This window comes from Leifsonia sp. 10N434 (assembly GCF_056394405.1).
The window spans coordinates 227231-454928 of sequence record NZ_JBFTHV010000001.1 but is presented as its reverse complement, the minus strand read 5'-3'; the positions used below and the strand labels follow the sequence as shown (position 1 = coordinate 454928).

Sequence of the window (227698 nt, the reverse complement as noted above, 5' to 3'; positions counted from 1 at the left end):
CAACGGCTGGTGGAAGGCAGTGTGGATCCTGTTCCTGATCTTCGTGCCCTTCCTCACGGCGCTGGTCTACCTGATCGCGCGCGGACCGGGGATGGCCGAGCGCAGCCAGAAAGAGGCCAAGCAGGTTCAGCAGGCCACCGACAGCTACATCCGCACGGTCGCCGCGGCCAGCCCGGCCGACGAGATCGCCAAGGCGAAGGCTCTTCTCGACGCCGGCACGATCACGCAGGAGGAGTTCGAGCACCTCAAGGCCCACGCGCTGGCTCACAACCCGTCCGCCTGACCGCACGTCGGTTCACCTGACCTGACGTGACCACCAACTCCGGTTCTCCGGCGCCGCGCGACACCGCGGCGCCGGAGAGTCGAGTCCGGATCCGCCCGCTGGCGGGTCTCACCGCCAAGAACGCCGTGCGCGAGATCCTCGCCGGCGTCACCCTCCTCGCGATCGCGGTGCCGCTCAACATCGGCTACGCCCAGATCGCCGGGCTCCCGCCGACGGCCGGCCTCTACGCCCTGGTCGTCCCGGCGATCCTCTACGCGCTGACCGTGTCGTCCCGGCAGCTCGTCGCATCGCCGGATGCCGCAGCCGCCGCGCTCGTCGCCTCCTCGCTCGGCGGGCTCGCCGTCGCAGGCGGCAAGGACTACATCACGCTCGCGCTCGCGCAGGCGCTCATCGGCGGCGTGCTGTTCCTGCTCTGCTCCGTCTTCAAGCTGGGCTTCCTCGCCAATTTCCTCTCCAAGCCGATCCTGATCGGATTCGTCGGGGGCCTCGCACTCGACATCCTGGTGAGCCAGGTGGCCAAGATGCTCGGGGTCAAGATCGACAGCGGCGGAGAGTTCGTCGACAAGCTCGGCGGTCTGTTCGGCGGCCTGGTGACGCTGAACGGCTGGTCGCTCCTCATCTCGATCGGCGCGCTCATCGTGCTGCTCGGCGGTCGCCGGATCGCGCGGGCGGTTCCGTGGGCGCTCGTGGTTCTCATCGTCGGCACGATCGTCGTCGTCCTCACCCACGCGCAGAAGGCGGGCGTCTCTGTGCTGGGAAAGGTGGAGGCCGGTCCTCCCACGTTCACCTGGCCGGTGATCGCGTGGACGGAGTGGCTCACGCTCATCCCCTCGGCCATCGCCCTGACGCTCGTCACCATGGGGGAGGGGCTGCTGGTCTCCCGCTCGTACGGCGAGAAGCGCGGCTATCCCACCCGTCCGAACCGCGAGCTCTTCGCGTTCGGCGTCGCCAACCTCGGCGCCGGCGTCACCGGCGGCTTCACGGTCGGCTCGTCCACGTCGCGTACGGCCGCGATGGACCAGGCCGGCTCCCGCACGCAGCTGCCGACGCTGATCACCGCGGTCGGCACTCTCGCGCTCCTCATCTTCGGCACCGCGCTGCTCGAGGACATCCCGTCGCCCGCCATCGGCGCGATCGTCGCCGTCGCCGTGGTGCCGCTGCTGGGCATCCCGGACCTGATCTCGTTGTGGAAGCAGGACCGTTTCGAGTTCGTCATCGCGGCCGCCTGCTTCCTCGGGTCGCTGCTGCTCGGGCCGATCGCGGGCATCGTGATCGCCTTCGTGCTCGCCGTGATCAACGTCACCCGCCGCGCCGCGAACCCCGCCATCGACACGCTCGCGGCCGACGGAGACCCCGGCAGCTCGCTGCTCGACGAGGCGCCGCCCGGCGAACCGACGGCGCCGGGCGTCGTGGTCATCCGCCTCGCGGCGCCGTTGTTCTTCGCGAACAGCTCGCCCTTCGAGCAGGCGGTCAAGCGTGCGGTGCGCGCGGCCGACGCGAAGCATCTGGTGCTCGACATGGAGGCGGTGACCGACGTCGATGTGACGGGGGCGGACGCCTGGCGCGCGCTGCGGGAGTGGCTCGAGAGCCGCAACACCGACCTCGGGCTCACGCGGCTGCGGCCGGGGCTGCGCGAGCGGCTGCAGCACCTGGAACTCATCGACGGAGTGACGATCTACGACACCAACCGCAGTGCGCTCCAGGCGCTCGCGCCGTCGGCGACCTGACGCGACCTCCAGGAAGCCGGACGCGCCTACCGGAGTTGACTGTCCGGTCGACGTCGATGTTTACTCAAGTTGTCACCGGCGTGTCGCTGCACGGAGTTAGGGGCCGTTTCGGCGGCGCCGGCGTCTTACCCGATGCCGTGTGGGAATGGCCATCCGCCATTCCCACACGACCTGGGCCGCAGGTCGCTATCCGGGCGGCATCTCCAGCACCACTTTGCGCCGCGGGACAGGATGCTCGGCCCGCTCGTCGGCGGCGCGCACCTCGTCGAACGGGAACAGCTCGACCTCCGGAGGGGTGAGCGCGCCCGAGGCGAGGTCGGCGAGACCGGCATCGAGCATCCGGCGATACGCGGCGCGACGGGTGGCGATGAAGAGCGGCACCGAGCACACGCGCTCCCGCGGATGCCCCCAGCGCCGGATGCTCGACCGGAACCCGCCCACCGCCGTATCTGCGCGTTCGTGACCCGCGCGTCCGGTGAAGGCTGTTCGTACGACGATTCCCCGCGGATCGACGGCATCGCGCACCGCGGACGCCCCGGTGTGGTCGATCGCCGCGCTGACCCGGCCGCCGACGGCATCCCGGAGAACGCGGGGCCAGTCGGGGTCGGTGTAGTCGACGACGACGGAGGCGGACGCGCGGGCGGACTCCGCTGATCGCGCCGATGCGGTGCCGGCGATCCGGAGGCCGGCGCGCGTCGCCTGTTGCGCGGCGAACGATCCGACAGCGCCGGTGACGCCCTGGATGAGGAGCCAGTCCCCGCTCTGCGCACCGGTGAGATGCAGTGCCAGGCCCGCCGTGAGCAGATCGAGGGGAGCGGTCGCCGCGATCGGGGAGGTCAGCTCATCGGGCACGCGCACCAGGAGGGACGGGGCGACGACGAGTCGCGTGCTGTGGGTGCGCATCCGGGGCAGGCAGAATGCGACGCGCATCCCGGGCCGCAGACCGAGACGCTCGGCGTCTTCGCTGCCCGTCTCGAGAACACCGACCCCGTCGTAGCCGGGGGTGAAGCCGGCACGCGGCTGCAGCAGGTAGCCGCCGCGACGAGCCAGCACGTCGGTCGCGCCGACGGACGCGTGTGTGACGCGCACCACCACGGCTCCGTGACGCGGCGCCGGGAGGCCCGCGGACTCGATCACGAGAACGTCGGCCGCGCCGAAGGCCGTGACCCGCACCCGTCGCGTCGTCGTCATCTCGCGCCACATCCGGTGAGGGGTCGCCCGGGATCGCTCATTCAGCCGGCGCGGCGCTCGAGCAGTCCCGAGCGTTCGGGGTGCGCCTCGAACCAGTCGGCCACATACCAGCACATCGGCACGATGCGGAGGTCGGTGCTGGCCTCGATGTCGTTCACCGCGAACTCGACGAGCTGCGCGGCGAGTCCCTGCCCGCGTCGGGCGGGAACCGTGAAAGCCCTGGTCAGCGAGATCGCCGAGCCCAGGATGCTGTAGTCGAGCACCCCCGCCAGCTCGCCGTCGATGTGCATCGCGTAGCGGCTCGCATCGGTCTCGTTGCTGAACTCCGTGCTCATGCGCCAATGGTACGTCCGTCGCGTCGTGAGGCAACCCGATGTATGGTGAAACTCGTGGGATCCCGACCCGCACCCTGGGGATTCCGCGTGTTGCATACCGCGTACCCGAGCCACAGCAGGCCAGGCCGCGCCCGTCGACCGACGGAGCGCGAACCGAAGTTCCTGGAGCCGTTGTGACCATCGCATCCCCGATGCCCTCCCTCTCGCCTGCCCACGAGGCCCTGCTCGCGCAGGTCCCCATCCGTCCCCACTCCGTGATCGACGCCGAAGTCATCGCGTACGAGCACGAGGGGCTCGCCCTGGAGGGCTACCTCGCCCGCGACGTGCAGGCCGACGAGCGCAAGCCGGCCGTGCTGATCCTGCACGACTGGCACGGCGTCGGCGACAACGTGCGGATGCGCGCGCAGATGCTCGCACGGCTCGGCTACGTCGCCTTCGCGGCGGACCTCTACGGCGCCGGTGTGCGCCCGACGGGCGACGACGCATCGGCCGAAGCGACGAAGTACTATCGCGATCTCCCCCTGCTGCGTTCGCGGGTGTCGGCCGGGTTCACGACGCTGCTGCAGCATCCGGCTGTCGACCCGGCGCGTCTCGCCGTGATCGGCTACTGCTTCGGCGGGACGGCCGCGCTCGAGTTCGCGCGCACGGGTGCGCCCGCCCGAGGCGTCGTGTCGTTCCACGGAGGTCTGGTGACGCACGATCCGAGCGATGCGGGTGCGATCGCCGCGTCGCTGCTGGTGCTCACGGGCGCATCCGACCCCGTGGTGCCGGATGACGCGGTGGTGGCCTTCGAGAACGAGTTGCGGGCGGCCCCGCACGTGGACTGGCAGGTGACGAGCTACTCGGGCGCGCCGCACGCGTTCACGATCCCGGGAACCGACCGCTACCGGCCGGTGGCGGATGCCCGCAGCTGGCGGGCGATGGTGTGCTTCCTCGACGAGGTGTTCGCGTAGCCGCTGCCCGCAGGGAGCGGCGAGGCTCGTTGCCGCCGTGGCTTTCGGCTCAGCGCAGAACGGCGTAGCGCTGGTGCGTGGCGGCCGCGGTCTGGGCGGTGGCCAGCGGCATCAGCTCGACGCGGTGCAGCGGGCCATCCTCGAAGAGACGGGTGCCTTCGCCGAACAGCACGGGCACGACGTGCAGTACGAGCTCGTCGACCAGCCCCGCGCGCAGGGCTGCGTCGGCCAGGGTGGGACCGCCGGCGATGCACACGTCGCGGCCCTGCGCCGCATCCCGCGCCCAGTGCACGGCCGTCTCGAGCCCTTCGGTCACGAACGTGAAGGTGGTCGCGCCGCGCACCAGCACCGGTTCCGCCCGGTGGGTCACCACGAAGGCCGGAACGCCGAACGCGCCGTCTGGCCCCCACAGGTCGATGCCGACATCGAACATGGTGCGCCCCATGACGAACGCACCGGTGCCCTCGAACATCGCGGCGGCCGCGGCCGCATCGATCCCGTCGGGCTCCCCTGCGCGCGCGGGCGGATCGTCGATGTCCTGATCGCCGCCCATCCCGATCCAGCGGTGCAGCCGGCCGCCACCGATGCCGAGCGGGTGCGACAGGCCGACCTCCGGACCGGCGGCGACGCCGTCGAGCGACACCGTCATATCGATGAAAACAGTCATCATCGACCTCCCCGCCCCAGTCTGGCGCGGGTCGCACGTCGGCGGTACCCTCCTGCCATGGAACATCCGCAGCTCTTCGACGCGGGCGACCGGCTGGTCGCGCGGGTGAGGGGGCTGTGCCTGCGGCTGCCGGAGTCGGTGGAGGTCGAAGCCTGGGGCCGCCCGACGTTCCGCGCGGGCAAGAAGATCTTCGCAATCGTCGGCAGCAGCATGGACCGCCCGAACACGGTCGTGTTCAAGCCGGACCCGGAGGAGGCGCGGGCGCTGCGCGAGGACGAACGCTTCTTCTCGCCTCCGTACTGGGGACCATCCGGTTGGCTGGCGGTCGACCTCGATACCTCGGACGCCGACTGGACCGAACTCGCCGAATTGATCGAGACGTCGTACCGCCAGGTCGCGCTGAAGCGCCAATTGGCGGTACTCGACGGCGTCATGTAAGCTCTAATCCGGCCCGCGAGCGTATCGCAACAGGCCATTGCGCCCGTAGCTCAACGGATAGAGCATCTGACTACGGATCAGAAGGTTGGGGGTTCGAATCCCTCCGGGCGCACACTGGTTGAGACAGTAGAGAACGGCTCGCGAAAGCGGGCCGTTTTCGTTTGGTGCCGTCTCCCGCATGATTGTCCCCTCGCCGCATGGTTGTCCACAGGCGATCGTCGTGGCCGGCGCCGAGTGGTCACCAATTGTCGCCGCACGGGTCGAAATCGTGCTCCGCGCGACAATTCGCGACCACTCAGCGCGGTGCGAGTGGAGGAGCGGGCTCGGGCACCGGCGGCCGGTCCGGGTGACAGGCGCGTAGACCAGGGACCTCGGCTGCGCATCCCGGCCGCGGACCTCGTGCACGGCGCCGGATCCGAGCCGATGGCTGCCCTCAGACCGAATATGTTGTTGCCGCTGCGCGAGACGGAACCACATCTTGTGGTCGACCCGATCGCGGCGGAGGGAGCGGATCGTGAGCCCGATCGACCAGGAGAAGCAGACTCGCGTCGGCGCGGACGTGAGCGCGGGGGACGTGGAGCGGCCGCCGCTCTCGGTGCTCAAGCGCGATGGGAGACGATTGCCGTTCGACGACGCGCGCATCCGGTCGGCGCTCCGCCGGGCGTTCGGCGCCGTCTACGGTCCGCCGCTTGCGCTCCACGAGCTCGTGCTCGACGAACTGGTCGAGAGCATCGAGGCCGAGATCGCGGATCGCTTCGGGGGCAGTGACGGAGCCGGAGGCACCGGAGCCGGACGCACTGGCGCCGCCATCAAGATCTACGAGATCCAGAACGTCGTCGAGCACGCGTTGCTGGAGTCGGGTGAGTACGCCGTCGCTCAGGCGTACATCGACTACCGCGTGCAACGCGACCTCGCGCGCAGCAGGGCGACCGACGTCAACCAGTCGATCGGCCGGCTGCTGGAGAAGGAGCAGGCGGTCGTCAACGAGAACGCCAACAAAGACAGCGACGTCTTCAACACGCAGCGCGACCTCACGGCCGGCGCCGTCGGCAAGGCGATCGGGCTGAGGATGCTGCCGCCGCACGTCGCGAACGCCCACACCAAGGGCGATCTCCACTACCACGACCTCGATTACCACCCCTACGCGCCGATGACGAACTGCTGTCTCATCGACTTCGACACGATGCTCGCGCAGGGCTTCCGCATCGGCAATGCCCAGGTGGACCCTCCGCGCTCGATCCAGACGGCGACGGCGCAGATCTCCCAGATCATCGCGAACGTCTCCTCGAGCCAGTACGGCGGCTGCTCCGTGAACCGCATCGACGAGCTGCTCGCGCCGTACGCGGCCATCAACCGCGCAAAGCACCAGGCCGACGCCGAACGATGGAACGTCGATGAGGAGCAGCGGAACGCGTACGTCGAGGAGAAGACGCGCAAAGACATCTACGATGCGATGCAGAGCCTCGAATACGAGATCAACACGCTGTTCACGTCCAACGGGCAGACACCGTTCACGTCGGTCGGCTTCGGGCTCGGCACCGGCTGGCTGGAGCGCGAGATCCAACGCGCGATCCTGCAGATCCGCATCCTGGGGCTCGGCGGTGAGCGCCGCACTGCGATCTTCCCCAAGCTGATCTTCACGCTGAAGCGCGGCCTGAACCTCGAGCCGTCCGATCCGAACTACGACATCAAGCTGCTCGCCGTCGAGTGCGCGACCGAGCGCATGTACCCGGATGTCCTCAGCTACGACACGATCGTGAAACTGACCGGCGGCTTCACGATGCCCATGGGGTGCCGCTCCTTCCTGCCGGCCTGGGTGGACGACGAGGGCAGGAACGTGGTCGAGGGCCGGATGAATCTGGGCGTCGTCACGCTCAACCTGCCGCGCATCGCCCTCGAGGCGAACGGTGACCAGAACGTGTTCTGGAGCCTGCTCGCCGAGCGGTTGCAGACTGTGCGCGACGCCCTCGTCTACCGGGTGCAGCGGTGCGCCGAGGCCGTCCCGGCGAACGCCCCGATCCTCTACGTCCACGGCGCCTTCGGGCGACGGCTGGCGCCCACCGACGAGGTCGATGAGTTGTTCCGCGACGGCCGCGCGACGGTGTCGCTCGGCTACATCGGCCTCTACGAGACCGCGACCGCGTTCTACGGCGGCCGGTGGGAGAACGACCCCGAGGCCAAGGAGTTCACGCTCCGCGTCGTCCGCCGGCTGGCCGACAGTGCCGCGAAGTGGACAGATCGCTACGGCTACCGGTTCTCGGTCTACTCCACGCCCAGTGAGAGCCTGACCGACCGGTTCTGCCGCCTCGACGCGGCCCGGTTCGGCTCCGTTCCCGACATCACCGACAAGGAGTACTACACGAACAGCTTCCACTACGACGTGCGCAAGAACCCCACGCCGTTCGAGAAGCTGGACTTCGAGAAGGACTACCCGCCGTATGCGTCGGGAGGGTTCATCCACTACTGCGAGTACCCGGTGCTCCGCACCAATCCGAAGGCGCTGGAGGCGGTGTGGGACTATGCCTACGACCGGATCGGCTACCTTGGCACGAACACCCCGATCGACCGCTGCCACCTCTGCGGCTTCGTCGGCGACTTCTCGCCGACAGCGCGCGGCTTCGCGTGTCCCGGATGCGGCAACACCGACCCCCGCAGCTGCGACGTGGTGAAGCGCACCTGCGGCTACCTCGGCAATCCGCAGCAGCGACCGATGGTGCACGGGCGCCACGTCGAGATCTCCTCGCGTGTCAAGCACCTGACCGTCGACTGACCGCCCGTGGTGCGCGTGCCCGAACCGGGCCGATGGAGATCCGAGAAGGTCAGCCACGGCTACGTGGCCGACTACAAGCCGTTCGTCATGGTCGACGGCCAGGGTGTGCGCTGCAGCCTGTACGTGAGCGGCTGCCTCTTCGGATGCGAGGGCTGCTACAACGAGGCCGCTTGGAGTTTCCGCTACGGCCGGCCGTACGACGACGAGCTGGAAGAGCGCATCCTCGTCGATCTCGCCCACGAGGCCGTGCAGGGGCTCACTCTGATGGGCGGCGAGCCGTTCCTCAACACGAGGGTGTGCCTGCGCCTGCTGCATCGGGTGCGCGAGCGGTTCGGCCGGAGCAGAGACGTGTGGTGCTGGAGCGGCTACACGTTCGAGCAGCTCCTGGCCGAGGGTGCCGCCGGGCGCGCCGACACACTCGCACTGCTCGACGGCCTCGACGTGCTGGTCGATGGTCCCTTCCTGATCGAGCGGCGCGACCTGAGCCTGGCGTTCCGCGGAAGCACCAACCAGCGTGTGCTCGACGTGCCCGCGTCTCTGGCGGCGAGGCGGCCGATCGTCTGGGCGGGCGCCTCAGACGCACGTCGCAGCGACGCGGATGCCGGCTCCTCGCCTAGCGACCTCGCACCCACGGTCTCCCACGCCGATCGCGTGGCCCGACGGGCGCTGCTGTGAGCCGGAAGTCCGCATGACCGGCGAGCGGGGCCCGCAAGGTCGGCGGCCCCTGCGAGACTTCTCGTCGTGCCAGAATCCAGACGTGCCGTGCCCTCACGACGCCGTTCATCGAAGGCGCGGGCCCTCGCCGGCTGGCTGAGCTTCGCGGTTCTCGCCGCGGTGGTCGTCGGCGCCGCGAGCAGCGGACTCGTCGGCGCCCCGACGGCCGCTCCTGCGACATCCGCTCCCGTGACGTCCGCTCCCGCGACGTCCGCTCCCGCGTCGACCGACTCCGCGACGTCCGTGCCGACCCCGACCCCGACAAGCCCGGATGCCCCGGCGGCGGGTGGGACAGCCCTCGCGCTTCTGCAGACCCTGCCGGTCAAGGGGCGAGCGCCCAAGACCGGCTACGACCGCGTGGGCCGCTTCGGAACGGCCTGGACGGACGTCGACCGCAATGGCTGCGACACCCGCAACGACATCCTCGACCGCGACCTGCGTCCGGCCGTGAGATCGGGGTTGTGCCGGGTGACCGCCGGAACCCTCCACGACCCGTACACGGGAAGGACGATCGCCTTCGTGCGCGGCAGCACCACGTCCGTCGCCGTGCAGATCGACCATGTCGTCGCGCTGATGGACGCGTGGCAGACGGGTGCGCAGCAGTTGACGCAGAGCAGGCGGATCGCGCTGGCGAACGATCCGCTGAACCTGCTCGCGGTCGACGGGCCGACGAACGAGCAGAAGAGCGACGGCGATGCGGCGACCTGGCTCCCGCCCAGCACAGGCTATCGGTGCGCCTATGTCGCGCGGCAGGTGTCGGTGAAGGCGGCATACGGCCTCTGGGTCACGCAGGCCGAGCGCGACGCGATCGCGCGGGTCCTCGCTCGCTGTCCGTCCCAGCCGGCGCTCGGGCGCTGACACCCGCCGTCTTGCGCGCTGCGGATCAGGCGCGGCGCACGACCGCCGGGGCGTGCACGATCTGCAGGAGGGCGGCGCGCAGGGCATCCGGATCGTCGACCTCAGGGAAGACCGTCTTCTCGAGGCCGAGGGATCGCTGCCAGATCGCGGCGCCGCTGTGCGTCATCCGGATGATGTGGCGGCGACGGTCGGCGGCATCCGGAACGCGCTCCACCAGGCCCTCGCGCTCAAGCCGGTCGACGGTGCGCGACATGGTCTGCGCTTCGACGCGTGCGTGCCGGGCGAGCTCCGCCTGCGTGGTCAAGCCGGACTCGAGCAGTTGCAGCACGATCAGGCCGGCGTGCGTCAGTCCGAGCTGTTCGAGGGCATCCGCCCACGCCCGCTCGACCAGCCGGGCGGCCGTCGACAGCAACCGGCCGGACGACCAGTTCTCGGGGACGTGCACGCTCTCGACCGTCGGGGGGACGGCCTCGGCAGATGTCATGCGCTCATCGTAGACGCGCTCACCGAGCGCCGGCGCCCCCACCCCTCAGACCGGAACGGACTCCTCGGCCAGGAACGGCTCGTGCCGGTATCCGGTCTCGTCGAGCACCACGACCGTCGACTCCGGCACCTCGCGGAACGCGCCGGGCAGATCGTTCAGCGGTTCGGAGACCACGACCTGCGCGCGGCTGCCGAAGATGTTGAGCCGGTCGATGTCGGGGTACATCTCGCGCAGTGTCGGGATGTCGACGGAGTGGAAGAGCGAGCGGGTGCGGCCCTGCGACGAGTACCGGAACGCCCAGATGGTCGTCCCGTCCGCCACTGCGACCGTTCCCTGCATCGGGAAGGCGATGCCGTTGTCGTGCCCGACCTTCTCGACCAGCCGGATGGCGGCGGTCATCGCTGCGATCGGGTCCTCCATCAGGCCGAAGGTGAGGGCCAGGTGGAACAGCACCTCCGAGTCGGTCGTGCCCATGATGTGCGGGTAGAGCGAGGGGTCGACCGCGAAGGTCAGTTCTCGCTTGGACTTGTGGAAGTCCGCCAGCGCCCCGTTGTGCATGAACAGCCAGTTCTCGTACCGGAACGGGTGGCAGTTCGTCTGCTGGATCGGCGGCCCGGCCGCTGCTCGCACGTGGCTGAAGAAGAGCGGACTCTCGATCGCCTCCGTCAGCTCACGCAGGTTCGTGTCGTTCCAGGCCGGCTCCGTGCTGTGGAAGATCGCCGGCTGCGTGCCGGCGTCCGGCCCGCTCGGATACCACCCGAACCCGAATCCGTCTCCATTCACGGTCTCGGCGCCGAGCGGTGAGTTCAGCGACTGCTTGACGAGGGAATGCTGGGCATCCAGCACCACCGTCGACGGCTTGAGCGGTTCCCCCGAATACGCCAACCAACGGCACATATGGACCATCTCCTCGGGAGCGACCTCGACGCCTGCTCCCTTACGCGACCGACCCTAGTACCGGGCTCAGCGCACGTCCATCACCCGCGACGGGTGAGATGCGCCCCGGCGGCATCCCAGTAGTTGGGATGTAATATCCAGAAGATGCCCGTACCTGTGATCGACACGATCAGTCCGCGCCGGCTGATCCGCGACGAAGTCTTCGAGCGTCTGCTCGATGCGATCGTCGGCGGAGACCTCCTGCCGGGCGAGCAGCTGGTCGATAGCGAGATCGAGCAGTGGATCGGCGTCTCCCGCACCCCGGTGCGCGAGGCTCTGAATCAGCTCGCCGCGATGGGACTCGTGGAGATCCTGCCCCAGAAGCAGACGAGGGTCACGCCCGTGGATCCCGCGCGGATCAGCGCGCTCGCCGACATGCTCGCGACTCTGGCCGGCGCCGCCGTACAGGATGCGACTCCGCTCCTCACCGACGCCGACCGGAAGGCGCTCCGCTCCACGGCGAAGAGCCTGGCGGCTGTGGCGGATGCCGCGGCTCTCCTGCGCGGCCAGCTCGCCGACGACTCCACGCTCGCCCTCTTCCTCCGACGCCTGGACAATCGTGCGATCGCCCGGATGGTGGCCCGTCACACCCCCGAAGTGCTGCGTGCGATCAACGTCGGTCATGCACCGGATGCCCCCGCACGAGCGCTTCCCCAGCTGACCGCGATGATCAGCGCAGCCCTGGACGGCGACGCCGTCGCGGCCGCCCGGAGCGCCTCCGCGTTCTGGTCAGACGGGATCGGGGGCCCCGCCGTGGACGTGCAGGCACCGGCGGGAGGAGAGCACTGATGCCGCTTCCCACGCGCAATTCCGCGCCCCTCGAACGCCGGCTTCTCCGCGACATCGTCTACGAGCGCATCTACGCCGGGATCATCGATGGAACCCTCGAGCCGGGGGAGACCCTTCTCGACGAGACCCTCACGACGTGGCTCGGCGTCTCCCGTACCCCGGTGCGCGAAGCACTGATGCGGCTCGCCGACATCGGGCTGGTCGAGATGGCGCCCAACCGGTACACGCGCGTCGCCCCGCTCGACCTGCGGGCGATCGACGAAGGCGTCGCGGCCGCGGGCATCCTGTTGGAGCAGGCCGTGCGGCGGGCGGTGCCGCACCTCGGGTCGCCCGAGATCGCGGAGCTGGCACGCCAGGCGTCTGAGGTGAAGACGAACGCGAAGGCGGGAGACGGGGCGGCGCTCGCCCGCGCCGTCGACGGCTTCTTCTTCGAGTTCGAGCGCGCCTCCGGCGACGCCGTGCTGCTCGCCGCCGCCGAGGGTCTGCGCCCGCAGGTGCTCCGCTACGTCACGGTGTGGACGCGCCCGTTCGACGTCGACAGTCTTCCCGCGGAGCTCGATCGGATCGTCGCCGCCGCGAAGGAGGGCGACGCAGAGGCTGCCGCCCGGCTGGTGGGCGAACTGTTCGGGGCGAGCCGTCGCCAGTTCCTCGACGAATACCGCCGCACCGACGTGGACATCGACGCGAACCCGCTCAATTGATGCTCCCGACCCCTTCGTGGGAGCGACGGAGCGCCGCGACGTACGCCGCGATGGTCGAGCGGACACACGGTGCGTCACCGGCGTCGATCGCCTGTCGCAGGTCGGCCACGAGCGTGCGGCGTTCGTCGGCGGCGACGTCGAGTCGCACGCCGAACCGCCCGGCGATCGCCGGAACGTAGAAGTCCCCGACCAGCGGGGCGAGATGAACGCTCACGGTCGAGAGGGCGACCCGGTTGCCCGACCGGCCGAGCATCGCACAGCACAGGGTGACGAACGCGCGCACATCCGATGCTGTCGCCCGCGCGGTGAGCAGATCGGCCTCGGCGTCGTCGAATTCGCCTGACCCGTCATGCGCGGACGGAACCATGGCCATCGCGCGCTCGCCGGCCGCCTCCGCAAGGGTGCCGATCATCTCGGCGCGCTCGAGCATGTCGCCGGGTGTCCAGTGCGCGACCGCCGTGCGGCTGTTGCGCGCGACCGTGACGAGGTCGACGAGCACCAGCCGGGAGACGGCCTCCCGCACGGGCGTGCGCGACACGTGCCAGCGCGACGCCAGGTCGTCCACCCGGATGCGCGTGCCGGGTGCCAGTTGGCCGGTGATGATCATCCGGCGGAGCGCCTCGTAGGCCGACTGGGCGAGCAGCCGGGTCGAGAGCTGTTCGAGCGGAGCGTTCGTCATCGGACCGGCCGGCCGGGAGGGAGGCGCCGGTCGTCGGCGACGAAGCGATGGCTCTGGTTGTAGAGCGCTTCGCGCCGCCCGACTTCGGCGGTGAGGGCTTTGCCGATCATGTGCGACCACGAGTCGTCGGTCTCGACGACGCGCGTGTGCTCGTACGCCGCGCGGGCTCTGGCGCGCAACTCCAGGTCGAGATAGAACGTGACGGTGGTCCGGTCGTCCGGGACGCTGTGCCCGGGGTGATTCTGCTGATGCATGACGGGTCCTCGAGGTCGGCGGTCCAGCGACGAACGTATCCGCCGCGCGGCGCTCGTGCGCGTCGACGGCGGGTGGGCTCCGGGGTGATCCGCCCCAGTGTCCGTGTCCGCTCGTGCGGTGCGTGTCACCCGTAAGGGAAGTCGCCGAAGCGGCCCCGCAACCCCTAAGCTCTCGATGTTTCTGTTGCTTACAAAGGGGGATGCATGAAGGTCTCGAAAACCGGTGCGGGAATCGTCTTCGCGACGATCATCGCCGGACTGCTGGGGGTGACTCCGGCGATCGCATCGGAGGAGCCGACGCCGCACTCGACGTCGACTCCGTCGGGACCATCTGCTCCGGATGCCCACATGGGCGACTATTCCGCCTCCCGGTTCGTCGATCAGGCGGCTCAACTCCCCGATGACCTGGTCTCCGCCGTGCAGCGCGACCTCGGGGTCACGCCGGAGCAGTATCTGGCCACCGCCGCCGCGACGGTCGACGCGGGACAGGTGATCTCCGACCTCACGGGCGACGGCGTCCACGTTTCCGATGCCAGGCTCGACGGCACGCAGCTCGTCGTCGACGTCGCCACGAAGCAGGACGTCGCCTCCGTGACGTCGCGCGGGGCGGACGCCGTCGTCGGCAGCGGCGCCGGTCGTGAGGTCTTCAGCGGCAAGAAGTTCACCGCGCTCGCCGACCTCGTCAACGGCACCGGATGGGCGTTCGTCGACGGTCCGTACTGGGACCTCTGCTCGATCGGCTTCAACGGCTTCTCGGTCTCCACGGGAGCCTCGCAGTTCGCCACCGCCGGCCATTGCCTGCGCACGGCGAGCAATCAGTCCTCCCCGCTCCCGACTCCGTTCATGCTCACCCAGCCGACCGCGGGATCGACCTCTCTGCGGGCAGGTTCTCCGATCGGCTCGATGATCGACGCCAGCTTCGAATTCGGGGGCGGCTACGACTCCGGACTCGTGGCCGTCACGAACAAGGCGCTCACCCCGAAGCCGCGCGTCGCCACGTGGGGCGGCGGCAAGGGCGCTCAGACCGCAGGCTCGCCCGTGGCCGTCTACGGGCAGACCTCTGCCGTCGCCGGCACGCTGTTCTGCAAGTCGGGACGTACGACAGGGTGGACGTGCGGCAAGGTGACCGACGTCGATCAGTACGTCGACGTCTACGACGACAACGACGTCGCGCACACGGTGAACGCGTACATCACCACCGCCTGCGCTCTGCCCGGCGACAGTGGCGGATCGGCGATGGCCGGCAACTACGCGATCGGTGTGCTGTCGGCGAGCGATGCACCGAATGGCACGAAGTCCTGCAGCTCGGCGATCCACTCCGCATTCTTCCCGATCATCGGGCAGTACGAGAGCATCGCCGATCAGCAGCCCGACTGGGAGCTCGCGGTCTCTTTGAGCACCCCGACGGTCTTCGACCCGTCCGGCGTCGTGTTCACCGGACACGGCCTGCAGGGAACTTTGCCGAACGGCATCCCCGGAGACACCGTCTACCTGTACCTCGACGGCGCGTCCTCTCCGACATCGCAGGTGGCCATCGCAAAGGGCAGCACGGCGTTCAGCCTGCCCCTGACGGGCGCCGCGCGCGGCAAGCACACGTATCGCGTCGTCGCCGGCTGGGGCGTGCGCAGCCGTTCCACGGCCGTCACCGGCACCGTCACCATCGCCGCGACGCCGGCGGTGGACCGGATCGCCGCCGCCGACAGGTACAGCGAAGCGGTCGCGATCGCGAACGCCGGCTACCCGACGACGGCTGACGTGGTCTACGTCGCGAGCGGCGAGACGTTCCCGGATGCTCTGAGTGCCGCCCCTGCAGCGGCAGCGGGCAAGGGACCGCTCCTCCTGACGGCCAAGAGCACCCTGCCGGCGAGCGTCAAGGCGAAGATCGCCACCCTCTCACCGGCGAAGATCGTGATCGTCGGCGGCACCGGTTCGGTCTCCGCCGCGGTCGAGAAGACGCTCAGCGCGATCGCTCCCGTCAAGCGGTACGCCGGTGCCGACCGCTACGCCGCCTCCCGCGGCCTGGTCGACGGGGTCTTCGGCAAGACGGGGGTTCCGACCCTGTACCTCGCCACCGGCTCCAACTTCCCGGATGCGCTGTCCGCCGGCGCCGCAGCGGGTTCGACGGGCTCCGCCGTCCTTCTCGTCAATGGCGCCAAGCCGACGCTCGACGCCGCCACGCTGGCGCTCATCACGAAACTGCACCCGGCCGCCATCCGGATCGCCGGAGGCGCCGGATCGGTGTCGGCGGGCATCGAGAAATCGCTCGCGGGCAAAGCGGCTTCGGTGAAACGGCTCGGAGGCGCAGACCGCTATGCGGCATCGCAGACGATCAACACCGATGCGTTCCCGGCAGCGTCGAAGGTCTACGTCGCCAGCGGTGTCGTGTTCCCGGACGCCCTCGCCGGTGCAGTGCTCGCGGCCAAGGGCGCGGCGCCGCTGTACGTCAGCCAGACGAACTGCCTGTCCGCCGGGATCATCGCGGGAATCGCCCGCCTCGGTGTCGGTTCCGTGACCCTGCTGGGCGGGACCGGTTCGCTGACGGCCCGGGTGCAGTCGCTGACCTCCTGCACCTCGTAGCCCAGGACTGACCGCATCGGCGGCCCGGGATCGCACTCGCGCGGTCCCGGGCCGCCGCGGTTAGGCTGTCGAGCACCGGTACACCCGCTGCCGCACCTGGGGGTCACGAGATGACGCCGTCGACACCGCTCTGGGCGCCGTACTACGCCGCGCCGCTCATCCAGAGCGTCCGCCGTTTCTGGAGGAAGTACGCCCGCTTCGACGGGCGCGCGAGCCGGAGCGAGTACTGGTGGTGGGCGCTCGCGAACGCGGTCGTCGTCGGGGCCATCTATCTGGTGATGCTGCTCGGCGGCCTGGCCGGCTCCACGACGGATGCAGAGGGCCGCTACCGGGCGGGCCCCGGCCTGGCGGTGGGCGTCGTGCTGCTCGTGCTGTGGGGGCTTGCGACGCTGGTGCCGAGCATCGCGTTGCACGCACGGCGGCTGCACGATGTCGACCTCAGCGCCTGGCTGCTGCTGCTCGTGCTCGTGCCCAGCCTCGGCGCCCTGGCCATCTTCGTGATGACACTGCTCCCGCCGAACCCCAGAGGTGCGCGATTCGACCGGCCCGACGACGAGGTCCCCGGCTATGCAGCGGATACGACGGGAGCGCAGCCGACGCCTCGTGAGTACGGCTGGCCCGAGTATCCGCTGCCGTACGCGAGCCCGGCCGGCGGTCAGCCCCTCTATGCCGAGCCGCGCACTCGGCCGGCGCCGCCGGCCGACCCTGATCCCGACGCCGACGCACCCTGACCCCGAACGCAGAGAACGGCCCCCGCTGCGCATCGCGGCGGGGGCCGTTCTCTGTACGGGTCGTGCCTCAGGCGACGGCGCCGATGGCGAAGCTCACGGCTCCGTCGGCGTCCACCTGAGCATCGAGCACCTTGTCGTCCAGTGCGACGGCTGCGCTCGGCTCGAGGAACAGCCGGGCTCCCGACACCTCCACGACCTGGTCGGCCGGCTCGGGGATCGGCGCCACGGCGGCGGCGAAGGCGGTGCTCTGCGGGTTGCTGCTCGCGATGCGCAGACCGGCGTCCTCCGTCTCGGTGTTCTGACCGGTGAGGGTCTTGACGATCGTGCTGGCGTTTTCAGTCAGGGTGAGCATGTGCTCTCCTTCCAGTTGCGGTCCAGAACGCCCTACGTTCCCGCGACCGGCGGAATGCATCAAGTGCTTCGCGGCGATTGCCAGGAACCACTCAAGAACCTCGGGATGCGCCGTGCCGGCGCTGTTCGACGACCTCCCCGGGCGCTGTGAATACATAGACACTGCGACCCAGCGCCCGCAGAATGGGGACGTGTCCACCACCGACCCCGCAGCCGCTGCGCACGCCGCCGACCACGATCACACGGGCGGTTCGCACGATGCCGGCCACGACTGCTGCGCGCCGTCCCGCCAGGGGCTGACGCTCGGCGCACGCCCCATCTCCGGGACCCTGACGGTCAGTGCGACCGCCGTGGCCGGCCACGACATCCCGCAGGCGCGCATCCCGGCGCAGACCTTCGCGATGGGCGACCGGCACGGTGACGACCGGTGGGGCGACGGCGAGACGCCCGTGCATCCGGTGACGCTGGCGGCGTTCTCGATCGACACCACCAGCGTCACGAACGCGGCGTTCGCGCGCTTCGTCGACGCCACCGGGTATCGCACGGAGGCCGAGACGTTCGGATACTCGGCCGTGTTCCACCTCGCGCTCGCCGCCGACGACGAGGACATCCTCGGCCAGCCGCCTCAGACGCCGTGGTGGCTCGGGGTCGCCGGATCGGACTGGCGGCATCCGGGCGGGCGTCACTCGTCGATCGACGGCCTGGACGAGCATCCGGCGGTGCACCTCAGCTGGAACGACGCGCAGGCGTACTGCGCGTGGGCCGGCCGGCGGCTGCCGACGGAGGCGGAGTGGGAGTGCGCGTCGCGGGGTGGGCTCGACGGCGCCCGCTACCCGTGGGGCGATGAGCGCGGCGGGCTCGAGACGGCGTCCGCTACGGCTGCGGCAGACCCGTGGCGCACGAACATCTGGCAGGGCGACTTCCCCGGGGTCAACACGACGGCCGACGGATTCTTGACCACCGCGCCCGTGCACACCTTCGAGCCGAACGCGTACGGACTGTGGCAGACCGTGGGCAACGTCTGGGAGTGGTGCGCGGACTGGTACGACGCGGGCTACTACGCGGTGTCCAGCCCGGCGGATCCGACGGGCCCGGCCGAGGGCACCCAGCGCGTGATGCGCGGCGGCTCGTTCCTCTGCCACGACTCGTACTGCAACCGCTACCGCAACGCCGCGCGCTCGTCGAACACGCCCGACTCCTCGATGGCGAACACCGGCTTCCGCACGGTCGCCCTCTGAGCCTGGCCCGGCGCGCCGGGTTGTCGCGCCTGGCGCCGGGGGCGCTAGCCGCCGACGGCGGCGAGGAACTCCCGGTTGAACGCGGGCAGGTCGTCCGGCTTGCGCGAGGAGACGAGGGGGAACGCGCCGTCGTCGACCACGACCTCCTGGTCGACCCACTCGGCGCCCGCGTTGCGGTAGTCGGTCTGCAGGCTGGGCCAGCTGGTGAGCGTGCGGCCGTCGACGATGCCTGCCTCGATCAGCACCCATCCGCCGTGGCAGATCACCCCGATCGGCTTGCCCGCACCGGCGAAGGCCTTGAGCAGGGCCACCGCCTCAGGCTGGGTGCGCACCTCGTCGCCGTTCGCGACACCTCCGGGAAGCATGACCGCGTCGTAGTCGTCGGCGGATGCCTCGGCGAGCGTCACATTCACCGGGAACGTGTCCGCCTTGTCCAGGTGGTTGAACGCCTGCACGATGCCCGCCTCCGCCGAGATCAGCTTCGGCGTGCCGCCGGCATCGGTGACCGCCTTCCACGGCTCCACCAGCTCGGCCTGCTCGATTCCCTCTGCAGCCACCACGAATGCGATCGTCTTTCCTTCGAGAGTCATCCGACTCCTCCTTCTGCTCGTCTGGGACGTCATCCGGGACGTCATCCGGGACGTCGTCCTGGGTCGTCACACCATCCGTACGCCTTCAGCGCGCGAGAATGAACCCATGGCGCTCATTCCCGAGATCCCCCTGATCCCCCTGAACGACGGCAACCGCATCCCGCAGCTCGGCTACGGCGTGTACAAGATCCCCGAATCCGAGACGCCGGATGCCGTGCTCACCGCCCTCGACGCCGGATTCCGCCACATCGACACGGCCGCCTTCTACGACAATGAGCGCGGGGTCGGCGAGGGCATCCGGCGCAGCGGGATCGACCGCGACGAGATCTTCGTCACGACCAAGGTCTGGTGGGACCGGAACGGCTACGACAGCACGCTCCGCTCGTTCGACGAAAGTCTGGAGCGGCTCGGTTTCGAGACGGTCGACCTGTTCCTGATCCACTGGCCGGCGCCGAAGCACGACAAGTACGTGGACACCTGGAGGGCGCTCGAGCGCATCCGGGCGGAAGGGCGGGCGCGGTCGATCGGCGTCGCGAACTTCCACATCCACCACCTCGAGCGTCTGGCCAGGGAGACGGAGACCGTTCCCGCGGTGAACCAGGTGGAGCTGCACCCGTGGCTGCCGCAGAGCGACGTGCGCGCCTACGACGCGTCGCACGGGATCGTGACCGAGGCGTGGTCGCCGCTCGCGCGCGGACGCATCCTCGGCAATGAGCCGCTCGAGGCGCTGGCGCGCAAGCATGGCGTGACGCCGGCGCAGATCGTGATCCGCTGGCAGCTCCAGCTCGGCAACGTGGTCATCCCGAAGTCGGTCACTCCGGAGCGCATCCGCCAGAACCTCGACGTCTTCGGGTTCGAGCTCGACGCCGACGACCTCGCCGTGATCGCCGCGCTCGAGACGGGCGAGCGCACCGGCAAAGACCCCGACGACCTCGGCTGAGCGCCCCGCCGCTCCCGCCCCGCTGGGCCAGCCCATTCACTCGAGTCGGGGATTAATCACGCTCAGACGTCCCTGAGCGTGATCAATCCCCGAGTCGATCCTGGGCGGTAGGCAGTGCAGCCGCTCGGCGGCGTGAGCGCGAGCCGAGCTCGGCCGACACATCCACGATCGCCAACACGACCACGGCCGCCGCCACGCTTGCGACGGCCGGCAGCGTGAGCGCCGCGAACCCCAGCGCGACCGGCAACGCGATCGCCACCACGGCCCAGCGCAGCACCACTGGCCAGGGGTCGCCGAAGCGCCGGGAGATCACCGCGTTGGCGATGAAGAACAGTGCGATGCCGCCGCCCAGTGACGCCGCGGAAACCGGCGGCAGCGGCGCATCCGGATGCGCGATCGCGATGGACAGCGCCCCGGCGATCACCGTGACCCCCGACACCAGCAAGAACGGGAGGAAGGCAACCGTGTCCCGGATCGCGCGGAAGTCTCCGGCCGCCCGCAACCGCGTGAGGCCGGCGACCATCGCGTCCGCCCCGTAGAGGAAGAACGACCAGGCCAGCAACGACGCGATCAGCAGCGAGAGGAACGCCGTGATCCCCGACGCGACCGTCCACGCGAGGTCGAGGGCAGTGACGACCGACAGCACCGATTCGCCGAGCACGATGATCACCAGCAGGCCGAACCGCTCGGAGAGATGCTCCACGTTGAGGCGCTCGAGGGCGCCGCCCGACCACGACGACATGCTGCCGACGAGAAGGCCGACCTCGAGCACGATCGCGACGCCCCAGAGCACGAACGACGCGGGCGCAGGCAGCCAGACCGACACGAGCCAGAGCAGAGCGGTCACGCCGTTGTACACGAACACGCGCACACGGGATGCCGTGCCGGACCACCAGGACCGGCGGACCCAGAGCGCCAGCAGCACGAGCCGCAGCACGGCGTTCCCCGCCGCGAACAGCCACGCACGGTCGCCTGTCGCCTCCGGCGCCGCCACGGCGATCGCTCCCACCGCGAACATCGAGATGAGCATCACGATCGCGAGTGTGCGCCGGGTCAGCTCCGGCATCACATTGACGGCGAACGTCAGGTTCACCCACGACCACCACACGGACGCGAACAGGGCGAAGAACAGTGCGAGCGCACCCCAGGTCGGCTCGTGGCTGAGCTGATGAGCGAGCTGTCCGACGAGCGCGACGAAGATCAGGTCGAAGAACAGCTCCATCCAGTGCACCCGCGACGGGTCCCGGTCGGTCACTGCACCTCCGTTCGTCACGTCAGCACGCGCATCCGACGCGGCGGCTACTCGCCGGTCGGGTGCGCTCCCACCGCATCCACCAGCCACGCGTACGAGAACGCGCGCTCGCGCCACGCGGAGTAGCGACCGGAGACGCCGCCGTGCCCGGCCGCCATCTCGATCTTCAGCAGCGCATCCGCCCCGACCTCGCGCAGCCGCGCCACCCACTTCGCCGGCTCGACGTAGAGAACGCGGGTGTCGTTGAGGCTGGTGACCGCCAGGATGCGCGGGTAGTGCGTCTGGTGCACGTTCTCGAGCGGCGAGTACGACTTCATGTACGCGTAGACCTCGGCGTCGTGCAGCGGGTCGCCCCACTCGTCCCACTCGGTCACCGTCAGCGGCAGCGACGGGTCCAGGATGCTCGTCAGAGGGTCGACGAACGGAACCTCGGCCAGGATTCCCGAGAAGTAGCGCGGCGCGAGGTTCGCGACGGCGCCCATCAGGAGGCCGCCGGCGCTCCCGCCCTGGGCGGCGAGGCGGTCTGGGGCCGTCCATCCGGTGTCGATCAGATGGCGGGCGCTCTCGACGAAGTCGGTGAACGTGTTCTTCTTGTGCAGCTTCTTGCCGTTCTCGTACCAGAGCCGGCCGAGCTCGCCGCCGCCGCGCACGTGGGCGATGGCGAAGACGATGCCGCGGTCGAGCAGGCTGAGGCGCGGGATGCCGAACGACGGGTCCATGCTCGCCTCGTACGAGCCGTACCCGTAGAGCACGAGCGGCGCCGGCTCGCCGGGGGTCACGAGGTCGCGGCGGTAGACGAGCGAGATCGGGATGCGCGTCCCGTCCTTGGCCGTCGCCCATTCGCGCTTCTGCTCGAACAGGCTGGGATCGAAGTCGCCCAGCACGGCCTGCTGCTTCCGCTTGCGGAGCTCGCGGGTGCGCACGTCGTAGTCGTAGACGGTCGAAGGGGTCACGAAGCTGCCGTAGCCGAGCCGCAGCGTCGGCTGCGTCCACTCCGGGTTGCCGCCGGCGCCGACGGTGAAGACCTCCTCGTCGAAGTGCAGCTCGTGCAGGGTGTCGTCGTCCGAACCGTTCTCGGGGAGGCAGGCGACGGCGATGCGGGTGAGGCCCTCGCGGCGGTACTCGACGGCGACGAAGTCGCGGAACGCGTCGACGCTCTCGAGCCGCACGGCCGGGTTGTGAGGGAGCAGGACGCGCCGATGGCCCTGCGGGTCTTCGGCGGCGACGCTGATGAGCTCGAAGTTGATCGCGTCGGCGTTGTGCACGATGAGCAGACGGTCGCGGCCGTCGACGACGGCGTGCTCGACCTCGTACTCGACGCCGTCCACCCGCGGCCAGACGACGGTGAAGTCGCCGGTCGGGTCGTCCGACGAGAGCAGCCAGGTCTCGCTCGTGATGTTGGAGCCCGCCTCGATCATCAGGAACCGGCGGCTGCGGGTGAGGCCGACGCCGACGAAGTACCGCTCATCGGGTTCGTGGAAGACGAGCGTGTCCGTGGAGGCGTCGTCGCCGTTCGCCGGGCCGACGCCCACCGGATGCCGCCACACGGTGTCCGGGCGCCACGCGTCGTCCACCGTCGTGTAGAACACGAAAGCTCCGGTCTGGTCGAAGAGGGCACCGGCGCTCGTGCCCGTGATCTCGTCGGGGAACTCCGCGCCGTCGTCGACGAGGGAGCGGATGCGGATCGTGTAGCGCTCGTCGCCCTCGGTGTCGACCGCCCAGAGCAGGCGGGTGCCGTCCGCGCTCACGTCGAAACTGCCGAGCGAGTAGAAGTCGTGGCCCTTCGCCTCGACGTTGTCGTCGAGCAGGATCTGCTCGCCGGGAAGCCCGTTGCGCTGCGCGTCCTCGTCGAGCGCCGGCGGCTCCCAGTCGTCGGGGTCGGCGATCGGGGCGCGGCAATGCACGCCGTACTGCTTCCCCTCGACCGTGCGGGTGTAATACCACCACTCGCCCTCGCGGGTGGGCACGCTCAGGTCGGTCTCCCGGGTGCGGTCCTTGATCTCTTCGAAGATCTGCTCCCGCAGCAGAGACAGGTGATCGGTGCGCGCGTTGGTGTACGCGTTCTCCTCGTGCAGGTGGGCGGTGACCGTCGGATCGTCCTTCTCGCGCAGCCACTCGTAGTCGTCGATGTACACGTCGCCGTGGTGGAGGCGTTCGGTCGGTCGCTTGGGTGTCGTGGGCGGCGTGAGCATGCTCACAGGCTACCGGCCCCATTCCCGCCCGGCAGTGGCGAGGGCGGATCGAGTTGCGCGCGGAGGGCGACGAGAGCCGTGTGGATGCGGTCGAAGTCGGCGGGTGCGGCGAGAGAGCGGCGTGCGTCGCGCAGGGCGGCGCCGACACCCGCGCGCGAGCGCGGGGCGGGGGAGTCCAGGGCCGCGGGCAGCGAGGCGGCGACCCGGATGCAGTCGATCGGATGTGCAGGCCGGGACGGGTGAGCGGTCGCGCGCCCGAGGCCCCTCCGGAGCATCCGGTGCGCGCTCTGCGTCGGCGCCAGCTGCTCGAGCCGGTCGATCGCGGCGCGGAAGGCGGCGATCCGTTCGGCGCGGCTGGGGGCATCCGGATCGTCGGAGGACGGGGCGAGCACCCCCGTGAGGGCGAGCAGCGCGTCGGCGAGACGGCGGCGCACGACGTCGGAGCTCCGCACGGGCAGGATGAACCAGCTCGCTGCGATGCCGATCAGTGCGCCGACCACGATCGCGAGCATCCGTTCGGCGAGCATCCAGCCGAGCGACGCCGGGGCCGCCGGGGTGGTGCCGAGGACTCCCTGCAGCAGGGTGAGCACCAGTGTGATCGTCAGCGCCCAGAAGGCGTAGCTGACGTCGCGCAGCCACGATCCGACGAACAGGGCGGCGAAGATCACGACGACCGCACCGAAGCCCGTCGGCTCGACCACGAACGAGAGGGCCACCGCGACGACGGTCCCAGCGAGCGCGCCCGCGACCCTCTGTCCGCTCTTGTAGACGACGTCGCCGCGCCCGCGGTTGCCGGAGCACACGATGAACGCGGTCAGCACGGTCCACATCGCGTGCTCGGGGAAGGCGAGCCATCCGACGACGAAGGCCGCCGACAGGGCCGCCGCCATCTGCAGGGCCATCCGGGTGCTGGCGGGAAGCGGGGTGCGCACGGACCCGTCGGCCGGCCGGGCTCGCTCAGCCTTCTGCAGTCCCTCGGCCCGCGCGGGTGGCGCCGGCGGGGATGCGGCACTCACGACACCGAGCAGCATCCCGAGTTCGCGGGAGAGCGCCACCCACGCGATCGCGACGACCGACGCCGCGACCAGCAGCGCCAGATCGAGCCACGGGTCCCCTGTCTTCGGCGCCGCTCCCGGCGCCACCAGCATGGCGACGAAGGGGAGCGTGATCAGCGTCCCGAGGCGCGATGCGCGCTCGCCGAAGCGCCGCATCCAGATCGGGATGGACATCCCGAGCACGAAGGCGACCGCACCCGCGACGGGAACGGCGACCAGCAGCCAGCCGACGCCCGCGGCGACCAGCCCGACAGCGGGAAGCGCGGCCGACGACCTGGCGAACTCGCCGCGGGAGCCGAAGGTGCGCCGCGACAGGGTCAACGCGATCACGGTTGCGAGCACCGCCGTCGACGAACCGGCGCCGACCCAGACGGCGATCCACCACATGGTGGCGCAGGCGGCCGCGGCGGCACCCACGCTGAGGGCGGCGCGCAGAGCAGCCGGAGCGAGCGCGGAGACCATACGCATGTGATGACCGTTTCGACGCGAACGAGTGGGAGACATTAAGCATTCTCGGGCATCTTCCGTATGGTGAGTGGATGACCGACAAGTGGTGGCAGTCAGCCGTCGTCTATCAGATCTATCCGCGCAGCTTCGCCGACTCGAACGGCGACGGGATCGGCGACCTCCGCGGAGTCATCGACCACCTCGACCACCTCGTCGCTCTCGGCGTCGACGTGCTCTGGCTCTCGCCGATCTACGCGAGCCCGCACGACGACAACGGCTACGACATCAGCGATTACCAGGCGATCGACCCGCTGTTCGGCACGTTCGAGGACTTCGACGAGCTGCTCGCGGGACTGCACGAGCGCGGCATCAAGCTCGTGATGGATCTCGTCGTGAACCACACCTCCGACGAGCATCCGTGGTTCGTGGAGTCGGCCTCGTCTCCCGACAGCCCCAAGCGCGACTGGTACTGGTGGCGCCCGCCGCGCGACGGCAAGACGCCGGGGGAGCACAGCGCCGAGCCGAACAACTGGGCGTCGTTCTTCTCCGGCTCGGCCTGGCAGCTCGACCCGGCCAGCGGCGAGTACTACCTGCATCTCTTCTCGCGCAAGCAGCCCGACCTCAACTGGGAGAACCCGGAGGTGCGCGACGCCGTCTACGCGATGATGAACTGGTGGCTGGACCGTGGGGTCGACGGGTTCCGGATGGATGTCATCAACCTCATCTCCAAGGTCACCAGCCTGCCCGACGGTGTCGTGGCTCCGGGGGCCCTGTACGGCGACGGTTACCCGTACTACGGGCAGGGTCCGCGCATCCACGAGTTCCTGCACGAGATGCACGAGCGCGTGTTCGCCGGGCGCGAGGACCGCTTCCTCACCGTCGGCGAGATGCCCGGAGTCACGATCGACGAGGCGCAGCTGTTCACCGATCCGGCTCGGGACGAGCTCGACATGGTGTTCCAGTTCGAGCACGTCGACCTTGACCACGGCCCCGGCGGCAAGTGGGACCACCGCGACGCCACGGTGCTCGACCTCAAGGAGTCCTTCGGCAAGTGGCAGCGCGGCCTCGCCGACGCCGGCTGGAACAGCCTCTACTGGAACAACCACGACCAGCCCCGGGTGGTCAGCCGGTTCGGCGACGACACGGTCTACTGGCGCGAGTCGGCCACGGCGCTCGCGACGGTGCTGCACCTGCAGCGGGGGACGCCGTACGTGTACCAGGGCGAGGAACTCGGGATGACCAACGTGCCGTTCCAGGGCATCGAGGACTTCCGCGACATCGAGTCGCTGAACTACTACGCCGAGGCCGTCGACGTTCTCGGGGCGTCGCCCGCCGATGTTCTGGCGGCGCTCCGCCGCACCAGCCGCGACAACGCCCGCACGCCGGTGCAGTGGTCGTCGGCCCCGAACGCCGGCTTCAGCGCCGCGACCCCGTGGATCGAAGCCAACCCGAACTACACGCGCATCAACGCTGCAGCCGAGCGCGACGATCCGAACTCCGTGTTCGCGTACTACCGGCAGCTCATCGACCTGCGGCACCGCGAGAACGTGGTCGCGCGCGGATCGTTCGAGCTGGTGCTGGCCGAGCACCCGCAGATCTTCGCGTACACGCGCACGCTCGAAGGCCGCCGGATGCTCGTGCTCGTGAATCTCACGGGCGAAGTCGCTGAGTACGAGCCGGATGCGCTGGCGGGCGCCTCTGCGCCGGCGGTTGACGTGCGGCCGGATCCCGGGAGCTGGAGCGAGGCCGAGTTCGTGCTCGGGAATCTGCCGGACGGCTCCCGCGCGGCCGACGGGCGGCTTGCCCCGTGGCAGGCGCTCGTGCTCGTGCGCACCGACTGACGAGGCCGCCCGGCGCGCGCGGCGCTCCACCTGCCCCTTGCCGAACGTCGCGCGCGGTGGTCTCATTGTGCGCACGGCGATGGTCGGTGCCGGGGCGGTGAGGAGATCGCACGATGAGCAGCTATGTTGCGCGGGCCGAGACGGATGTGCTGGCGCCCCGCGCGAAGGTGTGGCGGGTGCTGACCAGCAATGGCTCGCATCCGGAGATCATGTTCGGCGCCGAGATCGTCTCCGACTGGCGTATCGGAAGCCGCATCGTGTGGCGCGGGGAGTGGCAGGGCACGGCGTTCGAGGATCACGGGGTGGTCATCGAACTGCAGGAGCCCTCGCGGATCGTGCTCACGCACTTCAGCCCGATGAGCGGCGAGCCGGATGTGCCCGAGAACTATCACACGCTCCGATTCGAGCTCGATGAGACGTCGAAGGGTACGCACATCACGTTGGACCAGGACAACAATCCGACGCTGGAGGCGGCGAAGCACTCGCGCGCGAACTGGGCGCAGATGCTCGAGGGCGTGAAGGCGGTGTGCGAACGCCGCTGACGGCGCGGCGTGCAGCCGCACGCGGCCGCTGACTCAGTCGGCGAAGGCCTCGCGCACGAAGGCGTCGATGAACACGTCGAAGGCGGCGACGGTGCGCGCGTGATCGCCGGTGATCAGGTACCCGAAGTGCAGCCCGGAGACGGTGTCGGTGAGCCAGGTCGCCAGCACGCGAGACCGCGCCGGGTCGACGCCGTGCCGCTGCAACCAGCGGTCGACGGTGTCGAGCCACTCCGCGAACGAGGTGGTGATGCGCTTGCCGATGTCGGGGTCGATCGGTTCCAGCGCGCCGGCCTCGAACTGCAGGCGCAGCCCGGTGCGATTGGCGTCGCGCAGGGAATGCCGGAAGGCCTCGGCGTACCAGGCGGCGAACTGCTCCTGGTCGAATTCGGCGACGTCGACGCCCGTGATCGTCTCACCGTGCTGTCGCACGCCCTCTTCGAGGATGGCGTCGATCATCTCCTGGCGGGAGCCGAAGTGGTACACGAACGAGTAGGTGCTGACGCCGAGCGCACTCGCCAGACTGCGGAAGGTCATCCGTGACAGGGGCTCCGTCGCGACATGTTCCATGATGCGGCCGAGCAACTCGGGTTTGCGGTTCGGATCAGGTATGCGTCCCACCTCACCACAATAGGCGAGAGACCTTCCGCGATGAAGGTGCCGTGCAGCTCTCGTGCCCGCAGCGACTACGGCTTCTTGCCAGGAGGGTTGCCCTGGTTGCCGCCACCGTTGCCACCGTTGCCGGCGCCCGGTTTCGGTGCGGTCGGCGCCGTCGGATTCGTCGGCTTCGTGACCTTGGGCGGTGCCGGGCGGTACAGGTACTTGCTGTCGACGGCCGGGAACGAGCCGCCACCGTAGACCGCGTTGAGCGCGGTCGCGATGGGCTTCACGATCGAGAACTTGACGTTGCCGCCTCCGATGCCCTGGAACGTCTGGCTGCGCAGCGGTACGGCGCCGGAGACGTTGCCGACCCAGGTCGCCTGCGCCACCTTCGTCGTCGAGGTCACCAGCCAGTTCTCGAGCGAGTCGTCGGTGGTGCCGGTCTTGCCGAAGATCGGGACGCCGTCGTCCGGCTTGGCCGAGGTGGCCGTTCCGTTCGTGAGCACTCCCTGGAGGGCGAAGATCGCGGCGGCCGCGACCTTGGGATCGATCGGCGTCTTGGAGCATCCGGTCTTGGGGACGGCGTGGGGAGTGCCGTCGGCGTTCACAACGCGGTCGATCGCGACCGGCGAGCAGGCGACGCCCTTGTTCGCGATGCCCGCGTACGCGGTGGCCATGGTGATCGGGGCGATGTAGTTCGTGCCCAGCACCGACGAGGGGTTGGCCATGTAGCGGTTGGCCTGCTCATCGGCTCCGTGGACGAGCAGATCCTGCGCACGCTCCTTGATGCCGCACAGGTCGAGCTTGGTGGCCATCATGGCGAAGATCGAGTTGATCGAGGCGGCCGTCGCATTCATGACGGTCGTACTCGATACGGACTCGCCCTCGTCGTTGGCGACCGGCCAGGGCGCGCCGCCGATATCGGCACAGGGCGCGCTGGAGTGGAACTGCGACTGCGGGAAGAGGTGCTTGGAGCCGTCGACGCTCTCGTAGAGCGAGTGGCCCTCCTGCAGCCATTCGAGCAGGTCGAACGCCTTATACGACGAACCCGTCTGGAAGCCCTGCGATCCGCCGTAGTTGTAGTCGGTGTTGTAGTTGACCGCGGTGGTTCCCGGCGCCGGTGCAGCCGTGTTGTCGTACGGACGGTTCTGCACCATGGTGACGATGCGCCCCGTGCCGACCTCGACCGACACGTTGGACGCGCCCAGGTTGAGGTTGGGGTCTTGTGCGGGGATGTAGGCGCTCAGTGCGGACTGCGCGGTGCCCTGCAGGTTGAGGTTCAGCGTGGTGTAGATCTTCAGGCCGCCCCGGTTGAGGAAGCTGGTGCGGGCATCCTCGTTCGCGCCGAAGATCGAGCTCTGCTCGATGGTGCGTTCGACGTAGTCGCAGAAGAAGGCGGCGTGGTACTTCTGGGCCGTCATGCAGCCGTTCTGCACAGGCGTGATTTTGGGGACGATCTTGGTGGCCCTCGCGGCGTCGCGTTCCTCTGTGGTGATCTTGCCGTTGGCCGCCATGCGGTCGATCACGTAGTTGCGTCGATCGAGGGTGGCCTTGTATCCATTGGCCTGGCCGTTCGCCTTGTCGGCGGGGCGGTCGATGCGCAGGTTGTCGGGGTTGTTCAGGATCGCGACGAGCGTCGCAGCCTGCGGGATGCTGAGAGCTTTCGCAGAAACGCCGAAGTAGTACTCGGCCGCCGACTGCACCCCGTAGACGCGTCCGCCGAACAACGCGATGTTCAGATAGCTCTGCAGGATCTGGTTCTTGGTGTAGCTCTTCTCGAGCCCGATCGCGTAACGCATCTCCTTGAGCTTGCGCACGGGGTCGACCTCGGTGGCGTCGTTGTAGCAGGCCTCGTACACGGCGAGCTGCTTCTTCTGCACAGCGGCCGTGGCGGTGACGTCGGGCTGCTTGTTCTCGCAGCGCTGCACCAGGATGTTCTTGACGTACTGCTGGGTGATCGACGATCCGCCCTGCACGTCTTTGTGAAGGGCCGTCAGTACGGCTCCGCGCAGAGTTCCCGTGACGTCGACGCCACCGTGCTCGTAGAACCGCGGGTCCTCCGTGGCGACGGCCGCGTCTTTGAGGTTCTGGGAGATGTCGTCCCAGCCGACCTCGATGCGGTTCTGCGAGTAGAACGACGCGATCGCGACCGGCTTGCCGTTCAGGTTGGCGTACATCGTGGAGGCCTGGGCCAGCGGCTCGACCTTGATGTACTCGGGCAACCCGTCGAAGACACCGATCGTGGAGTCGGCTGCCGATCCCGTCAGGGCGACCGCAGGGGTGACCGCTGCCGCTGCCAGCACTCCCGCCACGGTACTCAGAGCAACAAATCCGATGAGCGCAGGCGCCCACGCCCAGCCTCTGCGTCCCGAAGATTTCATGGCGTCATGATACGCGGCGAACGTAGCAGGACGCCCGGGCTTCGATCAGCTTGTGGATGATCGGACGACGATCGACGCTGTGCAGAAGCCGATCTCACGCGCCGGCGCGGAGCTTGTTGCACAGGCGTGCCAGCTGCTCGAGTTCGTCCGGGTCGAGCTTGCCGCCGACGCGTTCGGTGATGGTCTTCATGTGCTCGACGGCGACCCTGCGGAACATGTCGAACCCGTCGTCCGTCAACCGGATGACCGTGCCGCGCGCATCCGAGGGCTCAGGGCATTTGGCGAGCAGGCCGCGGGCGGTGAGCCGGTCGACGAGCCTGCTGACGCTGGGCTGCGTGAGCAGAACGTGCTTGTTGAGATCACGAAGACGGAGCTCGCGGTTGGGCTGACGCGACAGGTTGAAGAGCACGTCGTACTCGTTGAACGAGATGTCTTTGGTGGGGAATTCGGCGGCGAGCGTGCGCATCACCGCGACCTGAGCCCGGAAGAGCGCTTCCCATGCGGTCACGGCGTTCGGCCGTGCTCTCACGCGTTCCTCTGTGCGCATCCGTGCCTCCTCGGTGCCTGATCCGTCTCTCGATGCATTCGCATCATCCCACTACCCGGTGACACCGGCATCGGTGCTGCCACGGATCGCCGGGCATCGGATGCCGGATCTGCGTGCGTGCGGAGGTCTCTGTTCCGCCCGGACCTCCCCGGCGAGTGACGCGAACGGGTGCCGCTTAACAGATTGAGGGCCGGCCGCAGAGGCTAGCGGCCGGCCCTCTCCCTTGCACCAAGAGTGTCCTGCAATCACATTCCGCGTTGGCTGCCACAGCAAACAACTAACGCTCTTGAACTATATAACGAAGAGGTAACGGCCGCTAGTTACCTGTTCGTTATTTTTGCTGCGAGTTTTCTATGCGCGGCTTCGGGTTCTCGATGGGCCCCGTCCGGGAGGTGCCGATCGCCGCCTGCTCCGCGAGGAACTCCGCCCATCCCCGCTCGCCCCGGATCGCGGATACGCCCGCAAGGTTGTCGCCGGCGCGGTACGCACGCCCGACGGCTCCCGGCAGCCGCACAGGAAGATGCGGGTGTCGCGCTCGTCTCGTGCCCAGCAATTCCGTATACGCCGCCACGAGTTCGGCCACGCCGAGCACCTCAGGGCCCGCAATGTCCGGCGCCCGGCCTGCAGGTGTCCCGAGCGCGACCGCCGCCAGGCGGGCCGCGACCTCGTCCACGTGAACGGGCTCGAACCGCAGGCCCGTCGGCACGGGCGTTATCGGCAGTCGCGCGAGACCGCGGACGATCGGCAGCACGAACTCGTGCAGCTGAGCCGCACGCAGCACGGTCCAGGGAACGCCCGACTCGACGATGGTCCGCTCGGCCTCCGCCTTCGCGCGGAAGTAGCCGATCGGCATCCGGTCGGCACCGACCACCGAGATCAGGATGAGGTGCTCGACGCCCGCAGACAGCGCTGCGGCCGCGAGGTTCCGTGCCGCGACGTCGTCCCCCTTGGCGCCGCCCGCGAGGTGCAGCACCGTGCGCACGCCGCTGAGGGCATCCGCGAGCCCGGTGCCCGCCACCGTGTCGCCGCCGACGTGCCGGATGCCGGGCGCATCCTGCTCGGGGTGACGACTCAGGATGCGCACCTCCCGTCCGACGGCGGTCAGCAGGGGGACGACGCGGCGCCCGATGGTTCCGGTGCCGCCCGTCACGAGGATCGGTGCGTTCATGATTCGACTCCTGTCGGTCCGTGTCACGTCGGGGCGTGCTGCCCCGTCGATAGAGTGACGAACGGACTCCGGAGGATGTGACTGGTGGATCAGAAGATTCTCGCGAAACGATTCGAGACGGCGAGGCCGCGGTTGCTCGGCATCTCCACGCGGCTGCTCTCATCGCGCGCCGACGCGGAGGATGCGGTGCAGGAGAGCTGGCTCCGGCTGAGCCACTCCGACGTCTCGCAGATCGAGAACCTCGACGCGTGGCTGACCACCGTGGTCTCGCGCGTGAGTCTCGACATCCTGCGCGCTCCACGCCGCACCCGCGAGCGGTCGTGGGAGGTGGAGCAGTGGCCCGACGACCCGTCCTCGCCGATCGGGGACCCGGCCGCCGAGGCGGAACGCGGCGATCAGGTCACGGCCGCGCTCCTGGTGGTGCTCGAGACCTTGAGCCCGGCGGAGCGCGTCGCCTTCGTGCTGCACGACGTCTTCGGGCGCCCGTTCGACGAGGTGGCGGATGCCCTCGACCGCTCCCCGGAGGCCGTGCGGCAGCTCGCATCCCGTGCCCGTCGCCGGGTTCGCGACGCGAGCGACCCCGCCCGCCCGGATCCGCGGCGCGCCAGGACCCTGATCGATGCGTGGCTGCAGGCGGCCCAACGGGGCGACGTGACCGCGTTGCTCTCGTTGCTCGACGACGGCGCGGTGCTGCGCGCCGACTACGGAACGAGCACACAGCTGGTCTCCGGCGCCGCGGCGATCGCAGGTCAGGCCGTGCTCTCCGGACGACTCGCGGCGCACTCCGTCCCCGTGCTGATCGGGGGACTCCCGGGAGTCGCCGCGGTGCTGGGGGACCGCGTCGTGTCGATCATGGCGTTCGACCTCGCCGACGGCCGCATCGTGGGGCTCGAGGTGCTGGCCGATCCCTCGCGGCTCGCCGAGCTCGGCGTCGCCGCGGTGCTGGGACTGGAGTAGCGGCTGCGTCCGGGCGGCAGCTGACCAGCCGACCGGCATGCACGCACCGCTTGACGCGATCACTCTGAATCGAATACTCTGACTAAAGTATTCGGAGGTGAGTGATCGTGGTGCTGCGTGATGCGAGCAAGCGGCCGGTGGGCAACCCACTGGCACTGGCCGTGCTGTCGTGCCTGTGGGAGCGACCGATGTACCCGTACGAGATGACGACCTCGATGCGCGAACGCGGAAAAGAAGACAGCATCCGCCTGAACTTCGGCTCGCTGTACGCCGTGATCAAGTCGCTCGAGAAGCACGGTCTCATCGCCGTCGCCCAGACCGAGCGCGAGGGCAACCGCCCGGAGCGCATCGTGTACGAAATCACGGACGCCGGCCGGCGCGAGGCCGACGACTGGCTGCGCGAGCTCATCGACACCCCGGTCAAGGAGTACCCGGCGATCGAGACGGGCCTCTCCCTGCTGCCGATGCTGGCCCCGGAGGTCGTCGTCGACCTCCTGAGGAGCCGGCTCGAGCGCCTCGACGCCGAGATCGCGGAGCGCGAGAAGGAAGCGGCCGAACTGGTCGGCCGGCTGCCCGAGCTCTTCATGATCGAGTTCCACTACAAGCAGGCGATGCTCGTCGCAGAGCGCGCGTTCCTCGCCGGGCTGGCAGAGCGCATCGCTGCCCGCGACATCGGCGGGATCGAGATGTGGGAGGGGCTGCACGCCCTTCTCGCCCAAGGACTCAGCATGGCCGAGATCCAGCAGAGGATCTCGGCAGGCGACTTCGGTCAGGAGGTGGCCGACCTGCTGGGCTGAAACGCACCGCACCGAAAAAGGTGATGGCCGGAGAGCGGCAACTCTCCGGCCATCCAAACCCCAGTCGTTCCGTGAGGAACCTGCGTCAACAGTCACCGAGGGTCCGTTCACATCGTACTGCGCAGGCTCGCACGGACGGCTCTCCAATGGAAAGGAAGCCACCGTGGCTACTGCATTACCGTCGGCGCTGATCGCCGACGACCTCGTCAAGACCTACCGGGCGGGCCGGGGCAAGACCCCCGTGCGCGCCCTCGACGGCCTCAGCTTCGACGCCGAGGCCGGGACGGTCTTCGGACTGCTCGGCCCCAACGGCGCGGGCAAGTCGACCACCATCAAGATCCTCTCGTCCCTCGCCCGCGCCGACTCCGGGCGAGCGTTCGTCGCTGGGATCGATGTGGGAAAGCATCCGGCCCGCGTGCGGCGCGCGATCGGATTCGTCGCCCAGAAGTCCGTGGCGGATCCGATGGACACCGGCGTCGAGAACCTGGTGCTCGCCGGACGCCTGCAAGGCCTCAGCGCACGGGGTGCGCACGCACGGGCATCCGAGTTGCTCGACCGCTTCGGGCTCACCGAGCACGCGAAGCGCCAGGTGAAGGGCTACTCCGGCGGCATGGCGCGCAAGCTCGACGTGGCGATCGGCCTGATGCACCACCCCGAGGTGCTGTTCCTCGACGAGCCGACGACCGGCCTCGACCCGGAGGCCCGCGCAGAGCTGTGGGCCGAGATCGAGCGGATGACGAAGCACGAGAACATGACCGTTCTGCTTACGACGCACTACCTGGAGGAGGCGGACCGGCTGGCATCGCGCCTCGCGATCGTCGACCACGGAACGGTCGTGGCGGGCGGAACGCCGGAGGAGCTGAAGAACGATCTGCGCGGTGACGCGGTGATCGTCGAACTGACCGCCGACGGCGACCCGTTCGCCGCGCTCGCCGCGCTGCAGCGTGTCGACCAGCTCCGCGAGGTCGGCGGGGACGGCCGCACACTGCGGGCCCGCTCCGACAACGGGGCGGCGACGCTTCCGCTCGCGCTCGCCGCGCTCGAGGCCGCGTCGGTCACGGTGGCATCGGCCACCGTCGCGCGTCCGAGCCTCGACGACGTCTACCTGCGGCACACCGGCCGCACCCTCACCAAAGCACAAGAGAACTTCGCCGTGGAGAACGCATCATGACAACCATCGCCGCCGGCCGACCCGGCCGCACCACCGCATCACCGACCTTCTTCACCCACACGGCCATCCTGACCGGGCGTCAGTTGCGCGCCGCATGGCGCATGCCGGCGTTCCTGGTGATGAACCTCATCCAACCGATCATCTGGCTGCTGCTGTTCGGGCAGCTCTTCAAGTCGGTCGTCGAGATCCCCGGCTTCGGCAACGGCCAGAGCTACCTCGAGTTCCTCACGCCCGGCATCGTGATGATGATGGCGCTGTTCGGCAGCGCCTGGTCGGGCACGGTGTACATCCAGGACATGCAGCGCGGGGTGATGGACCGCTTCCTCACGTCGCCGACCAACCGGGGCGCGTTGATCGTGTCGACGCTCGTGTACCAGTCGCTCCTGGCGATCGTGCAGTCGCTCGTGGTCGTCGGAATCGCCTTCTGGGCGGGCGCCCGCTTCGAGGGCGGCTTCACGGGCATCCTGTTGCTGCTGCTCGGCGTGGTGCTGCTCACCGCGGTGTTCTGCTCGCTGTCGAACGCGGTGGCGCTGCTCGCCCGCGACCAGACGGCGCTGATCGGCATCTCGCAGATCATCACGCTGCCGCTGATGTTCCTGAGCTCGGCGATCATGAACACGAAGCTCTCGCCGGAGTGGGTGCAGAACGTCGCCGCGTACAACCCGTTCGAGTGGGCGGTGATCGTCGGCCGTCAGGCGCTGAGCGCGAACCCGGACTGGGGTTCGCTGTGGGGGCACGTCGCACTCCTGGCGGCGCTGACCGTGGTCATGGCCGCCTGGGCGACCTCCGCGTTCCGGTCGTACCAGCGCTCGGCCTGACCGCGCGGGTTCCGTCGAGGGGATTTCGTTGAGGGGCGGCGAACGCATCCAACACGGCGGTCTTGGATGCGTTTGCCGCCCCTCAACGGATGTGGCCGGATGCGGGCCGCGTGGGGGTGGCGCGCGGCGGGGCCCTGCGGCTTAGAACAGGTCGGGCGAGGGGGCGCTGGCGTGGCGGATCGACACGTCGGCGTGACGGTCGAAGCGGTAGCCGACGCCGCGCACGGTGCGCACGATGTCTTCGTACCGGCCGAGCTTGGCGCGCAGGCGGCGCACGTGCACGTCGATCGTGCGCTCGTTCGGCGCCTCGTCGTCGGCCGCGCCCCACAGCGACGAGATGAGCTCGGCGCGCTCGATGGTGCGTCCCTCGCGCAGGACGAGGTACTGCAGCAGCTCGAACTCCTTGTAGGTGAGCGCGGCGGTCTGGTTGTCGAGGATCAGGCGCTTGCGGGAGATGTCCACGACGACGCCACCGGATGCGCGGTCCTCGTCCTCGTCGACCGTGCCGGCGTGGCGGTGCTTCGCGATCGCGGCCGGATCCTGCAGGGCGAGGCGCACGACGTCGACGTCGCGTCCGCCGGCTCCCTCCGGAGCCAGGGCGACGGCGGCGTAGGTCTCCGCCGACGGGGCGATCTCGGCGGTGAGGCGCTTGAGCGCCTCGACGATGCGGCCGAGGTCGGTGCCGGACGCGGCGGCCTTGGCCTCGTCGATTCCGACGTAGAGCACGAAGCCGCGGGCCTCGGTGCCGTTCGGTACCGCGCGGATCTGGACGGCGGGAGCGGCCGGGGCCGGCGCTGCGGCGGGAACGGCAGGGGCGGCAGCGAGGCGGCGGGCGGGAGCGGGGGCGAAAGTGGTGTCGATGGTTGCCAGAGACATGGGATGGAGTCCTTTGTGATGATGCGTGGAATCCGCTGCCGCCGTTTCGGCGTTCCCGTGAGGACCGGTACATCCGGTTCAAGAGGTGACGGGGTTGCGAGGATTCGCGTGTTCTGTGTTGGGCCTCAGATCGGCCGATGATCGGATGCGTGAGTGTGGCGCATCCGGGGAGCCAGTGGCCTCGCCCGACTCAGTGGGTCGGGGGCCTGGTGACTCGGCGAAGGGTCGTCAGATTAGCGACACATTCGGCAACACATGACCGAGTCGCGGCCGGGCATCATCATGCCGGCATCCCCAGGGGCCTCGAAGGAGGTCAGGGTACGCGAGTTGTCAGTCATGTTGGCAAGTAAAGCGAACGGTGACGTGCGGTGTCAAATCATTACGTAATGTTTCAGGCGCGCTCCCAGATGCGGGATGCCCGGGGAATGCGGTGCCCGGCAGCGTCAGACCGTGCCGTAGAGGCGGTCGCCCGCGTCGCCGAGGCCCGGCACGATGTACCCGTTCTCGTTGAGGCGCTCGTCGAGGGCGCCGAGCACGATCGTGACGTCGCGACCCTCGGTGGCCTTCTCGAGGGCGGCGATGCCCTCGGGAGCCGCGAGGATGCAGATCGCGGTGACGTCGACGGCGCCGCGCTTGAAGAGGAAGTCGATCGCGGCACCGAGAGAGCCGCCGGTGGCGAGCATCGGGTCGAGCACGAAGCACTGACGGTGCGAGAGGTCGTCGGGGAGGCGTTCGGCGTAGGTGGTCGGCTCGAGGGTCTCCTCGTTGCGGACCATGCCCAGGAAGCCGACCTCGGCGGTGGGCATGAGCTTGACCATGCCCTCGAGCATCCCGAGCCCGGCGCGCAGGATGGGGACCACCAGTGGCCGCGGTTCGCTCAGTCGCACGCCGACCGTCGTCGTGACGGGCGTCTCGATCTCCTGCGGTTCGACCCGCACCGCGCGGGTCGCCTCGTAGGCGAGGAGGGTGACCAGCTCCTCCGTGAGGGCGCGGAACGTGGGAGACGAGGTCTCCTTGTTGCGCAGCACCGTCAGCTTGTGGGTGATGAGGGGATGGTCGGCAACGTGAACGCGCATAGGCTCAAGGGTATCCAACATCTCCCCGGGAGCCCGACGTGAGTTTGCCCGTACCCGCTGCGTACGACGAGTGGATGCTGCGCGCCATCGCCGACGCACGTCTCGCGTTCGGGACCGGCGACGTGCCGGTGGCCGCACTCGTGCTCGACGAAAACGGCGCCGTCATCGGAACGGGGCGCAACGAGCGCGAACTGCGGCACGATCCGACCGCGCATGCGGAGGTGCTGGCGCTGCGCGAGGCGGCGGCGGCCCGCGACGACTGGCACCTCGAGGGATGCACGCTCGTCGTCACGCTCGAGCCGTGCGTGATGTGCGCGGGCGCGATCCTGGCGGCGCGGGTGCCGCGGGTGGTGTTCGGGGCGTGGGACGAGAAGGCCGGAGCGGCCGGATCCGTCTACGACGTTCTGCGCGACCAGCGGCTCAACCACCGGGTCGAGGTGTTCGCCGGCGTGCGCGCCGAGGACTGCGCCGAGCTGCTGCTCGACTTCTTCCGCGCCAAGCGCTGAGCGGCGCCGCGCCCGCGTCCCGTCCGCGTCCCGTCCTCGCGTCGCACGAAATCGAGTCCGAACTTGTTGCAGCGACACGCCGCGATTGGGCGCAAGAAGTTCGGACTCGATTGCGTGCAGGCTCGACGGTGTGGGGGCTCGACGGGACGTGCGCTCAGGCCGGCAGCTGCGCGAGCCACTCCGAGAACGCGCGACGGGAGGCCTCCTGCATGCCGCTCGAATACGCCGCGCGATCCTCTCGCAGGGCATCCGGATCGAGGGCGTGCTCGTCGAGCTCGTTGTAGCCGTCGCTGACCCAGCGCTCGTGCATCTCGTCGGTCACCTCCGGATGGAACTGCACCGCCAGCGCGAAGTCCCCGATCGCGAACGCCTCGTTCGAGTAATCGCTCGACGACGCGAGCAGGGTCGCGCGCTCGGGCAGCTCGAACGTGTCGCCGTGCCACTCGACCACGGGCACCTCGCCGAAATGCCGGATGGGCGACGCTGCGCCGGCCTCCGTCGGTTCGACCCGCCGGAAACCGATCTGCATCGAGTCGCCCTTGTACACGCGCTCGCCGAGGGCGCCCGCCATGAGCTGCGCGCCGAGGCAGACCCCGAGGGTCGGCCGCTCCGCGTCGAGCCGCGCGCGCAGCAGCGACTGCTCGGCCGCGAGGAACGGGTACTCCTCGGTCTGGTACGCACCCATCTCGCCGCCGAGCACGACCACGAGATCGGCCTCGTTCGGGTCGATGGCGGAGACGTCCTCCGTCGTGACGTCGACGATGCGCAGGTCGTAGCCGGCGTCGCGCAGGACAGGTCCGATGTTGCCGAGGTGGATCGTGGGGTCGTGCTGCAGGACGACCGCCGTCCGCGTCACTCCAGACCCTTGATGACGATGGCGTCGGTGGCCGGGTGCTTCTCGTTCGGGTCGATCCAGACATCCGGCTCGATGTAGATCACGCGGGCGGCCGGGACGGCGTCGCGGATGCGGCGCTCGACGACGTCGATCGACGCGGCGACCTCCGCCAGCCGGAACTCGCCCGACACGGCCAGCTTGGCTCCGACGAGCAGCTCGTCCGGGCCGAGGTAGAGGGTCTTCATGTGGATGATGCGCTCGACCTCGTTGCCGGCCAGGATCGCCTGCTCGATGGCGGCGACATCCGCATCGCTCGCGCCCTCGCCGACCAGCAGGCTCTTGGTCTCGATGCCGAGCACGACAGCGACGGCGATGAGCAGAGCACCGATGAGCAGGGTCCCGATCGCGTCGAAGACGCCATTGTGGGTGAGGGCCGTCAGGCCGACGCCGAAGAACGCGAACACCAGCCCGGTGAGGGCGGCGACGTCCTCGAGCAGGACCACGGGGAGCTCGGGAGCTTTGGCGCGGCGGATGAACTGCGGCCACGACATCCCGTGCTTGTGCGGGCGCGACTCGCGCACCGCGGTGCGCAGCGAGAACGACTCGAGGCCGATCGCGATGAGCAGCACGAGAATCGGGATCCACCAGTTCTCGAGCGGATGCGGGTGCGTGAGCTTCTCGATGCCCTCGTAGACCGAGAACACGCCACCGACCGAGAACAGGATGATCGACACGACGAACGCGTAGACGTAGCGCTCGCGCCCGTAGCCGAACGGATGCTCGCTGTCGGCCTTCTTCTTGGCCCGGCGTCCGCCGAGCAGGAGCAGGAGCTGGTTGCCGGAGTCGGCGAGCGAGTGCACGCCTTCTGCGAGCATCGACGACGAGCCCGAGAAGGCCCACGCGATGAACTTCGTGACCGCGATCCCGAGGTTGGCAGCGAAGGCCGCGACGATCGCCTTTGTTCCACCCGATGCGCTCATGCTCTCATCCTAGGATGGCCGCATGAGCGACACGAAGAACGTCACGCTTCCGACGATCGCGCTTCTGGGCGCCGGGTCGATGGGCAGGGCCATCCTGAGCGGCCTGGTCGCTCCCGGAGTGACGGTGGAGGGCGGCATCCGGGTGACCAACCGGTCGAAGCACCGCGCCGAAGAGCTCGCGTCGACGCGCGGTGTGACGGCGTACGCGACCGAGGAGAAGCCGGATGTGAACCGCGTCGCTGTCGAGGGCGCCCGGATCGTCCTGGTCGCCGTGAAGCCCGCGATGGTCCCCGACCTGCTGCGCGAGATCGCGGACTCGCTCGAGCCGGGCACCGTGATCGTGAGCGTGGCGGCGGGTGTCACGATCGCGACCTTCGAGTCCCTGCTGCCCGACACGGTCTCGGTAGTGCGTTCGATGCCGAACACCCCCGCCATCGTCGGCAAGGCGGTCACCGGGATCAGCCCGGGCACCCGCACCGACCCGGATGACCTGGCGCTCGTGCGCGCGCTCTTCGAGACGGTCGGCGAGGTCGTCGAGGTTCCCGAATCGCAGCTGGATGCGCTGAGCACGATCTCCGGGTCCGGCCCGGCCTACGTCTTCTACCTGATCGACGCGCTCACCGAGGCCGCTGTCGGCAAGGGCTTCACGCCGGAACAGGCGAGACAGCTCGTCAACGGGACCTTCCTGGGCGCATCCGAACTGCTGGTGTCGTCGGGGGAGGAGCCGGCCGAACTGCGCCGCCGCGTGACGAGCCCCGGCGGGACCACCGAGCGCGCGATCAGCGTGCTCGAGCAGGCCGACCTCGGCGCGCTCTTCGCCCGCGCGACCGACGCCGCCCTCGCCCGCGCGCGCGAGCTCGCCCAGTCCTAGCCGCCCCGCAATCGAGTCCGGGAGAAATCAGGACTCAAACTGGATTCGGAGCGATTTCTCCCGGACTCGATCTGAGGAGGGCGCGACGAACTCGATGGGCGGCAGTCGTTAGGTGGTCGCCACCTGTTACGAAGATGACCGACCAGCCCAGATCCGACAGCATCTCGCGCCGGGCGATGTCGTTCCGATAGGTCGACTTTTCCCGTCGGTGATGATCGCCCAAGTATTCGATGGCGACACGGTGTTCGGGGTATGCAAGGTCGATGAGCGCAAGAAGTCGTCCTTCGGGATCGACGACTCGCACGTTCAGCTCCGGCTCGGGAAGCCCCGCGTCGATGAGTGCGAGCCGGAGGCGGGTCTCCTGGGGCGACATCGATCCGTATCGAATCCTCTCAAGAGCGCACCGCAGATCACGCACGCCTCTGCGTCGGCCATGTCTGCGCACAGCCGCGGCCATCCGATCGATCGTGGACGATGGCGGAATTCCCGAATACGGCTGGTCTCCGGTCACGAGGAAGTCGCCGACCACCACGAGGTCGTCGATCGAGAGCCGGTGGCTCAACTGCGCCCACACGTCTTCCGCGCCGATCACTCTCAGCCCCTTGATCAGGACCCAGCGCTGGCCGGTCGACGTCAGTTGGTGGGCGGCGATTCCAGCGATCTCCGGAGGTCGGGCGGGTTCGAATACGCTCACTTCGACATCAGATGGCTCGGCATGACGCGGGAGCGGGAAGGCGTGCAGTACCGCGGCTGAAGCGTGGCTGAAGTAGGTGGTCGTCGGCAGGACGGCGGCCGCTGCTCGACAGAGTGCTACATGGTCGGCGAGGTTGACGCCAGCCGTTCTCGCACCGTGAAACGGCCGCTGGACTGCCTTGCTATAGAGATGTGACCGATCGACTCCTGCAGCGCGCGCCTCAGCGTAGGTGAAGCCGCAGCCGTCGAGACTCGGAGGGAGTGCAGGACTTTTTCGCATGCAACATGATTGCGAACTCCGAACGACCCTCGTAAAAGTTATCCACAGGCCGGATCGAGTCCGGGCGAAATCGCTCTAGTGATGTCCGGGGACTGATTTCTCCCGGACTCGATTGCGGGGGAGCGGAGCGAGGCGGGGCTACTCGAGGGCGGCGAAACGCTCGATGTCGCCGGAGGTGCCCGAGACGATGATGAGGTCGTGGTTCGAGACGACGGTGTCGGCCGTCGCGTAGGTGAAGGGCTTGCCGGGGCTCTTCACACCGACGACGGTGACGTGGTACTTCGAGCGCACTCCCGAGTCGGCCAGCCGGATGCCCCGGATCGGCTTCGGCGGGTACATCTTGACGAGCGCGAAGTCGTCGTCGAACTCGATGAAGTCGAGCATCCGGCCCGAGACGAGGTGCGCGACGCGCTCGCCCGCCTCCGCCTCCGGATAGATCACGTGGTTGGCGCCGATCCGCTCCAGGATCTTGCCGTGCGACTGCGAGATCGCCTTCGCCCAGATCTGCGGCACCTTCAGGTCGACCAGGTTCGCCGTGATCAGCACGCTCGCCTCGATCGACGACCCGACGGCCACGACGACGACCGAGAAGTCCTCCGCGCCGAGCTGGCGCAGGGTCTCGATCGAGCGCGCGTCCGCCTGCACCGTGTGCGTCACACGGTCCGCCCACTTCTGCACGAGCGCCCCATCGGTGTCGATCGCGAGCACCTCGCGGTCGAGCCGGTCGAGCTCGCCGGCGGTCGCGGCGCCGAAACGGCCGAGGCCGATCACCAGCACGGGTGCGTTGTGCTTGATGCGGTCAACCAACGAGCGGCCTCTCTTCAGGATTGTGGAACAGCTGCTTGCGCTGGGACTGGGCCAGCGCCGCGGCGAGTGTCACTGTACCAACGCGCCCGCAGAACATCGTGGCCGCCATCACGTAGACGCCAGCGTCGGGGAGCTTCTCGGTGAGGCCGGTCGAGAGACCGCAGGTCGCGAACGCGGAGATCACGTCGAACAGCACGTGTTCCAGCGGCGCCTTCGTAATCTGCAGCAGCACGATCGTCGAGACCGCGACGATCGTCGCACCCCAGAGCGCCACCGCCACCGACAGCCGCAGCACGTCGATCGGGATGCGGCGGCGGAACGCGTCCATCGACTCGACGCCGCGCGCCTCGGCGAACGCCGCGAGGAACAGCACGGCCAGCGTCGTGACCTTGATACCGCCGGCGGTCGAGGCGGAGCCGCCGCCGATGAACATGAGCATGTCGCTGACGAGCAGGCTCGATCCGTGCAGGTCGTCGATCTGGATGGTCGAGAAGCCGCCCGAGCGCGTCATCGTCGACAGGAACAGCGCCTGGAAGACGGTGTGGCCGGCATCCAGGTGGCCGAACGTCTTGGGATTGTCGTATTCGAGCACGATGTAGAGCACGGTGCCCGCGACGAGCAGGATGACGGAGGTGAGCAGCGTCAGCTTGACGTGGATCGACCAGCGACGGCGCCGGCCGGGCGTCCGCCGCAGGTTGGTCGCGATCGCCAGGATGACCGGGAATCCGATCGCGCCGAGGAAGACGCCGATCATCAGTGCGCTGAGGAACCAGTAGTCCGTCGCGAACGCCGTGAGTCCCTCGACGTTGGGCGCGAATCCGGTGTTCGTGAACGCCATCGCCGAGTAGTAGACGCTCTCCCAGAGGGCCGTACCGAGCGGGATGCCCGCGATGAGCATCCGGGGGAAGAGGAGCAGCGCGATCACACCCTCGATCACGACCATGCTGAGCGCGACCGTGATCAGGAGCTTGCCGACGTCGCCGAGCCGCACCGCCTGGCCCTCGGCGACCGGGCCCGCGTGGATGCGCAACGGGTTGCTGTCGCTCGCCGCCATCAGCTTGGCGCGCAGCCCGAGCCGGCGCGAGATGACCAGACCGAGGATGCTCGCCATCGTGAGCACACCGACGGCGCCGATCTGCACGCCGACGTAGACGAGCGTGTGGCCGAACACCGACCAGTGGGTCGCCATGTCGACCGTGGCCAGCCCGGTGACGCAGATGACAGAGACGGCCGTGAACAGCGCATCGGCGAGCGGAGTGGTCGTCCCCGTCGTGGTCGCGATGGGAAGGGAGAACAGCAGCGTGAACACGAGGATGAGCAGCGCGAACACCAGGATGGCGAACCGCGACGGACTGCGGCTCGCGAAGCCGTTCACCGCTTCGCGAACACGGCTGCCGACCGTCGTGCTGCTCGGACGGCCGGGTGCCAGGGTGGCTCGCATGCCTAGATCCTCCCACTGACCGGTTCGACCGACAGTTCCGACATGGTACTCCGCAGGGTGAGTGACTAGCCTGGGGGGATGGCCGACATCTTTGACGTGATTGCCGACGCGACCAGGCGCGACATCCTGGGGGTGCTGCTCGATCGTCATGCCGGAGATGCTCATTCCGCAGGCGAGATCAGTGTCTCCGAGATCGTGGCCACCCTCGAGTTGAGCCAGCCCACCGTCTCCAAGCACCTGAAGGTGCTGCGGGATGCGGGACTCGTCGCCGTGCGCGAGGAGGGCCAGCACCGCTACTACCGTCTCGATGCCGAGCCGCTCGAGGCCGTCGAGGACTGGATCATTCCGTTCGTGGCATCTGCCGCCGATGTCGAGGCGCTCAACGCCGAGCTCGCCGACGAGACCCGCGAATTCGCGAGCACGGTCGGCAAGGTGTTCGCCGACACGAGCCACCGGGTCACCACGGCCGTGGAGCGCGTCACGCCCCGCAAGTGGCGTCGCGACTGAGCGGTCGCCGACCCCCCTTCGCGCACTTTACGCGCGGGACATTCTGGCCCTAGAGTTTCCATTCACAACTCGTGTCACACGAGTACCATGACAGTGGACAGAAGGAAACACAGCAGATGGCACGCGATCTCTCGGATGTGCGCTTCCTGACGGTCGCCGAGGTGGCCGACATGATGCGTGTCTCCCGCATGACCGTGTACCGCCTGGTGCATTCCGGAGAACTCCCCGCCATCCGGTTCGGCCGCTCGTTTCGCGTGCCGGAGTCGGCGGTAACACAGGCTCTCGACAATCACGTCGCCGACACTGCGTGACGTCCGGTAGACTTGTGCTTTGTGTCGCCGCGCATTCCGCGGCCAGCCCCCTAACTTTGTGAGGTCTACGTGGGTTCCGTTATCAAGAAGCGTCGCAAGCGTATGGCGAAGAAGAAGCACCGCAAGCTTCTTCGCAAGACGCGCCACCAGCGTCGCAACAAGAAGTAGACCTCGAGTCTGCAGCTCAAGCGCCGGTCCAGTGGCCCGGCGCTTTTTGCTGTACCCGAAAGGCACAGCGCTGTACCCGAAAGGCACAGCGCTGTACCCGAACGGCACAGCGCTGCACCCGCAGGCCGGCGCGCGCTCGCTAGGCTGAACGGGTGGACGTTGAACTCACGCTCGTCGGCAAGCCCGGCTGTCATCTGTGCGATGACGCGCGCGACGTCATCCACGCGGTCATCGCCGAGCTTCCGGCGGGCGCGCCGTCCGTGTCGGTCGGCGAGGTCAGCATCCTCGACGATCCCGACCTGCACGAGCGCTACGTCGAGGAGATTCCGGTCGTGCTGATCGGCGGCCGCGTGCACACCTACTGGCGGGTCGATCCGGCCCGTCTCCGCACCGCTCTCCTGGAGGCCGAATGACCATCCGCCACGTCGTCTCGTGGAAGCTCGCCGCAGCCGAGGAGTCCGAGCGCGCCGAGCAGCTCGCCGTCATGAAGCGCGGGCTGGAGGGCCTTCCGGCGACGATCCCGGAGATCCTGAGCCTCGAAGTGGGCATCAACGCCCTCGACGGAGACAACTTCGACATCGTGCTGATCAGCGACTTCGCCGACGCGGATGCGTTGGCCCGTTATGTGGCGCACCCCGACCACCAGGTGGTCGCCGGGTACATCCGTTCTGTCGTCGGCGGCCGCTCAGCCGTCGATTTCGAGGTCTGAGCGTCCACCACCCGAGGTCAGAGCGGCGTCCCGGCCGCGACGGTGGCCGGGTCTAGGCTGACGCCATGCTGCCCCAGCTCCCGCCTCGCACGCTGCGTCGGCGAGGTCCGTTGGGGTGGCTCGTGCTCGGCGTCGGCGTCGTGCTGGGCGCGATCCTCATGCTCGCCATCGGTGTCGTGCTGCTCGCTCTCGGGGTGGTCGCCGCCGTCGTGGCGGCCGCGGTCTGGCTCGTCGGGTACGTCGTCGCGTGGATCTGGTTCTTGGTGCAGGGTCCGCGGCGCATCCCGTACCCGTTCCGGCTGCACGCACCGGTGCGCCGCCGCGCGCGCACGATCGTCTTCAGCTCGCTGTACCTGTCGTCGGCGCCACGTATCGTCGGGGCGTCAGCCCGCCTGGCCGGCTTCCTGCTCTCCCCGCTCGCCCTGCTCGCGAGCGCCGTCGGCCTCGTCGCGCCGCGCTGGCGAGCGCGACCGTATGTCGCCGTGTTCACGCTCGCGGGCATCCTGCGCAAGAGCGTGAACCTGGGCAGGCGGCGCGGCTGGCTGCGGGACGGCCACGACGCGCGCGTGCTCGGCTACGACGCGTTCCTCGGCGAGACGTTTCCGCACATCCTCGACTTCTTGCGGTGGTGGCGTGATCCGGATGCTCCGCACGACTATCGCCCGTCGCCCGGACTCGTGGATGTGCCGGCCGGGCTGCTGGGTCTGCACCTCGAGCCGTATCCCGATCCCCTCGGCTACCCGGGCCTCGCTGCGGGAGCTCTGCGTCGGCGGCAGATCACCGGGCTGCGTCAGCTGTTCGTGAGCCAGCGGGAGATCGACGACCTCTGCGATCCCGACCTCGACGACCGCGCCGACGTCGCTCTGATCAGGGTCTCGTCCCGGATGGCCGGGGGCCGCCGCCACTGGATCGTGCAGTTCCCGAGCACCAAGTCGTGGCACCCGCGGGCCGGCGTCGCGCCGAACGACCTCACCGCCGACCTCGTGATCGGCGCCGAGGGGGAGCCGACGGTCACGCGTGCCGGGCTCGAGGTGATGCGCGCCGCCGGTATCCGGGAGGGCGAGCCCGTGATGCTGGCCGGCTTCAGCCTCGGCGGGATGGTCGCCGCCCAGGTGGCGGTGCGCGCGGAGGCCGAGGGGTTCACGGTCACGCACCTCGTCACGGGTGGGACGCCGCTCGGCCGGGTGCCGATCCCGCGCGGGGTGCACGTGCTCGCGCTGGAGCACGTGCTCGACATCGTTCCGCGCATCGAGGGGCGCGAGAACCCCGTGCGATGCCGGAACGACGACACCGGCGGGGCCGCGGGCGGGGCCGCGGGCGGCGCCGACGCGGGTGCCGTCGTGGGCGCGGTCGTGGGAACCGACGAGTTCGTCACCGTGCTGGCCGGCCCTCCGCTCCCGGCCGAGTTCCGCCTGGGCGTGCTGCACCAGTCGACCGCCTACGCGGACACCGCGCGAACGCTCGAGCTCGACCCGCCCGACGAGCGGGTGGCGGCCCTGCTGGCCGAACTCCGGGTCTTCTTCGGTCCCGATCAGCGGCTCGTCGACCACGCCGCTCTGCGCACCAGCACCTCCGTGGTGCAGCCGTCGGTGCCGTTCTATCTGCACAGCACGGTGCAGGAGGGCATCACACGCGGCACCCTGCGCCAGACCCTGCGCCGCATCCCGGATGTGCTGGCCGTCGACGTGTACCAGTCACGCGCCGGGTTCGCGACGACCATCCTCTGGAATGCGGACGTGCTGGTGCGCAGCCTGCGCCCGTGGTTCGCCTCGGTCGAGCGGATGGCCGTGTACCGCGGTCTGCTGTCGTTGCTGAAGCGGCGGCGGGCGGTGGGCATCCATTTCCGGTTGCAGGCGAAGGAGACCCCGGGCGTCACGTGGGAGGCGACCGTGCAGCGGATGGCCGACGGGCAATGGCGGGAGATCATCGACCTGACCTTCGACGACGCCGAGTCGGAGCGCGAGTTCCGTCCGGTGCTGCTGCCGGGCGGCGACGCGTCGACCGTGACGTACTACCCCGCCGACGCATTCGACCCGGCGTTCGACGCGTCGGGCGCCGCGCGGTAGGCCGGCGTCAGACCTGCTCGTCGTCCGCGTTCCCGGCCAGCGCTCGCGCATAGCGCTCGGTCAGCTCCACCATGAACGGGCGGTCCAGGCGCGCCGGATCGATCCCGAACACGTAGCCAGGAAAGTCGAGCTCCCGCTGCGCCGCCCAGATCTCGTCGTGCTGATCCGGTGACAGGATGCGCGCCGGATCGCCCACCGCCACCCAGCCGATCGGCACGGTCGTGCCGGGTGCGAGCGTCGTGCGCAGGTGCACGATGCCGTCGATGCGCACCTCGCTTCCGCGTCCGATCACGGCACCGTTGAACACTCGGGCGCCGGTCGCGATGAACACCTCTGGCTCGATCGTCGCCCCCACGACGTAGGCGAGCGGCCCGACCAGCGAATGGTCGCCGATGCCGACCGCGTTCTGCCGGGTCGACCGGATCACGGCGTTCTCCATCACGATCACGTGGTCGCCGAGCCGCACCGAGCCGCCGTCAGCGGTGATCACCGCGCCGTGCAGGATGCGGCAATGGGCGCCGACCTCGACGTCGCCGCTGATCACGGCGGTCGCCGCGACGGTGGCGGTGGGGTGGATGCGCGGCTGGGCTCGCCCGTGTCGGAACTCCATTCCGCGACCGTACTATGAACACACACTCGCGATCGAGGAGGCCAGCGTGGGACGGGAAGACTTCTGGACGACGGATCCCGACGAGCAGCTGAGGGTGGGTGACGGTTTCGTGCTCGCCGACCAGCCGACCGATGCCGTCTACGGGTTCGACGGCGGTAAGAGCGACGGTCAGAAGGCGCTCGCCGAGGGCGCGACGATCCTCGCCGACCTGCAAGAGCGCCTGTTCGCGGCGGGTGCCGACGGCGACCGGCGCCGCGTCCTCCTGGTGCTGCAGGCGATGGACACCGCGGGCAAGGGCGGCATCGTCTCGCACGTCGTCGGCGCTGTGAACCCGGGCGGCGTGCGCTACGCCGGTTTCAAGAAGCCGACCGAGGAGGAGCTGAAGCACGACTTCCTCTGGCGCGTGGAGAAGGAGACGCCGGCCGCCGGTCAGCTCGGTGTCTTCGACCGCTCCCATTACGAAGACGTGCTCATCGGCAGAGTCAGGAACCTCGCCCCGGCCGAGGAGATCGAGCGGCGCTACGGTGCGATCAACGACTGGGAGCGCGAGCTCGCGTTCGACGGCACCACCATCGTCAAGGTCATGCTGCATCTCGGCAAGGACGAGCAGAAGGCCCGACTGCTCGACCGGCTGGAGCGGCCGGAGAAGCACTGGAAGTACAACCCGGGCGACGTGGACGAGCGCCTGCTCTGGGACTCCTACCAGGACGCGTACCAGCTGGTCTTCGAGCGCACCTCGACGGACTACGCCCCGTGGTTCGTGGTTCCGGCCGACCGCAAGTGGTACGCCCGCCTCGCGGTGCAGCACCTGCTGATCGACGCCCTGGAGCGTCTGGATCTCGAGTGGCCGAAGGCCGACTACGACGTGGAGGCGGAGAAGGCGCGGCTGGAGGGGTCCTAGACTCCGGCCCGGATCAGCCGAACGCTTCGACCACGGGCCGGAACTTCATCGTCGTCTCGGCGAGTTCGCGGTCCGGCTCGGAGTCGGCCACGATGCCGCAGCCGGCATACGCCGTGAGGTCTCCGCTCTCGTTCACCTGTGCGCAGCGCAGTGCGATGGCCCACTCGCCGTCACCGTCCGCACCGACCCAGCCGACCGGCCCGGCGTAGCGCCCGCGGTCGAACGGCTCGAGCTCCCGGATGAGGGCGACCGCGGCGTCGGTCGGGGTCCCGGCCACCGCAGCGGTCGGGTGCAGGGCATCGATGAGGTCGAGCGAGGTCGACCCGTCGCTCAGCGTGCCCTCGATGTCGGTGGCCAGGTGCCAGAGGTTCGGGAGTTTGAGCGTGAACGGGATGTCGCTTGCCGCGAGCCCGGAGCTATGCGGCTCGAGCGCGGAGATCACGCTGGCGACCGCGTAGCGGTGCTCGTCCTGGTCTTTGGTGCTGGAGGCCAGCGAGACGGCGGCGTCGTGGTCGGCCGCGGCATCCGGCCCTCGCGAGATCGTGCCGGCGAGCACCCGGGCGCTGACGGCCCCGTGGTCGACGCGCACCAGCGTCTCGGGGGAGGAGCCGACGAGCCCGTCGACCGCGAACGTCCAGCATTCCGGATAGCCGAGCGCGAGCTCGACGAGTGCACGGCGCAGGTCGGACTCGAGCGGCAGGTGGGCGACGAGATCACGGGCGAGCACGACCTTGCCGAGGTCGTGCTTCCGGATGCGCTCGACGGCCGTGGCGACCGCCTGGCGGTAGCCGTCTTTGCTCAGGGAGCCGGGGAGCAGCGACAGCCGGTACTCGTCGCCGAACGCGGTGGGCCGGGGTGCAGGCGCGGTCGAGGCGCCGGCTGCGTCGAGGCCGTCGATCGCGCGCACGCGGGTGATCCAGCTGCGGCCGTCGCGACGGCCGATGACGAACTCGGGCACGATGAGCACGCTCGTCGCCGCGCTCTCGTCGTCGAACGCGAACGTTCCGAACGCGACGAGCCCGGTTCCCGGCTTGCCGATCGGGTCGATGACGGAGGACCGTGACACGACCTCGCTCCAGGCCACGGCTGCCGCGCGCATGCGGTCGGCGCCGGAGAACTCCAGGCGGAGCGCTTCGCCGACACCGGCGAGCCCCTCGCCGCGTCGCATCCAGAGCAGCGGTCGGCGGGAGTCGAGGAAGGGGATGAGCTGCCGTACGTCGTCGAGGGGGGTGGTCTCGACCGAGAGCGCGGTGGCGCTCGACGCACGTGGCGTGGTCGCTGTAGCTGTCACCAGCCCAGCCTAAACCCGGCATGCTGGGCGCCGGATGCGCGCGGGCTGGGGGTTGAGTGGGGCTCCGCCTGCGCGTAAATGCAGACCAGCCGGGTGCCGCCTAAGCTAGTGGGGTGAGTAAGGCCGACCTCAGCAAGCAGCCCGAGCAGGTCGCTGCCATGTTCGACGAAGTGTCGACCCACTACGACCGCACCAACACCGTGCTCTCGATGGGTAACGCATCGTTGTGGCGGATGGCGACGACGCGTGCGGTGGCTCCGCGCGCCGGAGAGATCGTTCTGGATGTCGCCGCCGGCACCGGCACCTCGAGCGCATCGCTCGCAAAAGACGGTGCACGGGTCGTCGCGGCCGACTTCTCCGCCGGGATGATCGAGGTGGGCCGTGCCCGTCAAGCAGGCAACCCCTTCGTGGAGTTCGTGCAGGCCGACGCCACCGCGCTCCCGTTCGGCGACGACGAGTTCGACGCCGTCACCATCTCCTTCGGCCTGCGCAACATCGTCGACCCGCAAAAGGCCATCGCTGAGTTCTACCGGGTCACGAAGCCCGGCGGCCGCGTCGTCATCTGCGAGTTCTCCCGCCCGCCGCTCGCGGTCATCCGCTCCGGCTACTTCGCGTATCTGCGGTACGGGATGCCCGTACTGGTCAAGCTCGCGAGCTCCAACCCGGTGGCGTACGAATACCTTATGGACTCGATCGAGGCGTGGCCGAGCCAGCCCGTGCTCGCCGGCTGGCTGCGCGAGGCCGGGTTCGAGAAGGTCGCGTATCGCAACCTGACGGCGGGTATCGTCGCTCTTCACCGTGGCTTCAAGCCGCTGACGGCGGCGTCCGCGCCGTCATCCGTCCCAACCGAGGGGGAGTAGTGGCTTCAAGCGTTCCGGCGGTTCGTCGTCCGGCGTCGTTGTCGAGCCAGGTCGGCCTGACCGACAAGATCTTCGCCTCGGGTCAGGACAAAGAGCTCGCGTCCTCGGTCGACGACGGTCTCGCGCTCGTCGAAGAGGGGCTGATCGCCGAGATGCGGTTCGCCGACAACTTCGCCGACGTCACCGCCCGCTATCTGCTCGAGGCCGGCGGCAAGCGCGTGCGCCCCATGCTCACGTTGCTCGCCGCGCAGCTCGGCGAGGGCAACACCCCCGAGGTGCTCAAGGCCGCCGAGGCGATCGAGATCACACACCTCGCCTCGCTCTACCACGACGACGTGATGGACGAAGCACAGATGCGCCGCGGGGTGCCGAGCGCGCAGTCGGTGTGGGGCAACTCCGTCGCCGTGCTCACCGGAGACCTGCTGTTCGCCCGCGCCAGCAAGCTCGTCGCCGCCCTCGGCGTGCGGGCCATCACGATGCAGGCCGACACCTTCGAGCGACTCTGCCTGGGTCAGCTGCACGAGACGATCGGACCGCAAGACGGCGAAGACCCGATCGAGCATTACCTCCAGGTGCTCGCCGACAAGACCGGTTCGCTGATCGCCGCCGCCGCGCAGATGGGCGTCGTGTTCTCGCACGCCTCTGAGGACTACGAGCAGCCCGTCGTGACCTTCGGCGAGAAGATCGGCGTCGCCTTCCAGCTCATCGACGACGTGATCGACCTCTCGTCCGAGGGCGTCGCCGAGACCGGCAAGACGCCGGGCAACGACCTGCGTGCCGGCGTCGCGACGCTTCCGCTGCTGCGCCTGCGCGTACGCGCCGAGAGCGACGCGGATGCCCTGGCGCTTCTCGAGCGCCTCGAGCGCGACGTCATCGGTACCGTCGACGACGGGGCCATCACGCCGGAGGCCACCGCGGCGATCGCCGCCCTCCGAGACCACGACGTCACCGCCCAGACCCTCGACGAGGCGCACCGCTGGGCGCACGAAGCCGTTGAGGCGCTCGCGCCCCTGCCCAAGGGTCCGGTCAAGAAGGCCCTGACCCGATTCGCCGACACGATCGTCGACCGTTCCAGCTGAGCGAGGAAAGATACAGCGTATGACCAAATTGCGACTGGCCATCGTCGGTGCCGGACCCGCCGGAATCTATGCGGCGGACATCCTGCTCAAAGCCGAACGCAGCTTCGATGTCTCGATCGACCTGTTCGAGCAGCTTCCCGCACCCTACGGACTCGTGCGCTACGGCGTCGCCCCCGACCACCCGCGCATCAAGGGCATCATCACGGCGCTCCGCGAGGTGCTCGACCGCGGCGACATCCGGCTGTTCGGCAATGTGACCTACGGACGCGACATCACGCTCGACGACCTCAAGAAGCACTACAACGCCGTTATCTTCTCCACCGGTGCCGTGCACGATGCCGACCTCGACATCCCGGGCATCGACCTGCACGGCTCGTACGGTGCGGCGGACTTCGTGAGCTGGTTCGACGGGCATCCGGATGTGCCGCGCACCTGGCCGCTCGAGGCCGCGTCCGTCGCGGTGATCGGAAACGGCAACGTCGCGCTCGACGTCTCGCGCATCCTGGCGAAGCACGCCGACGACCTGCTGCCCACCGAGATCCCGGACAACGTCTACGAGATCCTCAAGGCGTCGCCCGTCACTGACGTGCACGTGTTCGGCCGCCGCGGACCGGCGCAGGTGAAGTTCACCCCGCTGGAGCTGCGCGAGTTGGGCGAGCTCAACGACGTCGACATGATCCTCTACGACGAGGACTTCGACTACGACGAGCAGTCGAAGGCTGCCGTGGCCAGCAACAAGCAGGTCATGGTGATCGACCGGGTGCTGCAGCAGTGGCGGCAGCGCGAGGTGGGCCAGGCGTCGCGCCGGCTGCACCTGCACTTCTACGCCAAGCCGCTCGAGGTCGTCTCCGACGGCGACGGCAACGTGGCCGCCTACCGCTACGAGCGCACCGCGCCCGACGGCGAGGGCGGCGTGCGGGGCACGGGCGAGGTCCGCGAGGTCCCGGTGCAGGCCATCTACCGCGCCGTCGGCTACTTCGGCTCGCCTCTCGACGGCATCCCGTTCGACAAGGAGCACGGCGTGATCCCGAACCACGAGGGTCAGGTGCTGCGTTCGGGCGACAACGAGCGGATGTACGGCGTGTACGCCACGGGATGGATCAAGCGCGGGCCGGTCGGCCTCATCGGGCACACGAAGTCCGACGCGATGGAGACCATCAAGCACGTGATCAACGATCAGGGCAACTGGTGGGCTCCCACCGACCCGTCGGAACAGGCGATCGTCGACCTGCTCGAAGCGCGCGACGTGGAGTACACGAACCTCGACGGCTGGCACAACCTCGACCAGCACGAGCTCGCGCTCGGCGAGGCGCGCGGCCGCACCCGCATCAAGGTCGTTCCGCGCGACGAGATGGTGCGGGCGTCGAACCAGCTCGCGGCGCCCGTCGCCGACTAGCCGTCCGGGTGCCGCCGGCCCGGCGCACACAATCCCGGAGCTGCCACCGCTGGCCTTCCGGGTGCTCCACCTGGCACGCTGAGGTCATGACGCGCGAGCAGGGGTGGCAGCCGGACGTGCTGGGCGAGCCGTTCGATCAGCTGACGCTGCCCCTGGCCCCGGATGCCGAGGGCGAGGTCGTGGCGACGCTCGTGCGGTACGCGCCGTCGCCCGGCTTCGCGGACCTGCTGACCGACGCGCACGTGCGCCGACCGGTCGCCGCCGACACCGATGTACTCTACGTACACGGCTGGTCGGACTACTTCTTCCAGAAGGAGCTCGCCGTCTTCTGGCACGACCAGGGCGCCCGCTTCTACGCTCTCGATCTGCGCAAGTACGGGCGCAGCCTCAGGCCAGGTCAGACTCCCGGATTCGTCGACGACCTTGCCACCTACGACGAGGACCTCGACGCCGCGCTGACCGCGATCGGCCACGCCGTCGGGCAGAAGAGCAAGCGGCGACTCGTGCTGATGGGTCACTCCACCGGCGGCCTCACCCTGAGCCTGTGGGCGCATCGGCACCCCTCACGAGCGGATGCCCTGGTGCTGAACAGCCCGTGGCTCGAGTTCCAGGCGCGGTCGGCCGGGCGCGCCGCCCTGGCGCCGATCATCGGCTTGCAGGCGCGTGTCGATCCACGCGCAGCCCTGCCGAACGTCGACCTCGGCTTCTACACGCGGTCGGTGTCGGCCACGATGGATGGCGAATGGGACTACGACCTGGCGTGGCGGCCGGTCCGAGGATTCCCCGTGCATCCGGCCTGGTTGAACGCGGTGCTGGCCGGGCACGCCCAGGTCGCCGGCGGCCTGACGATCCAGGCTCCGGTGCTCACCATGGTGTCGGCCCGTTCGACGATGCTGCCGTACTGGACGCCGGACATGCTGAGCAGCGACATCGTGCTCGTGGTCGACGACATCGCGCAGCGCTCGATCAAGCTGGCGCCGACGGTGACGGTGGCGCGGATCGACGGAGCGCTGCACGACATCTTCCTGTCGAAAGCGCCCGTGCGCGAAGACGCCTACGCCCGCGTGACGCAGTGGTTGCGCGGGTATCTCAGCGGAAGTTGACGAACTGAACCGCGACGTCGAGGTCGGCGTTCTTCAGCAGCGCCATCGTGGCCTGCAGATCGTCGCGGCTCTTCGAGCTGACCCGCAGCTCGTCGCCCTGGATCTGCGACTTGACGCTCTTGGGGGCCTCGTCGCGGATGAGCTTGGAGATCTTCTTCGCGTCGTCCTGCTCGATGCCGTTCTTGATGCCGGCCTCGATGCGGTACTCCTTGCCCGAGGCGAAGGGCTCGCCCGTGTCGAGCGACCGGAGCGAGATGCCGCGCTTGATGAGCTTGGATTCGAACACCTCGAGCACGGCCTTGACGCGCTCCTCGGTGTTGGCCTTCATCAGCACCTTCTCGCCGCTCCATTCGATGGAGGCGCCGACGTTCTTGAAGTCGTAGCGCTGGTCGACCTCTTTGCGCGCCTGGTTGAGGGCGTTGTCGGCCTCCATCTTGTCGACTTTGCTGACAACGTCAAACGATGAATCCGCCATGGTGAGCGTCCCTCTCTCTCGTGCGTCGAAACGCATCCAGCCTACCGGCGGGGCGGCCGGAGTCAGGAGTACCGTTGGGCCTGTTCGGGTCCTCCGCTCGTCAACGGCTCGGGACTCCGGCAGCATTCGGAGGAGTTCCTGATGGGCCAATCGCGAGCAATTCGACACAGCACGAGGCACGGCTGAGATGAGCGTGACGACGGCGCACGTGATCAAGCCGCTCACCCCCGACACCTTTCCGGCGTGGCTGGCGCTCGCGCAGAAGCACAACGGCGTCTGGGGCGGGTGCTACTGCTCGTATTTCCACGGTGACACGGAGGACACCGTGAAGAGCGAGTACGACGGGCCGACGTTCAAGCAGCGACTCGTGGCGGAGGGGGTCGCGCACGCCGCGCTCGTGTTCGACGGCGACGACGCGATCGCGTGGTGCGAGTACGGCAGCCCTGCCGAACTGCCCCGCATCTACCACCGCAAGCAGTACGACGCGGGCGAGGACAATCCGGCGCCGTGGCGCATAACCTGCTTCTTCGTCGACCGCGACCACCGACGTTCGGGAGTGGCCAGGGAAGCGCTGGACGGCGCCCTCGAGCTGATCGCGCAGGCGGGCGGAGGCGAAGTGGTCTCGTTCCCCAACGAGCTCGCTCCCGGCAAGCGCACATCGTCCTCGTTCCTCCACAACGGCACGAGGGCGATGTTCGAGAAGGCGGGGTTCACCTTCGAGCGTCACATCGGCACGAGCAAGACCGTGATGCGCAAGACGGTGCCGCCGGCCCTCAGCTGACGCCGGTGCAACGCTTCCCTCGCGGGATGCGCGAAGCACGCGTATGGTCACGCGTATGGATGGAACAGGGAAACTCCTCGTACGCATCGTCGTCGGTGGCGTGTTCGTCGGACACGGCCTCCAGAAGCTGAAGGGCGCCTTCGGCGGCCCCGGCCTCGAAGGGACCGAGAAGATGGTCGCCAGCATGGACATGGAGCCGGCCCCGCTGCAGGCCCGCGCAGCGGCGCTCTCGGAGACGATCGGAGGGGCGGCGCTGATCGCCGGCGCCGCGACCCCGGCCGCATCCGCCGCCCTGATCGCCGCGATGACCACGGCGATCCGCAAGGTGCACTGGAAGAACGGGCCGTGGAACTCGAACGGCGGCTTCGAGTTCAACGCGGTGCTGATCGCCGTTGCGACGGCCCTCGCAACTGACGGACCGGGCAAGTTCTCGGTCGACGCGGCCTTCGGCAAGAAGCGCTGGGGGATCGTCGGCGGGCTCTTCGCACTCGGCGGCGGAGTGGCGGCGTCGTGGGCCGCCGTCGAATACGGTCGTCGTGCGGCCGAGGCCAAGCGCGATCTCGCGCCGACCGCGAGCGACACGGCGACGACGACAACGACGCCGACGGACGCGGCCACAGACACGAAGGCGAATACCACCGCAGAGGCCGGTGCTGACACGTCGGCGGCCGAAGGGTCGCCCGAGGCCTAGCCCGCGAGCACATCACCGGCGGGCAACCGCCGGCGAACGATCAGGCGGTCTGCTGCAATTCAGCGAAGAAGGTGACGTGGCATCCGTCGCCGCCGCACTCGATGCAGAGGGTGACCTCGTTCTCGTGCTGGGTCGGGTCGGCGCCGGTTCCGTCGCACCGTTCGCATATCTCCAACGTCCTCATGCCGTCGATTCTGCGCCGCACCACCGACACTCCCGCCAGGCCGGTCGGGGTGTCGCGGATTGCCCGGAAACGCGGCGCAGGCGATCAGCCCTGGGGGAGCAGCCACTCCAGTTCGAGCTGGTCGGTGCGCCGGCGCAGTTCGTCGCGGGCATCCGGATCCTTGAGTTCGGGCGTGCCGTTGGGGTCGACCGTCATGGTCCAGAGGGGGATGCTGCCGCCCACCAGGAAGCGCGCGCGCTGCACCGCGCCCTCATGGTCGACGACGGGCAGTTCGACGACCTCGACGCGTTGTTCGCGACTGAGCGCGAGCGCGAACTCGAGCAGTCCGTCGGCGAGTTCGTCGCCGGTCATGACCGAGTCGTTGCTGAGGTGAACGGATTTCATGGGAACCTCCCGGGGAGCGTCTCCTGGCATCGTGCGGCTACCGGGGTCTGGGGCAACTCGCCCCAAGCTACCCCTTGACGACGAACGTGTCGCCCCCACCGGCGGCACCGGTTCAGAGGGCGAGCCGACGCTCCACGATGTCCCGCGCCACCGCCGTCAGCGGCAGCTGCTGCGAGCGCGCGTGCCCCCGGATGCGGTTGAACGCCTCATCGACCGGAATGCGGTGCTGGTACGAGATCACGCCCTTCGCCTGCTCGATGATCACCCGGCTGTCGAGCGCCCGCTGCAACTGCGACCGGATGACGTCGCCCTCGGCCACCGCGCGCTCCTGCAGGATGCCGATGGTCGCGACATCCGCCATCGCCTGGGCGGCGACGGTGTCGAGCTTGTCCAGTTCTCCCTGCTCGTCGTGGAACAGGTTGAGGGAGCCGATCGTGACGTTGCGGAGCCGCAGCGGAAAGGCGTGGATCGAGTGGAAGCCCTGCGTGAGGGCCGCGTCACGGAAGCTGGTCCAGTGCGTCTGCAGGTCGTCGATCGACGGCACCGACACGGCGTGGCCACTCACGTAGCACTCGACGCACGGGCCGCCATCCGGGCCGAGCTGCATGAGTTCGATGAGCTGCGACCGCTCGTCGGTCGAGGCGACGACGTCGAGGCTCCCGTTGCCGTCGGCGAGCAGGATGCCGGCCTGGGTCGCCGTGAGGAGTGCCTGACAGCGCTCGACCAGTGTCTGCAGCAGATCGAGGATGTCGTAGCCGGCGACGAGCGTGTCGGCGAGCGTGGCGAACGACTCCAGCAGCTGTGCTTCGCGAATGTCTTCCTTCATCGTCCCTCCCGCGATTCGCCGGGGCCGCCTGCCGAGAAGTCCAGCTGCCAGGTCAGGATGTCGTCGGCGACTTCCCGCACCGGCCGGCTGGTCGCGAACGCGTGCGCGCGGATCACGAGCGCAGCATCCTGCGCCGAGACGCCGAGTTGGGCGATCACCGCACCCGTGGCCTGGTGGATGCGCCGGCGCGAGAACTCCGTACCGGCCTCGTCGAGCGACGGGTCGCGTTCGAGCCGGGCGAGGATGTCGTGGAGCAGCCGGCGGCTGGCGGCCTCGGCGAGGGCCTCCGCCGTCCTCTCGTAGTCCGTTCGGAGCGTTCCGACCGCGTCGCTGTAGAGGTCGATCACGCCGAGGTTGATCGGGCCGAGCAGCAGCGGAAATGCGAACATCGCCCGCACCGAGGTGTCTTGGATGGCGTCGACGAAGGCCGGCCAGGAGCCGAGGGGGGCGCGCTGGATGTCCGGTTCGATCACCGGGCGGCGGGACGCCGAGGCGTCCCAGCACGGTCCTTCTCCGAGGTCGAACTGCAACTCGTCGAGCCGGGCCGCCTGCGGGTCGCTCGCGCAGACCGTCTCGGGCGAGACGAGGTCGCCGAGGGTGGAGATCGCGGCGCCGGTGACGGGTAGGGCGGCGAGGAAGGGCGCACAGAAGTCGGGCGACGCCAGCGAAGCGTCAGTGACCATGGTGTCCTCCAGAACCCATCCCGCAGGACGTTCCCTCTCATTGTCGACCCTGCGGCAGCCGATGTCACTGCACGGCCGACGCGCGCGCCTCGATGTCACTCCACGGTAGGGGGCGGAAAGTACTCCGGGGTGACGATCGGCCGCCGGCGGATTCCTAGCCTCGAAGACGAGGCGGCATCCGGTCGCTTCGCACTTCTTCGAGACGGGAGGCGGCCGTGGACGCCGTCAACGAGTTCATCGTGCAGGCAGCGACATCGCCGTGGGTCTACCTGGTGGTGATCGCGGTCGTGTTCGTCGACGCCTTCTTCCCGCCTGTGCCGAGCGAGACCGTGGTCATCGCCGCGGCCGCCGCCAGCATCTCGGTCGGGCAGCCCAACATCGCGCTCGTGGTCGCGTGCGCCGCAGCGGGGGCGATCCTCGGCGACAACCTCACCTTCACGATCGGCCGCCTGGTCGGCCTCGACCGCTTCGCCTGGATGCGCCGGCGCCGGATGCGGGCGGCCCTCGACGCCGCGCACCGCGGCCTCGACCGCCGCGCCGCCGTGCTGCTGCTGACGGCCCGCTACGTGCCGATCGGCCGGGTCGCCGTGAACCTCGTCGCGGGCGCATCGGGGTTCTCCCGCGCCCGATTCTTCGGATTGTCGGTGCTCGCGGGCATCACCTGGTCCGTCTACTCCGTTACGGTGGGACTGCTCGCGGGGCAGTGGCTCCACGGCAACCCCGTGCTCGGGATGCTCGTGGGCGTCGCGCTCGGCCTCGTGACCGGCGTCGTGATCGACGCCGTCATCCGGATGGTCGCGCAGCGGCGCGACAGCGCTCGCGAACTCGTCGCAGGGGAGGTGGAGTAGATGGTCACGCAAGCGGTTCCCGCGCGGCAGCGGCTCGACCCTGCGCTGGTGCTCCTCTGGGGAGCGGGCAGCACGGCCGCGGTCGTCCTGCTGGCCCTCGGCTGGTCGCTCGGGTCGACCATCGCGGGCATCCCGGTGGCCCTGGCCCTCGTGCTGGCCCTGGCCCAGTCGGCGTCGATCGTGCTGGCGATCGTGATCCCTCGCGTTGCGATGGCGCTGTCGGTCGCGGCCGTCATCGGGTTCGCGATCGTCTCGTCGGCCGATGGGACCAGCCCGTGGCCTGTCGCCGTAACGACCATGATCGCTCAGGCGCTTGTCGTGCTGATCGCGACGGTGCGCTCGTCGTGGCTGGTCGGTCTCACCGGCTGGGCGGCGGGGGTCGTGGGCGCGCTCGTCGTCGCGTTGACGCCGCTGCGGGCATCCGTGACGGCGAACGATGCCACTGCCGACCTCATCGTGTTCGCGTCGATCGCCGGCGCGGTGCTGATCGCCGGCGTGCTCGTCACCCGGTGGCAGGCGGTGCGCGCCCAGCTCGCACGCGAACGGCAGGTCTCGGCCTCCGAACTCGCGCGACGCGAGATCGCAGAGGAACGAACCCGGATCGCGCGGGAGCTGCACGACGTCGTGGCGCACGGGATGTCGGCGATCCAGGTGCAGGCGTCGTCGGCCAAGTACCGTTTGCCGTCGCTCAGCGAGGAGGCGGCGGCCGAGTTCGACGACCTCGCCGCGACGGCCCGCACCGCGATGGGCGAGATGCGACGGCTGCTCGGCGTGCTCCGCAGTGAGGATGCCGCGGCCGAGACGGCGCCGCAGCCGTCGGTCGCCGACGTGCCGGCGCTGGTGAACCGCGCCGTTCGCGCCGGCACGCCGACGACGCTCGAGAACCACGCTCCGGGTCCGAACGCGCCGCTCGATCCCGCGGTCTCGCTCACGGTCTACCGCATCGTGCAGGAGTCGCTGAGCAACGTCGCACGGCACTCGACCGGGGCGCGCACAGCGGTCGTGATCGACCGGCGCGATCGAAGGATCGACGTCGAGGTTCGCAACGAGGCGGCGACCGGACGACCATCGGCGGCTCCCGCTCCGGACACGGGTGGTCACGGCATCCGGGGCATGCGCGAGCGGGCGGTGCTGCTGGGCGGCACGCTGGAGGCGGAACGGACGGTGGACGGCGGCTTCGTGGTGCGCGCGTCGCTCCCGCTGGCCGTCGCGCGGGGTGCGCGGGCCGAATCGGCCGCGCAGGCCGACCCGTCCGCTCCGGCGGAGGGCTTCGGCGGCGACCCGGAAGGGACCGCATGACCATCACGGTGCTGATCGCGGACGACCAGGCCATGGTGCGCGCCGGCTTCGCCGCCATCCTCGACGCTCAAGAGGACATCCGCGTCGTCGGTCAGGTCGCCGACGGCGCCGAGGCGATCGAGCAGGCGCGGCGGCTGCGGCCCGACGTCGTGCTCATGGACGTTCGGATGCCCGTGATGAACGGCATCGACGCCACCAGGGAGCTCGTGCATCCGAGTCGCGGGGAGCCGTACACGCCTCTGGTCCTGGTGCTCACGACCTTCGACGTGGACGACTACGTTCACGACGCCCTGACGGCCGGAGCGAGCGGATTCCTGCTCAAGGATGCGCTGCCCGACGATCTGGTGCAGGCCGTGCGGATCGTGGCGGCCGGGGATGCCCTGCTCGCGCCGCGTGTGACCAAACGGCTGCTCGAACGCTTCGCCGCCCAGCGGCCGCCGACGAATCGTCACGCGCTCGCGCTGGCCGGTCTCACCGAACGCGAGCACGAGATCCTGGTGCTGATCGGGCGCGGATTCTCGAACGGCGAGATCGCCGGCCGGCTGTTCATCGCCGAGCAGACGGTCAAGACCCACGTCAGCCGCATCTTCACCAAGCTCGGGCTGCGCGACCGCGTGCATGCGGTGATCCTGGCGTTCGACGCCGGACTCGTCGAGCCCGCCTCCTGACCGCCCCGGAACCCCTACGGCGGTAGGGGTCCGGTTCGCTCCGCGGAGCGATGCCGCGGGCGACGTCGCGTTGGGATGCTTCCTGCGGCCGGCCATCCGGGTCGCGCCGGAGGGAGCACAGCATGTCGACAGCGATCCTGCCCGAAGCGGCGCCGAGCATCCGCGGTGCGGGGCCGAGCGCTCGCGGTGCGGGGCCGAGTGCTCGCGTCGCGACGACGGGCAGCCGGCCGGCGGGACCGGCTGGAACTCGTGACGTCACGGTCGACATCGCGCGGGCCTGGTGCCTCACCGTCGTGGTCGGACTGCATGCCCTCATGGTCGGCGTCAGCGTCGGAGCGAGCGGACCGGTTCTCGCCAACGCTCTCGAGCACTGGCCGTGGCTGGCCCCGTTCACCTGGCTGGCGCAGATCATGCCGCTCTTCGTGGTGCTCGGCGGGTTCTCGAGCTTCATGCACTGGGGCCGGATGCGCGAGCGCGGTGTCGGAGCGGGCGAGTACGTCGCCCTGCGGATGCGGCGCCTCGTCGTACCGGCGGTGACGGCCGTGGGGGCGGTGGTCGTCGCCCTGGCGGCTCTCACGCTCGGAGGCGTTCCGCGCGACATCGTTGCGACGGCGGGTTTCCGGCTCAGCCAGCCCCTTTGGTTCCTCGGGGTGTACATCCTGTGCACGGCGTTCGTGCCCGCCCTGTACGCGGCGCATCGGCGTGCACCGCTCGCCACGGTGGCAGCCCTCGCCGCGCTCGTCATCGCCGTGGATGTGGTGCGATCGAGCACGGGGATCACGGCCGTCGGGTTCGCGAACCTGCTCTTCGTCTGGCTCCTCGTGCAGCAGCTCGGCTTCTGGCTCGCCTCCGGGCGTGTGTCGGGCCTGTCTCGCCCGGCTCTCAGCGGAGTGGCGGTCGGCTCCCTCACCGTCTTGTTCGTGCTGGCGGCGACCGGCGTGTACTCGTTCGACATGCTGGCGAACCTCAACCCGCCGACGCTCGCCCTGGTGCTGCTCGGCCTCGCGCAGCTCGCGGTCTTCGCGCTGGTGCGCCCTGCGCTGCAGCGGCTCGCGGGCATCCGGATGCTCGTCCGTGCGGTGTCCGCGATGAACGCGCGCGCCATGACCATCTACCTCTGGCACATGCTCGTGCTGATCGCGCTCGCGGCGCTGCTGCTGCTGTCGGGGGCGCGGTTGCCGGTCCCGTTGATGGTGGACTGGTGGATGACCCGGCCGCTGTGGCTCGCGGCGGTCGCGGTGAGCGTCGCCGGAGTGGTGGCGATCGCTGGGCGGTCGGAGGCCGGGCGGCCGAGGGCCGGGCGGACGGTGGCCGGGCAGACGGTGGCCGTGTCGACAGGGACGCCCGCCTCGCCGGGGAGCCTGAGCCTGCGCCTGCGACCGTTTCTCGCGGCGGCGGCCGCATCCGGTGGCGTGCTGATCATCCTCGTGACCGGATACTCGCTCGCCGGCGGAGTGGCCGGGCTGGCGCTGCTGCTGGCGGCGACCCGGATGGTGCGATTCTGCCCAGAGCAGAACCGCCGGATGCCATGGGCGGTTCGCGAGCGCACGGCCTAGGCTGGCCCCCACAGCGACCGTGAGGAGATCCCATGCTGCTGCGACAAGCCATCGGCTCGGTGCTGCGCCGCCGCCGTCTCGAGCGGGGGACCACGCTGCGCCAGCTCTCGGAGTCCTCGAGGATCTCCGTCCCCTACCTGTCGGAAGTGGAGCGAGGCCGCAAGGAGGCGTCGTCCGAGATCCTCGCGACGCTGTGCCGGGTGCTCGAGATCACCGAGCGTGAACTGCTCGCTCGCGTCGCCGGGGAGTACGCAGGGCTGACGGATGGGCGCCCCGCTGCAACCGGATTGCGACTCGTCGAGACGCCGTCGCGCGTCGAGGCGCCGCGGGTCGGCGCCCCGTTGCGCGTCGACACCCCCGCCCGTGTCGAAGCCCCAGCCCGCATCGTCGAACTCGGTGCCCGCGAGCCAGAGCATCGCACGGTATCCGGTCGTCGTTCGACCTTCGACGCGCAGCTGCTCGCCGCCTGAGGCGCCCACCTCAGCTCCGGGGGAGCGCGGTCGTCGAGCCGACGACGTGGTCGACGAATCCGTAGTCCAGCGCCTCGTCGGCGGTGAACCAGCGGTCGCGGTCGCCGTCTTCGACGATCTGGTCGACCGGCTTGCCCGTCTGCGCGCTCGTGAGCTCCGCCATCCGGTGCTTGAAATGCAGGATCTGCTTCGCCTGGGTCTGGATGTCCGCGGAGGTGCCGCCGAAGCCGCCGTGCGGCTGGTGCATCACGACGCTGGCGTTGGGGAGGGCGTAGCGCTTGCCGACGGTTCCCGAGGAGAGCAGGAACTGCCCCATCGACGCCGCGAAGCCGAGGGCGACGGTCGCGACGTCGGCCTGCACGAAGTTCATCGTGTCGTAGATGGCGAACCCGGCGGTGATCGAGCCGCCGGGGGAGTTGATGTAGAGGTAGATGTCGCGGTCGGGCGAGATCGAGTTGAGGATGAGGAGCTGCGCGCAGATCTCGTTCGCCGACTCGTCCGTCACCTCGGATCCGAGGAAGACGATGCGCTCTTCGAGCAGTCGTTTGAAGATGAGCTGATCGGGTGCGGTCGTTGCGGTGTCCATGATGACCTCCGTGTCGGTGCTGAGAGCCGTTCCCGCGCAGGCAGCGCGATCGGTGGTCCCATTGTGCGAACGCGGAGACGTCGGGAGGCCGCTCGTCTGCCGAGCGCGAATCTGCCATCGGCAGACATGACCGCCGGAGCATCCTGGGCGCTCGCTGATTTCGCGTCGGAGCATTCGATGAGTATCCTTGTCGAGCGCCTTCGGTCACCAGAACACTGGTGGTCGGGAGCGCCTTGGCGAGTTACCCAAGCGGCCAAAGGGATCTGACTGTAAATCAGCCGGCGTAGCCTTCGGGGGTTCGAATCCCTCACTCGCCACCCGCCACGAAAGGGACTCAGCTCTGTGAGCTGAGTCCCTTTCTGCGTCTGCTGTCGGTCGTCTGTCAGGCTGGGGGCATGCCGTACAACGCCGAACTCGCCGACATCGCCCTCACGATCGCGCGCCGCGCCGCGGACCTCGCCCGGCAGCGGCGAGCAGACGGCGTGGAGGTCGCCGCCTCCAAGTCGTCGCTCAGCGACATCGTGACCCGCGCGGATCGCGAGTCCGAGCAGCTCATCCGGGACGCCATCGCGGCGTCGCGTCCGAACGACGGCTTCTTCGGGGAGGAGTCGGGCGGTGCAACCGGGACCAGCGGCCTCACGTGGGTCGTCGATCCGATCGACGGCACCGTCAACTACTTCTACGACATCCCGTCGTGGGCGGTGAGTGTCGCCGTGGTCGAGGGCGACCCCGATCCGGCGACCTGGCGCACGCTTGCCGGGGCCGTCGTGAACCCGGCCGCAGGGGAGGCGTTCACCGCGTTCGAAGGCGGCGGCGCCCGGCTCAACGGGCACGCCCTTCACGTGAAGCCGGGCACGCAACTCGAGCTCGCCCTGGTGGGGACCGGATTCGGCTACGACGCCGAGAAGCGCCGCCGCCAGGCCGCGATCGTGACGGAGCTCATCGGGCAGGTGCGCGACATCCGCCGGATCGGGGCGGCCTCCCTCGACCTCTGCGCCGTCGCCGCCGGCCGGCTCGACGCGTACTTCGAGCGCGGGCTGAACCCGTGGGATCACGCGGCCGGTGCGCTGATCGCACGCGAGGCGGGCGCGACGGTCGGCGGCCTCGGCGATGCGCGCGAGGGGAGCGACCTGCTGGTGGCCGCCGAGCCCGGACTGTTCGCGCAGCTCGACCCGGTGATCCAGAAGCTGTACGCCGGCTGGGATTAACGCGCGCTCTCTATGCGAATTCATACGTTGGGCCCGCGATTCGGTAGGGTTTATGAATTCGTTATCTTCGATGCGCTGTGAGGCCGGGTCCGCCCGTCCACCCGCATCGTCCCCGAGACTGATCGAAAGCCGACCCGACCGTTGACTCCCGACCGCCAGGATGAGGGCGCCGCTGTGCGCCCGCTCGGCGGGCCGGCGACCCCGCGGCTGGTTGCGGTGGATGCCGCGTCTGTAGTGGCTGCGGCGGATGCGGCGGCTGCGTGGGATGTGGCGGCTCAGCCGTTGACGCGGCGCGAGCTGCGCGAACGCGAGCGCGCCGAGGAGGCCGCGAAGGCACGGATGGGCGCGAAGGGCGGGCGCGCCGACGAGGCAGCGCAGGTCGGAAGGGGCGCGAAGGTCGAGCGGGCCGAGGAGGCCGCGCAGGTCGCGAAGGGCGCGAAGGTCGAGCGGGCCGAGGAGGCCGCGCATCCCGAACTCGCCCCGGCCGACCATTCACCGCGTCCCGCTGATCGGGCCCGCGCGATGACCGCCGCGCCCTCCGTCCCGCGCGCGGCGCGCAGGAAGCCGGTCGTCCGCCGGAAGTCCGCCGTCGCCAAGGGCTTCAGCCTGCTCGCGATGACCTTCGCCGTCGCGATGGCCGTCGCGACCTCGGTGCCGGCGATGGCCCTCCTCAGCGAGGGTGACGTGCGCGCCCAGGTTCTGCAGCAACAGCTCGCTCCGGCAGCCGCGGTCGAGCCGCAGGCCATGGCCGATGCGGTGGGCGGCGAAGTGGCGTCGATCATCCGGGACGGCGCCGATGTGACGTCAGCCGAGCAGGTCTCCGCGACCAGTCACATGCGCATCGCGGACACCTTCACCAACAACCCGCGCGGTGCGGTGCAGTGGCCCTTCGCCATCGGCGTCCCGATCTCGGACTGGTACGGTCCGCGCGTCGCCCCGACCGAGGGCGCATCGACGAACCATCCCGGAATCGACTTCGCGCCAGGCATGGGCGTCCCGATCCAGATCATCGCCGACGGCGTCGTGCGGGAGGTCGTGCCCTCTGACAACGGCGGATGCGGCGTCAACGTCACCATCGACCACATGATCGGCGGAGCGCTCGTGGCGAGCAAGTACTGCCACATGATGCCGGGCTCGGTGCGGGTCGCCGTCGGTCAGGCGGTGAAGGTCGCCGACATCGTGGGGCTCGTCGGCAACACCGGCATCTCCACGGGAGCGCACCTGCACTTCGAGATCCTGCTCAACGGCACCGAGCACACCGACCCCTACGCCTGGCTCAAAGCCAACGCCTCCTAGCCGCGGCGCCCGCCGCGCGCCCCGGCGCCTGTCGGCGCCCCTCGCTGCCCCTCGGCGCCTGTACGCGAGTCGGGGATTAAGCACGCCGATCGGCGGATGCGCGTGCTTAATCCCCGACTCGACGAGATGGGTGAGCGAACGGACGCGCGCGCGCGCGACGCGCGCGACGCGCGCGACGCCGTTACGCGAGTCGGGGATTAATCACACCTTTCGGCGGATGCGCGTGATTAATCCCCGACTCGACGAAATGGGTGAGCAAACGGACGCGCGGGCGAGCGGAGCGCTCGAGTGCGAGCGGAGCGCTCGCCCGCGAGCGGCGCGGGCGCGCTTCAGGCGGCGGTGAGCCAGACGGTGACGTCCTGCGGGATGGCGTTATGGTCGAGCGCGCCGCTGACGAGCAGCACCTCGCCCTCCGGAAGCGGGATCAGCGTCTCGCCGAGGTTCGTCACGACGGTCACATTCCCGTTGCGGAATGCGATCACATCGGCGCCGAGCGACAGCCACTCGAGCTCGCCGAACGCGAGGTCGTTCGCACTGCGGGCGGCCAGCGCCTCCTCGTACATGCTCAGCGTCGATCCGGGCACGCCCTCCTGCACGTCGCGGGCGTACGACGCCCACGACGACGGCTGCGGCAGCCAGCTCGAGTCGCTCGGGCCGAACCCGTACGACGGCGCGGCCGACTCCCACGGGATCGGCACCCGGCAGCCGTCGCGGCCGTAGCGCTCGCCGTTCGTGCGGAACCAGGTCGGGTCCTGCCGGGCGGAGTCGGGGAGGTCGATGACCTCGGGGAGGCCGAGCTCCTCGCCCTGGTAGAGGTAGGCGGAGCCGGGCAGGGCCAGCATCAGGGCCGTCGCCGCGCGCGCCCGGTGCAGCGCGAAGGCGGTGTCCGGGATCCCGGTCGACTTCGGGCCGAGCCCGTGGCCCTGCAGGTTCTCGGTGGTGAGGGCGAGGCGCGTGGCGTGCCGCACGACGTCGTGGTTCGAGAGCACCCAGGTGCTCGGGGCGCCGACACTGCCGAACACCTCGATCGAGCGGTCGATCACGTGGCGGAGCGCTGCGGCATCCCAGGGCGTCTCGAGGTAGCCGAAGTTGAACGTCTGCTGCATCTCGTCGGGTCGCACCCAGAGGGCCAGCTTCTCGAGCGGCTCGACCCAGGCCTCGCCGCACAGCACGCGATCGCCCTCGTACTCCTCGAGCAGTTCGTGCCAGTCGCGGTAGATCGCGTGCACACCATCCTGTGCCCAGTACGGCGGAGTGGACGGCTCGATCGAGGCGTCCGCGCCGATCTCGGGTTCGAGCGCGACGCCGCCACCGCCCATGCTGCCCTGGTGCTCCGGCGGCGTGTAGTCGGGGAGGCCGTCCTCCTTCACCATGCCGTGCGCCACGTCCACGCGGAAGCCGTCGACACCGCGGTCGAGCCAGAAGCGCAGGATGCCGCGGAACTGCTCCCACACCCACGGGTTGTTCCAGTTCAGGTCGGGCTGCGACGAGTCGAACAGGTGCAGGTACCACTGGCCGGGGGTGCCGTCGGGCTCGGTCACGCGCGACCACGCGGCGCCGCCGAAGATCGACTCCCAGTTGTTCGGCGGCAGCGACCCGTCCGGGCCCTTGCCGTCGCGGAACAGGTACCGCTCGCGCTCCGGGCTGCCCGGCCCGGCGGCCAGCGCCTCCTGGAACCAGGCGTGATCGCTCGACGTGTGGTTCGGGACCAGGTCGATGATCACACGCAGGCCGAGGCCGTGCGCCGTCTCGAGCATCACGTCGAAGTCGGCGAGCGTGCCGAACAGCGGGTCCACGTCGCGGTAGTCGGCCACGTCGTAGCCGGCGTCGCGCTGCGGAGACGTCTGGAACGGCGACAGCCACACGGCGTCGACGCCCAGAGTGCGCAGGGCGGGGAGGCGGCGCGTGATGCCGGGGAGGTCGCCGATGCCGTCTCCGTCGGCGTCCGCGAACGAGCGCGGATACACCTGGTAGATGACGGCCGATCGCCACCACTCACGGCCGGGGGTGCCGGGGGTGTGCGAGATCGGGGTGAAAGCACGCGGGGAATCGGAGCTGGAGATGGTGGTCGCCTGTCTCTCGGGGGTGGGGATGAATCGACAATAGCCGCGCAGTTCATGACTGCGTCAAGCGAACGCTCAGGCTGTGTCGAGGGGTCGCGACGTGCTGTTGCGCACGACGAGCTGATACGGAACGGGGATCGTGGCCGACGCGTCGTGCTCGGGTAGGGCATCCGGTGTCGGGGCGGGTTCGAGGGCCTGCATCAGGACCTCGACGGCCAGCTCGCCCTGACGGTCGGGGAACTGCGCGACCGTGGTGAGCTGGAAGAAGTCGGCGAGTTCGTGGTCGTCGACCCCGGCGATCGAGATGTCGCGCGGAACGGAGAGCCCCAGATCGCGCGCGGCCAGGATGCTGCCGATCGCCATCTCGTCGGAGGCGGCGAAGATCGCGGTCGGCCGGTCGCGCGGGGCGCCGAGCAGCTGCTTGGCCGCGCGGTAGCCGCCCGCGATCGTGAAGTCCGCCGTCTGGAACAGGGCGGGCTGCAACGGGATGCCGGCCTCATCGAGCGCCTGCTGGTAGCCCATGCGCCGATTGGTCGGGATGTGGAAGTCGAGATCGAACTCCTTGTCGCCGCCGATGTGGGCGATGCGGCGATGCCCCAGCGCGATCAGGTGGTCCGTCGCGAGCTTGGCGACCGCGCGGTCGTCGATCGTCAGCGTGCGCACGCCGGGCAGCGGGCCGCCGACGCCGACGAGCGGCTTGCCGAGTGCGATCAGGCGGCCGACCTCGGCCTCGGTGAGTTCGAGAGAGACCGCGATCACCGCATCCACGCGCTTGCGCAGCAGGTGGTTCTCGAACACCGTGCGGCGCTCGTCCCCGCTGCCGCTCAGGTTGTAGAGGGTGAGGTCGTACCCGCGGCGCAGCAGCGCACGCTCCGCGCCCTCGATCACGGAGGAGAAGAACCAGCGGTTGAGGTGCGGCACGACGGCGCCGATGTTCTTGGTGCGGCCGGATGCCAGGCTCGACGCGTTCGACGACACGACGTAGCCGAGAGCGGCGGCAGCGTCGGCCACCCGTTTGCGCGTCGGCTCCGACACATGGGGGTTGCCGTTCAGCGCGCGGGACACCGTGGCGGTCGACACGCCCGCGGCGCGCGCGACGTCTTCGATGCCGGCCATTGCCACCCCGCTGTTCTCGATGTCGTCGATCGATCCTAGCGAGGTCACGCGTCGGGCACCCTTCGATCTTGCAAGCGTTTCCATGATTCGACAGCACTCTACGCGTATGAGCCGCCGCTGCAAACCGAAACTCCCGCCAAATCCCCGAAAAAAGGGGGTTTGCTATTGGGTCCAAAGTCGACTATTAATGAAAACGCTTGCATCACAGCGAGGGAATTCCTGGTCTCGCAGAACGCGTCGACGACGCCCTCGACCCTGGCACAACCACAGAAAGGCACACCAATGACGGTGACCAAACGATCGATGTTGCGCATCGCCGCGGTTGCGGCGACAGCCGTCGCGGCGACAGCGCTCGCCGGATGCTCGGCCGGAGGCGGCAACGCCGGCGACAGCTCCAGCGGCTCCAAGAGCATCACCCTCTGGGTCGACACCCAGCGCGCACCCGCCCTGAAGGACGTCGCGGCGAAGTTCAAGAAGGACACCGGCATCACGGTGAAGCTCGCGGTGAAGGACTTCGCGAAGGTCGACCAGGACTTCATCAGCCAGGTCCCGACCGGCAAGGGCCCCGACATCATCGTCTCGCCGCACGACAAGCTCGGCTCGTACGTGCAGAACGGCGTCGTCGCCCCGCTGCAGCTCGGCAGCAAGGAGAGCGACTACGCGAAGGTCGCCATCCAGGCGGTCACCTACGAGGGCAACGTCTACGGCCTGCCCTACTCGATCGAGAACGTCGCGCTGCTGCGCAACACGGCGCTCGCTCCCACCGCGGCCACCAGCTTCGACAACCTGATCGCCACCGGCAAGGCGTCGGTCGCCGCCGGAAAGTCGAAGTACCCGTTCCTGCTCGGCCTCGACCCGAAGCAGGGCGACCCGTACCACATGTACCCGCTGCAGACCTCGTTCGGATCGTCCGTCTTCGCCCAGAAGGCCGACGGCACCTACGACGCCAGCAAGCTGACCCTCGGCGACTCCGCCGGCGTCGCGTTCGCGACCGCCGTGAAGAAGTGGGGCCAGGAGGGCGTGCTGAACGCCAACATCACCGGTGACATCGCCCTCGACGCGTTCGAGAAGGGCCAGTCGCCGTACTACCTGACCGGTCCGTGGAACGTCCCCGCCATCAAGGCGGCCGGCGTGAAGTACGCGATCGACCCCGTGCCCTCGGCCGGTGGCAAGCAGGGCAAGCCGTTCCTCGGCGTGAATGCGTTCTTCATCAGCTCCAAGAGCACCAACAAGGTCGCGGCCACCAAGTTCCTGGTCGACTACCTCGGCACGGATGCCGTGCAGGAGCAGCTCTACAAGGTCGGCGGCCGTCCGCCGGCGCTGACCACGGCGTACGACGCCGTCGCCGCGACCGACGCCGACATCAAGTCGTTCGGCGATATCGGCCTGAACGGCGTGCCGATGCCGTCCATCCCGCAGATGGCCTCCGTGTGGGCCGACTGGGGCGGCGCCGAGCTGCAGCTCATCAAGGGCGACGGTGACCCCGCGACCGTGTGGAACACGGCCGCCACCAACGTCCAGTCGAAGATCAAGGGCTGACCCGCCCGTCTCTCCCGGCCGGAGCCGGCACCCAGGTGCCGGCTCCGGCTCTTCCGCTCCCGTCCTGTCAGGAGCACCGTCCTGCCTGAGCCACTGAGGAACAGATGACCATCCAGCACGAGCGAGCGACGACGCTCGACGTCCCCCCGCCATCCACGGATGCTCCGCTGCCGCCTCCCCGCGAACGGCGGTCGGGCGGCATCCTGGGCCTGGTCGTGAAGATCGTGCTGCTCGGGCTCCTCGACGCGTTCGCCGTCTGGGCCATCCTGATCATGGCCGGCCTGCAGATGTGGGTGCCGATCGCGATCACCGTGGTCATCACCGGCATCATCAACTGGATCTACATCGGGGCGGGCAAGCGCCTGCCGGCCAAGTACCTCACCCCCGGCGTGTTCTTCCTGCTCGTCTTCCAGGTGTTCGTCATCGGCTTCAGCGGGTACGTCGCCTTCACGAACTACAGCGACGGCCACAACAGCACCAAGTCGGATGCGATCAGCGCGATCGAGTCGACCGGCGCCAAGCGCGTGCCCGACTCTCCGGTCTATCAGGTGAACGTCCTCAAGAAGGACGGCACCCTGTACCTCCTCGCGACCGACGAGAAGGGTGTCAGCTCGATCGGCACGACGGATCAGCCGCTCAGCCCGGTCGACGATCCCACCAACGTCCCCGGTTACACGACGCTGCAGCTCTCCGAGGTGCTCGACAACCAGTCGGCGATCGCGGACCTGCGCGTTCCGGTCTCCGACGATCCGCAAGACGGCTTCCTCCGCACCGACGACGCCACCACGGCCTACGTGTTCAGGTCCGATGTCGTGTACGACGCCAAGACCGACACCTTCGTCGACGGCAACGGCGTCGTCTACTCCGACAACGGCAAGGGCGCGTTCGCCTCGGAGAGCGGAAAGGCGCTCACCCCCGGCTGGAAGGTCGACGTCGGCTTCGCCAACTTCGTGAAGGCGTTCACCAACCCGCAGCTGTCCGGTCCGCTGCTGCGCGTCATCCTGTGGACCTTCGCGTTCGCCATCCTGTCGGTGCTGCTCTCGTTCGCGCTCGGTCTGTTCCTCGCGACAGTGCTCAACCACCCGTCGCTGCGCGGCAAGAAGTTCTACCGGGTGCTCGTCATCCTCCCGTATGCGTTCCCGCCGTTCCTCTCCGGGCTGGTCTGGGCCGGCCTCCTGAACCCTCAGTTCGGGTTCATCAACCAGGTGCTGTTCGGTGGCGCGGAGATCCCGTGGCTCACCGACCCGTGGCTCGCGCGTCTCAGCGTGGTGCTGGTGAACGTCTGGCTCGGCTACCCCTACATGTTCCTGGTCTGCCTCGGCGCGCTGCAGTCGCTGCCGCAGGAGGTCGACGAGGCGGCGAAGGTCGACGGCGCCCGTGCCTGGCGCATCTTCCGGTCGATCAAGCTGCCCCTGCTGCTCGTCTCGCTCGCGCCACTGCTGATCGCGTCGTTCGCCTTCAACTTCAACAACTTCAATGCGATCTACATGCTGACGAAGGGCTGGCCGCGGTTCACCGACACGACCTTCGACATCGGGTCGACCGACCTGCTGATCACCATGGTCTACAAGGTGGCGTTCGGTTCGGGAGGGGCTCGCGACTACGGCTTGGCCAGCGCGCTGTCGATCCTGATCTTCATCCTGGTCGGCGTCATCTCGGTGATCGCATTCCGCCGCACGAAGTCGCTCGAGGAGATCAACTGATGTCCGTGACCACCGCTCCCTCCCGCACGACCGCGTCCGGTCGTCCGACACCCTCGGCGCGGCCGTTCCGCTTCGGCCGCTGGTTCCGCGACACCGGATGGCGCCACATCGTGGCCATCGCCATGGTCGTCGTGGCCGTCTTCCCGCTGGTCTACGTGCTGTCGGCGTCGTTCAACCCGTCTGGGTCGCTGGTCGGCTCGAACGACCTCTTTCGCACGGTCGACGGCAGCAACTACGTCGCACTGTTCACCAACCCCGACCAGCCGTTCGGGCTGTGGTTCATCAACACGATGATCATCGGTCTCACGACCGCGGTCGCCACCGTCTTTCTCGGTGCCATGGCCGCGTACGCGTTCTCCCGGATGCGGTTCTCCGGCCGCCGGTTCGGACTCCTCAGCCTCATGCTGATCCAGATGTTCCCGCAGTTCCTCGCCGTGGTCGCGATCTTCCTGCTGCTGTCCGCGATCTCCGATGTCTTCCCGGCGCTCGGTCTCGGCAGCCAGCTCGGGCTGATCATGGTCTATCTCGGCGGAGCCCTCGGGGTGAACACGTACCTGATGTACGGCTTCTTCAGCTCCGTGTCGGTCTCGATCGACGAGGCAGCGAAGATCGACGGCGCGAGCCACGCGCAGATCTTCTTCGGGATCATCCTGCGGCTGGTCGCGCCGATCCTGGCGGTCGTCGGACTGCTGTCGTTCATCAGCTCCACCAGCGAGTACGTGATTGCGAGCGTCGTGCTCAACGACCCGAGCACGCAGACGCTGGCGGTCGGACTGTACTCGTTCGTGTCGCAGGAGTTCTCGAACAACTGGAGCATCTTCGCCGCCGGCGCCGTGCTGTCGGCCATCCCGGTGATGGTGGTGTTCCTCGCCCTTCAGAAATACATCGTTGGCGGTTTGACCGCAGGTTCGGTTAAGTAGGGACATGCAGCCCCACCACGACGGCTCTCCCCTCCACGTATCGAATCAGGCACCCGTCCTCGGCGACACGGTGCTGGTGCGCGTGCGCATCCCGCAGAGCTGGGGTGGGGTCGATGCCGTGCGGACGCGGTCGAATCCGAATCACGAGCCCCGGTTCTCGGATGCGCACGTCATCGCGTCGCGCGACGGCTGGGATTGGTGGGAGGCGCCGATCTTCGTGGAGAACCCGATCCACGGGTACCGATTCCTCATCTCGAGGTCGGACGGGGAGAAGGTCTGGGTGAACGCGACGGGCACGCACTCGATCGAGACCCTCGACGCCGAGGACTTCAAGCTGGTGACGTATCCGGCCGCGCCCTCCTGGGTGGCGGAGACGGTGCTGTACCAGGTGTTCCCCGACCGGTTCGCTCGATCGGCGGCCGCCGACGAGCGGCCGGCGCCGGACTGGGCCATCCCCGCGATCTGGTCCGACCCGGTGGACGACGTTCCGCCCGGCCGGTCGCAGCAGTTGTACGGCGGCGACCTCGACGGGGTGATCGAGCATCTCGACCACCTGCAGCGGCTCGGCGCGAACATGATCTACCTCACGCCGGTGTTCCCCGGCCGTTCGAACCACCGGTACGACGCGTCGAGCTTCGCCGAGGTCGACCCGCTGCTCGGCGGCGACGAGGCGCTCATCCGGTTGGTGGAGGCGGCGCACGAGCGCGGCATCCGGGTGATCGGCGACCTCACGTCCAATCACTGCGGCGACGGGCACGAGTGGTTCCGGGCCGCATTCGGCAACCCGGATGCCCCGGAAGGCGAGTTCTTCTACTGGCTCAACGACGAGCACACGGAGTACGTGTCGTGGCTCGGCGTCCCGAGCCTGCCGAAGTTCAACTGGAACTCGGCGGAGCTGCGACGCCGGTTCATCGAGGGCCCCGACTCGGTCGTCGGTCGCTGGCTCGCGGCGCCCTTCGGGCTCGACGGCTGGCGCATCGACGTGGCGAACATGACCGGGCGCTACCTCGACCAGGACCTCAACGAGCTCGTGCGCCGCACGGTGCGCGCGACCATGCTCGAGGTGAACCCCGACACGATCCTGCTCGGCGAGTCGACGAACGACGCGTCGAGCGACTTCCAGGGCGACGCCTGGCACGGCGCCATGACGTACACGAACTTCACGCGGCCGCTGTGGGGCTGGCTGTCGCTCGCCGACCGCGAATCGTCGTACTTCGGGCTGCCGTTCGGCACCATCCCGCTCTACACGGGGCGGCAGTTCTTCGAGGCGCACCAGCAGTTCACGGCCGGCTTCCCGTGGCGCACGCGGCTCGGCACGATGAACGCGCTGGACACGCACGACACCCCGCGGTTCCTCACGAATGCACGCCCGGGTGCTGTGCCGGTGGCGTTCGGTCTGTCGGTGACGCTGCCGGGCATCCCGGTCGTGTTCGCCGGCGATGAGTTCGGGCTGACCGGGGCCGATGGGGAGGCGTCGCGCACGCCGATCCCGTGGGGCACCGAGCACCGCGAGGCCGCAGGCTCCGTCGATCTGTACGCGCGCCTCATCCGGTTGCGACGATCGCACCCGGCGCTGAACGGCGGCGGGATGCGGTGGCTCCATGTGGGCGACGACGTGCTGGTGTTCGTGCGGGAGGGCGCGCACGAGTCGGTGCTGGTGCTGGCAGCCAGGGCGGACGCGACGGTGACGCTCGACGCGGCGGCGATCGCGGGGGTGGAGGCGGCGATGCCGTTGGTCGGGGAGGCCGGGCTGGAGGCGGGCGGCGGTGCCGTTCGGCTGACAGCGACGGGGCCGACCTTCGCCGCGTGGCTGCTGCCGGGCGTGCGGTTGCCGGAGTTCGGCGTGGTCGCCGGGGGATCCGGCGGGGAGGATGTCGCGGGGCAGGTCTAGGCGTGCCCGGGCCGGCTCGGTGGTGCTCAGCTCGCCCAGTGCGACGGCCGCTGGAGGTTCGGGGGCAGCAGTGTGCGCGCGTCGCCGCGGGCGGCGTTGACCTGAACCTGGGTCAGGTAGATGGCGCTGGCCAGGTCGGCGCCTCCCAGTTCTGCGTCGCGCAGATCGGCGCCGATCAGTTCAGCGAAGGAGAGATCGGAGCCGCGCAGGTCGGCGGCGATGAGCAGCGCGCCGCGCAGTTCGGCACCGCGCAGCGAGAGCCCGGCGAGGTCGGCACCGAGAAGGTCGGCTCCCGGACCGACTCGCTTGGTCTTGCCGGTCGTCGGCAACGCGGGAAGCCCGGATCTGGCCATCCGGCTGGCTTGGCGCAGGAGCTCGGCGAGCGGACCGCGCACCTCTTCGAGGTCGGTCTCGAGGATGCGCTCGGGCGACGAGGCGGTGAGCGCTTCGACGGCGGCGGACGCGCGGGTCAGCTCGGAGTGGAGCGGTGCGGCTGCGGGCATCCGGAGTGCCTCGTCGAGGTACCAGAGCAGTTCGTGCAGCTGGCGCATGACGGGGAACACGGAGAACATGCCGGCGCGCGTCTCGGGGTCGTCGCGCCAGCTGCGGCCGTCGAAGGTGGACTGCGTGACCTTCTGGCCGGCGCCGAAGCAGTCGAAGACGGTGCAGCCCTTGAACCCCCGGTCGCGCAGATGCGGGTGGATGCCGCAGCGGAAGTCGTCCTCGAGGTTGACGCAGGGGTCGCCGGCCGGCTTGTCGAAGGCGAAATCCGCTGAGCGCGCGAACGCCAGGGCGACGCAGCACAGCCCCACGCACGAACCGCAGTCCGCCATGAGGTCGGGTCGGCTGCCGCGATCGATCGTGTCCACTCCTCCACAGTAGGCACTCGACGAAGTCTTTCGACATCTTCAGCCGATGCCGGAATAGCTCGGAGGCGACCGCGTTAGCGTGAAGGTCGGACCGGTGAGTCGACCTGTGGAGGTCGGACCCGAGAAAGTCGGACCACGAACTCGCAACGCATGAAGGAGACCTGCATGACCGCACCACGTCGCACCATCGGAAACTCGGACCTCAGCGTCTACCCGCTCTCGCTCGGCGGCAACGTCTTCGGCTGGACGGCCGATCGCGACACGTCGTTCGCGGTACTCGACGGCTACACGGCCGCCGGAGGAAACTTCGTCGACACGGCCGACGGCTACTCGGCCTGGGTGCCTGGCAACACCGGCGGCGACTCGGAGCGCATCATCGGCGAGTGGTTCGACGCCCGCGGCAACCGCGACGACGTGGTGGTCGCCACCAAGGTCAGCCAGCATCCCGACTTCAAGGGCCTCGCAGGCGACAACATCCTGCGTGCCGCCGACGCGTCGCTGGAGCGCCTTCGCACCGACCACATCGACCTCTACTACGCGCACTTCGACGACGAGAGCGTGCCGCTGGCCGAGACCGTCGCGGCGCTCTCGAGCCTGGTCGACGCCGGCAAGGTGCGTCACATCGGCATCTCGAACTACTCGCCCGAGCGCATCGAGGAGTGGTTCCGCATCACCGAGGCCGAGGGCCTGCACCGCGCGGTGGCCCTGCAGCCGCACTACAACCTCGTCGAGCGCGACTTCGAAGAGAACTATCGCGCCATCGCGGAGCGCGAGAACCTCGGAGTCGTGCCCTACTTCGCCCTCGCCGCCGGGTTCCTCACCGGCAAGTACCGCGACGGCGTCGAGGTCGACAGCCCCCGCGCGCAGGGCGCATCCAAATACCTGGACGACCGCGGTCGTGCTGTGCTCGGCATCCTGGACGAGGTCGCCGCAGTGCACCGGGTCTCGGTGGCGACGGTGGCCCTCGCCTGGCTCGCGGCCCAGCCGACCGTCGTCGCTCCGATCGCGAGCGCGCGCAACCTGGAGCAGCTGCCCGACCTCATCGCCTCCGTCTCGCTCGAACTCAGCGGCGCCGAGCTCGACGCACTGAGCGACGCGTCCGACGAGGCCGAAGCCGCCTGACGCTTCCTGCTGCCGGGGGCCGGGTGCTGCACTCGGGCCCTCGGCGACGCCGTGTCACCGAGGAGTCGCGACGCGCTGAAACCGGCGCGGCACGAGCGTCTCAGTGGTACAAACCACGGTCGTACGGATGGTATCCTCGTACGGTTGCCAAAAACGCGCGGCGCTCGCGCAGCGCGCAGGCTTCGCCCCCTTAGCTCATTGGTAGAGCACTTCCTTGGTAAGGAAGAGGTAGTGGGTCCGATTCCCACAGGGGGCTCCGTCCTCCCGGTGTTCAGCACCGCGAAGGTCGCGGCGGGGTAGCTCAGGTGGTTAGAGCACACGGCTCATAATCGTGGTGTCGCGGGTTCAAGTCCCGCTCCCGCTACTAGCCCCGAGATCTCGCCATCTCGGGGCTTTTTTCATGCCCGCTGATCGGCCGGTTTTGGCCCATTTTGCCCACACTTGAAAACGGCGCCCCACGATCACGGTCGCTGGCAGAATCAGCGAACTATGTTGACGAATCGCGAGCCGGCGTCGCCGATAATCCTCTTCACGCCGCAGCGGTGATCTGGCTGGCCATTGAGGCTGCGTCAGGGGCGGTACTTGTCAGGCAAACGATCGCAGCGACTTGGGGATCGGTGCGGTGCTGGCCCTGTATGTGAATCTCGCGACATTGAGCCTCTGGGGTGAGCTAGGCGCACAAATCGTGATCATTGTGGGTCACGTCGGGTCGGAGAGGGTTCCGCGAGGCTGCAGATCGTTGCTCATCTCCAGAGCGCATACTGGCCCCTCTAGTCCAGCGCGACCAGGTGGTGGTCTGTCACGCGTGCGGATTCGTCGCGCGGCTTGCGGCCTCCAGCGTCGGCCACCCGGATGGCGAACTCCTGCACCAGCGGCTCGTGCAAGCCGACCAGGTGCACGTCGCACACCAGGGTCCCGCGCACGCAGGGCACGACCCAGCGGAGGGCCGAACGATCGGGGGCAGCCACGATCCGCTCGGTGAACGGCACCGCATCCGCCCGAACAGCGCCGACCTCGGCGAGCGCCGCGGCGAGCCTGCGCTCTCGAACATCCACCGGCACGTCGCGCAGCACGTTGTCCGTGAGAAGGCCGGCTGCGTCGGAGAGCGGCCGGCCTTCGGCGATGAGCTCGTCGATCCGTCGTGCGGCGGCCACGGTCTCCGGCCAGGGACGGACGACGAACGCGGGAGCATCCACCCTGGTCAGCACATCGGCGAGCACGTCGGCAGCCACCGCGCCTGCACCGAACGCGTCGGAGTTTCCGTAGACGATCACCCCGATGCCGGTGGCGGTCTGCCAGCGCATGTGCGACGAGAACCCGGGGAGCCCCCCGGCGTGCTGCACGATGCGGCCGAAACGCCTGTCGTGCTCGACGACGAGACCGTACCCGTAGCCGATTCCGTCGAGCTCCCGCCCGGGCGGCTTCGATCCGATCGGGATCAGCGTGCGAGCGGTCTGCAGCTCGCGCCGAGATGCAGCGCTGAGCACGGCGCCGTCTGCGGTGGCGCCGTCTGTAGCGGCGTTGTCTGTTGAGGGGTCATCGAACGCCGACCCGAGGAAGTGTGCCCAGCGCGCGACGTCGTGCACGGTGCTGAAGAGGCTCCCGATACACGCGAGCGCGCCGGAGCCGACGAACGGTTCGGCGGCGAAGGTCGAACCGTCGTCGAAGGTGCGGAAGCCGGCGGCGAGGTCGGCGCCCTCACCGTAGAGGTCGGCGGATGGGCGCGTGTGACGCAGGTTCAGTGGGTCGAGCATCCGTTCGCGCACCACGTCCTCGACGGGACGTCCGGTGACCGACTCGATCGCGCGGCCGATGAGCGAGATGCCCAGATTCGAGTACTGATACTCGGTGCCTGGGCTAGAGGCGAGCGTCAGCCCTGCAGCGACGACCGCCGCCATGTGCGCACGGGAAACTCCGAGGTGCGCGTCTCCCCAGGGGTTGTCCTCGGAGAGGCCGCCGCGATTGGAAAGCAGGTCGTCGAGCGTGAGGGCGACCGGGCTGCCATCGAACCGGGCCGCCACCAGCTCGGGCACATAATCCGTGGCCGGAGCATGCAGGTCGAGCAGTCCGTCATCCCGCAACGCCAGCGCTGTGGCAGCCAGAAAGCTCTTCGACATCGACGCGATCCTGAAGATCGTCTTCTCGGTGGTTGGCCGGCCGTCGAGGCGGGGTTCTCCGTCTGCGCACACAGCGACGACACGGCCCCGATACGTGACGGCGGCGATCGACGCGGGCGCTCGCCGAAGGGTCGCACCGTCCAGTCGCGCGGCGAGGGCGTCACGGGCGTGGGCTGCTAGAGGCGCCTCCTCGATCATCGGGTGGCCGGACGAGCGGCGGATGCGCGAGCCGCGAGGGTCTGATCGGCGAAGGACCGCACTTCGTCGGCGAACCCCGTCACGAGCGCGCGGCTGGCTCGCGTGTTGTGCTCGTCGACACGGCGGGCCTCCTCGACGAGTTCGGCCACCGGCCTGTCGTCCGGCGACGGGGACGTCGGCTCCTTCCAGTGCAGCAGGTCCTCAGCGGAGACCTCCGGGTGAAACTGCAGCCCGTAGACGCGCTCGCCCAGCCGGAAGGCCTGATTGGCCACCGCGTCACTCGACGCCAGGAGCACGGCGGCGGGGGGCAGCGAGGTGATCATGTCCTGGTGGTTCTCGATCATGGGTGCGGCATCCCCGAACCCGCCGATGACTGGATCGCGCCGGCCGGCTTCGGACGTCGAGATCACTGTCGCGCCGCGCTCCTTCGGACCGAAGGATGCGCGCACCTCGCCCCCGGCAACTTCCGCCAGGATCTGCCCGCCGAGGCAGATCCCGAGCGTCGGCAGGTCGGCAGCGATCGCTTCGCGGGCGAGCGAGCGCTCCTGCGCCAGCCACGGCGCACGCGCGTCGTCGTCGGGCATGAGGCCGCCGCCCAGCATCACGAGCCCGGCATATCCGTTGAGGTCTGGGGGCAGCCCATCCTCGCCGAGCGCTACGTCGACGGCGATGCCCTTCTCCTCCAGCCAGGTGCCGAGGCGACGCGGGCGAGACCCTTTCGCGTTCACGACGACGAGAACGCGGGGGCCGCTCGACTGCCGCTTGTCGTCTCGGGTCGACGTGTCCACCGCCGGCGCGAGTGCAGCCGCGGCCGGCGGCGGAGCAGAGCCATCGAGGAAGGCCAGGTGGTCGGCGTCGGAGGCTGTGAGCACGCGCAGCACGTTCTCGTTCGCGAGCGCTACGAGCTCCGGCTCCGTCCAGCCACGCCGGCGCAACTCGTCGAGCAGGTCTTGGTAGCGGGACACATCCTCGAGGCCCGTCGGCATCGCGTCGGTGCCGTCGTAGTCGGCCCCGATCCCGACCGCATGCGCGCCGGCGACACGACGGATGTGCTCGATGTGGTCGGCGACATCGGCGATCCCGACGGGCGGGGCTTCCCCCTGCTCACCCCCGCGCACCCAGGCGTTGCGGGCGGGAGACAGGAACGAGGGTACGAACGCCACCATGACCACCCCGCCCCCGGCGCCGATGTCGCGCAGCACGTCGTCGGGCACGTTGCGCGGGTGGTCGCACAGTGCCCGTGCGCACGAATGGCTCACCATGACGGGACGTGAGGTGACCTCCAACGCGTCGCGCATCGTGGACGGTGCCACGTGCGCCAGGTCAACGATCACGCCGATCCGGTTCATCTCCCGCACCACCTCGCGACCGAAGTCGGTCAGACCGCCGTGGCGCGCCTCGTCGGTCGCAGAATCGGCCCACTCGGTGGTGCGCGACCAGGTGAGCGTGAGATAGCGGGCTCCCAGCCGCGCGTACTGGCGCAGCACGGCGAGCGAACCGTCGAGTTGGGCGCCGCCCTCCACCCCGATGAGCGAAGCGATGCGGCCCTCGGCGAGCGCCGCCCGCACATCGACCGCTGTGCGGGCGAACCGCAGCCGATCCGGATGCGCCTCCACGAGCCTGTGCACGAAATCGATTTGCTCGAGGGTCGCCGTCACCTGCTCCGCACCCGTCAGCACAGGGTCGACCCACACCGACCAGAACTGGCCACCGACGCCGCCGGCGATCAGACGCGGAATGTCGGTGTGAAGGTCGGGCAGGGATGCGTCGATCCCAGCGGCCTGGTAACCGTGCCGTTCGCGGCGTGCCCAGGCGATGTCGTTGTGACCATCGATGACAGGGATCATCGCTCTACCCTTTCCGCGCGTTCAGGGCGTCGTTCATGCGATCCGTGACCGGGATGTCGACCTGCCGCTGGTCACGCAGTCGGAGGGCTCCCCGGTGGAATCGAGGTCGAGGCGGTGAAGTGTGAGAGCGTGCACGGTGATCCTCCCGTTCAGGCGGCCGCGGCCGAGGTGTCGAGGGTGCGGGACGAATTGCGCAGCACCCAGTCCACATCCACATCGTGGCCGATGCCCGGTGCGGTCGGCACCCGCACGACGCCGTCGCGCGCGATGACGGGCGGCACGATCACGTCGCGGGCGTAGTACTTGTCCGAACCGGAGACGTCGGAGGGGAGGGTGAAGTTGGGAAGGGAGGAGAGCGCCACGTTGGCCGCCCGGCCCACGCCGAACTCGTGCATGCCACCGCACCAGACCGGCACCCCGGCATCCCGCGCGACGTCGTGCGCACGACGCGCTGTGGTGAGGCCGCCCATCCGGGACACCTTGATGTTGAGCACGCGACCGGCGTCGAGCGCGAGCATCGTGTGCAGGTCGGCGACGTCAACGATGGACTCGTCGAGGCAGATCGGGGTGTCGAGCACGGACTGCAGGCGGGCGTGGGCGACGAAGTCGCGCGGGGCGAACGGCTGCTCGATCATCGTCAGACGCTGCGCGTCGAGGGCACGCATGACTGCGGTGGATTCGTCGGACTCTGGATAGGCGCCGTTCGCGTCCACGTGCAGGTCGAGGTCGGGATAGGCGGCCCGCACGGCCCGCACTGGTTCGACGTCCCAGCCGGGCGCGATCTTGAGCTTCACCCGACCGTATCCGGCGTCCACCTGCCGGGCCACCTGGGTGAGCAGCTCATCCAGCGTCGGCTCGATGCCGAGCGAGACACCGGCGACCACCTCCGTGCGCGTGCCGCCAAGGGCGCCCGCGAGGGAACGATGGCCGGCCTGGGCGTACAGATCCCAGGCCGCGATCGAGAAGCCCGCCTTCGCGAACTCGTGGCCCCGGATGCGGAGCCAGGCGGCCTCGAGCTCCTCGGGTGCCTCCCACGTCGAGCCGAGCACTGCCGGCACGAGGTAGCGTTCGGCGATCGCCCAGGCGGCGCGGGTCGTCTCCGAACCGTAGAACGGGTCGGACGGCGTTGCGATCTCACCCCAGCCCACCAGGCCATCCGCGCTCGTGGCCTCCACGAGCAGGTGGTTGAGCCCGGTCTTGCGGTGCGAGCTCGTCTCGAATCCGTGGACGAGGGGGAGGTTCACGTCGAAGACGCGCAGCCTGTCGATCCTCATGCAGTGGTCTCCTTGTCGGACTCGAAATCGTATTCGGAGCGGTGCGCGTGCACCGCGAGATAGGCGGCCGTGCCGTCGTCGATCCGTCGGCAGGCCACGAGCACGCGCCCCGCCTCGGTCAGGGTCGCGATCGACCGCCTCAACTGCACCCGCACCCGATCGTGGGAGGCGCGCTCTTCACCATCGAAGGACACGGTGGGCGATTGGGCGGGAACGGCGACCCAGGCGGCATCCTGCACCGAGCCGTCGGCGCGTTCGATGGTGCGGTGAACGACTTCGCCCCAGTGCGCCCGCCCCAGCCGCGGCGGCTCTGCATGGCGCAGGTCGGCGAAGGGGTCGTGGTCGCGCGTCAGGTTCCACTCGACGAGCACCCGATCGGTGCCGGGGCGGCCGTAATAGTCCTCGACGAACCCGACGCCCTCCGCGCCCAGCGAGGAGAAGTTGAAGTGGGCGTTGCGTGAGAGAACAGGGTCGAACGTCCAGCGCATGGTGCGGTGCCCCCAGCCGAGCGCCACCTCGCGCTGGCTTTCCTTCAGCATCCGCCCCACGCCCTCGCCCTGGTGGGCTGCGTCGACGACGGCGGCCTGCGAGTAGTGGAAGTCGTGGCCGGATGCGTCACGGCCGGCGAACCCGTAGGCGAAGCCGATCAGCTCGCCGGCGTCGGTGCGCACCCCGACGGCGGAGCCGCCATTGCGCGTCAGAGCGCTGAGGAGGTTGGGATTCAGCGAGAACTCGGGCCGGTCGTACCCGAACACGCGGGTGTACAGCGCGGCCGCCGCGCGGAACTCGTCACCGGTGCGCAACGTCTCGGCGTGCAGCGGAGCGGTGGGAGCCTGGGGCACGATACGTTTCCTATGTTTGGCGCTTGCAACTCGAATCGCCAGGCTATCGGTCCTGTTTGCCAGGAGCAAGCAATCGATATGATTCATAAAACGGCGAGAGGATGTGACATGACACAGCCCGGGAACGGCGCGCAGCACGACACACTGCAACGGCTCGAACGCCTCGCGCGCATCGAGTCGCCCTCGTTCGACGCCCCCGCGAGCGAGCGGATGGCCGACGTTCTGGCGGAGTGGTGGGATGCCGCGGGCGCGTCGGTGCGCCTCGAGCGCACCGAGGCGGGAGCCAACCTCATCGCCGAGGTGAACGGAGTCGGCGATCCTCTGCTGCTGGTCGGGCATTCGGATACCGTGTGGCCGCACGACAGCATCGAGACCACCGTGCCGTGGTCGGTCGACGGCGACACTGTGCGCGGCCCCGGGGTCTACGACATGAAGAGCGGGCTGCTCGTCATGGTGGCCGCGATCGAGCGCCTGCGAAATCGGCGGCACCGCAGCGTGCGCGCCGTGATCGTGTGCGACGAGGAGGTCGGCTCGCCCACCACGCAAGCGCTGCTGCGCGCCTGCGCCGACGGTGTCGCGGGTGCGATCGGCTTCGAATCCCCGCATCCGGATGGCGCACTCAAGGTCGGCCGGCGTGGCAGTACGCGCGTGCGGCTGGCCGTTCGCGGTCGCGCTTCCCACGCGGCGCTCGACCCCGGCAGCGGCGTCTCTGCGATCGACGAGCTCGTCGATCAGCTGGTGGCTGTGCGCGGCATCGTCATGGATGCGGCCCTGGGCTCCGAGGTGCTCTGCAATGTCGGCACCATCAGCGGCGGCGGGCGGGCGAACGTGGTGCCCGCCGAAGCCGAGGCCGAGATCGGACTGCGGTTTCTGGATGCCCCGACCGAGGAGTCCGTTCTCTCGGCACTGCGAGCCCTCGCCCCCGTACGCGACGGCGCCAAGGTCGAAACGCAGCTGCTCAGCCATCGACCGGCCTGGAGCCCGTCGAGAGCCGACGCCGGCCTTCTCGGACTCATCGCGGCCGCCGGCCGCGGCGTCGATCAGACCATCACCGGCCGGCCCGCCGCCGGCGCGGGGGACACGAACCTGCTCGGAAGCCTCGGCACCCCCACCGTCGACGGGTTCGGCCCTCGCGGCGGCGGCGCGCACGCGGTCACCGAGCACGTGTCGCTCGCTTCGCTGGGGGAGCGGATCGACCTGCTCGAGGCCGTGCTGGTCGACGTCCCGGCGTCGACCGTCTGAGGGCGCGGCTGGCGTGACAGCCGGCCTGCTCACCAGCCACCGGCATCCGTCGCGGCAGGCAGCGCGTGTCCGCGCGGGACGATCAGGTATACGGTGCGCCGGCTGCGCGACCAGGCGGCGTCGAATGCCTCGCGCGGGTACGTGCGGAGCCCGTCACTGCCGCCCGGGTTCGCCGGGTCGGCCGCCAGCACATCCCCTCGCGGATCGAAGCCCCGGATGACCAGGAGGTGCCCTGACGTGTCGTAGTCTGCGCCCGGCAGTCGCCCGGCCTCGAACGCGATCGAAGCGATGAGGGGGATGCCGGCCTCCGTGAGCACGCGCGCCGACCGCAGCGACGCTAGCCGGGTGACGACCGCGTCGAATCCGAGCTCTCCCGCGAGGGCGGCGTTGAACGACCAGTTGCCCGTGCCGTCGAATGCCGTGTCGTAGACGGCGCGTGCCATCCACGGGACGTGAGGGTCGTCATCGGCGGGTGCCTCGGTGGGCTCCGCCGAGGGGAGCTGTGCACCCCAGGCGGCCAGCACCATGGTCAGCGAGGTCGGCGAGCACCAGGCGGGTCCGCCGCCGCCGAGGTCTGGCCGGCTCGGGTAGGCGCGCTGGGAGAGCGGCTGCACGGCCGCCGCGGCACCCACCGGTTCCGCACCGCGGCGCTCACCGGCATCGGACTCATCGGCGGCTGAGCCGCCGGGCGCGCTGAAGCTCAGCGCGGCCAGGTGAAGAGGGGGAGGCTCGCTCGCTTCGCGCATGCCGCCGAGCAGCGTGATGCGCAGCTGGGCCGCGTCGAACAACCGCTCCGGCCGGGCCGTCAGGATGTCGGTCCGTACCGACGGGCCGTCGTCCTGCGGTTGCGGGCCGTCGCTTCCCACCGGCGGCACAGGGCTCCGGCGCTCACCCGGCCCTCCCCAGAACGCCGCCTCCTGCCAGGGATGCCATGCCCCGTCGAGCGTGCGCGCGCGGATCTCGACGCGGGCGGTGACGCCGGGTTCGAGATTCCACGAAGCGACCGCCTGATCGGCGTGGAATCCGGGCACCAAGACTCCGGACGTCCAGGTGCGTCCGTCCCATCCGGAAGAGGTGTCGGCGCGCACGAGGCGCGTCTGCCACGCGGCCGGCTCGGAGGCCGTGCCAGCCATCGGTGTCGAGAGCACAGCGTCTCCGTCCGCAAAGGAATGATCCGATACGGATCATTTCCCATGCCCATCGAGACGTCAAGCGGCATCAGAGAATGGCCGAGTCGCGACAGAACGGCGGAGGCGTCGAGTTATACCGTCTGATCAGCTAAATCGCTGGGCGTTTAGAGCAACCCCACTCGCCGGCCGACCGCATCCGATGCCCGTGAATCACTTGAAACTCGTTACGGTCTGATTAATATCTGGAACGAATACGTTGACCTGAGCACGTTCCGTGCTGTTGCATTACTGCAACCCTCGCGGTCCTGCTCTGGACCTCGGCCGATGGAAGGACTCTCATGCGCCCCAGACACCGCAAACATCTGATCCGCGCGCTGTCATTCGTTGCGGCGGCAGCGATCATCGCCGCACCGGCCGGCGCGGCCAACGCCGCGACGCCCACCGGCGTGCACGCCGCCGACCCGTCGTCGTCCCCCTCGTCGGGCAAGGATGCCAAGACGATGCGGATCGCGACCTCCGGCTTCGTCGACAGCTTCAACCCGTGGACCTCGATCTACCTTCTTCCCACCAACCTCTTCCGCTACATGTACGAGAACCTCGTGCAGAACAGCGCCGGCGACGGTTCGCCCACCAAGGGTCTCGCCGATCACTGGAAGATCGAAGACGGCGGCAAGAAGTGGGTGTACACCCTGCAAGACGGCCTCAAGTGGTCCGACGGCAAGGCCATCACCTCGGCCGACGTGAAGTTCACCTTCGACCAGATGATGACGAACCCCGACCTCGCCGTGGCGAACGGCAACTTCGTCGCCAACTTCGCGGATGTGCAGGCGCCCGACAAGAAGACCGTGATCATCGACCTGAAGGCGCCCCAGGCGCCGAACCCGGGCATCGAGGTTCCGATTCTTCCCCAGCACGTCTGGGAGAAGATCTCCGATCCGGCGAAGTACCCCAACGACAAGGATGTCGTGGGATCGGGGCCGTTCCTGCTCGAGAGCTACAAGGCGAACCAGTTCATCACGATGAAGGCGAACCCGACCTTCTGGCGGGGCGCACCGAAGATCGACAAGATCCAGTACGTCTATTACACGAACTCGGATGCCCAGGTGCAGGCGCTGCGTTCCGGTGACGTCGACTTCGTCACCGGCCTCACGCCCACGCAGTTCCAGGCTCTGAAGGGCGCCGAGGGCATCACCGAGCACTCCGGCATCGGGCGCCGCTTCTCGTCGTTCAGCTTCAACTCGGGATTGAAGACGGTCGACGGCCAGCCGTTCGGCAACGGGAACCCCGCCCTGCAGGACGTCGAGGTGCGCCAGGCGATCCGCATGGGCACCGACACGAAGACGCTGCTGTCGAAGGTGCTCAACGGCCTCGGCGAGCCGGGGACCAGCTTCATCCCGTCGTCGTACCCGCAGTGGACGCTGCCGGCCGATTCCGCAGCCGTGAAGGCTCTCGCCTACAACCCGGAGAAGGCGAAGCAGAAGCTCGACGCAGACGGATGGAAGGCCGGAGCCGACGGTATCCGCGTCAAAGACGGTCAGCGACTGTCGTTGCGGCTCTTCGTCGACTCGACCGACCCGACCGTTCAGACCGCGGCGCAGTACTTCCAGCCGTGGATGAAGGCGATCGGCATCGACATCCAGCTCGTCTCCACCGACACGGACACGATCAACGCCGACACGCTGAAGGGCAACTACGACATCTACTTCAGCGGCTGGAGCGTCGGGCCCGACCCCGACTACCAGCTCAGCATCAACACCTGCGCGAGCCTGCCGACGAAGACCGACGGCACCGGCGCGACCTCGCAGGACGGCTGGTGCAACCCGGAGTACGACAAGCTCTACAAGGAGCAGCAGACCGAGACGGATGCGAAGAAGCGTGAGGCCATCGTGCAGAAGATGCTCGAGCTCAACTTCACCGACACCGCCCAGATCGTCTACTGGTACGCCAACGGCCTGGAGGCCTACCGCTCCGATCGCTTCACCGGCTTCGAGATGATGCCGTCGAAGGGCGGGATCATCGCCAACCAGTCCGGCTACTGGGGCTTCGCGGATGTGGCCCCCGCCGGCGACAGCAAGAGCAGCGACGCCGGGCCCAATGTGGGGCTCCTGGTCACGGGGGGTGTGATCCTCGTCATCGTGATCGGTGCGATCATCTTCTTCGTGGTGCGCCGACGCAAGAGCGTCGACGTCGAGTGATCACTGAGGTGGCCGCGGCGGGTACCGCCGCGGCCACCTTTGTTTCCCCGACACGCAGAAGAGAAGGCAGATGAGCAACTCAACACCGGTCACCGAGGCGGTGATCCTCGAAGAGCGGGGCGAAGCGACGGTGCGCAGCGCACCCGCGCTGAGATTCGCGCTCAGCAAGCTCGGCGGTGCCGCGATCAGCCTGGGCATGGTCATCGTGCTCGGATTCTTCGCGTTCAAGATCTTGCCGGGCGACCCGGTCGCGGCGATGGCGCGCGAGCATCCGATGACCTCGGAGCAGATGGCGCAACTGCGGGCGCAACTCGGTCTCGACAAGCCGCTCTGGCAGCAGTTCGGCGATTACATCGCCAACGTCTTCACTCTCAACTTCGGCCAGAGCTACGTCTACAAGCAGAGCGTCGCCTCGCTGATCGGCGAGTACTTCTGGAACACGATCCTGCTCACCGGCACGTCGGCCGTTCTCGCGATCGCCCTCGGGCTCTGGCTCGGCCAGAAGGCCGGCTGGCGCCCGGGCTCGGTGTTCGACAAGGTGACGACCAGCAACTCCCTCGTGCTCTGGTCGGTGCCCACCTTCTGGCTCGCGCTCATCCTCCTCATGGTCTTCGGCGGCACGCTGCACTGGTTCCCGACCGGTGGAATGACCTCGCCGAACGCTCCCGACGATTTCCTGGGCCAGACCCTCGACGTCATCTCGCACATGGTGCTGCCGGTGATCACGATGGTCGCCGTCGTCTACGCGCAGTACGTCATGGTGATGCGCGCATCCGTGATGGAGGAGAAGAGCGCAGACTATCTGGTCACCGCGCGGGCGAAGGGGCTGAAAGACGACGACCTGCGCCGGCGTCACGCCGTTCCCAACGCGCTGCTGCCGACGGTCACGCTCGTCTTCATGCACATCGGCGGCCTGATCGCCGGTGCTGTGACCGTCGAGACCGTGTTCTCCTGGCCCGGGCTCGGCAAGCTCACGTACGAGGCCATCCAGGGCCCCGACCTTCCTCTGCTGCAGGGGACCTTCGTGGTCTTCTCGGCGATCATCATCGTCATGAACCTCATCGCCGACTTCGTGTACCGTCGGCTCGACCCGAGAGTGAGGCGCGGATGAGCGGCTCCATCGCACCCGTCGCCCGCTCGCCGCGCAGCATGGCCTGGGCTCGGCGGCGTCAGGCGTTCGGCGGCTTCTGCCGCGAGTTCGCGCGCAGCCGCTCCGGCATGATCGGCATCATCTTCCTGGTCGTCGTCATCGTGCTGTCTCTGCTGGCGCCGGTGCTCGCACCGTCGTGGATGCTCGACGTGACCAAGCTGCTCGACCAGCCGCGGTTCGCGCCGCCATCGTTCGCGCATCCGCTCGGCACCGACGACCAGGGCCGTGAGCTCTGGGTGCGGATGATCTGGGGCGCCCGGGTGTCGCTGCTGGTCGGTTTCGCCGCGACGGCCGTGTCGATGGTCATCGGCACGATCGTCGGGATCGCCGCCGGGCACTTCACCGGGTGGACGGGCGGTCTGCTGATGCGCCTCATCGACTTCTTCCTGGTGCTGCCGTCGCTCATCCTCGCGATCGTGCTCTCCTCGGTCCTCTCTCGCGGTGTGTGGACGATCGTGATCGCCATCGGTCTCACCTCCTGGGCAGGCACTGCTCGCGTGGTGCGAGCCCAGACCCTGTCGGTCGAATCGCGAGACTATGTCGAGCGGGCCCGGGTGCTGGGCGCCGGTCACTGGCACATCATCGTGAAGCATCTGCTGCCCGCCGTTCTGCCCCTCGTGCTCGCCAACACCACCCTCACCGTCGGCGCGGCGATCATCGCCGAGTCGACGCTGTCGTTCCTCGGGCTCGGTGACACGACGCTGCAGTCGTGGGGTTCCGTGCTGAAGAACTCCATGGATGTGTCGGCCGCCACGGCCGGCTACTGGTGGTACGTGCTCGTGCCCGGCATCGCGATCGTGCTGGTCGTGCTGGCGTTCACGCTGGTGGGTCGCGCGGTCGAGACCATCGTGAACCCGACGCTGAGGAGCCGCTGACATGCCGGACCTGATTTTCGACGACGTCAGCATCACCTACCGCACCGCCGGGCGCAACGACGAGGGTGAAATCGCCGCCGTCAAGAACGTCTCCCTCATCCTGCCTGCCGGCGGAACCCTCGGCATCGCCGGCGAGTCGGGTTCGGGCAAGTCGACGCTCGCGATGAGCGTGCTGCGGCTGCTGCCCGCCAACGCGAAACTGAGCGGCCGGGTGCTGATCGGCGAGACGGAGGTGGCCGAGCTGCGCTTCGGCGAGCTTCGCGCTCTGCGGTGGGCGGAGGCATCCATCGTCTTCCAGGGCGCCATGCACTCGCTCAACCCCGTGCGCACGGTCGGTCAGCAGATCACCGAGGCGCTCGAGCTGCACGTCGCCGATGCCTGGCGCACCGACAAGGCGCGCAAGGCGCGGGTGGTCGAGCTGCTTCGCGCCGTCGACCTGGCCGCCGCGAAGGCCGACGCCTACCCGCACGAGCTTTCGGGCGGTCAGAAGCAGCGCGTCATGATCGCGATGGCCCTCGCCTGTGAGCCCGAGATCATCATCGCCGACGAGCCGACCACCGCTCTCGACGTGATCGTGCAGAAGCAGATCCTCGACATGATCAGCACGCTCGTCACCGAGCGCGGCATCTCGATGTTGATGATCAGTCACGACCTGTCGGTGCTGGCGACCGCGTGCGAGCGCATCGCCATCATGCGCGACGGCGACCTGGTCGAGGTCGGCGACGCCTACGAGGTCTGCACCGATCCGCAGCATCCGTACACGAGGCAGCTCGCTGAGGCCTTCCCCACGATCGGCGACCCAGCATCGCGACTGAATCCGGTGAGCCGCCGCACCGACGCTGCCGGGCCGGGCTCGCGCGTGCTCTCCGACGAGGTCGTTCTGGAGGCGCGCGGGGTCACGGTCACCTATCACGGTCGCGGCAAGCCCCTCGCAGCCGTGAAGGATGTGAACCTGAGTCTGCGACGCGGAGAGATCCTCGCGCTGGTCGGTCAGTCGGGCTCGGGAAAGACGACTCTCGCTCGCACCGTCGTGGGGCTGCAGCGCGCCGACGAAGGGTCCGTCATCCGCTTTCGCGGCAAGGACATCCCTCATCGCGGTCGCGCACTGCGCGCCTTCCGCAGCGAGGTGCAGATGGTGCTTCAGGATCCGTCGGCCGCGCTCAACCCGAAGATCAGCGTCTACGAGTCGGTCGCCGAGGGCCTCCGGGTGCAGCGCTACACCGGCGACGAACAGGAGCGCGTGGCCCAGAGCCTCGCCGACGCGGAGCTCGTTCCGCCGGAGCGCTTCTTCCGGGCGATTCCCCAAGAGCTGTCGGGCGGTCAGCGGCAGCGCGCGGTCATCGCCGGCGCCCTCGCCGTGGGGCCGCAGCTGCTGGTCGCCGACGAGCCCGTCGCCTCGCTCGACGCCTCGGTGCGCGGCGAAATCCTCGCGCTGATCCTCTCCCTGCGCGACAGGCTCGACCTGAGCGCGTTGGTGATCACCCACGACCTCGGTCTCGCGTGGAACATCGCCGACACGGTCGCCGTCATGTACGAGGGCGAGATCGTGGAGTACGGACCGACCGAGCAGGTGCTGCTCGACCCGCAGCACCTCTACACCCGCCGGCTGCTCGCCGCGGCGCCCAGCATCGAGCGGAAGCTCGTATGAGTGCGCCGCTCCTTGGGGCCGACCGCTGTGCCTACCTGGACAGCGCGCCGCTGCAGCCGGGCGACCGGGTGCGCTTCGTGTCGCCGTCCGGGCCGGGCAGCGCCGAGAGCCTCGAGCGTGCGGTCGGCTACTACCGGGACTGGGGGCTGGATGTCGTGGTCGGCGATCACGTGCTCGACCCGCATCCCCGCGCCTCCTACCTCGCGGGTGACGATGACGGGCGCCGCCAAGACCTGGTCGACGCCTGGCTCGACCCGGATGCGGACGCGGTCGTGTGCATCCGCGGCGGCTACGGTGCGATGCGGCTGCTCGACGGCATCGACTGGGACCGGATGCGGCAAGCGGCTCTCCGCCGCGACGGACGGCCGAAACTCCTCACCGGTTCCTCGGACATCACCGCGCTGCACGAAGCCTTCCGTGTGAACCTGGATGTGCCGACACTGTTCTGCCCGATGGCCGGCAACGACGTCTTCCGCGATTCGGAGTTCGTGCGCGAGGACGTTCGCCGCTGGCTGCTCGAGGCGTGGCGCGGACGCGATATCGTCGGCCCGCGCACCGAAGTTCTCGTGCCCGGCGTCGCCGAAGGCCGGTTCACCGGAGGCAACCTCAGCCTGCTCGCGGGAGCCATGGGCGCGCCCGAATCGCTCGACCGGCCCGGCGGCATCCTGTTTCTCGAAGACGTCGACGAGGAGCCGTATCGGATCGACGGATTCTTGACCCAGCTCGGCCGCGCCGGCCGCCTGGGTGACGCAGCGGCGGTGGTGCTCGGCTCCTGGCACGAGTGCGGCGATCTCGGCGCGATCCGGGCGCTCGTCGACGAGCTGCTGCTGGACCTGGGCGTCCCCGTGCTGTGGGAGCAGGGTTTCGGACACGATCCCAACGCACTCAGCGTCCCGCTCAATGTCGACGGATCGCTGATCGCCCGTGCGGGAGAGCCCGAGCACCTGGTCGTCGGGGGCTCGCTCTGATGGCCGGCGATTCGCGCGCCATCGACCTGCCGGCTCTCGACCCTCGGATGCGGTGGTCGCTGAGCGTCCTCGGCGCCGGCGACGGGCGTGTGCTCGCCTCGCACACTCCCGACGTGGTCTGCGAGACGGCGAGCGTCGGCAAGGTGTTCCTGCTGATCGAGGTGGCTCGCCGGCTGGAGTCGGGCGAGCTCGACCCCGACCAGCGCATCCAGATCCCCGATGAGCACCGCGTCGCCGATTCCGGACTGCTCTACCGGATGCGCGATCAGCGCGTGACGGTCGCCGACGCCGCCCTGCTGGTCGGCGCGGTCAGCGACAACCTCGCCACCAATGCGCTTCTGTGGCTGTGCGGCCTCGACGAGGTGCGAGCAGTCGCCCCCGCGCTCGGCTTCGCGAACACGTCACTGCACGACTACATCCGCAACGAGCGCACCCCTGACCTGCCGTGGACCCCGTCGTATGGAACGGGCGCAGAGCTCGCCGAGCTGATGCGCCGTCTCGGTGTGGGTGATGTCATCTCCCGTGCCGTCAGCGACCGTGTGCTCGACTGGCTGGCAGCGGATACGGACACCTCGATGGTCGCCGACTCCCTCCTGCTCGACCCGCTCGCGCACGTCGAGCCGGAGTACCAGGGCATGGTGCTCCGCCACAAGACCGGCAGCACGTCGTTTGCGCGCATCGACATCGGCCACCTCACCGGACCGGCCGCATCCGTCGCCTACGCCGTCGCGGCCAATTGGAAGGATTCCGACGACGATCTCCGGGCTCCCGCGCTCGACGCCATGCACGCGATCGGCGAACAGCTGCGCTGGTATGTGACCGGGAGCGCCCGGTCGTGACAGTCGCGTTCGAGGAGCAGGAGAGTGAGCTGCCGGGCCTCCGGTTCTCCGCTCTGGCGGTCGATGTCGACACCGGGGCGACGGTGTTCAGCCACCAGCCGGACCTCGTTCTCAACACCGCGAGCGTGGGGAAGATCTTTCTGCTGCATCGCCTCCTCACCGAGGTCGACGCCGGCGCTCGGTCGCTCGAAGATCGCGTCACCCGCAGACCGGCGGAGTGGATGGACAACTCCGGTCTCTGGTATCTGCTGCAGGCTGACACGCTGTCGCTCTACGACGTTGCGGCGTTGATCGGTGCGGTCAGCGACAACGCGGCGACGAACACGCTGTGCCGGGTCATCGGGCTTCCCGTCGTGCAGGAGCACACGCGCGACCTCGGATACCTGTACTCCGGTCTCGACGACATCGTGCGCTGGCCGCTGCCTCCAGGCGCTCCGCGCAGGCTCTCGCACGCAAGCGCTGAAGATCTCGTCCGGTTCGTCACGCGCACTGCGACGGCCGCCGACCTCAGCCCCGCATCCGCCGACACCCTCCAGCGGTGGCTCGGAGCGGGCATGGACCTCTCCATGGTGGCGTCGGCATTCGGCCTCGACCCGCTCGCCCACTACTTCTTCGATCACGGTGTCTGGCTGTGGAACAAGACCGGCACGATCTCCACCGTGCGGGCCGACACCGGCCTGGTGATGTCCCCCGACCGCCGCATCGCGTATGCCGTGCTCGCCAATTGGGAGAGCGGCATGGACGTGCGCGACCGCGCCCTCGCGCTCATGCGAACGGCCGGTGACGAGCTGCTCAGGCAGCTCGCAGCCTGACGGCCTGTGATACTGCTGTCTATGTCTTCGGAAAGGCGAGATGTGAAACCCGTCGACCTCAACAGCCCGCACGAGCGATACGACGCCCGAGTGCAGCGCCGGTCGGCGCTGGTGCTGAAGCGTCGCGTCATCGAGCAGGAGCGCGAACAACTCTCGCACGCCCTCGACTGGGCACGCGACGACCCGGCATTCGAACGCATCGCCGGATCCATCGTCGCCGCCCGTCGCCGTTTCGTGCTCGGAGCCGCGAAGTCGTTCACGTTCGCATCCCTGCTGGCGATGGACCTGAGCGCCGGCCTGGCCAACGTCACCCTCATCGACGGCACCATCGTGCGGCCGTTGGATGTGCTCAGCGACGTTCGCGCCAGCGATGTGCTGGTGGCCTTCTCGCTCGCCCGGTACCGCAAATACACGATCGACATGGCCGAGCTGTTCAAGAAGGCCGGCGGCACCCTCGTGGTGATCACCGACGCTCCGGATGCGCCCCTCGTCGCCATCGCAGACGAGTGCCTCGTCGTCGACACCGCGAGCGCATCCTTCGCCAACTCGCCGACGTCTGTGGCGCTCGTCATCCACATCCTCACCACCCTCACCACGGCGAGCGCGAAAGGCGCCGGCCGCCGTCTGCTCGAACGCGACAGGCTCGGCGATCAGCTCGGTCTGTACGTCGACGAGTGACGCGCGCCGCGGCGCGGCCTAGGCTTGCGCGGTGGACGTGATCGCGTACCCGTGGTTCGCAGTGGTCCTCGCCGTGCTCGTTGTCAGTGCCGGCGTGAAAGGGATGAGCGAATTAGCGAGATTCGTCGGCGGTGCGTACTGGTCTAGTGAACACTGAAGGCGAACGCCCTGCTGGCCATGGTCGAAGACGATGTCGTCCCGTCTCTTACCCTCGCCCGCCGCCATACCTGACCAACGACCAGGTGGCGAAACGCCTTGAAGCCTGCAGCGAGCACGGGCCGATCGTCGCAATCCTCGCGTACATCGGCCTCCGGTGCCGCCCTGAGCGCAATCGCCGGAGTGCACAGCGTTCAACTCGTCGATGAGGACGACCTGGAGTAGCGGTCCGCTCGGCAGAGCGGTCGCAGGCCCAGGACCGGGGGCAGGGCGCAGGCTCAGGACGCAGGCTGAGCGAAGTGCAGGAGGAGCAGCTGCGGACGGCCGGAGACCGCGCGCGTCGCCTCGGGCACGTATGCCATCAGAGACCATGGCCACGCCGGCCAGTCGCCGATCTCGGTGCTCGGCCTCGGCAGCGGCGAGTCGTCCCAGTGGAGGGCCGGCTCCTCGCAGCTAAGCAGCTCGAGTCTCGCGGCGAGCGCGGCCCGAAGATAGTCGCCGAGGGGATGCCGGAATGCCGGGGCGAGGCGGCGCTCGCCGTCGGGTCCTAGACCCTTGATGCCCGAGCCGATCGTGGTGAGCTCGCGATGCACGTCTGAGATGAGGAGCGCGCCACCCGGGCGCAGCACACGGGCGAACTCGGCGAACACCGGGCCGAGGTCGCTCACGTGGACGAGCGCGAGCGCGCACACGACCACATCGACTGATCGGTCGGCGAGAGGCAGTCGATCGACTGATCCCAGTTGGAAGTCGCCCTCCGGGACACGCTCTCGGGCCAGCTCGAGCATGTCCGGTGACCCGTCGACGCCGATCACGGTGTGGCCGAGGTCGGCGAGAATCCGCGCGAATCGCCCTGTGCCGCACGCGGCATCCAGGGCGACGCCGACCTCGCGGCGCGCCAGCCATTCGGTGATGACCGGCTCGTCGATCGCGAAGAGGCCACCGCCCGCATTCGCGTCGTAGTCGGGCGCCTGCTGCTGATAGGTGACGTCAGCGGCCACGCGCTCCGCGAGCACCCCACGATTCTGGAGTTTCCCGTCGGCGAGCAATCGGCGGATCTCGGCGACCCGGTCTTCGACGAAGGCTTGATCGTGGTCACCGGCCCATGCGTCGAGCAGAGCGGACCCTTCGATGCCGAGCAGATACGCAAGAGGGTCCTGATAGATCACGATCAAGGAGCGTAGCCAGCGCCATGCGCGCAGATCAAGGCACCGTTACTTCCTTCGGGCACCCGTTCAGGGAGATCAACGGCCGCAGCGCACGCATGTTCCTCGACCACGGGCTCGAGCAGACCTACGACCAGGCCGACTACTCGGCCGTCGACGCCGAGCGCTGGGCCGTCGCCAGCGCAAGAAAGAACCCTTGTCGAACCCTCGCTTGCTCAAAATCGAGCCGACCGGTTTCTGAGCGATCGTTAGCCGTGTGGAGACTTCGCCCCGCGAACTCGTCGGTCGAGCGGCTCCGGTCAGTCGTGGTGGTGGTGATCCTCATCGTCGTGCTCGTGCTCGTCCTCGAGCAGCATCCCAACGGAAGTGGCGCATGCGTCCCCCTTCCACGCCTCGATCCCTTCGCGGATCGCGAAGAACGCGATGACGAGTGCGGCGATCGGGTCAGCCCACCACCATCCGAGGAGCGAGTTGAGCAGCAGGCCGACCAGAACGGCGGCCGAGAGGTAGGTGCAGATCAGTGTCTGTTTGGAGTCCGCGACCGCTGTTGCGGAGCCGAGCTCGCGTCCCGCGCGCCTCTCGGCGAGAGACAGGAACGGCATGACGATCACGCTCAACGCGGTCAGCACGATCCCAACGGGTGAGTGGTGGACGTCCGCGCGGCCGAACACGGTCAGCAATGAGCTGATGATCACATAGGCGGCCAGTGCGAAGAAGGCGATCGAGATCACCCGCAGGGTGGGCTTCTCCCACCGCTCGGGATCGCGTCGGGTGAATTGCCATGCAACAGCGGCCGCGGAGAGGACCTCGATCGTCGAGTCCAACCCGAACCCGATGAGTGCGCCGGAGGATGCTGCGGTACCGGCGGTGATCGCGACCACTGCTTCTATGAGGTTGTAGCCGATCGTCGCCGCGACGACCCAACGGATGCGTCGCTGAAGGACGGATGTGCGGTCCATGATGGTGGCGCTCATGCGCAGTGGCATTCCTCTCCCGCGCAGCAGCCGGGCTCCACGAACAGGGTCACCCGCAGCAGCTCATCCAGCGCGGGCGCGATATGCCCATCGGCCAGCCGGTACCAGGTGCGCCTGCCCTCAGGGATGGCTTCGACGAGGCCGCATCCTCGCAGGCAGGCGAGTTGGTTCGACATCACCTGACGAGACACGCCCAGCGCGTCAGCCAGGTCGGCGGGGAACGCGGGAGCTTCACGCAGGGAAAGCAGTATCCCAACACGGGTGGCGTCGGACAGGGCGTGACCGAACCGCGCCAGGGCGGCAGTATGGGTCACCGTGGCGGCTGGGGCAGTGGTGGTCATGCGCCAATAGTACAGCGAAACCTGTACTGTTCTCGCTGCGCGCCCGTCGGCTCTGGCCTTTCCACTCGAGCGATTCTCGTCACGGGCGGCATGGGTCACGACACGGCACTCCGGTCTGGCTCGCCGGTTGCGAACCGTCTGCTTGCCCAGAAATGCGTGGGGTCGCACATCCCGCCCCCGCGAGATGTGCGACCAACCTGCCGCCAGGAAGATTCAACACGCGACCAAGCCGGCGATACCCGTTGAGACGTGGGTGACCGCGTAGCGGGGCCGGGGCGCGAAGTGGGCCGGGGTGCCGACCCCCGGCCCTTCGCGTTGGGTCGGATCACCCGCCAATGCGCCTGCGTCAGTTGTCGCGTCGCGATCCGATGATGCCGGGAAGCACCTGGGTGCCTTCCTTCTGAACGGCGGTCAGCGACGACGGGTCGAGGCCGAGGGCCGCCAGTATCGTTGGGGCGACCTGGGTGGTCTCGACGGGCGCCGAGTTCACCTGTGCCGGAACGCCGGAACCGTCGATGACCATCAGCACGTGCCGGTCGCCGGTGTTCATGCCGCCGTGCTCGGCGAGCTTGGTCGGACCCGAGTAGATCACGCCCTCCTGCACCTCGCCGAAGACGTCGGGGTAGTGACCACTGTCGACGGCGACGCCGAAGAAGTTCGCGGCATCCTTGCCTGCCCAGAGCTGGCTCAGTCCGGAGTGCTGCACTGTGACGGGCATGCCGCCGGCGTCGAGGCCCTGAGCAGTGTGATTCCACAAGTAAGCCTTAACGAAGTCGTCGGCAGTCTGGGAGTTGTCCGACAGGTAGGACTGCCACAGGTCGTCGTCGGTACCGGCTACGATCAGCTTCGCGTTGCTCGGGTGGCTCTGCGCCCAAGCGGCATTGATCGCGTCGACGATGGGGCCGTCCTTGACCGTCACCAGCTTGGCCGGGTCCTGCGGCGACTGACCGTCTGCTCGGTCGCCGCCTCGCCGACCAGACGGTCAGACCGTACCGTGCTGTCCGGTGATCGCCTGTGCTGCGTGCCGTCGCTGGTTCACGCGCTGCACAATCAGGGTCGCCACCCCGCCGAGTGTGATCGCGGCGAGGTTGATGACCAACTGGATGAGTGCGCCGACGGCCTGCTCGGTGGCCCCGTAAGCGAGGGCGACAGCGGCGTTCGCGGCGGCCGGAATCGTCGTCACCGAGATCAGAACCCCGATGAGTGCGCCCGACTTCGCGGTTGACAGAGACAGCAAGCCGGCGATGCCGGCGAGGAAACCGACCACCCAGCTGAGCACGTTCGGCCTCCAGATGAAATCGGTCAGAGGCCGGGAGTGCAGCAGGTCGGCGGGTGACATCAGGTGGAGTGCGGTGAGCAGCAAGGTGAACAGGATGGTGATCGCGATAGCGACGGCGAACCCGATGGCGAGTGCGAGGACGGATTGAGCGATCATCCGAGGTCGCCACCGTACGAGGCCCACTGAGAGCGCGGCAAGCGGGCCGAAGTCTGGACCGACGACCATCGCGCCGACGATGAGGATGGGTTCGTCGAAGACCACACCGATCGCGGCGATCATGGTGGCGACGGACATGAACGTCAGGAAGGTGGGGGAGAGGCTGGTCTCTTCATGAGTGCGCTGCTCGATCTCTTGCCACACCACCGCGTCGGCGGCGTGCCCGGGGGCGGCGCGGCTTGCGCGCTTCGCCGCATCCGAGATCTCGATGCCGATGTCGTCGACCGAGATCGAGCCCTCGTGCTGCACCCCGAGTTGCTGAAGCTGGTCGAGCAGGATGCTCACCCCTTCGCGGGCGACATCGCAGAGCACCAGGTCGCCGACAGGTCGGGTAGCGGCCTTCGGGATGCGAACGATGTTGGTCGTCGCCACGTTGTCCTGGAGGGTCGTGAGCACCTGGTCGACGAGGTTGGCGGGGGCGATGATTCGCAGATGCTGCACGTGGCCAGTGTCACCGCAATTGAGTCGCGCGTCTGGCGATCGGGGGCGTGTCGGTGAAGGCGCCCCTGGTCCACTTGCCCACATTGTGCCCGCAACTCAATCGCAGACCGCGTCATCACTGTGATCGTGGTGTCGCGGGTTCAAGTCCCGCTCCCGTTCCACGCCGTGCCGCGACCGCGTCGCTTTACCTCGGCGCGCGAAGGGAATAGCCTGACTCCCTTGTCGAAGGAGGCCGGCGTGGCGAACACCCCGTGGAGCGGACCCGTTCCCGCTGGGCTGACGACCGAGGAGTTCGTGCTTCGCCCGATCGTGGCCGACGACGCGGAGAAGGATCATGCGGCCGTGATTGAGACGCGGGAGGACCTGCGGCTCTGGGAGCAATCGGACTGGCCCGCGGACGACTTCACGGTGGAGGCGAACCGTGAGGACCTCGTCGGCCTGCAAGAACGTCACGCCCAAGGGCGTGCATTCACCTACACGGTGCTCGCTCCGGATGGCGGCGAATCCCTCGGCTGCGTCTATGTCTTCCCCATCGGCGCCTCCTTCCTCGCGAAATCCGCGGTCACTCCCGTCGGTGACGACGAGTGGGCCGACGTGGAGGCCGTCGTGTACTTCTGGGCTCGTCGCAGTCAGATGGAGAAGGGAATGGATGAGCGGCTTCTGGCCGCCCTTCGCACCTGGTTCGCGGACGAGTGGAAGGTGGAGAGAGCCGTCTTCGTCACGAATGAGCAATTCACCGAGCAGGTGGAACTCCTGCGTCGCGCGGGACTGCGCCTGAAGTTCGAGCTCGTCGAGCCCGGCAAGCCGGGGACGTACCTCGTCTTCGGTTGATGCACTGGGATCCGCAATGTCGGTATATGGTCGGCGGCGTGAAAGTGATCAGGGGGAATCGCGTCACACTCCGGCCATGGCGCGCAGCAGACGCTCCGTTCGTCTTCGACCTGTATTCGAACGAGGATGTTCAGCGGTTCCTCGGACGTCGGCCCACGCTGATGAAGGACCGCGCCGCCGCGGATGCGCTGATCGAGCGGCTGGCGGCGGTGGATGACCCCGTGCGGGGCTATTGGGCAGTCGAGGCCGCTGACTCCGGTGAACTGCTGGGCACGGTGATGATCCAGGGCGTCCGGCGGTCGGGCGAGAGCGAACGCTCTACTGAACTCGAGATCGGCTGGCACTTCCATCCGGATGCGTGGGGACGCGGCTATGCGACCAGCGCCGCAGAGCTGCTGGCGCAGTACGCTTTCGCATCCGGCGCCGAGCGCCTGATCGCGGTGGTGCGCCCGGGGAACGAGGCGTCGATCCGGGTCTGTCAGCGGCTCGGCATGGACGACGCCGGGATGACGGACAGCTACTACGACGTGCGCTGTCACCTCTTCGTGCTCGAGCGCACGCCATCGGCGGCGGTAGCGGACTGAATCACCCCCGGCTCCGACGGTGGTCGGAGGTATCGTGCGTGCACATCGACGAGAGGAGATCCTCGTGATCGCTGTCACCACCCCGACCGGCAATGTCGGGTCCCATGTCGTGCGGCTGCTGCTCCAGGCCGGCGAGCGCCCGCGGCTCCTGCTGCGCGACCCCGATCGCCTCGACCCGGAGGTGCGCGAGCGCGTCGACCTGGCGGTCGGCGACCTGCGCGACCCCGACTACGTGATGGAGGCGACGCGCGACGTCGAAGCGGTCTACTGGGTGCATCCGGATGATTGGTCGCTGCCCGACCCGAACGCCGACGCCGAGCGCACGGGGGAGGGCCTCGCCGAAGCGATGCGCCGCAACCGCATGCCGCGCGTTGTCTTCCAGAGCAGTATCGGCGCCGAACTGCGCGACGGTGCGGGATTCATCGACGGGCTGGCGGCCGTCGAGGAACGACTGGATGCGGCACGGGAGGAGACCGGCACCGCTTTGATCCACCTGCGCTGCGGGTATTTCATGACCAATCTGCTGGCGGACGTCGACGGACTGCGAGCGGGACGCCTCACGACGACGCGGCTACTCGACGACGCGATGCCGTGGGTGGATCCGCGCGACATCGCGACCGTCGCCGCACTGCGACTGCTCGCGCGGGACTGGAGCGGCCGGCAGGTGCAGGCGGTGCACGGGCCGGCCGACCTGACCTGGTCCCAGGCGGCCACGGAACTGTCGGCGGCGACCGGCACGACCATCGAGGCGCAGCAGATCCCGGACGACGACGAGCGCGCCGCCCTGCGGGCCGCGGGGATGAGCGAGGTGGCGGTGGACGGGATCCTCGGCATGTCGGTCGGCAAGCGCGAGGGCTTTACTCCCGAGCAGCCTCGCTCACCGCTGACCACGACCCCCGGCACACTGGCCGGCTGGGCGATCGAGCACCTGCGCCCGGCTCTGTAAGCGGGCGACCGCTGTCGAGCGGCCGACGCCCCGCGGCTGCGTCAGCCCAGCACTTCGGTCACGCCCGAGAGCATCAACCCCTGGGCGCCGAGGGTCCTGACCCGGTCCGCGCCCGTGCGCGTCGGGATGATGTGGCCGATGACCGGCTTGCCCAGCGCCGTCACCTGCGACCAGCTGCCGCTCGACGCCTGGTAGTCGAGCCCGAGCGAGGACCAGCGCGCCTGGGTCGAGCTCAGCAGCTCGGGCGCCGCCTCGATTTCCGCGCCGTAGTAGTACCCCCAGGAACGCCACTTCTGCTCGGCCGCGAACGCCGGCCACGCGCCGCTGGTGCAGTAGCCCTTCGCTACGAACGTCTCGCGAGGCCTCGACACGCGCTTCGTCAGCTTCAGCAGTTCAGGGAAGTGCTCCGCCGGAACCACCTTCGGGTCGATGAAGATCGTGTGGGTCTCCCCGAACTCGCGCAGCAGGTCCTCGAAACGCAGGTACGGCCTCCGGGGCTGTGCGGGGTCGCTGGTCTCGGCGGCGGTGATCGTGTGCTTCGAGACCTCGCTCCAGGTGTGGCCGGCGGCGACGAATCCCGAGGTGCCGGATGTGCGGTCGAGGGTCGCATCGTGGAGTCCGAACCACACGCCGTCGGCGGTGCGCGCCAGGGAGATCTCGAGGGCATCCACGTGATGGGCGGCCGACTGCTGGTACGCGAACAGCGACATCTCGGGCCAGTCGGCGGAACCGCCGCGATGCGCGACCGTGAACGGGTCGGAGGCGAAGAGCTCGCTGACGCGCTTGCCGCGGGGGACGCCGGAGAAGATCGTGTTCTGCAGCACCAGCGGCTCGGCGAGCACGGCGGCCGTCGTCAGCGCGGCTGCAGCGCCGACGGCTCCGATCAGGAACGCGCGCCGCGTCACCGACGGGCGCGACGCATCCGCGGAGGGCGGCGCTGTCGGCTCGGGCATGCGGCACTCTAACCCGCCGCACCGGGAAACGGGAGCGTTCTCGCTGAGCATCGCCGCACAGTCCGGTGCGCGTCGGTGCCGGCGCGTCGCGCATCCGCCATGCTGTCGGTCGGATGCGCACCTGCTGTACACCGCGTATAGTCCAGCAGGCGACGCCCCGACCTACGATCGCGGTGAGTCGTGAACCTCGAAGATCGAACACGAACCATCGAACGGAAGACAGGCAATGAGCAGCATCGAACGTGATGTGGTGATCGTGGGCGCAGGCGCCTCCGGTCTCACCGCGGCCACCGAACTGAAGAAGGCCGGGCTCACCGTGGCCGTGCTCGAAGCCCGCGACCGCGTCGGCGGGCGGCTCTGGACCGACGACGTCGACGGCGCCACGCTCGAGATCGGCGGCCAGTGGGTCTCTCCCGATCAGGATGCGCTCATCGACACCCTCGCCGACCTCGGCCTCGAGACCTACGAGCGCTATCGCGAGGGCCGCAACATCTACATCAGTCCGAGCGGAGAGCGCCGCACCTTCGACGGCGAGATCTTCCCTGTGCCGCCCAAGACCGAGCACGAGATCGTCAGCCTGATCGACAAGCTCGACGCGCTGGTGGCCGAGATCGACCCGGATCGCCCGTGGGAGCACCCGCTCGCCGAGGAGCTCGACGAGATCTCGTTCCGGCGCTGGCTCGAGACGCAGACCGACGATGAGGAGGCGCGGCTCAACATCGGCATGTTCATCGCCGGGGCGATGCTCACCAAGCCGGCCCACGCGTTCTCGGCGCTGCAGGCGCTGCTGATGGCCGCCTCGGCGGGCAGCTTCTCGAACCTGGTCGACGCCGACTTCATCCTCGACAAGCGGGTCAAGGGCGGACTGCAGCAGGTGCCGCTGCTGCTCGCCGACCGACTCGGCGACGACGTGCACCTCAACGCGCCGGTGCGGACCCTGCGCTGGGACGAGGCGGGAGTCACGGCGATCGCAGACGGTGTCGAGGTGAAGGCGCGGTTCGCCATCCTGGCCCTGCCACCCGTGCTGATCAGCAGGATCTCGTACGAGCCTCCACTGCCGCGCCGCCAGCAGCAGCTGCACCAGCACTTGTCGATGGGTTTCGTCATCAAGGTGCACGCGGTCTACGAGACGCCGTTCTGGCGCGAAGACGGCTACTCGGGAACGGCGTTCAGCCCGTACGAGCTCGTACACGAGGCGTACGACAACTGCTACGACGGAGACCCGCGCGGGACGCTCGTCGGCTTCGTCTCGGATGAGGCGGCCGACGCGGTCTTCCGGCTTTCGGCCGAGGAGCGCAAGGTGCGCATCCTGGAGTCGCTCTCGCACTACTACGGCGAGAAGGCGCTGAGCCCGGTCGTCTACTACGAGAGCGACTGGGGCAGCGAGGAGTGGACGCGCGGCGCCTACGCGGCCAGCTTCGACATGGGCGGGCTGGCGCGCTACGGCGCCGACCTGCGCACGCCCGTCGGGCCGATCCACTTCTCGTGCAGCGACATGGCCGGCAAGGGATACCAGCACGTCGACGGCGCGATCCGCGTCGGGCGCGAGACGGCCGCGGCGATCATCGGGGCGGCCTGACCGCTCCCCTCAAGCTGGGCGCGGCCCGTCGTGGAGCGCCGCGCCCACCCTCCACCACAATCGAGTCCGAACTTGTTGCGCTGCCGCATGGCGTGTCGGGGCAACAAGTTCGGACTCGATTGCGTGTGCGCGGCGCGCGGAGCGGGGCGGGGTGCGCGGCGCGCGCGGGTTCAGAGCGCGGGCTGCTGCTGCGTGATGCAGTGGATGCCGCCGCCGCGCGCGAAGAGCGGGCGTGCATCGACGGTCACGACGCGACGGCCCGGGTACGCGTCGGCGAGGAGCGCGGCCGCTTCGGCGTCGTGCGCGTCGCCGAAGCTGCACGCGATCACGCCGTCGTTGACGAGCAGGTGGTTGATGTAGCTGTAGTCGGTCCAGCCCTCGTCGTCGCGCAGCGTGGCCGGCGCCGGAACCTCGATGATCTCGAGGGCGCGGCCCGCCGCATCCGTCGCCGATTCGAGCGCGGCGCGGATCTCGCGTGAGACGGCGGCATCCGGATGCGACTTGTCGCGCTGGGTGTGCAGCAGCACGACGCCGGGCCGGGCGAACGCCGCGACGATGTCGACGTGGCCGCGGGTTCCGAAGCGCTCGGAGTCCCGGGTGAGCCCGCGCGGAAGCCAGATCGTCGTCGTCGCGCCGATGGTCCGTGCGAACTCCGCCTCGATCTCCGGCTTCGTGATCCCGGGGTTGCGTCCGGGATCGAGCTGCACCGTGTCCGTCGCGAGAACCGTTCCCTCGCCATCGACGTGGATACCGCCGCCCTCGTTCACGAGACCGCTCGAGATCAGCTCGGCGCCCGACCACGACGCGACCTGCGCGCCGACCAGGCTGTCCTTGTCCCACTGCGCCCAGTCCTGCGCGCCCCAGCCGTTGAACACCCAGTCGACCGCGCCGAGCTCGCCGGTCTCCGATCGCACGAAGGTCGGACCCATGTCGCGCATCCAGGCGTCGTTGAGCGGCGCCTCGTGCAGCTCGATCGAACCGGAGAGGTAGCGCGGCGCAATGTCGCGGTCGCGGGGATCGACGACGACCGACACCGGTTCGAACTCCGCGGTGGCATTGGCGACAGCGGCCCAGGTGGTGCGCGCCTCTTCCGCCTCCTCGGCCGTGTCGCCGAGCGTGTAGCCGGCGGTCGGCCAGGCCAGCCAGGTGCGCTCGTGCCGGTCGCCCTCGTGGGGCATCGTCCAACTCATCGGGCGTCGCTCGAGCCGGAGGCGCCCAGCACCTCGTACGTGTCGGGGCGGCGCGTGGCCAGAAACGGGAACAGCTCCAGCCAGTCGTCACGCTGCGGCAGGTCGAGGTCGACCACGAGCACGGCCTGCTCGTCGCGCGGCGCCTCGGCGAGGATGCGGCCGTAGGGGTCGCTGACGAACGACGATCCGTAGAAGGTGTTGCCCGGGGTGCCATCCGGTCGCGTCTCGGAGCCGATGCGGTTCGGCACCACCATGAAGGTGCCGTTCGCGATGCCGTTGCCGACGATGACCTGGCGCCACAGCGGCTGCGTGTCGAACTCGGGATGGTCGGGCTCGGAGCCGATCGCGGTCGGGTAGACCAGCACGTTGGCGCCCTGCAGGCTGTAGGCGCGCGCGACCTCGGGGAACCACTCGTCCCAGCACGTCGGCATGCCGAGTCGCACGCCGGGCAGGGCCGCGACCTCGTGCACAGGGTACGGCTGCTCGGCCGGACCGGCGCGGAAGTACTTGTCTTCGTAGTAGCCGGCCGTCACCGGGATGTGCAGCTTGTGCGTCTTGGCTACGATCTCGCCCGACGGCGCGACCACGATGGCCGTGTTCAGGCCGCGTCCGTCGCTGTCGCCGGTGCGCTGGTAGAGCGAGGCGTGCACGTAGACGTCGTTCGCCGCGGCGGCTTCGGCCGCCCAGCGACGGGTCGGCCCGGTCTCCAGGTCTTCGGCCAGCTCGTCGGCGCGGCCGGTCGGCAGCGTGTCGGCCGGGTAGCGGGAGAGGGTCAGCTCGGGCAGGAAGACGATCTGCGCCCCGTCGGCGGCCGCGATCGCGACGGCGGAGCTGAGCTCGGCGGCGAGGGTCTCGGCGTCGGGCTGCCAGGCGTGCTGCACGACGCCGATGCGCAGCGGCGCGCTGTCGTCGCGGCTGCCGGGCACGCGGGCGAGCGAGGTCGGGGGAGTGGTGGCGCGGACGAGCGTGAAGGTCATGGGTTCCATCCGGATGCTAAAACGAATAGTGTTCGTTTATTATGCACACCGTGAGCCGCGAGCGAAAGGGGCAGCCGTGCCGAGACCGTCATCGCCCATCCTGAGCGCCGACGGGATCGCCGATGCGGCGATCGCCCTCGTCGACGCCGGCAAGGCGTTCGGCGTCAACGCGCTCGCCCGCGAACTCGGTGTTACGCCGTCGTCGCTCTACAACCACGTCGAGGGCCGGGATGCGATCGTCGAGCTGATGCGCGGGCGCCTCGCGGTGCGTGCGGCGATCTCGGTTCCCGAGGGGCTCGCGTGGGACGCCGTCGTCGCGTACGTGGTGCGCTCGCAGCGCGCGATGTTCGCCGAGCATCCGCTCGTGCTGCCGCTGCTGGTCGGCAAGCCGGTGACGGATGTGACCGTGCTCGGCTACTACGAAGCGCTCGCCGAGGCCCTGCTGTCTGCCGGGTTCCCCGACGACGAGGTGCTCGTGATCGTGGCCGTGCTCGATGCCTTCGCGTTGGGCTCCGGGCTCGACCTGTCGGCGCCGCCCGAGGTGTGGCAGGCGGAACCGGGGAGCGCACTCGGCCGGCTGGTGGCGGGCGGCGAACCCGGGCAGGTTCGGGCGGACCGCGCGTTCGACCTCGGGGTCGATCTGCTGCTGGCGTCGCTGCGCGCGAGGCTGGCCGGCGCATGACTCCGGATGATCGGCCCTGCACAACTCCGGATGATCGGGCCTGATCGGCGTCGAGCATCCGGAGTCATGCCGCAGTGGGCCGCGTGTCGCCTCGGACTTCCGGAGTTACGGGCGGTCCGGGCGTGGCGCGCCCCGCGTGGCTGACCCTAGGCGGCCCGGATGACCCAGCTCGCCGTCGACGTCGCGCCGGGCTCGAGCACGATCAGGTCGATGCCCGAGTTGAACGCGTCGGGCGGGCAGGTCATCGGCTCGACCGCGAGACCGGCCCGGTGGGCATCCGATGCCGGGTTGTCGGCGGTGTGGATCTGCACCCACGGGCACGCGGTGTCCCAGGTCATCGCGGTTCCGCTGCCGTCGGCGGCGCGGACGGTGACGGTCGTGATGCCGGCATCGTCGCGCTCGAGGTCGGTGAAGGCGTGGTCGATGAAGAGGTCGCCGATGAGGTGCGGGGTGCGGAAGTCGAAGGCTCCGCCGTTCTCCGTCTGCACGTCGGCGTTCCCTACCGGGAGGAGGCGGTCCTCGGTGACGGTGAGCACCGTCGACGCCGGGAGGTGGAGCGCCCAGTCGTCGACGCGTCCGGGGCCGGCGACGAGGTAGGGATGCGGGGCGGTGCCCCAGGGGGCAGCGTCGGTGCCGGAGTTGGTGGCGGTGACGGCGGTGTGCAGGCCGTCCTCGTCGAGGGTGAAGGTGACGTCGACGTCGACGCGGTGCGGGTAGCCGGCCTGCGCTTCGATGGTCGCCTCGAGGGTGACGCTGCTCGCGGAGCGGTCGACGACCTCGAAGTCCAGCCAGGCCGCCAGGCCGTGCAGCGCGTTGCCGCGGGCGGGCTCGGTGAGCGGCAGCTGCTGCTCCACGCCGTTGAAGGTGTAGCGGCCGTCGGCGACGCGGTTCGGCCAGGGCGCGAGCGTCGCGCCGCGGAATGCAGGTCGCACCTCATCGGCGTCGAACGGGACGACGAGCGGGCGCCCCTTGAATTCGAGCGTGCGGAGGGTGGCGCCCACGGAGGCGATGGTCGCGTGGTAGTCGCCAGCGCTGAGGCCGTAGTGGGTCCCGGAGATCGGAGTGGTCATCTGGCCATTCTGCCGAATCCCGGGGCCGAGCACAGCGGATCGCGGTTTCGATCCGCGTCATCCCGGGTCCGATCGCCGTCATGGTGGGGCCGATCGCCGCCGTGGGGCCGGTCGCCGTCATGGCGGGCCGATCGCCGTCATCCCGGCCGTGAGTACAGTCGATGTCATGTCGGAGACGCGAGAAGAGACCGGTGCGGGCATCGCGGAGCGGGCGGCGTTGAGCGGCGACGAGAGCATCGTGCTGGCCGAATTCGACGCGCCGCCGAACGATCCCGTGCCGCTGCTGCGGGCGTGGCTCGACGGTGCGGAGGCGGCGGCCGTGCGGGAGCCGTGGGCGGCCTCCCTCGCGACGGCGGGCGCGGTCGATGGCGGCACCGTGCTTCCGTCGACGCGGATCATCCTGGTCAAGGACCTCGATGCGCAGGGCTTCCTGTTCGGCACCTACACGTCGAGCCGCAAGGGTCGCGACCTCGCGGCGACGCCGTACGCGGCGCTCGGGTTCTACTGGCGGGAGACGATGCAGCAGTTGCGGGTGGAAGGACCGGTGGAGCGGCTCTCCGACGCCGAGTCTGCGGCGCTCTTCGCCGATCGACCGCGGGCGGCGCAGGCGACGACGGCCGCCTCACGACAGGGTGCGCCGCTCGACGACGAGGGCGGGCTCGCGGCGCGGGCGGCTGCGCTCGATGAGGGTTCGGACGCCATCCGGATGCCCGGCGATTGGGCCGCCTACCGTCTGGTGCCGACGTCGATCGAGTTCTGGCAGGGGCGTACGTCCCGCCTGCACCGCCGCCTCGCGTACCGGCGTACCTCGGTTGCCGCGCCCTGGACGCACGCCCGCCTCCAGCCCTGAGCCCCTGCGCCCGCCGCCCGGGTTCGCTCAGGTGGCTCGATCAAGTTGTTCGGCCGAGCCATTTCATCGAGTCGGGGATTATGCACGCCAGAGGGGCGCTGGGCGTGATTAACGCCCGACTCGATTCAGTCGTTTGAGTTGATCGAATCCACACGTAGGAAGGGGAGGCTGGGGCAGGCGCAGCGCAGCGTAGCGAGAACGAAACGTGGGGAAACGTGGGGGAAACGCGCGCTGGGTAGTGTCCGGACATGGGAGATCTCTTCGACAGCTACGGCAGTCTGGCCGTGCGCAGGCGGCGGGGGAGAAGCGCCGCCTGGGACGAGATGTTCGGCGACTACGGCCGCTCCGCCGAGGCGGCCAACGCCCGCCCCGCCTACCGCGAGCTCTACACCGCCCTCGCCGCCCTCACCCAGGACGAGCTGCGCGGCCGCACCGATGCTCTCGCCAGTTCATACCTCGCCCAGGGTGTGACCTTCGACTTCGCGGGCGAGGAGCGTCCGTTCCCGCTGGACGCGGTTCCGCGCGTGATCGAGCAGCGCGAGTGGATGCGCGTCGAAGCCGGCGTCAAACAGCGGGTCCATGCGCTCGAGGCCTTTCTGAGCGACGTCTACGGCGCGCAGAACGCCGTGCGCGACGGCGTCATCCCGGCGGGGCTCATCACGTCGTCGGCGCACTTCCATCGGGCCGCGGCCGGCATCGAGAGCGCGAACGGCGTGCGCATCCAGGTGTCGGGCATCGACCTGATCAGGGATGAACGCGGGGAGTGGCGCGTTCTCGAAGACAACGTGCGCGTGCCGAGCGGCGTGAGCTACGTGATCTCGAACCGGCGCGTCATGGCGCAGACCCTCCCGGAGCTGTTCACCTCGATGCGCGTCCGCCCGGTCGGCGACTATCCGTACCGGCTGCTGCAGGCGCTGCGGGCGAGCGCGCCCGGCGGCATGGAGGCGCCGAACGTCGTGGTGCTCACACCGGGCGTCTACAACTCGGCGTATTTCGAGCACACCCTCCTCGCGCGGCTCATGGGTGTCGAGCTCGTCGAGGGCCGCGATCTGTTCTGCTCCGGCGGCAAGGTGTGGATGCGCACCACCTCCGGCCCGCAGCGGGTCGACGTGATCTACCGCCGGATCGACGACGAGTTCATCGATCCGCTGCAGTTCCGCGTCGACTCGGTGCTCGGAACGCCCGGCCTGATGCTGGCAGCCCGGCTCGGCAATGTGACGATCGCGAACGCGGTCGGCAACGGCGTCGCGGACGACAAGCTCGTCTACACCTACCTTCCCGACCTCATCCGGTACTACCTCGCCGAGGAACCGGTGATCCCCAACGTCGACACCTGGCGGCTGGAGGATACGGAGGCGCTCGCCGAGGTGCTCGACCGGCTGGACGAGCTCGTGATCAAGCCGGTGGACGGCAGCGGCGGCAAGGGCCTGGTGATCGGACCGGATGCGAACAAGAAGGAGCTCGCCGAGCTGAAGTCCCGGCTGCTCGCCGACCCCCGGGGCTGGATCGCTCAGCCGGTGGTGCAGCTGTCGACCATCCCGACGCTCGTCGAAGACGGGATGCGCCCGCGTCACGTCGACCTCCGCCCGTTCGCGGTCAACGACGGCCGCGACGTCTGGGTGCTGCCCGGCGGTCTCACGCGCGTCGCGCTCGCCGAGGGCCAGCTCGTCGTCAACAGCAGCCAGGGCGGCGGATCCAAGGACACCTGGGTGGTCGGGATGCCGGGAGCGGCGCCGGAGCCCGGCCAGGAGGGGCGCGGCGTCTCCGACCTCGTCGCGGATCAGGCGTCGACCTCGCTCGCGACCTACGGAACGCAGCACCCGCCGGACCATTCGGACCAGGACGCCCCGCGCAGCGACCAGCAGCAGCAACAGCAGCAGAGTCGGCAGCACCCGGTTCGGCATCCGTCGCGACCACGGCAGCCCGTCGGCGACGAGGAGTCCCCATGCTGAGCCGCATCGCGTCGAGCCTGTTCTGGATCGGACGCTACATCGAGCGCAGCGACGGCACCGCGCGCATCCTGGACGTGCACCTGCAGCTGCTGCTCGAGGATCCGTGGATCGACGAGGACACCGCCTGCCGCTCCCTGCTCGGCGTGATGGGCAGCGAGGCGCCCGACGGCGAGCTGGCGCGGGAGGACGTCCTGCGCATCCTGGCCGTCGATCGCAGCGCGCCGGCCTCCATCGTGTACTCGCTCGGTGCGGCCAGGGAGAATGCCCGCCGCGCCCGCGAGATCGTCTCGACCGAACTGTGGGAGTGCCTCAACACCACCAGCGCCCGGATGCCCCGCCGCGTCACGAGCGATAAGGTGCACGAGTTCTTCACCTGGGTGCGCGACCGCACGGCGCTCGCCGTCGGCATCATGGACTCGGGTGCGAGCCGCGACGAGGCGTGGCACTTCTTCACGCTCGGGCGCAGCCTGGAACGGGCGGACATGACCGCCCGCCTGCTGGCCACCCGCTCGCTGACCGAGGCGAGCGGACCGAGCTGGACGACCATCCTGCGCTCGTGCGGCGCGTACGAGCCGTACCTGCGCACGTACCGCGGGGTGCCGTCGGCCAGGAACGCGGCGGAGTTCCTACTGCACGATCGGCTGTTCCCGCGCAGCATCCTGTACTCGGTGACCCGCGCCGTGGAGAGTCTGCGCGACATCGAGCCGCGACTCGAACGGGCCGGCGTCTCCGATCGCGCGCAGCGGATGCTCGGGCAGATCCAGAGCGAGCTCGAATTCCGTCCCGTGGCCGAGGTGCTCGACGACCTGCCCGCGTACATGTCCGACATCCAGGATGCGACGAGCGCGGCCACCGAGGCGATCCGCCGCCGGTACTTCCCCGAGAACGTCGCGCCCAGCTGGATCGGAGACAAAGGATGAAGCGGCTGAGGGTCACGCACTCGACAGGCTTCCGCTACGACGCCGAGGTGACGGCGTCGTACAACGAGGCCAGGATGCTCCCCGTCTCCGGCGAGCGGCAGCTGGTGCTGCACGCGAATCTGGACGTGCATCCGGTCTCGTCGCATCACCAGTACACCGACTATTGGGGCACGCGGGTTCTGGCCTTCGACGTGCTCGACCCGCACCGGGAGCTGACGATCACGGCCAGCAGCCTGGTCGAAGTGCTCGAGGCGCCGCATCCGGTGCCGGTGCTCGGCTGGGAGCAGCTGGATGAGCAGGTGCGGCGGTCGGGCGAGCAGGTGCAACAGCTTCGGCAGACGGAGCTGACCGAGCCTCCGGAGTCGGTGGTCGCGCTGGCGGCGTCGGTGCGGGAGGCGGCCGGCGACGATCCGTGCGGCGCGGCACATGCGATCTGCGAGGCGGTCGGCGAGGCGATGGAGTACGTCAGCGGGGTGACGGGGGTCAGCTCGACGGCGGCGGAGGCCTGGGAGTCGAAGAAGGGCGTGTGCCAGGACATCGCGCACGTGGCGGTCGGCGCGCTGCGATCGGTGGGCATCCCGGCCAGGTACGTGTCGGGGTACCTGCATCCACGCCCGGACGCCGCCATCGGTGAGACGGTGGTGGGGGAGTCGCACGCCTGGGTGGAATGGTTCTGCGGCACGTGGCACGGGTACGACCCGACGAACCAGCTCGACATCGGCGACCGGCACGTGCGCGTGGGGCACGGGCGCGACTACACGGATGTGGCGCCGCTGCGCGGGGTGTACGCGGGCTCGGCGGGGTCGGAGTTGTTCGTCTCGGTGTCGATCACGCGGGAGTCGTGAGGCAACTCCGGAAGGTCGGGGGACGGGACGGCGTGTCTCCGCGTAGCTCCGGAACGTCGGGGTTTCAGCGTGGGAAGTTCCGGAGTTACGAGGCGCGGCGGTCAGCCGGCGGCCGTGAGCGCCGCGTAGAGGTCGGCGCGGCCCGCGAAGTCGCCGAGGTCCCGGCCGAGCAGGCGTTCGGCGTCCGCGACGCGCGCACGCAGGGTGTGGCGATGGATGCCCAGTTCGCGAGCGGCCACGTCGTACACGCCGTTGTGGTCGAGCCAGGTGCGCAGCACCGCCGGCAGAGACGGGTCGGCCGCGACGAGCGGTGCCAGAGCGGCGGCGGCGACGGCCCGGGCGTCGTCGGTCTGCAGCAGGGCGAGCATCCCGCCCTCGGCCAGGTCGTCGAAGGCGCGAACGGGGGTGTCGGCGCTCGCACGGTCCAGGGCGGCGGTCGCCTGCTGCAGTGCCCGCGCGACCCCCGCGATCGAACCGGGGGCTGAGACGCCGCCGCGCAGTTCGAAGCGCGATGCGACGCGTTCGACCGCCCGCACCGACTCTGCCGACTCCACCGAATTCGCCGACTCTACCGACTCGACCGACTCCGCCGACTCCGCCGACTCCGCCGACACCGCCGACTCAGCCGCGTTCGCGAGCAGCAGCACGAGCCCGTCCCCGTCGCGCGCGAACAGGTCGCTCTCCTCCGGGTGCAGTTCGAGCCACTCCGCCGCGGCCTCGACAGCCGCTCCCGTGAGCAGCCCGACCCGCACCGGACCCGTCGGCAACGCCCCGAGCACCGGCTCGGCGATCGAGGCGGCGAGGTCGTGATCTCCGGCCAGCAGCGCGCGCCACACCGCCGTGCGCAGGCGCCCGCGCGCGGCATCCGTCGCCCGGCTCTGCTCCAGGGCGAGGCCGGCCAGCGCGACGACGCCGGTGACCACCTGCTGGGCCGCCTGGTCGAGCGACTCGCTGCCGCCGATCGCGAGCACCCCGCGCAGGCGGCCGGCCGCGCCGAGGGTCTGCAGCGCGAACATGTCAGCGCCGACCGGGGCGGTGCCTGCGGCACGGCGGCGTCCCCGCAGCAACGGTTCGGCGCCGTCGGCGAGCGCGAGGCGGTCGGATGCTCGGAGTGCGTTCGCCGGGAACACCCGCTCGACGGCGCCCGCCGCACCGACGAGGGCGACCGGCCGCTCGATCTGCCGGGCGAGCTCTGCGAGAGTCGCGCCCAGGGCGTCCGGCCGGAGTGCGGCCAGCGAGATCGCACGTGAGGCGCGCAGTGCCCAGGTGTTCCGTGCGTAGGCATCGGCGGCGACCCGGTCGGCGACGAACCGGGCGATCGCGATGAACGGCGTGCGGTACGGCACCTCGAACAGCGGGAGGCCGTGACGGAGGCAGGCCTCGACCAGGGCATCCGGGGTGCCGTCGCGCACGACCTCGGTTCCGAAGCCGAGCCCGGCGATGCCGTGGCCGACGAGGCGGGCGACGTACGGTTCGACGTCATCCGGCACCCCGGTCACGAGCAGTACCTGACCGTCGCTGAGGAACGGCGTCGGGTCGGTCAGCTCGGAGCTGTGCACCCAGGGGACCGGGCGCTCCAGCGCCTCCGGGCTGCTCGGCGTGAGAAGCCGGAGGGCAAGCTCGGGGCGCGCGAGCAGCTGGGCGAGTGAGGCGGGCACGGCCTCTCCGATCTGCCAGCATGTCGAACGCGGGCAACGCAATTGTACGAGGTGTCGATGCCGTGCGTGCTCGCGTCTCCTTACGATGCCCCCATGACCATCGTCGACACCCCCGCCACCGTCATCGGCGGGCCCGCCCTCCCACAGGAGCGCCGGCTCGTCACGCCCATCCCCGGACCGGAGTCGCGCAAGCGCATGGAGCGCAAGTCGCGGGCCGTCGCCGCGGGCGTCGGAGCCACCGTCCCGGTGTTCGCTGCTGCGGCGGGCGGCGGTGTTCTCGTCGACGTCGACGGCAACTCACTCATCGACTTCGGATCGGGCATCGCCGTGACGGGTGTCGGCAACTCGGCCCCGCGCGTCGTCGAGGCCGTGACCGCCCAGCTCGCGAAGTTCACACACACCTGCTTCACCGTCGCCCCGTACGACTCCTACGTCGACGTGGCGGAGGCGCTCAACAGGCTCACCCCCGGCGACCACGCCAAGCGCAGCGCCCTGTTCAACTCGGGCGCCGAGGCCGTCGAGAACGCCGTCAAGATCGCCCGGCACTACACCGGCAAGCAGGCCGTCGTCGCCTTCGACCACGCCTATCACGGCCGCACCAACCTCACGATGGGCCTGACCGCCAAGAACCAGCCGTACAAGAACGGCTTCGGTCCGTTCGCTCCCGAGATCTACCGCGCGCCGCTGTCGTACCCGCTGCGGGATGGCGGCCTGTCCGGTGCCGAGGCGGCGAAGCGTGCGATCAGCATGATCGAGAAGCAGATCGGCGCCTCGAACCTCGCCGCACTCATCATCGAGCCGATCCAGGGCGAGGGCGGATTCATCGTCCCCGCCGACGGCTTCCTGCCCGCGCTGGCCGACTGGGCCGCCGCGAACGGCGTCGTCTTCATCGCCGACGAGGTGCAGACCGGCTTCGCCCGCACCGGCACCATGTTCGCCTCCGAGCAGTTCGGCATCGTGCCCGACCTCATCGTCACCGCGAAGGGGATCGCGGGCGGCCTGCCGCTCTCCGCGGTCACCGGCCGGGCCGAGATCATGGACGCCCCGCAGCTGGGCGGCCTCGGCGGCACGTACGGCGGCAACCCGCTCGCCTGCGTGGCCGCGCTCGCCACGATCGAGACCTACGAGACCGAGAACCTGGCCGAGCGGGCCCGCGAGATCGGCGAGATCCTGTTCGAGAAGCTCGGCGCCCTGCGCGACGCCGACCCGCGCGTCGCCGAGGTGCGCGGCCGTGGCGCGATGGTCGCGATCGAACTCGTCGACCCCGAGACGGGCGAGCCGGATGCCGCACTCACCTCGGCCGTGGCGGCTGCGGTCCACGCCGCCGGCGTCGTGCTGCTGACCTGCGGAACGTACGGCAACGTCATCCGGTTCCTGCCACCCCTGAGCATCCCGGATCACCTGCTCGTCGAGGGTCTCGACGTCGTCGCGGAAGCGCTGGCGAACGCATGAGCGCCGTGGACACTCCAGCCGCCGCAAGCGCCGCAAGCGCCGCGAGCGCCGGCCCGGCTCCCGAGCTGACCGAGCGCGAACGCGAGCTGCTCTCCCGCGTCCCGGACGGCCTGTACATCGGCGGCCGCTGGGAGGCCGGAACGCGCGACCCCATCGAGGTCAGCGATCCGGCGACGGGTCGCGTCATCAAGCGCATCGCCAATGCGGCACCGGAGGACGGCATCCGTGCTCTGGACGCGGCGGTCGAGGCGGCGGAGGCGTGGGCGGCGACCCCGCCCCGCACCCGCGCCGAGATCCTGCGGCGCGCGTTCGACCTGCTGCAGGAGCGGCGTGACGACTTCGCGCTGCTGATGACGCTGGAGATGGGCAAGCCGCTCGCGGAGGCCAACGGCGAGGTCACCTACGGCGGCGAGTTCCTGCGGTGGTTCAGCGAGGAGGCCGTGCGCATCTCGGGCCGCTACGGGCAGAACCCCGAGGGCACGGGAACCATGGTCGTCTCGCAGCGACCTGTGGGGCCGTGCTTCCTGATCACGCCGTGGAATTTCCCGCTGGCGATGGCCACCCGCAAGATCGCCCCGGCGCTCGCCGCGGGCTGCACGGTGGTCGTCAAGCCCGCCGAGCTCACGCCCCTCACGACGCTGTTCTTCGCGCAGCTGCTGACGGACGCCGGCGTGCCCGCCGGTGTCGTCAACGTGGTGCAGACCAGCACGGCCGGTGCGCTCTCCGAGCCGATCATCGCCGACCCGCGGCTGCGCAAGCTGTCGTTCACGGGCTCGACGCCGGTCGGGCGCCGCCTCCTCGCGCAGGCCGGGCAGAACGTGCTGCGCACCTCGATGGAACTCGGTGGGAATGCGCCGTTCGTCGTGTTCGAGGACGCCGACCTGGGGAAGGCGGCGGAGGGCGCGATGCTCGCGAAGTTCCGCAACATCGGCCAGGCCTGCACGGCGGCGAACCGGTTCATCGTGCACGAGTCCGTCGCCGAAGAGTTCGCCGCGCGCGTCACCGAGCGGGTTCAGGCGCTGCAGGTCGGGCGCGGAACCGACGACGGTGTGACGATCGGCCCGCTGATCGACGAGCGCGCGGTCGCGTCGATGGGCGAGCTCATCGCGGATGCGTCGTCGCGCGGCGCCCGGGTGCTCACCGGGGGCTCGGCGCCGGAGGGCGACGGCTACTTCTTCGAGCCGACGGTCATCACCGATGTGAAGCCCGGCAGCGACATCCTGAACGAGGAGATTTTCGGCCCGGTGCTGGCGATCTCGACGTTCGCGACGGAGGACGAGGCGGTGGCCGCGGCCAATTCGACCGAATACGGTCTCGTCGGCTACGTGTTCACGCGCGATCTCGCCCGCGGGCAGCGGATGATCGACCGCATCGACACCGGGATGATGGGCCTCAACACGGGCCTGGTGTCGAACGCGGCTGCTCCCTTCGGCGGCGTGAAGCAGTCGGGCCTCGGTCGCGAGGGCGGACTCGAGGGCATCCACGAGTACCTGAGCCCCAAGTACACGCTCATCCCCGCCTCCTGACCTTCAATCGAGTCCGGGCTTAATCACGCTGCGCGCCGCGCGCCAGCTGATTTTGCCCGGACTCGATTGCGTGCGGGTCAGGTGCGGTCGTCGGAGAGCTCTTCGGCGAGCTTCTGTTTGACGTCGTGCTCGACGAGCACGGGAACGAAGTCGCGCACCGGCGCGCCCTCGAACGTCTCGTGCTCCTCTTCGACGAGCTCCTCGATATGCTCGCGGTCGACCTCGGGGAACCGTTCCGCCAGCCGGTCGGCCGCGTGCTCGACCGCGATGTTCTCTTCGTCGGCGACGTGGTCGCCGGGCTGCTGATCGCTCATTGCGCGATTATCCCTGTCTGGGGTGAACGGTCAACCTCTGCCGACGCGATCGAGTCCGGGAGAAGTCGCTCGCCGCGCGGGCGGAGACGCGATTTCTCCCGGACTCGATTGCAGGGGGACTAGGCGGGGAGGGCGTTGGCCTGGGCGACGGAGCCCAGCCAGGCGAGCGAGGGCTTCGGCGTGCGCGCGAAGGTCTCGCGGTCGACGGCGATGAGCCCGAAGGTCGGACGGTACCCGCTCGCCCACTCGTAGTTGTCGAGCGCGCTCCAGTGCAGGTACCCCTCGAGCCGGACGCCGTCCTCGATCACCACATGCAGCTCACGCAGGGCGGCATCCGTGTAGGCGATACGTCGCTCGTCGTCGGAGGTCGCGATGCCGTTCTCGGTGATCATCACGGGGACGCCGCCGGACAGCTCCCACGCGCTGCGCACGCCCTCGGCCGCCGCGGGCGGGTAGAACTCCCAGCCCGTGAGCGTGGTCTCCACATCATCGGCCACCGGAAGCGGTCCGTTCGGGCCGATGAAGGTGCGCGTGTACGCCTGCACGCCGACGAAGTCGTCGCCGGCGGACTGCTCGAGGTACCAGTCGTCGCGCGGGTAGCCGTACTCGCGCAGCTTCTCGTCCGAGCCGGGCTCGCCGTTCGAGCGGAACGCCTGGGTCGCGATGGTCCATCCGCTCTTCAGCCCGGAGACCTGCGACAGCACCTCACGCGAACGCCGGTGCGAGGCGAGCAGAGCATCCGCGACCCCGAGATCCGGGTTGGGGAGCCCGTAGGCGACCAGGTTCGCCGCGTCCTCTCCGCCCGCGAGCATGGCCGCGATGTTGGGCTCGTTGATCGTGCAGACGTAGTCGACGCCGTCGGAGACGATCGGCAGCGCGAGCTCGGTGTAGCGGGCGAACAGGTCCGCCGCATCCGGAGCGCGCCAGAAACCGTCGCGCTCGAACCAGCGCGGCACCGTGAAGTGCATCAACGTCACGACCGGGTTCAACCCGAACTCGTGGGCGGCATCGACCATGCGGCGGTAGTGGTCGATCTCGGCGCGGGACACGAAGCCGCGCTCGGGCTCGATGCGGGCCCACTCCACACTGAACCGGTAGGTGTTCAGCCCGGCGTCGGCGAGGAGCCGCATGTCTTCGCGGTAGCGGTGGTAGCTGTCCATGCCGTCACCGGACGGCTCGACGATCGAGGTGCCCGGGGTGTGCTCGTGCACCCACCAGTTGCTGTTGATGTTGTTGCCTTCGATCTGGTGGGCGGCGGTCGCCGCACCCCACAGGAAGCCGTTGGGGAAGGTGAGCACAGTTCTCCTGTTCATCGGTGGTTTCGTCTCGGCCCGGGTCGGCTCAGGAGACGGAGGTGAAGAAGTCGTCGAGCGCCGCGGCGGTCGCCGCCGGCGCCTCGAGCTGCGGTGAGTGGGCGCCGCCCGGGATCACCGTGTAGCGGGCGCCCAGGCGCTCGGCCATGTCGCGCTGATCGGCGATCGGCCACGCTTCGTCGAACTCGCCGTGGGCGACGAGCGCAGGCAGCCCGGCTGCGCGCAGCTCGTCGGTGGTGTCGGAGTGGGTGCGCAGGATCTCGGCCGCGGCGAGGAGGTTGTCGCTCGAGGTGCGCGCGGCACGGAGGCGCAGAAAGGCCTCGTCGGGCGTCAGCCGGGCATCCGGGAGCCCGATGGTGTGGGGGTTGTCGCGATCCCAGAGCCCGATCGATCCGTGCGCGGCGACCGTGTCGGACGTCTCCTGATGACGGCCGGGCCAGCCGTGCGGACCTGAGCAGAGCATCGTGATCGAGGCGAACGACGCGGGTGACGCGATCGCAGCCGCCTGGGCGACGATGCCGCCGAAGCTGTGGCCCACCAGGTGCACGGGTCGTCCCTCTCCGAGGAGTTCGGCGGCAGCGACGGCGTCGGAGGCGAAGGCGTCCAACGCGTACGAACCGATGCCGGCCGGCGCGGCCGAGTCGGCCTGCCCGCGCTGACTGTACGACCACGCCTCCCACCCCTGCGCGGCGAGCAGCGGGAGGAACGTGCGGAAGTCTTCCTTCGACCCGGTGAAACCGGGCACGATCAGTACGACTCCGCGTGTGGGCGCAGCAGACGGTCTCGCCCGGTAAGCGGTCAGCGTCCCGGCCGCCGACGGGAGGCCCAGCACCTCGACCCCGTCGGGCACGGGCTGCGCACCGAAGGGCTCGATCCGAGCGAACGACGGTCCGGATGCCGGCGCGGTCACGCGAGCGCCTCCCGAGTGCGCGCCGGGTTCGGCACGGCGTCGAGCAATTGGATCGTGTAGGGGTCGCTCGGATGCTGGAGCACCTCGGCTGTCGCCCCGCGCTCGACCACGCGGCCCGCGTTCAGCACCAGGATGTCGTCGGTGATGAGCCGCGCCGACAGCAGGTCGTGCGTGATGTAGAGCATCGAGACGCCCCATCGCTCGCGCAGGTCTTCGAGCAGAGCGAGCACGCCGGCGCGCAGGGAGACGTCGAGCATCGAGACGGGCTCGTCGGCGATGAGCACCTGCGGGTCGCTGGCGAGCGCCCGTGCGATCACGACGCGCTGCCGCTGACCGCCCGAGAGCTGGTGAGGGAGCTTTGCTGCGAACTGCTCGACCGGGGTGAGACCGACCGTCTCCAGCAGTTCGAGCACGCGCCGCCGGGCATCCCGCCCGCTGAGGCCCGTGAAGTTCACGATCGGCCGCGTCAGCGTGTACTCCACCGAGTGCAGCGGGTTGAGCGCCGCATACGGATCCTGGAACACCATCTGCACGTTCTTGTGCAGGTTCCGGATGCCCTTGCGGTTCAGGCCCGGCACGTCGAGGTCGCCGAACCGCACCGTGCCGGAGGTCGGCTTTTCGACGCCGGTCACCAGCTTCGCGATGGTCGACTTGCCGCTGCCGGACGCCCCGACGAGCGCCAGCGACTGACCGGGCTCGAGCGTGAACGACACGTTGTCGACCGCCGTGACGGGGTTCTCGCCGCGGCGGGGCGGCGGGTAGATCTTCGAGACGCCGTCGACGACGATCGCCGACTCGGCCGACCGGCCCTGGCGTGCGGACGCGCCGGTGTCGCGCGAGGGCCCCGAGGACTGCGACGGCCCCGACGACTGCGACGGCCCCGACGACTGCGACGGCCCCGACGACTGCGACGGCACCGATGGCTCCCGCTGCGGCGACCGCCGCGCCGGGAAGCCCGGCAGCTCGACGACCTCGCCGCGCGGGTCGGCGTAGTGGCTCAGCAGCATCCGCGTGTAGTCGTGCTCGGGTCGCTCCAGGATGTCGCGGCTTGGCGCATCCTCGACGATCCGGCCGTCGTGCATGACGAGCACGCGCTGCGTCGCCTCGAGCACCACGCCCAGGTCGTGGCTGATCAGGATGGCGGTGAAGCCTTCCGAGCGCTGCAGCTCGGTGATCGTGTCCATGATCGCGTGCTGCACCAGAACGTCGAGTGCCGTGGTCGGTTCGTCGAACACCATGAGCTGCGGCTCGAGGGAGAGTGCGAGGGCAATGGATACGCGCTGGCGCATGCCTCCGGAGAGCTCACCGGGGAAGCGCGCGAGCACCTGCGGCGTCAGGCCGACCTTCTCGACCAGCTCGGCCATCCGGTCGTCCCAGCGCTCGCGGGCGACGTGGCCGTGCGCGCGGAAGATGTCGACGAAATGCTTGCGCACCGTGCGGACGGGGTTCAGGGCATTCATGCCCGACTGCAGCACCATGGCGAAGCCGCCCTGACGCTGGCGTCGCAGCGCTTCGGCGTCGAGTTCGCGGATGTCGTGACCGCCGAACCGGATCTCTCCCCCGTTCGTGCGGGCCGGAGGCTTCTGCAGTCGGGTGACCGCGAAGCCGAGCGTCGATTTTCCAGAGCCGGACTCGCCCACCAGGCCGACGAACTCGCCGGCGCCGACGGTGAAGGAGACGTGGTCGACGGCTTGCACCGGCGTCTGGCCGGCCGACTCGTAGACGACGGACAGGTCGCGGACCTCGAGCAGCTGACTCATCGGGTCTTCCTTTCAGTGGCGGCGCTCTCGCGCCGGCGGCGACCTTCAAGGAGGCGCGGGTTGCTGATCGCGTCGACGCCGAAGTTGATCAGCGTGAGGCTCATGGCGAGCAGTGCGATGCAGAGGCCGGGCGCGAACAGCAGCGCCCACTGGCCGGTGAGCAGGGCGTTCGAGTTCTGCGCCCAGTAGAGGATGGTGCCCCAGCTGACGATCGACGAGTCGCCGAGCCCCAGGAACTCGAGGCCGGCCTCGGCCAGGATGGCGGCGGTCGCCGCCCCGAAGAAGCTGCCGGTGATCAGCGAGGTCATGTTCGGGAGGATCTCGCTGAACACGATGCGGAACGGCCGGTCGCCGGAGAACCGCGCCGCGGTCACGAAGTCGCGCGATCGCAGCGACTGCGTCTGGCTGCGCAGCACGCGCGCACCCCACGCCCAGCCGGTGATCACGATGACCGTCACGATCATGAACGGGCCGCCGTTCTGCAGATACGCGGCGATCACGATCATCAGCGGCAGGCCCGGGATGACGAGGAACAGGTTCACGAAGAAGTTCACGACCTCGGCGCCGAACCCCCGGATGTAGCCCCAGCTGAGGCCGATCAACACGGCGACGATCGTCGACAGCAGGCCGGCGATGAAGCTGACCGTCACGCTGACGCGGGCGCCGAAGATGAGCTGGCTGAGCACATCCTCGCCTGCGGCCGTCGTGCCGAGCCAGTGCTCGGGGCTGGGATCGGCGTTGCGCGGGAAGCCGTCCTGCGTCGCGCCGTACGGGGCCAGCAGCGGGGCGAAGATCGCGACGAGCACGAAGAAGGCGAGGATGATCAGGCCGAGCCGCGACTTCCAGTTGGCCCAGAGGGTGCCGGTGACACGGCCGATGAACGCGAACCGCCGTGGCGGGTGCGTCGTCTCGACGGAGATGGACTTGATGTTCTGTGTCGTAGTCATCGGCGGGTCCTAGGGTCGAGTACGCCGTACAGAATGTCGACGAGGAAGTTGGCGACGAGAACGCTCACCGTGATGAGCAGGAAGAGCGCCTGCATGAGCGGGTAGTCCTGCCCGATCACGGCGTTGAACAACAGGAAGCCGATGCCGGGGTAGCCGAACACCTGCTCGACGAGGATCGAGCCGCCCACCACGCCGCCGAGCGCCAGGCCGAAGCCGGTGAGGTTCGGCAGGATCGCGTTGCGGGCCGCGTACTTCATCGCGACGGTGCGGCCCTTGAGGCCGTTGGCCTCGGCGAAGGTCACGTAGTCGTCTCCCAGCGTGTTGATCATCGCGTTGCGCATCCCGAGGATCCAGCCGCCGATCGAGGTGATCAGGATGGTGACCGCCGGGAGCACCGCGTGATACGCCACGTCCGTCATGAAGTCCCAAGTGAAGCCGGGTGTCGCGGTGGGCCCGTACGCTCCGGATGTCGGGAACCAGTGCAGCACGTAGCCGAGGAAGAACAGCAGCAGCAGCGCGGTCCAGAAGTAGGGGAACGTGCTCGCGAAGGTGCCGGTGAGGGTCGGCAGGGAGTCGAGCCAGGTGTTGCGCTTCCAGGCGGCGAGCACCCCGAGCAGTGTTCCGACGGCGAACGCGACGATGGTCACGATGCCGAGCAGCACGATCGTGTAGGGGAACGCCTGCCCGACGAGCTCCGACACCGACTGCGGATAGAAGGTGTACGAGACGCCGAAGTCGAAGGTGACGACCTGGTGCAGGTAGTGCACGTACTGATCCCAGAGGTTGCCGCCCGGGACGCCGAGCTGGGCCGCGATGGCGTCACGGGTCGCCTGGGTCACCGGACCGTTCTGCGAGAGTTTTGCGATCGCGGCGTCGGTGGGTGAGCCGGGCATCAGGCGCGGCAGGATGAAGTTCAACGTGACGGCGGCCCACAGGGTGAGCACGAAGAGGCCGAGTTTGCGCAGTGCGTACGTCATGGTGTTACTCGCCCTCCTTCCGGAGCTTGAGGTGCGTGAACACCAGGAGCGGGGTCTGGTCGTAGGTCTGCGGAGGCGCGTACGGGTTCTTCGCGTCCGGCCATCCGGTGAACTTGGCGTCGTTGTAGAGACCCCAGAGTCCGCCGTAGTACAGGCCGATCACGGGCAGCTCGTCGTAGACGACGTTCTGCAGGCGGTGGCTGATGGCCAGCCGCTCGGCGTCGTCGGTGCTCGACTTGTACTCCTGCAGCAGGGCATCCGTGCTCGGGCTCTTGTAGCGCTGGAAGTTGCTGGCCGTCGGCTTGCCGATCGGGGTGGCGAACGCGCTGTTGAGCAGGCCGTTGTAGTTCTGGAAGATGATGCCGCCGCCCATGCCGCCCATCGCGACCTGGAAGTCGCCGTTCTGGATGGCCTGCTGGTAGCCCGGCGGCTGCGGCTGCTTGATGCTCACGTCGATGCCGAGTGCGCCGAGTTCCTTGCGCACCTCCTGCACGGCGCGCAGCCAGTCCGAGTACCCGTTCGCCGTGGTGATCGAGAAGGCGAGCTGCTTGCCGTCGCGGCCGACCAGCTTGTCACCCTGCTGCGTGTAGCCCGACGCCGCGAACGCCGCGAGGGCCGCCTTGGTGTTCTGGGCGATGATGCCTTTGTCCGGGATCGAGGTGTCGAGCTCGGCCTCCTGGTTCGGCAGCATGAGGCCCGTCTGACCCGCGGCCGTGAGGTAGCCCTCGGTCGCCGAGTCGGCGATCTTGTCCTTGTCGAGCGCGAGCGCGATGCCGCGGCGCACGTTGATGTCGTTGAACGGCTTCATCGTGAGGTTCGGCATGAGGCTGATCACGCCGCCCGGCGGGAACCAGTACTTGTTGTTCGGGTTCGCCGAGAGCCAGGTGCCCTTCACATCGCTCATGAAGGCGTACACCCAATCGAAGCCCTTGGTGGCGATGTCGAGCTCGCTGGTGGCCGAGGGGAGCACGAGGTGCTTCACCTGCACCTTGTCGGCCTGCCAGTACGACTCGTTCTTGTCCATCGTGTACTGCTGCGACGAGAAGTTGCCGAGCGTGTACGGACCGGTGCCGACCGGGTCGGGGTTGCGCCAGGTGTCCGGGTGCTCCTGGTTCTTCCAGATATGCTCGGGGACCATCAGCGTCTGGGAGATGACGTCGGCCGCCGGTGCATCCGCCTCCTTGAGGTGGAAGATCACGTGCTCGCCCTTAACCTCGATGCTGGCGATGTGCTGCCACGCACCCTTCAGGTCGAGCGCCGGGAACTTCTTGATGAGGTCGAACGTGAAGACGACGTCGGCGGGGGTGAACGGCTTGCCGTCCGACCAGGTGACGCCGCTGCGGATCGTGTAGTCGATGGTCTTGGCGTCGGGCAGGTCGACGGCGCTCGCCAGCCACATCGTCTGGGTGCCGTCGAGCACGTTGATGACCGTCAACGGCTCGTACATGTAGGTGGACGCTGCGCGCTTGTTCACCGCGAACGGGTTGAAGTTGCGCTCCATCATCGGCGTGCCCTTGTCGGCCGCCAGCAGCATGGTGTCGGCGGGGATCGACGGGTCCTGCTCGCTCTTGATCTGGATGCTGCAGCCGGAGAGGAGCAGCCCGGCGGCGGCGACGGTCGCGAGGATCGCCATCCGGGCGCGCCGAGACCGACCGGCCGTGGGCCGGGACCTTCCGGGAGTGTCGTGCTTCGTGTGCGTCATCGCCACCGTCCTTGCTCGTCCGCGGCGACCGGTCCGGGCGGCGCCGGCGGGCTCGTTCCCGCGTGGCGCCACCGCAGGCGACCGATCGCCGTGGTGGGGTTCGCCACGAGTGTAAGCGCATACATTTTGAATTGCAAGCCGAGTCGCAGGGCCGGTGGGTCGCGAACCGGGGCACAATTCCGGAACCCCGGTCGAGGTTGGCGCCGACCTTCCGGTGTCGTGCGGAACCGCGCGGCTCGTCGCTTCGGACTTCCGGAATTGCGGGACCGCGCGGCCGTCGGCGTTGGACGGAACGTATCCGAGGATCCGCAGATACGCTCGAACGAATCGGGTGAACGCGGGCCTCGAGCGAACTCCTCGAGCCCTCAGGAGCGCTCGGAACTCTCGCGCAGGATGACCTCGACGGGCAGTCTCACGGAGGTCGCCGGCCGATCCGGGTCGGCGAGCCGGCGCACCAACGCCTGCACCGCGGCCCGCCCGAGCAGCTCCATCGGCTGCCGCACGGTCGTGAGTCGCGGCGTCGAGAGGCGTCCGGCATCGATTCCGTCGAAACCGGTCACGATCAGTGCATCCGGGACCGCGATCTCGGCGATGCGCGCCGCATCGATCACGCCGAGCGCCATCTGGTCGTTCGCGCACACCACCGCGCGCGGCAGCATCGGACGGGCGAGGAGCTCACGCCCGGCACGCCGCCCGCCGTCGCGGGTGAAGTCGCCCCTCAGCTGCGGTTCGTCCGGGGGTGTGATCCCGTGCTCGAGCAGCGCGCTGCGGAAACCGTCCCATCGCTCGAGGTCGTCGGGGGAGTCCGCGCTGCCGGCCACGTAGACCAGATCGGTGACGTCGAGGTCGTCGAGCAGGTGCGTGACCAGCGCGTGCATCCCCTCGGTGTTGCTGACCGAGACGTGGTCGAGTGCGTCGCCGCGGCGCGGGCCGGCCATGACCACCACCGGGATGCGGCGCGCCAGCTGGCCGAGCTCCTCTTCGCTCGCACTCCCGGCGAGCACGATGAGTCCGTCGACGCGGCCGGCCATGTCGCGCACGGTGTCGTGGGCGGTCTCGCCGCGGCCGACGCCGACGAGCAGCACGAAGCCGCTGCGCCAGGCCTCGACTTCGCTGCCCCGCAGCACCTCGTCGAAGTACAGGTTCAGCGGCCGGGTGTCGACCGCGCCGGAGACGTCGCGCACGATCGTGGCGGAGCCCGTGGACGGCCTGTCGGCGTCGAACGGGATGTCGGCGATGTCGTCCATCGCGTCGAGTCCGGGGAAGAAGAGCCCGATCACGCCGGTGCGGCGCGCCGCGAGGTTGCGGGCGGATCCGCTCGGGACGTAGCCCAGCGCATCCACCGAGGCGAGCACGCGCTCCCGCGTCGCCGGCTTGACCGTGTCGGGTCTGCTGAAGACCCGCGAAACGGTCGCGATGGAGACGCCGGCGTGGGTGGCGACGTCGTAGACGGTGGGTATCTTGCCGATGAGCGCGCTCCCTCCGGGCTTCGAGCACACCAATGATACGCAGGCCGCCGACGGCTCCCGTCCCGCCGGCTCCCCGCCCCGCTCGCGCCTCCGCTCCCGCCCCCTCCCGCCCCCGCAATCGAGTCCGAACTTGTTTCGGCGACACGCCGCGCTTCGCAGCAACAAGTTCGGACTCGATTGCGGGTGCGGGCGCGGCGGCGCGCGGGGGCGGCGCGGATGCGGCCGCACGAGTGGGGGAGGCGCCGCAGGCCCGTCCGTGGGAGGCTGGCTTCATGGCTGAGACGATCGACGTAGTAGTGGTGCGGGTCTTCACCGACGACCGGGGCGCCAACGGCAACGAGCTGGGCATCCTGCGAAGCAGCCCCGCGACGCACAACAGGGAGCAGGAGATCGCGACGGGACTCGGCTTCAGCGAGACCGTCTTCGTCGACGAGGTCGGGCCGGATGCTCCCGAGGGGCGCGGCGCGACCATCCGGATCTTCACGCCGGCCAGCGAGCTGCCCTTCGCCGGGCATCCGAGTGTCGGCACCGCCTGGTGGCTCGCGCACGAGCACATGTCCGTCGCCGTGCTGCACGAGAAGGCAGGCGATGTCACCGTGCGCGACGACGGCAACCTGACCTGGATCACCGCCGATCCCGCGTGGACGCCGACCTTCGAATGGCTGCCCCTGCGGTCGCCGGAGGACGTCGACGCACTCGATCCGCTCGCCTTCACCAGCGGCCAGCACTACGCGTACGCCTGGCTCGACGAGGAGAAGGGCCTGCTGCGCGCCCGGATGTTCGCGCCGGCGATGGGGATCATCGAAGACGAGGCGACCGGCGCCGCCGCGATCGCCGTCACGACGCGGCTCGGACGCGACCTGAGCATCAGCCAGGGCGAGGGCTCCGAGCTCTTCACCGAGCGGGGCGACGACGGCCTGGTGCGCGTCGGAGGCCGCACCATCTACGACCGCACCATCGCGGTGAGCCTGTGATCGGCAGAACCGTCGTCGAGCATCCGGTCGGTGAGCCGGGGGAGGGCCCGTACGGCGTTGCCGTGACGCGCGACGGCGCCGTCTGGTTCACGCTCGTGCACGGCGGACGGGTCGGGCGTCGTGACGCCGACGGCACCGTCGCCTACCTCGCGCTCGGCGCGGAGGGGCGGCCGGCGCAGCCGTCGCAGCTCGCCGCCGCGAACGACACGAGCGTGTGGGTCACGGACACGACCGGCAACCGACTGGTGTTGCTCGATGTCGCCGACGGCGCGATCGTCACGGTCACGAGCGTCGCGGTCCCCACGCCGGATGCGCAGCCGTTCGGCGTCGTCGCGCTGGACGACGGCACGACCTGGTTCACCGAGCTGGGGGCGGATGCCCTGGGCCGTATCGACATCCTGGGTCGGGTCGACGAGTTCCCGGTGGGGCGCGCGGGGTCGTTCGTCTCGATGATCGCCACCACGGGTGACAGCCTCTGGTTCACGCTCAACGCGGCCGGCGCGATCGGGCATGTACGCGGTGGTGACGCCGCGATCGCCTTCACGGAGCTTCCGCATGATCCGGCGGGCCCGGTGGGCATCGCGGTGGCCGGGGACGGCGCGGTCTGGGTGGCCGAGATCCTGGCGGATGCTCTGGCCCGGGTTCAGCGCAACGGAACGCTCACCGAGTTCCCACTCGAGACGGGTTCGAAGCCGCACGCGGTGGCGGCGGATCCGGCGGATGGCGTGTGGGTGACGCTGTGGGGCACCGGCCAGGTGGCGTCGGTCGCCGACGACGGCACGGTCGTCACGCACGACCTGCCCGACCCCGAGAGCGAGCCCCACGGCATCGCGGTCGCGGAGGACGGCACCGTCTGGGTCGCCCTGGAGTCCGGCGCGCTCGCCGAGCTCGCCCCGGTCTCCGCCCGCTGACGCGAACCCGCGCCGTTCGGGCCGGCTGACGCGATCCCGCGTCGTTGAGGGGCAGCAAATCGGCCTTCCACCGGCGTGTTTAGGCTGATTTGCCGCCCCTCAACGGAAGGGGACGGCTAGTCGGCTACGCCGACGTACTCGGCGGCCTCGTCGGCGGTCTGCTCGCCCGAGGCGAGGTTCGCGCGCAGAGCGGCGCCGAGCGTGGCGTCGACCTTCGTCCAGTAGCCGATCGCGCGCTCGCGGATCTCGTCGCTCTTCACGCCGCCGACCGCGCCGGTGATCGTCTCGAGGAAGCGCTGCTTGGCGGCGTCGTCGAACACCTCGCGGTAGAGCGTGCCGGCCTGACCGAAGTCGTCGTCCGCCGGGTGCAGGGTCGCGGCCGAGCGCAGCAGCTCGCCGTCCGACTCCCAGCTGCCGGCTCCGGCGCGGGCCTCGTCGGCGACGGGGCCGCCGGTCGAGTTGGGCGCGTACACCGGCGTGCTCGCCGGGGAGAAGCCGTGGCGGGTCGAGCCGTCCTGCGAGTAGTTGTGCAGCGGGGCGACCGGAGCGTTCACCGGCAGCTCGTTGTAGTTGGTGCCGACGCGGTAGCGCTGAGCATCCGGATACGAGAACACACGCGCCATCAGCATCTTGTCGGGGCTGATGTCGATGCCCGGCACGGTGTTGGCCGGCGAGAACGCCGCCTGCTCGATCTGCGCGAAGAAGTTCTCCGGGTTGCGGTTGAGCGTGTGCACGCCGAGCTCGATCAGGGGGTAGTCCTCGTGCGGCCAGACCTTCGTGAGGTCGAACGGGTTGAAGCGGTAGGTCGCTGCCTCGTCGTACGGCATGACCTGCACCGACACCTTCCACGAGGGGAAGTCGCCGCGTCCGATGGCCTCGTACAGGTCGCGGCGGTAGTAGTCCGCATCCGCGCCGGCGATGGCCTCCGCCTCGGCACCCTCCATCTGCTCGTTGCCCTGCAGCGCGTGGAAGTGGTACTTCACCCAGAAGCGGGCGCCCTCGGCATTGATCCACTGGTAGGTGTGCGAGCCGTAGCCCGGCATGTGACGCCACGAACGCGGGATGCCGCGGTCGCCCATCAGGTACGTCACCTGGTGCGCCGACTCCGGCGACAGCGTCCAGAAGTCCCACTGCATGTCCGCGTCGCGCAGTCCGGAGCCCGGCAGGCGCTTCTGCGAGTGGATGAAGTCGGGGAACTTGATGCCGTCACGGATGAAGAACACCGGGGTGTTGTTGCCGACGATGTCGTAGTTGCCCTCGCTGGTGTAGAACTTCACCGAGAAGCCGCGCACATCGCGCCAGGTGTCGGGCGAGCCCTGCTCGCCGGCGACCGACGAGAACCGCTGCACCGTCTCGGTCACGGTGCCCGGCTGGAACACCGCGGCCCGCGTGAACCGCGACACGTCACCCGTCACCGTGAACTCGCCGAAGGCACCGCCGCCCTTCGCGTGGACGATCCGCTCCGGGATGCGCTCACGGTTGAACTGGGCGAGCTTCTCCACGAGGTACCGGTCGTGCAGCGCGACCGCGCCGTCCGCTCCTGCGCTCAGCGAGTGCGCGTCGCTGGCGACCGGGGTACCGGTCTGGGTGGTCGTGTAGTTCTCCGACATTGATCTCCTTATAGCTCGGCGTGCTGCGATTCCCCCGCAGCGCGCTGTTGGCAGGACGGGCACAGTCCCCAGAAGGTCACCTCTGCGGTGGTCACCGCGAATCCGGATGCGTCGGACGGCGTGAGGCACGGAGCGTGCCCCACGACGCAGTCGACGTCGGCCACCGCACCGCAGGAACTGCAGACGATGTGGTGGTGGTTGTCGCCGATGCGCCGCTCGTAGAGCGCAGCCGAGCCGGCCGGCTCGATGCGCCGCACGAGGCCGGCGGTCGTCAGGTCGCCGAGGACGTTGTAGACGCTCTGCAGCGACGTGCCCGGCAGTTCGGCGATGACCGCCCGGAAGACCGTGTCGGCATCCGTGTGCGGCCGGTCGTCGAGGGCTGCGAGCACCGCGAGACGACCGGAGGTGACGCGCAGCCCCGCCGAGCGGAGGCCGCTCTCGAGCTGTGCCGTGTCCATTCCTCGAGCCTAGCGAGTTATTTTGAACGACTCAAAAGAAGGTGCATGCCGGGCGTGGCATACGCGCGTCGCCCACCCTTTACCAGTGCGAGCCGCACCCGAACTGGGGTGCCCGCATGACCGGATTAAACCGTCCGGCCGGATTGCGGAGGCGCAGCCGACCCATAGAATCCTGGCCATGTTCGTTCTCATCTCGGCCGTGACGTTCCTCGCGTTCATCATCGCCCTCATCGACATCATCACGCGCGACGAGTGGCAGGTGCGGCACCTCCCGAAGATGGTGTGGATCATCATCGTGATCCTGCTGCCCCTCGTCGGCAGCATCATCTGGTTCGCGGTCGGCCGCGAGTACGGCACTCAGAACGGCGGCGGCGTCTCGTTCGCTCCGCGTCGCGCCGCGGCAGCTCCTGCGCCGCAGCAGCAGCATCAGCGCTCGCTGACGACGGAGGAGCAGCTGGCCGAGCTCGACCGCGAGATCGAGTTCTACGAGAAGAAGGCGCGGCTGCAGAAGATCCAGCAGCAACTGGGCGAGGACGAAGCGCGCGCGCTTCCGGAAGGGTCCGCCGACACGACGCGCGATCCGTCGTAACCGGCTGCCGCCGAGGAGCAGCCGAGCGGCCTACTTCGTCGCGATGCCACCGAGCGGCCTACTTCGTCGCGATGCCGCCGAGCATCCCCGAGATGAACCGCTTCTGCAGGATGAAGTACAGGATCACGATCGGCAGCGCCACGATGATCCCCGCCGCGGCGAGCAGCGAGTAGTCGGTGAGGTGCTCGCCCTGGAAGAACGCGAGTCCCAGCGGCGCCGTGCGTTTGTCCTCCGAGGTGATGAGCACCAGGGGGATGAGGAACTCGTTCCAGGTCCACATCGCCACGAGCACGCACATCGTCATGATCGGTGCGAGCGACGGGGGGACGATGACCTGCCAGAGCATCCGGAAGTCGCGGGCGCCGTCGAGCCGGGCCGCCTCGATGATCTGGCCGGGGAAGGTGCGGAACTGGTTGCGCATCCAGAAGATGCCGAACGCCAGCGATTGCGCGGTCTGCGGCAGGATCAGCGCCGCATAGGTGTCGGAGAGCCCGACGCTGCGCAGGTTGAAGTAGAGCGGGATGATGAACGCCTCGGCCGGCAGCATCAGCCCGGCCAGCATCAGGAAGAAGATCACGTTCGACCCGAAGAAGTCGAGGCGTGCGAACGCGAATCCCGCGAGCACGGAGAGCACGGCGGTCAGCACGACCACCGACACCGTGACCAGGATGCTCGAGCCCATGTACGACGCGAAGTGCCCCTGGTTCCAGGCGGCCCCGAAGTTGCCGAGGTCGATCGTCGTCGGCACCGTGAACGCGCCGCTGTTCTGCGACGGCGGGGTCACCGCGGAGAACAGCACACCGATCAGGGGGATGATCGCGAACAGCGCGAACAGCGACAGGATGACGTAGTTGACGCTCTTCTCGAGCCGGGAGATTCTCATTCGGCGTCCTTCGGCTGCAGACGGCTGATCAGGGCGGTGACGATCATGATCACCACGGTGAGGGCGATGGCCACCGCGGCGGCCGAGCCGACCTGGCCCGTGTTGAACGCCCGGTTGTACGCCTCGAAGGCGGGCACCGTGGTCGACGTTCCCGGTCCGCCTTTCGTGGTGATGTAGACGAGGTCGAAGGTCTTGAGCGCGGAGACGATCGTGAGCGTCAGTGCCACGGCGATCTGGCCGCGCAGCGATGGCAGCGTGATCGCGAAGAATTCGCGGCGCGCCGAGGCCCCGTCGATCCTGGCCGCCTCGAACAGCACCGGCTCGATGTTGCCGACCCCCGAGAGGAACAGCACGAGGCAGAGCCCGATGTTCAGCCAGGTGCCGACGAACCCGATGGCGACCAGCGCCGTCGAGTAGTCGCCCAGCCACACGCGGGCGAGGTCGCCCAGGCCGATCGCCCGCAGCACCTGGTTGATCAGTCCGTCGGTGGAGTAGATGGAGACCCAGATCGTGGCGACGACGACGGAGGCGATCACCTGGGGCAGGAACAGTGCCGTACGGAAGAACGACATTCCGCGCATCGTGTTGGCGCGCGAGATCAGGGCCGTGAGGAACAGTGCGATGGCCACCGGGATGACCGAGTAGAAGATCATCAGCACGAGGGCGTGGGCGAACGCATTGCGCAGCTCCTCGTCCTGCACGACCGACAGGTAGTTGGCGAAACCGGCCCAGGTCGCCGCCGACAGGCCGTCCCAGTCGTAGAAGGAGTACTGGAAGGTCTGGACGAACGGCACGCCCAGGAAGATCGCGAACACCACGAAGGCGGGGAGCACGTACAGGTACGCGACCTTGCTGCGGCGTCGGCGGCGCGTCGCCCGAGGGGCGCGGCGGGTGGCCGTGCCCCTCGGGGTCTGCGCGGTGGTGGTCTCGGTCACGGTCAGCCGCGGCTCGACTGGAACTTCGTGTAGTCGTCCTGCAGCGTCTTCGTGAACTGCTCGGGCGTCGCCTTGCCGGCCACGAGGTCCTGCATCGCGGCGGTCAGGGTGTCGTAGAACGTCGACGTCGTGTAGTCGAGGTAGGGCACGATGCCGTTGCCCGACGAGATCGTCTTGTAGTGGCCGGTGATGTCGCCGGCCAGGGTGCCGTCGGCCGGCTTGTCGTCGTCCGGCACCACGGTGGGCAGGTTCCCCGTCTTCACCAGGGTCTCGGATGCACTGCGGTCGGTGATGAAGTTCACGTATGCGGCAGCGGCATCCGGGTGCTTGGTCTTCGACGTGAGCGCCCAGGCGAGTCCTTCACCGCCGGTGGTGACCGGCGTGCTCGCGCCCTCGGGCTTCAGCGCGGTGAAGCCGACCCCCGTCTTGCCGAGCGACGACTCCTCGAGCGTCGCCTGGTACCAGGTGCCGGTGATGAGGAAGGCGGAGCCGCCCTTGCCGAAGGTGGCGACCGCCGCATCCCGCGAGACGCCGTTGGCGCCGGGCGTCAGGTAGCCCTTGGTCTGCCAGTCCTGGATCGTCTTGGCGGCCTGCACGTTGACCGGGTCGGTCCACGCGCCGCTGGTCGAGGTGACCAGATCGTTCACCGTCTTCTGGCCGGCGAGCGCTCCCTGCACCACGCCGTACAGGTGGATGCCGGGGCTCTTCTCCACGTCGCCGTAGCTGAGCGGCAGGATGCCCTTCGCCTTCGCCTTAGCCATGTCGTCGGAGAGCTCGGTGATGCTGGTGGGCGCCTCTACGCCCAGCTTCGAGAGGATCTCGCGGTTGTAGTAGACGCCGACAAGCTCACCGGTCTGCGAGACGCCGTAGAGCTTGTCGCCCTGCCAGGTCTTGCCGTCGGAGGAGAACGAGTTGAGCTTCAGCAGGCTCGACGGGTAGTAGTCGTTCCAGCCGTAGAGGCCGGCGTAATCGTTGATCGGCCGCAGCAGGCCCGCCTTCACGAAGGCGCCCATGTCGGGGTAACCCTGGTTCGCCTGCACGACGTCGGGAGGGTTGGAACCGGAGAGGGCGAGCTTGAGCGTGGTCTTGAGGTCGGTGAACGACCGCGAGACGCGCTTGATGGTGACGTTGGGGTACTTCTTCTCGAACGCCGTGTTCAGCTGCTGCTGCGCGGTGTCGATGCCGCCGTCGGTGTTCTGGTCCCAGACGGTGAGCGTGATCTTGTCGGAGCCCACGTTCTTCGACACCGGCCCGAGGCTCTGGCTGGCCGACGAGCCGCTGCCGGAGCCCGGTGCACAGGCGGCGAGGCCGAGCGCGAGCGCGGCGGCGACTCCCACGAGAAGCGGGATCTTCCTGGTGTTCTTCATCGTTGTTCCTTTTCGTGTGCGGTCGTGCTGTGCGGTCGGTGGTCGGGGGAGTCGAGGAGGAACGACCAGTCGCCGTCCGGATGCCTGTCGGCGACGTACGAGCGCAGACCGGCCATCGTAGGCGCGCTCGCCGCCCCGCCGAACCCCGTCACCGAGATCGACGCGGCGAGTCCGGCGAAGCGGAGGCGCGACTCGAGGGTCCAGCCGTGGCCGGCGGACGCCATGAAGGTGGCGACGAACACGTCGCCAGCCCCGGTCGGGTCGACGGCCGTGACGGAGACGGTCGGCACCTCGACGACGCAGCCCGCGGCGGAGTCGACGGCGACGACTCCGTGCGGTCCGCGGGTGACCACGGCGAGCGGGACGCGCTCGGCGAGCACCTTGGCGGCGGTCACCGCATCGTCGGTGCGGGTGTAGCGCATCGCCTCCACGTCGTTCGGCACGAAGACGTCGACCTCGGCCAGGCGCGTGAGCAGCTCCGCCGACCATTCGCCCGTCGAGTCCCAGCCGACGCCGCCCACGACCGTCGTTCCGGCGGCGCGGAGCCGGCCGACCCAGGCGGGCAGCTCGTGGGCGATGCCGACGTGGGTGGCGCCGATGGGGCCGACGCCCTCCGGCAGCTGCAGGTGGCCGAGGTCTTCCTGGTACGTGATGAAGCTGCGGTCGTGCGCGCCGGTGAGCGACACGCTGACCGGGCTCTGGTGACCGGGGACGCTCTCCAGCAGTCGCGTGTCGAGGTCGGGCTCCGCGTCGAGCATGGCGTGGATGTGCGAGCCGATCGGGTCGTCGCCGAGGCGCGAGAGGAGCATGGTGCGCGCTCCGACCCTGGCGGCGGCGACGGCCCGGTTGGCGACGCCGCCCGGAGTCACTGCGAAGCCGTCGGCGTAGACCTCGGCTCCGACCTCAGGCATCGGCACCCCGGAGAACACGAGGTCGCAGAACACCTCACCCGCGAAAAGCAGGTCGGCGCCGTCGGTTGTGCTCACGGCGTGCTGTTCTGTCGGCACAGGGACTCCTCGTCGTTGCGGATCCGCGGGCGGCTGCTCAGGTTTGCTCATCTTCCGCGGGTCAGCGTGATGTCGTAGCCCAGCCTGGGTAGCCGATGTTTCATCCACGTTACCCATATGACGCAGTTTTGTTAAGTCTGCGCGACTATGAGAATTCTCTGACGGAGTTTGCTCAACTCTGCTCATTTCCCGCTAGGCTGACCAGCATGATCCTGAGAGACCGGCAGAACCGCATCATCAGCGCGCTCCGCGCCGACGGTGCTGCCTCGGTCAGGGAACTCGCGGTCGCTCTCGACGTGAGCGAGTCGACCATCCGGCGCGATCTCGAGATCCTCGACCGCAACGGCGAGCTCACCCGCACCTACGGCGGCGCGATGCTCAAACCGGGCACGACCGTCGAGGAGCACGGCGGACAGGCCTGGGAGGGCGAGTTCGACGGCACCGCGGATGTTCACCTGAAGACCGCGATCGCCGACGCCGCGGCCGAGATGGTCGTGGACGGCAGCGTGATCATCCTCGACATCGGCACGACGACGCCCCTGCTCGCCCGCCGGCTGCGTGGTCGCGACATCACCGTCATCACCTCCAACCTCGCCGTGTTCGACGAACTGCGCGACGACGAGGCGGTGCGCGTCGTGCTGCTCGGCGGCGTGGTGCGCCGCAACTACCGCAGCCTTGTGGGATCGCTCGCCGAACTCGCGCTCAGCCAGATCAGCGCCGACGTGGTCTTCCTGAGCTGCACGGGCGTGCGCGCCAACGGGCACGTCGTCGACAACATGGCCGTCGAGGCCCCCATCAAGCAGTCGATGATCGCGGCGTCCGACAAGGTCGTGCTGCTCGCCAGCGAAGCCAAGTTCCCCGGCACCGGCGCCCTGCGCCTGTGCTCCCTCACCGATGTCGACGTGCTGGTCACCACCTCCGGCGCGCCGGAAGAGACGATCGCACTATGCCGCAATGCCGGCGGAGAGGTCACAGTCGTATGAAGCTCTGCATTCTCGGAGGCGGCGGATTCCGCACCCCGTACGTGTACCAGGCCCTGCTGCGCGACACCGGTTCGCCGCGTGTCGAGGAGGTGGCGCTCTACGACGTGGACGAGGTGAGGCTCCACGCGATGGTCGCGATCCTGCGCGAACTCGCCGCCGACTTCCCGGATGCTCCAGTGCTGAAGCCGACGACCAGCCTCCACGAGGCGGTCGAGGGCAGCGACTACGTGTTCGCCGCGCTCCGGGTCGGCGGGCTCGAGGGTCGCCGTTGCGACGAGCACGTCGCCCTCGACCTGAACGTGCTGGGCCAGGAGACCACCGGTCCCGGCGGCCTCGCGTACGCCATCCGCACCGTGCCGGTCATGGTGGAGGCGGCTCGCGCCATCCGGGATCTCGCACCGAACGCGTACGTGATGAACTTCACGAACCCGGCCGGCATCATCACCGAGGCCATGCAGTCGGTGCTCGGCGACCGCGTGCTCGGGATCTGCGACACCCCGTCCGGCCTCGGCCGTCGCGTCGCGGGCCTGATGGGGCTCGACCACACCCGCGTGCAGATGGACTACGTGGGGCTCAACCACCTGGGCTGGATGCGCCGCGTCATGTACGACGGCCGCGACCTGCTGCCGGAACTGCTCGCGGACGACGAGAAGCTGGGCCTGATGGAGGAGGGGCACGTCTTCGGCCTCGACTGGATCCGCTCGCTCGGCAGCATCCCCAACGAGTACCTGTACTACTACTACTTCAACCGGGATGCGGTGCGCACCATCATCGACTCGGGCGCGACCCGCGGCGACTTCCTCGCACGTTCGCAGACGGACTTCTACGCGCGCGCCGCGGCCGCCGGCGACGGCGTCGCCGAGCTCTGGCGCCAGACGGTCGAGCGCCGCAGCGCCAGCTACATGGCCGAGGCGAAGGGCGGCACGCAGGACGAGCCGACCCACACCCGCGAACGCGAGGCGGACCCGGCCCACCAGGGCTACGCCGGCGTCGCGCTCGGTGTGATGGCCGCGATCAGCCGCAACGAGCGCCAGACGATGATCCTCAACGTGCGCAACCAGGGCACGATCAAGGGGCTGCCCGACGACGCCGTCGTCGAGGTTCCGACGATGGTCGACGCGAACGGTGTCCACCCCCTCTCGACGTCGCAGCCAGACCTCCACCAGCTCGGTCTGATGTCGCAGGTGAAGGACGTCGAGCGGCACACCATCGCGGCGGCGCTCACCGGCTCGAAGGACGAGGCGCTCAAGGCGTTCGCCCTGCACCCGCTGGTCGACAGCGTGACGGTCGCCCGCGGGTTGCTCGCCGGGTACATCGAGCGCATCCCCGAGGTCGCGGCGGTGCTCACGCGCTGAGCGCCGAGCGCTGAGCGCCGAGCGCAGCGCGCCCACCGGCGGTACCCTGGTGTGCGTGACCGAATCGCGACTCTCCGCAATGCCCTTCGCGCGGATCTACCCGCTCTACGTCACCAAAGTGGAGCGCAAGGGCAAGAGCCAGGACGACCTCGACAGGGTCGTCACCTGGCTCACCGGCTACACGAAGCAGGGGCTGGACGACGTCATCGCCGACGGCTCCGACCTCGCGACCTTCTTCGCGGAGGCCCCGGCGATGAACCCCCACGTGTCGCTCATCACGGGAGTGATCTGCGGCGTCCGCGTGGAGGAGATCGAGGATCCGCTCATGCAGAAGATCCGCTACATGGACAAGCTCGTCGACGAGCTGGCGCGTGGCAAGAAGATGGAGTCCATCCTGCGAGGCTCGACCGCCTGAGACTCAGTGCGACCGCCTGAGACTCAGTGCGACGGGCGCCGCGCCTCGTTCGCCTCGCGCACCACGGCCCACGCATCGGCGACCGGCCCCAGGTGGCCGAGCTTGTCCGGGTTGATCACGGTCCGGATGGTCTGGATGCGTCCGTCGACGACATCGAGGGTCCAGGTGTTCACGACCTCGTTGTTGCGGTCGCGGAAGATCGCGCCGGGCTGGCCGTTCAGGCTGTGCGGTTCGAGTGTTCCGCCGATCTGGAAGAACAGCGGCATCATCGAGGCCAGCACACGCGAGACCTTGTCCGCGCCGGACACGGCCCTCGCCCACTGAGGTGCCTTGCCTCCGCCGTCTCCGAGCATCTGCACGTCGGCGGCCAGCAGGTCGGTGAGCCCCTCGACCTGGCCGTCGCGGATGGCCTCCAGGAACCGCGACGCGAGCTCGTCCCGCGCACGCCGATCCGCCTCGAACCGGGGGCGTCCCTCATCCATGTGGCGTCGTGCGCGCACCGCGAGCTGGCGGCACGCGGCCTCCGAGCGTCCGACGGCCGACGCGATCTCGGGGAAGTCGAACGCGAACACCTCGCGCAGCACGAAGACGGCCCGCTCCAGTGGGGTGAGCTGCTCGAGCAGCAGCAACGCCGCCATCGACACCGAGTCGGCCAGTTCGGCCGCACGCTCGGGATCCTCGTACGGGTCGGACGCCAGCGGCTCGGGGAACCAGGTGCCGACGTACTCCTCGCGCCGTACCCTGGCCGACCGGAGCACGTCGATCGAGACGCGGGTCACGATCGCCGACAGATACGCCTTGGCCGAGGTGGGTGTGGTCGCCGCGCCCGAGTAGCGCAGCCAGGTCTCCTGCACGGCGTCCTCGGCCTCGCTCACCGTCCCGAGGAGCCGGTAGGCGATCGAGAAGAGCAGGGGCCGCAGGTCCTCGAACTCCTCGAGCCGCGTCATGCGAGGCCCTTCGCGAAGCCATCGCGCCACGACGGGTAGTGCAGTCGCCAGCCGAGGTCGCGTTTCGCCTTCGTGTTGGAGAACGCGCGACCCTCGGTCATCATGATGACCGCGGCCTCGCCGGCGAGCATCCCGGCCAGCCAGACGGGCACCCGCATGGGCGGCTTCCCCCCGGCACTCGCCGCGAGGAACGGCAGCCAGTCGTTGGCGGCGGCCGGTTCGTCGTCGACGATGTTGAAGACGCCCGTTGCACGCTGCTCGACGGCCAGCACTGTAGCCCCGGCCGCGTCATCCAGATGAAGCCAGGAGCTGTGCCCCTCGCCGTTGCCGACGAGCGGGTACTGCCGCTTGCGAACCAGTTCGACCTGATCGTCGGTCGCGCCGGGGCCGTAAAGCGACCCGTACCGGAGTGCCGCGCCGCCCGCTCTGAGCACCGCATCCTCCAGGTGCCGGATGGCCGCCGACTGCGCGTGCATGATCGTCCCCTCTCCCGGGTCGAGGGGCTCGTCCTCGGTCTTCACCCAGCCCCCCGACCGCATCCCGTTCCAGCTACCGTAGCTCTGCGCGACGACGTGGTCCACGCCGGTGGCCTCTGCCGCGGCGAGCAGGTGGTCCGTCCCCTCGGTTCGCAGCCGATTGGTGAGCGCGAACCAGCGGTCGATGTGTTTGAGGTCGGGCTTTCCGGCGTGATCGACGCCGATCGCCGTCATCTGGTGCACGATGACATCCGGATGCGCGGCGGCGACCGCCTCGCCGACCGAGGCGCCATCCAGCCCGTCCATGACGACCGCCTCCGCGCCGAGGCGCCTCAGCAGCTCCAGCTTCGCCGGGCTGGTCGTGGTCGCCGTCACCTGATGGCCGCGGGCCACGAGCTGCGGCACCAGCCGTCGCCCAACCACTCCTGCGCCTCCTGCCACGAACACGCGCATCTGCTCCACCTCTCCGTTCTCGTCGAATCCTCCATTCCCCTAGACGACACAGCCCGCCCGCCTGTGACACCCCCGCCCACTCGCCGGCGGCGGGCGCGGCGGCAGGACGAGAATGACGAGAATGTCGAGAGATGTCGAATGGCACGGCCGCCGTTCGACGTGCAGACGTACGGCACCACCGATGCGCCCGACAGGGCCGACCCGAAGGGACCACCCATGAAGTACATGATGTTCGTCGTCACCGACCCCACGCCCGACAGCCCCAGCGACGAGTCGGATGTCGACCTCTGGGTCGACGAGCTCGACGCCAGCGGCAAACGCGTGATCGGCGAGGTGCTCGAGAAGCCGGCCAACTCGAAGGTGGTGCGCGTGCGCGACGGCAAGCGCTACGTCACCGACGGCCCGTTCACCGAGACCAAGGAGTGGATCTGCGGGTTCGACATCCTCGAGTGCGACAGCATGGACGAGGCGATCGAGATCGCGTCACGACACCCGATGGCGCGCAACGGTCAGCTCGAACTGCGGCCGTTCATGGTGTGGGAATGACGGCTCGCCACTCGTCGGCGACCGCCTCGAGCCCGGCCGCGCGGAAGGCGAGGATCGCCGCGCCTGTGCGTCCGGCATCCCCGCCGAGTTCGCTGCGGACCACACGGGGCCGCTCGCGCCAGGCCAGCCCCGCGGACATCCGGGCCGTGAGAGGGATCATCAGCGCATCGCCGGCGCGGGAGAATCCTCCGCCGAGCACGATCACCTCGGGGTCGAGCAGCAGGGTCAGGATGTTGAGGCCCTGAGCGAGCACGTCGACCGCCTGCGTCCAGACGCGGTCGGCGACGGCGTCGGAGCCGAGACGCGCGACGATCTCGCGCGAACTCAGGGCGGCCCCGCCCGCTGCGGCGTAGCGTCGGGCGAGGCCGGCGCCGGAGACGTAGACCTCGAGGCATCCGCGTTGACCGCAGGTGCACTGCTCGCCGTCGATGACGACAGGGATGTGCCCGAATTCTCCGGCCGCGCCGGTGGCGCCCGTGACGGTGCCGCCCGCGGTCACGAGGGCGGCGGCCACGCCGGTGCCGATCGGCACGAGGACGAAGTCGCCGGTTCCGCGGGCCGCGCCGATCAGCCGCTCGGCCACGCCTGCCGCGCGCACGTCGTGGCCGAGCGCGACCGGCACGTCGAGCGCGTCGCGCAGGGCATCCCGCAGCGGCACATCCCGCCAATCCAGGTTCGACGCGTAGCGCACGATCCCGCGCTCCTCGTCGATCATCCCCGGGGTCGCGACGCCGGCGCCGACGACGCGGCAGCCCAGGCCGGATGCGCTCTCGCCCAGGTCGCGGAACAGCGAGATCAGGGCCCCGACGACCTCGGATGCCGGGGTCGGTCTGGTGAGCTCGACCAGCGTCTCCCCGCGGTCCGACACGACAGCGCCCTTCATCGCCGTGCCGCCCAGGTCGACTGCGAGCACCGCGGTGCCGGCTCCCCGCTCGTGTGTCAGCAGCAGGCTCCGCGCGCCCTCCGCTCCGCTCATGCCGCCGCTCCTTCTCCGCCGTCGCCGAGTTCGCGTCCGTCGCCGAGTTCGCGTCCGTCGCCGCGCCCGAGAGCATCCAGCAGCTCGCGCACGATCGCCTCCGACGTCGCGATGCGCACGCCCGAGTCGTAGACCGAGGCCGCCGTGCCCAGTGCACGCGACGCGCTCGGGATCGCCGTCGCCGCACGCAGGTGCACCTCGGCGACGCCCGTACGGCGCACGACCTCGGCCGCATTCGCCGTGCGCACCCCGCCGCCGGCGAGGATCGCGATGCGCCCGTCCGCACGCGCGACGAGTGCGGCGAGCGTGTCTGCGCCCTCCAGCGCCGAGGCCGCGCCGCCCGAGGTCAGCACGCGTGCGACGCCGAGCGCGATCAGCTCGTCGAGGGAGGCGTCGAGGTCCGGGGTCTGGTCGAACGCCTTGTGGAAGGTGACGGACGAGTCGCCGGCCGCGTCGAGCATCCGGCGCGTGGCATCCGTGTCGATCGTGCCGTCGGGGCGCAGCGCGCCGACCACGAAGGCGAGGGGTACGTGCGAGGGGTTCGGCAGCTGCCGCATCGCCCGGATGTCGTCGACCATGGCGTCGACCTCCGCCGCGCTGTACACGAAGTCGCCCGCTCGCTGCCGGATGAGCACGTTGATCCCGATCGAGCGGGCCGAACGCAACGCCGTCGCGACCGTGCCGATGCTGGGGGTGATGCCGCCGTCGCCGAGCGACGCGCAGAGCTCGACGCGGTCGGCACCGGCGCGCTCGGCCGCCGGTACGCCGTCGAGGTCGTCGAGGCAGATCTCGACGAGGGTCACGCGACGCGCTCCAGTGCCGTCGCCAGGTCGTGGCCGACCTCGATCGAACCGACAGGGACGCCGCCGCCGAGCACGGGCAGGTCGGTGAGCGCGGTCGCGCCCGACACATTCGTTCCGAGCGCCTCGAGCACGCGCAGAGCGAGCAGGGTCGTCGCGCGCGGGCTGCCGTCGACGATCTTCATCGACACCGCGGTGCCGTCCGCCGCCGCGACACCGATGACGCCCTCGGCGCCGCCCTTCGCAAGGGCTCCCGGCACGGTCTCCATCAGCGTCGAGTTCTGGTGACCGGAACCGCCGACATAGAACGGATGCTCGCGCATGGCGGCGGCGACCAGGCCGGCGGGCGAGTCGGCGTCCGCCTGAACGAGCGCACGGAAGGCCTGCGCGACACCGCGAACAGTCGTGCCGAACAGCGGGGCGCCGCAGCCGTCGATCGCGTCGAGGCCGACCGGCACTCCGGTGAGCTCTGCCATCGTCGAGCGCACGTGCTGCTGCAACGGATGCGCGGTCTCGAGATAGTCGTGCGTCGACCAGCCGTTGACCGCGCAGGCGAGCAGCATCGCCGCGTGCTTGCCCGAGCAATTCATCCGGATGCGGGCACGCGGCTCGCCCGCGCGCACCAGGCGTTCGAAGGTCCCCTCGTCTTCCGGGCGGTCGACGGGACAGCCGAGCGCCGACTCGTCGAGCCCGGCACGTTCGAGGATCGCGCGGACGACGCGCACGTGCTCGTCCTCTCCGGTGTGACTTCCGGCGGCGATCGCGAGTTCCGGCCCGGCGAGGGGAGCGCCGGCGGTCAGGCAGGCGAGTGCCTGCAGGGGCTTCACCGTCGAGCGCGGCAGCACCACGGCATCCGGCAGACCCAGTTCGAGCAGGGGAGCGCCCGAGGGGTCGACGGCCACCAGGGAGCCGAAGTGACGGCTCTCGATCAGCCCGGAACGGGTCACGACCGCGAGCTCGGCGAGCGCGGCGACCGTGGGATCGATGGGATCGATGGGATCGGCGAGGCCGGTGGAGTCAGACATTCGCGGCTTTCGTGTGATCGGCCGCCGGCAGCGCCGGCAGGTTCGGAAGCGGGGAGGTGCGCCGGCGCGAGCCGCGCTGCAGCCGCGACGCCAGGGCGGAGAGACTGCCGTTGACCACCAGGTAGATGAAGGTCACGGCGATGTAGGTCGGGATCAGCAGGTGCAGGTAGGAGGCGAGCACCTGGCCCCGGTAGAGGAGCTCGGTGAAGGCGACGATGTAGCCGAGCGAGGTGTCCTTCAGCAGGCTGACCAGCTGGGTGACGAGCGACGGGGCGACGTTGCGCAGCGCCTGGGGCAGCACCACGAAGCGCGTCGCCTGCCACGACCGCAGGCCGAGGCTCAGGGCAGCCTCGCGCTGGCCGCGCGGCAGGCTGGCGACGCCGGCGCGCACGATCTCGGCGAAGACCGCCGAGTTGGCGATCGTCAGGGGCACGACCAGCTTCCACAGGGTCGGCAGGTTGATGCCGATCTGCGGGAGGCCGAACAGCATCAGGTAGATCATCAGCAGCACCGGCACGGTGCGCGCGATCTCGATGTACGCGGAGCAGAGCCAGCGCAGCCAGCGTTGGTTGCTCATCCGGCCGAGGGCGAGCAGCACGCCGAAGAGGCCGCCGAGCACCGCCACGATCGCGGCCGCCTCGAGCGTTCCGAGCAGGCCGACCAGCAGGTACTGCCAGATCGCCCACTCGGTGAACGGCGCCCAGCGCTCCGAAGCGAACTGGCCGTGCGACGCGAACTGCCAGAGCCCGAGGCCGATCACGATCGCGAAGACGGCGCAGCTCACGATCGAGCCGAGCAGGATGTTGCGCTTGCCGCGCGGACCCGGCTGGTCGTAGATGAAGGAGGCGGCATAGGAGCGCTTGCCGGCACGCGAGGAGCGGGCGCGCGAGGAGCGCCGTGCGCGATCCGGTCGGCCTGGCGTCTGGTTCGGCCGGTCGGGGATGAGCTGGGCGGTCATCGGACGATCGCCACCTTTCGTTCGACCCAGCCGGCGCTGAGCCCGATGACGAGCGCGATGGCCATGTAGATGAGCCCGGCTCCGGAGAAGATGAGGATGGGCTGCGCGGCGACGAGGTTGATCTTGTTCACGGTCGCGGTGAGCTCGACGACGCCGACCGCCGCGGCGAGGGCCGTGTTCATCGCGAGGGCGATCATCACGTTGCCGATCGGCTGCACGACAGCGCGCAGCGCCTGCGGGATGACGACGTAGCGCAGCGACTGGCCGAGCGTCAGGCCGAGCGCGCGCGACGCCTCGACCTGCCCGACGCCGACGGTGTTCACACCGCTGCGCACGGCTTCGGCCACATAGGCCGCCTCGTACACGGTGAGCACGATGATCGCCGTGGGCGTGAGGGGCAGCAGGATGCCGGCATCCGGCAGGGCGAACACGGCGAGCAGCAGCAGCGCGAGCAACGGCACATTGATGAAGAACTGCACGTAGGCGAACGCGGCCGCGCGCAGGATCGGGATCGGGCTGACGCGCGCGACCGTCACGAGCACGCCGAGCACGATCGACCCGACGCCGGCGATGACGGCCATCATCAGCGTCGTGCCGAGCGCCTGGGCGATCAGCCCGAGGTTGTCGATCAGGGGGTTCATGGTTCGCTCACCGGGTTCGAAGGGTCGAGGTGGGAAGTGGGGATGCGGCGGAGGATGTGTGGGCACTCCGCCGCATCCCGGCCGGTCAGGAGCCCGGGACCGAGCCGATCGCCGGCGGGGTCGGGACCGCGGAGTCGGTCACGGTGCCGAGCGTGGTCTTCCACGCCTTGCCCCACTGGCCGCCCTCCTGGATCGTCTTCAGCCAGTTGTTGACGAAGGACTTGAAGTCCGCGTCGCCGTGCTTGAGGCCGATGCCGTACGGCTCCTTGGTGAACGGGTTGCCGACGACCTTGATCTGCTTCTCGCTGGCCGCGTCGCTGGCGAGCAGCGTGTAGTCCTGCACGTAGGCGTCGCCGCGGCCCTGGATCAGCGCCTGCACGGCCGCCGGGTCGGTGCCGAACGCGGTGACCTTGGCCGTCGGAGCGACCTTGGGCACCTCGGTGACGGCCGGGGTGTTGGCGCCGACGATGACGTTCTTGCCGTCGATGTCCTTGACGCTCTTGATGCTGGTGTTGTCGCTCTTCACGGCGACCGCCAGGCCGGACTCGAAGTACGGTCCGGCGAAGTCGACCTGCTTCGCGCGCTCCTCGGTGATCGTGTAGGTGTTGAACACGACGTCGACGGTGCCGTTCTGCAGCATCGCCTCACGGGTCTCGGATGCCGGCGGCACGATCTCCACGTTGGGCTTGCCCAGGATGTAGATCGCGAGCAGCTTGGCGAGATCGGCGTCGAACCCGTTCACCTGGTCGGGGTTGGTCGGGTCCTGCTGCGACAGCAGCGGGGCGTCGAGGGCCTCGGCGACGACGAGCTTGCCGCGCTTCTTGATGGCCTCCATGGTGGATCCCGAGAGGATGAGGTCCGACTTCGCGACGGGCGCGTCGGCGAACACCGAGTCGGCGCTCGACGAGCTGGCGCTGGAGCCGCTGCCGGGGAGGCTGGTGGTGCTGGAGCAAGCCGAGACGGCGAGCGTCACGGCCGCCAGCATGAAGCCGGCGACTGCCGCCTTCCTGCGGGTGCTGCGGGGGGTGCGGGTCATGTGGTGCGTCCTTTCCTTACCTTCAGTGAGGATCGCCGGGGCGATCGGGTTGGTGCAGGGCGGTACCTTCCGTTCGCTAGTGCGAGAGGACGGAAGCCAGGAACGAGCGCGCGCGCTCGGAGTTCGGGTTGTCGAAGAAGTCGGCCGGGGTCGCCTGCTCCACGATCTGCCCGTGGTCCATGAAGACCACGCGGTCGGCGGCGCGGCGGGCGAAGCCCATCTCGTGCGTGACGACGATCATCGTCATGCCCTCCTTGGCGAGCGAGGTCATGACCTCGAGCACTTCTCCGACCATCTCGGGGTCGAGCGCGGAGGTGGGCTCGTCGAACAGCATCACCTTGGGCTGCATTGCGAGCGCCCGGGCGATCGCCGCCCGCTGCTGCTGGCCGCCGGAGAGCTGGGCCGGGTGGCTGTTCGCCTTATCGGCGATCCCCACGCGCTCGAGCAGGGTCATCGCCTCGGCTTCGGCGGCGGCCTTCTTGAGACCGCGCACCTTGATGGGAGCGAGCGTGATGTTGTCGAGGATCGTGCGGTGGGCGAAGAGGTTGAACGACTGGAAGACCATTCCGACGTCGGCGCGGAGCTTGGCCAGCGCGGCACCCTCGACGGGAAGGAGCTCGCCGTCGACCCGGATCTCGCCCTCGTCGATGGTCTCGAGGCGGTTGATGGAACGGCACAGCGTCGACTTGCCCGAACCGGACGGGCCGACGACCACCACGACCTCCTGGGGCGCCACCTCCAGCTCGATGTCTTTGAGCACGTGCAGTTCGCCGAAGTGCTTGTTGACCGCGTGCAGGCTCACCATCGGCCGTGCATCCGTTGCTGTCATCGGGGTTCCTCGCGTCATCGTCGTTCGGGTTTTCGAAAGCGTACTAAGTGATCCAGGTATTACGCAATATCGGAATTACTTAGTCCGAAATCGAACGAAGTGTGTACAGTAGTCTCTACCCAAACGACAGAGGAGTGCGCCGCCGCCATGAACAGCACGACGGATGCCCTGCTGGGCCACGGCTCGTCAGCCGGGGCGATCCTCGATCTCATCCGTTCCGGGCATGCGCGTTCGCGAGCGGATATCGCGCGTTCGACAGGTCTGTCGCCCTCCACCGTCGCTCAGCGCATCGACGGCCTCATCGAGGCCGGCTACGTGAGGGAGGCGGGTGAAGGCGTCTCCCAGGGCGGCCGCCGGCCGCGGACACTTGAGATCGACCCCTCCACCGGTGTCGTCTGCGTCGTCGACCTCGGTTCGCATCACGCCACCTTCGGCCTGCTCGACCTCGGCGGCCGTCTGCTCGCCGTGCGCAACGAGAACATGGACGTCGGCGACGGACCCCGCCGCATCCTGACCTGGATCATGGGCGTCGCCGACGAGCTCGTCGCCGAGCACGGCGAGCCCGGTCAGCGCCTGCGCGGCTTCGGCATCGGCCTGCCCGGTCCCGTCGACTCGACCACCGGGTTGATGGTCTCGCCGTCGCGGATGCCCGGCTGGAACGGTGTCGACGTCGCCGCCATGATGACCTCGCTCAGCGGCCTGCCGACGGCCACCGACAACGACGCCAACCTGATGGCGCTCGGCGAGCACGTGAGCCTGAACGACGACGTTCAGCATTTCGTCTTCGTCAAAGCGGGCTCGAGCATCGGCTGCGGTGTGATCGCCTCCGGCGGCCTCTATCACGGCCATCACGGGATGGCGGGCGACATCAGCCACGTGACCGTGCCGGGCGCGCCGCCGGTGCTCTGCTCCTGCGGTCGCACCGGATGCCTCGACGCCGTCGCCGGGGGAGCGGCGATCGTGCAGGCGCTGCGGGGCGCCGGAGTCGACGTGGCCGACACCAGCGAGGTGCTGGCGCTCGCCAGGGATGCGCATCCGCTGGCCACCCAGATGCTGCGCGAGGCGGGCACCCGGGTGGGCGGCGTGCTGGCGACCATCATGAACTTCTTCAACCCGCAGCGGCTCGTGCTCGGCGGCATCCTCGGGGAGGCTGAGGCGTTCGTCGCCGGGGTGCGGTCCACGATCTACTTCGAGTGCCTGCCCATGGTGACCGACAGCCTGGACATCGCGGTGAGCATCGCCAAGGATCGCGCCGGCGTGCTGGGCGCCGGACGGCTCGTGCTCGACAAACTGTTCGACGCCGCCGAGGTCAGCCGCCGGGTGCGCTGATGGGGGATCCACTGCCGAGTCCGCACGGCGTCGCCATCGTCGGTGCCGGCCGGATGGGCGACGCGCACGCTACGGCGTGGGCGGCTCTGGGGGTGCCCATCCGGGCCGTCGTCTCACCCCGCCGTCGTCCCGCGCTCGCCGCAGCGCCGGATGCCCGCTGGGCCACCACGCTCGACGATGTGCTCGCCGACCCGCGCGTGACGATCGTCTCGATCTGCACCCCGACTCCGTCGCACGCGTCGCTCGCCATCCGGGCCCTGGAGGCCGGCCGCCACGTGCTGCTCGAGAAGCCGATCGCCCTCACGGTGCCGGATGCGCGCGCGGTGGCGGATGCGGCGGAACGCGCGGCGGGCATCCTGATGGTGGCGCACGTGGTGCGGTTCTTCCGTGGGTACGCCGAACTCGCCGAGCGGGTGGCCGCCGGATCGGTCGGCGAGGTCCGTGCGGTGCGGGCGACGAGGCTGTCGGCTGCACCGACGTGGGCGTCGTGGCTCGAGGACGACGAGCAGTCGGGCGGGATGGTGGTCGACTTCGCCATCCATGACTTCGACCAGGCGAACCTGCTGCTCGGCGCGCCGGTGGCGGTCCGGAGCATCCGGGTCGGTGCGGCGGCCGGAGCGGGAGAGTCTGCGTTCGGCGAGCCCGTGGCCACGACGATCGAATACGCCGGAGGCGGCGTCGCGCAGGTGCTCAGCGCGGCCGACCTGCCGGAGGGGTTCGCGTTCGGCAGCACGCTCGACGTCGTCGGGTCGGACGGTGTCGATGCGGTGGTCGGCGACGGGGGAGACCCGTTCCTCGAGCAGGCGCGCTACTTCCTGCACTGCGTTGAGGCGGGGTCTGAGCCTTTTCGTTCCCCGGTTACCGGTGCGGTCGATGCCCTCCGCGTCGCTCTCGCCGCCCGGCGCTCGCTGCGTTCGGGCGACCGCGAGACGGTTGCCGGCGCCTGAGGCGGGTGGTCAGGGGCGGTACTCGTCCTTCGGCGGCAGGTACATCGACTGGGCCTCCGGGTCGGCGCTGCGTCCGCCTTTGGTGCCGCTGCCGACGATAGCCAGCACAGTGCCCACCCGCTCGAGCACCCGCGACGCGGACCCGCCGGCGCTCCTGAGCACGTTCCGCAGCCCCGTGAAGAAGCGCATGGTTCCCCCATCCCTTGCCGTCACCATACTCAGCTCGGCACGGATGCGCGACGGTCGCGTCGGAGGAGCCGCGCGGTCAAAGGGTCGACAGGTCGTCGTCAGGTGGTCGTCATTCGCCGAGTTCGGCTGCGAGACGGTCCGCCATGTCGTTGAGCGCGTGAGCGACGACGGCGGCCTCGGCGGCCGGAAGGGCGTCCATCGCGTCGACAAGTGAGCGGTGGAAGGTCTCGTAGGCCCCGGTGATCTTCGTGGCGGCGTCCTGCGTCGGAACGAGCACCCAGGCGCGTCGATCCGTGGGGTGGGGCGCGCGCTCGAGCTGGTTCAGTTCGACGAGATGGTCGACGATCTTGGTCACCGATGCGCTCGAGAGCCCGAGCATCACGATCAGGTCCTTCGGTCCGAGTTCGCGATCCTCCCGCTGCGCCTGCAGCAGATACCGGATGGCGTGGAATTCGTGATTGCTGAGGCCCGTCGATCGCCGGACCCGCTCGATGCCGATCTCCCCGATGCGGTTCAGCCGCAGGAGCGCGTCGATGGGCGCTTTGGCCGACTCATTGACCGGCCCCTGGCTGTACAGGTGCTCTTGCTCGCGGCGCACGACATTCAGCGGCATCTTCTATCGGACTCCCTTGCTACTTACGACGGCTCTCCGGGCCGTCGCGTGCTCGTCGGGGCTAGGGTAACCCGATCGAGCCCGGCGCTGCACATGTGCATCGCGCCTGTCACGGCAGATCGCTGAGCTTGGTGAAGAGGAGACGCCCGAGATGGCGTTCGAGGTGGAGCTGAGCCGCCACGAGGTCGCCGAAATCGCCGAGATACTGGGCGAACGTGTCGCGCACGTAGAAGTGGTCGCCGTTGCGGTCGATCGTCCCGCCGAAGTAGCCGTTGTAGGAGGCCACCCAGAAGTCCGTGTCGGCGAGGCGCCAGGCCACCTCGAGTTCTTCGGGGGCGGCCTGCGTGGTCGCAGTCCGGCTGGTGGTGGAGTGGTCGAGGAGCATCATGCGAGCGACCCCGACATCGCGAGGAGACCGGCGGTCGTGATGACGCACACACCGCAGGCGACGCCGGCGGTGCGCACCAGGATGCGCTCGCGCGCCGCTTCACGGACCTCACTGAACGGGCTGGCGGCAGCGCCCACCGCTCGAACGAACATACTCATCTGACGGCCCCAATCTGTCGGACAAACTCTCTTACGCCCAAACTTTCTCACAAAGTAAGAGAATCACGAAGTAAGAAAGTCACCCCTTGACAGAGTCGTCGAACGCGGTAGTGGCAGCCCCGGCCATCCGGCGGATGCGCGGCGCGGGCACAGTCCGCGCTCAGCCGCGGGCGCGATGATTCTGTGAAGACGTACAGATTGCGACCCGCGCATCCGTCGCCTCTCGATCGGAGTGGACCATGGGATTCCTCGACCGCCTGCTCGGCCGTGAAGAGCCGCAGCACAACGCTCCCGCACAGAACGCTCCCGCGAGGGGCCAGCAGGGCGCGCAGCGCACCGACGACGAGATCGCGGTGGAGCGCTACCGCTACCTCCTGCGCACGGCTCCGCCGGAGACCATCGAGCAGGTGCACGAAGAGGCGTTCGCGAAGCTGACCCCGGAGCAGCGCCGACTGCTCTTCACCCAGCTCAGCGAGAACGCGCCGGCCGGTGACCAGCCGCGGGGCGACGACCCGCGCTCGCTTGCGCAGGCGGCGACCCGGTCGGAGCTGCGCCAGCCGGGAACGCTCGAGCGTTCGCTCGGCGGTGGTCGCGGCATGGCCGGCGGGGCCGGCGGCATGGGCTTCGGCGGGATGTTCGCCACGTCGCTGCTCGGAAGTGTGGCCGGCTACGTGATCGGCTCCGCGATCGTGAGCTCGTTCCTGCCCGACCCGCAGGCGTACGCGGGCGGCGACGGCTCCGGCGACGGTTCAGGCGACAACGGGGGAGACTCCGGCTCCGGCGACACGGGCGGCGACGCCGGCTCGGGCGCCGACGCCGGCTCGGGCGCCGACGCGTCCGCCGCCGGCTGGGACGGCGGCGGCGGCGACAGCGGCTGGGGCGGCGGCGACTTCGGTGGCGGGGGAGATTTCGGCGGCGGAGGCGACTTCGGCGGCTTCTGACCGCCGGCGCCCTCAGCTGCTCGGGGCGCCCGCCCCGGGCGCGCTCCGCGCTCGGCTCCTCGGCCTCAATACCCGCTCGAACATTTGGGTGAAAAGTCGACTCTGGCGCGCTCAGAGTCGACTTTTGCCCCAAAACGCAGGGGCCCTCAGGCTTTACTTGCGCAAGTTTTGATTTAGTAACACTCTTGGTTTTATAGTCGCAGCAACCCACTCTGGGTGCATAGATCAGGAGTTTCAATGAAGAGACAACAGCTGCGCTTCGCCCTTGCGGCCGGCGTGATCGGCGTTCTGGGGCTCACCGCCTGTTCGGGTGGCGGCACCGAATCAGGCGGCGCATCCCAAGCCGATCCGAAGGCCAAGGTGACCATCACCGTCGGCGACATGCCCAAGGCGGACCAGCCCGCCGACCGGGCGAACTTCCTTCTGCGGGTCAAGGACTTCGAGAAGCAGAACCCGAACATCACGGTCAAACCGTCGACCGAGACGTGGGACGCCCAGACGTTCCAGGCCAAGCTCGCAGGTGGAACCCTTCCCACCGTCATGGGCGTCTCGCTCACCTACAGCCACGAGCTCATCCAGAACGGTCAGGCGCCGAACATGACGTCGTACCTCAAAGAGCTCGACATGGTTGACGACCTCAACCCGCTCGCTCTCAAGAACGTTCAGGACAAGGACGGCCAGATCTACGCCGTTCCGACCGGCCTGTTCTCGGTCGGGCTGGCCTACAACCGCAAGATCTTCCAGCAGGCCGGGCTCGACCCCGACAAGCCGCCGACCACGTGGGACGAGGTGCGCGCCGACGCGAAGACCATCTCCGAGAAGGTCCCCGGCGTCGCCGGGTACGCGCAGCTGACCGCCAACAACACCGGCGGCTGGATGCTCACCACGATGACCTACAGCATGGGTGGCCGCATCCAGAACGTCGAGGGCACGAAGACCGATTTCGGCCCCGCCACCACCCAGGCGCTCCAGCTGCTGCACGACATGCGCTGGGAGGACAACTCGATGGGCAACCAGTTCCTGTACGACCAGGACCAGGCCCGTCAGGCGTTCTCCGCCGGCAAGATCGGCATCGTGATGCAGGCGCCGGACATCTTCCAGCAGGCCACGCACAACTACGGGTTCGATGCCGCCAACTTCGGTGAGGGAGCGCTTCCTCAGGCGAACGGGGAGAACGGCACCCTCACCGGCGGCACGCTCAAGCTGTTCAACGTGAAGGCGTCGCCGAACGAGCTGCTCGCGGCCCTCAAGTGGATCAAGTACTACGAGTTCGAGCAGTACTACAACGAGAAGCTCGCGATCTCGAACGCCAAGGCGGCCGTCGCATCCGGCAACCCGGTCGGTCTGCCGAGCCTGCCTCCCGTCTCGGACAAGGTGAACGACCGGTACCTCGGCTGGGTGAAGGACCTGATCAACGTTCCCGTCGACCAGTTCTCCGGCTACACCGACTCGACCCTCAAGCTCATCCCCGAGCCTCCCGTGGCGACGCAGCAGACGTACGCGGCGCTCGACCCCGTGGTGCAGAAGGTGCTCACCGACAAGAACATCGACATCAAGCAGACGCTCGACCAGGCATCCCAGACCATCAACGGAATCCTGGCTCAGGCTCAGCGCTGATCCGCTCGGCTGCCGGGGTCGCATCGCGGCTCCGGCAGCCGGACGGTCGAAAGGTCGACAACGATGACGAAAACCCTCGAGCTCACCGCGCGACAGTCGCGGCCCGAGCCAGTCCGCACGCGCCGGCGCTTCTCCTGGAAGCGCTGGTACAACGCCGGAGGTCTGTCCGCGGTCGGATTCGCGATCCCGATCGTGCTGATCTTCCTCTACTTCTCGTGGGGCCCGATCGTTCAGGGCATCACGCTGAGCCTCCAGCGCACCAACCTCGTCGCCCCCGCCCAATGGGTCGGTCTCAAGAACTTCGAGTATGTCCTGGCCGATCCCGGGCTTCCGCAGGCGGTGCTGAACACGGCGTACTTCGCCGTGCTGGCGCTGATCATCGGCTTCCCGATCCCGATCATGCTGGCGGTGTTCATCAACGAGCTCCGCCGGTGGGACTGGCTGTACAACACGCTGGCCTACCTCCCGGCCGTCGTTCCTCCGGTCGCCGCCATCCTGCTCTGGAAGTTCTTCTACGACCCGTCGGGGTCCGGCATCTTCAACACGATGCTGGGCTGGTTCGGGCTCGGCCCGTTCCCGTGGCTCAACTCCGAGGCGATGGCGATGCCGTCGATCGTGCTCTACGCCACCTGGGCGGGCGCCGGCTCGACCGCGATCATCTACCTCGCCGCTCTCGGCACGGTCCGCACCGAGCTGTACGAGGCCGCGGAGATCGACGGCGCCGGCATCTGGTCGCGCATCTGGCACATCACGCTGCCCCAGCTGCGCAACATCATCTTCACGATGATGCTCCTGCAGCTGATCGGCACCTTCCAGCTGTTCACCGAGCCGTACCTGTTCACCGGTGGCGGTCCCAACAACGCCACCCAGACCATCCTGCTGAAGATCTACAACTACGCGTTCGTCAACGGCGATTACGGAGCGGCCACCGCGCTGAGCGTGCTGCTCGCGGTCTTCCTCGGGCTGCTCTCGTTCGTCTACTTCTTCGCCACCCGGAAATGGAGCCGCTCATGAGTGTCATCGACGACACCCTCGTGTCGACCGTCAACGATCAGACGCTGGCCGAGGCGTCGGCCGGCGAGCGGCGCCGAACCAGGAAGGCCGAGCCGAAGGAGCGGGGCGCGATCTCGATCGCCGACCGCAGACGGCCCGGGGTGAAGGTCGCAATGTGGATCATCCAGATCCTCGTGTTCGCCGGCCTCGTGTTCGCCGGTCTCGGGCCGCTCGCCTGGTCGGCGAAGGCGTCGATCACCAGCAGCCAGGCCATCATCTCCGACCCGATGGGCATCTGGTTCCAGCCGAACGAGTGGGGCAACTTCATCAAGGCGTGGAACGGCGCGCAGATCGGGCTCTCGCTCGGCAACACGGCGATCCTCGCCATCGGTTCGACCATCACAACGCTGTTCGTCTGCACCACCGGCGCCTACCTGCTCAGCGTGCTGCGGCCGAAGTGGGCGCCCTGGCTGACCGGTGCCATCCTCGCCACGCTCTTCCTGCCGGGGATCATCTCGCTCGTGCCGCTTTATCTGACCATCCTGAAGCTGCCCGTCGCCGGCATCAGCCTGCAGAACACGTTCTGGGCGGTCTGGCTTCCTGCGGGTGCGAGCGCGTTCAATGTCATCGTGCTCAAGAACTTCTTCGACTCCATCCCGCGTGAACTCATCGAGGCGTCCAAGATCGACGGCGCCGGGCCGATCAGAACCTTCACGAAGCTGGTCCTCCCGCTCTCGCGTCCCATCATCGGCGTCGTCGCGCTGCTCACGATCGTCGCCTCGTGGAAGGACTTCCTCTGGCCGATGCTCGTACTGCCCAACCCGAACCTGCAGCCGGTCTCGGTCGCGCTTCCCGCATTGGCCAAGGGCCCGACCCCGTTCGCGGTGCAGATGGCGGCGGTGTTCCTCACGATCATCATCCCGGTCATCCTGTTCGTCGCGTTCCAGAAGCAGTTCCTGCGCGGGGTCGGCACGGCGGGAGGGGTGAAGGGATGAGCGGTGTCGCGGGCGCACGTGTGCTGGTGACCGGAGCCTCCGGGCGGATCGGCTCGGTCACGGTCGAGCGGTTGGCGGCCGCCGGAGCGCGGGTGACGGCGTTGTCGAGCACACCGCCCGAGCAACCCGGCGCCGATCGGGTGCTGGTGGGCGACACCACCAGCGAGGCCGATGTTCGGGATGCGCTCGACGGAGTCGACCTCGTCGTGCATCTCGCCGCGCTGGCGCACAGGAACGCCGGCACCCCGTACGACGTGTACTCCGTCAACGTCGTGTCGACGTTCAACGTGCTGGCACAGGCGGGCGCGCTCGGCATCGAGCGGGCCGTCGTTGCGGGCAGCATCAACTCGTATGGTCTTCCGCAGAACGTGGTCGAACTGCTTCCCGCGTACTTTCCGATCGACACGAACATCCCGTTCGATCTCGGCGATTGGTACTCGCTCTCCAAGCGCAACGACGAGAACACGGCGCGGATGGCCTGGCGGCACTGGGGGATCGACGTGGTCACCCTGCGCTTCCCGCATGTCAACAGCCCGGATGCCCTGCTGGAGCAGAGTCGCGGCTACGCGGCGGATCCGGGTGAGGGGGTGCGGGAGGGGTGGTCGTACCTCGACACCCGGGATGCGGCGCGAGCCATCGAACTGGGCCTCACCGCTTCGACGCGCGGCGCCCACGCGTTCTTCCTCGCGGCCGACACCACCAGCGCGCCGTACCGCACCGAGGAGCTGCTCGACCGCTTCGCGCCGGGGGTGCCCCGCACGCGGCGCTTCGTCGAGCGCGAGGTCCCGATCGATCTGACCCCGGCCCGCGAGCTCATCGGCTTCCGGGCCGAGCACCAACTGCCGGTCGAGACCACCGACCTGCCCGCGACCGAACTGCCCGCGACCGACCTGCCGTAGCACCGGTTTCCGAGACCCACCAGCAGAAAGAGAGTCATGACCTTCGACACCTTCGCCAACCCGTGGCCGCCGCGCGAGAACATCGAGATCACCTCGGTGCGCGCGATCACGACCGCGCCGGAAGGAACGGCGCTCGTCGTCGTGCGCATCGACACGAACGTGCCGGGGCTGTACGGCCTCGGCTGCGCCACCTTCACGCAGCGATGGAAGGCGGTTCAGACGCTCGTGGACGAGCACCTCGCGCGCCTGCTGGTCGGGCGCTACCCCGGCGACATCACCGACCTCGTGCGGCTGTGCGCGTTCACCGGATACTGGCGCGGTGGCCCGGTGAGCAACAACGCGATCTCGGGCGTCGACCAGGCGCTCTGGGACATCGCGGGCAAGCGCGCAGGGCTTCCGGTGCACGAGTTGCTGGGCGGCAAGGTGCGCGCGGCGGCCGACACGTACATCCACGCGGCGGGGCGCACGGCCGACGAAGCGATCGAGCAGGCGCACGGCTTCATCGAGGAGGGCTGGCGGCACATCCGGCTGCAGCTCTCGACGCCGGGCGGCGGAGGCTACGGCGCACCGGCGCTGCCGACCGTGTATCCGGACGCCCCGTACCGCAATGGCTGGAGCGCCCGCGACTATCTGCGCAGGGTACCCGAGCTGTTCGAGGCCGCGCGCGCGGCGCTGCCCCGCGACACCGAGCTGCTGCACGACGTGCACTCGCGACTGACGCCCAAGGAGGCGGTCATCCTCGCCCGGTCGCTCGAGCCGTACGGCCTGTTCTTCCTCGAGGACGTGCTGCCGCCCGAGCACTGGGACCGGCTCCCGGAGGTGCGCGCCGCGAGCCCGGTGCCGCTGGCGGTCGGCGAGCTCACCACCTCGCTGACGGATGCCGTTCGGCTCGTGCGCGACGGCGGTGTCGACTTCATCCGCAGCCACGTCTCCGACATCGGCGGGCTCACCCCCGCCCGCAAGATCGCGGACCTCGCCGAGCTGAGCGGAGTGCGCACGGCGTGGCACGGTCCCGGCGACACGTCGCCGATCGGGGCGGCCGCGAACGTCGCCCTCGATGTGACCTCGGTGGCCTTTGGGATCCAGGAAGGCCACATCTACAATGAGGCCACGCACGACGTTTTCCCAGGGACCCTGCGCATCGAGAGCGGCTATCTCACGCCGAACGATGCCCCGGGGTGGGGCATCGACATCGACGAGGATGCCGCCGCCCGCTATCCGGCGGAGCTCTCGGGACACGACGCGTGGGCCGCTGGCGTCCGCCGGCCCGATGGCGCATTGGAGGCACCGTGACCCAGCTGAGCGAACCGCCGCGCGGCGCGGGCGATGTGCTCATCCATCGCGCGCAGCGACAGCGGTCGACTCAGCGTCAGCAGCCGGGAGCCAACCAGTACGACCTGGGCTCGTTCAACGAGGCGACGATCATCGAGACCATCCGGCAGGCCGGCACCATCAGCCGCACCGAGATCTCCGAGCTCACCGGCCTCACCCAGCAGTCCGTGTCGCGCATCCTGAGGGTGCTGCTCGAGCGCGGCCTGCTCGCCGAGGGGGAGCAGGAGCGCACCGAGCGGCTGGGAAAGCCCCGCACGCCGGTGCGGCTGCGCGCCGCTGCTGCCCACGCGATCGGCGTGCTCGTGGACCCCGAACTCATGTCGGTGGTGCTCGCAGATCTCGACGGCACGATCATCGTGTGGCGCAGCATCCCGCTCACGCACGACATGGCGCCGGATGCCCTGGTCGACGCGATCGCCCTCTGCTCGGAGGAGATGCTCGCCCGGCCGGAGCTCGTCGGGTCGGCGTTCCTCGGCGTCGGTGTGGCCGTGCCGGGACCGATCACGACGGATGGCTCGCTGCTCGACCTGCCGCTGTCGGAGGCCTGGCGCAACGTTCCGCTGCGGCAACTGCTCGCCGACCGGCTCGGATGCGCGGTCGTCGTCGAGAAGGACGGGGCCGCGGCCGCGATCGGCGAACGCTGGATCGGGCGCACGGCGCGAGCCGGCGACTTCGCCTACCTCTACTTCGGCACCGGCATGGGCTCCGGGCTTGTTCTCAACGGCGAGGCCTACCGCGGCGTCAGCGCCAACGCCGGCGAGTTCGGCCAGCTCTGCGCCATCCGCATCGGCAACGTCGACGCCCAGGGGCGCCCGATGCTGGTGCGCGAATGCAACCCGACGGCCGCGCTTCCCGAGATCGCGCGCGAACTCGGGTATTCGGGCACAGCGGTGACCTACCAGGAGATGTGCCGCGAGGTCGGGCGAGGGGACCCCGCTGCGTACGCCGCGGCCCAGCAGATCGCCGACATCATCGCGCTCGGCGCTGCTGCCCTGGTCGACCTGCTCGACCTGCCGACGCTCGTCGTCGGGGGTCCCGCGTTCGAGCCGGAGCTGCAGCAGCTCGTGCTCGCCACGATCGACCGCGCAGTGAACGAACTGCCCACGGCGCGATCCGCGCGTCATGTCACGGTCGAGCAGTCGCTGATCCCCGAGGGCGCCGGCGCGGTCGGCGCGGCGTCGATGATCTTCCACGCCTCGTTCGCGCCGTATGTGCGGAGGACGCAGAAGTACAGCCTGCTGTGAGCGATGCAGCACTCCTCGAACTCCAGGCGGCCGCTGTCGATCGACGCACGGGAACGGCGGGAACCGGCGGAGCCGCACCGGGCTTCACTGCGCTGATCGACCCGCGCGGCGCGCGGCTGGCGTCCCTGCGGATGCTCGAGCCCGCTGTTGAACTGCTCGCGACGACCCCGTGGGCCGACGACGACTGGGACGGCTCCCCGCCGCTGTCGGGCTCCTCAGCCGAATGGCATCGGCGCTACCCGGGCGGCTGGCACGTGCTGGCGCCGCACTCCGGCGACGCGCGCACGCTCGACGGGGTCGAGCATCCGTTCCACGGCGAGGCCGCCTGGCGGCTCTGGCGGCAGGTCGACGCGGGAGCGGCATCCGGTGCGAGCGTGTGGGAGGTGGCGTTGCGCACGGTCCCGCTGCTGCTGAGGCGCACCTTCCGGATGCGTGCCGACGGCGTCGACATCGTGCAGGAGTTCACCAATCGCTCCCGTCGCCCGGTCTCGTTCAGCTGGACCGAGCATCCGGCGTTCGGCCCGGCGCTGATCGACGCGACGACCGTCGTGGAGCTGGGTGAGCGCGTGCTGCCGGTGACCTTCCCAGCTGCGGGGCAGGGGCACGGCGACTTCGGCGCCTACGCGGCCCCGGCTCCGGGTGTGGCGCGCATCCGGAACCCGCGTACCGGGATCGAGGTCACGCTCTCATGGGACTCGTCGGTGCTGCCGCACGCGTTCGTGTGGCAGGAGCACCACGCCGGCGAGGGTTTTCCGTGGTGGGGGCAGGTGGATGCGATCGCGGTCGAGCCGGCGTCGCGGCCGTACGACGCCGATCCTGAGTCGCTCGGGCCGTTGCGTCTCGCGCCCGGGGAGTCGCTGGCGTCGACGGTGTCGCTCACGGCGCTAGTCGTGCGATAACGCGACACGGACCGCGCCCGCGTCGCGTTACCGCACGATCGGTCGCGCTCAGACGAGAGCGCGCACGCCGCCCGGGCCGTCGGAGAGCTCGACTGCCGCGGGTCGCTCGCAGGTGGTCTCGAGCGTCACCGTGGATCCGGTCGCCGAGGCCGTGAGCAGCGACTCCATGATGTCGAGCACGTGCAGGCCGAGGTCGCCGTTGGCCCGTGCTTCGACCCCGTCGGGCGTCGCCGCGAGGTCCGCCAAGCCGTAGCCGCGGGCGGCGTCGCGGTAGCCGGCGCTCGGTTCCAGGGTCTCCCAGTCGTCCGAGCCGAGCGGTCGCAGCCGCACGTCGCCGTCGAAGCCGTTCGGGTCGGGCACGACCATCGATGCCGCGTCGCCGTGCACCTCGATATTGGATGCTCTGGTCGCGACGGCGTCGAAGCTCATCACCAGCGTCGAGAGGGCTCCGGATGCGTGGCGGAGCACCCCGGTGACGTGGGTGTCCACATCCACCGGCACGACCTCGCCCGCGCGCGGTCCGGAGCCGATGGTGCGGGACTGCCGCGTGTGGCTCGCCGATCCCACCACGGAGACGACGGGGCCGAGCATGGTCACGAGCGCGGTCACGTAGTACGGCCCCATGTCGAGCAGCGGTCCGCCGCCCGGCTGGTAGTAGAAGTCGGGGTTCGGATGCCAGCGCTCGTGTCCGGGCGTGACCATCACCGCGGTCGCCGCGATGGGGGTGCCGATCAGGCCGTCGTCGATCGCCTTCCGCGAGGTCTGGATTCCGGTGCCGAGCACGGTGTCGGGCGCGCATCCGACCCTCACCCCGGCGGCACGGCCGGCCTCCACGACGCGCTTCGCGTCCGCGAGCGTCGCCGCGAGCGGCTTCTCGCCGTACACGCCCTTGCCTGCGGCGATCGCCTTCAGTGCGACCTCGGCGTGCGCGGCCGGGATGGTCAGGTTGAGCACGACGTCGATGTCGGGCGCCGCGAGCAACTCGTCGACGGTCGACGCGCGCACGCCCTCCGCCTCCGCGGCGGTGCGGGCGCGGCCCTCGTCGAGGTCGGCGATCGCCACCAGCCGCACGGCCTCGAGGCGGCGGAAGGTCGAGAGATAGGCGCCCGAGATGGCGCCGGCGCCGATGATTCCGATGTTCAGCGTGCTGCCCACAGCAGTCCCCTTTCGATGATGGTGCGCACCGGCTGGCTCTCGACGATCTCGAGCCGGTGCCCGGGGGCTGAGACGAAGACGCGTCCCTTGCCCCACTGCCTGGTCCAGATCGCGGGCGAGGTGACCGGGCGGTTCCAGGCGTCCCACGGTCGAGCATCCTGTGTCGTGGTCGCGAGCACGTCGTTGTACTCGTCGCTGAGCACCCAGTACTGCTCGGTGACGAGGTCGAAGTCGTCGATGCCCTGCGTGATCGGATGCGTTCTGCCGTACTCGGTGATGTGGACCGTGTACGGGATGTAGTTGTCCTCTTGCGCGCCGACGCGCTCGTCGGGAGCCTTACCCGCGTGATGGGCGAACTGGCCGCCGATCATGTGCAGGTAGTCGGCGTTGTCGCGGTAGGCGTCGGCGATGCCGCCGTGCCAGCCGGCGAGACCCGTGCCGTTCAGCACCGCGCGCTGCAGGCCGGCGAACTCCTCGCGCTCGATGGTGCTCATCGTTTTGATCTGCACGATGAGGTCGACCGTGTCGAGGTAGTCGCCGTCGGTGTAGACCGCCGTCGATTCCTCGGTGCGAACGTCGAAGCCGTTCGCCTCGAGGAACGGGATGAACAGGTCGGTGGTCTCGACCGGCATGTGCCCGTCCCAGCCGCCGCGCACCACCAGGGCGCGCTTCGTCCGTTCCGGGGTGGGCGGCGTGATTGCCACGTGATACTCCCTCGTAACTTGCGCAAACCACACAGTGCGGGATGCGACCAGAGAATCGTTTCACACCGGAATCCGGCCCTCAAGCGCGTGAACGGGATATTTGTTGCGCAACTAGCCGTGGGTATGCTTGCCGCATGGTTGTCAGTCATCGACGCGCGACGTTGCGCGACGTCGCCCAGCGCGCCGGCACGACCATCCCGACCGCCTCCAAGGTGCTCAACGGCCGCAGCGACGTGTCGAACGAGACGCGCACGGCGGTGCTCGAGGCGGTCTCGGAGCTCGGCTACGTGCGGCCTGCGGGCCGGTCGATCGCGGATGCGCGCGGCGACGACGCGTTCGTCGACCTGGTGATCAGTGGGATCGAGGGGACCTGGGCCAACCGCGCGCTCAGCGGCGTCGAGCAGGCCGCCGTCGACGCCGGGGTGGACCTCGTCGTGAGCGTCGCGCGACTTCCCGACGAGGGATGGCTGACGCGGCTGCTCGCCCGCCCGTCGCGCGGTGTGGTGCTCGCGCTCGTGAACGCCTCGACTCCGCAGCTCAACGCCTTGCAGGCGGCCGGAGTTCCGGTCGTGCTCCTCGATCCGGTCTCGCAGCCGCCGGCGTCCGTGTCGAGCGTCGGTGCCGCGAACTGGGCCGGAGCCCATGCCGCGGCTGAGCACCTGCTCGGGCTCGGGCACCGCAGCCTCGCCGTCATTGCGGGTCGGCGCGAGCACCTCTACAGCCAGGCCAGGGTCGACGGCTTCCGTTCGGCGGTCGGGATGCACGGCGACCGTCCCGTGCCGCGGGTCGCCTTCGCGGACTGGAAGCGGGACCGCGCGCGCCAGGCGGCGCTGGAACTCTTCCGCACCGCCGAACCCCCGACGGGCATCTTCGCCTGCTCGGACCACATGGCGCTCGGCGTGTACGAGGCGGCCGAGGAGTGCGGCCTCAGCATCCCGGAGGATGTCAGCATCGTCGGCTTCGACGATCTGCCCGAGGGGGAGTGGGTGCGCCCGCGCCTCACCACCGTCGAACAGCCGATCGCCGACATGGGCTCCGCTGCACTGCGGATGCTGCTGCGGCTGCGCAGCGGAGCGGCGGCGGGCACCCTGCGCGAGGAGCTGTCGACGCGGCTGCTCCTGAGGGAGTCGACCGGGCCGGCCACAGGCTGACGGCTGACGGCGTGCGACGGGCCGCCATCGCGAGAAGTGCCACTGTGCGGGAGCCGGCAGAGAATTGACGCTGCCGCTGCGCCGATTTCCGAGCGCCGCGCCTACGTAGCTCGGGTCCCTCGACGATGATTTCGCGCATGGAATTCTTGTCAGGCGGGAATGCTCCGAGGTGGCGCTTGGACGGATCAATCGTCCGACGGTGCGTGCTAATCTCTAACCATCACGATCAGCCCGCTCGCCTCACGGCTCGGGCTGATTTTCTTTAACGGAATGTGCCGTGCCTGAGTACAGCAAGCCATGGCTGACGCTCGACGAGCAAGTGGACAAGCTCGAAAGCCGCGGCGTCAGCGTGGTCTCCCGTGCCGAGGATCGCAACCTGCTGGCGAAGATCGGCTACTACCGTCTGTCCGGATACCTTTACCCGTTCCGTCTGTCCGAAACGTACATCGACGACGGCAGGCAGAAGGTGCGGGTTCTCGCTGACTACCGAGCCGGCACGACTGTCGCTTATGCGGCTGAGCTCATCGATTTTGATCGATGCCTGCGCATGCTGGTTCTGGAGGGAGTCGAGCGGATCGAAGTCTCTTTGCGCATGCAGGTCGCCTATACGTTGGGCGAGCGGTCTGCGTTCGCACATCAGGATCCGAAGTCGTACACGTCGTCGTTCACGGCCGAGCACCTCGACGAGGAAACCGGCGAGCAAAGGCCGAGCAAGCTTTCGCGAATGCTTGCCCGCATTCAGGACCGACAGAACGGTTCCGACGAGGCCTTCGTCGCTCATTTTCGTGATCGGTACGACGGCAGGCTTCCCATATGGGCGCTCACGGAGATCCTCGAATTCGGCCAGGTGGGGCAGCTGTTCGGCGGTCTTCAGAACGATCTCGCCAGCCGGATCGCCGCAGCGTACGCCGTGCCTACGAAAAAGATGTTCGGAAGCTGGATCTCGAGCCTCAACTATGTGCGGAACGTCTCGGCACATCATGCGAGGCTCTTCAACCGCATGCTGGTTATCGCCCCCAGCCGTCCTACCTTCGAGCAGGTTCCCCTTCTAGGGCACCTTCGCACCGAGGATGGCTCGAAAGCGACGTTCGGCACATACAACGCGCTCGCGATCATGGCCTACCTGATCTCTGTCATCGATCCGTCCTGCGACTGGAATCGTCGCCTGGCAGCGCAATTGCACGACTTTCCCCAGGGCGCCCTCTCGCTTGCCGACATGGGCGTACCTCTCGGGTGGGAGACTCAGGCGCTGTGGACGCGAGGATGAGCGGCCGATGAGGCGTGCCGGGCTCGATCGGCGACGTAGCTGATCGTCTCGTGTCCTCATAATGGAGGACGCCCCCAGGACTGGGGTGGTCCCCCATAGTGCGGACAAGGCTTGTACCCCGATAGAAAGGTCTGTGTAGGGATTCTTGCCTGACCCGAACGGGCGAGCGCCACCCGAGGCGTACCCAGGTCCCTACTGTTTCCTGGGGGAAACTGTTGCTTACCCGACTGCAGTCCTTCTTTTCGCGCGCCCGAAAGCGCTCCGAAGCCCGCCCGGCAACCCGCCCGGCAACCCGCTCCGACAGGCGGCGCGGCGTGCTCCGCGCGCCCGCCGCTGTCGCAGCCGGTGTCGTCGTCGCCCTGATCGGCGGCCTCGCGCTCGGCGCGCCCGCGGCCAGCGCCGATGAGCTCGGATCCGGTGTGCTCAACCTGTCGAAGGTGGCCGGCACCGCGACCGTCAAGCCCGGGCAGCAGTTCGTCTACACCCTCAACTTCGGATGTTCGTCGACGACCACCGGCTGCGTGGATGCGACGCTCACCGACCCGATTCCGGCGCCCCTGGTCGTCGTGGGGACCCCGACCGTGGTCGGTGCCGGCAGTGTGACCACGACCGTCACCGGCAACACCCTGAAGGTCGTCTTCAAGGACAGCGTTCCGAACACCACCCCGGCGAGCACGGGTCTCGCCGCCGGCACGACCGGTTCCGTCCAGTTCCAGGTGAAGCTGCCGGATGACGCCGCAAAGTCCTATGACGGCACCGTGCTCACCAACACCGCCACGTTCACCGCCGCCAACGCCGCGACCGTCGCTGCCTCCGCTCCCGTCACCGTTCAGATCCCGGACGTGATCGCCGCAACGGTCACCAAGACCTGGGCGCCGTTGTCGACGCAGTTCCAGCCCGGCGAGGAGTCCACGGCGACCCTCGGCGTGCGCAACGGCTCGAACATCGACGCGTCCTCGCTCGCGATCGATGAGCCCGCCGACCCTGCCGCTGCCGGCAGCACCTTCAACTTCTACGACCTGTCCGGCTTCGGCGACGTCGTCTTCCCCGAAGGCGCCGACCAGGTTCAGGTCGTCGCGACCGCCGGCGGCGCCCCGATCGCAGGTCCGGTCGGCACGACCCCTGTGCTCCCCACCGGCGTCGACCCGGGCACGGTCACCGCGCTGCGCTTCGTCTTCAGCTCGTCCACCGGCGCGACCATCGTCACCGGCGGCACGGCCGGCTCCGTCGAGCTCACCCTGACGCAGCGCGCCGCCAACCGGGCGACCTCGGCGATCCTCGTCGTCGGCGGCACGCGTGTCAACACGATCGCGGGCGCCGTCTCGACGCCGAACGGCGACGCGCCGGCTCAGCCCGTGAGCGCAAGCCAGGTCATCGCACCGCTCACCGTCAGCGTCGCCGCCGACAAGTCGTTCGCGACCCAGCAGCTCCCCGCCGGCCAGTCGACCACCGCGAAGCTGACGGCGCGCAACACCTCGACCGGTGCGCTCACCTCACTGACCATCCGGGAGCCCGGCACGGGCACCTTCTTCACGAACGACGTCAGCTTCGGCGGCTTCGCAGCCGGCAGCGCGTGGCCCGACGGTGCGACCGGGGCCACGGTGAAGTGGTTCGTCAGCGGCGGCACTGCCCCGGCCGACTCGTCGTTCGCCGAGGGCGATGCACTGCCGTCGGCCCCCGCGGTCGACGCCGGGCAGTACCTCACCGGCTTCGAGATCACCTACACCGGCCGGATCAGCACCGGTGCCACGGCCATCGTCCCGTTCACGGTCGCAACCACGACGGCCGCCGGACCGGCAGGCGCCGGCTTCACCCGCTACCCGAACGAGGCCATGGTGACCGGCGTCAACGCCGCGGGAACGGCCACCGACCCCGCGAGCGCAGACCTCGACGTCTACTTCCCCGAGGTCAAGCTCACCCTCGACAAGACCATCACACCGCAGACCGTCATCCCGGGCGGCACCAGCCTCGTGCAGTTGCAGGCCCAGACGCCGTCGGGCACGAGCTCGGTGCGGCCGGCGTCGATCGTGATCACCGAGCCGCAGAGCACGGCGACCGCTCCGTACTGGAACGCCTTCGACGCAGCCGCCGTCGCGCCGACCTCGGTCCCGAAGGGCTCGACCCTCACGGTCCGCTACACCACCGACGGCACGACCTGGAAGACGCTCGAGACGGTCGACGCGACGACCGCCGCGAAGACGTACTCGCGCGTGCTCGACGACGTGCTCCCGTCCGGCACCTCGCACTCCGACGTCGTCGGGCTCCAGTTCGCGTTCGCCGATGCGAGCGGCTTCGGCCAGGCGACCGCTGTGAAGCCCGGCATCGTGTTCGTCGCCCGCGGCGAGCTGCGCGACGGCAGCGGCGTCACGAACCCGGGCACCTACCCGACGCTCACCCCGTACGACAACTGCGCCAGCGCGCAGGCGAGCGGCACCATCAACGGCGGCACGCCCATCGACAGCGCCGTCGCTGTCGACTGCGCCTCCGCGAACGTCCAGGCGACCGACGGCGGCCCCGGCCCGCTGATCGCCTCGAAGGCGTGGGACGGCACCAAAGTGCTGCAGGCGCAGTCGAAGACCACCACGGGTGTCACGCTCGGCTGGGGAACCCAGACGTCGGGCATCACCTCGATGACCATCCAGGACCCGGCGGCCGAGTCGCCGCTCTCGGGGAGTGTGTTCCAGGCGTTCGACCTGGTGCGCATCGACGCCATCACGCCCACCTCGACGGCGGGTGCGACCTACGATCCGCTCATCCGCTGGGATGCGGTGTCGAAGGTCGAGCTGTTCGATGGCGCGAGCTGGGTCGACATCACCAGCAAGGCCTGTGCCACCGCGCAGGCCTGCCGCGGCACCTTCCCCGGCTACACGCTCTCGACCGCCGAGCGTGCGTCGACCCAGGGCGTGCGGCTCACCGTGATCGAGCGTCCCGACCGCGCCGACGCGATCGCCGCATCCGGTGACGCGACGGCCCCGTTCGTCGGTTCGGGCGTCGCGAGCGCCTCGGCCGGCGCCTTCCCCGGCGCGAATCCGGATGCCCGCACGATGCACCTCGATCTGCAGCTCCGCAACGCGGTGCGCAACAGCGCGATCGACGACTGGGTGACCGGCGCCCGCACCTACAACATGGCCGGGTCGCCCGGAGCGGTCGACAACACCGTGAAGGTCACCGGCCAGCCCGCGTCGGGCGCACCGTTCACCCGCACGGCGGCCGACCACGTCACCATCATCGACCCGATGTTCACCACGAAGGTCACCAAGTCGGCGTCGGCGACCAGCCTGGTCATCCCGCAGCCGGATGTCCCAGGGACCGCCTACCCGACGACGACCTACACGACCACCATCGAGAACACCTCGACGACGAACACCTGGCAGCTCCGGCTGAGCGACCCCGTGCAGTGCACGAACGCCGCCGCGAACGCGCCGTGCGTCTTCGGGCCGTACGTTGCGGCGAGCAACCCGTTCGAGACGCTGAACCTCACCGCGATCAAGATCGACCTCACCAACGCCGCCGGGGTGCAGCCGTCGCTGAGTCAGGTCTCGCTGCTGCACCGCGCCGCCGACGGAACCCTGTCGACCGAGAACGTGAGCCTTGCCGCCGCCGCTGCGAAGTCTGCGACCGATCTGTCCGACGTCGTCGGCGTCAGCGTGCTGCTGCGCGGCACGAACGCGCAGGGCGCCGACGGCTCCGGCGGTTCGATCGCACCGGGGCAGAAGGCCACGGTGACGTTCGCCACTCAGCTGCGTGATACCGCGCGGACGACCGGCGTCACCCCGATCCCGTCGACCGTTCCGAATACCGCGTTCGGCACGCTGCACGACGAGGTCTACCCGACTGCGGATGCGGGCGACAGCGACAGCGCCAACGTCGCCCTGGTCAGCGGCAACATCGCCGTGACGGCTCGCAAGAGCATTACCCCGACCAGCACACTGCAGGCCAACCCGGTCTCGCCCATCACGGTGCTCCTCGGGGCGCGCTCGACCGGGACCATCTCCCCGAAGGTGCTCGTCGTCGAGGACTCGAAGGCCACCTTCTGGAACGCCTTCACCCTCGGGTCGTTCAGCATCCCGACCGCGCCCACCGGGGCGAACCGGGTGCTGGTCGAGGCGCAGACGGGGCAGGGCGCCGGCGCGACCTGGCATGGCACGAGCGGGACTCCGACGACGCTCGCCGCGGCCGCGCTTCCCTCCGATGTGACGGCGGCCGACGTCACGGGCCTCCGATTCACGTTCAGTCGCGCCGATGGCGCGAGCTTCGCGGCCTCGAACAATGTGGACAACATCCAGCTGAAGGTCTCGCTGCGCTCCACCCTGCGCGACGGTTCCGGCCCGGTCACCTCGACCATCGTCGCCGCCCCGATGCCGGGCGAGACCGCGGCGGGCACGGTCACCGACACGGTGTTCGCCGACGCCGCGTACAACGCCATCCACGCCACCCGCGCCACAGCCACGGCGACCTTCACGGTGACGCCGGGAACGGCGACGATCGCGGTCGAGAAGACCTCGCCGGGGCAGGCGGCGGCCGGGCGTGAGGTCCCGTGGACACTGCGATTCAAGAACACCGGCACCGGCTACCTGCCGAACCCGGTCGTGACCGACACGCTGCCGTCCGACGGAACGCTCCTCTTCGTCCCGACCAACGTGCCCGTCTACGCCACCTCGATCGGGGGAACGCTCCCGACCGACGGTGCGACGATCACCCGCACCTACGACCCAGCGGCCGGAACCATCCGGTTCGTCTGGCCCGCCGGCTCCCGCCTGGCGCCGGGGGAGACCTACTCGATCACGCTGACCCTGCAGATCAAGCCGGGCGCGAACCCCGGCACGACTGCGCTCAACACCTTCGGCGTGACCAGCGACCGCACCTTCGCCGGATGCACGGCCCTGAACGCCGGCAACGGCCGCCCGGTCTCGCTCGCGAGCAACACCTGCAGCACGAACAACGTGGTCACCACGCTGGCGCAGGGATCGTTCACGGCATCGAAGGGCGTCAGCTCGACGACCGGCAAGGCGCAGAACATCGCGAACCCCGCGGTACCCTGCACCTCCGACGGCGACGGCTTCTACCGGTACCCGTGCGCTGCGGTCAGCGCGATCGGAGCGACCGACACCTGGAAGCTCGAGATCGTGAACGGCGGCAACGTCGCGGCCCGCAACCTCGTCGCGATCGACGTCTTCCCGCATCCGGGTGATGTCGGCGTCGTCGACCCGTCGCAGCGCGGATCGGTCTTCTCCCCCCGCTTCAACGCCGACCTCGCGTTCACGCCGAGCGCGGAGGCGGCAGGCTCGTCGATGGCGTGGTTCGTCAGCACCGCCGTGAACCCCTGCGTCACCGAACTCACCCCGGGCGGCGCGGCGTGCCCGGCCGGATCGTGGATCCCGTCGAGCGCGGTCGGCGACACGATCGACGCGGGCGACGTCACGGGCGTGAAGCTGGCGTTCGACTTCTCGCGGGCTTCCGGCGGCACACTCGCTCCCGGAGCGGTGCTCAAGGTGACCTACTCGTCGACCAACGTGCCGACGACCACGGCCGGCGACGACCGGGCCCCGGTCTCAGCGCCCGTGACCGGTGTGCGCGCCTGGAACTCGTTCGGCTTCTACCCCACCTACGTGTCGGGTTCGCAGCCGGCCGGACCCCAGGAGCCGATCAAGTCGGGCGTCATCCTGACCGGCGGTTCCCTGCGCATCACCAAGGCGATCACCGGACCGGGCGCCGCGTACGCGCCGACCAGTTTCGTGGCGGATGTCGCGTGCACGGTCGACGGTGCGATGGTCGACCTGGGCGCGGCCTCGTCGGTGACCCTGAGCGACGCGAACGGCTACGCGGCCAGGGTCGACGGGATCCCCGTCGGCTCGGTGTGCCGCGTGACGGAGCACGGTGCCGAAGGCTCGTACGGCGAGTCGACCCGCACGGTCACGCCGGCGAGTGTGACGATCCGCACCTCGGGCTCGAGCACGGATGCCGTCCCCGCCGACCAGTCGGTCGCGATCGTGAACGACTACGCCGTGACGGCGCTGACCGTCACGAAGAAGGTCGACACCGCGGCGACCGCGGGCACGTTCGGGCCGTTCGACTTCACCCTGAGCTGCGTGGCAGCGGGCGGTCAGGCCATCCCGTTGCCGGCCGGGGACGCCGCGTTCTCGCTCGCCGACGGCGGCTCGCACACGATCGGCGACCTCCCTGTGCGAGCGCGCTGCGAGCTGACGGAGACGGGGAGCGACGGCGCCGCCACGGCTCCGAACCACGTCGCCATCTCGGTGAACGGCGCGGCGGAGACGACCGGCCCGCAGGCGACCATCACGATCGCGAATGCGGCCGGCGGCAACACCGCGCTGGTCACGAACCACTACGCCGCGGGAACGCTCTCGATCGCCAAGACCGTCGACGGGGATGCCGCCGGCGACTTCGGCGGCGGCCCGTTCACGGCTCACATCACCTGCGTCTACGGCACGCAGACGCTGTTCGACGGGGATCTCTCCATCGTGGGCGGGGAGACCGAAGCCGTGCCGCAGACGTTCCCGGCGGGAACCTCGTGCGCCATCGCCGAGACGAAGACCGGCGGAGCCACGTCGACGACGATCGACACCCCGACCGTCGTCATCCCGGGCAACACCGACGGGACGGTCGCCGCGGTGACCGTGAACCTGACGAACACGTTCTCGGCCGGCTCGGTCACCATCGAGAAGGTGCGCACGGGCGACGGTGTCGCGACCTACGGGTCGGGACCGTTCACCGCACAGCTCGTCTGCACGTGGCAGAAGGACGGACAGCAGTTCACCATCCCGCTGCCCGGTGGAGGCGTCGTCACGCTCGACGCGGCGAACGGCTACACGGCCACCGTCACGGGACTCATCCAGGGCGCCCACTGCGACGTCACCGAGACCGCGACGGGCGGGGCGACCTCGGTCGTGGTCGCGCCGGCATCCGGAGTGACCGTGCCGGCGGGCACCCCGGCCACGGTGACGATCACGAACACGTTCGGCACCGGCTCGCTCGCCATCGTCAAGAAGCGCATCGGCGACGGCGTCGAGAAGTTCGGCGCCGGACCGTTCACCGTCACGGTCGACTGCACCTACGTCGTCGACGGTGTCGTCACCCCGATCGAGCTGGGCGCCAACGGCACGATCAGCCTGTCGAAGGACAACGGCTACACGGCGACCGTGCCGAACCTGATCGCCGGCGCCCGCTGCGCGATCGTCGAGACGGATGCGGGACTCGCGACCGCGACGACGATGGATCCGGCTGACGGGGTGGTCACCATCGGTGCCGGTGCGACCGCGACGGTCACCGTGACCAACACGTTCGACGTCGGTCACCTGACGATCCGCAAAGATGCCGCGCGCGACTCGGTCTCGCTCGGCGACACCATCGTGTACACGATCACGGTCACCAACGACGGCCGGATCGACGCGCACGATGTGAAGGTGACGGACACCATGCCGGCGCCGCTGCGACTGGTGTCGACCGCGCCGACCGCTGCGGTGTCGGGCCGGATGCTCACCTGGACGATCGGCGCCCTGGCCGTCGGCGCGAGCACCACGTTCACGGTGGAGGCGGTGCTGACCTCGCCGGCCGACACCACGAACCGCGTGACGGTCGAGAACCCGCCGGGACCGTGGACGCCGCCCACCTCGCTGACCCCGTGCGCCGACGACCCGACGGCCGCCTGCGCAACGGTGGTCGACCCGCCGCGCGCGGGTGGCAGCGGACTCGCCTCGACCGGCTCGGACGTGAGCGGGTTCGCCCTGCTGGCCGGCCTGGCGCTGCTCGCGGGAGCCGCGCTCCTGGTGGCGAACCGCCTGCGCCGTCTGCGTCGCCCTGGTCGCCTGGGTGGTCGCTCCTAGCCACCGGCAGCGTTCCATGAGGGGTCCCGACACGCCGCATCCGTAAAGGATGGGCCGGCGTGTCGGGACCCCTCGTTCGTCCGGGGGGGAGGGTGTGGACGATGGGCACGGGTGGGAGGATGCTGGAACACGGAGGCAGCCGACATGACAACACTTCCCGATCGTCCGAACACGGCACTCGTGATCCTCGACGTGCAGAACGGCGCCGTCGAGGGCGCGTACGAGCGCGACGCCGTCATCGCGCGCATCCGCTCGCTCGTCGACCGAGCGCGCTCCGAAGGCGTTCCGGTCATCTGGGCCCAGCACTCGGATGAGGAGCATCTGCCGTACGGCAGCGAGGCGTGGCAGTACGTTCCGGAGCTGGTGCGCGAGCCATCCGAGGCGCTGATCGCCAAGCAGTACGCCGACGCGTTCGAAGAGACCGAGCTCGAGGAGGCGCTCGCTGCCTCGGGGGTCGGGCGGCTCGTCGTCGCCGGGGCGCAGACCGACGAGTGCATCCGGTCGACCATCCACGGCGCGATGGTGCGCGGCTACGACGTCACGCTGGTGGGAGACGCGCACACGACCGAAGACCTCAGCGACTGGGGTGCGCCGACGCCCGACAAGGTGATCGCCCACACCAACCTCTACTGGGACAACCACCGCGCCCCCGGCCGCACCGCCGCCGTCGTCCCCACCGCCGACGTCGCGTTCTCCTCTCGCTGAGCGGCGCCCGCCCACCTCTCGTTGAGCGGCGGCAAATGCGCCTAAACACGCCGAGGGACCCTGCGTTCGCCACCCCTCAACGAAGCCAACGAAACCGGATGGCGTCGAACGGTCCCGCAGAATAGAGTCGTGGCTTTTCGCGCGACAGACCGGGTGGTGCCCGTTTCGGTGAACCGGATCGAGATCGAGGCCGAGGTGCCCTTCGAGACGCTCCGGCGCGCGTTCGAGGCCGAGGTTCCGCCGCTCGACGAGGAGCGCTTCCGGGAGTTGGTGGCCGATGGCGCCGAGTGGCGGGCGTTCCAGCAGGCGGCCGGCGGCAACGGCATCCACAGTTTCGTGACGTTCTGGCGCAACTACCCGAGCGCGATCATGAAGGTCGGCGGCGCGGACATCCCGAGCGCGAGCTACCTGATCGGCGACTACGCGACGGCGGCCAGGATGTTCCGGCACGACGCCGGCGTCATGCTCTACGCGCCGCTCCGCCTCGAACTGCACGCGAACCGCTCGGGAGGCACCGTGCTCACCGTCGACCAGCCGAGCTCGCAGCTGACCAGCCTGCAGAACAACAAGATCACGCAGACCGGCTACGAACTCGACCGGATGCTCGGCGACCTGCTCGAGGAACTCGGCCTCCCGCGTCCCGCGGCACTCCGCCGCTAGTCGCTCCGCCGGTAGCCGCTCCGCCGCCAGGGGAGGGCAGGGCGCGTGAGAGTACAGCGCCGCATCCGGATCTGCGAGCAGATTTCGGGACATGACTCCGTGTTGAGTTTTCGGACCCCGGATGCGCGACACCGGCGCGCGACGAGTCTTAGCGTGGTGCCACTCAGCCCGTCCCCAAGCCAGGAGTTCAGCATGCCTACGCGTTCCAACTGCACGGCCTTCGACCCGGCGAAGGCGGGGTCGCTCCGATGACGCGCTCGCCGATCTCGATCGTCGGAGTGAGCGGGAGCCCGACGCATCCGTCGCGCACGACCACGTTGGTGCGCGGTGTGACCGAGGCGTTCGCGGACGCGGTCGGCGGAACGGCGACGGTGATCGAACTGGCGCCGCTGCTCGGCGAGCTGGGGGCGGGTCCGTTCCGCAGCCAGCTGGGCCCGAACGTGCAGGCCGCGCTCGAGGCGGTCGAGGCGGCCGACATCGTGGTGGTCGGGTCGCCCGCTTACCGTGCGACATACACCGGCCTGTTCAAGCTGTTCTTCGACCACATCGGGCAGTACGCGCTCGTAGACAAGCCGATCGTGCTGACGGCCACGGGCGGCAGCGAACGTCATGCCCTGCTGGTCGAGCACCAGATGCGCCCGCTGTTCGGGTTCTTCCAGTCGCTCACTTTGCCGCTCGGCATCTACGGGAGCGAGCGCGACTTCGAGAATTACGAGATCACGTCGGATGACCTCAAGGAGCGCATCCAAGTGTCGATCTCGCGCACGCTGCCGCTCATCCGCTCGCACATCGACCCGGAGACGTACGCCGCTCCGGCGACGTTCGCGCGGCCCGACGCGTTCTGAGGCAACCCCGTTCGACCGCGGCCGCCGCCGGCAGAAGCCTCGGCTGAGTCGCTGTGTTTCGTGCCGGCGTGCGGCGCGCGCCCCGAGTTCGTAACCTTGCCGCATGACTGAACTCTCCGGTGACGCTCAGGACTTCGAGACGCGGCAGATCCACGCAGGCGCCGTCGTCGACGCGCAGACGAACGCGCGGGTCACGCCGATCTACCAGACGGCCGGATACGTGTTCTCTGATTTCGACGACGGAGAGGAGCGGTTCGCCGGGCAGAGCTCGTTCCGTGCGTACTCGCGCAACGAGAATCCGACGAACGCCGTGGCGGGGCAGCGGATTGCGAACCTGGAGGGCGGCGTCGACGGCATCGTCGTCAGCAGTGGGCAGGCCGCGATCGCCGCCACGCTGTTCGCGCTCGCTCAGGCCGGCGACCACATCCTGGCGACCCGCTCGCTGTACGAGGGCACGCGCGAGATGTTCCGGGGTGCGCTGCGACGGCAGGGGCTCGAGGTCGAGTACGTGGCCGACGACGCAAGCGAGGACGAGTGGGCCTCGCGGGTCACCGCGCGCACGAAAGCGATCTACACGGAGACCATCCCGAATCCGCTCAACCAGGTCGTCGACCTCGAGCGGCTGGCCCGCGTCGCCCACACCGCCGGGGTGCCCCTGGTGGTCGACAGCACCGTGGCCACGCCCTATCTGTGTCGCCCGATCGAGTGGGGCGCCGACATCGTCATCCACTCCACCTCGAAGTGGCTGGCCGGGCATGGATCGGTCATCGGCGGTGCCGTCGTCGACGGCGGCCGCTTCGACTGGGAGGCGAACGGCGAGCGCTTCCCGCACCTCGTCACGTCACCGCGGCCGGGGGTTGCGTCCTTCGCCGAGCGGTTCGGCGCCGGTGCCTTCCTCGCCTACCTGCGCACGGTCACCGTGCTGGAGTACGGGCCGACCGTGCCGCCGACCAGCACCTTCCTGCTCCTGCACGGCATCGAGACCCTGTCGCTCCGGATGGACAAGCACATCGCGAACTCGCTGGCGGTCGCCGAGTGGCTGGCCGAGCAGCCGGAGGTGGCGGCGGTGGCGTATCCGGGCCTTCCGTCCGACCCGTTCCACGAGCGGGCGGAGCGCTATCTCCCGCGCGGCGCGGGCGCGGTGGTCACCATCGATCTGGCGGGCGGCCGCGACGCTGCACGCCGCTTCATCGACGCGCTCGAGCTGGTGAGCCCGATGACGCACATCGGCGACGTGCGCACGCTGGCCATCCACCTCGGCAGCACGATCCACGCCAAGCTGACGGAGGAGGAGCGGCTCGATGCGGGCATCACTCCGGGGCTCATCCGGTTGTCGATCGGGCTGGAGAGCTCGCGCGACATCATCGCCGACCTGCAGCGCGGGCTGACGGCGGCCGGGCGCTGAGGCCCTCCGGGCTCAGCCGACGGCGACCGAGACCGGCTCCGTGACCTCGGCACCGGATGCGGGGAGCACGGAGGCGATCCGGCGCACCGCCTCCACGATGGTCGCGGGGTCGCAGGCGATGTTCATGCGGGCGAACCCCGCTCCGCCTGCACCGAAACTGGGGCCGGAGTTCAGCGCGATCCGCGCCCGCTGCAGCAGTTCGGCGGCGGGGTCGTCGCCCAGCCCGAGCGCCCGCAGATCCAGCCAGACGAGGTAGCCGGCGTCGGGCTCGACGACGCGCACGCCGGGAAGGTGGGCGCTCACCTCGGTGCGGAGCGTCCGGAGGTTGGCCGCGATCCGGTCGACGGTCTCGTTCAGCCAGGGGAGTGATGCGTAGGCCGCGATGTTCGCGTGCAGCCCGATGATGCTCGTGCGGGCGGCCAGCTCCTCGGGAAAGCGGGTGAGCATGGCGGCCGTGTTCGCATCGTTGGCGATGGCGACCGCGCACTTGAGGGCGGCGAGGTTCCAACCTTTGCTGGCGGAGGTGACGGTCACCGACCGTGCCCCCGCCCCAGTACACGCGACCGCGAAGGGGGTGAAGGGCGATCCGGCGTGCGCGAGCGGGGCGTGCACCTCGTCGCTCACGACGAGCACGTCGTAGGTCGCGGCCAGACGCGCCAGCTCCGCGAGGCTCTCGGCGCTGTGCGAACGGCCCGTCGGGTTGTGGGGGTTGCACAGCAGGATGGCGTCGACACCCGACGCGAACGCCTGCTCGATGGCGGGCAGGTCGAGCGACCATCCGGCGTCGGCGCGCAGCGGGACCTCGACGGCCTCGGCGTGCGCTTCTCCGACCATCTCGTAGAACGGCGCGTAGACGGGCGGCGTCAGAACGACGCGACCACCGGTGGCGGGAAGTCCGAGGCGCAGCGTCTCGAGCACGCCGACGGTGACGTCGGTGGCGAGGTGCACGCGCGACTCGTCGACGCGCCAGCCCCAACGGGAGTCGGCGAACTCGGCGAAGGCAGCGGCCAGCGGACCGGGTGCGTCGAGGTAGCCGGTGTCCGACCGCAGCAGGTGGTCGATGGCGGTCTGAGCGATGTCGGGTGCGAGCTCGAAATCCATCTCGGCGACCGACATCGGAAGCACGTCGGCTTCGAACCGGTGCCACTTGATGCTGGTCCTTCGCGCCCGGAGGTCGGCGAGAGGTCGCGCGTTCGTGCCGCTCATTGCACAACTCTCTCTCCGAGTCGGCGGAACGGCCAGCCACGCCGTCAAAAAGTGAAACAGTCCGAGGGCAGGTTCCGGCCCGTGTGGTGCACGGGTAGCGTGTTTCGTCGTCGGCCCGCGCGCCGCCGCTGCGTATCGACGGGAGAAACCATGTCGCTGTCATCCGAGTCGATCAGGACGCTCGAGGAGGAGGGCCTGCGGTTCGTGCGCGATCTCATCCGCATCGACAGCGTCAACACCGGCGATCCCGAAACCGTGGGCGACGGGGAGGCGCGCGCGGCACGCTACATCCAGGATCGGCTCGAGGAGGTCGGCTACGACGTCACGTACGTCGAGTCGCGTCCCGGCCGCGGCAGCGTGATCGCACGGCTGCAGGGCAGCGACCCCGGGCGCGGTGTCCTGGTGGCGCACGCCCATGTCGATGTCGTTCCGGTGGACGGGCAGGAGTGGACGCATCCGCCGTTCGGCGCCGAGATCCACGACGGTCTGCTCTACGGGCGCGGCGCCGTGGACATGAAGGACTTCGCCGGCACGCTCGTCGCCGTCGCCAGAGCATTCAAAAGGGAGGGGATCGTTCCCCAGCGCGACGTGATCTTCGCGTTCTTCGCCGACGAGGAGTCGGGTGGCACGTGGGGCGCGCGCTGGCTCGTGGAGCACCGCCCGGAGCTCTTCGCCGGCGCCACCGAGGCGATCAGCGAGGTCGGCGGATTCTCGGTGCCGCTCGGCGGGCGTCGCGCGTACCTCGTCGCCACCGCCGAGAAGGGCATCGTCTGGGCCAGGGTGCGCGCACGCGGACGGGCTGGTCACGGTTCGCGGCCCACCGCGGACAACGCGGTCGTGCGGGTCGCGCAGGCCGTCGTCGCGCTCGCGGCCCACCGGTTCCCGGTCGAACGCACGTCGGCGCTGGATGCGGTGCTCCGGGCCGCGGACGTCGCCGACGTGCACGCGATCACCGATGAGACGATCGACGAGGTCGTCGCCGGGCTCGGACTGGTCGCGCCCCTGATCTCCGCGACGCTCAGGGAGACCGTCTCGCCGACCGTGCTCGCGGCCGGATCGAAGACGAACATCATCCCGGCGCTCGCCGAGGCCACGCTGGATGTGCGGGTGCTTCCCGGGCACGAGGACACCTACCGGAGCGAGGTGGAGGAGATCGTCGGGGAGGGAGTCGAGTTCGAGTGGGGCGACCTGATCGCGCCGATCTCGTCTCCGGATGACGCCGCGCTGGTCGAGACGATCGGCGAGGCGATCCGCGCGGACGACCCCGACGGCATCGTCGTCCCCTACCTGCTGCCGGCGAGCACCGACAACAAGCATCTCGCCCGGCTGGGCATCCGGGGCTACGGCTTCGTGCCCCTGCGGGTGCCCGACGACTTCGATGTCTTCGGCGAGTTCCACGCGGCCGACGAGCGCGTGCCGGTCGATGCGCTCGCCTTCTGCGCGCGCGTGACCTGGTCGATCCTGGCGACAGCCTGAGCGGTTTCGGCTCGGCAGCGCGCATCGAGCTGCCGTGTGCGTCATCCGGCGTCGCATCCGCAACAGGGCGTAACGGAGGCTTGTGGGCGCGGGCGATGCAGGCTTCGATGCCACACATGCCGAACACCCCTCTCGAAGACACCGCAACCGCCGTCGCGGCCGAGCCCGAACTGATCACGCCCGGCGAGGGCGCGGCCCGCGTCGAGGCGGGGGCGCTGCTGATCGACGTGCGCAGCCAGGCCACCCGCGACCGGGTCGGCGCTTTGACCGGCGCCGTCGTGGTCGACCGCGAACGCCTTCCCGAACTCTTCGGGAAGGACTCCCCGGAGCGCCTCATCCAACTCGCATCGACCGACCAGGAGATCGTGGTCGTCTGCGGCTCGGTCGACGGCTCGCGTCCCGTCGCCGAATGGCTCGGCGCGAACGGCTTCGGCCTGGTCGCCCATGTCGAGGGCGGCTTCCCCGCCTGGAGGGAGGCGGGCCTGCCGACCGGCGCCGGGACGGAGGCTTCTGCCGACCCTTCGGTCTGAGCCTCCCACCATCGCGACGTACCCAAGTGGTCCAAGGGAACGGTCTCATAGCCCGTCATCCGCAGGTTCGAATCCTGCCGTCGCGTCAAATCACGACACGCCGGAAGCGCGCGCGTCCGTCGTATTTCCGGCCGCCAGATTCCTGGCGTTTCTGTGCCCGGCGTGCGGCCGCAGAGCACCCCTTCTCGCCGGAGATCCGCGAGAAATCAGGCAACTCGCGGCACCGTCCCGGTGGTCGCCCCAGGCGCGGATGTCGGTGGTGCCCCGTATTCTGGGGACATCGAAGAAAAACTTCCAAAACACTACATGTAGTGGAATGACAACACTGTCATTAGGGTTATATAGTGGGTGAACACCGCACGACGCGGTGACAAAGACTTCTAGGGGAGGCCATCATGGACTACGAAAACAGCGACAGCGTTGGCGGCTACTCGGTTCCCGTCGACCCCATGGACATGCTGCAGTGCGACAGCTGCCAGTAACCAGCTAGCACCGAGCACGGAACCCCGTCGGCCCTCGAGGCCGGCGGGGTTTCTGCGTCCCCGCCGGGGCATTCCGTTGAGGGGCGGCAAATCCGCCTAAACACGCCGGCGGAACCTGCATTCGCCACCCCTCAACGAAGAGGGCCGCCAGGACGGCCGGTCGGAGCGCCGGCGCGGCGGCGTCCCCGCCCCGGGCCACGCCGCAACGGCGCATCCGTAGAATGGTCGGGTGCCAGTGAACCCAGACATCCAGGGCCGGCAGTTCCCGCCGACAAGCCCGTACCTCGTCGGCCGGGAGAAGATCCGCGAGTTCGCGCGGGCCGTGCTCGCCACCAACCCCCTCCACTTCGACGTGGACGCCGCCCGCGCCGCCGGGCACGCCGACCTCGTCGCGCCGCCGACCTTCCCGGTCGTCGTGCAGGAGAGCACCCTGGCGCAGCTCCTCGCCGAACCGGATGCCGGAATCGACTTCAGCCGCGTGGTGCACGGCGACCAGCGCTTCACCTACACCCGCGCTGTCGTGGCCGGCGACGAGCTCACCGCGACCCTCACCGTGGCCAGCGTCAAGAGCCTCGGAGCCCACTCGATGGTGACCGCCGAGTCCGTCATCGTCGACGCGAGCGGCGCGCACGTCGTCACCGCGACATCCACCCTGGTCGTTCGAGGAGACGAGTGATGCCCGAGTTCGACACCCTCACGGTCGGCGACGTCGTCGCGGAACGCGACTACCACCTCACGCGCGACACCCTCGTTCGCTACGCAGGCGCCTCCGGCGACTTCAACCCCATCCACTACCGCGACGACGTCGCGACCTCGGTCGGTCTCCCCGGGGTCATCGCACACGGGATGCTCACCATGGGCCTCTCCGTGCAGCCGGTCGTCGACTGGGCGGAAGACCCCGCCCGCGTCGCCGACTACCAGGTGCGCTTCACGCGCCCGATCGTCGTCGACCCCGCCACCGGCGCGGACGTGTCCGTGACGGCCAAGGTCGGCCAGCTCGATGCCGAGGCCCGCGTCGCGCGCATCGACCTCACGGTCACGTTCGACGGCCAGACCGTGCTGGGCAAGGCGCAGGTGCGCGTCTCCCTCGCCTGATGCCCACGAAACCGATGCGCCCCACGGAGCAGGCATGACCGACGGATCGCGTCCCGAGGGTGCTCTCGTGCCGCCCGCCCTGTCGACCCTCACCACCATGCAGGTCGGCGGGGTTCCCGCGCGGCTCATCGAGCCCCCGACCCGCCAGGCGCTCATCGAGTCCGCACTCGAGATCTGGGGCGAGGGCGACGACTGGCTGCTGCTCGGCGGCGGTTCCAACACCGTGGCGAGTGACGACGGCTTCGACGGCACGGTCATCCGGGTCGTGACCCGCGGCATCGAGCGGCTCGACGCGGAGCCCGGGCGCATCCGGCTTCGCGTTCAGGCCGGTGAGCCGTGGGACGCGCTGGTCGCGCACACGGTGCGCAACGGCTGGTCGGGCATCGAAGCGCTCGCGGGAATCCCGGGCTCGACGGGCGCCGCGCCGGTGCAGAATATCGGCGCCTACGGTCAGGAGCTCGAAGCGAGCCTGCTCGGCGTCGAGTTCCTCGACTACGAATCCGGCGAACTCAGCTGGCTCGCGCGCACCGATCTCGGGCTCGGCTACCGCACGTCGGTGCTCAAGCGCGGGATGCGCGGCGTCGTGCTGTCCGTCGACCTCGAACTGGCCGACGGCAACGACCCCAGCGGGCTCGGAGCGCCGCTCAGCGCCCCGATCGCCTACGCGCAGCTCGCCGACACGCTCGGTGTTCCGCTCGGCTCGCGGGTGTCGGTCGCCGAGCTTCGTCGCTCGGTGCTGGCCCTCCGCGCCTCGAAGGGAATGGTCCTCGACCCGGACGACCAGGATTCGGTCAGCGCCGGATCGTTCTTCACCAACCCGATCGTGTCCGAGAACTTCGCGCGGTCGCTGCCCGCGAACGCACCGCGGTGGCCGATAACGCCGCCGGAGCCCGACACGGTGCTCGGCATCGAGGGCGGTGTCGTCTACCCGCAGGACATCCCGGCGCTCGCCGACGGCCCGTACGACGTCAAGCTCAGCGCCGCCTGGCTGATCGAACAGGCGGGCATCCGGCGTGGCTTCGGTCTGCCGGGGTCGCGCGCCGCGATCTCGAGCAAGCACACGCTCGCGCTCACCAACCGCGGCGGAGCGACGGCCGACGAGATCGTGCAGCTGGCGTCGTACGTGCAGGCGCGCGTGCAGGCCGAGTTCGGCGTCGTGCTGCATCCGGAGCCGATCCTGGTCGGGATGGTCCTGTAGCGGGGTCGCGCCGCGGGCCGCTCTCGGCCCCTCCCTAGAATGGCCCCATGGCCACCACCACCCGGATGCTCGTGCTCGGCGTCGCGCGCATCTTCGCTCCGGCGAACGGGTACCAGCTGCGCCGTGAGCTGGTGTCGTGGCACGTGGACGACTGGGCGAAGGTCAATCCGGGCTCGATCTACTCGATGCTCTCCACCCTCACCCGGCAAGGGATGCTCGAGGCGCACGCGCTTCCCGACGGCGCCCGTACGGTCACGGTCTACACGGTCACGGATGCCGGGCTGGCCGAACTGGACCGCCTGCTGCGGGACGCCATCCGAGCCGTCACGCCGATGGATCCGACGGGCTTCCGCGTCGCCTTCAGCTTCGCGCCGCTCTTCGAGCGCACGGTGCTGGCGATGCTGCTGGAGGAGCGGTTGCTGGCCGTCAGGGCCCGCGCGGCCGTGCTGCGCGGAGAGGTCGCGCGACTGGATGCCGAGCACTTCGCGCCCCCGCACGTCGGGTACTCGGTGCAGTGGGAGACCCGGATGCTCGACGCCGAGGACGCCTGGCTCGTCGACCTGATCGCGCATATCCGGTCCGGCGGACTCGACTTCATGGACGAGCCGATGACCTGGACGCCCGCCCCCGACGACGAGGGCTGGGAGATGGCGAGAGAGACGGCGCGCTACCGCGAGCAACTCGACCGGATGCGCGAGGCCGAGGCCGCCCGCCCGCGCGGCTGACGCGCCCCGCCCGGCTGATGCCGCGCCGCGCCGCGCCGTTCCCGCCCGTCGACTTGCGTGAAATGCGCGGTCCCGGCACCCCGTAACCGCACATTTCACGCAACTCGGTCAGCCCGGTTGCCAGACCACTGTTCAAAGTTGAATAATCAAATTTGAACAATCCATCGAATTCGCTTGCACGCACCCGCGAACGGGCTCTATGGTGAGTCACGTCACTCGCGATATATCGCGAAATGCGATCCACGGTTCATGAAGCGATCTGCGCGCAGCGGCCGACGTACAGCGATCGGCAACCCGCGATCACGCCGCACGAACCACCGCCCGCGAGTCACGCGTCAACAGTCACCCATCCACCACCGAACGAAGGAGCCATGGTGATCCACGCCAGAGGACTCGCCCGAACATTCGACACCAAGCGGGGCAGAGAGAAGGTCGCCGTCAAGGCGGTCGCCGGTGTCGACATCGACGTCGAAGAGGGGGAGATCGTCGGCTTCCTCGGCCCCAATGGAGCCGGCAAGACCACGACTCTCCGCATGCTGACCACCCTGCTCAAGCCGACCACCGGCACCGCGACTGTCGCCGGTTTCGACCTCGCGAAAGACCCGATCAACGTACGCAAGAGCATCGGTTACGTCTCGCAGAGCGGCTCCACCGCATCCGAGGCCAGGGCGGGGGAGGAGATCGTCGACCACGGACTCCTCTACGGCATCAGCGCCGCGCAGGCCACCCGACGCGGCAAGGAGCTCTTCGAGCAGCTCGAGCTCGACGGGATGTGGTCCCGCCAGCCCAAGACGATGTCCGGTGGCCAGCGCCGTCGGCTCGACATCGCGATGGGCCTCGTGCACGACCCGCAGCTCGTCTTCCTCGACGAGCCGACCACCGGTCTCGATCCGCAGGCCCGCGCCAACCTCTGGACCCACATCGCCGACCTGCGCACCAAGCGCGGCAGCACCGTGTTCCTGACCACCCACTACCTGGACGAGGCGGACGCGCTCTGCGACCGCATCCTGGTCATCGACCACGGTTCGATCGTGGCCTCCGACACCCCGGATGCTCTGAAGCGCCAGGTCGCAGGTGACCTCATCGAGCTCGTGCTGCACGACGAGCGCCACGTGCCGACCGCGGCATCCCAGCTCGCGGCGATCGGCGGCGGTGAGCCTGTCATCGACGGGCGGGTCGTGAGCATCCGCGTGCCCGCCGCGGGCACCGAGCTCCCGCCCCTGCTGCGCTCGCTCGATGCCGCCGGCGTGGAACTGGCCGCCATCGAGGTGCGCCGCCCCACGCTCGACGACGTCTTCCTGACCATGACCGGCCGCTCGCTCCGCGAAGACGTCTGACGCCGCCGCCCCGATTCCCCAAGGACTCATCATGACTTTCGCCAACCAGACCTGGATCATCTTCCGCCGCCAGATGCGCCTCGCGCTCCGCAACCCCGCCTGGGTGATCATCGGCCTCGCCCAGCCGGTCCTCTACCTGTGCCTGTTCGGCCCGTTGCTCGAGCCGCTGGCCGCGCAGATCGGAACGGACAACGCGTACACGTTCTTCGTCCCCGGCCTGCTCGTGCAGCTGGCGCTGTTCGGCGCGCTCTTCGCCGGCTTCGGGCTCATCTCCGAGTGGCGCGAGGGCGTCATCGAGGCCGAGCGCGTCACGCCGGCCAGCCGCACCGCACTGCTGCTCGGGCGTGTGCTGCGCGACCTCGCTCTGCTCACCGTTCAGGGCATCGTGCTCGTCGCGCTCGGGTTCCTGTTCGGGCTCACCGGCTCGATCCCCGGCATGATCCTCGGCCTCGTGCTCACGGTGCTGCTCGGTGGCGCGTGCTCCGCGTCGTCGAACGCCCTCGCGCTGACCACGAAGAGCGAGGATGCGCTGGCCCCCATCCTGAACAGCATCTCGCTCCCTGTGCTGCTGCTGTCGGGCATCCTGCTGCCGATCAGCACGGCGACCGGGGCTCCGCAATGGCTCGTCACCCTCAGCGACTTCATGCCGATCAAGTACGTCGTCACGGGCATCCGGTCGCTGTTCACCGGCGACTTCTGGACGACCGCCGTGCTCTGGGGCGTCGTCTGGACGCTGATCCTATTCGTCGCCGGCCTCTGGGTCGGCACGCGCACCTTCCGCAAAGACAACGCCTAGCGCCGCCCGCCGACGCAATCGAGTCCGGGAGAAGTCGCTCGCCACGCGGCGCGCGACGTGATTTCTCCCGGACTCGATTACGACGGCCCTGAGGCTACGCGTGCGGCCCCGCGATGATCGCGCGGAGGCGCTCGATCGGCAGCTTGGGGCGGCGGTCGTCGGTGACGAGGCCGTTGGTCTCCTGGCCCGTATCGGCGAGCTGGGTGTAGCAGAAGCCGGCCAGCACCGGGCTGGCCAGCGTCGCCTCGACGAGCGCACCGACGCGGTCGCCGAAGTCCTCGGCGCTCGAGGCGGCCGAGTAGCCCCAGGCGCCGTCGACCTCATGGGCACGGTCGACGAACGAGACGCCTCCGAACTCCGTGAGCATCACGGGGGCCGAAGTGTCGCGCGTGCCCTCGACGAGCATGCGGCGGCCGGCGGGGCCGAGACCGTCGAACAGCGCGTCGATCGCCGACGCCGTTCCGTAACGCGCCGCGACGACCGGGCCTGACGATTCGTAATCGTGCACCGACAGGATGTCGGAGTTCACGTGCTCCCAGCCGTCGTTCGAAATCACCGGACGCGTGGGGTCGAGGGCCTTCGTGAGCCGCACGAGCGCGGCCGCGTAGTCGCGCATCCGGGCGTCGTGGGCGAGGTGCTGCACGCCCCAGCTCTCGTTGGTCGGCACCCAGGTGACGATCGACGGATGCGAGTAGTCGCGGTCCACGATGTCGGTCCATTCGCGGGTCATCCGGTTGACGGCCGTCGGCGTGAACTCGTAGGCGGCGGGGGACTCGCCCCAGATCAGCAGCCCCAGCGTGTCGGCGAAGAACAGGAACCGCGGATCCTCGAACTTCTGGTGCAGGCGGGCGGCGTTGAAACCGAGGTCTTTGATGAGCTGCGCCTCCGCGCGGAGGCCGTCGACCGACGGTGCGGCGAGGTGCGACTCCGGCCAGTAGCCCTGGTTGAGCACGGAGCGCACGTAGTACGGCCGGTCGTTGAGGAGGAATCGTCCGCTCGCGACGGCCGCCGAACGCAGCCCGAGATACGAGTGCACGACATCCGCACCGGATGCGCCACCCGCCGACAGGGTCACCTCGGCATCCACGAGCCGCGGGTGCTCCGGCGACCACAGCAGGTGCTCGTACGCCTGTCCATTGCGCTGCTCCGGCAGCGGCACGACGACCTCGACCGATCGGCCGGATGCGGGGAGCAGCACCGACCCGAGAGCGCGGCCCTCGAACGTGAGCGCGATCGAGAGCTCAGCACCCTCGGGCGCCGGACGCGTGAAACGGACGCGAGCGCCGACGGATGCGTTCACAAGATCGGGCGTCCAGTGGATGCGCTCGATCGCCACCTCGGGCACGGCCTCCAGCCAGACCGGCTGCCAGATGCCGGTGGTGCGGTGGTACCAGATCGCGTGCGGCTCGAGGTGCCAGTCCTGCTTGCCGCGCGGCTGCGACAGGTCAGCGGGGTCGTCCTCGGCGCGCAGGACGACGGCGGCGCCACCCGTGCTGCCGGCCGCGTCCCCGCGCACCAGTTCCGTGACGTCCAGTGAGAACGGTGATCCGCCTCCCTCGTGCGTCCCGGCGAGCATCCCGCCGACCCAGACCGTGGCCCGATAGTCGACCGCCCCGAAGTTCAGCATCAGCCGTGTCGACGCACCGTGTCCGGCCGCCGCGAGATCGGCCGCCGTCAGCTCGCGCCGGTACCAGACGACCGGATGGAATCCCGTGTCGCCGATTCCCGACGCCGGCGACTCCGGCGGGAACGGGACGACGATCGTGCGATCGAACTGGCCTGCGCCGTCGTCACCGAACCACGCCTCGCGCACCCCCGCGTCGGCATCGTCGTAAGCGAACGCCCACTCACCCCCGAGGTCGCACCACTGCTCGCGGACGAGTTGGGGCCGGGGATACGTTCCGTCGAGGGTGCTTGCAGCGTCGAAAGTCATGACCACTATCGTGCACTAGAAATGCAGCGCTGTAAAACAGCAATTCGTCGGCAGCGGGTGAGAACCCATCCGACACGTGGGGGACCGTCGTCGGCTCAGAGGGCCGGAGCGCTCTCCCTGGTCACCAGCTCGAAGTCCACCAGCTCGTGGCGTCCCATCGAGGTGAGTCCGTCGATCCGTTCCTGGAGCATCGTGAGCGCCCGGGAGGCGAGCGCAGTGAGGTCAGGTGCGACCGTCGTCAGGCTCGGGAACGTGACCGAGGTCATCAGGGTGTTGTCCCAACCGATCACGGCGACATCGCCGGGAACGCTGAGGCCACGCTCCTGCAGGGCGCGGAGGGCGCCGATCGCGGCGAGGTCGTCGCGGCACATGATCGCGTCGACCTGCAGACCGCTGTCGAGGGCCGCACCGATGTCGGTCGCGGCGTCGACGGGGGAGATCGCGTGCGTCGGGATGAGCATGGCCGAATCCGGGGTGATGCCGGCGGCTTCGAGGGCGGCCTGGTAGCCGGCGATGCGGAGTTCGGACGTGCGCGAGATCTGCGGGATCTCGTGGCCGGCGAAGGCGATAAGCCGTCGCCCCAGACCGAGAAGATGCTCTGTCGCCGTGCGCGCCGCGGCGACGTTGTCGATCATGACGCGGTCGATGCTGAGGGGTGCGGCGCCCTCACCGAGGATGACCATCGGGATGTCCGCGCGCGTCTGGGCCAGTTCGGTCGAGCTCATCACGGCCGGCTGGAAGATCACGCCGTCGACCAGGCCCGACTCGATCCCGGTGACCACGGCGCGTTCGCCTTCGAGCGTCGCGTCGGTCTGCTCGAGCAGCACGCGGTAGCCCTGCTCCTCGGCGAGGTCGGAGACGCGACGTGCGAGCTCTGCGAAATACGGAAGTGTGACATCCGCAAAGGCCAATGCAAGCAATCCGGTGCGGCCGGTGGCGAGGCGGCGGCCGAGCATGTTGGGGCGGTAGCCGAGCTCGTCGATCGCACGCTGGACGCGCTCGCGCATCTTGGGGCTGACGTGCTGATAGTCGTGGACGACGTTGGAGACGGTCTTCATCGAGACGCCGGCCAGCTCGGCCACATCCTGCAACCGGACACCGGCCATGGCGCCTCCTTCTTCGTCTCGAGAACTCTACTGGCCGCACGGCCATTTCAGGATTGTCCCCCTCGACCCCGCTTGACAGCAAATTTCCAGCGCTGTAATTTGGCCAGGGCGCGGAGGAATTCCACGCGCTGCACCAGTCACTCAAGGGAGAGAATCACATGAAGAAGCGATCTGCAGGGCGTGTCCTCGCCGCGGCAGTGGCCGCTGGTGTCGCCATCGCGCTCAGCGCGTGCGGCAGTCCGGGCGGCTCCGGTGGCGAAGTCGCGTCCGGCGACTACACGGGTCCCCAGGTCACGGTCACCTTCTGGAACGGCTGGACGGGCGGCGCTGCGCCGGTGCTCGTTCCGAAGCTGGTCGAGAAGTTCAACGCCGAGCACAAGAACATCGTGGTCAAAGACGTCCCCATGGAGTGGGCCGACCTCGCCAAGAAGATGCCGCTCGCGGTCAAAGCGGGCAAGGGGCCGGATGTCGCGGTCGCGCACGGCGACGACGTCGCCACCTACGCCGCTCAGGGCCTCCTGCTCAAGAGCGATTCCATCGTCAAGTCGCTCGGTTACAGCGCCAGCGACTTCCCGGAGGGCCTCATGAAGGCCGGCTCCTACAAGAGCGCTCAGTACGGCATCCCGTGGAGCGTCACCCCGCTCGGTCTCTACGTGAACAAGGACGTGCTGAAGAAGGCCGGCCTCGACCCCGAGACCGTTCCCGCCGACAAGACGGCCTACATGGCGGCGCTCGCCAAGCTCAAGACGGCCGGCGTGCAGGGCGAGTGGGTCGACGGTTATGTCTTCACCGGCACCTTCGAGTTCGAGTCGCTGCTCTGGCAGTTCGGCGGCGACCTCTTCAACGACGACGTGACCAAGGCCACGTTCAACTCGGATGCGGGTGTTCAGGCCCTCACGCACATGACCGACCTGATCAAGCAGGGCTACAGCCCCGCGAACGTCGCTCAGGACGGCAACATCAACGCCCTGATCGCGGGCAAGACCGCCTTCAACTGGAACGGTGTCTGGCAGACCACCAACACGGCGTTCGACAAGCTGCAGTGGGCGGCCACCGCAGTTCCCCAGATCGGAACCGAGAAGGCCGTATGGTCGAGCTCGACCCACTGGATGTTCCTGAACAACAAGGGCCAGGACAAGAACAAGACCGCGGCTGCCGCGACCTTCGTGAAGTGGATGAACGACAACTCCGCCAGCTGGCCCGACACCGGTGAGCTGCCCGCGAGCAACAGCGTGCGCAACGACCCGGCTCTGGTGCAGAAGTACCCGAACCTCAAGCCGTTCCTCGACGAGCTGCCCTCCGCCCACTACGAGACGTCCGCTCCGGGCATCACCAGTGTCACCGCGACCGTCACGACAGCAGTCAACGAAGCGGTCACCGGTAAGAAGTCGCCCAAGCAGGCGCTCGACGACGCGGTCGCCAAGGCGAACACACTGCTCGAGCAGAACAAGCAGACCTATGGCGACTGAGCTCGCTGTAGAGGCGGCATCCCGGCCCGGCGCCGGGATGCCGCCTCGGCGCGCCCGGCGCAGCACCGGACTCGCCGCGCCCCGCCGAACGAAGACGGCCTACCTGTTCCTGGCGCCGTTCCTCGTGCTGTTCATCGTGTTCGTCGCGGCACCCGCCGTGTTCGGCCTCTGGATCAGCCTCACCAACTGGAGCCCGTTCCGCGACTCGCAGTCGTTCATCGGTCTCAAGAACTACATCGACCTCTTCACGCCGGGCTCGGCGACGTCCGCCGACTTCTGGCAGTCGATGGGGGCGACGGGGATCTTCACGCTCGCGAGCGTGCCGTTCCTCCTCGTCATCCCGCTGCTCATCGCGGTGCTCCTGAACCGGGCGATCCGCGGCGGCACCGTGTTCCGCGCCATCTTCTTCGCACCCTACGTGCTCGGCGTCGCCGTCATCGGCGTGATCTGGAAATACCTGCTCGACACGCAGTCCGGCATCGTCAACCACGTGCTCGGGATGCTCGGCCTCCCGTCCGACATCCCGTGGACGGTCAACGTCCCGTGGGTCTGGGTGTCCCTGGTCCTCGTCACCGTCTGGTGGACCCTCGGATTCAACACGGTGATCATCCTCGCGGGCCTCAAGGGCATCAACAACGACCTCTACGAAGCAGCCGCGCTCGACGGCGCCGGCGCGGTCCGGCAGTTCTTCAGCGTGACGCTGCCCGGCCTGCGCCAGGTGATGACCTTCGTCGTCACCGTCACGATCCTCGCCTCCGCCAACATGTTCGGCCAGTCCTACCTGCTCACCAAGGGTGGGCCGGGCAACCAGACACGCACAGCGATCATGTACATCTCCGATCAGGGCCTGTCGCAGAACAACATGGCGGCCGCGTCGGCGATGAGCTACGTGCTGTTCGTCTTCCTCGCGATCATCAGCATCGTCAACTTCCGCTTGCAGCGGGAGCGTTCGGAAAGGGCATCCCGATGACGGCCGTCACCTCCCCGAAGCCGGCGTCCGCCCGGCCTGAGCAGCCGGATGCTCGTCCCTCGCGTCCGTCGCGCCGGCGTCGCTCACCGCGTCGCACTGCGAGCCGCGTCGTGCTGTACGTCGTGCTCTCGATCATCGCGCTCATGATCATCGTGCCGCTGCTGTGGATCGTGCTCACGTCGTTCAAGACCGACAGCGACGCCATCCGCAACCCGTTCTCGGTGTTCCCGAATCCCTGGTCGATGGATGCGTACGTCACGCTCGCGAGCGGCCAGCAGCCGATCTTCCGGTGGTTCCTGAACAGCCTGCTCGCCGCGGCGCTGCAGACGGCGATCATCCTGGTCACGGCGTCAGCGGCTGCCTACGCCCTCGCCAGGCTCGAGTTCTGGGGCAAGAAGATCGTGTTCGGCGCGATCATCGCGACCCTGCTCGTTCCGCCGGTCATCTTCTTGATCCCGAACTACCTGATCGTGCAGAACCTCGGCTGGCTCGACACCATCTGGGCCATCTCGATCCCGGGCGCCGCCAGTGCGTTCGGTGTGTTCTTCCTGCGGCAGTTCTTCGTCGGGCTTCCGGTGGAGATCGAGGAGGCGGCGCGCATCGACGGAGCGGGCGACATCCGGATCTTCCTGCAGATCGTGATCCCGCTGGCTCGACCGGCGCTCGCGACGCTGGCGGTGCTGAGCTTCCTGGCGAACTGGAACGACTTCCTCTGGCCGGTGTACGTGCTGCTCAGCCCGGAGAACCTCACGCTGCAGCCGGGCCTCGCGCAGTTGCAGGGTGCCTACTCCACGCACTTCGCCATCGTGATGGCGGGTGCGGTGATCGCATCGGTCCCGGTGCTGATCCTTTTCTCGATCGCGCAGCGGCACATCGTCGACAGCGTGGCGAGCTCGGGCGTCAAGGGGTGAGGATGCGCGGGGGTGGGGCAGGTGCGGTTCTCGCGGCGCTCGGGCTGCTCGCTGCGGTCGGGTTGACCGGCTGCTCCGGGTCGGGGCAGGGTGACGGAGCGAGCGCGTCGCCGAGCGCCGCTGCGGGCTTCGCGATCGACCAGGACTTCGCCGATCCGAGCGTCCTCGTCGACGGCGGCACCGCGTACGCGTTCGCGACGAACACGCCGGGCTTCACCATCCGCGCCGCGACGTCGACGAACATGACGTCGTGGAAGCTCAGCGACACGGACCCCCTCCCCGTGCTGCCCGCGTGGGCGCAGTCCGGCAAGACGTGGGCGCCCGGGGTGGCTCGCGTGAGCGACGGCCACTACGTGATGTACATCACGGCGACCGACGCGAGCAGCGGCCGCCAGTGCATCGGAACGGCCGTCAGCTCGACGCCGGGAGGGCCCTACGCTCCGCCATCCGGACCGGCTGGCGCGGCACCGCTCGTCTGCCCGGTCGACGCGGGCGGCGCCATCGACGCGAGCACCTTCCGCGACGACGACGGACGGCTCTCCCTGGTCTGGAAGACCGACGGCAACTGCTGCGGACTCGACACCTGGATCGAGCTCGCACCGCTCAGCGCGGACGGGCTCTCGCTGGCCGGTCCGATCTCACGGCTGATGAAGCAGACCGAGTCGTGGCAGGGCGCGCTCGTCGAAGCGCCGGTGATCGTGAAGCGGGGCGGGCAGTACGTTCTCTTCTATTCGGCGAACGACTACGGGACCGACCAGTACGCGATGGGCACGGCGCTCTCTCCGACGCTGACCGGGTCGTACGCGGCGTCGTCGTCGCCGTTCCTCTCCTCGGCATCGAGCAAGGGGCGTTACATCGGGCCGGGCGGACAGGACGTCGTGACCTTCGACGGACGTGACTGGCTGGTGTTCCACAGCTGGGACGAGGCGTACTCGTACCGCGGCATGGTGGTGCGGCCGCTGAACTGGGACGGCGCGACGCCCACGCTCGGCTGAGCGCGGGAGGCTGCGTACGCGGGCGGCTCTCACAGCCACGGTCGGCCGGGAGTTCTGCACAGGTTCTGTGGATCGGGCCGGGATGCCGGTGGTCTCTGAAACGATGGCTCCATGAGCAACACCACCGGCACGACTCCCGAAGCCCGTTCCGGCGGCGCCGCTACGACCGATCCCGGCGGCGTCGCCGCCTCCACCCGCGAGCAGGCGCTCTCGACGCTGAGGGCGCTCGTCGGGCGGGACGACGCACAGTTCCACGACGGGCAGTTCGAGGCGATCGCGGCGCTGGTCGACGATCGTCGCCGAGCCCTGGTGGTGCAGCGCACCGGATGGGGCAAGTCGGCCGTCTACTTCGTCGCAACGATGCTCCTCCGCGCTCGGGGGGCGGGCCCGACCATCCTGGTCTCGCCACTGCTCGCGCTCATGCGCGATCAGGTCGCCGCCGCCGAGCGCGCGGGTGTGCGTGCGGTCACGCTCAACTCGTCCAACCGGCACGAGTGGGACGACGTGATGCAGCGTCTGCGCGACGACTCCGTCGATGCCCTGCTCGTCTCGCCCGAGAGGCTGAACAACCCGGAGTTCCGCGATGAGCACCTGCCGGCGCTCATCGGCCGCAGCGGATTGCTCGTGATCGACGAAGCGCACTGCATCTCCGACTGGGGACACGACTTCAGGCCCGACTACCGCCGCCTCCGCGAGCTCATCGCCACGATGCCCGACGGGGTGCCGGTGCTCGCCACCACGGCGACGGCCAACGAGCGCGTCGTTGCCGACGTGGCGGAGCAGATGGGCGCCGGGGCGGGCCATGCCGACGTGCTGACGATCCGCGGGCCGCTCGCCCGCAAGTCCCTGCGTCTCGGCGTGCTCACGCTGCCGGATGCCGGAGCACGGCTGGCCTGGCTGGTCAGTAACCTCGGTGCGCTGCAGGGGAGCGGAATCGTCTACGCCCTCACCGTCTCGGCCGCTGAAGACACCGCTCGCCTGCTGCGCGACGCGGGACACGAGACCTACGCGTACACCGGTCAGACGGACACTGCGGAGCGCGAAGACCTGGAAGGCAGGCTCAAGCGCAACGAAGTGAAGGCGCTCGTCGCCACCAGCGCCCTCGGCATGGGCTTCGACAAGCCCGACCTGGGGTTCGTCGTCCACCTCGGTGCGCCCTCGTCCCCGGTCGCGTATTACCAGCAGGTCGGGCGCGCCGGCCGTGCGACCGACACGGCCGATGTCCTCCTGCTGCCCGGCCCGGAGGACCGGGCGATCTGGGAGTACTTCGCCACCGCGTCGATGCCGTCGAATGAGAAGGCGGACGCCGTGCTCGGCGCCCTCGGCAGTGAGCCGCAGTCGACGCGTGCCCTGGAGAGCCAGATCGACCTCAAGCAGTCGACGCTCGAACTGCTGCTGAAGGTGCTCGACGTCGACGGCGCGGTGCGGCGCGTCCCCAAGGGGTGGGTCTCGACGGGGGAGACCTGGGTCTACGACGAGGAACGGTACGAGCGCATCGCTGCGGCCAGACGCGTCGAGCAGCAGGCGATGCTCGACTACGAGACCACGGCCGACTGCCGCATGCAGTTCCTGCAGCAGCAGCTCGACGATCCGACGGCGGAGCCCTGCGGTCGCTGCGATCGGTGCGCGGGCGCGTGGTATCCGAGCGAGGTGGCGACAGGCGTCGCCGCATCCGTGGCGACGGCGCTCGACCGTGTCGGCGTAGAGATCGAGCCGCGCAAACTGTGGCCGACCGGCGCCGACCGGCTCGGCGTCCCGGTGCGAGGAAAGATCGCGCCCGAGCAGCTGCTGTCGTCCGGTCGCGCGCTCGCCCGTCTCACCGACCTCGGCTGGGGCGGCCCCCTGCGCGAGCTTCTCTCGAACGATGCGCCCGACCAGCCGGTGCCGCCCGCGCTGCTGGCGGCGTGCATCCGGGTGCTCGCGGACTGGCGCTGGGCGGAACGCCCGGTCGCCGTGGCCTCGGTGCCGTCGCGGCAGCGACCGATCTTCGTCGATTCCCTCGCCCGGGGGTTCGCCGACGCGGGGCGTCTGCCGTATCTCGGGTCGCTCGGGCTGCTCGGCGGCGGCCCGTCGGGCGAGCCCGGCGGTAACAGTGCGTTCCGACTCGCGACGGTCTGGGGGCGGTTCGGCGTCGGCGAGGTCGTGGTGCCGGTCGGGCAGCCCGTGCTGCTCGTCGACGACCTGGTGGACAGCCGTTGGACCATGACGGTCGCGGGTGCCGTGTTGCGTGATGCGGGCGCGTCGGCCGTGCTGCCGTTCGCGGCAGCACTCCGCAGCTGACGATGCCCTCAGGTGTCCTTGCGGATCCAGCGGAACGTGAGCCGGCACGCGATTACCCCGATCACGAGCCACGCGATGAGCACGAGCGCCATCCAGCCGAGCTGCCAGCTCCCGCTCGGCTCCTGCGACTCGAAGCCTGCCGGCAGGAACACGCTGCGCATGCCCTGCGCGATCCACTTGAGCGGGAAGATGCTCGCGATGTTCTGCAGCCACTCCGGCAGCAGGTTGAAGGCCAGATACACACCCGAGATGAACTGCAGCACGAGAACGATCGGGATGATCACGGCGGTGGCGCTCTTTCCCGTTCTCGGCACCGACGACAACGCGATGCCGAGCACGGCCGACGTCACGATCCCCAGCGCGTAGATCCAGACGAACCGCAGCCAGGCATCCGGATCGGTCGGAAGCGCTACGTCGAACACGAAGCGGGCCATCACCAGCAGCAACGCGATCTGCAAGACGCTCGTGACGATGACCTGCCCCATCTTGCCGACGAAGTACGACACCACGGGCAATGGGGTGCCGCCCAGCCGCTTGAGCGTTCCGTTGCTCTTCTCGATCGCGATGTCGACGGCCAGGTTCTGCACGCCGCTCAACAGGATCCCCGCCGCGATCATGCCCGGCAGGTAATACGCGGCTTGCGTGATGCCGCCCGAGCCGTCGGGGGCCGTCCCGACGTTGCCCAGCCCCTGGAATGCGACGGAGAAGATGCCGAGCATCACCACCGGGAAAAGGAACGTGAAGAAGATCGTGTCGGCCTGGCGGTAGTACATCAGCGTCTCGTACCGCACGCGCAGGACCCCGAGCCCCATGGTTCTCATGCGCGGTCCCCTTCCGTCGCAGAGTGGCGACTCGACCTGCGACCACCGCTCTCCGCGGCGCTGCCACCCTCGGCAGCGGTGCCGCCCTCGGCTGCGCCGCCCGTCTCGGCGACGCTGCCGCTCTCAGCTGCGCTGGTCGTCGGGTCGATGGCCGTGTCGGTCTCGCGTACGAGTTCGAGGTAGATGTCTTCCAGACTGGGGCGGATCACCTCGAGATTCCGCGGTTCTGTCCCGAGCTCAGCGATCAGACGCGCCACCACTGCGCCCGGCGTCTCGGACCGCTCCGACTGCGGCCGGCCGGCCGAATCGCGCCAGCGGACGATGGGCACGCGGGCGGACGCGTCGCCGATCGCGTCGACCGCGCCGATGTCCACCAGCGTGCCGCGCGCGATCACCGCCACGCGGTCGCTGAGCTGGGCGGCCTCGTCCAGGTAGTGGGTGGTCAGCAGGATCGTCGTGCCCTCGCGCTTCAGCCCGCGGATCAGGTCCCAGAACTCATGCCGCGCCTCCGGATCGAAGCCCGTGGTCGGCTCGTCGAGGAACAGCAGCTCGGGGCGACCGACGACACCGAGTGCGACATCCAACCGTCGTCGCTGACCGCCGGACAGGTTCCGGATGCGCGTCTTGGCCTTGTCCGTGAGCCCGACGGCGAAGATCACCTCATCGACGTCGCGCGGCCGCGGGTAGAAGCGCGCGAAATGGGCGACCTGCTCGCGCACGGTGACGTCGGCGGCTTCCGCGCCCGACTGCAGCACGATGCCGAGCCGCGCCTTCCACTCGACCCCGCCGCGGTGGGGGTCGACCCCGAGAACGCTCGCAAACCCGCCGCTGCGGTCGCGGTACCCCTCGAGGATCTCGATCGTGCTGCTCTTGCCGGCGCCGTTCGGTCCCAGGAGGGCGAACGTCTCACCGCGTTCGATGTCGAAACTGACGCCGCGCAACGCCTCGAGGGAGCCGTACGACTTGCGCAGGTCGCGCACCGAGACGGCCGCACCTGCCGCGGGCCCGTCGGGCAGCTGCGAGGTCATGCCCCCATCATGCCCCGCCGCCGCCCGCCCCGCGATGCCCCGGCGCCGTCCAGGTGCCGGGGCTACGCCCGGATCAGGACCGGGACGCCCGCTGTGCGCTTCGCACCACCGCCAGCAGGGCCAGGATCACGATGATCGCACCGGCCGCGACGAGTCCGAGCGTCCACGCGCTCGCCGGCGTGAGCGACTGGAGCCAGAGCTCGGCCGCCACCAGGCGCGTGCGCGCCGACACGATCCAGAGCATCGTCAGGGCGAACACCACCAGAATGGCCCCCCAGACGACGCCACCCCATCGGATGCTCGGCCGCCGCGTCGGCCGCTCCGGCCGGTAGGGCGAGGAGGAGACCGTGGCAGAGAAGGCGGCGGGAGGGGGCGGTGCCGCAGCCGTGAGAGGAATGGTCGCGTCGAAGGGTGCAGAGGCTCCCGTCGACACGGGCGGCGCATCCGTCCCGTTCTCCGTGACCGGTCCGGCCGGAACACTCTCGTCCAGCGGACGCGTCGCCGCCGTGTCATCCGGCACGATCGGCCGGGTGTTGTCGTGCTGGTCGGCGCTCACTGTCCGTCCCCTTCTGTCTGCTGCATGGTCACTTCTCCGGCCTGGTCGACCCGCACGATCACATCCGGTATGTCGTCGTCGCCGACGGTGTAGTTGGCGATGCAGTGACCTCCTCCGACCGGCGTGCACGCGTGCATCTCGAGGTCGCCCGCCGAGTCGTACGCGTACAACGCCGATCCGTGAAGGTCGCCCATCACCTGCGCCGTGATGCCCGGTGCGATCTGCACGGTGGTCGTGCCCGACACCTTCACCAGGTCGACGACAGGCGTGTCGGCATGGAATGCCTTGCCGAGGGAGGCTCCGAGCTCGATCGTCGTCTGGCCGTAGACCTGCGAGTAGCTCGCGTCGGACCGTGGGGAGACGTACGCGCCGTCGAAGATCAACTCTCGGTCGCGGGGGATGAAAGCGGAGACCAGCGTGATGACCGCGAGCAGGATGCCGAGGAACGTGAGGAAGCCGCTGCGTCGCTTTGCGAGTCCGGCGATCAGCGAGGTCAGGCCGAGCACGAGGGTTGCGACGGCCAACGCCGCGGTCAGCTCGTAACCGGGCAAGCCGGTCAACGAGGTCCAGAGCGCCGAGGTGAGGGCGGCGCCGATCAGTGCGACGCCGATCGCGACCCAGCCGACAGCCGCGCCCACCCGGGGGTTCGCGGCCCGGTATGCCCGCCGTCGCGCGGCGGCGTCGGCCTGCATCGCGGTGCTCTGGGCGCGGAGTTCGGCCGAGCGCTGCGCCTTGACCGCACGCATGTCGGCGTTCAGGCGCTCCTTCCACTGCGCGTGCTCCGCGCGCCAGGCGGCCTGGCGCGCCTGCCAGTCCGCGACATCCTGAGCGGATGCGTTCGTCGTCGGCGCCGGCGGCTGCTGCGGCTCGGCGGACGTGTCGAGGCGGGGGGTGTCCGGGGTTCCCGGGGTCTCCGGGGTGGCGGCGTCCGAGGCGAGGTCGCCGGCGGCGCCCTCGTCGCCTGTTTCTGCGGTGGCGTTCCCTGTCGAGCGGGTCGGGATGGTGGCGGCCGCTGCGGTGCCGGCGGCCATCGCCGCCGAGCCTGCCGCGACGGCTGCTGCGGCCGAGGTGGCAGCTGCGGCTGCGGCGGCTGCAGCGCCGCGACCCGTCGAGTCCGGGCCCGTGGCGTCGCTCGGGGCCGTGGCCTCGCCCGTCGCACTGGTTCCGCCGGCCATCGAGGCGGGCCCGGCAGGCGGGCCGGAGGGGGCGGCACCCGGCTGTCCGAATGGAGCGGTACCGCGGCCGGTGGTGCCGGCGCGGCCCCAGTCGTTCCGTGCGGCCAGCACGATCAGACCCACCACGAGGGCGATCACGATCAGGGTCCAGAGCACCCGCCACACCACGTCTCCCCATCCGGGCTCACCCCACGGGTGAGCGCCGAACCACCACACACCCTGTGGCAGTGGCAGCAGCGAGAGGAGGGCGAGGATGCCGATGCCGACGATGGCGGGCTGGAAGTCCCCGTCGAACAGGCGCTGCAGGTGGATCCGGTTCTCGCGGTCAGGGAGGAGCGCCCAGGCCGCGGCGTACACCAGCAGTACGGGGGCGCCGAGGATGGCCGCGACGACGACGATCCCGCGCACGATGAGCGGATCGATGCCGAGGCGGTATGCCAGTCCGGCGCACACACCGCCGAGCCAGCCGTCGCTGCGCGTGACGCCGAGCCCGCGCATCCAGTCGAAGAAGCGCGTTCCCCGGCCGGCGAGCCCGGTCTGCGAGCCGCCGTAGGGCGACGAGGGGCCGCCGCCGTAGGGCGACGAGGGTGAGCCTGGGGGAGGCGGGGGCGGCGGTGGCGTCGATTCGTGCTGTGACATGTTTCGATCGTGGCCCCGGATGCGCCGCCGCTCTATCGGGTATCACCCTGACGCGTCCCTGATTCCGGATGCCCAGGGTGTCGGGGAGGCTCGGGGTCTGCTTGGATCTTCACGTGTCCCAGACCGCTTCCTCCCGCCCGCCGAGGGCCGCGCGCCCCGAACGCCTGCCGCTCGCCCGGCCGCGCGTGTGCGTACTCAGCGGAGTGAGCGTCGCCCTCGCGGACCACCTGGGCTGGCCGGTCGTCGCGGTGCGCTGGCTCTTCGTCGCGCTGTCGCTCGCCGGGGGAGCGGGAGCGCTCCTCTACCTCTGGCTGTGGGCGCTCACGCCGCTGCGGCCGCCGGTGCCGGATGCGCCGGTCGAGGGAGTGCAACGCCAGGTGCCGGTGTCGTGGCTGCTGGCCGTGCTCGCGGTCATCACCGGCATCGGCGCGATCGCCCTCGTCTTCTCCGGGTCGGCCTCGTTCGCGGTGCTCGGGACGATCGCGGTGCTGATCGCGCTCGCCGCCGGGGCGGTGGCCTGGGATCAGGTCGTGGACGCGGGCGATGCGGCGCGGGGCCCGGCATCGTCGACGGCCCTCCGCATCTCGATGGGCGCGTTCCTGCTCTTCATGGCCGCGGCGCTGGCGACCATCCCGAATCGCGTGGAGTCCGGGTGGCTCTGGCTGTGCATCATCGCTGTCACTTTCGCGGGAGCGGCGGTGCTGCTCGCGCCGTGGGCGTTCCGGCTGTGGCGGGAGCTCATCGCCGAGCGCACGGCCCGCATCAAGGAGGAGCAGCGGGCGGAGATCGCGGCGCACCTGCACGACTCGGTGCTGCAGACGCTCGCGCTCATCCAGAACCGGGCGGGTGCGTCGAGCGAGGTGGCCCGCATCGCACGCGCGCAGGAACGCGAGCTGCGCGATTGGCTCTACGCCGGATCCGAGGCTCCTGCCGGCGACCTGGCGACGGATCTGCGCGACTTCGCGGCGGCGCTCGAGATCGACCATCCGGTGCAGATCGACGTGGTCGCCGTCGGCGATCCTGTTCAGCATGGCACCTCCGAACTCGCCGCCGCCGCCCGCGAGGCGATGCTCAACGCGGCCAGGCACGCCGGCGGCGAGGTCTCCGTGTACGTCGAGAGCAGGGCCGGCGCCGTCGACGTGTTCGTGCGCGACCGTGGACCCGGCTTCGACGTGGACGCGCTACCCGACGGCCGCCTCGGTGTGCGAGAGTCGATCATCGGCCGGATGAAGCGGGCGGGGGGCCAGGCGGCCGTGACCTCCCGCGACACCGGCACCGAGATCCATCTGAGCATCGAGTTCCCGAGCGAGCAATCATGAGCGACACACCCGTCACCGTCGTCATCGTCGACGATCACTCCATCTTCCGTTCCGGTCTGCGCGCCGACCTGGATGCGCGGCTCGAGGTCGCCGCGGAGGCCGCCGACGTGGATGCCGCGGTGGCCGCGATCCTCGCCTCGCGACCCGACGTGGTACTGCTCGACGTGCACCTTCCCGGCGGGGCCGGCGGCGGAGGCGCCGAGGTGGTGCGACGGACGGCCGCGGAGTGCCCGGATACACGGTTCCTGGCTCTGAGCGTGTCGGACGCGGCCGAGGACGTCGTCGCGGTCATCCGGGCGGGGGCTCGCGGCTACCTGACGAAGGGCAGTTCCGGCAGCCAGGTGAGCGACGCCGTCGTGGCGGTCGCCGGCGGCGACGCGGTCTTCTCGCCGAAGCTGGCCGGCTTCGTGCTCGACGCGTTCGGCGCGGCCGCGGGGGAGCAGGCCGAGACCGTGGACGAGCTCGACCGGCTCTCCGCCCGCGAGCGCGAGGTCATGCGCCTGATCGCGCGCGGCTACTCCTACAAGGAGGTGGCCGCGGAACTCTTCATCTCGATCAAGACCGTCGAGACGCACGTCTCCGCCGTGCTCCGCAAGCTGCAGCTCTCGTCCCGTCACGAGCTCACCGCCTGGGCCCTCGAGCGCAAGCTGCTCTGACGCCGCGCCTCGCCGCTTCGGCTGCGCTGCTGCCGCTGCTGTGCCGGCCCCAGGTACTGCGTCGATCGCGCCACAACACTGTTCACGATGGCGGGGACGGCGGTGGGGCCGTGTGCAGCGCGAGGATCGCCCGGACGCGCCTGACGAGCTGGTCGTCAGCGAGGTCGCCGGGTCCGAGGTAGACGACGGTCCAGCCGTCCGCCTGGAGGTCGAGCTGCCTGGTCATGTCCGCCCGGAACCGGTGGACGGGTCGATGCACGTCGCCCTGATACTCGAGAATCACCCGCTGCTCTGGAAAGGTGAGGTCGCCCCGGTAGACACGGCCGGTTGCCGTCGTGATCGTCGGGTTAGCGATCATTCCCGATACCCCTGCTCGCACCAGCCGGGTGCGCAGCCGCGACTCCTGCGGCGATTCGGCACGGTCATCGAGCAGGGGGAGTGCCTCGACGAGACGCCGTCGCCATCGTCTCGACGGATACCTGTCGACGGCTGCTGCCAGGCCATCCAACCTCGTCCCGCCGAGCCGTCGGTGCAGAAGTGCGTCGCCGACGGTGACGAGCGTCTCGACATCGAGATGCGAGCTCAGCTCGCACCACCATCGCGCCGGAGCGCTCGCCGGAACGCCGGCGACCGAGCTGACATCCCCGAAGTGGATGCGCACGGAGTGCCCGCGAACCCCCGATACACGTGGCGCTCGCCCAGGAGCCGGTACGGAGACGTCGAGAGGGGCGTCGTCACGTTCGAGTTCTGCGGGCAGGGGGACGCCGTAGAGGCGCGCGGCGGTGGGGCCACTCACGAAGCCGCCGGGCGGAAGGCGCTGCATGTACGCGTGGCAGCGGCCGACGAAGTCGAGTTGCCGAGTGCAGACGACCCCTCGGAACGGCCGAGTCAGGTCGGGTGCACGGAGCCGACGAGGAGAGACGCCGTGCTCGCGCGCCTGGGCGACCGCGAGCGGGCGGGCGAGTGAGATCGGCAGCGGGGTGAGCGTCGGCATGCCTCCAGCCTGTCTGAGGAGGGGTCTCCGCGGGAGTTATCCACAGGCGCAATCGAGTGCTCGAAGGTGAGTGGTCACTCGTCGTCGCTTCGCGCTCGATTTCGCCCCCTCACGCGACAACAACTGACCACTCACAGGGGCGGCCGGGTAAGAGGAACCTGGGGGAGGTGGGCGGGTAAGAGGAACCTGAGGGAGACGGAGGAGGGAGGTGGAGGAGGGAGGTGGAGTGGGGAGGCGCGGACAGGCCCGCCCTACGCGAACAGGCGCTGCAGGCGCCGCACGCCCTCGAGCAGCTCGTCGTCGCCGAGCGCGTACGACAGCCGCAGGTAGCCCGACGGGCCGAACGCCTCGCCCGGCACCGTCGCCACCTCCGCCTGCTCCAGGATGAGGTCCGCGAGCTCCAGAGAGGTGCGGGGCGTCACACCGCCCCACGTGCGCCCGAGCAGCCCGGACACATCCGGATACACGTAGAACGCGCCGAGCGGGGTGGGCGTGCGCACGCCGTCGATCGCGTTCAGCTCCGCGACGATCGTGCGGCGGCGCCGGTCGAAGGCCAGTCGCATCTGCTCCTCGGCCTCCTGTGGTCCGGTCAGCGCCTCGAGGGCCGCGCGCTGCGAGATGTTGGAGACGTTGGACGAGAGGTGCGATTGCAGGTTCGCCGCTGCCGCGATCGCGTCGGCCGGCCCGGTCATCCAGCCCACGCGCCAGCCCGTCATGGCGTAGGTCTTCGCGACCCCGTTGACGAGGATGGTGCGGTCGGCGAGCGAGGGTACCGCCTCGACGATCGAGACCGCGCGCACGCCGTCGTAGGTGAGGTTCTGATAGATCTCATCAGCGATGACCCAGAGTCCGTGCTCGTCGGCCCAGCGGCCGATCTCCTCCACCTGCGCCGCCGGATAGACGCTGCCGGTGGGGTTCGACGGCGAGACGAAGAGCAGCACCTTCGTCCGCTCCGTGCGGGCCGCCTCGAGCTGATCGACCGTGACCAGGTAATCCTGGTCCGCGCCGGCGAAGACGTCGACCTGCGTGCCCCCGGCAAGCGCGATCGCCTCCGGGTAGGTGGTCCAGTACGGGGTCGGCACCAGCACCTCGTCGCCCGGATCCAGGAGGGTCGCGAACGCCTGATAGACGGCCTGCTTGCCGCCGTTGGTCACCACGACCTGTGACGGTGACACCTGCAGCCCGGAGTCGCGCAGCGTCTTGACGGCGATCGCCTCGCGCAGCTCCGGCAGCCCCGCGGCGGGGGTGTAGCGGTAGTTGCGGGGGTCCTGAACCGCCTCGAGGGCGGCCTCGACGATGTTCGAGGGCGTGACGAAATCGGGCTCGCCGGCGGCGTAGCTGATGACAGGGCGACCCTGGGCGCGGAGGGCCTTGGCCTTGGCGTCGACCTTGAGGGTGGCGGACTCGGCGATCGAGCTGATCCGGCGGGAGATGCGCTGCTGTGCGGTCACGCTGCTCAACTTTACAGTGGGCCATCCGTCCCATACACTTGGTCGCGGTAGTTGAAATCTGCCATGCTTTTTTGCGCCCATTTTTCTGGTGGAACGACTGCCTTTTCCCGTGTGGATTCTGGTGGAACCGCTGCCGGCGGAGTGACCGCTCGGCACCGTGAGCAATCTCGGAGCCGGATCGGTTAGCCTTGATCGAGGACGTGCGCGATCAGTATCGCGATCTCACTTTCCTAGGGCGGTGGCTCAATTGGTAGAGCAGCGGTCTCCAAAACCGCAGGTTGCAGGTTCGAGTCCTGTCCGCCCTGCAAGCCGGCACCCAGGTGCAGGCCCACGAAAGGTGTAACGAGGTGGCCCGAAAAGTTATCGACGAGCCGAGCGAGGACGTCGTCGCCAACGCGAAGAAAGACCGCGCTGCAAAGCGTGGACCCTTCGCGCGGATCGCGCTGTTCATCCGGCAGGTCTTCGGCGAACTCAAGAAGGTCGTCACACCCACCCGTAAAGAACTGCTGAGCTACACCGGTGTCGTGCTCGTCTTCGTGGTGATCATGATGGCGCTGGTGTCCCTGCTCGACTGGATCTTCGGTCTGGGCGTGTTCTGGGTCTTCGGTAATCCGGCTTGAGCCGGAACCGGCTTGATCCGGATCCGGTTCGATCCGGAACGCACCGACCAACAACAGGAATGGAATGAATTCAGTGTCTGAGACAAATCGCGACGACGTGGACTGGGCGACCGCAGCCGAGCAGTCCTCCGAAGACGATGAGGCGCAGACCGGTAACGTTCTGGCCGCCGACGAGGAGGCCGTCGACGCCGCCGAGCACGAGGCCCTGCACGTCGTCGCCGAAGACGGAACCGAGATCGATCTCGACGCCGTGCTCGACGCCATGGCCGAAGCGGTCGACCCCGAAGCGGATCGCGCCGTCGATGAGGCCCTCGAGGTCGACGACGACCAGGAGGCCGAAGCGGCCCTCGAGGCCGTCGAAGACGAAGACGAGAACGCCACCGACCCGTACGAAGAGTTCCGGGCCGAGCTCCGCAGCAAGATCGGCAAGTGGTACGTCATCCACTCGTACGCCGGTTTCGAGCGCCGCGTGAAGTCGAACATCGAGAACCGCATGGTCTCGATGAACATGGAGGACTTCATCTTCGAAGTCCAGGTCCCGATGGAAGATGTCGTCGAGATCAAGAACGGCCAGCGCAAGATGGTCAACCGTGTGCGCATCCCGGGCTACGTGCTCGTGCGCATGGACCTGAACGAAGACAGCTGGTCGGTCGTCCGTCACACCCCCGGCGTCACCGGCTTCGTCGGCAACGCGCACAACCCGACTCCCCTTCGTTTCGAAGAGGCCTTCTCGATGCTGAAGAGCCTCGTGCAGGTCGAGGCGGCTCCGGCCAAGGGCGGCGCCGTCAAGGGCTCCAAGACCACCGCTCGCGTCATCCCCGCCGAGGTCGACTTCGAGATCGGCGAGACGATCACCATCAAGGAAGGCTCGTTCGCGGGTCTCCCGGGTTCGATCAGCGAGATCAAGCCGGAGAGCGGCAAGCTCACCGTGCTCGTCTCCCTGTTCGAGCGCGAGACGCCGGTCGAGCTCAGCTTCGACCAGGTCACGAAGCTCTAACCCACCCCAGATTTTCCAGAACACCGGGTCTCGGACAGGCCGAGAAACCGGGAGAGCCGTTCGGGATGTCCCGATTCGGCTCGAATACACAAAGAAGGAAGAAACATGGCACCGAAGAAAAAGGTCACTGGTCTGATCAAGCTTCAGATCAACGCCGGCGCCGCCAACCCCGCCCCGCCGATCGGTCCGGCGCTGGGTCAGCACGGCGTCAACATCATGGAGTTCTGCAAGGCGTACAACGCGGCGACCGAGTCGCAGCGCGGCAACGTCATCCCCGTGGAGATCACCGTCTACGAGGACCGTTCGTTCACGTTCGTCCTGAAGACCCCGCCCGCCGCCGAGCTCATCAAGAAGGCTGCCGGCGTCGCCAAGGGCTCCGGCGTTCCGCACACCACCAAGGTCGGCAAGCTGACCCAGGAGCAGGTGCGCTCGATCGCCGAGCAGAAGATGGTCGACCTCAACGCGAACGACATCGACGCCGCGTCGAAGATCATCGCAGGCACCGCCCGTTCCATGGGCATCACGGTCGAAGCGTAAGCAGCGTCCCCAACCAGACATCCGTGGCAGAGCCGGCCAGGCTCGCACCACATTCTCGATAGGAGAAATCACATGGCACAGAAGTCAAAGGCCTACCGGGCCGCGGCCGAGAAGATCGAGGCCGGAAAGCTCTACACCCCCGAAGAGGCCGTCACGCTGGCTCGCGAGACCGGCTCGGCCAAGTTCAACTCGACCGTCGAGGTCGCGCTGAAGCTCGGCGTCGACCCGCGCAAGGCGGACCAGATGGTCCGCGGTACCGTCATTCTTCCTCACGGTACCGGCAAGACCGCGCGCGTCATCGTGTTCGCGACGGGTCCGGCCGCTGAGGCCGCGATCGCCGCTGGCGCTGACGAGGTCGGCGGCGCCGAGCTCATCGAGAAGGTCGCCGGTGGCTACACCGCGTTCGACTCGGCCGTCTCCACCCCGGAGCTCATGGGCCAGGTCGGCCGTCTCGGAAAGGTGCTCGGCCCGCGTGGTCTCATGCCCAACCCGAAGACCGGCACGGTCACCCCGGATGTGGCCAAGGCCGTCTCCGACATCAAGGGTGGAAAGATCGAGTTCCGCGTCGACAAGCACGCCAACGTGCACTTCGTCGTCGGCAAGGCCGGCTTCACCGCCGACCAGCTGCAGGACAACATCAAGACCGCTCTCGAAGAGGTCATGCGCCTCAAGCCGTCCTCCTCGAAGGGTCGCTACATCCAGAAGGGCGCCGTGTCGACCACGTTCGGCCCCGGCATCCCGCTGGACGTCAACTCCATCTAGTCAGGCGACGGCGTCTCACGAAGGCGACGTTCCACGACTGCGAAAAGCCCGCTCCCACTCCGGTGGGGCGGGCTTTTTCGTCGTTGCCGAACTGAGGATCGTTCACGCCGAGCAAACAGTTGCAACAGAACTGTCTACCCCTCTTGTGGCGGCAGAACCTGTGGGTCTACTGTCACCAATGGCGCGCGCCGCGTGCCGCCTCACCGTCGAGTAAGGATGACATTCATGAGAACTCGCATCACCGGGCGGGCCCTTCACAAGAGGACCGCAGGAATCATCGCCACCACGGCAGCCGTGGTGGCTTTGTCGATGACGGGCGTCGGAGCGGCCAACGCGGCCGACCGCGTCACGTTCAGCGACTCGGTGCCGAAGTGGGCGACCTCCGCCAACGACGCCGGAGCAGCACCTGCGGACGAGACGATCGAAGGCGAGATCTTCCTGCCGCTCCGCAACGCCGCGGGCGCGGAAGCGCTGGCGAAGGCGGTCTCGTCGCCCACCAACCACAGCTATCGCAAGGCGCTCAGCCCGAGCCAGTGGATCAAGAACTTCTCCCCGTCGAAGGCCGACTACGACTCCGTGCTGCGGTTCCTCAAGACCGCCGGCCTGACGGTCAACGGAACGCCGGCCAGCCGGCAGTACGTCGTCTTCCGCGGAACCGCCGACCAGCTCGGTTCGATCTTCGGAACCTCGCTGCACTCGTACAACTACGCGGGACGCACCCTTCTCGCCCCGGCCTCAGCGCCGTCCCTCCCGACCGCCGTCGGCTCCAAGGTCTCGGGCGTCAGCATCGAGCAGTCCCGGATGCTCACCAAGCCCGACTCGATCAAGCAGGGCGACCTCGGCCCGTCCGCAGCGCCGCAGGTGAGCCGCAAGAGCGTCGCCGCCGCGCCGGTGATCACCACGCCGTGCTCGCACTACGACGGTGAGCACACGGTGACCGTGCCGCCCGCCTACAACGGCAAGACGCAGTACAGCACCTACAACTGCGGTTACACGCCGAAGCAGCTGCGCTCGTCGTACGGCCTGGACACCCTCAACAAGAAGGGCCTGAACGGCAGCGGTCAGACGATCGCCATCATCGACGCCTACGCGTCGCCGAGCATCGTCAAGGACGCGAACACCTACGCCGCCGCCAACGGCGAGCCGGGACTCACCAACTCGACCTACCAGCAGCTGGTGCCGAAGCCGAGCGAGTTCGTCGACCAGGAGGCCTGCGCGTTCCCGAGCGGATGGCAGGGTGAGCAGACGCTCGACGTCGAGTCGGCCCACAGCATCGCCCCGGCCGCGCGCATCCTGTACGTGGGTGGCTTCAACTGCGGTGGCGGTATCGACATCGCGATGTCGAAGATCCTCGACAACAAGCTGGCCAACATCGTGAGCAACAGCTACGGCAACGTCGGCGAAGACGTTCCGGCCGATGTGGTCGCCGGTCAGGTGAACATCGAGCTGCAGGCTGCCGGTGAGGGAATCGGCCTCTACTACTCGAGCGGTGACAACGGAGACGAGGCCGCACGCCTCGGCTACCCGTCGCCGGACTTCATGGCCTCGTCGCCGTGGGTTACCTCGGTGGGTGGGACGAGCATGGGCATCGACAAGAACGGCAAGATGACCTATGAGACCGGCTGGGGCGACCAGTTCGACCAGATCGTGAAGGATGCCTCGGGCGCCCTCGCGTACGCTCAGCCGCTCCCCGGAACCCGCTTCGTCGGAGGCGCCGGTGGTGGCGTCAGTGCGATCTTCTCGCAGCCCGACTACCAGAAGGGGGCGGTGCCCGCATCGCTCGCGAACGGGATGCGCGTCTCGCCGGACATCGCGGCGCTCGCCGACCCGTACACCGGGTTCCAGATCGGCATCCGTCCGATCATCGACGACACGACGCTCGAGACCGGTGACTTCGTCAACGAGACGTATGGCGGCACCTCGCTCGCCGCGCCGATCGTTGCCGCGCAGATGGCTCTCGTGCAGCAGGCGACCCACACGACGATCGGGTTCGCGAACCCGACGTTGTACGCCGTGAAGAAGGCCGTGCCGAGCAGCGTCCGCGACGTGCTCCCGCTGAACCCGAAGTCCGGTGTCGTGTACACCAGCGCGATCAGCGGAAACACGTACTTCGTGACGTTCGATCAGGACACCTCGCTCAAGACCGCGAAGGGATACGACGACGTGACCGGCCTCGGTGGCGTTTCGTTCGGCCTCCTGTCGCAGGTGGCGGCGGGCCGGCACTAGCCGGCTGCACCCGACGGCCGGTCGTCCTCCCGGACGGCCGGCCGTCGCTGCGCCCGCTCCCCGCCACGGGGCCGCCGGGCTGGGTAGGGTGAAGGGATGACCGTTCGGATCCGCCCCGCCGAGGCCGGGGACGCCGCGGCCCTCGCCGCCGTCGCCGCCGTGACCTTTCCGCTGGCCTGCCCGCCGCACACCACCGACGAGGCGAAGGCGCACTTCATCGCGACCGTGCTGTCGGAGGAGCGGTTCGCCGAGTACCTTGCCGACGTGAGCCGCCTGCTGCTCATCGCGGAAGACGACGAGCATCCGCATGCCGGGGCGATCGGCTACACGATGCTGAACCTCGGCGAGCCGGCCGACGCGGACGTGAAGGCGGCCATCCGCATCCGGCCCACGATCGAGCTGAGCAAGTGCTACGTGATGCCCGGCCATCACGGCGCCGGCGTCGCGAGCGGGCTGATGGCCGCAAGTGTCGACGCCGCGGTCGCCGCCGGATCGGCGGGCATGTGGCTGGGCGTCAACGAGGAGAACGGCCGGGCTCAGCGGTTCTACGGCAAGCACGGCTTCGAGCGCGTCGGCACCAAGCACTTCCTGGTGGGGGACCGCCTCGAGGACGACTGGGTGATGGAGCGCTCGCTGGCGTAGCGCGCAGCCCCGGCCGCCGACCTCAGCCCTCGGCGACCTTCAACACGATCTTGCCGCGGGTGTGCCCCGACTCCATAGCCCGGTGCGCCTCGGCGATCTGCTCGAGCGCGAAGATCTGGTCCACGTGCACGCGCACGTTTCCCGCCTCGAGCAGACGCGCGATCACCGCGAGCGTGTTGCCGTCGGGCGCGACCTTGAAATCCGTTCCGCGCACGCCGGCCGCGGCGACGTCGTCCGCGAAGGTCGGCCAGCTGCCTGTCGGCGCGTTGACGATGAGTCCGCCGCGGCGCAGCACGGACAGCGACCGCGACCCCGTCTCGTCGTGCACGTTGCCGATCAGATCGATCACGACGTCGACCTCGCCCACGACGTCTTCGAAGCGGGTGGTCGCGTAGTCGATGACCTCGGCGGCCCCGAGCGAGCGCAGCCACGGCACATTGGCGCCGGATGCCGTCGCGATGACGTGGGCGCCGAAATACGAGGCGAACTGCACCGCGAAGTGGCCGACGCCGCCGCTGCCGGCGTGGATGAGCATCCGCTGGCCTTCGTGCGCCTTGGCGACCTCGACCACCAGGCCCCAGGCCGTGAGGGCCGCCAGGGGCGCCCCGGCCGCCTCGATGTGCGAGAGGGTGCTCGGCTTGCGGACGACGCTGAGACTCGGCACCGAGACGTATTCGGCGTAGCTTCCGCTGTAGCGCGGCACCATCACCATGCCGAAGACCTCGTCGCCCGGCTTGATCGGATGCGCGGCGAAGGGGGACTGCACGACGACACCGCTGAAGTCGTGGCCGAGCACGGCGGGGAACTGGTGGATCGCGCCGAACACGCCGCGACCGGCACGCGTCTTGGCGTCGATCGGGTTCACGCCGGCGGCCACGACCTTCACGAGGAACTCGGCATTGACGCGGTCGGGGACCCCGGTCTCCTCGACGGCGAGCTCATCGGCGGCGCCCGCCTGATGGAGAAGTGCGGCCCGCATCGTCTTCTGCATTCGTCGTCCCCTCGTCGGTCGGGCAGTCGTGACAGCGGTTCGGGCCGTGCCATCGTGATCGCAACCAGTCAATCCCGCCAATGATTCCAAGGTGTTACGACGGCATCACCACGTGTGAACAATCCGTTTCGGATACCCCCTGGCGGTTTTCTCAAGATCGCTGGTTAGGATGCATTCGGGTCGGACCCGACCCCGGCCCTACCCGAACGAAATCCCCGACCCGAGACGAGGAACGCAGGTGACCCGACTGTCCGGCCCCCGCGCGCCCCGGCTGCTGCGGATCGTACGACAGCCGTTCGCCGTCCCGCTGCTCGCCGGCGGATGGCAGCGCGCGGTGCCGGTGCTGCTGGCGATCGGGACGATCGCCGTCCTCGGCGGTCTCACGCTCATCTGGGCGGCGCGGCTCACGGTTCCCTACCCGGTCTACGTGAGCGAGCTCGGCGCAGTCGGCGCGGCAACCAAGTTCCCGTTCGCGGTCGCGCTGCTCTGCATCGCCCTGGGTGGCTTCTCGATCGCGCTGGCCTCCGGGCACATCCGGTCGTCGGCGCCCGTCTTGAACCGGTGGGCGCCCGCGATCACCCTGGGCTTCGCCGGCGTCTGCTTCGTGATCGCGTCGCAGGTCACCTGCACCGCCTACTGCCCGGTGCCGATCGTCGACCCGCGCTCGACGACGCAGGACCTCGTGCACACGTCGAGCGCCGTGCTGGGTTTCGCCGCGGCGTGCTACGCGATGCTCCAGGTCGCGTTCGCGACATCGATGCCCCGGGTCGCACGACTGTCGCTGGTCTGCTGCGTCGCGGTGGCCGGCATCACGATCGTGGGCGGGCTGCTCGCCCTGGTGCACGTGGCGACGGATGTCGGCTCCTGGCTGGAGCTCATCGGCACCACCGTTGCGATCGCGTGGCTGGCCGCCTACGGGCTGTCCCTGACGCGTTCGGCGACGCCCGCGACTGCCACACGCTGACGCGGCGTCAGTACCCGGAGGCGGCGGGCGCCGAGACGGCCGCCGCCTGCGTACGGCGACGCAGGACCGTGATCAGATCCTCCGCGAGGGAGACGAGCTTCGAGATCTCCGCGTCATCGCGGTCGACCCAGAGGCACTGGGGTTCCTCGTGCACCGGGACGAAGCCCGAATGCTGCTCCCAGACGAAGAGGGTCCGCTCCGCGCCGAGCACGTACTGCTGCCACCAGATCTGGCGCAGGTAATTGCGCGGGATGCTGCGGAACGCCTTGTTGGTCGTCTTGATCTCGGCGAGTTCGATCGTGCCGCCGGCGCGCACCGTGAGGCCGTCGGGCGTGGCCAGGTGACGGCGGTCGGCCTCGGCGTGGTAGAGCGCATCGCTCGGCTGGATGCCGTGGGTCGCGGCCACCCACGAGGCGATCTCGGGCTCGCGTGCCCGGCCGTACTGCGTGAAGACGTTGCCACCGAATCCGGTGCCGTTCAGCTTGTCGTACGCGGCCGACTCGACGGACTTCGGCGTGGACAGCTTTGCGACATCCGTGGCGGTGATGCCTCGACTGCGTGCCCGCAACCACGCGATGCGATCGCTCGAGCGCGCGACGAGGCGCACGAGATGCGGACCCTGCTGTGCCGGGGACGCGCCGACCGGCGGGAGAGCCGGCTCCGCCAGCGCGAGCGGGCGGGTCAGGGCGGGGTCGAACACTCCTCTATTGTGCCTCGGTCGCGGAGGCTGCGCGTCCTCCCACGCCCACGGAGCCGAGCTGCCGGCGCGCCTCGTCGAGGGTCGCCAGCGTGTCGACCGCCTCGCTGAGCGGATGCAGGGGCGAGTCGGTGAGTCCGTCGGTCACGTACCGGGCGAGAGCGGCGGCTTCGTACGACATCCCCTCGCGGTGCGGGCGTCCGTACGGGTCGACCCAGTGGGCGGCCATCCGTCCGTCCGGCCCGAAGAATCGCAGGCCGCTCGCCGCCCAGAACGGGCTGTCGGTCTCGACGCGCCCGGATGACCCGCTGATCGTCGCGAGCGACGGGGTCCCTGCCCGCAGCCCCGTGCTCAGGAGTGCCTGCGCGCCTGTCGCCGACGACAGGATCATCGCCACCTGCTCGTCGACGCCGGTCGGCGCGAGCGATCCGGTCGCCAGGATGCCGGCGGGGGCACCCAGCGCGAACGACGCCCACGACACCACATAGACGCCGAGGTCGAGCAGCGCACCGCCGGCGAGCGCCGGGTCGAACATCCGGCTGGTGGGGTCGAACGTGGCCGCGCCCCCGAAGTCGGCCGTCACGACGCGCACCTCGCCGAAGGCGCCGTCGGCCAGGAGCTGACGGACGATGTCGGTCTGGGGCAGGTAGCGCGTCCACATCGCCTCCATCGCGAAGACGCCCGCCGAACGGGCCGCATCGGCGATCGCGCGTGCGTCGGCCGCTGTCGCCGCCATCGGCTTCTCGATCAGCACGTTCTTGCCGGCCGCGATCGCGAGCAGGGCATGCTCGCGGTGCTGCGAGTGCGGCGAGGCCACGTAGACGACATCGACCCCGGGATCGGCGACCAGCTGCTCGTACGAGCCGTAGGAGCGCTCCACCCCGTGCGCTGCGGCGAACGCGGCCGCACGCTCGGCCGACCGTGACCCGGCGGCGACGACCCGCTGCGTGGTGTGCGTGTGCAGCGCATCCGTGAAGTCGGCGGCGATGCCGCCCGGCGCGAGCACGCCCCAGCGGAGCGCGGGGGCGTCGTGGGGATCGGGGTGCCGAGGCGCGGGCAGGGTGTCGAAGGCGTTCATGCGTCCAGTCTTCCGTAATGCGTTTATAGACGCGCCGCCGGGGCGCCGGCCATTGTCCAGCCTGCTCGATAGATCTAGTGTTTTAACACCTGAGGTTTCAACGCCACAGGAAGGGGCGCGCGGTCATGCCCCCGAAGATCTCCGCGCGCCCCGTCACCGCTCTCAGCGGGGCCAGACGCCCGCATCCGGATTCGAGACCTCCGGAGCGCGACGCGGCCCAGCGACCGGCGCCGCCCAGCGCACGCCATTGGCGAGCACACGCCGCACCTGCGGGTGGAAGTACACCGGGTACTCCTGGTCGCCGGGGCTGAAGTAGAAGATCTTTCCGCGGCCGCGGGTGAACGTGACACCGGAGCGGAAGACCTCGCCCCCGGTGAACGAGCTGATGAAGACCAGATCGTCGGGCGTCGGGATGTCGAAGAACTCGCCGTACATCTCCTGGGCCTCGATCACGATCGGCTGCTCGATGCCCTCGGCGATCGGATGCGTGGGGTTGACGTTCCAGACGAGCTCGCGTTCGCCGCCCTCCGGGTTGCGCCAGGCCAGCGAGCACGTGGTTCCGAGCATCCGGATGAAGATCTTCGAGAAGTGCCCGGAGTGCAGCACGATCAGGCCCATGCCGGCGAGCACGTGCTGCCGCACCCGCTCGACGACCTCGTCGGCCACCTGGTCGTGTGCGATGTGGCCCCACCAGAGAAGCACGTCGGTCTGAGCGAGCACCTCCTCGCTCAGGCCGTGCTCGGGGTCGGCGAGCGTGGCGGTGCGGATGCTCGCGTCCGGCCCGAGGAGCTCGGTGAGGCCCTCGGCGATGGCGCCATGGATCCCTGTCGGGTAGACGGCGGCGATGGCCGGCTGGGTGCTCTCGTGCACCCCTTCGTTCCAGACGGTGACGCGCAGTGCGGGCATGCTCAGACTCCCTTCGAAGCGGTGACGGTGTTGCTGGTGGAGTCGGCCTCGTGGCCGGGTTCGGCGTCGAGGCGCACCTCGGCTCCGCGGGTCGCCGACTCGTAGGCGGCGTCGATGATGCGGGCGCGGTCGAGGGCGAGCGAGCCGTCGTACTGCGACCAGTTCCCCTCGTCGGCGACGTGCTCGAGGAACGTCTCGACCACGGCGTTGTGACCCCGGCCCGGGTCGGCGGCGACGCGGATGTCGGAGCTGGCCTCGCCGTCGCCGGTGAACAGGCTGAGCTCGCCGGCGGGGGCGTAGTCGACGACGCGCAGATCGGCGCCGCCCTCCGTTCCGTAGATCGTGATGCCGAACTCGTCGCCGGCGGGACGGTACGCCGCCCAGCTGGTCTCGAGAACGAGCGAGCCGCCGCCTTCGAGACGGAGCAGCAGGCTGGCGAGGTCTTCGACCTCGTACGCGGAGCCGACGTTCACCTTGTCGGCGACCGCGCCGCCGCGCCCGCGGGTGCCGAGCTCGGAGTGGGTGACGGCGGACACGGCGATGACCTTCGGCTCGCCGAAGAGGAACAGTGCGTAGTCGAGCACGTGCACGCCGATGTCGATGAGGGGGCCGCCGCCTGCCATCTCGCGATTGGTGAACCAGCTGCCGAGGGCGGGGATGCCCGAACGCCGCAGCCAGACGGCGCGACCGTGGTACGGGCGGCCGATCGTGCCGTCGTCGATCGCCTTCTTGAGGGCCTCGATGTCGCCGCGCCGGCGGTGGTTGAACGCCACCTCGAGCACGCGGCCGCTGGCGTGCGCGGCGTCGACCATCGCCTGCGCCTCGCTCGCCGTGCGCGCGATCGGCTTCTCGCTGAGCACGTGGATTCCCGCCTCGAGTGCTCCGACGGCGATGGGGGCGTGCAGGAAGGTCGGGACGGCGACGCTGACCACGTCGAGGTCGCCGTCGGCCACCAGCTCCTTCCAGTCGCGGTAGAGGCGTGTGAGCCCGTACTTCTCGCCGAGGGCGGCGCGCGGCTCGTCCTCCATGCCGGCGATCGCGACGAGCTCGACACCGGGGAGCGTCGAATACGCCTCCATGTGCTGCTGCCCGGCCCAGCCGAGTCCGATGACGCCCGCGCGGAGCGTTTTACCTGAGTGTGCCGCAGTGGTGCTCACGACGGTCCTTCCGATTCTCTGTTGTGGATGGATTCTCTGTTGTGGATGGGTGGGGTGTCGGGTCTGAACGGGAGTGTGGGCGAACGAGTGGTCGAAACGATTCGATCACGCCAGGCCGCCGATATCCAGAGGGCCCTCCGGTCAGCGGCCGAGGGATCTGGACGGCGCGGGGGAGTGGCGGTCGGCATCCGGGTCCAGCGCGTGCTGGATCACCATGATCGCCGCCCCGAGCACGCCGCCGGTCGCCCCGGCACGTGAGTGGGTGATGGTGAGGTACTGGGTGGCGAGCGGAGTGGACCGCTGGTACACGACCTCGCGCACGCCGGCGAGCAGCTGCTCTCCGACCCGTGAGAGGCTCCCGCCGACCACGACCACGGACGGGTTGAGCAGGTTGACGCAGGTCGCGACGACCTCCCCGAGATCGCGGCCGGCCTGGCGGATGGCCTGCAGCACGGCGGGGTTGCCTGTGCGGGCGAGGGTCACGACGTCGTCGCTCGTCGTGGCCGGGATCCCGATCGCGGTGAGAGCGCGGGCGATGGCCGGACCGCTGGCGAGGGCTTCGAGGTCGGCATCCTGAGCGCCGTGGCTCGGGGTCTCGGCCCCGAACGGAACGCGGACGTGACCGAGGTCTCCCGCGGAGCCCTGTGCTCCGCGCTGCAGGCGGCCGCCGTTGATGATGCCGGCGCCGATGCCGGTCGCGACCTTCACGAACAGGAGGTCGGACTGCTCCGGCCAGCTGGTGGCGTGCTCGCCGAGCGCGAGCAGGTTGACGTCGTTGTCGACGAGGACGGGGACGTCGAACGTGCGGTGCACATAGGCAGGGATGTCGAACCGGTCCCAGCCCGGCATGATCGGCGGGTTCACCGGCGTCCCGGTGGAGTGCTCGACCGGTCCCGGCACTCCGATGCCGATGCCGATGAGATCGCCGAGCGGTCGCCCCGACTCCGCGAACAGCCCGGACGCCGTGGCCAGCGCCCAGTCGAGCACCGGCTCGGGTCCGTCCGAGATCTGGATGCGCCGCGAGTCGCTGTGCAGCATGGTGCCCGCGAGGTCGGCGATGGCGACGACCCCGTGGGTGGCGCCGAGGTCGATGGCGATCACGACGCGCGAATCCGGGTTGAACCGGATGCGCGCCGGAGGGCGGCCACCGGTAGAGACATCGTCGCCGGCGGGCGCGACGAGACCGGCGGCGGTGAGGCTGTCGATGCGCACGGCGATGGTCGAGCGGGCGAGACCGGTGAGCTCGGCCAGCTGCGCGCGGGTGCGCGGGATCCCGTCACGCAGGATCGACAACAGCGGGGCGGCGTCGGGCGCGACGAGCGATGCCTCACGCGCGCTGTCGGTCATGAGGACATATAAGCACAAGGCTGCGCGAGTGGACAAAGTATGACATTCATCAGCCAACTTTTGATTGACATGCGACAGAAGTCTGATTGAATAGACGTCGCGCCCTGAGCGCGATCCACAGAATCACTCGACGAGGAGAACAGTGTCGACGTCCAAACTCTCCGTGCAGCTCTACACCGTTCGTGAACTTCTCACGGAAGACACGGTAGGCACGCTCAAGCGCATCGCCGACCTGGGGTTCACCCAGGTCGAGCCCTTTGCATTCCTGTCCTTCGGCGACGACCTCGGTCGTGGCCTCAGCGAGGCCGGCCTCACGGCGCCGACCACCCACCAGAGCTTCATCGGCGGTGACCTCGAGCCGGTCTTCGAGGCCGCCAAGGCGCTCGGCATCGAGACGGTCATCGACCCGTTCGTCGCCCCCGAGCGGTGGCAGACCGCGGAGAGCGTCGACGAGATCGCCTCCCAGCTCAACGCCGCCGCCGAGGTCGCCGCCCGCTACGGCGTGCGCGTCGGCTATCACAACCACGCACACGAGCTCGAGAACACGATCGACGGCGTCACCGCCTTCGAGTACTTCGAGAGCAAGCTCGACCCGGCGGTCGTGCTCGAGGTCGACACCTACTGGGTCGCCGTCGGTGGCCACGACCCGGTCGCGCTGCTGAAGAAGTTCGGCGACCGCGTCGTCGCGCTGCACGTCAAGGACGGCCCCGGCACCACCGAGACCAAGGACCAGGTGGCTGTCGGCCAGGGCTCGCTGCCGGTCGAGGAGATCATCGCCGCCGCGCCGAACGCCCTCCGCGTCATCGAGCTCGACGACTCCCGCGGCGACCGCTTCCAGGCCGTCGCCGACAGCTACGCCTTCCTCACCTCCAAGGGTCTCGCGTGAGCGCCGGCACCGGTCGCGTCGGCGTCGGCATCATCGGAGCCGGGGTCATCAGCAAGGAATACCTCACCAATCTGACGTCGTTCCCCGACCTCGAGGTGCGCTTCGTCGCCGACATCGACCTCGAGCGGGCACGTGCTCAGGCCGAGGCCTTCGGCATTCCCGCTTCGGGAACGGTCGAGGAGCTGCTCGCCGACGACGGCATCGAGATCGTGGTCAACCTGACCCTTCCCAAGGTGCACGTCGAGGTCGCGCTGCAGGTGCTCGAGGCAGGCAAGAACGTGTGGAGCGAGAAGCCGTTCTCCCTCGATCGCGTGAGCGGCCAGAAGCTGCTCGAGGTCGCCCACGAGAAGGGGCTGCGCGTCGCGACGGCGCCCGACACCTTCCTCGGCGCCGGCATCCAGTCCGCTCGTCGCCTGATCGAGAACGGCAGCATTGGCGTTCCGCTCACTGCGCTCACGCTGATGCAGTCGCCCGGCCCCGAGTCGTGGCACCCCAACCCCGACTTCCTCTTCCAGGAGGGTGCCGGCCCGCTGTTCGACATCGGCCCGTACTACCTGACGGCCCTCGTTCAGCTCTTCGGCCCGGTCGCCCGCGTCAGCGCGGTCGCCTCGAAGGCTCGCGAGAAGCGGATCATCGGCTCCGGCCCCCGTGCGGGCGAGGAGTTCGAGGTCACCGTGCCGACGCACGTCAGTGCGCTCTATCAGTTCGAGAGCGGCCAGACGGCGCAGAGCGTCTTCAGCTTCGACTCCAAGCTCGGCCGTACCCAGTTCGAGGTGGCCGGCGCCGACGGAACCGTCGTCGTCCCCGACCCCAACACCTTCGAGGGCGACCTCATCGTGCACGGCGCCGACGGCATCGAGACGATCCCGGCGACCGGCTCCACGAGCAGCCGCGGGACCGGCGTCGTCGAGCTGGCCAGGGCCATCCGGGCGGGTGTGCCGGAGCGCGCCTCCGGCGAGCAGGCCTACCACGTGCTCGATGTCATGGTGTCGACCATCGAGGCCGGACTTTCGGGTCACCCCGTCGACGTGGAGAGCACGGTCGCAGTCGCGCCCGCCCTCCCCGAGGACTGGGACCCGAAGGCGGCGACGCTCTAAGGGCGGGCCGATGGCGCAGAACGAGACCGACGGCGGCCTCAGCCGCACGGAGGCGATCGCGGTGCCGCGCCTGCGCACCGCGATCGTCGGCGGCGGATTCATGGCCGAGGTCCATTCCCGGGCGGCCCGTGCCGCCAGGGCCGACCTGGTCGGCGTGGTGTCCTCGAGCCCGGAGAAGTCAGCCCGGGTGGCCGAGTCGCTCGGTTTCGACCGAGCGTACGACTCGCTCGATCAACTCCTGGCCGACGACAGCATCGACGTCGTACACGTGTGCACGCCCAACGCGCTGCACGCGGAGCAGGCGGCGGCGGTGCTCGCGGCCGGCAAGCACGTCGTGTGCGAGAAGCCGCTGACGACGACGGTCGCCGACGCCGAGGCCCTCGTGGCCGCAGCCGGAACGCTCACGGCGACCGTTCCGTTCGCCTACCGCTTCCACCCCATGGTGCGCGAGGCGCGAGCGCGCTTCCGCTCGGGCGAGGCCGGTCAGGTGCTCAGCATCAACGCCTCGTACCTGCAGGACTGGCTGCTCGGCGTCGACGACGACAACTGGCGCGTCGACTCGGTGCTCGGCGGGCGCTCGCGCGCCTTCGCCGACATCGGATCGCACCTCGTAGACCTGGTCGAGTTCGTCAGCGGCGACCGCGTCTCGCGGGTCGCGGCTACGAAGCGCACCGTGTTCTCCGAGCGTGCGTCGCACGCGGCCATCACCACGGAAGACGCGGTCGCGGTCGTGATCGAGACCCGCTCCGGCGCCCTCGGCACCCTGCTTGTGTCGCAGGTCGCGCCCGGCCGCAAGAACCGGCTCCTCCTCGAGATCTCCGGCAGCGCCGAGAGCGTCGTCTTCGATCAGGAGCAGCCGGAGACCCTGTGGGTGGGCAAGCGTGCGGGCAGCTTGCTGATCCCGCGCGACGCCGATCAGCTCGCCGCCGACGCGGCACGACTGTGCGTCGTCCCCTCCGGGCATCCGCAGGGCTATCAGGACGCGTTCAACGCATTCGTCGCCGACACGTACGCGGCGATCGGCGGCGCCGACCCCGAGGGTCTGCCGCGCTTCACCGACGGTCTGCGGGCCGTGCGGGTCACGGATGCCGTGCTCGACTCCGCGGAGTCCGGCACCTGGATCGAGATGGGAACACACGATGACTGACACCGCGAACACCACAGGATCAGAGCTCGCGAGCACGCATCCGGTCACGCTCTTCACCGGGCAGTGGGCCGACCTCACGCTCGAAGAGGTCGCGAAGTACGCGAGCGAGTGGGGCTACGACGGCCTCGAGATCGCCTGCTCGGGAGAGCACCTCGACGTGTGGCGCGCTGCGGAGGACGACGAGTACCTGCAGGGCCGGCTCGACATCCTGAACAAGTACGGGCTCACGGTGTGGGCGATCTCGAACCACCTCAAGGGGCAGGCCGTCTGCGACGACCCGATCGACTTCCGCCACCAGGCGATCGTCGGCTCGAAGGTGTGGGGCGACGGCGAGCCGGAGGGCGTGCGTCAGCGCGCCGCCGAGGAGCTCAAGCTCACCGCGAAGGTCGCGCGGCGCCTCGGCGTCGACACGGTCGTCGGCTTCACGGGCTCGAAGATCTGGCCGTACGTCGCCCAGTTCCCGCCGGTTCCCGCCGACGTGATCGACGCCGGCTACCAGGACTTCGCCGACCGTTGGAACCCCATCCTCGACGTGTTCGACGGTGAGGGTGTGCGGTTCGCCCACGAGGTTCACCCGTCGGAGATCGCCTACGACTACTGGTCGAGCGTCCGTTCGCTCGAGGTCATCGACCACCGCGAGGCCTTCGGCTTCAACTGGGACCCGAGTCACATGATGTGGCAGGACATCGACCCGGTCGGCTTCATCGTCGACTTCAAAGACCGCATCTACCACGTGGACTGCAAGGACACGCGCCTGCGCCCGAAGAACGGCCGTGCCGGCGTGCTCGGCTCGCACCTGCCCTGGGGCGACCCGCGTCGCGGCTGGGACTTCGTCTCGACCGGGCACGGCGACGTGCCGTGGGAGGACTCCTTCCGCGCGCTCGAGTCGATCGGCTACACCGGACCGATCTCGATCGAGTGGGAGGATGCGGGCATGGACCGCCTGCACGGCGCGAAAGAGGCTGTCGGCTATATCCGCTCGCTGCTCTGGAAGCAGCCGACCGCGTCGTTCGACGCCGCGTTCAGCAACCAGGACTGATGCTCGGCGGGGCTTCGGCCCTCAGCGGCAGTTCGACGGCGCCGGCCGAGGTCGGCGCCGTCGGCCGTCGTGCGTCGGCCGTCGTGCGTCGGCCGTCGTGCGTCGGCCGTCGATGATTGGATGGACGCATGCCTGACGCTCCCGAACCCGCGCCCGAAGACCTGACCGACACGACGGTGCGCGGGGCGGACTGGTACGGCCGCGATCTCGATGCGGTCGAGTACACCAGGGTCGCGTTCGTCGACGTCGACATGACGGAGCTCACCAGCCGCGCGACCGTGTTCACCGAGTGCACCTTCACCAACGTGCGCTTCAACGTCAGCACGCACACCGACAGCGCGTTCGTGAACTGCGCCTTCAGCCGCAGCAACTTCTTCGACGCCACCTTCGAGCGCTGCAAGCTCACCGGAAGCACGTTCGACGCCTGCGACTTCGGCCTGCTGAAGGTGAAGGGCGGCAACTGGTCGTTCGTCGGGCTCTCCGGCGCCGACCTGGGCGGGGCGGACTTCGACGGGGTGCGGCTGCGCGAAGCCGATCTGTCGCGCTCACGGTGCCGTGGCGCGACGATCGTCGGCTGCGACCTCTCGGCGTCCGCGTTCGAACGAGCCGACTTCAGCGGCGCCAACCTGCAGGGCAGCGACCTGGGCGGCATCGACCCGCAGACGGTCACGCTGACCGGTGCCACGATCGACGAGCGCCAGGCGGTCGCGATCGTGGAAGCACTCGGGCTGGTCGTTCTTCCGTAGGCCGCCCGCGGCGCAATTCCGGAACCTTCGGTCGACGCGCCGCCTCGAACGGCACAACTCCGGAAGAACCGACCCGGCGGGGTCGAATCTTCCGGAGTTGTGACTCGTCGCGGACCGTGTCGGCGGCTACGCCACGTCCTTCACCTGGCCGTGCTTGATGTGCAGGCGGCGCTGCGCGCGCCGCGCCACGGCGGAGTCGTGCGTCACGATGATCAGCGTGAGACCCCGGTCGCGCCACAGGCCCTCGAGCAGGTCCATGATCTCGTCGCGGGTCTCCTCGTCGAGGTTTCCCGTCGGCTCGTCGGCCAGCAGCACATCCGGGTCCTTGACCAGCGCGCGGGCGATGGCGACGCGCTGCTGCTGACCGCCGGACAGCTCCGACGGCAAATGACTGCCGCGGTCGGCGAGACCGACCGAGGCGAGTGCTTCGGCCGCGCGTCGCTTGCGATCCTCGGCGCCGACCTTGAGCGGGGCCAGCGCCGTCTCCACGTTCTCCTGCGCGGTGAGGGTGGGGATCAGGTTGAAGCCCTGGAACACGAAGCCGATCTCGTTGGCCCGGATCGCGGTGAGCTTGCCGTCACCGAGGCCGGAGAGGCTCGCCTTCTCGAGCACGACCGAGCCGGAGGTCGGCCGGTCGAGGGCGCCGAGCATCTGCAGCAGGGTGGACTTGCCGCCGCCCGTCGGGCCCTGGATCGCGACCAGCTGGCCATCCGGGATCTCGAGCGTCACGTCGTTGAGAGCCGTGACCCTGCGCTTCGACTGGGTGTACGTCTTGGTGACGTTGGTGAGGGTGTACATGTCTCTTCTCCTTGAAGCGAAGGCGGCTAGGCGACCGAGCGGAGCGCCGCGGCCGGGCGCAGGCGGGATGCGCGCCATCCACCGATGGCGCCGGCGATCAGACCGCCGAGAACGGCGAGGCCGACGGCGATCAGGATGATCCAGAGGGTGACCGGGGCGTGGAGTGCGATGTCCGTCGCGGCCTGGGTCGCCGCGGTCCTCGCGCCCTGGAAGGCGCCTCCGCCGAAACCGCCTCCGCCGAATCCGCCACCGGCGGCGCCCTCCGCGCCGCCGGTGCCGGTTCCCGCGCCGGCGCCCGTTACGGCACGGCCGGTGCCTCCGGCGGCGGTGGCGAAGCCGTTGCCGATGCCGCCGGAGAGGGTGGGCGCGACCAGGTTGATGATCAGCACGCCGAGGAGGCCGACGGCGATTCCGATCACGCCGCCGATGACGCCCTGCACCACGGACTCGCCGGCCACCTGCCCGGTGATGCGGCCGTTGCTCCAGCCGATCGCCTTGAGGGTTCCGAACTCGCGGGTGCGCCGGGTGACGCCGGAGATGGTGAAGAGGATGGCGATGAGGAACGCCGCTGCGAGCACGATGATCGAGAGCCAGGTGCCGAGGTTCGCGATGAGCTCACCCGCCGTGCCGAGCGATCCGGAGACGCTCGAGGCCAGGTCGGCCTGCGTGCTCACGGTGGCCTTCGGGAGAGCCTTGGTCAGGTCGGTCTTGATCTGGTCGATGTCGCTGGCAGAGGCGGCCGTGACGTACACCGAGGTGACCTTGCTCGTCTCGCCGGAGAGCTTCTGCGCGACATCCAGGGGGATGTACGTGTTGGCCGCCGTGGTGGAGTCGCTGCCGGTCGCGGCCACGATACCGATGACCTTGAACGCGGTGCCCCCGACGGTGACCGTGTCGCCGACGGCCTTGCTCGCGGTCTTGGCGTAGGCGGCGTCGAGGACGACGACATCCTTGCCCGCGTCTGCCGAGGTGAAGGTGCGGCCGCCGGTCAGGGTGACGGAGGCGAGGGGGCCGACCGCCTTGCCGGCCGGGTCGAGCCCGAGCACCGAGAACGAGTCGACGGTGAACGAGCTGCCGCCGGCTCCGTCGGAACCGCCGGTCGGAGGAGCGGTCGGCTGGGTCTCGGTGCCGCCCGCGCCTCCTGCGGCCTGGCGCTGCTCGCGGAGCTGCTGGAAGTTCGGGAGGGTTCCGCTGAAGCTGGTGTTGGTGAGCGACAGGACGGCGGCGGCCGACTTGACGTTGTCGACCTTCTGCACGGTCGCCAGCGTGGTGTCCGCCATCGTGGTCGCCCCGCGGGTGGCCTCGAGGCGCGAGGTGTCGACCTTGCGTGCGGTACCCGTGTCACTCCCGGCGCTGGCGCCGAAGTCGAAGCGCGGTCCGCCGCCCTGCCCCTGCTGCGCGGTCGCCGCCTGCGCGGTGGCGGGTTCGGTGACCGTGATGTCGGTGCCCACCCCGTAGACCGACTCCAGAACGCTGGCCTGAGCCTGCTTCACGCCGGCCGAGACCGAATTGACGATGATGACGAGCGCGATCGCGAGGGCCATGCCCACCGCGATGATGATCGTCTGTTTGCGGCGGTTGACGAGCTCGCGCCGCAGGTAAGTCCCGAACATGTGGCTTCCGTTTTCTCTCGGATTCGAAGGGTTCGGGGCGACGTTAAGCACAGGCGTTATGGGCGCACTGTGCCGAAGCTATGGTTTCGCTGTGCCGGTGCGGACCGGGTTCACAGACTTCACATAGGTTGCTCATAGTGCGTGCGGAGACCGCTCGCGATAATGGGAAAGGTGACCATGAACTCCCGCGCTGCCACCGGCGCCGCCCCCAGCCAGACCCGAAGCCTCCTCCGGCGGGCGGATGGCAGCTCCATCCGCGTGCTCGTCGTCGACGACGAGGCCACCCTCACCGACCTGTTGTCGATGGCCCTGCACTACGAGGACTGGGAGGTGAAGACCGCGTCGAACGGACAGCAGGCTCTCGCCATCTCGCGCGAGTTCAAGCCGGACGTGGTCGTTCTGGACATCATGCTCCCCGACATCGACGGCCTGCAGGTGCTGTCCCGGATGCGCGCGGACGGCAACGAGGCGCCCGTGCTCTTCCTCACGGCCAAGGACTCGCTCGACGACCGCATCGCCGGGCTGACCGCCGGGGGCGACGACTACGTCACCAAGCCGTTCAGCCTCGAGGAGCTGGTCGCACGCCTCCGCGGACTGCTGCGCCGGTCGCGCGCCGCCGTCGCCGACCAGAACGATCCCGTGCTCATCGTCGGCGACCTCGTGCTCGACGAGGACAGCTACGAGGTGCACCGCGACGGCGATCCCATCCAGCTCACCGCCACCGAGTTCGAGCTGCTGCGCTTCCTGATGCGCAACCCGCGTCGCGTGCTGAGCAAGACGCAGATCCTCGACCGGGTGTGGAGCTACGACTTCGGCGGCTCGTCCAGCGTCGTGGAGCTGTACATCTCCTACCTGCGCAAGAAGATCGACTCCGGTCGCACGCCGATGATCCACACCGTGCGCGGAGCCGGGTACATGGTCAAGGCGGCGACGTGACGAGTGCCGTCCCGTCGAACGGCGGCACCTCGATGCGCGCGCGATTCGAACGGCTCCGCCGTTTCCGGTCGTGGACGCTGCGCAGCCGGGTCGTGCTCGTCGTGGTCGCGATGCTCGCTGTGCTGGGCGCCGCGATCGGCACGGTGAGCGTCTTCGCTCTGCAGGGTTACCTGATGGACCGCCTCGACGGGCAGCTCACCAGCGCCGTCGATCGCGGCCAGCACGCGGCCGACCAGGTCTACGGCGACTCGCCGACCGGGCCCGACGTGGTGCGCATCGTGAACACCCCCGGCCAGCCGGTCGGGACCTTCGGCGTGGTGCGCAGCGGCCAGATGCTGCTGTACCCGGTCATCCTGCGCGACCGCCCGACGACCGCGCCGTCCACCCCGGCCGCCCCGCAGGTCGTCCCGATCGTGACCCACGACCTGCTCACGATCCCGGCCGATCGCCAGCCGCGCACGGTCAACCTGGGTTCGACGCTCGGCGACTACCGCGTGGCCGCGGCCGAGCTCACCAACGGCGACTCGGTGATCATCGGGCTGCCGCTCAGCGAGGTGAACGCCACGGTCAGCCAGCTGACGCTGGTGATCGCGCTCGTCACCCTCGCCGGGCTGATCTTCGCGTTCCTCCTGGCCAGCTTCATCGTGCGACTGGCGATGCGTCCGCTCGACCGCGTCACCGCCACCGCGCAGGCGGTCGCCGAGATGCCGCTCGACCGCGGCGACGTCGCGCTCTCGGTGCGCGTGCCCGAGGCCGACACCGACCCCCACACCGAGGTCGGCAAGGTCGGCTCCGCACTGAACCGGATGCTCGGCCACGTCGCATCCGCCCTCACCGCCCGCCAGGCCAGCGAGCAGAAGGTCCGCCGGTTCGTGGCGGACGCCAGCCACGAACTGCGCACGCCGCTCGCGTCGATTCGTGGATACGCCGAGCTCACCCGCCGATCCCCGCACGAGCTGCCGACCGACGTGACCCGCTCGCTCGGGCGCATCGAGTCCGAGGCGACGCGCATGACATCGCTGGTCGAGGATCTGCTGCTGCTCGCGCGGCTCGACGAGGGCCGCGAGCTCGACCGGGATCCCGTCGACCTGTCGATGCTCCTGATCGACGCGCTCGGCGACGCCCACGCGGCCGGTCCCGACCACAACTGGTCGATCTCGCTGCCCGACGAGCCCGTGGAGATCATCGGAGACCGTGCACGGTTGCAGCAGGTCGTCGTCAATCTGCTGGCGAATGCCCGCGTCCACACCCCGGAGGGCACCCGCGTCGTCGCCGCGCTCGCCGAGGACCGCGAGGCCGGACGCGCGCTGATCACGGTGACCGACAACGGTCCGGGCATCCCGGAAGACCTGCAGGCGACGCTCTTCGAGCGGTTCGCCCGCGGGGACGGCTCGCGCAACCGTGCCACAGGATCGACGGGTCTCGGCCTCGCGATCGTGCACGCCGTCGTCGAGGCGCACGGCGGCGAGGTCTCGGTGGTGAGCGAGCCGGGAGAGACGGTGTTCACCGTGTCGCTGCCGATCGACGGTCCCGCCCCGGCGCCGAAAGCCACGGATGCCGCGACCGCTGCGGATGACGCGGATGCCGCGACCGCTGCGGATGCCGTGGATGCGGATGCCGCGGACGCGGAGGCTCCTGAGCCGATGGAGCCGATGGAGCCGGAGACGACGGGCGACCGCCTGCCGTGATCCCGGACATCCTCGCGACCGCGTCGTACGGGCGCGTGGATTCGCCGCCGCTGCTCTTCATCAGGGCGCTTCCCGCCGAGGTCGCCAATCCGCGCGGCGCCGATCTGCTGATCGAGCGGGTGATCGTTCGCGGTCCCGCTCGCGTCATGCGGGTCGAAGCGGTCGGCCGGCCCGCCTACCTTCCGTTCTCGTTCGACATGGCGGAGGTCGCCGAGGTCTACGCCCGGCACATCCGGCGCCGCTTCGACGGGCCCGTCGCGGTGATGGGCCTGTCGACGGGCGCGAGCGTCGCCCTGCAGCTCGCGGTCGATCATCCGGAGTTGGTGTCGACGCTGGTCGTCGCCGCCGGCGCGGCGCGGCTGAGCGGGCGGGGCCGAGCCGTGCAGCGTCGGTATGCGGCGCTCCTCGAGGCGGGGGATCGTCGGGCCACGGCGGAACTCGCGAGCGCCACGATGAACTCGAGCCACCTCGATCCCGTGATCCGGATGGTCGCTCGGCTGGCGCTCGCGCCCGAGGACGCCGAGAGCCTCGTCGCGCTGGTCCGAGCCGAAGACGAGTACGACGTCTTCGGCCGACTCGGTCGCGTCGCCGCTCCGACCCTCGTGATCTCGGGCGGCCGCGACATTTTCTATCCGGCCGACCTGGGCCGCGAGACGGCCAGGCGGCTGCCGCGCGCGACGCACATCGTCTACCGCGACCGCGCGCACGGCGGCGTTCCGCTCCATCCGCACTTCGCCGGCGACATCGCCGCCTTCCTGGCCGCGCACCGCTGACGCGGCCGCCGGGATTTGCGCGAGGGCGCGGGCATCCCGTAGTCTGTACGGAGCCAAAGACCGCTGGTCGTCGTGCGCGCAAGTGCACGATCGAAGTTCCACTCACGTGGGGGCCCGCGCAGGTGTATGAAGTAAGTCT

At 69.3% G+C, this 227698-nt stretch carries 215 protein-coding genes and 6 tRNA genes (1 of these 221 only partly in view); 126 read left to right on the top strand and 95 right to left on the bottom strand.

Annotated features, from left to right (window positions below; all coding sequences use genetic code 11):
- Together AC1DB1_RS02150 and AC1DB1_RS02145 are read left to right on the top strand one after the other, a co-directional pair.
- Positions 1–283, top strand: partial view of an SHOCT domain-containing protein gene (locus tag AC1DB1_RS02150; RefSeq protein WP_271176962.1) — the 3' portion only. It extends 113 nt beyond the left edge of the window; the window shows 283 of its 396 coding nt (coding positions 114–396); its start codon lies beyond the left edge, outside the window; its stop codon occupies positions 281–283.
- Positions 284–309: 26 nt separating this feature from the next.
- A complete protein-coding gene (locus AC1DB1_RS02145; RefSeq protein ID WP_477199613.1) occupies positions 310–2010 on the top strand; it encodes a SulP family inorganic anion transporter in 1701 nt (566 codons plus the stop codon).
- Between the two features lie 186 nt (positions 2011–2196).
- On the opposite strand, the gene AC1DB1_RS02140 is transcribed toward AC1DB1_RS02145, so the two are convergent.
- The gene (locus AC1DB1_RS02140; protein ID WP_477199612.1) at positions 2197–3201 is read right to left on the bottom strand and encodes a quinone oxidoreductase family protein; all 1005 of its coding nucleotides are present in this window, start codon (positions 3199–3201) and stop codon (positions 2197–2199) included.
- A gap of 41 nt (positions 3202–3242) precedes the next feature.
- The gene (locus AC1DB1_RS02135) at positions 3243–3536 is read right to left on the bottom strand and encodes a GNAT family N-acetyltransferase (protein ID WP_477199611.1); all 294 of its coding nucleotides are present in this window, start codon (positions 3534–3536) and stop codon (positions 3243–3245) included.
- A 173-nt stretch (positions 3537–3709) separates the two neighbouring features.
- On the opposite strand from AC1DB1_RS02135, the gene AC1DB1_RS02130 reads away from it, so the two are divergent.
- The gene (locus AC1DB1_RS02130) at positions 3710–4489 is read left to right on the top strand and encodes a dienelactone hydrolase family protein (RefSeq protein WP_271176966.1); all 780 of its coding nucleotides are present in this window, start codon (positions 3710–3712) and stop codon (positions 4487–4489) included.
- A gap of 49 nt (positions 4490–4538) precedes the next feature.
- On the opposite strand, the gene AC1DB1_RS02125 is transcribed toward AC1DB1_RS02130, so the two are convergent.
- A complete protein-coding gene (locus AC1DB1_RS02125; protein WP_477199610.1) occupies positions 4539–5156 on the bottom strand; it encodes a dihydrofolate reductase family protein in 618 nt (205 codons plus the stop codon).
- A 57-nt stretch (positions 5157–5213) separates the two neighbouring features.
- Between AC1DB1_RS02125 and AC1DB1_RS02120 the strand changes: the two genes are divergently transcribed.
- From AC1DB1_RS02120 to AC1DB1_RS02100, 5 genes are all read left to right on the top strand, one after another.
- The gene (locus AC1DB1_RS02120; protein WP_477199609.1) at positions 5214–5594 is read left to right on the top strand and encodes an MmcQ/YjbR family DNA-binding protein; all 381 of its coding nucleotides are present in this window, start codon (positions 5214–5216) and stop codon (positions 5592–5594) included.
- Positions 5595–5633: 39 nt separating this feature from the next.
- Positions 5634–5706 (top strand) — tRNA-Arg (locus AC1DB1_RS02115).
- A 402-nt stretch (positions 5707–6108) separates the two neighbouring features.
- Positions 6109–8364, top strand: a complete 2256-nt coding sequence (nrdD, locus tag AC1DB1_RS02110) for an anaerobic ribonucleoside-triphosphate reductase (RefSeq protein WP_477199608.1) — start codon at positions 6109–6111, stop codon at positions 8362–8364.
- 63 nt (positions 8365–8427) lie between these two features.
- Entirely contained in the window at positions 8428–9039 is a 612-nt protein-coding gene (gene nrdG / locus AC1DB1_RS02105; protein WP_477199607.1) for an anaerobic ribonucleoside-triphosphate reductase activating protein, read from the top strand.
- 66 nt (positions 9040–9105) lie between these two features.
- A complete protein-coding gene (locus AC1DB1_RS02100) occupies positions 9106–9936 on the top strand; it encodes an HNH endonuclease family protein (protein ID WP_477199606.1) in 831 nt (276 codons plus the stop codon).
- A 25-nt stretch (positions 9937–9961) separates the two neighbouring features.
- Here the strand turns inward: AC1DB1_RS02100 and AC1DB1_RS02095 are convergent, their stop codons facing one another.
- Together AC1DB1_RS02095 and AC1DB1_RS02090 are read right to left on the bottom strand one after the other, a co-directional pair.
- Complete coding sequence (locus AC1DB1_RS02095) at positions 9962–10420, bottom strand: MarR family winged helix-turn-helix transcriptional regulator (RefSeq protein WP_477199605.1); 459 nt, start codon at positions 10418–10420, stop codon at positions 9962–9964.
- 45 nt (positions 10421–10465) lie between these two features.
- Entirely contained in the window at positions 10466–11317 is an 852-nt protein-coding gene (locus AC1DB1_RS02090; RefSeq protein WP_477199604.1) for a class II glutamine amidotransferase, read from the bottom strand.
- A gap of 144 nt (positions 11318–11461) precedes the next feature.
- Between AC1DB1_RS02090 and AC1DB1_RS02085 the strand changes: the two genes are divergently transcribed.
- Both AC1DB1_RS02085 and AC1DB1_RS02080 read left to right on the top strand, forming a co-directional pair.
- Positions 11462–12145 (top strand): GntR family transcriptional regulator, encoded by a 684-nt coding sequence (locus tag AC1DB1_RS02085; RefSeq protein ID WP_477199603.1) that lies wholly within the window; start codon positions 11462–11464, stop codon positions 12143–12145.
- Positions 12145–12846, top strand: a complete 702-nt coding sequence (locus tag AC1DB1_RS02080; protein WP_477199602.1) for a GntR family transcriptional regulator — start codon at positions 12145–12147, stop codon at positions 12844–12846. Before AC1DB1_RS02085 ends, AC1DB1_RS02080 begins: the two co-directional genes overlap by 1 nt.
- Here the strand turns inward: AC1DB1_RS02080 and AC1DB1_RS02075 are convergent.
- Together AC1DB1_RS02075 and AC1DB1_RS02070 are read right to left on the bottom strand one after the other, a co-directional pair.
- A complete protein-coding gene (locus AC1DB1_RS02075; protein WP_477199601.1) occupies positions 12839–13525 on the bottom strand; it encodes a GntR family transcriptional regulator in 687 nt (228 codons plus the stop codon). The two genes, AC1DB1_RS02080 and AC1DB1_RS02075, sit on opposite strands and share 8 nt — an antisense overlap.
- Complete coding sequence (locus AC1DB1_RS02070) at positions 13522–13779, bottom strand: ParB family protein (RefSeq protein WP_477199600.1); 258 nt, start codon at positions 13777–13779, stop codon at positions 13522–13524. The genes AC1DB1_RS02075 and AC1DB1_RS02070 overlap by 4 nt, the downstream gene beginning before the upstream one ends.
- Before the next feature lie 204 nt (positions 13780–13983).
- Here AC1DB1_RS02070 and AC1DB1_RS02065 point away from each other — a divergent pair, with 204 nt between their 5' ends.
- Both AC1DB1_RS02065 and AC1DB1_RS02060 read left to right on the top strand, forming a co-directional pair.
- A complete protein-coding gene (locus tag AC1DB1_RS02065) occupies positions 13984–16356 on the top strand; it encodes a cell wall-binding repeat-containing protein (protein WP_477199599.1) in 2373 nt (790 codons plus the stop codon).
- A 110-nt stretch (positions 16357–16466) separates the two neighbouring features.
- Positions 16467–17087 (top strand): DUF805 domain-containing protein, encoded by a 621-nt coding sequence (locus AC1DB1_RS02060; protein WP_477199598.1) that lies wholly within the window; start codon positions 16467–16469, stop codon positions 17085–17087.
- Between the two features lie 67 nt (positions 17088–17154).
- Here the strand turns inward: AC1DB1_RS02060 and AC1DB1_RS02055 are convergent, their stop codons facing one another.
- Entirely contained in the window at positions 17155–17439 is a 285-nt protein-coding gene (locus AC1DB1_RS02055; RefSeq protein WP_477199597.1) for a Fe-S cluster assembly protein HesB, read from the bottom strand.
- Between the two features lie 295 nt (positions 17440–17734).
- On the opposite strand from AC1DB1_RS02055, the gene AC1DB1_RS02050 reads away from it, so the two are divergent.
- Positions 17735–18676 carry a formylglycine-generating enzyme family protein gene (locus AC1DB1_RS02050; protein WP_477200074.1) on the top strand — a complete coding sequence of 314 codons (942 nt, stop codon included), beginning with the start codon at positions 17735–17737 and terminating at the stop codon, positions 18674–18676.
- Between the two features lie 44 nt (positions 18677–18720).
- On the opposite strand, the gene AC1DB1_RS02045 is transcribed toward AC1DB1_RS02050, so the two are convergent.
- Positions 18721–19266: a type 1 glutamine amidotransferase domain-containing protein gene (locus tag AC1DB1_RS02045; RefSeq protein WP_477199596.1), complete on the bottom strand. Its 546-nt coding sequence runs from the start codon at positions 19264–19266 to the stop codon at positions 18721–18723.
- A 106-nt stretch (positions 19267–19372) separates the two neighbouring features.
- Between AC1DB1_RS02045 and AC1DB1_RS02040 the strand changes: the two genes are divergently transcribed.
- On the top strand, positions 19373–20206 hold the full coding sequence (locus tag AC1DB1_RS02040) for an aldo/keto reductase (protein WP_477199595.1): 834 nt from the start codon (positions 19373–19375) through the stop codon (positions 20204–20206).
- Positions 20207–20288: 82 nt separating this feature from the next.
- Here AC1DB1_RS02040 and AC1DB1_RS02035 read toward each other — a convergent pair whose 3' ends face one another.
- Genes AC1DB1_RS02035 through AC1DB1_RS02025 form a run of 3 tightly spaced genes read right to left on the bottom strand, consistent with a single transcriptional unit; the run spans position 20289 to position 25173 of the window.
- On the bottom strand, positions 20289–21461 hold the full coding sequence (locus AC1DB1_RS02035) for a low temperature requirement protein A (protein WP_477199594.1): 1173 nt from the start codon (positions 21459–21461) through the stop codon (positions 20289–20291).
- A gap of 44 nt (positions 21462–21505) precedes the next feature.
- Positions 21506–23650: a S9 family peptidase gene (locus tag AC1DB1_RS02030; protein ID WP_477199593.1), complete on the bottom strand. Its 2145-nt coding sequence runs from the start codon at positions 23648–23650 to the stop codon at positions 21506–21508.
- Positions 23651–23652: 2 nt separating this feature from the next.
- The gene (locus AC1DB1_RS02025; protein ID WP_477199592.1) at positions 23653–25173 is read right to left on the bottom strand and encodes an FUSC family protein; all 1521 of its coding nucleotides are present in this window, start codon (positions 25171–25173) and stop codon (positions 23653–23655) included.
- A gap of 71 nt (positions 25174–25244) precedes the next feature.
- Here AC1DB1_RS02025 and AC1DB1_RS02020 point away from each other — a divergent pair, with 71 nt between their 5' ends.
- Both AC1DB1_RS02020 and AC1DB1_RS02015 read left to right on the top strand, forming a co-directional pair.
- Entirely contained in the window at positions 25245–26993 is a 1749-nt protein-coding gene (locus AC1DB1_RS02020; RefSeq protein WP_477199591.1) for a glycoside hydrolase family 13 protein, read from the top strand.
- Between the two features lie 113 nt (positions 26994–27106).
- Entirely contained in the window at positions 27107–27535 is a 429-nt protein-coding gene (locus tag AC1DB1_RS02015) for an SRPBCC family protein (protein WP_271176984.1), read from the top strand.
- 33 nt (positions 27536–27568) lie between these two features.
- Here the strand turns inward: AC1DB1_RS02015 and AC1DB1_RS02010 are convergent, their stop codons facing one another.
- The 4 genes from AC1DB1_RS02010 to AC1DB1_RS01995 form a co-directional block, all read right to left on the bottom strand.
- Positions 27569–28153: a TetR/AcrR family transcriptional regulator gene (locus AC1DB1_RS02010; RefSeq protein ID WP_477199590.1), complete on the bottom strand. Its 585-nt coding sequence runs from the start codon at positions 28151–28153 to the stop codon at positions 27569–27571.
- Positions 28154–28218: 65 nt separating this feature from the next.
- Positions 28219–30435 carry a transglycosylase domain-containing protein gene (locus AC1DB1_RS02005; protein ID WP_477199589.1) on the bottom strand — a complete coding sequence of 739 codons (2217 nt, stop codon included), beginning with the start codon at positions 30433–30435 and terminating at the stop codon, positions 28219–28221.
- 172 nt (positions 30436–30607) lie between these two features.
- Positions 30608–31060 carry a MarR family winged helix-turn-helix transcriptional regulator gene (locus AC1DB1_RS02000; RefSeq protein WP_271176987.1) on the bottom strand — a complete coding sequence of 151 codons (453 nt, stop codon included), beginning with the start codon at positions 31058–31060 and terminating at the stop codon, positions 30608–30610.
- 331 nt (positions 31061–31391) lie between these two features.
- A complete protein-coding gene (locus AC1DB1_RS01995; protein ID WP_477199588.1) occupies positions 31392–32228 on the bottom strand; it encodes an SDR family oxidoreductase in 837 nt (278 codons plus the stop codon).
- A gap of 84 nt (positions 32229–32312) precedes the next feature.
- On the opposite strand from AC1DB1_RS01995, the gene AC1DB1_RS01990 reads away from it, so the two are divergent.
- The 4 genes from AC1DB1_RS01990 to AC1DB1_RS01975 all read left to right on the top strand — a co-directional run bounded on the left by AC1DB1_RS01990 (position 32313) and on the right by AC1DB1_RS01975 (position 35971).
- Complete coding sequence (locus AC1DB1_RS01990; protein ID WP_477199587.1) at positions 32313–33185, top strand: sigma-70 family RNA polymerase sigma factor; 873 nt, start codon at positions 32313–32315, stop codon at positions 33183–33185.
- Positions 33186–33292: 107 nt separating this feature from the next.
- Positions 33293–33982, top strand: coding sequence for a PadR family transcriptional regulator (locus AC1DB1_RS01985; RefSeq protein WP_477199586.1), 690 nt, complete (start codon positions 33293–33295; stop codon positions 33980–33982).
- A gap of 163 nt (positions 33983–34145) precedes the next feature.
- On the top strand, positions 34146–35153 hold the full coding sequence (locus AC1DB1_RS01980) for an ATP-binding cassette domain-containing protein (protein ID WP_271176991.1): 1008 nt from the start codon (positions 34146–34148) through the stop codon (positions 35151–35153).
- Positions 35150–35971: an ABC transporter permease gene (locus tag AC1DB1_RS01975; protein WP_271176992.1), complete on the top strand. Its 822-nt coding sequence runs from the start codon at positions 35150–35152 to the stop codon at positions 35969–35971. The genes AC1DB1_RS01980 and AC1DB1_RS01975 overlap by 4 nt, the downstream gene beginning before the upstream one ends.
- Before the next feature lie 141 nt (positions 35972–36112).
- Here the strand turns inward: AC1DB1_RS01975 and AC1DB1_RS01970 are convergent, their stop codons facing one another.
- On the bottom strand, positions 36113–36847 hold the full coding sequence (locus AC1DB1_RS01970; protein ID WP_477199585.1) for a winged helix-turn-helix domain-containing protein: 735 nt from the start codon (positions 36845–36847) through the stop codon (positions 36113–36115).
- A gap of 443 nt (positions 36848–37290) precedes the next feature.
- Positions 37291–37923 (bottom strand): uracil phosphoribosyltransferase, encoded by a 633-nt coding sequence (upp, locus tag AC1DB1_RS01965; RefSeq protein WP_271176994.1) that lies wholly within the window; start codon positions 37921–37923, stop codon positions 37291–37293.
- Positions 37924–37961: 38 nt separating this feature from the next.
- Here upp and tadA point away from each other — a divergent pair, with 38 nt between their 5' ends.
- Positions 37962–38429, top strand: coding sequence for a tRNA adenosine(34) deaminase TadA (tadA, locus tag AC1DB1_RS01960; protein WP_477199584.1), 468 nt, complete (start codon positions 37962–37964; stop codon positions 38427–38429).
- 154 nt (positions 38430–38583) lie between these two features.
- Here the strand turns inward: tadA and AC1DB1_RS01955 are convergent, their stop codons facing one another.
- Positions 38584–39285 (bottom strand): glutamine amidotransferase, encoded by a 702-nt coding sequence (locus AC1DB1_RS01955; RefSeq protein WP_477199583.1) that lies wholly within the window; start codon positions 39283–39285, stop codon positions 38584–38586.
- A complete protein-coding gene (locus tag AC1DB1_RS01950; RefSeq protein ID WP_477199582.1) occupies positions 39282–40244 on the bottom strand; it encodes a cation diffusion facilitator family transporter in 963 nt (320 codons plus the stop codon). Before AC1DB1_RS01950 ends, AC1DB1_RS01955 begins: the two co-directional genes overlap by 4 nt.
- 22 nt (positions 40245–40266) lie before the next feature.
- Here AC1DB1_RS01950 and proC point away from each other — a divergent pair, with 22 nt between their 5' ends.
- Positions 40267–41115 carry a pyrroline-5-carboxylate reductase gene (gene proC, locus AC1DB1_RS01945; RefSeq protein ID WP_477199581.1) on the top strand — a complete coding sequence of 283 codons (849 nt, stop codon included), beginning with the start codon at positions 40267–40269 and terminating at the stop codon, positions 41113–41115.
- Between the two features lie 34 nt (positions 41116–41149).
- Here the strand turns inward: proC and AC1DB1_RS01940 are convergent, their stop codons facing one another.
- From AC1DB1_RS01940 to AC1DB1_RS01930, 3 genes are all read right to left on the bottom strand, one after another.
- On the bottom strand, positions 41150–41809 hold the full coding sequence (locus tag AC1DB1_RS01940; protein WP_477199580.1) for a hypothetical protein: 660 nt from the start codon (positions 41807–41809) through the stop codon (positions 41150–41152).
- A gap of 417 nt (positions 41810–42226) precedes the next feature.
- A complete protein-coding gene (locus AC1DB1_RS01935) occupies positions 42227–42895 on the bottom strand; it encodes a potassium channel family protein (protein ID WP_271177000.1) in 669 nt (222 codons plus the stop codon).
- On the bottom strand, positions 42888–44336 hold the full coding sequence (locus AC1DB1_RS01930) for a TrkH family potassium uptake protein (RefSeq protein WP_271177001.1): 1449 nt from the start codon (positions 44334–44336) through the stop codon (positions 42888–42890). The genes AC1DB1_RS01935 and AC1DB1_RS01930 overlap by 8 nt, the downstream gene beginning before the upstream one ends.
- Positions 44337–44414: 78 nt before the next feature.
- Between AC1DB1_RS01930 and AC1DB1_RS01925 the strand changes: the two genes are divergently transcribed.
- The 6 genes from AC1DB1_RS01925 to AC1DB1_RS01900 all read left to right on the top strand — a co-directional run bounded on the left by AC1DB1_RS01925 (position 44415) and on the right by AC1DB1_RS01900 (position 48097).
- On the top strand, positions 44415–44843 hold the full coding sequence (locus AC1DB1_RS01925) for an ArsR/SmtB family transcription factor (RefSeq protein WP_271177002.1): 429 nt from the start codon (positions 44415–44417) through the stop codon (positions 44841–44843).
- Between the two features lie 116 nt (positions 44844–44959).
- Positions 44960–45154, top strand: coding sequence for a helix-turn-helix domain-containing protein (locus AC1DB1_RS01920; RefSeq protein WP_055889786.1), 195 nt, complete (start codon positions 44960–44962; stop codon positions 45152–45154).
- Between the two features lie 69 nt (positions 45155–45223).
- On the top strand, positions 45224–45322 hold the full coding sequence (locus tag AC1DB1_RS01915) for a 30S ribosomal protein bS22 (RefSeq protein WP_003792170.1): 99 nt from the start codon (positions 45224–45226) through the stop codon (positions 45320–45322).
- A gap of 152 nt (positions 45323–45474) precedes the next feature.
- Positions 45475–45735 (top strand): glutaredoxin family protein, encoded by a 261-nt coding sequence (locus AC1DB1_RS01910; RefSeq protein WP_477199579.1) that lies wholly within the window; start codon positions 45475–45477, stop codon positions 45733–45735.
- Complete coding sequence (locus AC1DB1_RS01905; RefSeq protein ID WP_271177004.1) at positions 45732–46031, top strand: Dabb family protein; 300 nt, start codon at positions 45732–45734, stop codon at positions 46029–46031. The genes AC1DB1_RS01910 and AC1DB1_RS01905 overlap by 4 nt, the downstream gene beginning before the upstream one ends.
- Positions 46032–46096: 65 nt before the next feature.
- Positions 46097–48097: a hypothetical protein gene (locus AC1DB1_RS01900; protein WP_477199578.1), complete on the top strand. Its 2001-nt coding sequence runs from the start codon at positions 46097–46099 to the stop codon at positions 48095–48097.
- Positions 48098–48104: 7 nt separating this feature from the next.
- Here the strand turns inward: AC1DB1_RS01900 and AC1DB1_RS01895 are convergent, their stop codons facing one another.
- Positions 48105–48707, bottom strand: coding sequence for a gamma carbonic anhydrase family protein (locus tag AC1DB1_RS01895; protein WP_271177006.1), 603 nt, complete (start codon positions 48705–48707; stop codon positions 48105–48107).
- Positions 48708–48753: 46 nt separating this feature from the next.
- On the opposite strand from AC1DB1_RS01895, the gene AC1DB1_RS01890 reads away from it, so the two are divergent.
- A complete protein-coding gene (locus AC1DB1_RS01890; RefSeq protein ID WP_271177007.1) occupies positions 48754–49608 on the top strand; it encodes a PPK2 family polyphosphate kinase in 855 nt (284 codons plus the stop codon).
- Between the two features lie 13 nt (positions 49609–49621).
- Here the strand turns inward: AC1DB1_RS01890 and AC1DB1_RS01885 are convergent, their stop codons facing one another.
- On the bottom strand, positions 49622–50899 hold the full coding sequence (locus AC1DB1_RS01885; protein WP_477199577.1) for an isochorismate synthase: 1278 nt from the start codon (positions 50897–50899) through the stop codon (positions 49622–49624).
- Between the two features lie 113 nt (positions 50900–51012).
- Here AC1DB1_RS01885 and AC1DB1_RS01880 point away from each other — a divergent pair, with 113 nt between their 5' ends.
- From AC1DB1_RS01880 to AC1DB1_RS01865, 4 genes are all read left to right on the top strand, one after another.
- Complete coding sequence (locus AC1DB1_RS01880; protein WP_477199576.1) at positions 51013–51759, top strand: class I SAM-dependent methyltransferase; 747 nt, start codon at positions 51013–51015, stop codon at positions 51757–51759.
- Positions 51759–52838 (top strand): polyprenyl synthetase family protein, encoded by a 1080-nt coding sequence (locus AC1DB1_RS01875; RefSeq protein WP_477199575.1) that lies wholly within the window; start codon positions 51759–51761, stop codon positions 52836–52838. Before AC1DB1_RS01880 ends, AC1DB1_RS01875 begins: the two co-directional genes overlap by 1 nt.
- A 19-nt stretch (positions 52839–52857) precedes the next feature.
- Complete coding sequence (locus AC1DB1_RS01870; RefSeq protein WP_477199574.1) at positions 52858–54234, top strand: FAD-dependent oxidoreductase; 1377 nt, start codon at positions 52858–52860, stop codon at positions 54232–54234.
- Between the two features lie 86 nt (positions 54235–54320).
- On the top strand, positions 54321–55337 hold the full coding sequence (locus AC1DB1_RS01865) for an alpha/beta hydrolase (protein ID WP_477199573.1): 1017 nt from the start codon (positions 54321–54323) through the stop codon (positions 55335–55337).
- On the opposite strand, the gene AC1DB1_RS01860 is transcribed toward AC1DB1_RS01865, so the two are convergent.
- Positions 55324–55812 carry a YajQ family cyclic di-GMP-binding protein gene (locus tag AC1DB1_RS01860; protein ID WP_271177013.1) on the bottom strand — a complete coding sequence of 163 codons (489 nt, stop codon included), beginning with the start codon at positions 55810–55812 and terminating at the stop codon, positions 55324–55326. The two genes, AC1DB1_RS01865 and AC1DB1_RS01860, sit on opposite strands and share 14 nt — an antisense overlap.
- Positions 55813–55999: 187 nt before the next feature.
- On the opposite strand from AC1DB1_RS01860, the gene AC1DB1_RS01855 reads away from it, so the two are divergent.
- Both AC1DB1_RS01855 and AC1DB1_RS01850 read left to right on the top strand, forming a co-directional pair.
- Positions 56000–56593: an N-acetyltransferase gene (locus tag AC1DB1_RS01855; RefSeq protein ID WP_477199572.1), complete on the top strand. Its 594-nt coding sequence runs from the start codon at positions 56000–56002 to the stop codon at positions 56591–56593.
- A 55-nt stretch (positions 56594–56648) separates the two neighbouring features.
- Positions 56649–57284: a DoxX family protein gene (locus AC1DB1_RS01850; protein WP_477199571.1), complete on the top strand. Its 636-nt coding sequence runs from the start codon at positions 56649–56651 to the stop codon at positions 57282–57284.
- 40 nt (positions 57285–57324) lie between these two features.
- Here the strand turns inward: AC1DB1_RS01850 and AC1DB1_RS01845 are convergent, their stop codons facing one another.
- The 4 genes from AC1DB1_RS01845 to AC1DB1_RS01830 form a co-directional block, all read right to left on the bottom strand.
- Positions 57325–57468 (bottom strand): hypothetical protein, encoded by a 144-nt coding sequence (locus tag AC1DB1_RS01845; RefSeq protein WP_271177016.1) that lies wholly within the window; start codon positions 57466–57468, stop codon positions 57325–57327.
- A gap of 84 nt (positions 57469–57552) precedes the next feature.
- Positions 57553–57852 carry a hypothetical protein gene (locus AC1DB1_RS01840; protein ID WP_477199570.1) on the bottom strand — a complete coding sequence of 100 codons (300 nt, stop codon included), beginning with the start codon at positions 57850–57852 and terminating at the stop codon, positions 57553–57555.
- 112 nt (positions 57853–57964) lie between these two features.
- Positions 57965–58678, bottom strand: coding sequence for a GAF and ANTAR domain-containing protein (locus tag AC1DB1_RS01835; RefSeq protein WP_477199569.1), 714 nt, complete (start codon positions 58676–58678; stop codon positions 57965–57967).
- Complete coding sequence (locus AC1DB1_RS01830) at positions 58675–59361, bottom strand: GAF and ANTAR domain-containing protein (protein ID WP_477199568.1); 687 nt, start codon at positions 59359–59361, stop codon at positions 58675–58677. The genes AC1DB1_RS01835 and AC1DB1_RS01830 overlap by 4 nt, the downstream gene beginning before the upstream one ends.
- Positions 59362–59576: 215 nt before the next feature.
- Here AC1DB1_RS01830 and AC1DB1_RS01825 point away from each other — a divergent pair, with 215 nt between their 5' ends.
- From AC1DB1_RS01825 to AC1DB1_RS01805, 5 genes are all read left to right on the top strand, one after another.
- Complete coding sequence (locus AC1DB1_RS01825) at positions 59577–60209, top strand: DedA family protein (protein WP_477199567.1); 633 nt, start codon at positions 59577–59579, stop codon at positions 60207–60209.
- Positions 60210–61508: a sensor histidine kinase gene (locus AC1DB1_RS01820; RefSeq protein WP_477199566.1), complete on the top strand. Its 1299-nt coding sequence runs from the start codon at positions 60210–60212 to the stop codon at positions 61506–61508. It begins immediately after the preceding gene.
- Positions 61505–62176 (top strand): response regulator, encoded by a 672-nt coding sequence (locus tag AC1DB1_RS01815; RefSeq protein ID WP_271177022.1) that lies wholly within the window; start codon positions 61505–61507, stop codon positions 62174–62176. Before AC1DB1_RS01820 ends, AC1DB1_RS01815 begins: the two co-directional genes overlap by 4 nt.
- Before the next feature lie 122 nt (positions 62177–62298).
- Positions 62299–63732 carry an acyltransferase family protein gene (locus tag AC1DB1_RS01810; RefSeq protein WP_477199565.1) on the top strand — a complete coding sequence of 478 codons (1434 nt, stop codon included), beginning with the start codon at positions 62299–62301 and terminating at the stop codon, positions 63730–63732.
- 32 nt (positions 63733–63764) lie between these two features.
- The gene (locus tag AC1DB1_RS01805) at positions 63765–64202 is read left to right on the top strand and encodes a helix-turn-helix domain-containing protein (protein ID WP_477199564.1); all 438 of its coding nucleotides are present in this window, start codon (positions 63765–63767) and stop codon (positions 64200–64202) included.
- A 10-nt stretch (positions 64203–64212) separates the two neighbouring features.
- Here AC1DB1_RS01805 and AC1DB1_RS01800 read toward each other — a convergent pair whose 3' ends face one another.
- Complete coding sequence (locus AC1DB1_RS01800) at positions 64213–64788, bottom strand: ATP-dependent Clp protease proteolytic subunit (RefSeq protein WP_271177025.1); 576 nt, start codon at positions 64786–64788, stop codon at positions 64213–64215.
- A 235-nt stretch (positions 64789–65023) separates the two neighbouring features.
- Here AC1DB1_RS01800 and AC1DB1_RS01795 point away from each other — a divergent pair.
- The 3 genes from AC1DB1_RS01795 (at position 65024) to AC1DB1_RS01785 (ending at position 67292) form a co-directional block, all read left to right on the top strand.
- Positions 65024–65105, top strand: a tRNA-Tyr gene (locus AC1DB1_RS01795).
- A 78-nt stretch (positions 65106–65183) separates the two neighbouring features.
- A complete protein-coding gene (locus AC1DB1_RS01790; protein ID WP_477199563.1) occupies positions 65184–65996 on the top strand; it encodes an inositol monophosphatase family protein in 813 nt (270 codons plus the stop codon).
- 141 nt (positions 65997–66137) lie between these two features.
- Positions 66138–67292, top strand: coding sequence for a M23 family metallopeptidase (locus AC1DB1_RS01785; RefSeq protein WP_477199562.1), 1155 nt, complete (start codon positions 66138–66140; stop codon positions 67290–67292).
- A gap of 329 nt (positions 67293–67621) precedes the next feature.
- Here the strand turns inward: AC1DB1_RS01785 and AC1DB1_RS01780 are convergent, their stop codons facing one another.
- On the bottom strand, positions 67622–69355 hold the full coding sequence (locus AC1DB1_RS01780; RefSeq protein WP_477200073.1) for a glycoside hydrolase family 13 protein: 1734 nt from the start codon (positions 69353–69355) through the stop codon (positions 67622–67624).
- Positions 69356–69430: 75 nt separating this feature from the next.
- Positions 69431–70471 carry a LacI family DNA-binding transcriptional regulator gene (locus AC1DB1_RS01775; RefSeq protein ID WP_271177144.1) on the bottom strand — a complete coding sequence of 347 codons (1041 nt, stop codon included), beginning with the start codon at positions 70469–70471 and terminating at the stop codon, positions 69431–69433.
- Positions 70472–70753: 282 nt separating this feature from the next.
- Between AC1DB1_RS01775 and AC1DB1_RS01770 the strand changes: the two genes are divergently transcribed.
- From AC1DB1_RS01770 to AC1DB1_RS01755, 4 genes are all read left to right on the top strand, one after another.
- Positions 70754–72010, top strand: coding sequence for a sugar ABC transporter substrate-binding protein (locus AC1DB1_RS01770; RefSeq protein WP_477199561.1), 1257 nt, complete (start codon positions 70754–70756; stop codon positions 72008–72010).
- 104 nt (positions 72011–72114) lie between these two features.
- Positions 72115–73713 (top strand): ABC transporter permease subunit, encoded by a 1599-nt coding sequence (locus AC1DB1_RS01765; protein WP_477199560.1) that lies wholly within the window; start codon positions 72115–72117, stop codon positions 73711–73713.
- Positions 73713–74633 (top strand): sugar ABC transporter permease, encoded by a 921-nt coding sequence (locus AC1DB1_RS01760; RefSeq protein ID WP_477199559.1) that lies wholly within the window; start codon positions 73713–73715, stop codon positions 74631–74633. The genes AC1DB1_RS01765 and AC1DB1_RS01760 overlap by 1 nt, the downstream gene beginning before the upstream one ends.
- A 4-nt stretch (positions 74634–74637) precedes the next feature.
- Positions 74638–76524 carry a glycoside hydrolase family 13 protein gene (locus tag AC1DB1_RS01755; protein WP_477199558.1) on the top strand — a complete coding sequence of 629 codons (1887 nt, stop codon included), beginning with the start codon at positions 74638–74640 and terminating at the stop codon, positions 76522–76524.
- A 26-nt stretch (positions 76525–76550) separates the two neighbouring features.
- On the opposite strand, the gene AC1DB1_RS01750 is transcribed toward AC1DB1_RS01755, so the two are convergent.
- Entirely contained in the window at positions 76551–77357 is an 807-nt protein-coding gene (locus AC1DB1_RS01750; protein ID WP_477200072.1) for a pentapeptide repeat-containing protein, read from the bottom strand.
- Positions 77358–77558: 201 nt separating this feature from the next.
- On the opposite strand from AC1DB1_RS01750, the gene AC1DB1_RS01745 reads away from it, so the two are divergent.
- The 3 genes from AC1DB1_RS01745 (at position 77559) to AC1DB1_RS01735 (ending at position 78879) form a co-directional block, all read left to right on the top strand.
- Positions 77559–78515: an aldo/keto reductase gene (locus AC1DB1_RS01745; RefSeq protein WP_477199557.1), complete on the top strand. Its 957-nt coding sequence runs from the start codon at positions 77559–77561 to the stop codon at positions 78513–78515.
- Positions 78516–78699: 184 nt separating this feature from the next.
- A tRNA-Thr gene (locus AC1DB1_RS01740) sits at positions 78700–78771 on the top strand.
- A gap of 34 nt (positions 78772–78805) precedes the next feature.
- Positions 78806–78879 (top strand) — tRNA-Met (locus AC1DB1_RS01735).
- 406 nt (positions 78880–79285) lie between these two features.
- Here AC1DB1_RS01735 and AC1DB1_RS01730 read toward each other — a convergent pair.
- The 4 genes from AC1DB1_RS01730 to AC1DB1_RS01715 all read right to left on the bottom strand — a co-directional run bounded on the left by AC1DB1_RS01730 (position 79286) and on the right by AC1DB1_RS01715 (position 84793).
- Entirely contained in the window at positions 79286–80830 is a 1545-nt protein-coding gene (locus tag AC1DB1_RS01730; protein ID WP_271177034.1) for a serine hydrolase domain-containing protein, read from the bottom strand.
- Complete coding sequence (locus tag AC1DB1_RS01725) at positions 80827–82677, bottom strand: membrane dipeptidase (protein ID WP_309297485.1); 1851 nt, start codon at positions 82675–82677, stop codon at positions 80827–80829. Before AC1DB1_RS01725 ends, AC1DB1_RS01730 begins: the two co-directional genes overlap by 4 nt.
- A gap of 149 nt (positions 82678–82826) precedes the next feature.
- The gene (menC, locus tag AC1DB1_RS01720) at positions 82827–83951 is read right to left on the bottom strand and encodes an o-succinylbenzoate synthase (RefSeq protein WP_477199556.1); all 1125 of its coding nucleotides are present in this window, start codon (positions 83949–83951) and stop codon (positions 82827–82829) included.
- Positions 83948–84793 carry a GNAT family N-acetyltransferase gene (locus AC1DB1_RS01715; RefSeq protein ID WP_477199555.1) on the bottom strand — a complete coding sequence of 282 codons (846 nt, stop codon included), beginning with the start codon at positions 84791–84793 and terminating at the stop codon, positions 83948–83950. The genes menC and AC1DB1_RS01715 overlap by 4 nt, the downstream gene beginning before the upstream one ends.
- Before the next feature lie 108 nt (positions 84794–84901).
- Between AC1DB1_RS01715 and AC1DB1_RS01710 the strand changes: the two genes are divergently transcribed.
- Positions 84902–86035, top strand: coding sequence for a M20/M25/M40 family metallo-hydrolase (locus AC1DB1_RS01710; RefSeq protein WP_477199554.1), 1134 nt, complete (start codon positions 84902–84904; stop codon positions 86033–86035).
- Positions 86036–86064: 29 nt separating this feature from the next.
- Here the strand turns inward: AC1DB1_RS01710 and AC1DB1_RS01705 are convergent, their stop codons facing one another.
- A complete protein-coding gene (locus AC1DB1_RS01705; protein ID WP_477199553.1) occupies positions 86065–87183 on the bottom strand; it encodes a peptidase C39 family protein in 1119 nt (372 codons plus the stop codon).
- Between the two features lie 320 nt (positions 87184–87503).
- Here AC1DB1_RS01705 and AC1DB1_RS01700 point away from each other — a divergent pair, with 320 nt between their 5' ends.
- The 8 genes from AC1DB1_RS01700 (at position 87504) to AC1DB1_RS01665 (ending at position 96330) form a co-directional block, all read left to right on the top strand.
- Entirely contained in the window at positions 87504–89360 is a 1857-nt protein-coding gene (locus AC1DB1_RS01700) for an ABC transporter substrate-binding protein (protein ID WP_271177039.1), read from the top strand.
- Between the two features lie 70 nt (positions 89361–89430).
- Positions 89431–90471 carry an ABC transporter permease gene (locus AC1DB1_RS01695; protein ID WP_477199552.1) on the top strand — a complete coding sequence of 347 codons (1041 nt, stop codon included), beginning with the start codon at positions 89431–89433 and terminating at the stop codon, positions 90469–90471.
- Positions 90468–91385, top strand: coding sequence for an ABC transporter permease (locus AC1DB1_RS01690; RefSeq protein ID WP_477199551.1), 918 nt, complete (start codon positions 90468–90470; stop codon positions 91383–91385). Before AC1DB1_RS01695 ends, AC1DB1_RS01690 begins: the two co-directional genes overlap by 4 nt.
- 1 nt (position 91386) lies before the next feature.
- Positions 91387–93033 (top strand): ATP-binding cassette domain-containing protein, encoded by a 1647-nt coding sequence (locus AC1DB1_RS01685; protein WP_477199550.1) that lies wholly within the window; start codon positions 91387–91389, stop codon positions 93031–93033.
- Complete coding sequence (locus tag AC1DB1_RS01680; protein ID WP_477199549.1) at positions 93030–94001, top strand: S66 peptidase family protein; 972 nt, start codon at positions 93030–93032, stop codon at positions 93999–94001. The genes AC1DB1_RS01685 and AC1DB1_RS01680 overlap by 4 nt, the downstream gene beginning before the upstream one ends.
- Positions 94001–94840 (top strand): serine hydrolase, encoded by an 840-nt coding sequence (locus AC1DB1_RS01675; protein ID WP_477199548.1) that lies wholly within the window; start codon positions 94001–94003, stop codon positions 94838–94840. The genes AC1DB1_RS01680 and AC1DB1_RS01675 overlap by 1 nt, the downstream gene beginning before the upstream one ends.
- Positions 94837–95652: a serine hydrolase gene (locus AC1DB1_RS01670; protein ID WP_477199547.1), complete on the top strand. Its 816-nt coding sequence runs from the start codon at positions 94837–94839 to the stop codon at positions 95650–95652. The genes AC1DB1_RS01675 and AC1DB1_RS01670 overlap by 4 nt, the downstream gene beginning before the upstream one ends.
- Before the next feature lie 42 nt (positions 95653–95694).
- The gene (locus tag AC1DB1_RS01665) at positions 95695–96330 is read left to right on the top strand and encodes a MurR/RpiR family transcriptional regulator (RefSeq protein ID WP_271177046.1); all 636 of its coding nucleotides are present in this window, start codon (positions 95695–95697) and stop codon (positions 96328–96330) included.
- Between the two features lie 434 nt (positions 96331–96764).
- On the opposite strand, the gene AC1DB1_RS01660 is transcribed toward AC1DB1_RS01665, so the two are convergent.
- The 5 genes from AC1DB1_RS01660 to AC1DB1_RS01640 all read right to left on the bottom strand — a co-directional run bounded on the left by AC1DB1_RS01660 (position 96765) and on the right by AC1DB1_RS01640 (position 100903).
- On the bottom strand, positions 96765–97655 hold the full coding sequence (locus AC1DB1_RS01660; protein ID WP_477199546.1) for a class I SAM-dependent methyltransferase: 891 nt from the start codon (positions 97653–97655) through the stop codon (positions 96765–96767).
- A 296-nt stretch (positions 97656–97951) separates the two neighbouring features.
- Entirely contained in the window at positions 97952–98626 is a 675-nt protein-coding gene (locus tag AC1DB1_RS01655; RefSeq protein ID WP_477199545.1) for a cation efflux transmembrane domain-containing protein, read from the bottom strand.
- Positions 98623–98967 carry an ArsR/SmtB family transcription factor gene (locus AC1DB1_RS01650; RefSeq protein ID WP_271177052.1) on the bottom strand — a complete coding sequence of 115 codons (345 nt, stop codon included), beginning with the start codon at positions 98965–98967 and terminating at the stop codon, positions 98623–98625. Before AC1DB1_RS01650 ends, AC1DB1_RS01655 begins: the two co-directional genes overlap by 4 nt.
- A gap of 346 nt (positions 98968–99313) precedes the next feature.
- A complete protein-coding gene (locus AC1DB1_RS01645) occupies positions 99314–99886 on the bottom strand; it encodes a hypothetical protein (RefSeq protein WP_477199544.1) in 573 nt (190 codons plus the stop codon).
- Positions 99887–99949: 63 nt separating this feature from the next.
- The gene (locus AC1DB1_RS01640; RefSeq protein ID WP_271177054.1) at positions 99950–100903 is read right to left on the bottom strand and encodes a DUF389 domain-containing protein; all 954 of its coding nucleotides are present in this window, start codon (positions 100901–100903) and stop codon (positions 99950–99952) included.
- Between the two features lie 237 nt (positions 100904–101140).
- Here AC1DB1_RS01640 and AC1DB1_RS01635 point away from each other — a divergent pair, with 237 nt between their 5' ends.
- From AC1DB1_RS01635 to AC1DB1_RS01625, 3 genes are all read left to right on the top strand, one after another.
- On the top strand, positions 101141–101734 hold the full coding sequence (locus tag AC1DB1_RS01635) for a GNAT family N-acetyltransferase (RefSeq protein WP_477199543.1): 594 nt from the start codon (positions 101141–101143) through the stop codon (positions 101732–101734).
- Positions 101735–101772: 38 nt separating this feature from the next.
- A complete protein-coding gene (locus AC1DB1_RS01630) occupies positions 101773–102318 on the top strand; it encodes a GNAT family N-acetyltransferase (protein ID WP_477199542.1) in 546 nt (181 codons plus the stop codon).
- 64 nt (positions 102319–102382) lie between these two features.
- On the top strand, positions 102383–103264 hold the full coding sequence (locus AC1DB1_RS01625; protein ID WP_477199541.1) for an NAD(P)H-binding protein: 882 nt from the start codon (positions 102383–102385) through the stop codon (positions 103262–103264).
- 41 nt (positions 103265–103305) lie between these two features.
- On the opposite strand, the gene AC1DB1_RS01620 is transcribed toward AC1DB1_RS01625, so the two are convergent.
- A complete protein-coding gene (locus tag AC1DB1_RS01620) occupies positions 103306–104217 on the bottom strand; it encodes a glycerophosphodiester phosphodiesterase (protein WP_477199540.1) in 912 nt (303 codons plus the stop codon).
- Between the two features lie 226 nt (positions 104218–104443).
- On the opposite strand from AC1DB1_RS01620, the gene AC1DB1_RS01615 reads away from it, so the two are divergent.
- Positions 104444–105796: a flavin monoamine oxidase family protein gene (locus AC1DB1_RS01615; protein ID WP_477199539.1), complete on the top strand. Its 1353-nt coding sequence runs from the start codon at positions 104444–104446 to the stop codon at positions 105794–105796.
- Positions 105797–105966: 170 nt separating this feature from the next.
- Here the strand turns inward: AC1DB1_RS01615 and AC1DB1_RS01610 are convergent, their stop codons facing one another.
- Both AC1DB1_RS01610 and AC1DB1_RS01605 read right to left on the bottom strand, forming a co-directional pair.
- Positions 105967–106986: an agmatine deiminase family protein gene (locus AC1DB1_RS01610; RefSeq protein ID WP_477199538.1), complete on the bottom strand. Its 1020-nt coding sequence runs from the start codon at positions 106984–106986 to the stop codon at positions 105967–105969.
- Positions 106983–107963: a nitrilase-related carbon-nitrogen hydrolase gene (locus AC1DB1_RS01605; protein WP_477200071.1), complete on the bottom strand. Its 981-nt coding sequence runs from the start codon at positions 107961–107963 to the stop codon at positions 106983–106985. The genes AC1DB1_RS01610 and AC1DB1_RS01605 overlap by 4 nt, the downstream gene beginning before the upstream one ends.
- 76 nt (positions 107964–108039) lie before the next feature.
- On the opposite strand from AC1DB1_RS01605, the gene AC1DB1_RS01600 reads away from it, so the two are divergent.
- Complete coding sequence (locus AC1DB1_RS01600) at positions 108040–108645, top strand: TetR/AcrR family transcriptional regulator (RefSeq protein ID WP_477199537.1); 606 nt, start codon at positions 108040–108042, stop codon at positions 108643–108645.
- Positions 108646–108791: 146 nt separating this feature from the next.
- Here the strand turns inward: AC1DB1_RS01600 and AC1DB1_RS01595 are convergent, their stop codons facing one another.
- A complete protein-coding gene (locus AC1DB1_RS01595; RefSeq protein WP_477199536.1) occupies positions 108792–109715 on the bottom strand; it encodes an aldose 1-epimerase family protein in 924 nt (307 codons plus the stop codon).
- Positions 109716–109881: 166 nt separating this feature from the next.
- Here AC1DB1_RS01595 and AC1DB1_RS01590 point away from each other — a divergent pair, with 166 nt between their 5' ends.
- The 4 genes from AC1DB1_RS01590 to AC1DB1_RS01575 all read left to right on the top strand — a co-directional run bounded on the left by AC1DB1_RS01590 (position 109882) and on the right by AC1DB1_RS01575 (position 114282).
- Positions 109882–110565 (top strand): pyridoxal 5'-phosphate synthase, encoded by a 684-nt coding sequence (locus AC1DB1_RS01590; RefSeq protein ID WP_477199535.1) that lies wholly within the window; start codon positions 109882–109884, stop codon positions 110563–110565.
- Between the two features lie 248 nt (positions 110566–110813).
- Positions 110814–112517, top strand: coding sequence for a circularly permuted type 2 ATP-grasp protein (locus AC1DB1_RS01585; protein ID WP_477199534.1), 1704 nt, complete (start codon positions 110814–110816; stop codon positions 112515–112517).
- Complete coding sequence (locus tag AC1DB1_RS01580) at positions 112511–113437, top strand: alpha-E domain-containing protein (protein WP_477199533.1); 927 nt, start codon at positions 112511–112513, stop codon at positions 113435–113437. Before AC1DB1_RS01585 ends, AC1DB1_RS01580 begins: the two co-directional genes overlap by 7 nt.
- Complete coding sequence (locus AC1DB1_RS01575) at positions 113434–114282, top strand: transglutaminase family protein (RefSeq protein WP_477199532.1); 849 nt, start codon at positions 113434–113436, stop codon at positions 114280–114282. The genes AC1DB1_RS01580 and AC1DB1_RS01575 overlap by 4 nt, the downstream gene beginning before the upstream one ends.
- Positions 114283–114383: 101 nt before the next feature.
- On the opposite strand, the gene AC1DB1_RS01570 is transcribed toward AC1DB1_RS01575, so the two are convergent.
- Positions 114384–115940, bottom strand: coding sequence for a PucR family transcriptional regulator (locus AC1DB1_RS01570; protein ID WP_477199531.1), 1557 nt, complete (start codon positions 115938–115940; stop codon positions 114384–114386).
- Positions 115941–116033: 93 nt separating this feature from the next.
- On the opposite strand from AC1DB1_RS01570, the gene gabT reads away from it, so the two are divergent.
- Together gabT and AC1DB1_RS01560 are read left to right on the top strand one after the other, a co-directional pair.
- A complete protein-coding gene (gene gabT / locus AC1DB1_RS01565; protein WP_477199530.1) occupies positions 116034–117392 on the top strand; it encodes a 4-aminobutyrate--2-oxoglutarate transaminase in 1359 nt (452 codons plus the stop codon).
- 65 nt (positions 117393–117457) lie between these two features.
- Positions 117458–118918, top strand: coding sequence for an NAD-dependent succinate-semialdehyde dehydrogenase (locus tag AC1DB1_RS01560; RefSeq protein ID WP_477200070.1), 1461 nt, complete (start codon positions 117458–117460; stop codon positions 118916–118918).
- A gap of 77 nt (positions 118919–118995) precedes the next feature.
- On the opposite strand, the gene AC1DB1_RS01555 is transcribed toward AC1DB1_RS01560, so the two are convergent.
- From AC1DB1_RS01555 to AC1DB1_RS01520, 8 genes are all read right to left on the bottom strand, one after another.
- Positions 118996–119232, bottom strand: a complete 237-nt coding sequence (locus tag AC1DB1_RS01555) for a three-helix bundle dimerization domain-containing protein (protein ID WP_477199529.1) — start codon at positions 119230–119232, stop codon at positions 118996–118998.
- A gap of 119 nt (positions 119233–119351) precedes the next feature.
- Positions 119352–120545 (bottom strand): glycoside hydrolase family 1 protein, encoded by a 1194-nt coding sequence (locus AC1DB1_RS01550; RefSeq protein WP_477199528.1) that lies wholly within the window; start codon positions 120543–120545, stop codon positions 119352–119354.
- A 28-nt stretch (positions 120546–120573) separates the two neighbouring features.
- Positions 120574–121455, bottom strand: coding sequence for an alpha/beta fold hydrolase (locus AC1DB1_RS01545; RefSeq protein WP_477199527.1), 882 nt, complete (start codon positions 121453–121455; stop codon positions 120574–120576).
- A complete protein-coding gene (locus AC1DB1_RS01540; protein ID WP_477199526.1) occupies positions 121452–123215 on the bottom strand; it encodes an ABC transporter ATP-binding protein in 1764 nt (587 codons plus the stop codon). The genes AC1DB1_RS01545 and AC1DB1_RS01540 overlap by 4 nt, the downstream gene beginning before the upstream one ends.
- Positions 123212–124162, bottom strand: coding sequence for an ABC transporter permease (locus tag AC1DB1_RS01535; RefSeq protein WP_477199525.1), 951 nt, complete (start codon positions 124160–124162; stop codon positions 123212–123214). Before AC1DB1_RS01535 ends, AC1DB1_RS01540 begins: the two co-directional genes overlap by 4 nt.
- Positions 124159–125139: an ABC transporter permease gene (locus tag AC1DB1_RS01530; protein ID WP_271177075.1), complete on the bottom strand. Its 981-nt coding sequence runs from the start codon at positions 125137–125139 to the stop codon at positions 124159–124161. Before AC1DB1_RS01530 ends, AC1DB1_RS01535 begins: the two co-directional genes overlap by 4 nt.
- 4 nt (positions 125140–125143) lie before the next feature.
- The gene (locus AC1DB1_RS01525; protein ID WP_477199524.1) at positions 125144–126772 is read right to left on the bottom strand and encodes an ABC transporter substrate-binding protein; all 1629 of its coding nucleotides are present in this window, start codon (positions 126770–126772) and stop codon (positions 125144–125146) included.
- Positions 126773–127206: 434 nt separating this feature from the next.
- Complete coding sequence (locus tag AC1DB1_RS01520; RefSeq protein ID WP_477199523.1) at positions 127207–128340, bottom strand: LacI family DNA-binding transcriptional regulator; 1134 nt, start codon at positions 128338–128340, stop codon at positions 127207–127209.
- Between the two features lie 242 nt (positions 128341–128582).
- Here AC1DB1_RS01520 and AC1DB1_RS01515 point away from each other — a divergent pair, with 242 nt between their 5' ends.
- Together AC1DB1_RS01515 and AC1DB1_RS01510 are read left to right on the top strand one after the other, a co-directional pair.
- On the top strand, positions 128583–129284 hold the full coding sequence (locus AC1DB1_RS01515) for a PhzF family phenazine biosynthesis protein (protein ID WP_271177078.1): 702 nt from the start codon (positions 128583–128585) through the stop codon (positions 129282–129284).
- Positions 129281–130195 (top strand): Vgb family protein, encoded by a 915-nt coding sequence (locus AC1DB1_RS01510; protein WP_477199522.1) that lies wholly within the window; start codon positions 129281–129283, stop codon positions 130193–130195. The genes AC1DB1_RS01515 and AC1DB1_RS01510 overlap by 4 nt, the downstream gene beginning before the upstream one ends.
- A gap of 116 nt (positions 130196–130311) precedes the next feature.
- On the opposite strand, the gene AC1DB1_RS01505 is transcribed toward AC1DB1_RS01510, so the two are convergent.
- Both AC1DB1_RS01505 and AC1DB1_RS01500 read right to left on the bottom strand, forming a co-directional pair.
- Positions 130312–131805: a catalase gene (locus AC1DB1_RS01505; protein ID WP_477199521.1), complete on the bottom strand. Its 1494-nt coding sequence runs from the start codon at positions 131803–131805 to the stop codon at positions 130312–130314.
- 8 nt (positions 131806–131813) lie between these two features.
- Positions 131814–132263 (bottom strand): Fur family transcriptional regulator, encoded by a 450-nt coding sequence (locus tag AC1DB1_RS01500; RefSeq protein ID WP_271177081.1) that lies wholly within the window; start codon positions 132261–132263, stop codon positions 131814–131816.
- Positions 132264–132441: 178 nt separating this feature from the next.
- Here AC1DB1_RS01500 and AC1DB1_RS01495 point away from each other — a divergent pair, with 178 nt between their 5' ends.
- A complete protein-coding gene (locus tag AC1DB1_RS01495) occupies positions 132442–132852 on the top strand; it encodes a PLD nuclease N-terminal domain-containing protein (protein WP_477199520.1) in 411 nt (136 codons plus the stop codon).
- 58 nt (positions 132853–132910) lie between these two features.
- Here AC1DB1_RS01495 and AC1DB1_RS01490 read toward each other — a convergent pair whose 3' ends face one another.
- From AC1DB1_RS01490 to AC1DB1_RS01475, 4 genes are read right to left on the bottom strand one after another with little or no spacing between them, the layout of a single operon-like run.
- On the bottom strand, positions 132911–133735 hold the full coding sequence (locus AC1DB1_RS01490) for a carbohydrate ABC transporter permease (protein ID WP_271177083.1): 825 nt from the start codon (positions 133733–133735) through the stop codon (positions 132911–132913).
- On the bottom strand, positions 133732–134670 hold the full coding sequence (locus tag AC1DB1_RS01485) for a carbohydrate ABC transporter permease (RefSeq protein ID WP_271177084.1): 939 nt from the start codon (positions 134668–134670) through the stop codon (positions 133732–133734). The genes AC1DB1_RS01490 and AC1DB1_RS01485 overlap by 4 nt, the downstream gene beginning before the upstream one ends.
- Positions 134671–134672: 2 nt before the next feature.
- Positions 134673–136037 (bottom strand): extracellular solute-binding protein, encoded by a 1365-nt coding sequence (locus AC1DB1_RS01480; protein WP_477199519.1) that lies wholly within the window; start codon positions 136035–136037, stop codon positions 134673–134675.
- Positions 136034–137023 carry a carbohydrate kinase family protein gene (locus tag AC1DB1_RS01475; protein WP_477199518.1) on the bottom strand — a complete coding sequence of 330 codons (990 nt, stop codon included), beginning with the start codon at positions 137021–137023 and terminating at the stop codon, positions 136034–136036. Before AC1DB1_RS01475 ends, AC1DB1_RS01480 begins: the two co-directional genes overlap by 4 nt.
- Positions 137024–137250: 227 nt before the next feature.
- Between AC1DB1_RS01475 and AC1DB1_RS01470 the strand changes: the two genes are divergently transcribed.
- From AC1DB1_RS01470 to AC1DB1_RS01460, 3 genes are all read left to right on the top strand, one after another.
- The gene (locus AC1DB1_RS01470; protein WP_271177087.1) at positions 137251–138027 is read left to right on the top strand and encodes a DeoR/GlpR family DNA-binding transcription regulator; all 777 of its coding nucleotides are present in this window, start codon (positions 137251–137253) and stop codon (positions 138025–138027) included.
- Entirely contained in the window at positions 138024–139382 is a 1359-nt protein-coding gene (locus tag AC1DB1_RS01465) for a 6-phospho-beta-glucosidase (protein ID WP_477199517.1), read from the top strand. The genes AC1DB1_RS01470 and AC1DB1_RS01465 overlap by 4 nt, the downstream gene beginning before the upstream one ends.
- 79 nt (positions 139383–139461) lie before the next feature.
- Positions 139462–139797: a DUF2200 domain-containing protein gene (locus AC1DB1_RS01460; protein ID WP_271177147.1), complete on the top strand. Its 336-nt coding sequence runs from the start codon at positions 139462–139464 to the stop codon at positions 139795–139797.
- Positions 139798–139820: 23 nt separating this feature from the next.
- Here the strand turns inward: AC1DB1_RS01460 and AC1DB1_RS01455 are convergent, their stop codons facing one another.
- Positions 139821–140744: an RNA polymerase sigma-70 factor gene (locus tag AC1DB1_RS01455; protein ID WP_271177089.1), complete on the bottom strand. Its 924-nt coding sequence runs from the start codon at positions 140742–140744 to the stop codon at positions 139821–139823.
- Entirely contained in the window at positions 140741–141673 is a 933-nt protein-coding gene (locus tag AC1DB1_RS01450; RefSeq protein ID WP_477200069.1) for an NAD-dependent epimerase/dehydratase family protein, read from the bottom strand. The genes AC1DB1_RS01455 and AC1DB1_RS01450 overlap by 4 nt, the downstream gene beginning before the upstream one ends.
- A 138-nt stretch (positions 141674–141811) precedes the next feature.
- Here AC1DB1_RS01450 and AC1DB1_RS01445 point away from each other — a divergent pair, with 138 nt between their 5' ends.
- Positions 141812–142219: a YciI family protein gene (locus AC1DB1_RS01445; protein ID WP_271177090.1), complete on the top strand. Its 408-nt coding sequence runs from the start codon at positions 141812–141814 to the stop codon at positions 142217–142219.
- On the opposite strand, the gene AC1DB1_RS01440 is transcribed toward AC1DB1_RS01445, so the two are convergent.
- The 7 genes from AC1DB1_RS01440 to AC1DB1_RS01410 form a co-directional block, all read right to left on the bottom strand.
- The gene (locus tag AC1DB1_RS01440; protein ID WP_477199516.1) at positions 142203–143195 is read right to left on the bottom strand and encodes an ROK family protein; all 993 of its coding nucleotides are present in this window, start codon (positions 143193–143195) and stop codon (positions 142203–142205) included. The two genes, AC1DB1_RS01445 and AC1DB1_RS01440, sit on opposite strands and share 17 nt — an antisense overlap.
- Entirely contained in the window at positions 143192–143998 is an 807-nt protein-coding gene (locus tag AC1DB1_RS01435) for a copper homeostasis protein CutC (protein ID WP_477199515.1), read from the bottom strand. Before AC1DB1_RS01435 ends, AC1DB1_RS01440 begins: the two co-directional genes overlap by 4 nt.
- Positions 143995–145020, bottom strand: a complete 1026-nt coding sequence (locus AC1DB1_RS01430) for an asparaginase (RefSeq protein ID WP_477199514.1) — start codon at positions 145018–145020, stop codon at positions 143995–143997. The genes AC1DB1_RS01435 and AC1DB1_RS01430 overlap by 4 nt, the downstream gene beginning before the upstream one ends.
- Positions 145013–145978 (bottom strand): amino acid ABC transporter permease, encoded by a 966-nt coding sequence (locus AC1DB1_RS01425; RefSeq protein ID WP_477199513.1) that lies wholly within the window; start codon positions 145976–145978, stop codon positions 145013–145015. The genes AC1DB1_RS01430 and AC1DB1_RS01425 overlap by 8 nt, the downstream gene beginning before the upstream one ends.
- Positions 145975–146619, bottom strand: a complete 645-nt coding sequence (locus AC1DB1_RS01420) for an amino acid ABC transporter permease (protein ID WP_271177095.1) — start codon at positions 146617–146619, stop codon at positions 145975–145977. The genes AC1DB1_RS01425 and AC1DB1_RS01420 overlap by 4 nt, the downstream gene beginning before the upstream one ends.
- A gap of 85 nt (positions 146620–146704) precedes the next feature.
- Positions 146705–147655, bottom strand: coding sequence for a glutamate ABC transporter substrate-binding protein (locus AC1DB1_RS01415; protein WP_477199512.1), 951 nt, complete (start codon positions 147653–147655; stop codon positions 146705–146707).
- A gap of 76 nt (positions 147656–147731) precedes the next feature.
- Positions 147732–148484 (bottom strand): amino acid ABC transporter ATP-binding protein, encoded by a 753-nt coding sequence (locus AC1DB1_RS01410; RefSeq protein WP_271177097.1) that lies wholly within the window; start codon positions 148482–148484, stop codon positions 147732–147734.
- A gap of 147 nt (positions 148485–148631) precedes the next feature.
- Here AC1DB1_RS01410 and AC1DB1_RS01405 point away from each other — a divergent pair, with 147 nt between their 5' ends.
- Both AC1DB1_RS01405 and AC1DB1_RS01400 read left to right on the top strand, forming a co-directional pair.
- Positions 148632–149813, top strand: coding sequence for an ROK family transcriptional regulator (locus AC1DB1_RS01405; RefSeq protein WP_271177098.1), 1182 nt, complete (start codon positions 148632–148634; stop codon positions 149811–149813).
- Entirely contained in the window at positions 149813–150760 is a 948-nt protein-coding gene (locus tag AC1DB1_RS01400; RefSeq protein WP_477199511.1) for a Gfo/Idh/MocA family protein, read from the top strand. Before AC1DB1_RS01405 ends, AC1DB1_RS01400 begins: the two co-directional genes overlap by 1 nt.
- Positions 150761–150769: 9 nt before the next feature.
- On the opposite strand, the gene AC1DB1_RS01395 is transcribed toward AC1DB1_RS01400, so the two are convergent.
- The 4 genes from AC1DB1_RS01395 to AC1DB1_RS01380 all read right to left on the bottom strand — a co-directional run bounded on the left by AC1DB1_RS01395 (position 150770) and on the right by AC1DB1_RS01380 (position 152108).
- Entirely contained in the window at positions 150770–150949 is a 180-nt protein-coding gene (locus tag AC1DB1_RS01395) for a hypothetical protein (protein WP_477199510.1), read from the bottom strand.
- A 109-nt stretch (positions 150950–151058) separates the two neighbouring features.
- Positions 151059–151562, bottom strand: a complete 504-nt coding sequence (locus tag AC1DB1_RS01390) for a MarR family winged helix-turn-helix transcriptional regulator (RefSeq protein ID WP_477199509.1) — start codon at positions 151560–151562, stop codon at positions 151059–151061.
- 109 nt (positions 151563–151671) lie between these two features.
- Positions 151672–151950, bottom strand: coding sequence for a hypothetical protein (locus tag AC1DB1_RS01385; RefSeq protein WP_477199508.1), 279 nt, complete (start codon positions 151948–151950; stop codon positions 151672–151674).
- Positions 151947–152108, bottom strand: a complete 162-nt coding sequence (locus AC1DB1_RS01380) for a hypothetical protein (protein WP_271177102.1) — start codon at positions 152106–152108, stop codon at positions 151947–151949. Before AC1DB1_RS01380 ends, AC1DB1_RS01385 begins: the two co-directional genes overlap by 4 nt.
- 239 nt (positions 152109–152347) lie before the next feature.
- Between AC1DB1_RS01380 and AC1DB1_RS01375 the strand changes: the two genes are divergently transcribed.
- The 8 genes from AC1DB1_RS01375 (at position 152348) to AC1DB1_RS01340 (ending at position 161028) form a co-directional block, all read left to right on the top strand.
- Positions 152348–153049, top strand: coding sequence for a hypothetical protein (locus AC1DB1_RS01375; protein WP_477199507.1), 702 nt, complete (start codon positions 152348–152350; stop codon positions 153047–153049).
- A gap of 237 nt (positions 153050–153286) precedes the next feature.
- Positions 153287–154666 carry an ABC transporter substrate-binding protein gene (locus AC1DB1_RS01370; RefSeq protein ID WP_477199506.1) on the top strand — a complete coding sequence of 460 codons (1380 nt, stop codon included), beginning with the start codon at positions 153287–153289 and terminating at the stop codon, positions 154664–154666.
- A 63-nt stretch (positions 154667–154729) separates the two neighbouring features.
- Positions 154730–155680: a carbohydrate ABC transporter permease gene (locus AC1DB1_RS01365; RefSeq protein WP_271177105.1), complete on the top strand. Its 951-nt coding sequence runs from the start codon at positions 154730–154732 to the stop codon at positions 155678–155680.
- Entirely contained in the window at positions 155677–156654 is a 978-nt protein-coding gene (locus AC1DB1_RS01360) for a carbohydrate ABC transporter permease (protein ID WP_477199505.1), read from the top strand. The genes AC1DB1_RS01365 and AC1DB1_RS01360 overlap by 4 nt, the downstream gene beginning before the upstream one ends.
- Positions 156651–157553, top strand: coding sequence for an NAD-dependent epimerase/dehydratase family protein (locus AC1DB1_RS01355; RefSeq protein ID WP_477199504.1), 903 nt, complete (start codon positions 156651–156653; stop codon positions 157551–157553). The genes AC1DB1_RS01360 and AC1DB1_RS01355 overlap by 4 nt, the downstream gene beginning before the upstream one ends.
- A gap of 36 nt (positions 157554–157589) precedes the next feature.
- On the top strand, positions 157590–158846 hold the full coding sequence (locus tag AC1DB1_RS01350; RefSeq protein WP_271177108.1) for an enolase C-terminal domain-like protein: 1257 nt from the start codon (positions 157590–157592) through the stop codon (positions 158844–158846).
- Positions 158843–160129, top strand: a complete 1287-nt coding sequence (locus AC1DB1_RS01345) for an ROK family transcriptional regulator (protein ID WP_271177109.1) — start codon at positions 158843–158845, stop codon at positions 160127–160129. The genes AC1DB1_RS01350 and AC1DB1_RS01345 overlap by 4 nt, the downstream gene beginning before the upstream one ends.
- The gene (locus tag AC1DB1_RS01340) at positions 160126–161028 is read left to right on the top strand and encodes a hypothetical protein (RefSeq protein ID WP_477199503.1); all 903 of its coding nucleotides are present in this window, start codon (positions 160126–160128) and stop codon (positions 161026–161028) included. The genes AC1DB1_RS01345 and AC1DB1_RS01340 overlap by 4 nt, the downstream gene beginning before the upstream one ends.
- Before the next feature lie 48 nt (positions 161029–161076).
- Here the strand turns inward: AC1DB1_RS01340 and AC1DB1_RS01335 are convergent, their stop codons facing one another.
- Both AC1DB1_RS01335 and AC1DB1_RS01330 read right to left on the bottom strand, forming a co-directional pair.
- Positions 161077–162183 carry a Gfo/Idh/MocA family protein gene (locus tag AC1DB1_RS01335; protein ID WP_477199502.1) on the bottom strand — a complete coding sequence of 369 codons (1107 nt, stop codon included), beginning with the start codon at positions 162181–162183 and terminating at the stop codon, positions 161077–161079.
- Positions 162168–162815, bottom strand: coding sequence for a ThuA domain-containing protein (locus tag AC1DB1_RS01330; protein ID WP_477200068.1), 648 nt, complete (start codon positions 162813–162815; stop codon positions 162168–162170). Before AC1DB1_RS01330 ends, AC1DB1_RS01335 begins: the two co-directional genes overlap by 16 nt.
- Positions 162816–163021: 206 nt before the next feature.
- Between AC1DB1_RS01330 and AC1DB1_RS01325 the strand changes: the two genes are divergently transcribed.
- From AC1DB1_RS01325 to AC1DB1_RS01295, 7 genes are all read left to right on the top strand, one after another.
- The gene (locus tag AC1DB1_RS01325) at positions 163022–164038 is read left to right on the top strand and encodes a LacI family DNA-binding transcriptional regulator (RefSeq protein WP_477199501.1); all 1017 of its coding nucleotides are present in this window, start codon (positions 163022–163024) and stop codon (positions 164036–164038) included.
- 277 nt (positions 164039–164315) lie between these two features.
- The gene (locus tag AC1DB1_RS01320) at positions 164316–165305 is read left to right on the top strand and encodes an Abi family protein (protein WP_477199500.1); all 990 of its coding nucleotides are present in this window, start codon (positions 164316–164318) and stop codon (positions 165303–165305) included.
- A gap of 314 nt (positions 165306–165619) precedes the next feature.
- Complete coding sequence (locus AC1DB1_RS01315; RefSeq protein WP_477199499.1) at positions 165620–173149, top strand: DUF5979 domain-containing protein; 7530 nt, start codon at positions 165620–165622, stop codon at positions 173147–173149.
- A gap of 144 nt (positions 173150–173293) precedes the next feature.
- Positions 173294–173854, top strand: a complete 561-nt coding sequence (locus AC1DB1_RS01310; protein ID WP_477199498.1) for an isochorismatase family protein — start codon at positions 173294–173296, stop codon at positions 173852–173854.
- Between the two features lie 129 nt (positions 173855–173983).
- Positions 173984–174514: a hypothetical protein gene (locus tag AC1DB1_RS01305; RefSeq protein WP_477199497.1), complete on the top strand. Its 531-nt coding sequence runs from the start codon at positions 173984–173986 to the stop codon at positions 174512–174514.
- Positions 174515–174762: 248 nt separating this feature from the next.
- Positions 174763–175359, top strand: a complete 597-nt coding sequence (msuE, locus tag AC1DB1_RS01300) for an FMN reductase (protein ID WP_271177117.1) — start codon at positions 174763–174765, stop codon at positions 175357–175359.
- A gap of 103 nt (positions 175360–175462) precedes the next feature.
- Positions 175463–176764, top strand: coding sequence for an O-acetylhomoserine aminocarboxypropyltransferase/cysteine synthase family protein (locus AC1DB1_RS01295; protein ID WP_477199496.1), 1302 nt, complete (start codon positions 175463–175465; stop codon positions 176762–176764).
- A gap of 12 nt (positions 176765–176776) precedes the next feature.
- Here AC1DB1_RS01295 and AC1DB1_RS01290 read toward each other — a convergent pair whose 3' ends face one another.
- Positions 176777–177970, bottom strand: a complete 1194-nt coding sequence (locus tag AC1DB1_RS01290; RefSeq protein ID WP_477199495.1) for a MalY/PatB family protein — start codon at positions 177968–177970, stop codon at positions 176777–176779.
- Positions 177971–178120: 150 nt separating this feature from the next.
- Between AC1DB1_RS01290 and AC1DB1_RS01285 the strand changes: the two genes are divergently transcribed.
- From AC1DB1_RS01285 to AC1DB1_RS01245, 9 genes are all read left to right on the top strand, one after another.
- Positions 178121–179446: a M20/M25/M40 family metallo-hydrolase gene (locus tag AC1DB1_RS01285; RefSeq protein WP_477199494.1), complete on the top strand. Its 1326-nt coding sequence runs from the start codon at positions 178121–178123 to the stop codon at positions 179444–179446.
- Between the two features lie 116 nt (positions 179447–179562).
- Positions 179563–179976, top strand: coding sequence for a rhodanese-like domain-containing protein (locus tag AC1DB1_RS01280; RefSeq protein ID WP_477199493.1), 414 nt, complete (start codon positions 179563–179565; stop codon positions 179974–179976).
- 12 nt (positions 179977–179988) lie between these two features.
- Positions 179989–180062, top strand: a tRNA-Met gene (locus AC1DB1_RS01275).
- 625 nt (positions 180063–180687) lie between these two features.
- Positions 180688–181134: an FAS1-like dehydratase domain-containing protein gene (locus tag AC1DB1_RS01270; RefSeq protein WP_477199492.1), complete on the top strand. Its 447-nt coding sequence runs from the start codon at positions 180688–180690 to the stop codon at positions 181132–181134.
- Positions 181134–181553, top strand: a complete 420-nt coding sequence (locus AC1DB1_RS01265; protein WP_477199491.1) for a MaoC family dehydratase — start codon at positions 181134–181136, stop codon at positions 181551–181553. Before AC1DB1_RS01270 ends, AC1DB1_RS01265 begins: the two co-directional genes overlap by 1 nt.
- Positions 181554–181587: 34 nt before the next feature.
- Positions 181588–182751 carry a UDP-N-acetylmuramate dehydrogenase gene (locus tag AC1DB1_RS01260; RefSeq protein ID WP_477199490.1) on the top strand — a complete coding sequence of 388 codons (1164 nt, stop codon included), beginning with the start codon at positions 181588–181590 and terminating at the stop codon, positions 182749–182751.
- A gap of 47 nt (positions 182752–182798) precedes the next feature.
- Positions 182799–183476: a PadR family transcriptional regulator gene (locus tag AC1DB1_RS01255; RefSeq protein ID WP_477199489.1), complete on the top strand. Its 678-nt coding sequence runs from the start codon at positions 182799–182801 to the stop codon at positions 183474–183476.
- Between the two features lie 371 nt (positions 183477–183847).
- Entirely contained in the window at positions 183848–184813 is a 966-nt protein-coding gene (locus AC1DB1_RS01250) for an ATP-binding cassette domain-containing protein (RefSeq protein ID WP_477199488.1), read from the top strand.
- Positions 184814–184844: 31 nt separating this feature from the next.
- Complete coding sequence (locus AC1DB1_RS01245) at positions 184845–185609, top strand: ABC transporter permease (RefSeq protein WP_477199487.1); 765 nt, start codon at positions 184845–184847, stop codon at positions 185607–185609.
- A gap of 94 nt (positions 185610–185703) precedes the next feature.
- On the opposite strand, the gene AC1DB1_RS01240 is transcribed toward AC1DB1_RS01245, so the two are convergent.
- On the bottom strand, positions 185704–187542 hold the full coding sequence (locus AC1DB1_RS01240) for a glycoside hydrolase family 2 protein (protein WP_477199486.1): 1839 nt from the start codon (positions 187540–187542) through the stop codon (positions 185704–185706).
- A gap of 95 nt (positions 187543–187637) precedes the next feature.
- Entirely contained in the window at positions 187638–188648 is a 1011-nt protein-coding gene (locus AC1DB1_RS01235; RefSeq protein ID WP_477199485.1) for a LacI family DNA-binding transcriptional regulator, read from the bottom strand.
- A 158-nt stretch (positions 188649–188806) separates the two neighbouring features.
- Between AC1DB1_RS01235 and AC1DB1_RS01230 the strand changes: the two genes are divergently transcribed.
- The 5 genes from AC1DB1_RS01230 (at position 188807) to AC1DB1_RS01210 (ending at position 195273) form a co-directional block, all read left to right on the top strand.
- Positions 188807–190117 carry an ABC transporter substrate-binding protein gene (locus AC1DB1_RS01230; RefSeq protein WP_477199484.1) on the top strand — a complete coding sequence of 437 codons (1311 nt, stop codon included), beginning with the start codon at positions 188807–188809 and terminating at the stop codon, positions 190115–190117.
- Positions 190107–191087, top strand: a complete 981-nt coding sequence (locus AC1DB1_RS01225) for a carbohydrate ABC transporter permease (protein WP_477199483.1) — start codon at positions 190107–190109, stop codon at positions 191085–191087. Before AC1DB1_RS01230 ends, AC1DB1_RS01225 begins: the two co-directional genes overlap by 11 nt.
- Positions 191084–191998 (top strand): carbohydrate ABC transporter permease, encoded by a 915-nt coding sequence (locus tag AC1DB1_RS01220; RefSeq protein WP_477199482.1) that lies wholly within the window; start codon positions 191084–191086, stop codon positions 191996–191998. Before AC1DB1_RS01225 ends, AC1DB1_RS01220 begins: the two co-directional genes overlap by 4 nt.
- Positions 191999–192000: 2 nt before the next feature.
- Positions 192001–192993: a glycoside hydrolase family 43 protein gene (locus tag AC1DB1_RS01215; protein ID WP_477199481.1), complete on the top strand. Its 993-nt coding sequence runs from the start codon at positions 192001–192003 to the stop codon at positions 192991–192993.
- Between the two features lie 111 nt (positions 192994–193104).
- Positions 193105–195273 (top strand): RecQ family ATP-dependent DNA helicase, encoded by a 2169-nt coding sequence (locus AC1DB1_RS01210; RefSeq protein WP_477199480.1) that lies wholly within the window; start codon positions 193105–193107, stop codon positions 195271–195273.
- An 8-nt stretch (positions 195274–195281) separates the two neighbouring features.
- Here AC1DB1_RS01210 and AC1DB1_RS01205 read toward each other — a convergent pair whose 3' ends face one another.
- The 4 genes from AC1DB1_RS01205 to AC1DB1_RS01190 form a co-directional block, all read right to left on the bottom strand.
- Positions 195282–196094: an ABC transporter permease gene (locus AC1DB1_RS01205; protein WP_477199479.1), complete on the bottom strand. Its 813-nt coding sequence runs from the start codon at positions 196092–196094 to the stop codon at positions 195282–195284.
- The gene (locus tag AC1DB1_RS01200) at positions 196091–197122 is read right to left on the bottom strand and encodes an ABC transporter ATP-binding protein (RefSeq protein WP_477199478.1); all 1032 of its coding nucleotides are present in this window, start codon (positions 197120–197122) and stop codon (positions 196091–196093) included. Before AC1DB1_RS01200 ends, AC1DB1_RS01205 begins: the two co-directional genes overlap by 4 nt.
- A gap of 73 nt (positions 197123–197195) precedes the next feature.
- A complete protein-coding gene (locus AC1DB1_RS01195) occupies positions 197196–197678 on the bottom strand; it encodes a hypothetical protein (RefSeq protein WP_477199477.1) in 483 nt (160 codons plus the stop codon).
- A complete protein-coding gene (locus AC1DB1_RS01190; RefSeq protein ID WP_477199476.1) occupies positions 197675–199492 on the bottom strand; it encodes a PspC domain-containing protein in 1818 nt (605 codons plus the stop codon). The genes AC1DB1_RS01195 and AC1DB1_RS01190 overlap by 4 nt, the downstream gene beginning before the upstream one ends.
- 113 nt (positions 199493–199605) lie before the next feature.
- Between AC1DB1_RS01190 and AC1DB1_RS01185 the strand changes: the two genes are divergently transcribed.
- Both AC1DB1_RS01185 and AC1DB1_RS01180 read left to right on the top strand, forming a co-directional pair.
- Complete coding sequence (locus AC1DB1_RS01185; RefSeq protein WP_477199475.1) at positions 199606–200811, top strand: ATP-binding protein; 1206 nt, start codon at positions 199606–199608, stop codon at positions 200809–200811.
- The gene (locus AC1DB1_RS01180) at positions 200808–201467 is read left to right on the top strand and encodes a LuxR C-terminal-related transcriptional regulator (RefSeq protein WP_477199474.1); all 660 of its coding nucleotides are present in this window, start codon (positions 200808–200810) and stop codon (positions 201465–201467) included. The genes AC1DB1_RS01185 and AC1DB1_RS01180 overlap by 4 nt, the downstream gene beginning before the upstream one ends.
- Before the next feature lie 82 nt (positions 201468–201549).
- Here AC1DB1_RS01180 and AC1DB1_RS01175 read toward each other — a convergent pair whose 3' ends face one another.
- Both AC1DB1_RS01175 and AC1DB1_RS01170 read right to left on the bottom strand, forming a co-directional pair.
- Positions 201550–202461: a hypothetical protein gene (locus AC1DB1_RS01175; RefSeq protein WP_477199473.1), complete on the bottom strand. Its 912-nt coding sequence runs from the start codon at positions 202459–202461 to the stop codon at positions 201550–201552.
- Positions 202462–202712: 251 nt separating this feature from the next.
- Positions 202713–203912 carry a pyridoxal phosphate-dependent aminotransferase gene (locus tag AC1DB1_RS01170; RefSeq protein WP_477199472.1) on the bottom strand — a complete coding sequence of 400 codons (1200 nt, stop codon included), beginning with the start codon at positions 203910–203912 and terminating at the stop codon, positions 202713–202715.
- A 232-nt stretch (positions 203913–204144) separates the two neighbouring features.
- Between AC1DB1_RS01170 and AC1DB1_RS01165 the strand changes: the two genes are divergently transcribed.
- The 7 genes from AC1DB1_RS01165 (at position 204145) to AC1DB1_RS01135 (ending at position 209696) form a co-directional block, all read left to right on the top strand.
- A tRNA-Trp gene (locus AC1DB1_RS01165) sits at positions 204145–204217 on the top strand.
- A gap of 42 nt (positions 204218–204259) precedes the next feature.
- A complete protein-coding gene (gene secE / locus AC1DB1_RS01160) occupies positions 204260–204532 on the top strand; it encodes a preprotein translocase subunit SecE (RefSeq protein ID WP_271177361.1) in 273 nt (90 codons plus the stop codon).
- Between the two features lie 73 nt (positions 204533–204605).
- Positions 204606–205529 carry a transcription termination/antitermination protein NusG gene (gene nusG / locus AC1DB1_RS01155; RefSeq protein ID WP_271177360.1) on the top strand — a complete coding sequence of 308 codons (924 nt, stop codon included), beginning with the start codon at positions 204606–204608 and terminating at the stop codon, positions 205527–205529.
- Between the two features lie 105 nt (positions 205530–205634).
- On the top strand, positions 205635–206066 hold the full coding sequence (gene rplK, locus AC1DB1_RS01150) for a 50S ribosomal protein L11 (RefSeq protein ID WP_271177359.1): 432 nt from the start codon (positions 205635–205637) through the stop codon (positions 206064–206066).
- A gap of 72 nt (positions 206067–206138) precedes the next feature.
- A complete protein-coding gene (gene rplA, locus AC1DB1_RS01145; RefSeq protein ID WP_271177358.1) occupies positions 206139–206828 on the top strand; it encodes a 50S ribosomal protein L1 in 690 nt (229 codons plus the stop codon).
- Positions 206829–207053: 225 nt separating this feature from the next.
- Positions 207054–209054 (top strand): S53 family peptidase, encoded by a 2001-nt coding sequence (locus tag AC1DB1_RS01140; RefSeq protein WP_477199471.1) that lies wholly within the window; start codon positions 207054–207056, stop codon positions 209052–209054.
- A gap of 96 nt (positions 209055–209150) precedes the next feature.
- Complete coding sequence (locus AC1DB1_RS01135) at positions 209151–209696, top strand: GNAT family N-acetyltransferase (RefSeq protein WP_477199470.1); 546 nt, start codon at positions 209151–209153, stop codon at positions 209694–209696.
- A 22-nt stretch (positions 209697–209718) separates the two neighbouring features.
- Here the strand turns inward: AC1DB1_RS01135 and AC1DB1_RS01130 are convergent, their stop codons facing one another.
- Complete coding sequence (locus AC1DB1_RS01130) at positions 209719–210687, bottom strand: NADP-dependent oxidoreductase (RefSeq protein WP_477199469.1); 969 nt, start codon at positions 210685–210687, stop codon at positions 209719–209721.
- 238 nt (positions 210688–210925) lie between these two features.
- On the opposite strand from AC1DB1_RS01130, the gene AC1DB1_RS01125 reads away from it, so the two are divergent.
- Complete coding sequence (locus AC1DB1_RS01125) at positions 210926–211651, top strand: DUF998 domain-containing protein (protein ID WP_271177354.1); 726 nt, start codon at positions 210926–210928, stop codon at positions 211649–211651.
- 7 nt (positions 211652–211658) lie between these two features.
- Here the strand turns inward: AC1DB1_RS01125 and AC1DB1_RS01120 are convergent, their stop codons facing one another.
- The 5 genes from AC1DB1_RS01120 to AC1DB1_RS01100 all read right to left on the bottom strand — a co-directional run bounded on the left by AC1DB1_RS01120 (position 211659) and on the right by AC1DB1_RS01100 (position 216836).
- Positions 211659–212258, bottom strand: coding sequence for a YqaJ viral recombinase family protein (locus AC1DB1_RS01120; protein ID WP_271177385.1), 600 nt, complete (start codon positions 212256–212258; stop codon positions 211659–211661).
- Positions 212259–212355: 97 nt separating this feature from the next.
- Positions 212356–213426: a Gfo/Idh/MocA family protein gene (locus tag AC1DB1_RS01115; RefSeq protein ID WP_271177353.1), complete on the bottom strand. Its 1071-nt coding sequence runs from the start codon at positions 213424–213426 to the stop codon at positions 212356–212358.
- Between the two features lie 162 nt (positions 213427–213588).
- On the bottom strand, positions 213589–214332 hold the full coding sequence (locus AC1DB1_RS01110; protein ID WP_373877138.1) for a ThuA domain-containing protein: 744 nt from the start codon (positions 214330–214332) through the stop codon (positions 213589–213591).
- Positions 214333–214334: 2 nt separating this feature from the next.
- A complete protein-coding gene (locus AC1DB1_RS01105) occupies positions 214335–215489 on the bottom strand; it encodes a Gfo/Idh/MocA family protein (RefSeq protein ID WP_477199468.1) in 1155 nt (384 codons plus the stop codon).
- 141 nt (positions 215490–215630) lie between these two features.
- Positions 215631–216836 (bottom strand): ROK family transcriptional regulator, encoded by a 1206-nt coding sequence (locus AC1DB1_RS01100; protein WP_271177351.1) that lies wholly within the window; start codon positions 216834–216836, stop codon positions 215631–215633.
- A gap of 142 nt (positions 216837–216978) precedes the next feature.
- Here AC1DB1_RS01100 and AC1DB1_RS01095 point away from each other — a divergent pair, with 142 nt between their 5' ends.
- From AC1DB1_RS01095 to AC1DB1_RS01075, 5 genes are all read left to right on the top strand, one after another.
- On the top strand, positions 216979–217722 hold the full coding sequence (locus tag AC1DB1_RS01095; protein ID WP_271177350.1) for a sugar phosphate isomerase/epimerase family protein: 744 nt from the start codon (positions 216979–216981) through the stop codon (positions 217720–217722).
- Positions 217719–218819: a Gfo/Idh/MocA family protein gene (locus AC1DB1_RS01090; protein WP_271177349.1), complete on the top strand. Its 1101-nt coding sequence runs from the start codon at positions 217719–217721 to the stop codon at positions 218817–218819. The genes AC1DB1_RS01095 and AC1DB1_RS01090 overlap by 4 nt, the downstream gene beginning before the upstream one ends.
- 10 nt (positions 218820–218829) lie before the next feature.
- Positions 218830–219966, top strand: a complete 1137-nt coding sequence (locus tag AC1DB1_RS01085) for a Gfo/Idh/MocA family protein (RefSeq protein ID WP_271177348.1) — start codon at positions 218830–218832, stop codon at positions 219964–219966.
- Complete coding sequence (locus AC1DB1_RS01080; RefSeq protein WP_271177347.1) at positions 219959–221005, top strand: sugar phosphate isomerase/epimerase family protein; 1047 nt, start codon at positions 219959–219961, stop codon at positions 221003–221005. The genes AC1DB1_RS01085 and AC1DB1_RS01080 overlap by 8 nt, the downstream gene beginning before the upstream one ends.
- A gap of 128 nt (positions 221006–221133) precedes the next feature.
- Positions 221134–221751 carry a pentapeptide repeat-containing protein gene (locus AC1DB1_RS01075; protein ID WP_271177346.1) on the top strand — a complete coding sequence of 206 codons (618 nt, stop codon included), beginning with the start codon at positions 221134–221136 and terminating at the stop codon, positions 221749–221751.
- A gap of 126 nt (positions 221752–221877) precedes the next feature.
- On the opposite strand, the gene AC1DB1_RS01070 is transcribed toward AC1DB1_RS01075, so the two are convergent.
- Together AC1DB1_RS01070 and AC1DB1_RS01065 are read right to left on the bottom strand one after the other, a co-directional pair.
- Positions 221878–222549 carry an ABC transporter ATP-binding protein gene (locus AC1DB1_RS01070; RefSeq protein ID WP_477199467.1) on the bottom strand — a complete coding sequence of 224 codons (672 nt, stop codon included), beginning with the start codon at positions 222547–222549 and terminating at the stop codon, positions 221878–221880.
- 26 nt (positions 222550–222575) lie between these two features.
- Positions 222576–224162 carry an ABC transporter permease gene (locus AC1DB1_RS01065; RefSeq protein ID WP_477199466.1) on the bottom strand — a complete coding sequence of 529 codons (1587 nt, stop codon included), beginning with the start codon at positions 224160–224162 and terminating at the stop codon, positions 222576–222578.
- A gap of 177 nt (positions 224163–224339) precedes the next feature.
- Here AC1DB1_RS01065 and AC1DB1_RS01060 point away from each other — a divergent pair, with 177 nt between their 5' ends.
- The 3 genes from AC1DB1_RS01060 to AC1DB1_RS01050 are packed head-to-tail and all read left to right on the top strand — an operon-like array spanning position 224340 to position 227559.
- Positions 224340–225098: a response regulator transcription factor gene (locus AC1DB1_RS01060; protein ID WP_271177383.1), complete on the top strand. Its 759-nt coding sequence runs from the start codon at positions 224340–224342 to the stop codon at positions 225096–225098.
- Positions 225095–226786 carry a sensor histidine kinase gene (locus AC1DB1_RS01055; protein WP_477199465.1) on the top strand — a complete coding sequence of 564 codons (1692 nt, stop codon included), beginning with the start codon at positions 225095–225097 and terminating at the stop codon, positions 226784–226786. Before AC1DB1_RS01060 ends, AC1DB1_RS01055 begins: the two co-directional genes overlap by 4 nt.
- Positions 226783–227559 carry an alpha/beta fold hydrolase gene (locus AC1DB1_RS01050; protein WP_477199464.1) on the top strand — a complete coding sequence of 259 codons (777 nt, stop codon included), beginning with the start codon at positions 226783–226785 and terminating at the stop codon, positions 227557–227559. The genes AC1DB1_RS01055 and AC1DB1_RS01050 overlap by 4 nt, the downstream gene beginning before the upstream one ends.
- Positions 227560–227698: the final 139 nt, after the last annotated feature.

Coding starts and splice junctions, on each gene's coding strand:
- AC1DB1_RS02140 (WP_477199612.1), bottom strand. CDS start 3,201: ATGACGACGACGCGACGGGTGCGGGTCACGGCCTTCGGCGCGGCCGAC.
- AC1DB1_RS02135 (WP_477199611.1), bottom strand. CDS start 3,536: ATGAGCACGGAGTTCAGCAACGAGACCGATGCGAGCCGCTACGCGATG.
- AC1DB1_RS02125 (WP_477199610.1), bottom strand. CDS start 5,156: ATGACTGTTTTCATCGATATGACGGTGTCGCTCGACGGCGTCGCCGCC.
- AC1DB1_RS02120 (WP_477199609.1), top strand. CDS start 5,214: ATGGAACATCCGCAGCTCTTCGACGCGGGCGACCGGCTGGTCGCGCGG.
- AC1DB1_RS02095 (WP_477199605.1), bottom strand. CDS start 10,420: ATGACATCTGCCGAGGCCGTCCCCCCGACGGTCGAGAGCGTGCACGTC.
- AC1DB1_RS02090 (WP_477199604.1), bottom strand. CDS start 11,317: ATGTGCCGTTGGTTGGCGTATTCGGGGGAACCGCTCAAGCCGTCGACG.
- AC1DB1_RS02085 (WP_477199603.1), top strand. CDS start 11,462: ATGCCCGTACCTGTGATCGACACGATCAGTCCGCGCCGGCTGATCCGC.
- AC1DB1_RS02080 (WP_477199602.1), top strand. CDS start 12,145: ATGCCGCTTCCCACGCGCAATTCCGCGCCCCTCGAACGCCGGCTTCTC.
- AC1DB1_RS02075 (WP_477199601.1), bottom strand. CDS start 13,525: ATGACGAACGCTCCGCTCGAACAGCTCTCGACCCGGCTGCTCGCCCAG.
- AC1DB1_RS02070 (WP_477199600.1), bottom strand. CDS start 13,779: ATGCATCAGCAGAATCACCCCGGGCACAGCGTCCCGGACGACCGGACC.
- AC1DB1_RS02065 (WP_477199599.1), top strand. CDS start 13,984: ATGAAGGTCTCGAAAACCGGTGCGGGAATCGTCTTCGCGACGATCATC.
- AC1DB1_RS02060 (WP_477199598.1), top strand. CDS start 16,467: ATGACGCCGTCGACACCGCTCTGGGCGCCGTACTACGCCGCGCCGCTC.
- AC1DB1_RS02055 (WP_477199597.1), bottom strand. CDS start 17,439: ATGCTCACCCTGACTGAAAACGCCAGCACGATCGTCAAGACCCTCACC.
- AC1DB1_RS02045 (WP_477199596.1), bottom strand. CDS start 19,266: ATGACTCTCGAAGGAAAGACGATCGCATTCGTGGTGGCTGCAGAGGGA.
- AC1DB1_RS02040 (WP_477199595.1), top strand. CDS start 19,373: ATGGCGCTCATTCCCGAGATCCCCCTGATCCCCCTGAACGACGGCAAC.
- AC1DB1_RS02030 (WP_477199593.1), bottom strand. CDS start 23,650: ATGCTCACGCCGCCCACGACACCCAAGCGACCGACCGAACGCCTCCAC.
- AC1DB1_RS02025 (WP_477199592.1), bottom strand. CDS start 25,173: ATGCGTATGGTCTCCGCGCTCGCTCCGGCTGCTCTGCGCGCCGCCCTC.
- AC1DB1_RS02020 (WP_477199591.1), top strand. CDS start 25,245: ATGACCGACAAGTGGTGGCAGTCAGCCGTCGTCTATCAGATCTATCCG.
- AC1DB1_RS02015 (WP_271176984.1), top strand. CDS start 27,107: ATGAGCAGCTATGTTGCGCGGGCCGAGACGGATGTGCTGGCGCCCCGC.
- AC1DB1_RS02000 (WP_271176987.1), bottom strand. CDS start 31,060: ATGCGCACAGAGGAACGCGTGAGAGCACGGCCGAACGCCGTGACCGCA.
- AC1DB1_RS01995 (WP_477199588.1), bottom strand. CDS start 32,228: ATGAACGCACCGATCCTCGTGACGGGCGGCACCGGAACCATCGGGCGC.
- AC1DB1_RS01975 (WP_271176992.1), top strand. CDS start 35,150: ATGACAACCATCGCCGCCGGCCGACCCGGCCGCACCACCGCATCACCG.
- AC1DB1_RS01970 (WP_477199585.1), bottom strand. CDS start 36,847: ATGTCTCTGGCAACCATCGACACCACTTTCGCCCCCGCTCCCGCCCGC.
- upp (WP_271176994.1), bottom strand. CDS start 37,923: ATGCGCGTTCACGTTGCCGACCATCCCCTCATCACCCACAAGCTGACG.
- AC1DB1_RS01950 (WP_477199582.1), bottom strand. CDS start 40,244: ATGAGCGCATCGGGTGGAACAAAGGCGATCGTCGCGGCCTTCGCTGCC.
- proC (WP_477199581.1), top strand. CDS start 40,267: ATGAGCGACACGAAGAACGTCACGCTTCCGACGATCGCGCTTCTGGGC.
- AC1DB1_RS01930 (WP_271177001.1), bottom strand. CDS start 44,336: ATGCGAGCCACCCTGGCACCCGGCCGTCCGAGCAGCACGACGGTCGGC.
- AC1DB1_RS01925 (WP_271177002.1), top strand. CDS start 44,415: ATGGCCGACATCTTTGACGTGATTGCCGACGCGACCAGGCGCGACATC.
- AC1DB1_RS01920 (WP_055889786.1), top strand. CDS start 44,960: ATGGCACGCGATCTCTCGGATGTGCGCTTCCTGACGGTCGCCGAGGTG.
- AC1DB1_RS01905 (WP_271177004.1), top strand. CDS start 45,732: ATGACCATCCGCCACGTCGTCTCGTGGAAGCTCGCCGCAGCCGAGGAG.
- AC1DB1_RS01900 (WP_477199578.1), top strand. CDS start 46,097: ATGCTGCCCCAGCTCCCGCCTCGCACGCTGCGTCGGCGAGGTCCGTTG.
- AC1DB1_RS01895 (WP_271177006.1), bottom strand. CDS start 48,707: ATGGAGTTCCGACACGGGCGAGCCCAGCCGCGCATCCACCCCACCGCC.
- AC1DB1_RS01870 (WP_477199574.1), top strand. CDS start 52,858: ATGACCAAATTGCGACTGGCCATCGTCGGTGCCGGACCCGCCGGAATC.
- AC1DB1_RS01865 (WP_477199573.1), top strand. CDS start 54,321: ATGACGCGCGAGCAGGGGTGGCAGCCGGACGTGCTGGGCGAGCCGTTC.
- AC1DB1_RS01860 (WP_271177013.1), bottom strand. CDS start 55,812: ATGGCGGATTCATCGTTTGACGTTGTCAGCAAAGTCGACAAGATGGAG.
- AC1DB1_RS01855 (WP_477199572.1), top strand. CDS start 56,000: ATGAGCGTGACGACGGCGCACGTGATCAAGCCGCTCACCCCCGACACC.
- AC1DB1_RS01850 (WP_477199571.1), top strand. CDS start 56,649: ATGGATGGAACAGGGAAACTCCTCGTACGCATCGTCGTCGGTGGCGTG.
- AC1DB1_RS01845 (WP_271177016.1), bottom strand. CDS start 57,468: ATGAGGACGTTGGAGATATGCGAACGGTGCGACGGAACCGGCGCCGAC.
- AC1DB1_RS01840 (WP_477199570.1), bottom strand. CDS start 57,852: ATGAAATCCGTTCACCTCAGCAACGACTCGGTCATGACCGGCGACGAA.
- AC1DB1_RS01835 (WP_477199569.1), bottom strand. CDS start 58,678: ATGAAGGAAGACATTCGCGAAGCACAGCTGCTGGAGTCGTTCGCCACG.
- AC1DB1_RS01830 (WP_477199568.1), bottom strand. CDS start 59,361: ATGGTCACTGACGCTTCGCTGGCGTCGCCCGACTTCTGTGCGCCCTTC.
- AC1DB1_RS01820 (WP_477199566.1), top strand. CDS start 60,210: ATGGTCACGCAAGCGGTTCCCGCGCGGCAGCGGCTCGACCCTGCGCTG.
- AC1DB1_RS01815 (WP_271177022.1), top strand. CDS start 61,505: ATGACCATCACGGTGCTGATCGCGGACGACCAGGCCATGGTGCGCGCC.
- AC1DB1_RS01810 (WP_477199565.1), top strand. CDS start 62,299: ATGTCGACAGCGATCCTGCCCGAAGCGGCGCCGAGCATCCGCGGTGCG.
- AC1DB1_RS01805 (WP_477199564.1), top strand. CDS start 63,765: ATGCTGCTGCGACAAGCCATCGGCTCGGTGCTGCGCCGCCGCCGTCTC.
- AC1DB1_RS01800 (WP_271177025.1), bottom strand. CDS start 64,788: ATGGACACCGCAACGACCGCACCCGATCAGCTCATCTTCAAACGACTG.
- AC1DB1_RS01790 (WP_477199563.1), top strand. CDS start 65,184: ATGCCGTACAACGCCGAACTCGCCGACATCGCCCTCACGATCGCGCGC.
- AC1DB1_RS01775 (WP_271177144.1), bottom strand. CDS start 70,471: ATGGCCGGCATCGAAGACGTCGCGCGCGCCGCGGGCGTGTCGACCGCC.
- AC1DB1_RS01770 (WP_477199561.1), top strand. CDS start 70,754: ATGACGGTGACCAAACGATCGATGTTGCGCATCGCCGCGGTTGCGGCG.
- AC1DB1_RS01765 (WP_477199560.1), top strand. CDS start 72,115: ATGACCATCCAGCACGAGCGAGCGACGACGCTCGACGTCCCCCCGCCA.
- AC1DB1_RS01760 (WP_477199559.1), top strand. CDS start 73,713: ATGTCCGTGACCACCGCTCCCTCCCGCACGACCGCGTCCGGTCGTCCG.
- AC1DB1_RS01755 (WP_477199558.1), top strand. CDS start 74,638: ATGCAGCCCCACCACGACGGCTCTCCCCTCCACGTATCGAATCAGGCA.
- AC1DB1_RS01750 (WP_477200072.1), bottom strand. CDS start 77,357: ATGGCGGACTGCGGTTCGTGCGTGGGGCTGTGCTGCGTCGCCCTGGCG.
- AC1DB1_RS01745 (WP_477199557.1), top strand. CDS start 77,559: ATGACCGCACCACGTCGCACCATCGGAAACTCGGACCTCAGCGTCTAC.
- AC1DB1_RS01730 (WP_271177034.1), bottom strand. CDS start 80,830: ATGATCGAGGAGGCGCCTCTAGCAGCCCACGCCCGTGACGCCCTCGCC.
- AC1DB1_RS01725 (WP_309297485.1), bottom strand. CDS start 82,677: ATGATCCCTGTCATCGATGGTCACAACGACATCGCCTGGGCACGCCGC.
- menC (WP_477199556.1), bottom strand. CDS start 83,951: ATGAGGATCGACAGGCTGCGCGTCTTCGACGTGAACCTCCCCCTCGTC.
- AC1DB1_RS01710 (WP_477199554.1), top strand. CDS start 84,902: ATGACACAGCCCGGGAACGGCGCGCAGCACGACACACTGCAACGGCTC.
- AC1DB1_RS01700 (WP_271177039.1), top strand. CDS start 87,504: ATGCGCCCCAGACACCGCAAACATCTGATCCGCGCGCTGTCATTCGTT.
- AC1DB1_RS01695 (WP_477199552.1), top strand. CDS start 89,431: ATGAGCAACTCAACACCGGTCACCGAGGCGGTGATCCTCGAAGAGCGG.
- AC1DB1_RS01690 (WP_477199551.1), top strand. CDS start 90,468: ATGAGCGGCTCCATCGCACCCGTCGCCCGCTCGCCGCGCAGCATGGCC.
- AC1DB1_RS01685 (WP_477199550.1), top strand. CDS start 91,387: ATGCCGGACCTGATTTTCGACGACGTCAGCATCACCTACCGCACCGCC.
- AC1DB1_RS01680 (WP_477199549.1), top strand. CDS start 93,030: ATGAGTGCGCCGCTCCTTGGGGCCGACCGCTGTGCCTACCTGGACAGC.
- AC1DB1_RS01675 (WP_477199548.1), top strand. CDS start 94,001: ATGGCCGGCGATTCGCGCGCCATCGACCTGCCGGCTCTCGACCCTCGG.
- AC1DB1_RS01655 (WP_477199545.1), bottom strand. CDS start 98,626: ATGAGCGCCACCATCATGGACCGCACATCCGTCCTTCAGCGACGCATC.
- AC1DB1_RS01650 (WP_271177052.1), bottom strand. CDS start 98,967: ATGACCACCACTGCCCCAGCCGCCACGGTGACCCATACTGCCGCCCTG.
- AC1DB1_RS01620 (WP_477199540.1), bottom strand. CDS start 104,217: ATGCCCGAGCCGACAGCGCCGCCCTCCGCGGATGCGTCGCGCCCGTCG.
- AC1DB1_RS01615 (WP_477199539.1), top strand. CDS start 104,444: ATGAGCAGCATCGAACGTGATGTGGTGATCGTGGGCGCAGGCGCCTCC.
- AC1DB1_RS01610 (WP_477199538.1), bottom strand. CDS start 106,986: ATGAGTTGGACGATGCCCCACGAGGGCGACCGGCACGAGCGCACCTGG.
- AC1DB1_RS01605 (WP_477200071.1), bottom strand. CDS start 107,963: ATGACCTTCACGCTCGTCCGCGCCACCACTCCCCCGACCTCGCTCGCC.
- AC1DB1_RS01595 (WP_477199536.1), bottom strand. CDS start 109,715: ATGACCACTCCGATCTCCGGGACCCACTACGGCCTCAGCGCTGGCGAC.
- AC1DB1_RS01590 (WP_477199535.1), top strand. CDS start 109,882: ATGTCGGAGACGCGAGAAGAGACCGGTGCGGGCATCGCGGAGCGGGCG.
- AC1DB1_RS01585 (WP_477199534.1), top strand. CDS start 110,814: ATGGGAGATCTCTTCGACAGCTACGGCAGTCTGGCCGTGCGCAGGCGG.
- AC1DB1_RS01580 (WP_477199533.1), top strand. CDS start 112,511: ATGCTGAGCCGCATCGCGTCGAGCCTGTTCTGGATCGGACGCTACATC.
- AC1DB1_RS01575 (WP_477199532.1), top strand. CDS start 113,434: ATGAAGCGGCTGAGGGTCACGCACTCGACAGGCTTCCGCTACGACGCC.
- gabT (WP_477199530.1), top strand. CDS start 116,034: ATGACCATCGTCGACACCCCCGCCACCGTCATCGGCGGGCCCGCCCTC.
- AC1DB1_RS01555 (WP_477199529.1), bottom strand. CDS start 119,232: ATGAGCGATCAGCAGCCCGGCGACCACGTCGCCGACGAAGAGAACATC.
- AC1DB1_RS01550 (WP_477199528.1), bottom strand. CDS start 120,545: ATGAACAGGAGAACTGTGCTCACCTTCCCCAACGGCTTCCTGTGGGGT.
- AC1DB1_RS01540 (WP_477199526.1), bottom strand. CDS start 123,215: ATGAGTCAGCTGCTCGAGGTCCGCGACCTGTCCGTCGTCTACGAGTCG.
- AC1DB1_RS01535 (WP_477199525.1), bottom strand. CDS start 124,162: ATGACTACGACACAGAACATCAAGTCCATCTCCGTCGAGACGACGCAC.
- AC1DB1_RS01530 (WP_271177075.1), bottom strand. CDS start 125,139: ATGACGTACGCACTGCGCAAACTCGGCCTCTTCGTGCTCACCCTGTGG.
- AC1DB1_RS01525 (WP_477199524.1), bottom strand. CDS start 126,772: ATGGCGATCCTCGCGACCGTCGCCGCCGCCGGGCTGCTCCTCTCCGGC.
- AC1DB1_RS01515 (WP_271177078.1), top strand. CDS start 128,583: ATGGCTGAGACGATCGACGTAGTAGTGGTGCGGGTCTTCACCGACGAC.
- AC1DB1_RS01505 (WP_477199521.1), bottom strand. CDS start 131,805: ATGTCGGAGAACTACACGACCACCCAGACCGGTACCCCGGTCGCCAGC.
- AC1DB1_RS01500 (WP_271177081.1), bottom strand. CDS start 132,263: ATGGACACGGCACAGCTCGAGAGCGGCCTCCGCTCGGCGGGGCTGCGC.
- AC1DB1_RS01495 (WP_477199520.1), top strand. CDS start 132,442: ATGTTCGTTCTCATCTCGGCCGTGACGTTCCTCGCGTTCATCATCGCC.
- AC1DB1_RS01490 (WP_271177083.1), bottom strand. CDS start 133,735: ATGAGAATCTCCCGGCTCGAGAAGAGCGTCAACTACGTCATCCTGTCG.
- AC1DB1_RS01480 (WP_477199519.1), bottom strand. CDS start 136,037: ATGAAGAACACCAGGAAGATCCCGCTTCTCGTGGGAGTCGCCGCCGCG.
- AC1DB1_RS01470 (WP_271177087.1), top strand. CDS start 137,251: ATGATCCTGAGAGACCGGCAGAACCGCATCATCAGCGCGCTCCGCGCC.
- AC1DB1_RS01465 (WP_477199517.1), top strand. CDS start 138,024: ATGAAGCTCTGCATTCTCGGAGGCGGCGGATTCCGCACCCCGTACGTG.
- AC1DB1_RS01460 (WP_271177147.1), top strand. CDS start 139,462: ATGCCCTTCGCGCGGATCTACCCGCTCTACGTCACCAAAGTGGAGCGC.
- AC1DB1_RS01455 (WP_271177089.1), bottom strand. CDS start 140,744: ATGACGCGGCTCGAGGAGTTCGAGGACCTGCGGCCCCTGCTCTTCTCG.
- AC1DB1_RS01450 (WP_477200069.1), bottom strand. CDS start 141,673: ATGCGCGTGTTCGTGGCAGGAGGCGCAGGAGTGGTTGGGCGACGGCTG.
- AC1DB1_RS01445 (WP_271177090.1), top strand. CDS start 141,812: ATGGCACGGCCGCCGTTCGACGTGCAGACGTACGGCACCACCGATGCG.
- AC1DB1_RS01440 (WP_477199516.1), bottom strand. CDS start 143,195: ATGAGCGGAGCGGAGGGCGCGCGGAGCCTGCTGCTGACACACGAGCGG.
- AC1DB1_RS01430 (WP_477199514.1), bottom strand. CDS start 145,020: ATGTCTGACTCCACCGGCCTCGCCGATCCCATCGATCCCATCGATCCC.
- AC1DB1_RS01425 (WP_477199513.1), bottom strand. CDS start 145,978: ATGACCGCCCAGCTCATCCCCGACCGGCCGAACCAGACGCCAGGCCGA.
- AC1DB1_RS01420 (WP_271177095.1), bottom strand. CDS start 146,619: ATGAACCCCCTGATCGACAACCTCGGGCTGATCGCCCAGGCGCTCGGC.
- AC1DB1_RS01415 (WP_477199512.1), bottom strand. CDS start 147,655: ATGACCCGCACCCCCCGCAGCACCCGCAGGAAGGCGGCAGTCGCCGGC.
- AC1DB1_RS01410 (WP_271177097.1), bottom strand. CDS start 148,484: ATGACAGCAACGGATGCACGGCCGATGGTGAGCCTGCACGCGGTCAAC.
- AC1DB1_RS01405 (WP_271177098.1), top strand. CDS start 148,632: ATGAACAGCACGACGGATGCCCTGCTGGGCCACGGCTCGTCAGCCGGG.
- AC1DB1_RS01400 (WP_477199511.1), top strand. CDS start 149,813: ATGGGGGATCCACTGCCGAGTCCGCACGGCGTCGCCATCGTCGGTGCC.
- AC1DB1_RS01395 (WP_477199510.1), bottom strand. CDS start 150,949: ATGCGCTTCTTCACGGGGCTGCGGAACGTGCTCAGGAGCGCCGGCGGG.
- AC1DB1_RS01390 (WP_477199509.1), bottom strand. CDS start 151,562: ATGCCGCTGAATGTCGTGCGCCGCGAGCAAGAGCACCTGTACAGCCAG.
- AC1DB1_RS01385 (WP_477199508.1), bottom strand. CDS start 151,950: ATGATGCTCCTCGACCACTCCACCACCAGCCGGACTGCGACCACGCAG.
- AC1DB1_RS01380 (WP_271177102.1), bottom strand. CDS start 152,108: ATGAGTATGTTCGTTCGAGCGGTGGGCGCTGCCGCCAGCCCGTTCAGT.
- AC1DB1_RS01375 (WP_477199507.1), top strand. CDS start 152,348: ATGGGATTCCTCGACCGCCTGCTCGGCCGTGAAGAGCCGCAGCACAAC.
- AC1DB1_RS01370 (WP_477199506.1), top strand. CDS start 153,287: ATGAAGAGACAACAGCTGCGCTTCGCCCTTGCGGCCGGCGTGATCGGC.
- AC1DB1_RS01365 (WP_271177105.1), top strand. CDS start 154,730: ATGACGAAAACCCTCGAGCTCACCGCGCGACAGTCGCGGCCCGAGCCA.
- AC1DB1_RS01360 (WP_477199505.1), top strand. CDS start 155,677: ATGAGTGTCATCGACGACACCCTCGTGTCGACCGTCAACGATCAGACG.
- AC1DB1_RS01355 (WP_477199504.1), top strand. CDS start 156,651: ATGAGCGGTGTCGCGGGCGCACGTGTGCTGGTGACCGGAGCCTCCGGG.
- AC1DB1_RS01350 (WP_271177108.1), top strand. CDS start 157,590: ATGACCTTCGACACCTTCGCCAACCCGTGGCCGCCGCGCGAGAACATC.
- AC1DB1_RS01330 (WP_477200068.1), bottom strand. CDS start 162,815: ATGCCGGTCGAGACCACCGACCTGTTCATCCCGTTCCTCGAGGCGAAC.
- AC1DB1_RS01325 (WP_477199501.1), top strand. CDS start 163,022: ATGGTTGTCAGTCATCGACGCGCGACGTTGCGCGACGTCGCCCAGCGC.
- AC1DB1_RS01310 (WP_477199498.1), top strand. CDS start 173,294: ATGACAACACTTCCCGATCGTCCGAACACGGCACTCGTGATCCTCGAC.
- msuE (WP_271177117.1), top strand. CDS start 174,763: ATGACGCGCTCGCCGATCTCGATCGTCGGAGTGAGCGGGAGCCCGACG.
- AC1DB1_RS01295 (WP_477199496.1), top strand. CDS start 175,463: ATGACTGAACTCTCCGGTGACGCTCAGGACTTCGAGACGCGGCAGATC.
- AC1DB1_RS01290 (WP_477199495.1), bottom strand. CDS start 177,970: ATGAGCGGCACGAACGCGCGACCTCTCGCCGACCTCCGGGCGCGAAGG.
- AC1DB1_RS01285 (WP_477199494.1), top strand. CDS start 178,121: ATGTCGCTGTCATCCGAGTCGATCAGGACGCTCGAGGAGGAGGGCCTG.
- AC1DB1_RS01280 (WP_477199493.1), top strand. CDS start 179,563: ATGCCGAACACCCCTCTCGAAGACACCGCAACCGCCGTCGCGGCCGAG.
- AC1DB1_RS01265 (WP_477199491.1), top strand. CDS start 181,134: ATGCCCGAGTTCGACACCCTCACGGTCGGCGACGTCGTCGCGGAACGC.
- AC1DB1_RS01260 (WP_477199490.1), top strand. CDS start 181,588: ATGACCGACGGATCGCGTCCCGAGGGTGCTCTCGTGCCGCCCGCCCTG.
- AC1DB1_RS01255 (WP_477199489.1), top strand. CDS start 182,799: ATGGCCACCACCACCCGGATGCTCGTGCTCGGCGTCGCGCGCATCTTC.
- AC1DB1_RS01250 (WP_477199488.1), top strand. CDS start 183,848: ATGGTGATCCACGCCAGAGGACTCGCCCGAACATTCGACACCAAGCGG.
- AC1DB1_RS01245 (WP_477199487.1), top strand. CDS start 184,845: ATGACTTTCGCCAACCAGACCTGGATCATCTTCCGCCGCCAGATGCGC.
- AC1DB1_RS01240 (WP_477199486.1), bottom strand. CDS start 187,542: ATGACTTTCGACGCTGCAAGCACCCTCGACGGAACGTATCCCCGGCCC.
- AC1DB1_RS01235 (WP_477199485.1), bottom strand. CDS start 188,648: ATGGCCGGTGTCCGGTTGCAGGATGTGGCCGAGCTGGCCGGCGTCTCG.
- AC1DB1_RS01230 (WP_477199484.1), top strand. CDS start 188,807: ATGAAGAAGCGATCTGCAGGGCGTGTCCTCGCCGCGGCAGTGGCCGCT.
- AC1DB1_RS01225 (WP_477199483.1), top strand. CDS start 190,107: ATGGCGACTGAGCTCGCTGTAGAGGCGGCATCCCGGCCCGGCGCCGGG.
- AC1DB1_RS01220 (WP_477199482.1), top strand. CDS start 191,084: ATGACGGCCGTCACCTCCCCGAAGCCGGCGTCCGCCCGGCCTGAGCAG.
- AC1DB1_RS01215 (WP_477199481.1), top strand. CDS start 192,001: ATGCGCGGGGGTGGGGCAGGTGCGGTTCTCGCGGCGCTCGGGCTGCTC.
- AC1DB1_RS01210 (WP_477199480.1), top strand. CDS start 193,105: ATGAGCAACACCACCGGCACGACTCCCGAAGCCCGTTCCGGCGGCGCC.
- AC1DB1_RS01205 (WP_477199479.1), bottom strand. CDS start 196,094: ATGAGAACCATGGGGCTCGGGGTCCTGCGCGTGCGGTACGAGACGCTG.
- AC1DB1_RS01200 (WP_477199478.1), bottom strand. CDS start 197,122: ATGACCTCGCAGCTGCCCGACGGGCCCGCGGCAGGTGCGGCCGTCTCG.
- AC1DB1_RS01190 (WP_477199476.1), bottom strand. CDS start 199,492: ATGTCACAGCACGAATCGACGCCACCGCCGCCCCCGCCTCCCCCAGGC.
- AC1DB1_RS01180 (WP_477199474.1), top strand. CDS start 200,808: ATGAGCGACACACCCGTCACCGTCGTCATCGTCGACGATCACTCCATC.
- AC1DB1_RS01175 (WP_477199473.1), bottom strand. CDS start 202,461: ATGCCGACGCTCACCCCGCTGCCGATCTCACTCGCCCGCCCGCTCGCG.
- rplK (WP_271177359.1), top strand. CDS start 205,635: ATGGCACCGAAGAAAAAGGTCACTGGTCTGATCAAGCTTCAGATCAAC.
- rplA (WP_271177358.1), top strand. CDS start 206,139: ATGGCACAGAAGTCAAAGGCCTACCGGGCCGCGGCCGAGAAGATCGAG.
- AC1DB1_RS01140 (WP_477199471.1), top strand. CDS start 207,054: ATGAGAACTCGCATCACCGGGCGGGCCCTTCACAAGAGGACCGCAGGA.
- AC1DB1_RS01135 (WP_477199470.1), top strand. CDS start 209,151: ATGACCGTTCGGATCCGCCCCGCCGAGGCCGGGGACGCCGCGGCCCTC.
- AC1DB1_RS01130 (WP_477199469.1), bottom strand. CDS start 210,687: ATGCAGAAGACGATGCGGGCCGCACTTCTCCATCAGGCGGGCGCCGCC.
- AC1DB1_RS01115 (WP_271177353.1), bottom strand. CDS start 213,426: ATGAACGCCTTCGACACCCTGCCCGCGCCTCGGCACCCCGATCCCCAC.
- AC1DB1_RS01110 (WP_373877138.1), bottom strand. CDS start 214,332: ATGCCCGCACTGCGCGTCACCGTCTGGAACGAAGGGGTGCACGAGAGC.
- AC1DB1_RS01100 (WP_271177351.1), bottom strand. CDS start 216,836: ATGACCGACAGCGCGCGTGAGGCATCGCTCGTCGCGCCCGACGCCGCC.
- AC1DB1_RS01085 (WP_271177348.1), top strand. CDS start 218,830: ATGGCGCAGAACGAGACCGACGGCGGCCTCAGCCGCACGGAGGCGATC.
- AC1DB1_RS01080 (WP_271177347.1), top strand. CDS start 219,959: ATGACTGACACCGCGAACACCACAGGATCAGAGCTCGCGAGCACGCAT.
- AC1DB1_RS01075 (WP_271177346.1), top strand. CDS start 221,134: ATGCCTGACGCTCCCGAACCCGCGCCCGAAGACCTGACCGACACGACG.
- AC1DB1_RS01070 (WP_477199467.1), bottom strand. CDS start 222,549: ATGTACACCCTCACCAACGTCACCAAGACGTACACCCAGTCGAAGCGC.
- AC1DB1_RS01065 (WP_477199466.1), bottom strand. CDS start 224,162: ATGTTCGGGACTTACCTGCGGCGCGAGCTCGTCAACCGCCGCAAACAG.
- AC1DB1_RS01060 (WP_271177383.1), top strand. CDS start 224,340: ATGAACTCCCGCGCTGCCACCGGCGCCGCCCCCAGCCAGACCCGAAGC.